The 206,973-nt window shown below is 72.9% G+C and carries 220 protein-coding genes and 2 pseudogenes; 103 read left to right on the top strand and 119 right to left on the bottom strand.

All coding sequences use genetic code 11. From position 1 onward, the window contains the following. Positions 1 to 484: pseudogene (locus ACCP09_RS29215) on the top strand (NrfD/PsrC family molybdoenzyme membrane anchor subunit); the annotation flags it as partial. On the opposite strand, the gene ACCP09_RS29210 reads toward ACCP09_RS29215, so the two are convergent. Then, a complete protein-coding gene (locus ACCP09_RS29210) occupies positions 462 to 1,283 on the bottom strand; it encodes an MBL fold metallo-hydrolase (RefSeq protein ID WP_123686763.1) in 822 nt (273 codons plus the stop codon). The pseudogene ACCP09_RS29215 and the gene ACCP09_RS29210 overlap by 23 nt on opposite strands. 81 nt (positions 1,284 to 1,364) lie before the next feature. Between ACCP09_RS29210 and ACCP09_RS29205 the strand changes: the two genes are divergently transcribed. After that, positions 1,365 to 1,976: a hypothetical protein gene (locus tag ACCP09_RS29205; RefSeq protein ID WP_051362585.1), complete on the top strand. Its 612-nt coding sequence runs from the start codon at positions 1,365 to 1,367 to the stop codon at positions 1,974 to 1,976. A 91-nt stretch (positions 1,977 to 2,067) separates the two neighbouring features. On the opposite strand, the gene ACCP09_RS29200 is transcribed toward ACCP09_RS29205, so the two are convergent. Further along, positions 2,068 to 3,009, bottom strand: a complete 942-nt coding sequence (locus tag ACCP09_RS29200; protein ID WP_433751822.1) for a globin domain-containing protein — start codon at positions 3,007 to 3,009, stop codon at positions 2,068 to 2,070. Positions 3,010 to 3,175: 166 nt separating this feature from the next. Continuing rightward, positions 3,176 to 5,029, bottom strand: coding sequence for a glycoside hydrolase family 3 protein (locus ACCP09_RS29195; protein WP_123686765.1), 1,854 nt, complete (start codon positions 5,027 to 5,029; stop codon positions 3,176 to 3,178). Positions 5,030 to 5,161: 132 nt separating this feature from the next. Here ACCP09_RS29195 and ACCP09_RS29190 point away from each other — a divergent pair, with 132 nt between their 5' ends. Next, positions 5,162 to 5,686: a hypothetical protein gene (locus ACCP09_RS29190; protein WP_123686766.1), complete on the top strand. Its 525-nt coding sequence runs from the start codon at positions 5,162 to 5,164 to the stop codon at positions 5,684 to 5,686. On the opposite strand, the gene ACCP09_RS29185 is transcribed toward ACCP09_RS29190, so the two are convergent. Next, complete coding sequence (locus tag ACCP09_RS29185) at positions 5,677 to 6,777, bottom strand: CaiB/BaiF CoA transferase family protein (protein WP_378334638.1); 1,101 nt, start codon at positions 6,775 to 6,777, stop codon at positions 5,677 to 5,679. The genes ACCP09_RS29190 and ACCP09_RS29185 overlap by 10 nt on opposite strands. 169 nt (positions 6,778 to 6,946) lie before the next feature. Between ACCP09_RS29185 and ACCP09_RS29180 the strand changes: the two genes are divergently transcribed. Continuing rightward, a complete protein-coding gene (locus ACCP09_RS29180) occupies positions 6,947 to 7,624 on the top strand; it encodes a hypothetical protein (protein ID WP_148085765.1) in 678 nt (225 codons plus the stop codon). 193 nt (positions 7,625 to 7,817) lie between these two features. Here ACCP09_RS29180 and ACCP09_RS29175 read toward each other — a convergent pair whose 3' ends face one another. From ACCP09_RS29175 to ACCP09_RS29165, 3 genes are read right to left on the bottom strand one after another with little or no spacing between them, the layout of a single operon-like run. Further along, entirely contained in the window at positions 7,818 to 8,216 is a 399-nt protein-coding gene (locus tag ACCP09_RS29175) for a ChaB family protein (protein WP_123686768.1), read from the bottom strand. Positions 8,217 to 8,274: 58 nt separating this feature from the next. Beyond that, positions 8,275 to 8,547 (bottom strand): hypothetical protein, encoded by a 273-nt coding sequence (locus ACCP09_RS29170; RefSeq protein WP_027929731.1) that lies wholly within the window; start codon positions 8,545 to 8,547, stop codon positions 8,275 to 8,277. 9 nt (positions 8,548 to 8,556) lie between these two features. Next, the gene (locus tag ACCP09_RS29165) at positions 8,557 to 9,402 is read right to left on the bottom strand and encodes an SDR family oxidoreductase (RefSeq protein WP_433751818.1); all 846 of its coding nucleotides are present in this window, start codon (positions 9,400 to 9,402) and stop codon (positions 8,557 to 8,559) included. Between the two features lie 97 nt (positions 9,403 to 9,499). On the opposite strand from ACCP09_RS29165, the gene ACCP09_RS29160 reads away from it, so the two are divergent. The 3 genes from ACCP09_RS29160 (at position 9,500) to ACCP09_RS29150 (ending at position 12,491) form a co-directional block, all read left to right on the top strand. Continuing rightward, positions 9,500 to 10,570, top strand: a complete 1,071-nt coding sequence (locus ACCP09_RS29160; RefSeq protein WP_433751816.1) for an NAD-dependent epimerase/dehydratase family protein — start codon at positions 9,500 to 9,502, stop codon at positions 10,568 to 10,570. Between the two features lie 113 nt (positions 10,571 to 10,683). Beyond that, positions 10,684 to 11,994: a M20/M25/M40 family metallo-hydrolase gene (locus ACCP09_RS29155; RefSeq protein WP_027929734.1), complete on the top strand. Its 1,311-nt coding sequence runs from the start codon at positions 10,684 to 10,686 to the stop codon at positions 11,992 to 11,994. Then, positions 11,991 to 12,491 (top strand): hypothetical protein, encoded by a 501-nt coding sequence (locus tag ACCP09_RS29150; protein WP_433751814.1) that lies wholly within the window; start codon positions 11,991 to 11,993, stop codon positions 12,489 to 12,491. Before ACCP09_RS29155 ends, ACCP09_RS29150 begins: the two co-directional genes overlap by 4 nt. A gap of 5 nt (positions 12,492 to 12,496) precedes the next feature. Here the strand turns inward: ACCP09_RS29150 and ACCP09_RS29145 are convergent, their stop codons facing one another. From ACCP09_RS29145 to ACCP09_RS29130, 4 genes are all read right to left on the bottom strand, one after another. Next, positions 12,497 to 12,808 carry a superinfection immunity protein gene (locus ACCP09_RS29145; RefSeq protein ID WP_433751812.1) on the bottom strand — a complete coding sequence of 104 codons (312 nt, stop codon included), beginning with the start codon at positions 12,806 to 12,808 and terminating at the stop codon, positions 12,497 to 12,499. A 180-nt stretch (positions 12,809 to 12,988) separates the two neighbouring features. Continuing rightward, positions 12,989 to 13,210: a DUF5703 family protein gene (locus ACCP09_RS29140; protein WP_017982338.1), complete on the bottom strand. Its 222-nt coding sequence runs from the start codon at positions 13,208 to 13,210 to the stop codon at positions 12,989 to 12,991. Further along, a complete protein-coding gene (locus ACCP09_RS29135; protein ID WP_400982140.1) occupies positions 13,207 to 14,214 on the bottom strand; it encodes a YncE family protein in 1,008 nt (335 codons plus the stop codon). Before ACCP09_RS29135 ends, ACCP09_RS29140 begins: the two co-directional genes overlap by 4 nt. Before the next feature lie 80 nt (positions 14,215 to 14,294). Further along, positions 14,295 to 15,257 (bottom strand): aldo/keto reductase, encoded by a 963-nt coding sequence (locus tag ACCP09_RS29130; RefSeq protein WP_123686773.1) that lies wholly within the window; start codon positions 15,255 to 15,257, stop codon positions 14,295 to 14,297. Between the two features lie 122 nt (positions 15,258 to 15,379). Here ACCP09_RS29130 and ACCP09_RS29125 point away from each other — a divergent pair, with 122 nt between their 5' ends. From ACCP09_RS29125 to ACCP09_RS29110, 4 genes are read left to right on the top strand one after another with little or no spacing between them, the layout of a single operon-like run. Continuing rightward, positions 15,380 to 16,216 (top strand): undecaprenyl-diphosphate phosphatase, encoded by an 837-nt coding sequence (locus ACCP09_RS29125; RefSeq protein ID WP_027929738.1) that lies wholly within the window; start codon positions 15,380 to 15,382, stop codon positions 16,214 to 16,216. Between the two features lie 9 nt (positions 16,217 to 16,225). Next, on the top strand, positions 16,226 to 16,942 hold the full coding sequence (locus ACCP09_RS29120) for a histidine phosphatase family protein (RefSeq protein WP_378334641.1): 717 nt from the start codon (positions 16,226 to 16,228) through the stop codon (positions 16,940 to 16,942). Then, positions 16,939 to 18,984 (top strand): M3 family metallopeptidase, encoded by a 2,046-nt coding sequence (locus ACCP09_RS29115; protein WP_433751808.1) that lies wholly within the window; start codon positions 16,939 to 16,941, stop codon positions 18,982 to 18,984. The genes ACCP09_RS29120 and ACCP09_RS29115 overlap by 4 nt, the downstream gene beginning before the upstream one ends. Beyond that, positions 18,984 to 19,685, top strand: a complete 702-nt coding sequence (locus ACCP09_RS29110) for a class I SAM-dependent methyltransferase (protein WP_433751806.1) — start codon at positions 18,984 to 18,986, stop codon at positions 19,683 to 19,685. Before ACCP09_RS29115 ends, ACCP09_RS29110 begins: the two co-directional genes overlap by 1 nt. Positions 19,686 to 20,068: 383 nt before the next feature. Here the strand turns inward: ACCP09_RS29110 and ACCP09_RS29105 are convergent, their stop codons facing one another. Beyond that, complete coding sequence (locus ACCP09_RS29105) at positions 20,069 to 21,517, bottom strand: amidase (RefSeq protein WP_433751804.1); 1,449 nt, start codon at positions 21,515 to 21,517, stop codon at positions 20,069 to 20,071. 116 nt (positions 21,518 to 21,633) lie between these two features. Here ACCP09_RS29105 and ACCP09_RS29100 point away from each other — a divergent pair, with 116 nt between their 5' ends. Genes ACCP09_RS29100 through ACCP09_RS29090 form a run of 3 tightly spaced genes read left to right on the top strand, consistent with a single transcriptional unit; the run spans position 21,634 to position 22,677 of the window. Then, positions 21,634 to 22,092: a MarR family winged helix-turn-helix transcriptional regulator gene (locus ACCP09_RS29100; protein ID WP_433751802.1), complete on the top strand. Its 459-nt coding sequence runs from the start codon at positions 21,634 to 21,636 to the stop codon at positions 22,090 to 22,092. A gap of 40 nt (positions 22,093 to 22,132) precedes the next feature. Beyond that, entirely contained in the window at positions 22,133 to 22,351 is a 219-nt protein-coding gene (locus ACCP09_RS29095) for a hypothetical protein (protein ID WP_433751801.1), read from the top strand. Between the two features lie 32 nt (positions 22,352 to 22,383). Continuing rightward, complete coding sequence (locus tag ACCP09_RS29090) at positions 22,384 to 22,677, top strand: DUF1330 domain-containing protein (RefSeq protein WP_378361647.1); 294 nt, start codon at positions 22,384 to 22,386, stop codon at positions 22,675 to 22,677. Between the two features lie 15 nt (positions 22,678 to 22,692). Here the strand turns inward: ACCP09_RS29090 and ACCP09_RS29085 are convergent, their stop codons facing one another. The 6 genes from ACCP09_RS29085 to ACCP09_RS29060 form a co-directional block, all read right to left on the bottom strand. Continuing rightward, positions 22,693 to 23,019: a YciI family protein gene (locus tag ACCP09_RS29085; RefSeq protein ID WP_027929746.1), complete on the bottom strand. Its 327-nt coding sequence runs from the start codon at positions 23,017 to 23,019 to the stop codon at positions 22,693 to 22,695. 23 nt (positions 23,020 to 23,042) lie between these two features. Continuing rightward, positions 23,043 to 23,489, bottom strand: coding sequence for a pyridoxamine 5'-phosphate oxidase family protein (locus ACCP09_RS29080; protein WP_433751798.1), 447 nt, complete (start codon positions 23,487 to 23,489; stop codon positions 23,043 to 23,045). A 69-nt stretch (positions 23,490 to 23,558) separates the two neighbouring features. Further along, on the bottom strand, positions 23,559 to 24,548 hold the full coding sequence (locus ACCP09_RS29075; RefSeq protein WP_027929747.1) for a malate dehydrogenase: 990 nt from the start codon (positions 24,546 to 24,548) through the stop codon (positions 23,559 to 23,561). Beyond that, entirely contained in the window at positions 24,545 to 26,707 is a 2,163-nt protein-coding gene (locus ACCP09_RS29070) for an FUSC family protein (RefSeq protein WP_433751796.1), read from the bottom strand. Before ACCP09_RS29070 ends, ACCP09_RS29075 begins: the two co-directional genes overlap by 4 nt. Further along, positions 26,704 to 29,799: a GH92 family glycosyl hydrolase gene (locus tag ACCP09_RS29065; protein ID WP_433751794.1), complete on the bottom strand. Its 3,096-nt coding sequence runs from the start codon at positions 29,797 to 29,799 to the stop codon at positions 26,704 to 26,706. Before ACCP09_RS29065 ends, ACCP09_RS29070 begins: the two co-directional genes overlap by 4 nt. 115 nt (positions 29,800 to 29,914) lie before the next feature. After that, positions 29,915 to 33,730, bottom strand: coding sequence for a GH92 family glycosyl hydrolase (locus ACCP09_RS29060; protein WP_433751792.1), 3,816 nt, complete (start codon positions 33,728 to 33,730; stop codon positions 29,915 to 29,917). A gap of 189 nt (positions 33,731 to 33,919) precedes the next feature. On the opposite strand from ACCP09_RS29060, the gene ACCP09_RS29055 reads away from it, so the two are divergent. From ACCP09_RS29055 to ACCP09_RS29045, 3 genes are read left to right on the top strand one after another with little or no spacing between them, the layout of a single operon-like run. Continuing rightward, positions 33,920 to 34,480 (top strand): TetR/AcrR family transcriptional regulator, encoded by a 561-nt coding sequence (locus tag ACCP09_RS29055; RefSeq protein WP_378361578.1) that lies wholly within the window; start codon positions 33,920 to 33,922, stop codon positions 34,478 to 34,480. A gap of 38 nt (positions 34,481 to 34,518) precedes the next feature. Continuing rightward, positions 34,519 to 35,193: a HEAT repeat domain-containing protein gene (locus tag ACCP09_RS29050; RefSeq protein ID WP_433751790.1), complete on the top strand. Its 675-nt coding sequence runs from the start codon at positions 34,519 to 34,521 to the stop codon at positions 35,191 to 35,193. Continuing rightward, positions 35,187 to 36,173, top strand: a complete 987-nt coding sequence (locus tag ACCP09_RS29045; RefSeq protein ID WP_433751788.1) for a HEAT repeat domain-containing protein — start codon at positions 35,187 to 35,189, stop codon at positions 36,171 to 36,173. The genes ACCP09_RS29050 and ACCP09_RS29045 overlap by 7 nt, the downstream gene beginning before the upstream one ends. Before the next feature lie 7 nt (positions 36,174 to 36,180). Here ACCP09_RS29045 and ACCP09_RS29040 read toward each other — a convergent pair whose 3' ends face one another. Together ACCP09_RS29040 and ACCP09_RS29035 are read right to left on the bottom strand one after the other, a co-directional pair. Further along, positions 36,181 to 37,470, bottom strand: a complete 1,290-nt coding sequence (locus ACCP09_RS29040) for a M20/M25/M40 family metallo-hydrolase (RefSeq protein ID WP_027929754.1) — start codon at positions 37,468 to 37,470, stop codon at positions 36,181 to 36,183. Beyond that, positions 37,463 to 38,290 carry a M55 family metallopeptidase gene (locus tag ACCP09_RS29035; RefSeq protein ID WP_433751786.1) on the bottom strand — a complete coding sequence of 276 codons (828 nt, stop codon included), beginning with the start codon at positions 38,288 to 38,290 and terminating at the stop codon, positions 37,463 to 37,465. The genes ACCP09_RS29040 and ACCP09_RS29035 overlap by 8 nt, the downstream gene beginning before the upstream one ends. Positions 38,291 to 38,429: 139 nt before the next feature. On the opposite strand from ACCP09_RS29035, the gene ACCP09_RS29030 reads away from it, so the two are divergent. The 5 genes from ACCP09_RS29030 to mptB all read left to right on the top strand — a co-directional run bounded on the left by ACCP09_RS29030 (position 38,430) and on the right by mptB (position 45,364). Continuing rightward, entirely contained in the window at positions 38,430 to 40,211 is a 1,782-nt protein-coding gene (locus ACCP09_RS29030) for an ABC transporter substrate-binding protein (protein WP_433751784.1), read from the top strand. A 2-nt stretch (positions 40,212 to 40,213) separates the two neighbouring features. Beyond that, the gene (locus ACCP09_RS29025) at positions 40,214 to 41,230 is read left to right on the top strand and encodes an ABC transporter permease (RefSeq protein ID WP_027929757.1); all 1,017 of its coding nucleotides are present in this window, start codon (positions 40,214 to 40,216) and stop codon (positions 41,228 to 41,230) included. Continuing rightward, positions 41,227 to 42,123 carry an ABC transporter permease gene (locus ACCP09_RS29020; RefSeq protein WP_027929758.1) on the top strand — a complete coding sequence of 299 codons (897 nt, stop codon included), beginning with the start codon at positions 41,227 to 41,229 and terminating at the stop codon, positions 42,121 to 42,123. Before ACCP09_RS29025 ends, ACCP09_RS29020 begins: the two co-directional genes overlap by 4 nt. Then, positions 42,120 to 43,736 (top strand): nickel ABC transporter ATP-binding protein NikE, encoded by a 1,617-nt coding sequence (gene nikE, locus ACCP09_RS29015; protein ID WP_433751782.1) that lies wholly within the window; start codon positions 42,120 to 42,122, stop codon positions 43,734 to 43,736. The genes ACCP09_RS29020 and nikE overlap by 4 nt, the downstream gene beginning before the upstream one ends. Positions 43,737 to 43,810: 74 nt before the next feature. After that, positions 43,811 to 45,364, top strand: a complete 1,554-nt coding sequence (mptB, locus tag ACCP09_RS29010) for a polyprenol phosphomannose-dependent alpha 1,6 mannosyltransferase MptB (RefSeq protein WP_433751780.1) — start codon at positions 43,811 to 43,813, stop codon at positions 45,362 to 45,364. A 10-nt stretch (positions 45,365 to 45,374) separates the two neighbouring features. Here mptB and ACCP09_RS29005 read toward each other — a convergent pair whose 3' ends face one another. The 3 genes from ACCP09_RS29005 to ACCP09_RS28995 are packed head-to-tail and all read right to left on the bottom strand — an operon-like array spanning position 45,375 to position 48,554. Next, positions 45,375 to 45,788: a TIGR03668 family PPOX class F420-dependent oxidoreductase gene (locus ACCP09_RS29005; protein ID WP_378334660.1), complete on the bottom strand. Its 414-nt coding sequence runs from the start codon at positions 45,786 to 45,788 to the stop codon at positions 45,375 to 45,377. Next, on the bottom strand, positions 45,778 to 46,635 hold the full coding sequence (locus ACCP09_RS29000; protein WP_433751777.1) for a S66 peptidase family protein: 858 nt from the start codon (positions 46,633 to 46,635) through the stop codon (positions 45,778 to 45,780). The genes ACCP09_RS29005 and ACCP09_RS29000 overlap by 11 nt, the downstream gene beginning before the upstream one ends. Then, on the bottom strand, positions 46,632 to 48,554 hold the full coding sequence (locus tag ACCP09_RS28995) for a S9 family peptidase (protein ID WP_433751775.1): 1,923 nt from the start codon (positions 48,552 to 48,554) through the stop codon (positions 46,632 to 46,634). The genes ACCP09_RS29000 and ACCP09_RS28995 overlap by 4 nt, the downstream gene beginning before the upstream one ends. Before the next feature lie 76 nt (positions 48,555 to 48,630). On the opposite strand from ACCP09_RS28995, the gene ACCP09_RS28990 reads away from it, so the two are divergent. From ACCP09_RS28990 to ACCP09_RS28940, 11 genes are all read left to right on the top strand, one after another. Next, entirely contained in the window at positions 48,631 to 49,209 is a 579-nt protein-coding gene (locus ACCP09_RS28990; protein WP_020417938.1) for a DUF3090 domain-containing protein, read from the top strand. Between the two features lie 2 nt (positions 49,210 to 49,211). Further along, the gene (locus ACCP09_RS28985) at positions 49,212 to 50,015 is read left to right on the top strand and encodes an SCO1664 family protein (RefSeq protein ID WP_433751773.1); all 804 of its coding nucleotides are present in this window, start codon (positions 49,212 to 49,214) and stop codon (positions 50,013 to 50,015) included. A gap of 239 nt (positions 50,016 to 50,254) precedes the next feature. Next, positions 50,255 to 50,818 carry an RNA polymerase sigma factor gene (locus tag ACCP09_RS28980; RefSeq protein ID WP_431902945.1) on the top strand — a complete coding sequence of 188 codons (564 nt, stop codon included), beginning with the start codon at positions 50,255 to 50,257 and terminating at the stop codon, positions 50,816 to 50,818. Continuing rightward, a complete protein-coding gene (locus tag ACCP09_RS28975) occupies positions 50,809 to 51,360 on the top strand; it encodes an Asp23/Gls24 family envelope stress response protein (RefSeq protein ID WP_433751771.1) in 552 nt (183 codons plus the stop codon). The genes ACCP09_RS28980 and ACCP09_RS28975 overlap by 10 nt, the downstream gene beginning before the upstream one ends. Before the next feature lie 11 nt (positions 51,361 to 51,371). Then, positions 51,372 to 51,725, top strand: a complete 354-nt coding sequence (locus ACCP09_RS28970) for an Asp23/Gls24 family envelope stress response protein (protein WP_400982076.1) — start codon at positions 51,372 to 51,374, stop codon at positions 51,723 to 51,725. Beyond that, positions 51,722 to 52,018, top strand: coding sequence for a hypothetical protein (locus ACCP09_RS28965; protein WP_123686797.1), 297 nt, complete (start codon positions 51,722 to 51,724; stop codon positions 52,016 to 52,018). Before ACCP09_RS28970 ends, ACCP09_RS28965 begins: the two co-directional genes overlap by 4 nt. A 58-nt stretch (positions 52,019 to 52,076) precedes the next feature. Beyond that, the gene (locus tag ACCP09_RS28960) at positions 52,077 to 52,529 is read left to right on the top strand and encodes an Asp23/Gls24 family envelope stress response protein (RefSeq protein ID WP_027929768.1); all 453 of its coding nucleotides are present in this window, start codon (positions 52,077 to 52,079) and stop codon (positions 52,527 to 52,529) included. A 1-nt stretch (position 52,530) separates the two neighbouring features. Beyond that, positions 52,531 to 52,707 (top strand): hypothetical protein, encoded by a 177-nt coding sequence (locus ACCP09_RS28955; RefSeq protein ID WP_167499186.1) that lies wholly within the window; start codon positions 52,531 to 52,533, stop codon positions 52,705 to 52,707. A gap of 4 nt (positions 52,708 to 52,711) precedes the next feature. After that, complete coding sequence (locus ACCP09_RS28950) at positions 52,712 to 53,083, top strand: Asp23/Gls24 family envelope stress response protein (RefSeq protein WP_378334665.1); 372 nt, start codon at positions 52,712 to 52,714, stop codon at positions 53,081 to 53,083. Further along, positions 53,080 to 53,610 carry a DUF6286 domain-containing protein gene (locus ACCP09_RS28945; RefSeq protein WP_027929771.1) on the top strand — a complete coding sequence of 177 codons (531 nt, stop codon included), beginning with the start codon at positions 53,080 to 53,082 and terminating at the stop codon, positions 53,608 to 53,610. The genes ACCP09_RS28950 and ACCP09_RS28945 overlap by 4 nt, the downstream gene beginning before the upstream one ends. Beyond that, a complete protein-coding gene (locus tag ACCP09_RS28940; protein ID WP_433751767.1) occupies positions 53,607 to 54,179 on the top strand; it encodes an alkaline shock response membrane anchor protein AmaP in 573 nt (190 codons plus the stop codon). Before ACCP09_RS28945 ends, ACCP09_RS28940 begins: the two co-directional genes overlap by 4 nt. A gap of 76 nt (positions 54,180 to 54,255) precedes the next feature. Here ACCP09_RS28940 and ACCP09_RS28935 read toward each other — a convergent pair whose 3' ends face one another. Next, the gene (locus tag ACCP09_RS28935) at positions 54,256 to 54,636 is read right to left on the bottom strand and encodes a winged helix-turn-helix transcriptional regulator (protein WP_027929773.1); all 381 of its coding nucleotides are present in this window, start codon (positions 54,634 to 54,636) and stop codon (positions 54,256 to 54,258) included. A 199-nt stretch (positions 54,637 to 54,835) separates the two neighbouring features. Between ACCP09_RS28935 and ACCP09_RS28930 the strand changes: the two genes are divergently transcribed. The 5 genes from ACCP09_RS28930 (at position 54,836) to ACCP09_RS28910 (ending at position 59,333) form a co-directional block, all read left to right on the top strand. Continuing rightward, entirely contained in the window at positions 54,836 to 56,299 is a 1,464-nt protein-coding gene (locus ACCP09_RS28930) for a DHA2 family efflux MFS transporter permease subunit (protein ID WP_433751765.1), read from the top strand. After that, entirely contained in the window at positions 56,280 to 57,089 is an 810-nt protein-coding gene (locus ACCP09_RS28925; protein ID WP_027929775.1) for a DUF3097 domain-containing protein, read from the top strand. Before ACCP09_RS28930 ends, ACCP09_RS28925 begins: the two co-directional genes overlap by 20 nt. Positions 57,090 to 57,164: 75 nt before the next feature. Beyond that, a complete protein-coding gene (locus ACCP09_RS28920; RefSeq protein ID WP_017982381.1) occupies positions 57,165 to 57,596 on the top strand; it encodes an NfeD family protein in 432 nt (143 codons plus the stop codon). A gap of 28 nt (positions 57,597 to 57,624) precedes the next feature. Continuing rightward, the gene (locus ACCP09_RS28915) at positions 57,625 to 58,995 is read left to right on the top strand and encodes an SPFH domain-containing protein (RefSeq protein ID WP_123686801.1); all 1,371 of its coding nucleotides are present in this window, start codon (positions 57,625 to 57,627) and stop codon (positions 58,993 to 58,995) included. Between the two features lie 125 nt (positions 58,996 to 59,120). Next, complete coding sequence (locus tag ACCP09_RS28910) at positions 59,121 to 59,333, top strand: hypothetical protein (RefSeq protein ID WP_027929777.1); 213 nt, start codon at positions 59,121 to 59,123, stop codon at positions 59,331 to 59,333. Here the strand turns inward: ACCP09_RS28910 and ACCP09_RS28905 are convergent. After that, the gene (locus ACCP09_RS28905; RefSeq protein WP_027929778.1) at positions 59,305 to 60,648 is read right to left on the bottom strand and encodes an MFS transporter; all 1,344 of its coding nucleotides are present in this window, start codon (positions 60,646 to 60,648) and stop codon (positions 59,305 to 59,307) included. The genes ACCP09_RS28910 and ACCP09_RS28905 overlap by 29 nt on opposite strands. Before the next feature lie 137 nt (positions 60,649 to 60,785). On the opposite strand from ACCP09_RS28905, the gene ACCP09_RS28900 reads away from it, so the two are divergent. Further along, entirely contained in the window at positions 60,786 to 61,352 is a 567-nt protein-coding gene (locus tag ACCP09_RS28900) for a TetR/AcrR family transcriptional regulator (RefSeq protein ID WP_433751762.1), read from the top strand. On the opposite strand, the gene ACCP09_RS28895 is transcribed toward ACCP09_RS28900, so the two are convergent. From ACCP09_RS28895 to ACCP09_RS28880, 4 genes are all read right to left on the bottom strand, one after another. After that, entirely contained in the window at positions 61,353 to 62,111 is a 759-nt protein-coding gene (locus ACCP09_RS28895) for an SGNH/GDSL hydrolase family protein (RefSeq protein WP_027929780.1), read from the bottom strand. A 10-nt stretch (positions 62,112 to 62,121) separates the two neighbouring features. Further along, complete coding sequence (locus tag ACCP09_RS28890; protein WP_433751759.1) at positions 62,122 to 63,030, bottom strand: RNA polymerase sigma-70 factor; 909 nt, start codon at positions 63,028 to 63,030, stop codon at positions 62,122 to 62,124. After that, positions 63,027 to 64,196, bottom strand: coding sequence for an NAD(P)/FAD-dependent oxidoreductase (locus ACCP09_RS28885; RefSeq protein WP_433751757.1), 1,170 nt, complete (start codon positions 64,194 to 64,196; stop codon positions 63,027 to 63,029). The genes ACCP09_RS28890 and ACCP09_RS28885 overlap by 4 nt, the downstream gene beginning before the upstream one ends. An 87-nt stretch (positions 64,197 to 64,283) precedes the next feature. Next, on the bottom strand, positions 64,284 to 64,796 hold the full coding sequence (locus tag ACCP09_RS28880; RefSeq protein ID WP_433751755.1) for a CGNR zinc finger domain-containing protein: 513 nt from the start codon (positions 64,794 to 64,796) through the stop codon (positions 64,284 to 64,286). Positions 64,797 to 64,821: 25 nt separating this feature from the next. Between ACCP09_RS28880 and ACCP09_RS28875 the strand changes: the two genes are divergently transcribed. Both ACCP09_RS28875 and ACCP09_RS28870 read left to right on the top strand, forming a co-directional pair. After that, the gene (locus tag ACCP09_RS28875; RefSeq protein ID WP_123686806.1) at positions 64,822 to 65,001 is read left to right on the top strand and encodes a hypothetical protein; all 180 of its coding nucleotides are present in this window, start codon (positions 64,822 to 64,824) and stop codon (positions 64,999 to 65,001) included. After that, positions 64,998 to 65,834, top strand: coding sequence for a patatin-like phospholipase family protein (locus ACCP09_RS28870; protein ID WP_433751754.1), 837 nt, complete (start codon positions 64,998 to 65,000; stop codon positions 65,832 to 65,834). Before ACCP09_RS28875 ends, ACCP09_RS28870 begins: the two co-directional genes overlap by 4 nt. A gap of 161 nt (positions 65,835 to 65,995) precedes the next feature. Here ACCP09_RS28870 and ACCP09_RS28865 read toward each other — a convergent pair whose 3' ends face one another. Both ACCP09_RS28865 and ACCP09_RS28860 read right to left on the bottom strand, forming a co-directional pair. Further along, a complete protein-coding gene (locus ACCP09_RS28865; RefSeq protein ID WP_027929785.1) occupies positions 65,996 to 66,880 on the bottom strand; it encodes an SMP-30/gluconolactonase/LRE family protein in 885 nt (294 codons plus the stop codon). A gap of 37 nt (positions 66,881 to 66,917) precedes the next feature. Beyond that, positions 66,918 to 68,036, bottom strand: coding sequence for a tyrosine-type recombinase/integrase (locus ACCP09_RS28860; protein WP_433751752.1), 1,119 nt, complete (start codon positions 68,034 to 68,036; stop codon positions 66,918 to 66,920). 257 nt (positions 68,037 to 68,293) lie between these two features. On the opposite strand from ACCP09_RS28860, the gene ACCP09_RS28855 reads away from it, so the two are divergent. Next, positions 68,294 to 69,436, top strand: a complete 1,143-nt coding sequence (locus ACCP09_RS28855; protein WP_433751750.1) for a hypothetical protein — start codon at positions 68,294 to 68,296, stop codon at positions 69,434 to 69,436. 70 nt (positions 69,437 to 69,506) lie between these two features. Here the strand turns inward: ACCP09_RS28855 and ACCP09_RS28850 are convergent, their stop codons facing one another. Next, entirely contained in the window at positions 69,507 to 69,992 is a 486-nt protein-coding gene (locus ACCP09_RS28850) for a winged helix-turn-helix transcriptional regulator (protein ID WP_433751749.1), read from the bottom strand. A 24-nt stretch (positions 69,993 to 70,016) separates the two neighbouring features. Between ACCP09_RS28850 and ACCP09_RS28845 the strand changes: the two genes are divergently transcribed. Genes ACCP09_RS28845 through ACCP09_RS28835 form a run of 3 tightly spaced genes read left to right on the top strand, consistent with a single transcriptional unit; the run spans position 70,017 to position 72,826 of the window. Next, positions 70,017 to 71,102 carry an MFS transporter gene (locus tag ACCP09_RS28845; RefSeq protein WP_433751747.1) on the top strand — a complete coding sequence of 362 codons (1,086 nt, stop codon included), beginning with the start codon at positions 70,017 to 70,019 and terminating at the stop codon, positions 71,100 to 71,102. Positions 71,103 to 71,120: 18 nt separating this feature from the next. Then, entirely contained in the window at positions 71,121 to 71,831 is a 711-nt protein-coding gene (locus ACCP09_RS28840) for an NUDIX hydrolase (protein ID WP_123686813.1), read from the top strand. Next, the gene (locus tag ACCP09_RS28835) at positions 71,828 to 72,826 is read left to right on the top strand and encodes an ADP-ribosylglycohydrolase family protein (protein WP_433751744.1); all 999 of its coding nucleotides are present in this window, start codon (positions 71,828 to 71,830) and stop codon (positions 72,824 to 72,826) included. The genes ACCP09_RS28840 and ACCP09_RS28835 overlap by 4 nt, the downstream gene beginning before the upstream one ends. Before the next feature lie 4 nt (positions 72,827 to 72,830). Here ACCP09_RS28835 and ACCP09_RS28830 read toward each other — a convergent pair whose 3' ends face one another. Continuing rightward, entirely contained in the window at positions 72,831 to 73,721 is an 891-nt protein-coding gene (locus ACCP09_RS28830; protein ID WP_433751743.1) for a zinc-binding dehydrogenase, read from the bottom strand. A 98-nt stretch (positions 73,722 to 73,819) separates the two neighbouring features. On the opposite strand from ACCP09_RS28830, the gene ACCP09_RS28825 reads away from it, so the two are divergent. Genes ACCP09_RS28825 through ACCP09_RS28815 form a run of 3 tightly spaced genes read left to right on the top strand, consistent with a single transcriptional unit; the run spans position 73,820 to position 75,170 of the window. After that, positions 73,820 to 74,197 (top strand): winged helix-turn-helix transcriptional regulator, encoded by a 378-nt coding sequence (locus ACCP09_RS28825; protein WP_017982396.1) that lies wholly within the window; start codon positions 73,820 to 73,822, stop codon positions 74,195 to 74,197. Further along, positions 74,194 to 74,424: a hypothetical protein gene (locus ACCP09_RS28820; RefSeq protein ID WP_027929791.1), complete on the top strand. Its 231-nt coding sequence runs from the start codon at positions 74,194 to 74,196 to the stop codon at positions 74,422 to 74,424. The genes ACCP09_RS28825 and ACCP09_RS28820 overlap by 4 nt, the downstream gene beginning before the upstream one ends. Before the next feature lie 32 nt (positions 74,425 to 74,456). After that, positions 74,457 to 75,170: a trimeric intracellular cation channel family protein gene (locus ACCP09_RS28815; RefSeq protein ID WP_027929792.1), complete on the top strand. Its 714-nt coding sequence runs from the start codon at positions 74,457 to 74,459 to the stop codon at positions 75,168 to 75,170. On the opposite strand, the gene ACCP09_RS28810 is transcribed toward ACCP09_RS28815, so the two are convergent. After that, a complete protein-coding gene (locus tag ACCP09_RS28810) occupies positions 75,155 to 75,739 on the bottom strand; it encodes a helix-turn-helix domain-containing protein (RefSeq protein ID WP_378334680.1) in 585 nt (194 codons plus the stop codon). The genes ACCP09_RS28815 and ACCP09_RS28810 overlap by 16 nt on opposite strands. Positions 75,740 to 75,817: 78 nt before the next feature. On the opposite strand from ACCP09_RS28810, the gene ACCP09_RS28805 reads away from it, so the two are divergent. Continuing rightward, positions 75,818 to 76,387 (top strand): class I SAM-dependent methyltransferase, encoded by a 570-nt coding sequence (locus tag ACCP09_RS28805; protein WP_433751740.1) that lies wholly within the window; start codon positions 75,818 to 75,820, stop codon positions 76,385 to 76,387. Here the strand turns inward: ACCP09_RS28805 and ACCP09_RS28800 are convergent. The 3 genes from ACCP09_RS28800 to ACCP09_RS28790 are packed head-to-tail and all read right to left on the bottom strand — an operon-like array spanning position 76,377 to position 78,302. Next, a complete protein-coding gene (locus tag ACCP09_RS28800) occupies positions 76,377 to 77,228 on the bottom strand; it encodes a dihydrodipicolinate synthase family protein (RefSeq protein ID WP_433751738.1) in 852 nt (283 codons plus the stop codon). The two genes, ACCP09_RS28805 and ACCP09_RS28800, sit on opposite strands and share 11 nt — an antisense overlap. Positions 77,229 to 77,239: 11 nt before the next feature. Further along, positions 77,240 to 77,386: a hypothetical protein gene (locus ACCP09_RS28795; protein WP_433751736.1), complete on the bottom strand. Its 147-nt coding sequence runs from the start codon at positions 77,384 to 77,386 to the stop codon at positions 77,240 to 77,242. Between the two features lie 40 nt (positions 77,387 to 77,426). Further along, entirely contained in the window at positions 77,427 to 78,302 is an 876-nt protein-coding gene (locus ACCP09_RS28790) for a LysR family transcriptional regulator (RefSeq protein WP_433751734.1), read from the bottom strand. Between the two features lie 88 nt (positions 78,303 to 78,390). Between ACCP09_RS28790 and ACCP09_RS28785 the strand changes: the two genes are divergently transcribed. Further along, positions 78,391 to 78,747: a YybH family protein gene (locus ACCP09_RS28785; RefSeq protein ID WP_237334887.1), complete on the top strand. Its 357-nt coding sequence runs from the start codon at positions 78,391 to 78,393 to the stop codon at positions 78,745 to 78,747. Here the strand turns inward: ACCP09_RS28785 and ACCP09_RS28780 are convergent. After that, on the bottom strand, positions 78,713 to 79,165 hold the full coding sequence (locus ACCP09_RS28780) for a MarR family winged helix-turn-helix transcriptional regulator (RefSeq protein ID WP_433751732.1): 453 nt from the start codon (positions 79,163 to 79,165) through the stop codon (positions 78,713 to 78,715). The genes ACCP09_RS28785 and ACCP09_RS28780 overlap by 35 nt on opposite strands. Positions 79,166 to 79,214: 49 nt before the next feature. On the opposite strand from ACCP09_RS28780, the gene ACCP09_RS28775 reads away from it, so the two are divergent. The 4 genes from ACCP09_RS28775 (at position 79,215) to ACCP09_RS28760 (ending at position 81,827) form a co-directional block, all read left to right on the top strand. Beyond that, positions 79,215 to 79,541, top strand: coding sequence for an antibiotic biosynthesis monooxygenase family protein (locus tag ACCP09_RS28775; protein WP_378334686.1), 327 nt, complete (start codon positions 79,215 to 79,217; stop codon positions 79,539 to 79,541). 126 nt (positions 79,542 to 79,667) lie between these two features. Then, positions 79,668 to 80,432 carry a putative protein N(5)-glutamine methyltransferase gene (locus ACCP09_RS28770; protein ID WP_433751729.1) on the top strand — a complete coding sequence of 255 codons (765 nt, stop codon included), beginning with the start codon at positions 79,668 to 79,670 and terminating at the stop codon, positions 80,430 to 80,432. Then, the gene (locus tag ACCP09_RS28765; RefSeq protein WP_433751727.1) at positions 80,425 to 81,210 is read left to right on the top strand and encodes a helix-turn-helix domain-containing protein; all 786 of its coding nucleotides are present in this window, start codon (positions 80,425 to 80,427) and stop codon (positions 81,208 to 81,210) included. Before ACCP09_RS28770 ends, ACCP09_RS28765 begins: the two co-directional genes overlap by 8 nt. An 11-nt stretch (positions 81,211 to 81,221) precedes the next feature. Then, positions 81,222 to 81,827, top strand: coding sequence for a cysteine hydrolase family protein (locus tag ACCP09_RS28760; RefSeq protein WP_433751725.1), 606 nt, complete (start codon positions 81,222 to 81,224; stop codon positions 81,825 to 81,827). On the opposite strand, the gene ACCP09_RS28755 is transcribed toward ACCP09_RS28760, so the two are convergent. Continuing rightward, on the bottom strand, positions 81,813 to 82,493 hold the full coding sequence (locus ACCP09_RS28755; RefSeq protein WP_027929802.1) for a FadR/GntR family transcriptional regulator: 681 nt from the start codon (positions 82,491 to 82,493) through the stop codon (positions 81,813 to 81,815). The genes ACCP09_RS28760 and ACCP09_RS28755 overlap by 15 nt on opposite strands. Positions 82,494 to 82,581: 88 nt before the next feature. After that, a pseudogene (locus tag ACCP09_RS28750) lies at positions 82,582 to 82,818 on the bottom strand (DUF1990 family protein); the annotation flags it as partial. Between the two features lie 56 nt (positions 82,819 to 82,874). On the opposite strand from ACCP09_RS28750, the gene ACCP09_RS28745 reads away from it, so the two are divergent. The 3 genes from ACCP09_RS28745 (at position 82,875) to ACCP09_RS28735 (ending at position 89,426) form a co-directional block, all read left to right on the top strand. Continuing rightward, positions 82,875 to 86,297: a BTAD domain-containing putative transcriptional regulator gene (locus tag ACCP09_RS28745; RefSeq protein WP_433751723.1), complete on the top strand. Its 3,423-nt coding sequence runs from the start codon at positions 82,875 to 82,877 to the stop codon at positions 86,295 to 86,297. Positions 86,298 to 86,376: 79 nt separating this feature from the next. Continuing rightward, on the top strand, positions 86,377 to 87,546 hold the full coding sequence (locus ACCP09_RS28740; protein ID WP_433751721.1) for an MFS transporter: 1,170 nt from the start codon (positions 86,377 to 86,379) through the stop codon (positions 87,544 to 87,546). Further along, positions 87,546 to 89,426, top strand: a complete 1,881-nt coding sequence (locus ACCP09_RS28735) for an FAD-dependent monooxygenase (RefSeq protein WP_433751719.1) — start codon at positions 87,546 to 87,548, stop codon at positions 89,424 to 89,426. The genes ACCP09_RS28740 and ACCP09_RS28735 overlap by 1 nt, the downstream gene beginning before the upstream one ends. Here ACCP09_RS28735 and ACCP09_RS28730 read toward each other — a convergent pair. Continuing rightward, a complete protein-coding gene (locus ACCP09_RS28730; protein WP_123686829.1) occupies positions 89,423 to 89,758 on the bottom strand; it encodes a hypothetical protein in 336 nt (111 codons plus the stop codon). The genes ACCP09_RS28735 and ACCP09_RS28730 overlap by 4 nt on opposite strands. A gap of 190 nt (positions 89,759 to 89,948) precedes the next feature. On the opposite strand from ACCP09_RS28730, the gene ACCP09_RS28725 reads away from it, so the two are divergent. The 6 genes from ACCP09_RS28725 to ACCP09_RS28700 all read left to right on the top strand — a co-directional run bounded on the left by ACCP09_RS28725 (position 89,949) and on the right by ACCP09_RS28700 (position 94,889). Beyond that, positions 89,949 to 90,338 carry a VOC family protein gene (locus ACCP09_RS28725; protein ID WP_433751717.1) on the top strand — a complete coding sequence of 130 codons (390 nt, stop codon included), beginning with the start codon at positions 89,949 to 89,951 and terminating at the stop codon, positions 90,336 to 90,338. A 242-nt stretch (positions 90,339 to 90,580) separates the two neighbouring features. Continuing rightward, entirely contained in the window at positions 90,581 to 91,483 is a 903-nt protein-coding gene (locus ACCP09_RS28720) for an NAD(P)-dependent oxidoreductase (RefSeq protein ID WP_433751715.1), read from the top strand. Beyond that, complete coding sequence (vanA, locus tag ACCP09_RS28715; RefSeq protein WP_433751713.1) at positions 91,480 to 92,517, top strand: D-alanine--(R)-lactate ligase; 1,038 nt, start codon at positions 91,480 to 91,482, stop codon at positions 92,515 to 92,517. Before ACCP09_RS28720 ends, vanA begins: the two co-directional genes overlap by 4 nt. Next, entirely contained in the window at positions 92,514 to 93,122 is a 609-nt protein-coding gene (vanX, locus tag ACCP09_RS28710; protein WP_433751711.1) for a D-Ala-D-Ala dipeptidase VanX, read from the top strand. Before vanA ends, vanX begins: the two co-directional genes overlap by 4 nt. 58 nt (positions 93,123 to 93,180) lie before the next feature. After that, positions 93,181 to 93,756 carry a hypothetical protein gene (locus ACCP09_RS28705; RefSeq protein ID WP_433751709.1) on the top strand — a complete coding sequence of 192 codons (576 nt, stop codon included), beginning with the start codon at positions 93,181 to 93,183 and terminating at the stop codon, positions 93,754 to 93,756. Then, a complete protein-coding gene (locus tag ACCP09_RS28700) occupies positions 93,753 to 94,889 on the top strand; it encodes a UDP-N-acetylglucosamine--N-acetylmuramyl-(pentapeptide) pyrophosphoryl-undecaprenol N-acetylglucosamine transferase (RefSeq protein ID WP_433751707.1) in 1,137 nt (378 codons plus the stop codon). The genes ACCP09_RS28705 and ACCP09_RS28700 overlap by 4 nt, the downstream gene beginning before the upstream one ends. On the opposite strand, the gene ACCP09_RS28695 is transcribed toward ACCP09_RS28700, so the two are convergent. Further along, entirely contained in the window at positions 94,860 to 95,942 is a 1,083-nt protein-coding gene (locus ACCP09_RS28695) for a sensor histidine kinase (protein WP_433751828.1), read from the bottom strand. The genes ACCP09_RS28700 and ACCP09_RS28695 overlap by 30 nt on opposite strands. 531 nt (positions 95,943 to 96,473) lie before the next feature. On the opposite strand from ACCP09_RS28695, the gene ACCP09_RS28690 reads away from it, so the two are divergent. Next, complete coding sequence (locus ACCP09_RS28690) at positions 96,474 to 96,743, top strand: hypothetical protein (protein ID WP_400981968.1); 270 nt, start codon at positions 96,474 to 96,476, stop codon at positions 96,741 to 96,743. On the opposite strand, the gene ACCP09_RS28685 is transcribed toward ACCP09_RS28690, so the two are convergent. Further along, entirely contained in the window at positions 96,704 to 98,143 is a 1,440-nt protein-coding gene (locus tag ACCP09_RS28685) for an FAD-dependent monooxygenase (protein WP_433751705.1), read from the bottom strand. The two genes, ACCP09_RS28690 and ACCP09_RS28685, sit on opposite strands and share 40 nt — an antisense overlap. Positions 98,144 to 98,317: 174 nt before the next feature. Then, the gene (locus ACCP09_RS28680) at positions 98,318 to 98,812 is read right to left on the bottom strand and encodes a MarR family winged helix-turn-helix transcriptional regulator (RefSeq protein ID WP_123686836.1); all 495 of its coding nucleotides are present in this window, start codon (positions 98,810 to 98,812) and stop codon (positions 98,318 to 98,320) included. 108 nt (positions 98,813 to 98,920) lie between these two features. Here ACCP09_RS28680 and ACCP09_RS28675 point away from each other — a divergent pair, with 108 nt between their 5' ends. Further along, positions 98,921 to 99,670 carry an SDR family oxidoreductase gene (locus ACCP09_RS28675; protein WP_433751703.1) on the top strand — a complete coding sequence of 250 codons (750 nt, stop codon included), beginning with the start codon at positions 98,921 to 98,923 and terminating at the stop codon, positions 99,668 to 99,670. A gap of 132 nt (positions 99,671 to 99,802) precedes the next feature. Here the strand turns inward: ACCP09_RS28675 and ACCP09_RS28670 are convergent, their stop codons facing one another. The 4 genes from ACCP09_RS28670 to ACCP09_RS28655 form a co-directional block, all read right to left on the bottom strand. After that, entirely contained in the window at positions 99,803 to 102,190 is a 2,388-nt protein-coding gene (locus ACCP09_RS28670) for an ATP-binding cassette domain-containing protein (protein WP_433751701.1), read from the bottom strand. A gap of 63 nt (positions 102,191 to 102,253) precedes the next feature. Next, positions 102,254 to 102,661 carry a VOC family protein gene (locus ACCP09_RS28665; RefSeq protein WP_017982415.1) on the bottom strand — a complete coding sequence of 136 codons (408 nt, stop codon included), beginning with the start codon at positions 102,659 to 102,661 and terminating at the stop codon, positions 102,254 to 102,256. Between the two features lie 10 nt (positions 102,662 to 102,671). Continuing rightward, complete coding sequence (locus ACCP09_RS28660) at positions 102,672 to 103,070, bottom strand: helix-turn-helix transcriptional regulator (protein WP_123686839.1); 399 nt, start codon at positions 103,068 to 103,070, stop codon at positions 102,672 to 102,674. A gap of 148 nt (positions 103,071 to 103,218) precedes the next feature. Beyond that, the gene (locus ACCP09_RS28655; RefSeq protein ID WP_037322389.1) at positions 103,219 to 103,599 is read right to left on the bottom strand and encodes a hypothetical protein; all 381 of its coding nucleotides are present in this window, start codon (positions 103,597 to 103,599) and stop codon (positions 103,219 to 103,221) included. A 66-nt stretch (positions 103,600 to 103,665) separates the two neighbouring features. Here ACCP09_RS28655 and ACCP09_RS28650 point away from each other — a divergent pair, with 66 nt between their 5' ends. Beyond that, the gene (locus ACCP09_RS28650; protein ID WP_400981956.1) at positions 103,666 to 104,451 is read left to right on the top strand and encodes a glycerophosphodiester phosphodiesterase; all 786 of its coding nucleotides are present in this window, start codon (positions 103,666 to 103,668) and stop codon (positions 104,449 to 104,451) included. Between the two features lie 73 nt (positions 104,452 to 104,524). On the opposite strand, the gene ACCP09_RS28645 is transcribed toward ACCP09_RS28650, so the two are convergent. Beyond that, entirely contained in the window at positions 104,525 to 105,196 is a 672-nt protein-coding gene (locus tag ACCP09_RS28645; RefSeq protein WP_027929819.1) for a transglycosylase family protein, read from the bottom strand. A 239-nt stretch (positions 105,197 to 105,435) separates the two neighbouring features. On the opposite strand from ACCP09_RS28645, the gene ACCP09_RS28640 reads away from it, so the two are divergent. Both ACCP09_RS28640 and ACCP09_RS28635 read left to right on the top strand, forming a co-directional pair. Beyond that, positions 105,436 to 106,191 (top strand): thymidine kinase, encoded by a 756-nt coding sequence (locus ACCP09_RS28640; protein WP_027929820.1) that lies wholly within the window; start codon positions 105,436 to 105,438, stop codon positions 106,189 to 106,191. Between the two features lie 228 nt (positions 106,192 to 106,419). Continuing rightward, positions 106,420 to 106,767: an RNA polymerase-binding protein RbpA gene (locus ACCP09_RS28635; RefSeq protein ID WP_017982421.1), complete on the top strand. Its 348-nt coding sequence runs from the start codon at positions 106,420 to 106,422 to the stop codon at positions 106,765 to 106,767. 79 nt (positions 106,768 to 106,846) lie between these two features. Here the strand turns inward: ACCP09_RS28635 and ACCP09_RS28630 are convergent, their stop codons facing one another. From ACCP09_RS28630 to ACCP09_RS28615, 4 genes are all read right to left on the bottom strand, one after another. After that, the gene (locus ACCP09_RS28630; protein ID WP_378335243.1) at positions 106,847 to 107,611 is read right to left on the bottom strand and encodes a DUF2382 domain-containing protein; all 765 of its coding nucleotides are present in this window, start codon (positions 107,609 to 107,611) and stop codon (positions 106,847 to 106,849) included. 314 nt (positions 107,612 to 107,925) lie between these two features. Next, positions 107,926 to 108,693: a polyprenol monophosphomannose synthase gene (locus ACCP09_RS28625; RefSeq protein ID WP_027929822.1), complete on the bottom strand. Its 768-nt coding sequence runs from the start codon at positions 108,691 to 108,693 to the stop codon at positions 107,926 to 107,928. A gap of 27 nt (positions 108,694 to 108,720) precedes the next feature. Beyond that, the gene (gene lnt / locus ACCP09_RS28620; RefSeq protein ID WP_433751696.1) at positions 108,721 to 110,307 is read right to left on the bottom strand and encodes an apolipoprotein N-acyltransferase; all 1,587 of its coding nucleotides are present in this window, start codon (positions 110,305 to 110,307) and stop codon (positions 108,721 to 108,723) included. Positions 110,308 to 110,317: 10 nt separating this feature from the next. Next, a complete protein-coding gene (locus ACCP09_RS28615; RefSeq protein WP_433751694.1) occupies positions 110,318 to 111,928 on the bottom strand; it encodes an amidohydrolase in 1,611 nt (536 codons plus the stop codon). 98 nt (positions 111,929 to 112,026) lie between these two features. Here ACCP09_RS28615 and ACCP09_RS28610 point away from each other — a divergent pair, with 98 nt between their 5' ends. After that, complete coding sequence (locus ACCP09_RS28610; RefSeq protein ID WP_027929825.1) at positions 112,027 to 113,394, top strand: KamA family radical SAM protein; 1,368 nt, start codon at positions 112,027 to 112,029, stop codon at positions 113,392 to 113,394. A 4-nt stretch (positions 113,395 to 113,398) separates the two neighbouring features. Here ACCP09_RS28610 and ACCP09_RS28605 read toward each other — a convergent pair whose 3' ends face one another. Then, the gene (locus ACCP09_RS28605) at positions 113,399 to 114,163 is read right to left on the bottom strand and encodes a sulfite exporter TauE/SafE family protein (protein ID WP_433751692.1); all 765 of its coding nucleotides are present in this window, start codon (positions 114,161 to 114,163) and stop codon (positions 113,399 to 113,401) included. A 64-nt stretch (positions 114,164 to 114,227) separates the two neighbouring features. Between ACCP09_RS28605 and ACCP09_RS28600 the strand changes: the two genes are divergently transcribed. Beyond that, positions 114,228 to 115,007: an AraC family transcriptional regulator gene (locus ACCP09_RS28600; RefSeq protein ID WP_431902877.1), complete on the top strand. Its 780-nt coding sequence runs from the start codon at positions 114,228 to 114,230 to the stop codon at positions 115,005 to 115,007. Here ACCP09_RS28600 and ACCP09_RS28595 read toward each other — a convergent pair. Both ACCP09_RS28595 and ACCP09_RS28590 read right to left on the bottom strand, forming a co-directional pair. Further along, positions 114,982 to 115,311, bottom strand: coding sequence for a hypothetical protein (locus ACCP09_RS28595; RefSeq protein ID WP_431902875.1), 330 nt, complete (start codon positions 115,309 to 115,311; stop codon positions 114,982 to 114,984). The two genes, ACCP09_RS28600 and ACCP09_RS28595, sit on opposite strands and share 26 nt — an antisense overlap. A 38-nt stretch (positions 115,312 to 115,349) precedes the next feature. Next, positions 115,350 to 115,583 (bottom strand): DUF2118 domain-containing protein, encoded by a 234-nt coding sequence (locus ACCP09_RS28590; protein ID WP_027929829.1) that lies wholly within the window; start codon positions 115,581 to 115,583, stop codon positions 115,350 to 115,352. A gap of 140 nt (positions 115,584 to 115,723) precedes the next feature. Between ACCP09_RS28590 and ACCP09_RS28585 the strand changes: the two genes are divergently transcribed. Next, complete coding sequence (locus ACCP09_RS28585) at positions 115,724 to 116,182, top strand: hypothetical protein (protein ID WP_433751689.1); 459 nt, start codon at positions 115,724 to 115,726, stop codon at positions 116,180 to 116,182. On the opposite strand, the gene ACCP09_RS28580 is transcribed toward ACCP09_RS28585, so the two are convergent. Both ACCP09_RS28580 and ACCP09_RS28575 read right to left on the bottom strand, forming a co-directional pair. After that, a complete protein-coding gene (locus ACCP09_RS28580) occupies positions 116,159 to 117,253 on the bottom strand; it encodes an MGDG synthase family glycosyltransferase (protein ID WP_433751687.1) in 1,095 nt (364 codons plus the stop codon). The two genes, ACCP09_RS28585 and ACCP09_RS28580, sit on opposite strands and share 24 nt — an antisense overlap. After that, on the bottom strand, positions 117,250 to 118,137 hold the full coding sequence (locus tag ACCP09_RS28575; protein WP_433751685.1) for a DMT family transporter: 888 nt from the start codon (positions 118,135 to 118,137) through the stop codon (positions 117,250 to 117,252). The genes ACCP09_RS28580 and ACCP09_RS28575 overlap by 4 nt, the downstream gene beginning before the upstream one ends. A gap of 97 nt (positions 118,138 to 118,234) precedes the next feature. On the opposite strand from ACCP09_RS28575, the gene ACCP09_RS28570 reads away from it, so the two are divergent. Next, complete coding sequence (locus ACCP09_RS28570; RefSeq protein ID WP_123686849.1) at positions 118,235 to 119,311, top strand: GDSL-type esterase/lipase family protein; 1,077 nt, start codon at positions 118,235 to 118,237, stop codon at positions 119,309 to 119,311. Between the two features lie 21 nt (positions 119,312 to 119,332). Here ACCP09_RS28570 and ACCP09_RS28565 read toward each other — a convergent pair whose 3' ends face one another. Genes ACCP09_RS28565 through ACCP09_RS28550 form a run of 4 tightly spaced genes read right to left on the bottom strand, consistent with a single transcriptional unit; the run spans position 119,333 to position 121,472 of the window. Next, complete coding sequence (locus ACCP09_RS28565; protein ID WP_020417852.1) at positions 119,333 to 119,632, bottom strand: hypothetical protein; 300 nt, start codon at positions 119,630 to 119,632, stop codon at positions 119,333 to 119,335. After that, positions 119,625 to 119,849 (bottom strand): hypothetical protein, encoded by a 225-nt coding sequence (locus ACCP09_RS28560; protein WP_027929834.1) that lies wholly within the window; start codon positions 119,847 to 119,849, stop codon positions 119,625 to 119,627. The genes ACCP09_RS28565 and ACCP09_RS28560 overlap by 8 nt, the downstream gene beginning before the upstream one ends. Before the next feature lie 31 nt (positions 119,850 to 119,880). Then, positions 119,881 to 120,333 (bottom strand): Lrp/AsnC family transcriptional regulator, encoded by a 453-nt coding sequence (locus ACCP09_RS28555; RefSeq protein WP_017982434.1) that lies wholly within the window; start codon positions 120,331 to 120,333, stop codon positions 119,881 to 119,883. Continuing rightward, a complete protein-coding gene (locus ACCP09_RS28550; RefSeq protein WP_123686850.1) occupies positions 120,330 to 121,472 on the bottom strand; it encodes a M24 family metallopeptidase in 1,143 nt (380 codons plus the stop codon). The genes ACCP09_RS28555 and ACCP09_RS28550 overlap by 4 nt, the downstream gene beginning before the upstream one ends. A gap of 53 nt (positions 121,473 to 121,525) precedes the next feature. On the opposite strand from ACCP09_RS28550, the gene ACCP09_RS28545 reads away from it, so the two are divergent. After that, positions 121,526 to 122,461, top strand: coding sequence for a 5'-3' exonuclease (locus ACCP09_RS28545; protein WP_433751681.1), 936 nt, complete (start codon positions 121,526 to 121,528; stop codon positions 122,459 to 122,461). A gap of 42 nt (positions 122,462 to 122,503) precedes the next feature. On the opposite strand, the gene ACCP09_RS28540 is transcribed toward ACCP09_RS28545, so the two are convergent. From ACCP09_RS28540 to ACCP09_RS28530, 3 genes are read right to left on the bottom strand one after another with little or no spacing between them, the layout of a single operon-like run. Then, positions 122,504 to 123,142, bottom strand: a complete 639-nt coding sequence (locus tag ACCP09_RS28540; protein WP_027929837.1) for a GOLPH3/VPS74 family protein — start codon at positions 123,140 to 123,142, stop codon at positions 122,504 to 122,506. Next, entirely contained in the window at positions 123,129 to 123,344 is a 216-nt protein-coding gene (locus tag ACCP09_RS28535; protein WP_027929838.1) for a hypothetical protein, read from the bottom strand. Before ACCP09_RS28535 ends, ACCP09_RS28540 begins: the two co-directional genes overlap by 14 nt. Continuing rightward, positions 123,345 to 124,238 carry an SPFH domain-containing protein gene (locus ACCP09_RS28530; protein WP_123686852.1) on the bottom strand — a complete coding sequence of 298 codons (894 nt, stop codon included), beginning with the start codon at positions 124,236 to 124,238 and terminating at the stop codon, positions 123,345 to 123,347. It lies immediately after the preceding gene. Positions 124,239 to 124,324: 86 nt separating this feature from the next. On the opposite strand from ACCP09_RS28530, the gene ACCP09_RS28525 reads away from it, so the two are divergent. Together ACCP09_RS28525 and ACCP09_RS28520 are read left to right on the top strand one after the other, a co-directional pair. Then, positions 124,325 to 125,239 carry an ABC transporter ATP-binding protein gene (locus ACCP09_RS28525; protein WP_431902867.1) on the top strand — a complete coding sequence of 305 codons (915 nt, stop codon included), beginning with the start codon at positions 124,325 to 124,327 and terminating at the stop codon, positions 125,237 to 125,239. Further along, complete coding sequence (locus ACCP09_RS28520; RefSeq protein WP_433751677.1) at positions 125,236 to 126,432, top strand: ABC transporter permease; 1,197 nt, start codon at positions 125,236 to 125,238, stop codon at positions 126,430 to 126,432. The genes ACCP09_RS28525 and ACCP09_RS28520 overlap by 4 nt, the downstream gene beginning before the upstream one ends. A gap of 92 nt (positions 126,433 to 126,524) precedes the next feature. On the opposite strand, the gene ACCP09_RS28515 is transcribed toward ACCP09_RS28520, so the two are convergent. Continuing rightward, positions 126,525 to 127,304, bottom strand: a complete 780-nt coding sequence (locus ACCP09_RS28515; protein WP_433751675.1) for an SDR family NAD(P)-dependent oxidoreductase — start codon at positions 127,302 to 127,304, stop codon at positions 126,525 to 126,527. An 86-nt stretch (positions 127,305 to 127,390) separates the two neighbouring features. On the opposite strand from ACCP09_RS28515, the gene ACCP09_RS28510 reads away from it, so the two are divergent. Continuing rightward, positions 127,391 to 128,239, top strand: a complete 849-nt coding sequence (locus tag ACCP09_RS28510; protein ID WP_400981907.1) for a helix-turn-helix transcriptional regulator — start codon at positions 127,391 to 127,393, stop codon at positions 128,237 to 128,239. Here ACCP09_RS28510 and ACCP09_RS28505 read toward each other — a convergent pair. Next, on the bottom strand, positions 128,236 to 129,021 hold the full coding sequence (locus tag ACCP09_RS28505) for an ABC transporter permease (protein ID WP_123686856.1): 786 nt from the start codon (positions 129,019 to 129,021) through the stop codon (positions 128,236 to 128,238). The two genes, ACCP09_RS28510 and ACCP09_RS28505, sit on opposite strands and share 4 nt — an antisense overlap. Next, on the bottom strand, positions 129,018 to 129,965 hold the full coding sequence (locus ACCP09_RS28500) for an ATP-binding cassette domain-containing protein (protein WP_433751672.1): 948 nt from the start codon (positions 129,963 to 129,965) through the stop codon (positions 129,018 to 129,020). Before ACCP09_RS28500 ends, ACCP09_RS28505 begins: the two co-directional genes overlap by 4 nt. Positions 129,966 to 130,050: 85 nt before the next feature. Between ACCP09_RS28500 and ACCP09_RS28495 the strand changes: the two genes are divergently transcribed. Then, positions 130,051 to 130,806, top strand: coding sequence for a TetR/AcrR family transcriptional regulator (locus ACCP09_RS28495; protein WP_433751670.1), 756 nt, complete (start codon positions 130,051 to 130,053; stop codon positions 130,804 to 130,806). A gap of 33 nt (positions 130,807 to 130,839) precedes the next feature. Here the strand turns inward: ACCP09_RS28495 and ACCP09_RS28490 are convergent, their stop codons facing one another. The 13 genes from ACCP09_RS28490 to ACCP09_RS28430 all read right to left on the bottom strand — a co-directional run bounded on the left by ACCP09_RS28490 (position 130,840) and on the right by ACCP09_RS28430 (position 142,942). Next, positions 130,840 to 131,406 (bottom strand): hypothetical protein, encoded by a 567-nt coding sequence (locus ACCP09_RS28490; protein WP_433751668.1) that lies wholly within the window; start codon positions 131,404 to 131,406, stop codon positions 130,840 to 130,842. Between the two features lie 76 nt (positions 131,407 to 131,482). Continuing rightward, on the bottom strand, positions 131,483 to 132,682 hold the full coding sequence (locus ACCP09_RS28485; protein ID WP_433751666.1) for a GNAT family N-acetyltransferase: 1,200 nt from the start codon (positions 132,680 to 132,682) through the stop codon (positions 131,483 to 131,485). Then, on the bottom strand, positions 132,679 to 133,041 hold the full coding sequence (locus tag ACCP09_RS28480) for a DUF4333 domain-containing protein (RefSeq protein WP_123686860.1): 363 nt from the start codon (positions 133,039 to 133,041) through the stop codon (positions 132,679 to 132,681). The genes ACCP09_RS28485 and ACCP09_RS28480 overlap by 4 nt, the downstream gene beginning before the upstream one ends. 23 nt (positions 133,042 to 133,064) lie before the next feature. Continuing rightward, positions 133,065 to 134,264, bottom strand: a complete 1,200-nt coding sequence (locus ACCP09_RS28475) for a GNAT family N-acetyltransferase (protein WP_433751663.1) — start codon at positions 134,262 to 134,264, stop codon at positions 133,065 to 133,067. A 40-nt stretch (positions 134,265 to 134,304) separates the two neighbouring features. Beyond that, a complete protein-coding gene (locus ACCP09_RS28470; RefSeq protein ID WP_433751661.1) occupies positions 134,305 to 134,910 on the bottom strand; it encodes a DUF4333 domain-containing protein in 606 nt (201 codons plus the stop codon). Between the two features lie 64 nt (positions 134,911 to 134,974). Further along, a complete protein-coding gene (locus tag ACCP09_RS28465) occupies positions 134,975 to 137,725 on the bottom strand; it encodes a DEAD/DEAH box helicase (protein WP_433751659.1) in 2,751 nt (916 codons plus the stop codon). 46 nt (positions 137,726 to 137,771) lie between these two features. Then, the gene (locus tag ACCP09_RS28460) at positions 137,772 to 138,629 is read right to left on the bottom strand and encodes a diacylglycerol/lipid kinase family protein (protein WP_433751657.1); all 858 of its coding nucleotides are present in this window, start codon (positions 138,627 to 138,629) and stop codon (positions 137,772 to 137,774) included. Positions 138,630 to 138,645: 16 nt separating this feature from the next. Continuing rightward, a complete protein-coding gene (gene tatC, locus ACCP09_RS28455; protein ID WP_378335264.1) occupies positions 138,646 to 139,587 on the bottom strand; it encodes a twin-arginine translocase subunit TatC in 942 nt (313 codons plus the stop codon). Positions 139,588 to 139,606: 19 nt separating this feature from the next. Next, positions 139,607 to 139,915, bottom strand: a complete 309-nt coding sequence (gene tatA, locus ACCP09_RS28450; protein ID WP_027929854.1) for a Sec-independent protein translocase subunit TatA — start codon at positions 139,913 to 139,915, stop codon at positions 139,607 to 139,609. Then, positions 139,915 to 140,160, bottom strand: coding sequence for a bacteriophage holin (locus tag ACCP09_RS28445; protein ID WP_027929855.1), 246 nt, complete (start codon positions 140,158 to 140,160; stop codon positions 139,915 to 139,917). Before ACCP09_RS28445 ends, tatA begins: the two co-directional genes overlap by 1 nt. 9 nt (positions 140,161 to 140,169) lie before the next feature. Then, complete coding sequence (locus ACCP09_RS28440) at positions 140,170 to 141,150, bottom strand: helix-turn-helix transcriptional regulator (protein WP_433751654.1); 981 nt, start codon at positions 141,148 to 141,150, stop codon at positions 140,170 to 140,172. Further along, complete coding sequence (locus ACCP09_RS28435) at positions 141,147 to 142,127, bottom strand: helix-turn-helix transcriptional regulator (protein WP_027929856.1); 981 nt, start codon at positions 142,125 to 142,127, stop codon at positions 141,147 to 141,149. The genes ACCP09_RS28440 and ACCP09_RS28435 overlap by 4 nt, the downstream gene beginning before the upstream one ends. Before the next feature lie 143 nt (positions 142,128 to 142,270). Next, positions 142,271 to 142,942: a TetR/AcrR family transcriptional regulator gene (locus ACCP09_RS28430; protein WP_433751651.1), complete on the bottom strand. Its 672-nt coding sequence runs from the start codon at positions 142,940 to 142,942 to the stop codon at positions 142,271 to 142,273. A 93-nt stretch (positions 142,943 to 143,035) separates the two neighbouring features. On the opposite strand from ACCP09_RS28430, the gene ACCP09_RS28425 reads away from it, so the two are divergent. Beyond that, a complete protein-coding gene (locus tag ACCP09_RS28425) occupies positions 143,036 to 145,210 on the top strand; it encodes an MMPL family transporter (RefSeq protein ID WP_433751649.1) in 2,175 nt (724 codons plus the stop codon). On the opposite strand, the gene ACCP09_RS28420 is transcribed toward ACCP09_RS28425, so the two are convergent. Together ACCP09_RS28420 and pafA are read right to left on the bottom strand one after the other, a co-directional pair. Continuing rightward, on the bottom strand, positions 145,207 to 145,980 hold the full coding sequence (locus ACCP09_RS28420) for a DUF1684 domain-containing protein (RefSeq protein WP_027929859.1): 774 nt from the start codon (positions 145,978 to 145,980) through the stop codon (positions 145,207 to 145,209). The genes ACCP09_RS28425 and ACCP09_RS28420 overlap by 4 nt on opposite strands. Beyond that, positions 145,977 to 147,335, bottom strand: a complete 1,359-nt coding sequence (gene pafA, locus ACCP09_RS28415; RefSeq protein WP_020417824.1) for a Pup--protein ligase — start codon at positions 147,333 to 147,335, stop codon at positions 145,977 to 145,979. The genes ACCP09_RS28420 and pafA overlap by 4 nt, the downstream gene beginning before the upstream one ends. A 181-nt stretch (positions 147,336 to 147,516) precedes the next feature. On the opposite strand from pafA, the gene ACCP09_RS28410 reads away from it, so the two are divergent. Continuing rightward, a complete protein-coding gene (locus ACCP09_RS28410) occupies positions 147,517 to 148,314 on the top strand; it encodes a pentapeptide repeat-containing protein (RefSeq protein ID WP_433751646.1) in 798 nt (265 codons plus the stop codon). A gap of 305 nt (positions 148,315 to 148,619) precedes the next feature. On the opposite strand, the gene prcA is transcribed toward ACCP09_RS28410, so the two are convergent. The 4 genes from prcA to dop all read right to left on the bottom strand — a co-directional run bounded on the left by prcA (position 148,620) and on the right by dop (position 152,179). Continuing rightward, positions 148,620 to 149,372, bottom strand: coding sequence for a proteasome subunit alpha (gene prcA, locus ACCP09_RS28405; RefSeq protein ID WP_027929861.1), 753 nt, complete (start codon positions 149,370 to 149,372; stop codon positions 148,620 to 148,622). 57 nt (positions 149,373 to 149,429) lie between these two features. Then, positions 149,430 to 150,290 carry a proteasome subunit beta gene (gene prcB / locus ACCP09_RS28400; RefSeq protein ID WP_017982462.1) on the bottom strand — a complete coding sequence of 287 codons (861 nt, stop codon included), beginning with the start codon at positions 150,288 to 150,290 and terminating at the stop codon, positions 149,430 to 149,432. A gap of 121 nt (positions 150,291 to 150,411) precedes the next feature. Beyond that, positions 150,412 to 150,606, bottom strand: a complete 195-nt coding sequence (locus ACCP09_RS28395; protein WP_017982463.1) for a ubiquitin-like protein Pup — start codon at positions 150,604 to 150,606, stop codon at positions 150,412 to 150,414. A 70-nt stretch (positions 150,607 to 150,676) separates the two neighbouring features. Beyond that, positions 150,677 to 152,179, bottom strand: a complete 1,503-nt coding sequence (gene dop / locus ACCP09_RS28390; protein ID WP_027929862.1) for a depupylase/deamidase Dop — start codon at positions 152,177 to 152,179, stop codon at positions 150,677 to 150,679. Between the two features lie 89 nt (positions 152,180 to 152,268). Here dop and ACCP09_RS28385 point away from each other — a divergent pair, with 89 nt between their 5' ends. After that, the gene (locus tag ACCP09_RS28385; protein WP_037323500.1) at positions 152,269 to 152,781 is read left to right on the top strand and encodes an NUDIX hydrolase; all 513 of its coding nucleotides are present in this window, start codon (positions 152,269 to 152,271) and stop codon (positions 152,779 to 152,781) included. Positions 152,782 to 152,799: 18 nt separating this feature from the next. On the opposite strand, the gene ACCP09_RS28380 is transcribed toward ACCP09_RS28385, so the two are convergent. The 3 genes from ACCP09_RS28380 to ACCP09_RS28370 all read right to left on the bottom strand — a co-directional run bounded on the left by ACCP09_RS28380 (position 152,800) and on the right by ACCP09_RS28370 (position 154,825). Beyond that, positions 152,800 to 153,402, bottom strand: coding sequence for a hypothetical protein (locus ACCP09_RS28380; protein WP_431902837.1), 603 nt, complete (start codon positions 153,400 to 153,402; stop codon positions 152,800 to 152,802). Positions 153,403 to 153,468: 66 nt separating this feature from the next. Continuing rightward, positions 153,469 to 154,446: an aldo/keto reductase gene (locus tag ACCP09_RS28375; RefSeq protein ID WP_433751642.1), complete on the bottom strand. Its 978-nt coding sequence runs from the start codon at positions 154,444 to 154,446 to the stop codon at positions 153,469 to 153,471. A 37-nt stretch (positions 154,447 to 154,483) separates the two neighbouring features. Then, a complete protein-coding gene (locus ACCP09_RS28370) occupies positions 154,484 to 154,825 on the bottom strand; it encodes a hypothetical protein (RefSeq protein WP_017982468.1) in 342 nt (113 codons plus the stop codon). A gap of 81 nt (positions 154,826 to 154,906) precedes the next feature. Here ACCP09_RS28370 and ACCP09_RS28365 point away from each other — a divergent pair, with 81 nt between their 5' ends. After that, positions 154,907 to 155,191, top strand: coding sequence for a hypothetical protein (locus ACCP09_RS28365; RefSeq protein WP_378335269.1), 285 nt, complete (start codon positions 154,907 to 154,909; stop codon positions 155,189 to 155,191). A gap of 58 nt (positions 155,192 to 155,249) precedes the next feature. On the opposite strand, the gene arc is transcribed toward ACCP09_RS28365, so the two are convergent. Continuing rightward, the gene (gene arc / locus ACCP09_RS28360; protein ID WP_026153131.1) at positions 155,250 to 157,058 is read right to left on the bottom strand and encodes a proteasome ATPase; all 1,809 of its coding nucleotides are present in this window, start codon (positions 157,056 to 157,058) and stop codon (positions 155,250 to 155,252) included. Positions 157,059 to 157,536: 478 nt separating this feature from the next. Here arc and ACCP09_RS28355 point away from each other — a divergent pair, with 478 nt between their 5' ends. Then, positions 157,537 to 158,346 carry a hypothetical protein gene (locus ACCP09_RS28355; RefSeq protein ID WP_433751639.1) on the top strand — a complete coding sequence of 270 codons (810 nt, stop codon included), beginning with the start codon at positions 157,537 to 157,539 and terminating at the stop codon, positions 158,344 to 158,346. A gap of 31 nt (positions 158,347 to 158,377) precedes the next feature. After that, a complete protein-coding gene (locus tag ACCP09_RS28350) occupies positions 158,378 to 159,166 on the top strand; it encodes a hypothetical protein (RefSeq protein ID WP_123686872.1) in 789 nt (262 codons plus the stop codon). A gap of 9 nt (positions 159,167 to 159,175) precedes the next feature. Here ACCP09_RS28350 and ACCP09_RS28345 read toward each other — a convergent pair whose 3' ends face one another. Together ACCP09_RS28345 and ACCP09_RS28340 are read right to left on the bottom strand one after the other, a co-directional pair. Next, complete coding sequence (locus ACCP09_RS28345; protein ID WP_027929869.1) at positions 159,176 to 160,000, bottom strand: tRNA (adenine-N1)-methyltransferase; 825 nt, start codon at positions 159,998 to 160,000, stop codon at positions 159,176 to 159,178. A 58-nt stretch (positions 160,001 to 160,058) separates the two neighbouring features. After that, positions 160,059 to 161,216 (bottom strand): M50 family metallopeptidase, encoded by a 1,158-nt coding sequence (locus ACCP09_RS28340; protein WP_433751637.1) that lies wholly within the window; start codon positions 161,214 to 161,216, stop codon positions 160,059 to 160,061. A gap of 96 nt (positions 161,217 to 161,312) precedes the next feature. Here ACCP09_RS28340 and ACCP09_RS28335 point away from each other — a divergent pair, with 96 nt between their 5' ends. From ACCP09_RS28335 to ACCP09_RS28320, 4 genes are all read left to right on the top strand, one after another. After that, a complete protein-coding gene (locus ACCP09_RS28335; RefSeq protein ID WP_017982475.1) occupies positions 161,313 to 162,179 on the top strand; it encodes a RecB family exonuclease in 867 nt (288 codons plus the stop codon). A 14-nt stretch (positions 162,180 to 162,193) separates the two neighbouring features. Then, positions 162,194 to 162,973 carry a thioesterase family protein gene (locus tag ACCP09_RS28330; RefSeq protein WP_027929871.1) on the top strand — a complete coding sequence of 260 codons (780 nt, stop codon included), beginning with the start codon at positions 162,194 to 162,196 and terminating at the stop codon, positions 162,971 to 162,973. Between the two features lie 77 nt (positions 162,974 to 163,050). Continuing rightward, positions 163,051 to 163,980, top strand: a complete 930-nt coding sequence (locus ACCP09_RS28325) for a ParA family protein (protein WP_378335272.1) — start codon at positions 163,051 to 163,053, stop codon at positions 163,978 to 163,980. A gap of 25 nt (positions 163,981 to 164,005) precedes the next feature. Further along, positions 164,006 to 164,713: a phosphotransferase family protein gene (locus tag ACCP09_RS28320; protein ID WP_433751634.1), complete on the top strand. Its 708-nt coding sequence runs from the start codon at positions 164,006 to 164,008 to the stop codon at positions 164,711 to 164,713. A 4-nt stretch (positions 164,714 to 164,717) separates the two neighbouring features. On the opposite strand, the gene ACCP09_RS28315 is transcribed toward ACCP09_RS28320, so the two are convergent. Together ACCP09_RS28315 and ACCP09_RS28310 are read right to left on the bottom strand one after the other, a co-directional pair. Then, positions 164,718 to 165,929 carry an RNA polymerase sigma factor gene (locus tag ACCP09_RS28315; RefSeq protein ID WP_027929874.1) on the bottom strand — a complete coding sequence of 404 codons (1,212 nt, stop codon included), beginning with the start codon at positions 165,927 to 165,929 and terminating at the stop codon, positions 164,718 to 164,720. Further along, complete coding sequence (locus tag ACCP09_RS28310; protein ID WP_027929875.1) at positions 165,926 to 166,297, bottom strand: YciI family protein; 372 nt, start codon at positions 166,295 to 166,297, stop codon at positions 165,926 to 165,928. Before ACCP09_RS28310 ends, ACCP09_RS28315 begins: the two co-directional genes overlap by 4 nt. Before the next feature lie 94 nt (positions 166,298 to 166,391). On the opposite strand from ACCP09_RS28310, the gene ACCP09_RS28305 reads away from it, so the two are divergent. Continuing rightward, on the top strand, positions 166,392 to 166,826 hold the full coding sequence (locus ACCP09_RS28305) for a YybH family protein (RefSeq protein ID WP_027929876.1): 435 nt from the start codon (positions 166,392 to 166,394) through the stop codon (positions 166,824 to 166,826). Here ACCP09_RS28305 and ACCP09_RS28300 read toward each other — a convergent pair. The 5 genes from ACCP09_RS28300 to metH form a co-directional block, all read right to left on the bottom strand. Next, positions 166,823 to 167,761, bottom strand: a complete 939-nt coding sequence (locus ACCP09_RS28300) for an AEC family transporter (RefSeq protein ID WP_027929877.1) — start codon at positions 167,759 to 167,761, stop codon at positions 166,823 to 166,825. The genes ACCP09_RS28305 and ACCP09_RS28300 overlap by 4 nt on opposite strands. Then, positions 167,758 to 168,603: an ATP phosphoribosyltransferase gene (hisG, locus tag ACCP09_RS28295; protein WP_027929878.1), complete on the bottom strand. Its 846-nt coding sequence runs from the start codon at positions 168,601 to 168,603 to the stop codon at positions 167,758 to 167,760. The genes ACCP09_RS28300 and hisG overlap by 4 nt, the downstream gene beginning before the upstream one ends. 30 nt (positions 168,604 to 168,633) lie before the next feature. Continuing rightward, positions 168,634 to 168,897: a phosphoribosyl-ATP diphosphatase gene (locus tag ACCP09_RS28290; RefSeq protein ID WP_027929879.1), complete on the bottom strand. Its 264-nt coding sequence runs from the start codon at positions 168,895 to 168,897 to the stop codon at positions 168,634 to 168,636. Positions 168,898 to 168,963: 66 nt separating this feature from the next. Beyond that, on the bottom strand, positions 168,964 to 169,626 hold the full coding sequence (locus tag ACCP09_RS28285; RefSeq protein ID WP_123686882.1) for an HAD family hydrolase: 663 nt from the start codon (positions 169,624 to 169,626) through the stop codon (positions 168,964 to 168,966). A gap of 16 nt (positions 169,627 to 169,642) precedes the next feature. Next, a complete protein-coding gene (gene metH, locus ACCP09_RS28280) occupies positions 169,643 to 173,194 on the bottom strand; it encodes a methionine synthase (protein ID WP_433751630.1) in 3,552 nt (1,183 codons plus the stop codon). Positions 173,195 to 173,319: 125 nt separating this feature from the next. Here metH and ACCP09_RS28275 point away from each other — a divergent pair, with 125 nt between their 5' ends. Both ACCP09_RS28275 and ACCP09_RS28270 read left to right on the top strand, forming a co-directional pair. Next, entirely contained in the window at positions 173,320 to 174,159 is an 840-nt protein-coding gene (locus tag ACCP09_RS28275) for a PAC2 family protein (RefSeq protein ID WP_017982487.1), read from the top strand. Continuing rightward, positions 174,156 to 175,283, top strand: coding sequence for an MFS transporter (locus ACCP09_RS28270; protein ID WP_378335278.1), 1,128 nt, complete (start codon positions 174,156 to 174,158; stop codon positions 175,281 to 175,283). Before ACCP09_RS28275 ends, ACCP09_RS28270 begins: the two co-directional genes overlap by 4 nt. Here ACCP09_RS28270 and ACCP09_RS28265 read toward each other — a convergent pair. Next, positions 175,266 to 177,227 (bottom strand): MFS transporter, encoded by a 1,962-nt coding sequence (locus ACCP09_RS28265; RefSeq protein ID WP_433751825.1) that lies wholly within the window; start codon positions 177,225 to 177,227, stop codon positions 175,266 to 175,268. The genes ACCP09_RS28270 and ACCP09_RS28265 overlap by 18 nt on opposite strands. A gap of 372 nt (positions 177,228 to 177,599) precedes the next feature. After that, the gene (locus ACCP09_RS28260) at positions 177,600 to 178,190 is read right to left on the bottom strand and encodes an ArsR/SmtB family transcription factor (RefSeq protein WP_027929885.1); all 591 of its coding nucleotides are present in this window, start codon (positions 178,188 to 178,190) and stop codon (positions 177,600 to 177,602) included. A 180-nt stretch (positions 178,191 to 178,370) separates the two neighbouring features. Here ACCP09_RS28260 and ACCP09_RS28255 point away from each other — a divergent pair, with 180 nt between their 5' ends. After that, positions 178,371 to 179,954 carry an ABC-F family ATP-binding cassette domain-containing protein gene (locus tag ACCP09_RS28255; RefSeq protein WP_433751627.1) on the top strand — a complete coding sequence of 528 codons (1,584 nt, stop codon included), beginning with the start codon at positions 178,371 to 178,373 and terminating at the stop codon, positions 179,952 to 179,954. Between the two features lie 15 nt (positions 179,955 to 179,969). Here ACCP09_RS28255 and mshC read toward each other — a convergent pair whose 3' ends face one another. The 3 genes from mshC to ACCP09_RS28240 are packed head-to-tail and all read right to left on the bottom strand — an operon-like array spanning position 179,970 to position 182,626. After that, a complete protein-coding gene (gene mshC, locus ACCP09_RS28250; RefSeq protein ID WP_027936578.1) occupies positions 179,970 to 181,208 on the bottom strand; it encodes a cysteine--1-D-myo-inosityl 2-amino-2-deoxy-alpha-D-glucopyranoside ligase in 1,239 nt (412 codons plus the stop codon). Between the two features lie 57 nt (positions 181,209 to 181,265). Then, complete coding sequence (locus ACCP09_RS28245) at positions 181,266 to 181,979, bottom strand: GH25 family lysozyme (RefSeq protein ID WP_228684636.1); 714 nt, start codon at positions 181,977 to 181,979, stop codon at positions 181,266 to 181,268. Between the two features lie 59 nt (positions 181,980 to 182,038). Further along, positions 182,039 to 182,626, bottom strand: coding sequence for a TetR/AcrR family transcriptional regulator (locus ACCP09_RS28240; protein ID WP_400981810.1), 588 nt, complete (start codon positions 182,624 to 182,626; stop codon positions 182,039 to 182,041). A 73-nt stretch (positions 182,627 to 182,699) separates the two neighbouring features. On the opposite strand from ACCP09_RS28240, the gene ACCP09_RS28235 reads away from it, so the two are divergent. Continuing rightward, positions 182,700 to 184,019: a cytochrome P450 gene (locus ACCP09_RS28235; protein ID WP_433751624.1), complete on the top strand. Its 1,320-nt coding sequence runs from the start codon at positions 182,700 to 182,702 to the stop codon at positions 184,017 to 184,019. Here ACCP09_RS28235 and ACCP09_RS28230 read toward each other — a convergent pair. Beyond that, entirely contained in the window at positions 184,006 to 184,425 is a 420-nt protein-coding gene (locus ACCP09_RS28230) for a hypothetical protein (RefSeq protein WP_433751622.1), read from the bottom strand. The two genes, ACCP09_RS28235 and ACCP09_RS28230, sit on opposite strands and share 14 nt — an antisense overlap. Positions 184,426 to 184,741: 316 nt before the next feature. Continuing rightward, a complete protein-coding gene (locus tag ACCP09_RS28225; protein WP_433751620.1) occupies positions 184,742 to 185,332 on the bottom strand; it encodes a helix-turn-helix transcriptional regulator in 591 nt (196 codons plus the stop codon). A gap of 78 nt (positions 185,333 to 185,410) precedes the next feature. On the opposite strand from ACCP09_RS28225, the gene ACCP09_RS28220 reads away from it, so the two are divergent. Continuing rightward, entirely contained in the window at positions 185,411 to 185,788 is a 378-nt protein-coding gene (locus ACCP09_RS28220; protein ID WP_400981801.1) for a cupin domain-containing protein, read from the top strand. 144 nt (positions 185,789 to 185,932) lie between these two features. On the opposite strand, the gene ACCP09_RS28215 is transcribed toward ACCP09_RS28220, so the two are convergent. Both ACCP09_RS28215 and ACCP09_RS28210 read right to left on the bottom strand, forming a co-directional pair. Continuing rightward, entirely contained in the window at positions 185,933 to 187,891 is a 1,959-nt protein-coding gene (locus tag ACCP09_RS28215) for a vWA domain-containing protein (RefSeq protein WP_123686892.1), read from the bottom strand. After that, positions 187,888 to 189,285, bottom strand: coding sequence for an ATP-binding protein (locus tag ACCP09_RS28210; RefSeq protein ID WP_123686893.1), 1,398 nt, complete (start codon positions 189,283 to 189,285; stop codon positions 187,888 to 187,890). Before ACCP09_RS28210 ends, ACCP09_RS28215 begins: the two co-directional genes overlap by 4 nt. A gap of 79 nt (positions 189,286 to 189,364) precedes the next feature. Between ACCP09_RS28210 and ACCP09_RS28205 the strand changes: the two genes are divergently transcribed. Together ACCP09_RS28205 and ACCP09_RS28200 are read left to right on the top strand one after the other, a co-directional pair. Continuing rightward, entirely contained in the window at positions 189,365 to 190,162 is a 798-nt protein-coding gene (locus ACCP09_RS28205; protein ID WP_027929894.1) for a hypothetical protein, read from the top strand. 68 nt (positions 190,163 to 190,230) lie between these two features. Continuing rightward, the gene (locus ACCP09_RS28200) at positions 190,231 to 191,151 is read left to right on the top strand and encodes a hypothetical protein (protein WP_433751617.1); all 921 of its coding nucleotides are present in this window, start codon (positions 190,231 to 190,233) and stop codon (positions 191,149 to 191,151) included. Between the two features lie 13 nt (positions 191,152 to 191,164). Here the strand turns inward: ACCP09_RS28200 and ACCP09_RS28195 are convergent, their stop codons facing one another. The 6 genes from ACCP09_RS28195 to ACCP09_RS28170 are packed head-to-tail and all read right to left on the bottom strand — an operon-like array spanning position 191,165 to position 196,176. Continuing rightward, entirely contained in the window at positions 191,165 to 192,112 is a 948-nt protein-coding gene (locus tag ACCP09_RS28195; protein ID WP_433751615.1) for a PDR/VanB family oxidoreductase, read from the bottom strand. Positions 192,113 to 192,128: 16 nt separating this feature from the next. Continuing rightward, entirely contained in the window at positions 192,129 to 192,854 is a 726-nt protein-coding gene (locus tag ACCP09_RS28190) for an SDR family NAD(P)-dependent oxidoreductase (RefSeq protein WP_027929897.1), read from the bottom strand. Then, positions 192,851 to 193,351, bottom strand: coding sequence for an aromatic-ring-hydroxylating dioxygenase subunit beta (locus tag ACCP09_RS28185; protein WP_123686898.1), 501 nt, complete (start codon positions 193,349 to 193,351; stop codon positions 192,851 to 192,853). The genes ACCP09_RS28190 and ACCP09_RS28185 overlap by 4 nt, the downstream gene beginning before the upstream one ends. Further along, entirely contained in the window at positions 193,344 to 194,621 is a 1,278-nt protein-coding gene (locus ACCP09_RS28180) for an aromatic ring-hydroxylating oxygenase subunit alpha (RefSeq protein WP_433751612.1), read from the bottom strand. The genes ACCP09_RS28185 and ACCP09_RS28180 overlap by 8 nt, the downstream gene beginning before the upstream one ends. Positions 194,622 to 194,632: 11 nt before the next feature. Further along, complete coding sequence (locus ACCP09_RS28175; protein WP_027929900.1) at positions 194,633 to 195,013, bottom strand: hypothetical protein; 381 nt, start codon at positions 195,011 to 195,013, stop codon at positions 194,633 to 194,635. Positions 195,014 to 195,042: 29 nt separating this feature from the next. Further along, complete coding sequence (locus tag ACCP09_RS28170) at positions 195,043 to 196,176, bottom strand: acyl-CoA dehydrogenase (protein WP_027929901.1); 1,134 nt, start codon at positions 196,174 to 196,176, stop codon at positions 195,043 to 195,045. A gap of 133 nt (positions 196,177 to 196,309) precedes the next feature. Here ACCP09_RS28170 and ACCP09_RS28165 point away from each other — a divergent pair, with 133 nt between their 5' ends. The 4 genes from ACCP09_RS28165 (at position 196,310) to ACCP09_RS28150 (ending at position 199,875) form a co-directional block, all read left to right on the top strand. Further along, a complete protein-coding gene (locus tag ACCP09_RS28165) occupies positions 196,310 to 197,788 on the top strand; it encodes a PAS domain-containing sensor histidine kinase (RefSeq protein ID WP_123686899.1) in 1,479 nt (492 codons plus the stop codon). 95 nt (positions 197,789 to 197,883) lie between these two features. Then, the gene (locus tag ACCP09_RS28160) at positions 197,884 to 198,390 is read left to right on the top strand and encodes a flavin reductase (RefSeq protein WP_027929903.1); all 507 of its coding nucleotides are present in this window, start codon (positions 197,884 to 197,886) and stop codon (positions 198,388 to 198,390) included. A gap of 10 nt (positions 198,391 to 198,400) precedes the next feature. Then, positions 198,401 to 198,658: a hypothetical protein gene (locus ACCP09_RS28155; RefSeq protein ID WP_027929904.1), complete on the top strand. Its 258-nt coding sequence runs from the start codon at positions 198,401 to 198,403 to the stop codon at positions 198,656 to 198,658. Continuing rightward, complete coding sequence (locus ACCP09_RS28150; protein WP_433751609.1) at positions 198,655 to 199,875, top strand: amidase family protein; 1,221 nt, start codon at positions 198,655 to 198,657, stop codon at positions 199,873 to 199,875. The genes ACCP09_RS28155 and ACCP09_RS28150 overlap by 4 nt, the downstream gene beginning before the upstream one ends. 190 nt (positions 199,876 to 200,065) lie before the next feature. Here ACCP09_RS28150 and ACCP09_RS28145 read toward each other — a convergent pair whose 3' ends face one another. The 3 genes from ACCP09_RS28145 to ACCP09_RS28135 all read right to left on the bottom strand — a co-directional run bounded on the left by ACCP09_RS28145 (position 200,066) and on the right by ACCP09_RS28135 (position 201,584). Further along, positions 200,066 to 200,275 (bottom strand): LuxR C-terminal-related transcriptional regulator, encoded by a 210-nt coding sequence (locus tag ACCP09_RS28145; RefSeq protein WP_433751607.1) that lies wholly within the window; start codon positions 200,273 to 200,275, stop codon positions 200,066 to 200,068. 146 nt (positions 200,276 to 200,421) lie between these two features. Next, positions 200,422 to 201,033, bottom strand: a complete 612-nt coding sequence (locus tag ACCP09_RS28140) for a response regulator transcription factor (protein WP_020419217.1) — start codon at positions 201,031 to 201,033, stop codon at positions 200,422 to 200,424. Then, positions 201,030 to 201,584, bottom strand: coding sequence for a nuclear transport factor 2 family protein (locus tag ACCP09_RS28135; protein ID WP_433751605.1), 555 nt, complete (start codon positions 201,582 to 201,584; stop codon positions 201,030 to 201,032). Before ACCP09_RS28135 ends, ACCP09_RS28140 begins: the two co-directional genes overlap by 4 nt. 174 nt (positions 201,585 to 201,758) lie before the next feature. Here ACCP09_RS28135 and ACCP09_RS28130 point away from each other — a divergent pair, with 174 nt between their 5' ends. After that, the gene (locus tag ACCP09_RS28130) at positions 201,759 to 203,090 is read left to right on the top strand and encodes an MFS transporter (RefSeq protein ID WP_431902794.1); all 1,332 of its coding nucleotides are present in this window, start codon (positions 201,759 to 201,761) and stop codon (positions 203,088 to 203,090) included. A 3-nt stretch (positions 203,091 to 203,093) separates the two neighbouring features. On the opposite strand, the gene ACCP09_RS28125 is transcribed toward ACCP09_RS28130, so the two are convergent. Further along, positions 203,094 to 203,681: a TetR/AcrR family transcriptional regulator gene (locus tag ACCP09_RS28125; protein ID WP_027929908.1), complete on the bottom strand. Its 588-nt coding sequence runs from the start codon at positions 203,679 to 203,681 to the stop codon at positions 203,094 to 203,096. A 125-nt stretch (positions 203,682 to 203,806) separates the two neighbouring features. On the opposite strand from ACCP09_RS28125, the gene ACCP09_RS28120 reads away from it, so the two are divergent. The 3 genes from ACCP09_RS28120 to ACCP09_RS28110 all read left to right on the top strand — a co-directional run. Continuing rightward, a complete protein-coding gene (locus ACCP09_RS28120; protein ID WP_433751602.1) occupies positions 203,807 to 205,099 on the top strand; it encodes a flavin monoamine oxidase family protein in 1,293 nt (430 codons plus the stop codon). A gap of 29 nt (positions 205,100 to 205,128) precedes the next feature. After that, positions 205,129 to 205,434 carry a hypothetical protein gene (locus ACCP09_RS28115; RefSeq protein ID WP_433751600.1) on the top strand — a complete coding sequence of 102 codons (306 nt, stop codon included), beginning with the start codon at positions 205,129 to 205,131 and terminating at the stop codon, positions 205,432 to 205,434. Positions 205,435 to 205,458: 24 nt separating this feature from the next. Then, positions 205,459 to 206,973 (top strand): APC family permease (locus ACCP09_RS28110; RefSeq protein WP_433751598.1); only part of this gene is annotated, 1,515 nt, incomplete at its 3' end.

Genomic DNA, 206,973 nt, shown 5'->3' with positions numbered 1-206,973 from the left:
GGTCGCCTCGTACACGGCGGTGCTGTTGTCGCAGACCGCGGTGCCCGCCTGGCAGTCGGCGCACCGGCAGCTGCCGTTCGTGTTCACCGGGTCGGCCGCGGCCAGCGGCGCCGGGTGGGGCATGGTGTGGGCGCCGGTCGCCGAGGCGGGGCCGGCGCGGCGGTTGGCGGTGCTGGGCGCGGCGGCGGAGCTGGTGGCGTCGAAGGTGGTCGACCAGCGCCTGGGGCTGGTGTCGCAGGCCTACACGACCGGCAAGGCGCACCGGCTGCGGAAGTGGTCGGAGTACCTGACGCTGGGTGGCGCGGCGGGTGCGCTGGCCGGGCGGCGCAGCCGGGCCGTGCAGGTGGTGTCCGGGCTGGCGTTGCTGGCCGGCAGCGCGTTGCAGCGGTTCGGGGTGTTCGAGGCCGGTGTCGAGTCCACGAAGGACCCGCGGTACGTGGTGGTGCCGCAGCGGGACGCGATCAACCGGGCGAGCGGGCGCTGAGCAGGTTCGCCAGCGAGAAGGACTCGCCGCGGGCGAGCAGCCGCACGTCGGTGGCCGGGTGGCGGCGCGCGGCCTCGGCGAGGAAGTTCGACACCGGCGAGGTGAACTTGCCGTAGTCGTCGAAGTGCACCGGCACCACGTGGGTGGGGTTCATCATCTCCAGCATCCGGCCGCCCTGCCGGTCGTCCATCGTGACCAGCACGCCGAGGACGCGGGTACCGCCCAGGTGCAGCACGGCCAGGTCGATTTCGGGGTAGCGGCGCCGGATCCCGGTCAGTTCGTCGTGGATGATCGTGTCGCCGCTGACGTAGATCCGCAGCGTGGCCGCGCCCGGGTGCGGCCTGTACTCCCAGATGCTGCCCATGACCGGCGGCAGGATCCGGTTCAGCGGTCCGCGGGAGTGGCGGGCGGGCACGGCGGTGACGGTGAGTTGGGCGTCGCCGTCGCGGAAGGTGTCGCCGCGCCAGGTGGGCAGGGCGACGGTGGCCTGGAAACCGCGGTTGGCCAGCCGCCGGGCGGCGTGCTCGGTGGTCAGGATCGGCACGTCGGCGGGCAGGTCCCGGCGGGCGACCCGGTCGAAGTGGTCGCCGTGCAGGTGGGACAGCACGACCCCGTCCAGCGGGGGCAGGTCGGCGACCTGCGCGGCCGGTTCGGTGCGCCGCCGGGACACCAGGCCCTGCCCGAAGTAGGACCACTGGCCGCGGTGGAGGAAGTTCGGATCGGTGAGCACTGTGAACGGCCCCAGCCGGACCAGGGTGGTGGCGGTGCCGATGAAGGTGAGCGAGTCAGCGGGGAACATCAACGGCCCTTCCGGTCGGTGTCCGGTACGGCTACCCACGGTGGGGCGGATGATTCGCCCGCGGCTGGGTAGCCGCCCGGTATGGCACCTCCCGTCGTGCGACCCGTCTTCGGCGCGCTGGCCCGGCTGCGGCACGCGCGCGTGTTCCACCCGCGTGGCGTCCTGCTGCGCGGGACGCTGGAGACCCTGGCCCCCGGGGAGCTGCCGCTGCCGCCCAGCGGGCCGGTGGTGGCGCGACTGTCCAAAGGGGCCGGTCTGCCGCGCGGAATGCCCGACATCCTCGGGCTGGCGCTGCGCATCCCGACCGACGACGGGCCGTGGGACCTGACACTGGCCAGCGCGAGCGCGCGGGTGCTGTTGAGGCCGGCGAGGGGGTGGCGGCGTGCGGTGTTCAGCAGCCTGGTGCCCTACCGGGTGGCCGCCGGGCTGCGGTGGATCCTCGCCGAGGTGGACGGCCCGGACGGCGCCGCGCTCGACGACCTCGGCGCGGTGACGGTGACCTGCTCCACCGCGAAGCTCACCGGCCCGGCCACCCCGGTCGCGCGGATCGAGCTGGACCCGCCCCTCGGCGACGGCGAGCGCCCGAGCTTCGACCCGATGCTGCACAGCCCGCCCGGCGCGCGGCTCTACCCGGACTGGCTGTCCCGCCTGCGGGAGCCCGCCTACCAGGGCAGCCGCGCCGGCCGCCGCTAGCCCTCCGCGCAGGCCCTGCCGCTCAACGGACTCCGCTGTTGCGCTGCGACCGCGTTGCACCGGGCAGTGCGCTCGGTGCAACGCGCCAGGATCAGCCGGTTTCCCACATGCGGAACGCGGCTTCGGCGACCCGCAGCGGCATCCCGAGCGCGTGGCTGTAGGTGCGCGTCCATGCCAGGCGCCGTTCCATCTCCTCGCCCTGCACCGTGCACCGCGAGCCCATCGCGGCCCGGTAGGCCTCGCCGGCGGCGTCCGCGGCGGCCTCGGCCTGGCGGTGCGCCTGCGCGGCCAGCCGCCGTCGCCGGGTCTCGGCGCTGGTCAGGATCTCCTCGGCCAGCAGTTGCGCCCGCGTCAGCAACGCGACCGCCTGCTCGTCCACCGTCGGCACGCCGTCGCGGGAATCGCGGGCACGCAGTCGCGCGACCTCCGCGCGCAGGCGCGCCGCCTCGCGGTCGCGGGTGGCCAGCTCGTCGGCCAGCCGCCGCTGGAAGTCGTGCACGTCGCCGCGGTCGAAACCCCGCCGGTGCCAGGGCGCGCGCCGGAACGGGCGGACCCGCACGCGCTCCGCGGTCAGCCCGTTGTGCGGCCCGGTTCCGGTGTCCGGCGGCGGGAGCAGCACGCTCTGCCGTCCCCGGCCGCGCACCTCGGCGTTGGTCATCACCTCGGCGACCACCGCGTACGCGCTGGTCCAGTCCGCGGCCAGCTCCGGGGTCCACCGCTCGCCGAGGAAGTGCTCGAGGGTGGCCAGCAGCGCCTGCCCGACCACCGGGTAGTGCTCCGGGCGCACTCCGGCCTCGCGGTGGGTGCGGCCCAGCCGGCGCAGGTAGGGGACCGCGGCGTCGAGGTCGTCGACGTGGGTGACGATCTGCCCGAGCCCGGAGACGAACCGGTTCCGCTGCGGCGCCAGCGACACCGGGAACAGATCCCGCAGCGACGGGCGGAGCAGGAACAGCGTCGCGTAGAACCACAGCGGGACCTCGTCACCGCGCTCGGCGACGGTGGCCCAGCTCGCCCGTAGTCGCGGGATGTCCACGGCGGCTAGCGCGCTTCCCCGGCGATGACCGGGCGGCCCCGGTCGGTGCGGCCCATTTCGCGCTCGTCCTTCCCTTGACGAATGGCAGGAGCCTAGGACCGGCCATTCGCCAAGGGAAGGGTTTCCCGCAGTGGAAAAAAGGTTTCACGAATCGTGGCGGAACCGGTCAGCCCCGGCGGTAGCGCAGCCCGTACCCGTAGGGGAACAGCGGGTCCTGCCCGTCGCCCACGTTGATCGGCTGCTGCGCGGCGCTGCGCATCCACGTCACCGGCAGCTTCCCGGTCGGGTTGTAGTCGCCGAACAGCACGTCGGCGACACCGCCGCCTTCGGTGCCCGGCAGCCACGACGCCAGCAGCGCGTCCCAGCCGGGCAGTTCCGCCGCGATGTCCAGCGGACGGCCCGACACCAGCACGACCACCACCGGCACCCCGGACTCCTTGAGCCGCTGCAGGGTCGCCAGGTCCTCGGCGTCCAGGCCCATACCCGCCGGCCGGTCGCCCATGAACTCCGCGTACGGCGTCTCGCCGACCACCGCGACCGCGACGTCGTAGCTGCCGTCGATGCCCGCGCCGTTCCGGTCGTAGGTGACCGCGCTGGAGCGCGCCGTGTCGCGGATCCCTTGCAGGATCGTGGTTCCCGGCGTGATCGGCCCGCTCGAGCCCTGCCAGGTGATCGTCCAGCCGCCGCTCTGGTTGCCGATGTCGTCGGCGTTCTTGCCCGCCACGAAGATCTTCTGCCCGTTCTTGCCGAGCGGCAGCACGCCGCCGTCGTTCTTGAGCAGCACCTGCGACTCGCGCACCGCCTGCCGCGCCAGCGCCCGGTGCTGCGCGCTGCCGACCGTCGGGGTGAGGCGCCGGTCGGTGAAGGGCCGCTCGAACAGGCCCAGCTGGAACTTCTTGGTCAGGATGCGGCGGTTGGCGTCGTCGATCCGGCTCATCGGGATGCGGCCGGCAGCCACCTCGCCGCGCAGGGTGTCGAGGAAGCGCACGTAGTCGTAGGGCACCATCACCATGTCCACGCCCGCGTTGATCGAGGCGCTGACCTCCTCGGCGGTGAAGCCCTCCTGGCCGTCGATCTTGTCGATGCCCTGCCAGTCCGACACGACGAACCCGTCGAAGCGCAGCTCGTTCTTGAGCACGTCGGTGATGAGGTAGTGGTTGGCGTGCATCTTCACGCCGTTCCAGCTGCTGTAGGAGATCATCACCGACCCCACGCCGCGACGGACCGCGGCCTGGAACGGCGGCAGGTGGATGGCGCGCAGCTGCTGTTCGGTCAGCTCGGTGTTGCCCTGGTCCACACCACCGGTGGTGCCGCCGTCGCCGACGTAGTGCTTGGCCGTGGCCAGGATCGATCCCTTGTCGGACAACGACCTGCCCTGCAGGCCGTCGATGATCGTGGTCATCGACGAGGCCAGTTCCGGGGTTTCGCCGAAGGACTCGTAGGTGCGGCCCCAGCGGTCGTTGCGGGCCACGCACAGGCACGGCGCGAAGTCCCAGTCCACGCCGGTGCCCGACACCTCGTCGGCCACGGCGTCGCCGATGCGGCCCACCAGCTTCGGGTCGCGGGTGGCGCCGAGGCCGATGTTGTGCGGGAAGATCGTGGCGCCGTGGACGTTGTTGTGGCCGTGCACGGCGTCCACGCCGTAGATGATCGGGATGCGCAGGGGAGAGGTCAGCGCGGCGCGCTGGAACCCGTCGTACATGTCGGCCCAGGACTGGGCCGTGTTCGGCGTGGGCACCGAGCCGCCGCCGGACAGCAGCGACCCGAGCCGGTGGGTCGCGATGTCGGCGGGGTCGGTGATGGCGCCGCGCTCGGCCTGGGTCATCTGGCCGAGCTTGTCGTCCAGGCTCATGCGGGACAGCAGGTCGGCCACCCGCACCGGGACCGGCTTGCCCGCGTCGAGGTAGGCGGGGCGGTGCTGGACGGGCGCCGCCGACACCGTGGTCGCACCGGACACGAGCGCGACGGTGGCGGCGAGCGCGGCGAAGAGGGTTTTCCGGCGAACAGATCGGGGTCTCATCCGTGGTCCTCCTTGACACATCGGATTTGTTGCCGTGGGCAACTTAAGCGCCCGGCTGTAACCTAGCCCACACTTCCGGGAGAGGTCCAGACCTCTGTTCGGCCTACGACTTCCGTCGGTAGGTTGGGGCACATGGCAAGGCCGAACAGCACCGTCGTCGTGCTCGCCGGGGCCGGCGCGGACAAGGTCATGGCCGGTCTCGACGGGCTGGCCAACGTGCACGTGGCGCGGTCGGCGGACGCGGCCGCCCTGGTGTCGCACGCCGCGTACGTGGTGCACGACCGGGACCCGCTCGCCGGGGTCGCGCAGGCGTGGGCCGGGTTCTTCGACCGGCAGGCACCCTCCGGCGCGCTGGAGGTCGCGATCGAAAGCGCGGTCGCCGACCTCCGCCGCGGCGTCACCCTGCTGCCCGACTACTACGTCGTGCTCGACCCGGAATCCCTGCCGCCCACGGGCAAGCACTGGTGGCTGGGCGTGCTCGCGGGCGCCGCGCCCAGCCGGGTCGTCCCGGCCGCGCCGACGGCGTCCGCCGTGCGGGAAGCGCTCTCCCGGCTGCCGTCGGGCCGGTGGTGGCCCGACGACGTGGAGACCTGGCTACGCGACCTGGTCCGCGTGGTGCCGGACCAGGTCGGCCTGCCCCGGCCCGCTCAGGCCTGAAGGCCCCAATCGCGGATCACGGCCTCGGTGTCCGCGCCCGGCGTGGCCGGCGCCGACGGCTCGGCGCTGGGCGTCCGGGAGAACCGCGGCGCGGGCGCGGCCTGGGTCGCGCCGTTGATGTCCCGCACCGAGCCGCGCGCGGTCAGGTGCTCGTTCTCCGCCGCCTCGGCGAACGACAGCACCGGCGTGACGCACGCGTCCGTCCCGGCGAACACCGCCGTCCACTCGTCGCGGGTGCGGGAGGCGATGACCTCGGTGAACCGCTCCCGCAGCTTCGGCCAGCCGGAGCGGTCGCCCTGTGCGGGCAGGTCCTCACCATCCAGGCCGAGCCCCTTGAGCAGCTCGGCGTAGAACTGCGACTCCAGCGCGCCCACCGCGATGTACCCGCCGTCGGCGCACCGGTAGGTGTCGTAGAACGGGCAGCCGGTGTCCAGCAGGTTCGTGCCCGGCTCGTCGGCCCACGCGCCCTGCGCCCGCAGTGCCCACACCATCTGCAGCAGCACGCTCGCGCCGTCGACCATCGCCGCGTCCACCACCTGGCCCCGCCCGGAGCTCGCCCGCTCCACCAGCGCCGCCAGCACCCCGGTGACCAGGAACATCGAGCCGCCGCCGAAGTCGCCGACCAGGTTCAGCGCCGGGATCGGCTTGCCTCCGGTGTCGCGGACCGCGTGCAGCGCGCCGGTCAGGGAGATGTAGTTGATGTCGTGCCCGGCCCGCTCGGCCATCGGGCCGTCCTGGCCCCAGCCGGTCATCCGGCCGTAGACCAGGCGCGGGTTGCGGGCGAAGCAGTCCTCCGGGCCGACGCCGAGCCGCTCGGCCACGCCCGGCCGGAAACCCTCCAGCAGCACGTCCGCCTTCTCGACCAGCTGCTCGACCAGCCGCTTGCCCTCGGGGGTCTTCAGGTCGGCCGCGATCGAGCGGCGGCCGCGCAGCAGGTGGTCCCGCGCCTCCGGCGGCAGCACCTGCAGGCCACCCGAGGGCCGCTCGACGCGCACCACGTCCGCCCCGAGGTCGGCGAGGATCATCGCGGCGTGCGGCCCCGGGCCGATGCCCGCCAGTTCCAGCACCTTGATCCCCGCCAGCGGCCCCATCGGCACTGCTCCCCACTCGTCGTCGTGCAAGTGCCCCGGATTGTGCCAGGCGCGGACGCGCAGCGGATGTGGCGCATTCCACCGCGCCACACGGACCACTCACGAAACCAGGCGCATCATGGAGTGAGGGCGCTCGCGCCGGGGCGCCGCCGTGGTGAGGGAGCTGCCGATGCCCTACCAAGACCTGGGAGCGTTCATCTGGCCCATCATGGTGCTGATCTGGGTGCTGGCCGCCTCCTACTCGCGCGCCGCGATGCACCACCGCTGGCAGACCCGCGCCCACCCAGCGCCCACCCGCCCACCAGGGCGGCCCATCGACGCCCCCGACGCGGCCGCCTCGCTGCGCGTGCTGTGGGACGCCGCGCGCGAGCGCTACGCCCGCATCGCGGGGGAGTACGGCGACTACGAGTCCGACCCCAAGCAGGTGCTGCGCCGGCCCGCGCTGGCCGACCCGGCCGTGCCCTCGACCAGCCGGTTCATCGACGCCTTCCACGAGGCCATGGCCCTGCACACCGAGACCTATCCGCCCACCGACGTGGCCCGCAAGTACGTCGAGGCCACCGAGACCGCCGAAAAGGCCTGGACAGCGGCCTGCGAGGCCGCCGAGAAACTGCGCGCGTCCCGGTTCACCACCGACGAGCGCGCGCTGATCAACCAGGGCATCAAACTGCTCGAACTCGCCGAGGGCGCCGCCACCCCCGCCGAGCAGGAAGCCGCCTTCGCCGCCGCGCGGCAGGTGCTCGCCAAACTCGAGCGCAGCGCAGGCACCCGCCTCGACTGGCGCGTGCCACGCCCCGCACGCCAGACCATCGACCGGCTCGGCAGGCCGCCCCTGCCCCCGGCGTGAAGGCCCACGCGGGGGCCGCACCGCCGACGTGACGAAGGGCGCCCGCCCGGGGGCGGGCTGCCGTCCACGCCCCGGCAAGGTGGGAGGGCGGCCGCGCGCGGCGCAGCTGCCAAAGGTTCGCCCACCAGGCGCGCCACCCCCGGGTATGACGAAGGGCCCGGCGCACGCCGGGCCCTCCACCAACCAGTACCCGCTACCGGCGAGCCTTCGCGGTCTCCCTGTTGTTGGCCTTCTGGATCGCCTTGACCAGCTCGTTCTTGTTCATCGACGAGCGGCCCTTGATGTCCAGCTGCTTGGCCACGTCGTACAGGTGCTGCTTGCTGGCCGAGGCGTCCACGCCACCGGCGGTCTTCGTCGGCTTGCGCCCCGCGCCCCGCGCGGCCTGCTTGTCCGACGGGCCCTTGCGGCCCTTCTCCTCCCAGTGGTCGCCGACCTTCTCGAACGAGTGCTTCAGCGACGCGTACGCCGTCTGGTGCGCGCGCCGCCCCTCGCCGTAGGTCTCCACCGCCGAGTCGTGGGTCTTCACCCATGTGTCCTGCGCCTTCTTCGACGACCGCTTCAGCGTGCTGGGCAGGGCTTCACGTCCAGGCATCGGAGCACCTCCTGTCGCCTCTCGTGCCTTCCCGACGATTTCCCGGTACGGCCGTACGTCAAACTTCGCCGTCCTCGACCCGCATCGCCTGCTGCTCGGCGCCCCCGGCGGGCCGCTGGCGGCCCTGGTCCTCGCCGATCTCGGTGCCCTCGGCGTCGACCAGCTCGTTGGACCGGTCCGGCGCCGACACCTGCTCGCCCGCGGCCTCCGAGTCCGGCTCGGCCGCCCGGTCCGGGTCGCGCACCCGCCAGCTCACCGGGTCCTCCAGCGGCTTCGGCTCGGCGTCCAGCTCCAGGTTCTCCTGCTGCTCCGACGCTGGCTCCTGCGGCATGTTCCCTCCTCAGCCCGGCATCGTCTCGCCGCCGAGCGCGGCGAGCACCTCACCGGTGTAGTACGACGACAACTGGTTGGACGCGAAGAACACGAACGACGGCGCCAGCTCGTCCGGCTGCGCCGCCCGCCCCATCGGCACCTGCTGCCCGAACTTCTCCACGTGCTCCGCCGACATGGTCGCCGGGATCAGCGGTGTCCACACCGGACCCGGCGCGACGGCGTTGATCCGCACGCCCCGGCCGGCCAGCGCCTGCGCCATCGCGTAGGTCCACGCGATCACCGCGCCCTTGGTGGCCGAGTAGTCGATCAGGGACTTGTTGCCGCGCAACCCGTTCACCGACGCGGTGTTCACGATGGACGAACCCTCGCCCAGGTGCGGCAGCGCCGCGTGCGTCACCCGGAAGTAGCTGTGGATGTTCACGTCGAACGTGCGCGTCCACTGCTCGTCGGTCAGGTCCTCGGGCGAGTCCAGCTCCTGCTGCGTGGCCACGTTGTTCACCAGGACCTCCAGCCCGCCGAACTCCCGCACCGTCTCGTCCACGACCTTGCGGCACTGCTCGCGCGAACCCAGGTCGCCGGGCAGCAGCAGGCAGCGGCGGCCCTCCTTGCGCACCAGTTCCGCGGTCTCCTCCGCGTCGGCGTGCTCGTCCAGGTAGGCGATCGCCACGTCGGCGCCCTCCTTGGCGAACGCGATCGCGACCGCGCGCCCGATGCCGGAGTCCCCACCGGTCACCAGCGCCCGCTTGTCGAGCAGCAACCCGCGCCCGGTGTAGTCCGCCATCCGGTCCCGCGGCCGCGGTTCCATCTCGCCCGTCACGCCCGGCGGTTCCTGCTGCTGGCGTGGCTGTCCCATGCGCACACTCCTTCCGCATCTGCCCCGAGGTGTCCCCGCTCCCGGCGGCACCAAACGCGACGGTTCGCGCCCCCGCGCGCCGGGTATCCGCGTGCGCATGAACTCGCCAGCGAGCAAGGGTCTGCGCGTCGTCGTCACCGGCGCCAGCGGCAACGTGGGCACCAGCACCGTCCAGGCGCTCAGCCGCGACCCCGCCGTGGCGTCGATCCTCGGCGTGGTCCACCGCGAACCGGAGTGGCGCGTCCCGAAGCTGGAGTGGCGCACCGCCGATTTGGCCGAGGATCAGATCGCCCACCTGGTGCGCGGCGCCGACGTGGTGATCCACCTGGCGTGGCTGTTCCAGCCCACCCACGACCCCGCCCTGACCTGGCGGTCCAACGTGCTCGGCGCGATCCGCGTGTTCGAGGGCGTGGCCAGGGAGAACGTCCCTGCCGTGGTGTACTCCTCGTCGGTCGGCGCCTACTCGCCCGGCCCGAAGGACAGCCCGGTCACCGAGAGCTGGCCCACCCACGGCTGGCCCGCGGCCGCCTACCCGCGCGAGAAGGCCTACCTGGAGCGCTACCTCGACGGGTTCGAGAAGGCCAACCCCGAGGTGCGGGTGGTGCGGCTGCGCCCGGCGTTCGTCTTCAAATGGGAGGCCGCCTCGGCGCAGCGGCGGCTGTTCGCGGGCCCGTTCCTCCCCGGCAGCCTCGCCCGGCCGTCGCTGATCCCGGTCATCCCGGACGTCCCCGGTCTGCGCGTGCAGGCCGTGCACTCCGCCGACATCGGCGAAGCGTTCCGCCTGGCGGCGCTGAACGACGTGCGCGGCGCGTTCAACATCGCCGCCGACCCGGTCGTCGACGCCAAGGCGCTGGCCCGCCTGCTCGGCGCCCGCACCGTCCCGGTGCCCACGTGGGCGATCCGCGGCGCGGTCGCCGCGGGCTGGTACGCCCACCTGCTGCCCGCCTCACCCGGCCTGCTCGACACCGTCCTGCGGCTGCCGATCATGGACACCACCCGCGCCCGCGACGAGCTCGGCTGGACCCCGCGCCACGACGGCCTGGAAGCGATCGGCGAGTTCCTGGCCGGCCTGCGGGCCGGCGCGGGCATGACGACGCCGCCGCTGACCCCGGACAACGCCCCGACCCGCATCCAGGAGGTGGGCACCGGCATCGGCAACCGGCCGTGACTCACACTGCGCGGCGCTCCGGCCGGTGGAGGCTCCGCCGCGTGACGGCGAGGAGGTCCAGGTCGCTGGCCGGGCGCTGATCCCCCCACCGCGTTGATGATAGGAATGGCGGCGTGAGCATCGAGACCGCGGCCGATGAAGCCGTCACGCTGACCAGCGACCTGATCCGCATCGACACCACCAACACCGGCGATCCGGACACGCTGGTGGGGGAGAAGGCGGCAGCGGAGTTCGTCGCCGAGAAGCTCACCGAGGTCGGCTACGAGATCGAGTACGTGGAGTCCGGCGGGCGCAACCGGCACAACGTCATCACCCGGCTCGCCGGCGCCGACCCCAGCCGCGGGGCGCTGCTCGTCCACGGCCACCTCGACGTCGTCCCCGCGGACGCGTCCGAGTGGTCGGTGCACCCCTTCTCCGGCGCCATCCAGGACGGCTACGTGTGGGGCCGCGGCGCCGTGGACATGAAGGACATGCTCGGCATCATGCTGGCGCTGGCCCGCCACTACAAGCGCGAGAACATCGTCCCGCCGCGCGACATCATCTTCGCCTTCCTCGCCGACGAGGAGGCCGGCGGCAAGTACGGCGCCCAGTGGCTGGTGGACAACCGCCCCGACCTGTTCGAAGGCGCCACCGAGGCGATCAGCGAGGTCGGCGGCTTCTCCATCAGCCTCAAGGACGACGTCCGCACCTACGTCGTGGAGACCGCGGAGAAGGGCATCCGCTGGATGAAGCTGCGCGTGCGCGGCACCGCCGGGCACGGGTCGATGATCCACCACGACAACGCCGTCACCAAGCTCTCCGCCGCCGTCGCGCGGCTCGGGCAGCACCGGTTCCCGCTGGTGCTCACCGACTCCGTGCGCGAGTTCCTCGCCGGCGTCACCGAGATCACCGGCTGGGACTTCCCCGAGGACGACATCGACGGCGCGGTCGCCAAGCTCGGCAACATCTCCCGCATGATCGGCGCGACCCTTCGCGACACCGCCAACCCGACGATGCTCACCGCGGGCTACAAGTCCAACGTCATCCCCTCGGTCGCCGAGGCCGCCGTGGACTGCCGCATCCTGCCCGGCCGCATGGAGGCCTTCGACCGCGAGCTCGACGAGATCCTCGGCCCGGACATCGAGAAGGAGTGGATGGAGCTGCCCCCGGTCGAGACCACCTTCGACGGCGCGCTCGTCGACGCGATGACCGCCTCGATCACCGCCGAGGACCCGGGCGCGAAGGTGCTGCCCTACATGCTCTCCGGCGGCACCGACGCCAAGTCCTTCCAGACACTGGGCATCCGCAACTTCGGGTTCGTGCCGCTCCAGCTGCCCGCCGACCTGGACTTCTCCGGGCTGTTCCACGGCGTGGACGAGCGGGTGCCGGTGGACGCGCTCAAGTTCGGCACCCGGGTGCTGGACCGGTTCTTCCGCGCCTCGTGACCACCGCGGCGCAGCTCCGCAAATCGGCGCTGTCCCTGCCGGAAACCGCGGACGACGGCGGCGTTTTCACCGTGGGCGGCGCGGTGTTCGCCACGCTGGTGGACAAGCAGGTCACGCTGCGGCTGCCCGCGGCCGAGGTGGACGAGATGCTGGCGGCGCACCCGACGGCCACCCGGACCGGGGACGGGGCGCGGGTGCCGTTGGCCGAGATCGACGGCCGGCAGCTCAACCGCTGGGTGTGGCGCGCATGGCTGGCGCACGCCCCGGAACACCTCGCGCGCACGTCCGCCGCCGCGGTGGCGGGCGAGAGCGGCAACCTGCCGCGGGCCATCGGCCGTCCCGCCACCCGCGCGCTGGGCAACGCCGGGATCACCACGCTCGACCAGGTCGCCACGAGGACGGAGGCCGAGCTGCTCGCCCTGCACGGCATGGGCCCCAAAGCCGTGCGAATCCTCCGCGAGGCGCTCGCGGAGACGGGCCGCACACTCGCGGGCTGAGACGCCTAGCGTGCGACCGGCCGGGGCTCGGCCCTCGCGCCCGCCACGGCCGCCCAGACCAGCGCGGCGACCCAGCCGATGAGGGACCACCCCGCCAGGAGGGTGAACACCGCGATCGGCCGGACGTCGGCCACCCCGCGGCGGCGGGCGAGCATCACCGGCGCGAACCACACCGGGAGGCACGTCACCAGTGTGACGATGACCAGCAGCGCCACCAGCGCCACGCCCATCCCGGCGAAGACCGCCAGCAACGCCAAGGCCACCGCGACCCCGGCGCAGGCGGCGGTCACGACACGGACGACGGGCGAGGAGAACATGCTGCTCCTTCCAAGGGGCAGCACTGAGATCGCCACGACAGCCCCGCCCGTTACCGCCACTCGCGCGCAGCACATCCGTCGAAGGTGGGCGGCTCCCGGCGAGGACACCACCGGCGTGGTGCAACGCCCGCCAGGCGATACCCCGGGCGTGGCGCCCACCAGCGGCGGGTGCCGCTGCGGTCAGATCAGGACTTCGGGCAGGGCGGTGGCCGGCTGGCGCTTGCGCCGCAGCCACACCCGCCGGGTGCCGTCGGAGTAGAGCCGGACCGTCGAGAGCTCCCACCCGCCGTACTCGGCGTTGATGGACAGCTGCGTGGCCGCGGCCCGCCGGGAGACGCCGGGTGGCAACTGCAACCGGCGGTACTCCCAGTCCTCGTCGACCACCGCCTCCTGGTGCTTCATGGCTGGATCACCTGGACCCCTTCTCCCGCCGCGGAGCCGACGACCACCCGCCCGCTCCGCTCCTCGACGGTAACCGAATCCGGCTGCCGGACCGTCGGGAAACGGTACTTCTCGACCGGTTCGCCGCCGCGCACGTCGAACCCGACGACCTCGTTGCGCTCGGTGAGAGTCACCCACGCCAGCGCGCGCTGCGCGTCGTAGGCGAGGCCGTACGCCCCGCCGGGAACCGGGTACCGCTGCCGCAGCAACAGCGGGCCGGTGGAGAACGCCAGAAGGGCACCGGCGCGGGTGTCGACCACGAGCACCCGGCCGAAGGAGTCCGCGACCGCGTTGGTGGCGCCGTCCCCGGCGCGCAGGCCCTCGGCCATGGTGCCGCCGTCCACGTCCACCGAGAACACGGCGGTGCGCAGCTCGTCCAGCACGACGGTGTTCCCGCCGGCCTGCAGCACGTCGTCGGCGCTGTAGAGCTGGCCCTCGATCGTCTTGGTCAGCTGTCCGCCGGTGAACACGTCCACCGCCTTGCGGTCCCGCACCGCGACCAGCGTCCGGTCGCCCTCGGCCACCGCGCCGGCGGGCTGGCCGGCCACGGTCAGGGTGCTCACCTCGCCGCCGGGCAGCGTGATCCGGGCGACCTGCCCGGCCGCGGGCAGCGTGGCCAGCAACACCCCGCCGGACACGCGCAGCTGCGCCACCCGCCCGGCGACCGGCACCCGCAGCGGCGCGGCCGCCAGGTCCGCGGCCCGGTACAGCAGCACGGCGTCCGGCACGGCGACGGCCAGCGTCCCGGTGGCCGGGTCGGCGGCCAGCGCCGTGACCTCGGGCGAGGCGATCACGGTGCCCGCCGGGGCGGCGGCAGGCTGGGGCGACACGGGCGCTGTCGCCGCGACCGGGTCGGCCACGACCTGCAGCGTGTCGGTGGAGTCACCGGACTTCGACGAGCACCCGCTCAGCACCAGGGCACAGACCAGCACGACACCGGTCCCGACGGTGGCGGAGGAGCGCACAAGACCTCCGGATCGCATTCCTCTGTTGCCTCCAGCATCCCCTGAAAACCCCGCCGCGTCACGTGCCATCCACCCCACGGTCACTTCGTGCCCCGCTCGGGGTAACCGAACTCGACCGCGCTGACGTCGTCCAGCGCCGAGGAGATCGCGACCGGCAGGGCGATCTCCTCCGCCGCCAGCGACCCGGTCAGCTGCCCGGTGTCGCGCGCCCCGACCACCGGCGCGACCACGCCCGGCCGGTCCCGCACCCACGCCAGCGCCACCACCAGCGGCGACACCCCCAGCCCGTCGGCCGCGGTGGCGACCGCCTCGACGATCCGCGCCGCCCGCTCGGTGCGGTGCTGCTCGACGTAGCCGGCGTACTCGGCCGACGCGCCCCGCGAGTCGGCCGGCGTGCCGTGGCGGTACTTGCCGGTCAGCACCCCGCGTCCCAGCGGCGCCCACGGCAGCACCCCCAGCCCGTGGTAGCGGGCCGCCGGTACCAGCTCGCGCTCCACGCCGCGCTCCACCAGCGAGTACTCGGCCTGGGTGGCGACCAACCCGGCGGGCCCGGCCGCGGCGGCCGACGCCAGCTGCCAGCCCGCGTAGTTGCACACCCCGGTGTAACGGACCTTGCCCGAGGTCACCGCGTGGTCCAGCGCCGACAGCGTCTCCTCCAGCGGCACCGAGTCGTCCCAGGCGTGCAGCTGCCACAGGTCCAGGTGGTCCACGCCCAGCCGCCGCAGCGACCCCTCCAACGCGGACAACAGGGCGCCGCGGGAGGCGCCACCGCCGAACGGCCCGTCGGTGCGCCGGGCGACGGCCTTGGTCGCCACGACGATCTCGTCACGCGGCACCAGGTCGCCCAGCAGGCCCCCGAGGATCCGCTCGCTCTCGCCGCCCGAGTAGATGTCGGCGGTGTCCACGAGCGTCCCGCCCGCCTCGACGAACGCGACGAGCTGGCTGGCCGCCTCGTCGGCGTCGGTCTCCGCGCCCCAGGACATCGTGCCGAGCGCCATCCGGGAGACCCGCAACCCCGACCTGCCCAGCTGTCGCTTCTGCATGCACGAAGAGTAACGAAAGTACTGTAAAGAACTTGACGAAGGCGGCTCATCGGGTGATCCGCGTCGCCGATAGCCTCTCCCACCGTGCGAACGCGACTGATTTCCCCGAAGGCCCGGTGAGCATGGGCTGGTTCGAAGCACTCGTCCTCGGCCTCGTCCAGGGCCTGACCGAGTTCCTCCCGATCTCCTCGAGCGCCCACCTGCGCATCACGGCCGCCTTCGCCGGCTGGGACGACCCGGGCGCGGCGTTCACCGCGGTCACCCAGATCGGCACCGAGCTGGCGGTGATCCTGTACTTCTCGAAGAAGATCGGCCGCATCCTCGCCGCCTGGTGGCGCTCGATCTACCGGCCGGAATGGCGCCACCACCCGGACGCCCGCCTCGGCTGGCTGATCATCGTCGGGTCGCTGCCGATCGTGGTGCTGGGCCTGCTGTTCCAGGACGCCATCGACAGCGCCTTCCGCGACCTGCGGCTCACCGCGACGACGCTGATCGTGTTCGGCATCCTGCTGCTCATCGCCGACCGCGTCGGCCGCCAGTACCGGACGCTGGACCAGCTGACGATCCCGCACGGCATCGGCTACGGCTTCGCCCAGGCGATGGCCCTGATCCCCGGCGTGTCGCGCTCCGGTGGCACGGTCACGGCCGGCCTGTTCCTCGGCTACACCCGCGCCGAGGCCGCCGAGTACGCGTTCCTGCTGGCCCTGCCCGCCGTGTTCGGCTCCGGCCTGTACAAGCTGACCGACATCGGCGGCGAGAACAGCCCCGAGTGGGGTCCCACCATCCTCGCCACCCTGGTCGCCTTCGGCGTCGGCTACCTGGTGATCGCGTGGCTGATGAACTACATCAAGACCAAGAGCTACGTGCCGTTCGTGATCTACCGGATCGCGCTCGGTGTCCTGCTCATCGTGCTGGTCGCCACGGGCGTCCTTGATCCGAACGCCGGTCCCGCCATGTAGGTTGGCGGCGTGGCTACCGTGATCCTGCTCCGGCACGGCCGCTCGACCGCGAACGGTTCGGGCGTGCTGGCCGGGCGGACCCCCAAGGTCGGGCTCGACGACACCGGCCGCGCGCAGGCGCGGGCGCTCGTCGAGCGGCTGGCCGGCGTGCCGCTGGCCGAGGTCGTGTGCTCGCCGATGCTGCGCTGCAAGAACACGGTGGCCCCGCTCGTCGCCGAGCGGGGCCTGACCCGCACCGTCGAACCGCGGCTGTCCGAAGTGGACTACGGCGAGTGGACCGGCCGCGAGCTGAAGGACCTGGTCAAAGAACCGCTGTGGCGGGTCGTGCAGGCCCACCCATCGGCCGCGGTGTTCCCCGGCGGTGAGGGCCTGGCCGGCATGCAGGCCCGCGCGGTCGCCGCGGTGCGCGAGCACGACGCGCGGATCACCGCCGAGCACGGCGACCACGCCGTCTGGCTGCTGTGCAGCCACGGCGACGTGCTCAAATCCATCCTGGCCGACGCGCTGGGGCAGCACCTGGACGCGTTCCAGCGGATCGTGGTCGACCCGGCGTCGATCTCCGTGGTCCGCTACACCGAGGTGCGCCCGTTCGTGGTGCGCGTCAACGACCACAGCGCGGATCTGGCCGGGGTGGTGCCGCCGGCGCCGAAGCGCGGTAGGAAGAAGAAGACGTCCTCCGACGCGGAGATCGGAGGGTCGACAGGACAGAAGGGCCGCGCTGGATGACACCGGACAACCCGTTCTCGCAGGCGAGCGACCTGCCCTACGGTCTGCCCCCGTTCGACCGGATCGCCGACGAGCACTTCGGCCCGGCGTTCGAGGCCGGTTTGGCCGAGCACGCCGCGGAGATCGAGGCCATCGCAGGCAACCCGGAGCCGGCGACCTTCGAGAACACGATCGTGGCCCTGGACACCTCGGGACGCCTGCTGCAGCGCGTCTCGTCGGTGTTCTTCAACCTCACCTCCTCCGACACCAACCCCGCGCGGCAGGAGCTGCAGGCCGAGATCGCGCCGAAGCTGGCCGCCCACTCCGACGCCATCCACCTCAACCCGGCGCTGTTCGCCCGCGTCAAGGAGCTGTACGACCGGCGCGACCAGCTGGGGCTGGACGAGGAGTCGGCGTGGCTGCTGGAACGCACCTACACCGACTTCCAGCGCGCCGGCGCCGGGCTCGACGAGAGCCAGCAGGCCAAGTTGCGGGTGCTCAACGAGGAACTGTCCACGTTGTCCACCCGGTTCCAGGAGAACCTGCTGCGCGACACCAACGACCTCGCCGTGCTGGTCGAGGACCCGGCGGAGCTGGCCGGCCTGTCCGACGGCACGATCGCCGCCGCGCGTGAGGCCGCCGCGTCCCGCGGTGTCGAGGGGTACCTGCTCACTCTGAACCTGCCCACCTCGCAGCCGCTGCTGTCCGCCCTGGAGAACCGGGCGCTGCGGGAACGGCTGTTCACCGCGTCGATCTCGCGCGGCAAGCGCGGCAACGACAACGACAACTCGGCCGTGCTGGCGCGGATCGTGCAGCTGCGTGCCGAGAAGGCCGCCCTGCTCGGCCACCCCAACCACGCGGCGTACGTGATCTCCGACGAGACCGCCCGCACCGCCGAGGCCGCCGTCGGGCTGCTGGAACGGCTCGCGCCCGTCGCCGTGGCCAACGCCCGCCGCGACGCCGCCGAGCTGCAGACCTACCTCGAACAGGACCACCCCGGCGCCACGCTCGAGCCGTGGGACTGGGCCTTCTACGCCGAACGCGTCCGCAAGGCGAAGTACGACCTCGACGACGCGACGCTGCGGCCCTACTTCGAGCTGGACCGCGTGGTGCGCGACGGCGTCCTGTTCGCGGCGAGCAAGCTGTACGGGCTGAGCTTCACTGAACGCCACGACCTGCCCGTCTACCACCCGGACGTGCGGGTGTTCGAGGTTTTCGACGCCGACGGCAGCCCGCTGGGCCTGTTCCTGGGCGACTACTACACGCGCGACTCCAAGCGCGGCGGCGCCTGGATGAACACCTTCGTCGACCAGTCGCACCTGCTGGGCGAGCGGCCGGTGGTGGTCAACAACCTCAACATCGCCAAACCGCCTGCCGGTGAGCCGACGCTGCTCACCTTCGACGAGGTCACCACCCTGTTCCACGAGTTCGGGCACGCGCTGCACGCGCTGGTGTCGGACGTGCGCTACCCGAAGTTCTCCGGCACCAACGTGCCGCGGGACTTCGTGGAGTACCCGTCGCAGGTCAACGAGATGTGGATGCTGTGGCCGGAGGTGCTGGCGAACTACGCCAAGCACCACGAGACCGGGGAGCCGCTGCCGCAGCGCCTGGTGGAGCGGCTGGAAGAGTCGGCCCAGTACGGCCAGCCCTTCGCCACCACCGAGTACCTGGCCGCGTCGCTGCTGGACCAGGCCTGGCACGGGCTGGGCACCGAGGACGCGGTCGGCGACGTCGCCTCGTTCGAGGCCGCGGCGCTGGAGAAGGCCGGGGTGGCGGTGCCGGCGATCCCGCCGCGCTACCGCAGCACCTACTTCGCGCACGTGTTCAGCGGCGGCTACTCGGCCGGGTACTACTCCTACATCTGGAGCGAGGTGCTCGACGCCGACACCGTGGAGTGGTTCAAGGAGAACGGCGGCCTCAAGCGCGAGAACGGCGACCACTTCCGGGCCACGCTGCTCTCCCGCGGCGGCGCCGGTGACCCGATGGGCTTCTTCCGCGCCTTCCGCGGCCGTGACCCGGAGATCGCGCCGCTCCTGGCGCGGCGTGGGCTGACCGGCGCCTGATGGAGGTCGGGCGGGAGGCGCAGTACGACGTCTTCGCCGAGGAGTTCCTCGACCACGCGCGGGACGGCTTCTACAACGCCCACCTGGACCGGCCGGCGTGCCTCGACCTGCTCGGGGACGTCGCCGGTCTGCGGGTGCTGGACGCCGCGTGCGGTCCAGGCCTGTACGCGGAGGAGCTGGTGACGCGCGGCGCGGGCGTGGTCGGCGTGGACATCAGCCCGCGCATGGTCGAGCTGTCCCGGCGCCGCGTTCCGGTCGGCGAGTTCCGCGTGCACGACCTCGCCGAGCCGCTCGACTGGCTCCCGGACGCCTCGGTGGACCGGGTGCTGTTCGCGCTGGCCGTGGAGTACGTCGACGACCGGGTGGCGCTGCTGCGGGAGCTGCGCCGGGTGCTCCGGCCGGACGGAGCCCTGGTGCTGTCCCGGCAGCACCCGTTCGGCAACTGGCTCCGGCACGGCGGCAACTACTTCGAGCCGCGCGTGGTCGAGGAGGTGTGGAGCCGCGGCTGGCGGGTCCGCTTCTGGCTCTCCCCGCTGGAGCAGACCTGCGAAGAGCTGCGCGCGGCCGGGTTCCTCGTCGAGCGGCTGGTCGAACCCCGCCCGTCACCCGAGGCCGCGACACTCGACCCCGAACGGTTCGAACGCCTCAGCCGCGAGCCGACAGGGTTCCTCGCGGTCCGCGCGGTGCCGGACCCCCGGTAGTGCTGTCGGTCGTTGTCGCGCACAGATCAGTTCCACCCCTGGGACGGCGGCAGCGGAGTTTTCGGGGCGGGTGTGCCGAAGCAGCTCAAATCCAGCAGGATCGGCGATCGGCGTTCGCCAACATCGCGCGCCGTCCGGGCGTTTCGTGCAGCTGACGTGGCAGGCGCTCGACCGCAATGAGGGCTTCAGCCCCTTCCCTGGCTTTGCGTCAACTCGACGACCAACCACGAGCCCGTGCCCCGGACACCCTCGAGGCCGACATCGCCGGCCCCTCCGACCGAGGCGTGCGGTATGGCGCGGCATACCGGCTCGTCCACACCCGGCGTTTCCGAGCGGACGGCCGACCGGGAGCCTCGCCCTCGGCGGGCCTCCGGCGGGATGCCCTACCTCGGCGCCTGGAAGCCGCCGATTTCCTGCTCCAGCAGTTCGGCCAGCCGCAGCGGGGTGCGGTCCTCGAACATCGGGCCGATGAGCTGCACCCCGACCGGCAGGCCCTCGGGGGAGCGTCCCGCGGGTATCGCGGTGGCGGGCAGGCCGGGCATGGTCGCCACGCCGGCCCAGACGAGCTGGTCGAAGTACGGGTACTCGGCGCCGTCGATGTCGATGCGGCGTTCCATCGGATTCGGGCTGTGGTCGTGCGGGAACGCGGGCGTGGGCGTGATCGGGCACACCACGGCGTCGAACTCGGCGAAGAGCTGCCGCCAGCCGTGGCGGTGGAGTTCGCGGCGGTTGTTCGCCGCGAGCCAGTCGTGGTGGCTGAACACCATGGCGCGCAACCGCACCGCGTCGAGGCTCCGGTCGTCCGCGCTCAGCCCGGCCACGCGGGCCCGCAACTGCTCGTCGTCGACGGGAAAACGCGCGACCGCGCCGGAAATCAGCAACTCCATGTAGAGGGTGGCGGCTTCGGCCAGGTCGGGCAGCAGCCGGCTGTGCTGTTCGACGCGCGCGCCGCCGTCGGCGAGCGCGGCGGCCACCCGGTGTACGCCCGCCCGCACAGCCGCCCCGGTCGGGATGCACGGATGCTCGTGGACGACCAGGACCCGGAAGTCGCTCAGCCGCTCGTGCCGCGCGGGCGGCAGGGTCAACTGGTGCGCCTTGCCGAGCGTCAGCGGGTCCGGCCCGGCCATGACGTCGAGCAGGAGCGTGAGGTCGCGGGCGGTGCGCGCCATCGGACCGACGACGGCGAGGTCGAGGTCGACCGGCAGGGCCGGCCCCGGCGGCGCGACCATGCCGCGGGGCGCCGCCAGCCCGAGCGTCGGCTTGTGCGCGTAGATGCCGCAGAAGTGCGCGGGGGTGCGCAGCGAACCGGCGAGGTCGGAGCCGATGGACAGCGCGCCGAACCCGCACGCCAGGGCCGCCGCCGATCCGCCGGAGGACCCGCCCGCCGTGCGCTCGTGGTCCCACGGGTTGCTGGTGGTGCCGTAGATCTCGTTGAAGGTCTGGATGTCCTGCAACCCGCGCGGCACGTTCGTCTTGCCCAGCACCACCGCGCCCGCGGCCTTGAGCCGCGACACCTGCACCGCGTCCTCCGCGGGCAGGAAATCCCGGTGTTGCGGCATGCCCCAGGTCGTCGGCAACCCGGCGACGTCGTAAGACTCCTTGACCGTCACCGGAATTCCGAGCAGCGGCCGGTCTTCCCCGCGGGCGCGAGCCTGGTCCGCGGCCCGCGCGGCGGCCCGCGCGCGGTCGAAGTCGCGCACACAGATCGCGTTGACGACCTTGTCCTCCCGCTCGATGCGGTCGATGGCCTCTTCGGTCAGTTCGACTGAGGACAGTTCGCCGGCACGCAACGCGGCTGCCAGCTCCTCGGCCGGCTTCACACTCCACTCCATGAATCCGACGCTATCGGCATGCCGGAGAGGGCACAAAATTCCTGTTCCCACAACGAAAAAGTGGGCTGGACGACCACTTACATAAACGATGTATATAAAAGCGCTATGCTTCCGGCGTGAGCCGTCAAGACACCGCTCGTGGCGTGTCCGCCGCCATCGGGGCAGCCCTCTACAGCCTCGCCACCAGCGCCGTGAGACGCCTGCCCCGGGACATGAGCCTGACGGCCGCCGCCGCCCTGGCCACCCTGGACCGGACCGGCCCGCGGCGCGTCACCGATCTGGCCGCGGTCGAAGGCGTCACCCAGCCCGCGATGACCGCCCTGGTCCGGGTGATGGAGGAGTCCGGCCTGGTCGAGCGGCGGGGCGACACGTCCGACAGGCGGGTCACGCTGGTGTGCCTGACCGAGGCCGGCGCCTCCTACGTCCGGACGCGGCGCCAGGCGGGCGTCCACGCGTTCGAGCGGTTGATCGGCGAACTCACCGGCGACGAGGTCGAGGCGCTGGTGGCGGCCCTTCCGGCGCTGAAGCACCTGACAGAGCTCGAAAGCCAGGACCGCGAACGGCCGAAGCAGTGACCGGCAGCCGGCCGGCGGGGTCGCGGTGAAGGCGTTCCCGGTGGCGCGTTCCGCCGCGGGTCCGGACGCGGATCGCCGACCCCTGCTCCTGGCCGGCAGCGCCGCCGTGATCGGCGGCGGCCTCGTCCTCGCCGCGGGCACCGGCCCCGGCTTTCTCTTCCCCGACGACAGCGCTTACACCACCGCGGCGCTGATCGGCATCGGCGCCATGGCGATCACGACGCTGACCAGCCTCGCTCTCGCCCGCCGCCGCTCGTAAGTCAGAGCACCCATCACAACACCGGAGGTTCCATGCCCAAGGGCTACTGGGTCAGCGTCTACCGCACCATTTCCGACCCGGAGAAACTGGCTGCCTACAACAAACTGGCCAGTCCGGCCGTCCGCGCCGCGGGCGGGCGGCCCCTCATCCTTGGCGGCCGGGTCGTCGCGCATGACGGCGGGATCGCCGAGCGCACCGTCCTGGTCGAGTTCGACAGCTTCGAGCAGGCCGTCGCGGCGCGCGAGAGCGCGGCTTATCAGGAGGCGCTGGCCGTCCTCGCCGACGGGGTCGAGCGCGACTTCCGCATCGTCGAAGGCATCGACTGACCGTCCAGCCGGAGTTCAGCTCTGCAGCGGCCACACCTCGACCACCCCGTGCGCCACCGCGCACGGGGTGCCGGCCACCATCCGCGTGGCCTCCTCCAGCGTGTCGGCCTCGATGATCGCGAACCCGGCGACCGGCAGGTCCGACCGCAGGAACGGGCCCGGCGTCACCTGGGCCCCGGCCGCGTCGTGGTTGCGCACCTGCACCGGCTCGCCCGCGATCCCCATCTCGGCCCCGCCGGCGCGCAACCGGGAGTCGTGCTCGTGGGCGGCCGCCCGCACCTCCTCGGCGGTCCGCTCGTAGCCCGCGCTGTCCCCGTAGCCGATGGTGATGAACTTCCCCATCGGGGCACGGTAGCGCCGTCCGGTCAGCCGAGCCAGTGCCCGTCGCGCATGAGGGTGCGTCCCGGCAGCTCGTTGGCCTCCCGCCAGGCCTGCACGCGCGTCGGCCGGATCCGGAAGTACTGGTACGGCTGGGACTCCGCGCGCGGATCGAACCCGGTCCGCACGGAGAACGCCTCGCACACCGCCGCGTCCGGCTCGACCGGCTCGGCGACCCCGTCGACGAGCACGACGTCCCGCGTCGGGCCAAGGCCCAGGCGCACCCGGCCGTCGGCCAGCAGGTTCCGGCTGGTGAGCGAGTCGCGCGGGGTGGCGACGAGCAACGCGGCGCCGTCCCACAGGTAGGACAGCGGGATCAGGTGCACGCCCGCATCGCCGGAACTCGCCACCCACAGGTCGACGTCGGCCTCCAGTCGGGCACGGGTGTCGCGCAGCCGCTCGGCGAGCCCGCGCGGCGGATCGAGCGCAGTCATGATCACCACGCTGACGCCGGAGGGCCGGCCCCTGTCAGGAACCGGCCCTCCGCGCACCACCGGGAAAAATCAGATGAGGCCGAGCTTCTTCACGGCCTCGCGCTCCTCGGCCAGCTCGTTGACCGACGCGTCGATGCGGCCGCGGGAGAACTCGTTGATCTCCAGGCCCTGCACGATCTCGTACTTGCCGTCCTTGCAGACGACCGGGAACGAGGAGATCAGGCCCTCCGGCACACCGTAGGAGCCGTCGGACGGCACGGCCATCGAGGTCCAGTCGCCCTCGGGGGTGCCGTTGACCCAGTTGTAGATGTGGTCGATGGCGGCGTTGGCGGCCGACGCGGCCGACGACGCGCCACGGGCCTCGATGATCTCCGCGCCGCGCTTGGCCACGCGCGGGATGAACTCCTCGGCCAGCCACTTCTCGTCGTTGACGGCCTCGGCGGCGTTCTTGCCCGCGACCTCGGCGTGGAAGATGTCCGGGTACTGGCTGGCGGAGTGGTTGCCCCAGATCGTCAGCTTCTTGATCTCGCTGACCGGGGTGTTCAGCTTCTTCGCCAGCTGGGCGACGGCGCGGTTGTGGTCCAGGCGGGTCATGGCGGTGAACCGCTCGGCCGGGACGTCGGGCGCGTGCGACTGCGCGATGAGGGCGTTGGTGTTGGCCGGGTTGCCGACCACCAGCACGCGGATGTCGTCGGCGGCGCCGGCGTTGATCGCCTCACCCTGCGGCTTGAAGATGCCGCCGTTGGCCTCCAGCAGGTCGGCGCGCTCCATGCCCTTGGTGCGCGGGCGCGCGCCCACCAGCAGCGCCACGTTGGCGCCGGCGAAAGCCTGCTTCGCGTCGTCGAAGATGTCGATGCCCGCGAGCAGCGGGAACGCGCCGTCCTCCAGCTCGAGCGCCGTGCCCTCGGCCGCCTTGACCGCCTGCGGGATCTCCAGCAGCCGCAGCTTCACCGGCGTGTCCGGGCCGAGCAGCTGACCGGACGCGATGCGGAACAGCAGCGCGTAGCCGATCTGGCCGGCGGCGCCGGTTACGGTGACGTTGACGGGGGCTTGGGTCATTGCGTACTCCTGCGGACGGAATCTTGGCTTGTGCTGGTGACCCTATCGCCCTCTGCCTGCGCTGACGTGGTGCGTCGCCTCACGTTCTGCTGAACCGATCGAGTCGAATCGGCCACCGGCACCTCGAACGCCCTGCCCAGCGCGACGATCCCGGCCTCCAGGCGGCCCAGGCTGGTGAGCACGGAGCGTGCCTGGGCGTTGTCCGTCTCACGCGTCTCCGGGGCGGCGGTGTTGCGCACCAGCCTGCCCCGCTCGTCGCCGTCGAGGGCGTCGCGCAGCACATCGACGTTGCGGCTGATCCGCTCGATCACCCCGGTCAGCCGGTCGTCGGCGGGCAGCAGGCCCGGTTCGGAGCGGGCCGCGATCTGCCGCGCCCGGAACGCCAGCCGCTCCAGCGTGCTCATCACGTACCAGCCGTAGTCGCGGCGGCTGGCGAGGCTGATCGGGTGGGTCAGCGGCTCGATCGTGGTGCGCACCTTCTCCACCGAGCGGTCCAGCTCGCGGGAGAGTTCGATCACGTTCACGTTCTCCCGCCCGGACAGCAGCGCCTCGGCCCCGGCCAGGAACTCGCACAGGTCCACCAGCGCCGCGTCGATGTCGGACACCATCACCGTGCGGGTGCGCACCGGCACCACCAGGACCGCCGCGATCAGGCCCGCGGCCGCGCCGATCGCGGTCTCCGCAACCCGCACCCACAGCACCTCGACGCTGAACGTGCCGAGCAGGCTGTAGAGCAGGCCCAGCATGCAGGTGATGAAGAAGGCCATCAGCAGTTGCGACACCCGCGCCACGTAGACCAGGCAGAACACGCACACCAGGATCAGCACGACCGTGGCGGTCGTGTTGCCGGTGACCAGCAGCGCCAGCAGCATTCCGCCGAAGATCCCGCCCAGGGTGCCGGTGACGCGGCGGAACCCCTTCACGAACGTGGCCCCCGCGGTGCTGGTGTTGAGGAAGACCACGAACACCGTGAGCACCGCCCAGTACCAGCGGGCGTCGGAGATCAGCTCGCCGCCGAGCACGGCCAGCCCACCGCCGACCATCGCCTGGATCGCGCTGCGGGTGCGGTTGTCGTAGGCGAGGACCTTCTTGGCTTCCTCCTCGGTCTCTTCCTCGGGCAGTTCGGTCTCGGCCGAGTAGTCCTTCTCGGCGACCCGCTGGGCGTTGACGTCGGCCAGCGCCAGTTCCGCGATGGCGCGGCGCACCTCGTCGCCGGGTTCGGTGCGTTCCTTGAGCCGGCTGCCCGCGACGAGCATCTTGCTGAACTCCTCGGTGTCGCTGATCACCGGCAGGTCGCGGGGATCGCGTTCGATCAGGGAGTCCAGCCGCAGCAGGCTCGCGATCAGGTCGTCGCGGACCGCCTCCGGCAGTGCGTCCGCCTCGGCGGCGCGGCGCACGGTGATCGAGAGCCACTGGCAGGCCAGCTCCACGGCCAGCAGACGGCGGCGCAGCAGCTGCGTGCCGGTCTCGTCGAACAGGTCGCCGATGGTGTCCTCGATCATCAGGACGGCCTCGTGCAGGCGGGTGTCGGCCTTGCGCAGCTGGTTGATCCGCCACTCGCTGCCGCCGCTGGCCAGGCACGCGGCCGCGGCGCGCACGACGGCGCTGATCCGGGCGCGGAACGCGCGGCGGGCCCGCAGCAGCTCACCCTCCGGTCGCCGTCGCAGCACCGCGAACCGCATCACGGCGTTCGCGGCGAGCCCGATCGCCAGGGCGAGGATGTATTCGGGCAGCTGCCGCGGGTGGATCGCGAGGAACATCGCGAAGAAGAACATGAAGAACGACAACGCGCCCATCGCCGTGCCGCGCGGCGCGAACCGCTGCGCGTAGACCGCGAGGAAGATCAGCAACACGAACAGCACGCTGTCCAGCGGGGGAGCGGTGGCGCCGAACGCGGCCACGGTGAGCGAGGCCGACCCGCACAGCATCACCAGCACGAGCGTGATCGCCTGGTCCTTCGGCGTCTTGTCGTTGACGCTGAACGCCGAGTTCATCGCCGCGATGCAGGCCACCATGATCGTCGGAATGGGACGGCCGAGCAGGAGCAGCACCAGGATCGACAGCACGATCCCGCCCACCGCGATCCCGGCCAGCCGCAACCGCACCAGCCCCGGATCGGCGGCGACCAGCCGGTCCTGGGCCACCTTCCACACCCTCATGCACGGCCCCCGAGCAGTTCCCATTCGGTCAGCGCGGTCCGCCGCCCGGTCGCCGCGGTGATCCGCAGCCGGTAGGCACGGTACGTGCCCGGCTCGGGGATGGAGAACGGGCGGGTCTGCCGCCGCCAGGGGAACCGCTCGCCACGGCGTTCGTCCAGCCGCACCCACGACTCCCCGTCGGCGCTGCCCTCCAGCACCCAGTCGCGCGGGTCCCCGCCGCGGGCGGCGGAGGTCAGGGTGTACATCTCCACGCGCGCCGGTTCCCGGACCGCGCACTCGATCACCGGGGTGCGCGAGCGGAAGGTCACCTGCGTGGCGGTGGTGTCGGCGAACAGCTGGGTCACGTCGGTGCCGTCGTCACAGGTGCCGGCGCCGGTCACGTCGGCCAGCGGCGGCGCGCCCAGTGACGGCGGCGGGTCACCCCAGCTCGAGGGGGTGTCCGTCACGTCGAACTCCAGGTGACCGGCGGTGATCAGGTCGGCGTGCGGCAGCCAGGTCGAGTGGTGCGGCTTCCCGTCGATCGTCAGGCCCCGCACGTACGTCCCGCGGCCCGGGGCGCTGATCGTCACCGTCCGCCCGTTCTCCAGGCGCAGCCGGGCCCGCTCGAACAGCGGCGCGGTCAGCACGTAACCCGGGTTGCCCGGCGCCAGCGGGTACAGGCCCAGCGCGGCGAGCACGTACCAGGCGGACATCTCGCCGTTGTCCTCGTCGCCGGGGTAACCCTGCCCGATCTCGCTGCCCAGGTAGCAGCGGGTCAGCACCTCCCGCACGATGGCCTGCGTCTTGGCCGCGGCCCCGGCGTGGCAGTACATCCACGGGATGTGGTGGCTGGGCTGGTTCGAATGCCCGTATTGGCCCAGCCGCACGTCCCGGGCCTCGGTCATCTCGTGGATGATCCCGCCGTAGGACCCCGGCACGCGCCCGGTCTCCGGCGTGGTGAAAAACGTGTCCAGTGTGGACTCCAGCGCCGCGGGGCCGCCGAGCAGCGCGGCCAGGCCGGCGCCGTCGTGCGGCACGGAGAACACGGTGTTCCAGGCGTTGGTCTCGGGCTGGTCGAAGCCCCACCGGGCCGGGTCGTGGTGCTCCGGCGCCCAGCGCCACCGGCCGTCGCGGTGCCGGCCCTGGAAGAACCCGGTGCGCGGGTCGAAGTGGTTGACGTACTGCGCGGCGCGCTGCCGGAAGTACCGGGCGTCGTCGGTGTGCCCCAGCTCCTCGGCGAGCGCGGCGAGGCCGAAGTCGTTGAGGCAGCCCTCCAGCGCCCAGGACAGGCCCTCGTGCGTGGTCAGCGGCGTGAAGCCGAGGAAGATCGACTCCCGCAGGCCCTGCCGCCCGACGCTGCGGCCGGGCGGGGTGACAGTCGCGTTGCGCAGCGCCGCGTCGTAGGCGGCGTGCACGTCGAAGTTCCGCACGCCTCTCCGGTAGGCGTCGGCAAAGGCCACGTCCGAGCTGGTGCCGGTCATCAGGTTCGCGTAGCCGGGGGAGGACCAGCGCGCGATCCAGCCGCCCTCCCGGAACTGCTGCACGAACCCCTCGATCAGCTCCCCGCAGCGTCGCGGCGCCAGCAACGCGAGCGCCGGCCACACCGTGCGGTAGGTGTCCCAGAAACCGTGGTTGACCGACATCGGGCCGTCCACGACCTTCGCCCCGGTCCGGGTGCGGGTGCTCGGCCACCACCGGCGCCGCACCGGGCTGGCGTGCCGGACTCCGCGCGGGGTCTGCTCGTGGGCCGAGTTCGGGTACAGGAACAGCCGGTACAGGCCGGAGTAGAAGGTGGTCAGCTCGTCCGGGGTGGCGCCGTCGATCTCGACCCGGCCCAGCACCTCCTGCCACGCGGCCCGCGCCCGCTCGCGGACCTGCTCGAACGTGGTCCCGGCCGGGATCTCCAGCTCGAGGTTGCGGCGCGCCTGTTCCAGACTGATCAGCGAGGTGGCGATCCGCAGCTCGACCTGGGGCGTGTCGAAAGACAGGTAGCCGGTGTTGGGCCGGCGCAGCCTGCGACCACCGGTGGCGGGCCGGTCGAACGTGCCGTATACGAACAACCGCCGCGCGCCGACCGACAGGCGGCTGCGCGCCCACGTGTGCCCGGTGACCACGCCGCGCGCGGGGTCGACGCGCAGGCCGCCGCGCCGGTTCACGTTGTCGAACAGCACCCATCCGCCCTCGCCGGGGAAGCCGAACCGGATGAACGCGGCGTGGTCGGCAGGCGCGAGGTCGACGGTGATGCCGTTGTCGAAGCGCACCCCGTAGTGGTGCGGCCGGTCGGTCTCGTTGTCATGGGAGAACGGCAGCGCCCGCGCCGTCCGGTCCGCCGTGACCGGACCGATTCCCGGCAGGAATTGGAAGGGGTGCCGGTCGCCCATCCACGGACTCGGCTGGTGGCTGACCGCGAAGGCCTGCAGCTCGGGCCGGTTCTGGGCGTTGTTGCGCCGGTGGTACTCGTACAGCCAGTCGAGTGACCCGGCGTCGGTGACCGGGGTCCAGAAGTTGAAGCCGTGCGGCATCGCGGTGGCCGGGAAGGTGTTGCCGCGGGAGAACTCGTTGCTCGAGTGTGTGCCGCGCGTGGTGCGCACCCAGTCGACCGGGTCCCGCGGGCCTTGGGGCGGCGCGTCGGCGATCGCGACGTCGTCGACCCAGCCCGACACCGGCTCACCCGGCGACGGTTCGGCGAGCAGCACGACCGCCCGCGCGCGACGGCCCGCGGCCTCGCCGAGCGGGTGCCGCACCGGGTTCCACTGGTCGAGGTAGCGGGTCTTGGACTCACCCGCGTCGAGCGCCGACCCCCCGATCAGGGTGCCGTCGTCCAGCTCGACGGCCAGCGCCACGAAGGTGCTGCGCCAGCTCGGCCCGGCGTCGGACTCCGGGAACACCACATAGGACAGTCGGGTGTCCGCGCCGATGACGAAGTCCACTTCGAACAGCACCTGACGGGCCGGTTCGCGGGTGGTGTAGCGGGCGGCGCGCACCCCGGTGAACCCGGCGCCGGGCTTGGCCGCGGGCGCCCGCTCCGGCCCGGAGCCGACGGTCACGACCGGGCCGGAGCGGGGCCGCGGATCACCGTCCTCGAACGACGAGAAGAAGTGGGTCCGGGTCACGTCGCCTACCGTAACCGGCCGCCCCGCTCCCTTCCCGCCGAGCAGTTCCAAGCTGGACAAACCGGGTACCGGCGACCGGTGGTGATGCTCGCGGGCGGTGGGGCGGAGGCGGCAGTCACGTCCCGCCGAGCAGTTCCACCTCCGCCAACCCCGCCGCGCCGCCCGTGCTGCCCGTGATTCGCAGCCGGTAGTGGGCGTAGGCGCCCGGCGTGGCGATCTTGAACGCCCGCGTCTGCTGCCGCCACGTGAACGTCTCCCCGGAGCGGGTGTCCAGCGGCGTCCAGGTCTGCCCGTCGGCCGAGCCCTCCAGCACCCACGCGCTCGGGTCCCCGGCGTCCTTGGCCGAGGTGAGCGTGTAGAAGTTCGCGGTCACCGCGCCGGGCACCGGGCAGTCGACCGTGTCCAGCGGGCGGGCCTGGGTGGCCGAGGTGTTGTCGAACAGCGGCCCGCCGGGCGTGGTCAGGTCCGCCGGCGGCTGGGGCGGCTCGTCGCCCTCGGTGAGCGAGGGCGGCACCTCGGCCGCGCCCCAGCGCGACGGGCTCGGGCCCATCGCGAAGTCGAGCGTGCCGCCGCCCGCGAGCACGTCGTGCGGCAGCGACGTGGAGTTCCACGTCCGGCCGTTGACCCGCAGCCCCTGCACGTAGACGTTGCGGGCGTTGTTCTTCGGCGCGTTGATCACCAGGTCCCGGCCGCCCGCCAGGTGCACCGTCGCCTTGGTGAACAGCGGCGAACCGACCGCGTACTCCGGGCTGCCCATCCGCAGCGGGTAGAACCCGAGCGCGCTGAACACGTACCAGGCCGACATCTCGCCGTTGTCCTCGTCGCCGGGGTAGCCCTGCCCGATCTCGCTGCCCAGGTACAGCCGGGACAGCGCTTCCCGCACCCTGGCCTGCGTCTGCCACGGCTGCCCGGCGAAGTCGTACATGTAGGCGATGTGGTGGGAGGGCTGGTTGGAGTGGCCGTACTGGCCCATCCGCACGTCCCTGGCCTCCCGCATCTCGTGGATCTGCCCGTCGTAGGCGCCGGGGAACCCGGCGGTCTCCGGCGTGGCGAAGAACTGGTCCAGCTTGCGCGCCAGCCCGTCGCGGCCGCCGTAGAGGTTGGCCAGCCCCTGCCCGTCCTGCGGCACGGTGAAGGCCATGTTCCAGCCGTTGGTCTCGGTGTAGTCGTGCCCCCACTCGCGCGGGTCGTACCGGCCGGGTGGGACGCGGAACGCGCCGTCGGCGCCGCGGCCCTGGAAGAACCCGACCGCCGGGTCGAACATGTGCACGTAGTTCTGCGCGCGGCCGCGGAAGTACTCGGCGTTCTCGGCGTACTCGCGGCGGCGCGGGTCGTCCGGCGCGGCCTCGTCGGCGAGTTTCTGCGCCATCATCGCGATGCCGAAGTCGTTGAGGTAACCCTCGATCGCCCACGACATGCCCTCGCCGGTCGACGTCGGCGTGTAGCCGAGGAAGATCGACTGCTCCAGGCCCTTGCGGCCGACGTCCTCGTTGGGCGGGGCGACCGTGGCGTTGCGGATCGCCGCGTCGTAGGCCGCCTGCACGTCGAAACCGCGCACGCCCTTGAGGTAGGCGTCGGCGAAGGCCACGTCGGAGCTGGTGCCGGTCATCAGGTTCGCGTAGCCGGGGGAGGACCAGCGCGCGACCCAGCCGCCGTCGCGGTACTGCTGCAGGAACCCGTCGATCATCCGGCCCGCCACGTCCGGCGTGAGCAGCGCGTAGGCGGGCCAGGTGGTGCGGTAGGTGTCCCAGAATCCGTTGTTGACGTAGATCTCGCCGTCGACGACCTTCGACCCGGTGTGCGTCGGCGTGTCCGGCCCGGCCTTGGGCGAGACCGGGCTCGCGTAGGCGGGGCGCGGGCTGCGCGTGGTGCCGACGTTCTCGAACCCGGAGTTGGGGTAGAGGAACAGCCGGTACAGGTTCGAGTAGAGCGTGGTCAGCTGGTCCCGGCTCGCGCCTTCGACCTCGATCACGCCGAGCTTGCGGTCCCACGCGGCCTGCGCGGCGGAGCGGACCGTCTCGAACGCCGTGCCCGCCGGGATCTCCTGCTCCAGGTTGCGTTTGGCCTGGTCGACGCTGATCAGCGAGGTCGCGATCCGCATGCCCACGGCGCCGCCGCGGCCCGGGTCGAACTTCAGGTAGCCGCGCACGTGGTCCCGTCCCTCGCCGGGCAGCATGTCCCCGCCGGTGACCGGCCGGTCGAAGGCCGCGTAGACGAACATCCGGCCCGCGCCGGCGGAGTTGCCGCTGCGCACATCGGTGAACCCGGACAGCGTGCCCGTCGCCGGATCGAGGGTGAGGCCGCCGGCGTCGTTGACGTTGTCGAAGATCAGGTTCGCGTCGCCGCCGGGGAAGGTGAACCGGAACGCCGCCGCGTGGTCGGCGGGCGCGATCTCGGCCTTGACGCCGTTGTCGAACGTCACCCCGTAGTAGTGCGGTTTGGCGATCTCGTTGGCGTGGTCGAAGGACAGGGCGCGGGCGGCCCGGTTCGCGTCCGGCGCACCGGCGGCGGCCGAGGGCATCACCTGGAACGTCTGCCGGTCGCCCATCCACGGGCTCGGCTCGTGGGACAGCGACAGCGCCTGCAGCGCGGGCCGGTTCTGCGCGTTGTTGCCCTCCTGGTAGCGGTAGAGCCAGTTCACCGACCCGGCGTCGGTGACCGGGGTCCAGAAGTTGAAGCCGTGCGGGACCGCGGTGGCCGGGAAGTTGTTGCCGCGGGAGAACGTGCCGTTGGCGTTCGTGCCGCGGGTGGTGAGCACGTGGTCGGACAGGCGGGCGACGCGGGCCTGCGGCGCGGCGGGCCCGAGCGCGATGTCGTCGAACCAGCCGTTGAACGAGCCGGCGCCGTTCGGGTTGTCGTAGGCGATCAGGATTCGCGCGACGGTCTTGCCGCGGGCGACCGTGCCGATCGCCGAGCGCACCAGGTTCCACTGGTTCGCGTAGAGCGACTTCGCCGCGCCCTGCCCGCGGGGACTGAGCGGGAACCCGTACTGGTCCACCGCGCCGAGGGTGGACAGGTAGGTGCCGTCGGTGAAGGCCAGGTCGACCGAGACGTTCGTGCTCGGGTACTTCAGGTCGTCGCCGGTCAGCTCGGGGAACACCGTGTAGGACAGCTCGGTGTCGGCGCGCACCGGGATCCGCACGTCGAACACCTTGTTGTAGGAGTAGCCGTGCGGCGCGGTCTGGGTGCCGCCGTAGTGGAAGGCACGCAGCCCGGTGAACCCGGCGCGCGGTTTGCTGGTGTAGCCGACGGGCGGGCCGCTGTCCGGGTAGGACCGCATGGTGGGCAGCGGCGGCGGGGCCGGCTGGTCGTCGGCGAGCAGCAGTTCGGCGAGCTGGACGATGTCCGCGCCGCCGTTGGCGGTGATGTCCAGCCGGTAGAAGCGGTGCGTGGCGGTGGCGGCGAGGCGGAACTCCCTGGACTCGAACCGGTCGCCGAACGTCTGCCCGCTCTGGCTGTCCACTGTGGTCCAGGTGGCGCCGTCGTCGGAGCCCTGCAGGGTCCAGTCCCGGGGGTCGCGCTCGGGGGCGTCGTTGGCCGAGGTCAGGCCGTAGCGGGTGATGGCGACCGGCTCGGCGAACTCGATCTGCACCCAGCCGGTGCGGGCGAAGGCGAGCCACTTGGACTCCGGCCTGCCGTCGAGCAGGTTGACCGCGACCTCGCCGGCGCCGGTGTTCTCCGCGCTCGCGGTGGCGCCGGTGGCGCGGCCGCGCACGTCGCCGGGGATGGCCGAGCCGTTCGCGCCGTTCACGCCGGCGGTGAGCGGGCGGCCGTCCGGCCCGGTCTCCACGGTGTCCACCCAGTCCGGCTCGGGCTGGCCGGGTTCGAACGACGACGCGAACCGCACCGGCGCCTCCGCTCCCGCGGGCGGCGCGGCGACCAGACCGGTCATCAGCAGGGCGACGGCCAGCGCGCGAATGGTTCGGACCATGGCAGGCAGCGAAACGCGCAGGCCGGGGCACCGTCAAGCGGCCACGCCAAACCTGGCCCAAACCGGACAAGGACGGGTGAACTCTACACCGCATTCGGCCGCCCGAGGTTTAGCCTGCTCAGCGCCGCCGCGAAGCGCAACGGACCGTTGCAATGCAACGCACCGTTGCGTTGCGGTTAGGCTGGGATCATGCCGACCGGTGCCGGCCCCCGCCGGGTCCAGGAGATCTTCACCGCGACCCTCGACCTGCTCACCGAGCACGGCTACGACGGGCTGACCATCGAGGCGATCGCGCAGCGCGCGGGCGTGCACAAGACGACCCTCTACCGCTGGTGGTCGTCGAAGGACGAACTGCTCGCCGCCGCGGTGACCGGCTCGGCGCTGCTGGAGTTCCCGGTCGCCGACACCGGCAGCCTGCGCGGCGACCTGCTCGCCGTCGCCACCCGCCTCTCCCGGCTGCTGACCCGCCCGGCGACCGCGGCGGTGCTGGCCGCCGTGCCGGGGCGCCCGCTCCTGGCCGAGGCCACGAGCGCGTTCTTCACCGGCAGGCTCACCCGCGACCACCCGGTCTTCACAAGGGCCGTCGAACGGGGCGAGCTGGCGGCGGACAGCGACGCGGACCTGGTCGTGGACCTGCTCGCCGGCGCGCTGTGGTTCCACCTGCTGCTCTGCGGCGGCAGCGCCGACCGGCGCTACCTGGCCCGGCTCGTCGATTCGGTCCTGACCGGCGTCCGCGCCCGGCGCGCTTGACGTTGACACTGTGACAAGGTCTTCACTGGGACGCGGAGGTGGTTCCGATCAACCCGACACACCGCGACCTGCTCGGCGCCCTGAACGCCGGGAACCCGTCCACGCGGCTCAAGGCCGCGCTGGCGGCAGGCACACACCCCGACCCCGGTCTCCTCGGTGAGCTCGTGGCCCGCAGCGCGGTCGAGCCGGACTTCTTTGTGCGCGACATGCTCACCTGGGCGCTGACCCGGCTGCCGGCGGAGATCACGGTGCCCCGGCTCCTCGACGAGCTCGCGAACGCGCGGGCTCAGGCGCGCAGCCAGGCGCTGCACACCCTGTCCAAGATCGGCGACCGGCGCGCGTGGCCCGCGATCACCCGCGCGTTGCTGCACGACGCCGACGACGAGGTCGCGCGCAGCGCGTGGCGGGCCGCGGTCGTCCTCGTGCCCGACGAGGAGCGCGCCGCGCTGGCCGAGGACCTGGCCGCGCAGCTCGGCCGCGGCGACCGGGCCGTGCAGCTGAGCCTCAGCCGGGCGCTCGTCGCGCTCGGCGGCGACGTGGCCGAGCCCGCCCTGCGGACCGGCCTGGCGAGCGGGGACCCGGTGGTGCGCGCGCACGCCCGCGCCACGCAGCGGCTCCTGCGCGACCCGGACGCCGGGTTCGCCCCGGACGTCGAGGAGGCGAAACGGGTGGCCGCGCTCGGCCCGGAACACGCGGCGGGCACGTCGTGCTGATCGGCGAAGTGGCGCGCCGCTCGGGGGTGAGCACGCGGATGCTCCGGCATTACGACACCCTCGGGCTGGTGCGCCCGACCGGCCGCACGGTCGGGGGCTACCGGGAGTACTCGGACGAGGACATCCGCCGGATCTTCCACGTGGAGAGCCTGCGGTCGCTCGGGTTGTCGCTGCGCCAGATCGGGCGTGCGCTGGCCGACCCCGGTTTCACACCGTCCACTCTGGTCGCCGACCTCATCCGGCGCACCGAGGACCGGATCCGGCGGGAGCAGGAGCTGCTGGAGCGGCTCCGGGCGGTCGACGCCTCGGCGCCGTCGGGCTGGCCGGACGTGCTGCGCATCGTGGCGCTGCTGCACGGGCTGAACTCGCCCTACGCGGCGCGGCGGCAGCAGGCCGCCCTGACCGAGGCCGTGCCGGTGCCGGCCGAAGTGCTGGCGGAGGCGGTACTGGCCGAACCCGACGCGAACGTGGCAGGCGCGCTGCGGTGGGCGCTCGCGCGCGCCGGCGGCGACGGGGTGGCCAGCCTGGCGGCCGGCCTGCGCGCCGAGGACGTCGAGGTCCGGCGGCGCGCGGTGCTGGCGATCGCGGAGATGCCGGGAGACGAGGCGACCGAGGCGCTGACCGGAGCGCTCGCGGACCCGGATCCGACGGTGCGCAGGCACGCGGCGCTGGCCCTGGGCCGGTCCGGCGTCGCCGCGGCGGTGCCGGCGCTGGTGGACATGGTGGTGGACGGTGACGGCGACGTGGAAGCGGCTGAGGCGCTGGGCGCGCTGGCACTGGACTCCGGGCACGCGGAGCAGGTGATGAGCGCGCTCACCGGCGAACTCGCCGCGCACGCCACGGACTCCGCGGTGCGGCTCCGCCTGACCCAGGCGCTCGCCGAGATGCCGCCACCCCTCGCGCACGACGTCCTGCGGCAACTGGCGCACGACGACGACCGCGCGGTGGCCCTCCTCGCCACGGCCCTGCTGGGGGAGTGATGCCCGGTCAGCAGTGGGTGAGGAAGTGCTCCAGGACGCGCTTCCCGAAGTGCAGTCCCTCCAGCGGCACCCGCTCGTCGACGCCGTGGGCCATCGCCCGGTACTCGAAGCCCTCGGGCAGCCACAGCGGCGCGAAGCCGTAGCAGGCGATGCCCAGTGGGCTGAACGCCTTGGCGTCCGTGCCGCCGCCCATGCAGTACGGCACCACGACCGCCTCCGGGTCCTGCGACCGCAGCGCGTCGGTCATCGCGGCGAACCACGGGGAGTCCACCGGCGCCTGCACGGCAGGCTGGTGCGCCACGAACTCGCGCGTGACGTCCGGCCCGAGCAGCTCGTCGAGCTCGTCCAGCAGCTGCTTCTCGGTGCCCGGCAGGGTCCGGGTGTCGATCTGGGCCTGCGCCAGGCTCGGGATCACGTTCACCTTGTACCCGGCGTCCAGCATCGTCGGGGTGGTGCTGTTGCGGATGGTCGGCTCGACGAGCTTCGCCGCCGGGCCCAGCCGCGCCACCGTGCCCTCCACATCGGACAGATCCACTTCGACGCCGAGCGCCGCGCCGGTGCGGACCAGGAACGCCTCCACCGTCGGGGTCAGCGTGACCGGCCACTCGTGCGCGGCGATCCGGTTCAGCGCCTCGATCAGCCGCACCACCGCGTTCTCGTGGTTGGGCCGCGAGGCGTGTCCCGCCCGGCCTCGCGCGGTCAACCGCATGTGCGCGGTGCCGCGCTCGGCCGTGCCCACCGGGTATAGCCGCTTGACCGAGCCGTCGGCCGCGGGCACATGGTAGGTGTAGCCGCCGGACTCGCTGATCGCGGCCACACACCCGTCGAACAGCTCGCGGTGCTCGTCGGCCAGCCAGTGCGCCCCGTACTCGCCGCGGTCCTCCTCGTCGGCCACGAACGCCAGCACCAGGTCACGCCGCGGCCGCAGCCCGTCCGCGACCGCGGTCAGCACCATCGCGATGAAGTCCTTCATGTCCACCGCACCCCGGCCCCACAGGTAGCCGTCCCGGACCTCACCGGCGAACGGCGGCACCGTCCAGTCCGCGGCGTCGGCGGGCACCACGTCCAGGTGCCCCTGCACGAGCAGCGCCGGCAGCGTGGGGTCGGCGCCCGGGAGCCGGGCGACCACGTTGGTGCGCCGCGGCGCGGACTCCAGCACCACCGGTTCGAGGCCGGCGCCGGCGAGCACGCCCGCGACGAACTCCGCCGCGTCCCGCTCACCCTCGGCGTCGCCGTGGCCGCGGTTGGTGGTGTCGAACCGCAGCAGCTGCGCGCACAGACTCTCGACGTTAGCCATACTTCCCCTGCACCGCGCCCGCGGCGATCGCCGTGACCACCTTGAACGCCTTCATCGCTTCGGTCATCGATGCCGCGTCGAAACCGACCCGGCGTACACCGGTCTGCTCGACGGTCGGCACCACCGCGGCGGACTGCGCCAGGTGGCTCGCGTCGAACTCGACCTCGATGCGGTGCGCGGCGACCGCACCCGGCGCCCGCACCGCACGGTCCATGCTCGCCCGTGCGGCCGCGCTCAGCATCTCGGCGGTCCTCGACGGGGGAAGGCAGATCGCGGCGTAGCGGCTCACGCACTCCTTGACGGCGACCAGTTGCGCGCCCGGCGCGTAGTCCGCGGCGTCCTCACACGTCCGGTCGTCGCCGGACACCAGCAGCACCGGCACCCCGTGCTCGGCGGCGAGCGCGGCGTTCAGGCGGCCTTCGCTGGCCGGCACCCCGTCCAGCCACACCCCGGTGATCTGGTTCTCCAGGTAGGTGTGCGACAGCACGCCGTCCGCGCCCGCCCCGGCGTGGTAGCCCAGGAACACCACCCCGTCCACGCCGGAGTCGATGCCCTGCATCATCGACAGCGGCTTGTGCCGGCCGGTGAGCAGGCGGGCCCGGTCGTCCAGGTCCTCCAGCAGCAGGTTGCGCTGCGACGAATGCGCCTCGTTGACCAGCACGTCGCTCGCCCCGCCCGCGTGCAGGCCGCGGACCACCGCGTTGACGTCCCCGGTGAACAGCCGCCGGAAGCGCTGCCATTGCTCGGTGCCCGGGACGACGTCGTCGGTCCAGGTGACACCGGTGGCGCCCTCCATGTCCGCCGAGATCAAGATCCGCATGGTCCAGACCTTACGTCACGGCTCGGCAACACCACCCGTGAGTCGTTGACTCCACGTGCTTGGAAGTGGTTACTTTCCGGTTTCGGAATCAGCCAGAGAGGTGGGACCTGTGGGGATGCGTTTCCCGAGACGAACGCGCGTGGGCGCGGCGGTGGCCGCCGCGGCGCTGGTGGCGGGCCCGTTCGTGCCCGCGGCCCAGGCGCAGCAGCAGGGCGGCACGGTGCTGCGCGTGGCACTGGTGCAGGAGATCGACCACCTGAACCCGTTCCTCGCCTCGTTCGCCTCCAGCACCATGGTCGGGCGCATGACCTGGGAGTTCCTCACCCTGCCCTCGGCCGAGGACAACACCCCCGCGCCAGGCCTGGCCGAGTCCTGGTCCACCTCGCCGGACAAGCTCACCTGGACCTACCGGATCCGGGACGGCGTCAGGTGGTCCGACGGGCAGCCGGTCACCGCGAAGGACGCCGCCTACACGTTCACGCGGATCATGACCGACGAGAACGCCCAGGAAGCCAACGGCACCTACGTCGAGAACTTCGAGTCGGTCACCGCCACCGACGACCGCACCCTGGTCATCAAGACCAAGACCCCGCAGGCCAGCATGACCGCGCTGGACGTGCCGATCGTGCCCGAGCACATCTGGGCGAACCAGCCGAACATGACCGATCCGGCCACCGACTCGGTGCCCGTCGTCGGCGTCGGCGACGGCCCGTTCCTGATCACCGAGTACCGGCCGAACGAACTGGTCCGGCTCAAGGCCAACCCGGACTACTGGCGCGGCCGCGCCAAGATCGACGAGCTGCAGTTCATCAGCTACAAGAACTCCGAGGCCGCGGTCAACGCGCTGAAGAACAACGAGGTCGACTTCGTCAACCGGCTCACCTCGACCCAGTTCGACACGCTGAAGAACGCCGAGGGCGTCACCACCAACCAGGCGATCGGCCGCCGCTACCGCGAGATCATCGTCAACCACGGCGCCCAGACCCAGTCCCGCCAGCCGATCGGCGACGGCAACCCGGTGCTCAAGGACGTCCGCGTGCGGCAGGCCATCGCCCGCGCCCTGGACCCGCAGACCCTGGTGGACAAGGTGCTCGGCGGCTACGGCCAGACCGGCGGCGGCATCGTGCCCGCCTCCTTCCCGGCCTACCACTGGGAGCCCACGGCGAACGAGCGCTACACCTTCGACCCGGCGGCCGCCAACGCGCAGCTCGACCAGGCCGGCTACCCGCGCGGCGCCGACGGCACCCGCATCGGCCCGGACGGCAAGCCCATCGAGCTGCGGCTGCTCGGCCGCGCCAGCGAGGACTTCGCCCAGCGCGCCTCCGACTACGTGATCAGCTGGCTCGGCGCCATCGGCATCAAGGCGACCAAACAGCTGGTCTCCGACAACGAAGTCGACGAGCGCACCAACAACGGCACCTACGACCTCGCGTTCTCCGGCTGGGGCACCAGCCCGGACCCGGACTACATCCTGTCGAAGCAGACCTGCGCCGCCCTGCCCGCCGTGGCGGGCAGCAGCAGTAGCACCGCCTTCTTCTGCGACCCCGAGTTCGACCGCCTCTACGCCGCCGAGAGCACCGAGTTCGACCCGGCCAAGCGCGCCGACTTCGTCAAGCAGGCCCAGGCCCGCTACTACAGCCAGGTGCCCAGCATCGTGCTGGACTACGACAACGTGCTCGAGGCCTACCGCTCGGACAACTTCGCGAGCTTCACCAAGCAGCCCGCGGGCACCGGCCAGATCATGGAGCAGAGCGGCTACTGGGGCTTCTACGGCGCGACCCCCGCCGAGGGCGGCTCCACCGCGAGCGGCGGCCTGTCCGGCGGCGCCTGGATCGCCGTCGGCGCCGGTGTCCTTGTCGTGCTGGTCATCGCGGGCACGGCGGCCGGGCGGCGCCGCAGGTCCGCCGACGACCAGGAGTAGGCGTGACGAACGCGCTCTCCACCGCCGCGGCGGAGCTCGACGAGCCCCGCCGCGGCACCGGCACCGCCCGGTTCCTGCTCGGCAAGCTCGGCGGCGCGATCGGCAGCCTCCTGCTCGTGGTCGCGCTGGGCTTCCTGCTGTTCCGGATGATCCCCGGCGACCCGGTCACCACCCTCACCCGCGACCGGCCCACCAGCCCCGAGCAGCTGGCCCAGCTGCGCGCCCGGCTGGGCGTGGACCAGCCGCTGTTCCAGCAGTTCCTGGACTACCTCGGCGGGCTGCTGCGCGGCGACCTGGGCACCTCCTACGGCTACAACCGGCCGGTGAGCGCGCTCATCGGCGAGCGGCTCGGCCCCACGCTGCTGCTCGTCGGCACCGCCACCGTGCTGGCCGTGGCGCTCGGGCTGTGGCTCGGCGTGCGCGCGGCGTGGCGGCGGGGCAGCCTGTTCGACCGCACCCACACCGGCATCGCGCTCACGCTGTGGTCGATGCCCCAGTTCTGGCTGGGCCTGCTGCTGCTCATCGCCACCCAGGGCGTGTTCCCCAGCGGCGGCATGCGTTCCCCGGACACGCCGCCGGAGTTCTTCCCGCAGCTGCTCGACGTCGCCCACCACCTGGTGCTGCCGTGCGTGACGCTGCTCGCGGTGATCTACGCCCAGTACATGCTGGTCATGCGGTCGTCGCTGCTCGGCGAGATGAACGCCGAGTACCTCACCACCGCCCGCGCCAAGGGCCTGCGCGAGGACCTGGTGCGCCGCCGCCACGCGGTGCCCAACGCGCTGCTGCCCACCGTGACGCTGGTGTTCCTGCAGTTCGGCCTGGTGGTGTCCGGCACCGTCACCGTCGAGACCGTCTTCTCCTGGCCCGGGCTGGGACTGCTCACCTACGAAGCGCTGCGGGTGCCGGACCTGCCGCTGCTGCAAGGAGTCTTCGTGGTCATGGCCGGCTCGGTCATCGTGATGAACCTGATCGCCGAGGTGCTCTACCGCGTGCTCGACCCCCGGGTGCGTGCGCAGTGACCGCGCCCGCGGCGATCGCCTGGCAGCGCCGCCGCGCCGCGGCCGCCGCCGTGTGGCGTGAGTTCGCCGCCGACCGCGGCGGCCTGGCCGGGCTCGGCGTCCTCGTGCTGGTGGTGCTGCTGGCGGTGCTCGCGCCGGTGATCACCGACCCGGCCGGCCTGGACGTGGTCAACGCGCCCGGAAAGCCCTTGCAGCCGCCCAGTGGCGAGTTCCCGCTCGGCACCGACATCGACGGCCGTTCGGTCCTGCTGCTCACCCTGTGGGGCGCACGGGTGTCACTGCTGGTCGGGTTCGCCGCGACCATCCTGTCCGTGCTGATCGGCACGCTCGTCGGCATCGCCGCCGCGCACTTCGGCGGCTGGATCTCCGGCCTGCTGATGCGGTTCACCGACTTCTTCCTGGTGCTGCCCTCGCTGGTGCTGGCGATCGCGCTGTCCACCGTGCTGCCGCACGGTGTGCCGACGATCATCGTCGCGGTCGGCGTCACCTCGTGGCCCACCACGGCGCGGCTGGTGCGCGCGCAGACCCTGACCATCGAGTCGCGGCCCTACATCGAACGGGCCCGCGCGCTGGGCGGCGGGCACCTGCACGTCATCGGCAAGCACGTGCTGCCCGGCGTGCTGCCGCTGGTGCTCGCCAACACCACCCTCGTGGTGGGCAACTCGATCATCGCCGAGTCCACGCTGTCCTTCCTGGGCCTCGGCGACCCGACCGCGCCGTCCTGGGGCCAGATGCTGCAGCGCGCGCTGTCCTCCGGCGCGGTCACCGGCGGGGCGTGGTGGTACCTGATCCCGCCCGGCCTGGCGATCGTGGTGATCGTGCTGTCGTTCACCCTCGCCGGCCGCGCGCTGGAGACGGTGCTGAACCCGCGGCTGAAGGGGGAGCACGCGTGAGCCTGCTGGAGATCAAGGACCTGCGCGTCGCCTACCGGGACGTGGACGCGGTGCGCGGCGTGGACCTGACGCTCGCGCCGGGGGAGACCCTCGGCGTGGCGGGGGAGTCCGGGTCGGGCAAGTCCACCGTCGCGATGAGCGTGCTGCGGCTGCTGCCCAAATCCGCGAAGGTCACCGGGGAGATCCGGCTCGACGGCGAGGACGTCACCACCATGCGCTGGGGGCAGCTGCGCGCGGTGCGGTGGGCCAAGGCGTCGGTGGTGTTCCAGGGCGCCATGCACGCGCTCAACCCGGTCCGCACCATCGGCGACCAGATCGCCGAGCCGATCCGGCTGCACGACCCGTCGGCCACCGACGTCGACGGCCGGGTCGCGGAACTGCTCGAATCGGTGGACCTGCCCGCCTCGCGCGCCGGGGCCTACCCGCACGAGCTCTCCGGCGGGCAGAAGCAGCGCGTGATGATCGCGATGGCGCTGGCCTGCCGGCCGCGGCTGATCATCGCCGACGAGCCGACCACCGCGCTCGACGTCATCGTGCAGGCCCAGGTGCTCGACCTGCTGACCCGCCTGGTCGCCGAGCACGGCCTCGGGCTGATCATGATCAGCCACGACCTGTCCGTGCTCGCCGCGACCTGCGCCCGCATCGCGGTGATGTACCGCGGCGAGATCGTCGAAGAAGGCCCGTCCGCCGAGGTGATGCGCTCGCCGCGGCACGAGCACACCCGCGCGCTGGCCGCCGCGTTCCCGACGGTCGGCGACCCGGCCGCCCGGTTCGCGCCCGCCACCACGACGCCGCTGCCACCGGAACCGGACACCCCGCCCGCGCCGGACGTGCTGCTGGCCGCGGAGAACCTGCGGGTGAGCTTCCGCGACCGCCGCGGCGCCCGCATCGACGCCGTCGCCGGCGTGGACCTGCAGGTGCGGCGCAACGAGATCGTCGCGCTCGTCGGCCAGTCCGGGTCGGGCAAGACCACCCTGGCCCGCACCCTGCTCGGTCTGCAGAAGCCGACCTCCGGCGTGGTCCGGTACGACGGGGAGCCGGTGCCCGCCTCGGGCGCGGCGCTCAAGGCCTACCGGCGGCACGTCCAGCTCGTGCTGCAGGACCCGGCCAGCGCGCTCAACCCGCGGCACACGGTCTACGAGGCCGTCGCCGAGGGACCGCGCATCCACCGGATGCCCGGCGACGAGCGGCAGATCGTGACCGAGGCGCTGGAAGCCGCGGAACTGCGCCCGGCCGAGCACTTCCTGCACCGGCTGCCGCACGAGCTCTCCGGCGGGCAACGGCAGCGCGTGGTCATCGCCGGCGCGCTCGCACTGCGGCCGGGGGTGCTCGTCGCCGACGAGCCCGTCGCGTCGCTGGACGCCTCGGTGCGCGGCGAGATCCTCGGGCTGCTGCTGCGGCTGCGCCGCGAGCTCGGGCTGGCCGGCCTGGTCATCACCCACGACCTCGGGCTGGCGTGGAACATCGCCGACCGCGTGGCCGTGATGTACCGGGGCGAGCTCGTCGAGGTCGGCACCGTCGAGGAGGTCCTGCTCGACCCGGCGCACGAGTACACGCGGTCCCTGCTCGCGGCGCTTCCGGGAGGGACGACGCGAGCTTCACTACCGTCCTGAATGCCCGCAAGTCAAGGAAATGACGTTCCCGGCGCGAACCGGCACGGGAACGGTGTGTAATCTCCGTGGACGAAATGGCGACCACCACTGACCCCGCTCCCGGGGCGCCCGCGCAGGCGCCCCCGGCCGCGCGCGTGCGCGTGCCCTCGCGGTTCCCGTACCGCACGATCGCGATGGGCACCCTCGGCAGTCTCCTGCTCCTCATCGGCGCGCTCGGGGCCGGCGGCATCCTGATCCGCGACCCGGTCCTCGGGCACGGCCCGCTGTCCTGGGTCCGCTACGGGCACGGGCAGATGCTCGCCAACGCGGTGCTGTACGGCGGGTTCGCGCTCGTAGTGTGGGCGTGGGTCCGGCTGGGCCGCTACATGCTCGCCGGGCGCATCGGCAGCAGGCCGATCCTCGTCGCCGCGGCGTGCTGGATGGCGCCGCTGCTGGTCTCGCCGCCTTTGTTCACCCGCGACGTGTTCTCCTACCTCGGCCAGGGCGCTCAGCTGCTGCACGGGCTCGACCCGTACGCGCACGGTCCGGCCGAGCTCGAGGTGCTGCGCGACGTGGTGCAGAACGTGCACCCGGTCTGGCAGACGACCCCGGCGCCCTACGGCCCGCTGTTCCTGCTGATCGCCAAGGGTGTGGTCGCCCTGACCGGCGACAACGTGATCGCCGGTGTCATCGTGACGCGCCTGGTGCTGCTGATCGGCCTGGCGATGATGCTGTGGGCGCTGCCGCGGCTGGTGCGCCACCTCGGCGGCAAGCTGCCGATCACCGTGTGGCTGGCGGTCGCCAGCCCGATGACCGTCATCCACCTCGTCGGCGGCCCGCACAACGACCTGCTGATGCTGGGCTTCCTGACCATCGGCGTGCTCGCCGCGCTGGAACGCCGGCACGCGGTCGCGATCGTGCTGGTCACGATCGGCATGCTGATCAAGCCGACCGCGGCGGTCGCCCTGCCGTTCCTGGTGTGGGTGTGGGCCAACCACCTGCCGCACCCCAGCCGGGTCCGCAACTTCCTCCAGGCGGGCGTGATCTCGGTCGGCCTGTTCGGGATCGTGTTCGTGGTCGGCACCTGGGTGTCGCTCGGCTCGTTCAACCTGGGCTGGGTGACCGGCCTGCAGGCGCCGACGCTGGTGACGAACTGGCTGAACTTCCCGACCGGGCTCGGGCAGCTGGCGCACACGCTGGTGAACCTGGTGATCACCGTGCCGGAGTCGCCGTTCGTGACGGTGGCCCGCGCGCTGGCGATGCTGACGCTGGCCGCGTTCGGCGTGCGGCAGTGGTGGAAGGCCCGCAAGGGCGGCAACGAGGCGATCTTCCGGATGGCCATGACGCTGCTGGCCACCGCGATCCTCGCCCCGCCGACGCTGCCGTGGTACCTGACCTGGGGCTTCGTGATCGCGTCGGCGTTCCCGTGGCGGCGCAGGCACCTGGCCATCGTGGTCGCCGTGGCGTCGTTCCTGGTGCTCGCCTACTACCCGACGGGCGAGCAGGCGCTGTACGACTGGTGGTTCGTCGTGGTGGTCCTGGCGCTGTCGGTCTACGCGGCGGCGTCCCTGCTGCGCCCGGACCCGCTCGGCCTGGTCGGCGCGTGGCGGCGCCAGCCCGAGGTGCCGGACTTCGTCGCGAAGAACTAGCCGCCGAGCCTCACTCGGCGGTTCCGGTCCAGCCGCTCCAGCGCGTCACCTGGGTGATCACCACCGGGCCCTCCGGCGGCCGCCGCGCGTACTGCTCGTACTTCGCCTGCAGCAGGTCCACCGCGCCGGCGGCGGACTCCACGACGGTCGCGGTGCCGTCGGCCCGCGCCCACCACAACCGGGTCCAGTCCTCGTCGTAGGCGTCGGCCAGGAAGGTCACCGCGGGGTTCGCCGCGATGTTCGCCAGCCGCCGCAGCGCGTGCGTCGACTTCGGCTTGTGGTCGACCGCGAACACGATCTCGTCCCCGGACACCGCGAACGTCACCGGCACCAGGTGCGGCTGCCCGTCCGCCGACACGGTCGCCAGCCGCGCCACCCGCGATGCCACGAACCGGGCCCGCGCCTCCGCCGGATCAAGCCGCACCGGTCACCACCCGCAGCGCATCGGTCTCCAGCACAGCCTCGACCCCGAGCGGCACCGTCAGCGACCCCTCGACGTGCCCGAACCGCACCCCGGCGAGCACCGGCACCCCCAGCGGCGCCAGGCGGTCCAGCATCAGCTCCCGCACCTGCACCGGGTCGCCGCACCGGGTCCACGTGCCCAGCACGATCCCGGCCACGCCGTCGAACCAGCCGGAGCGCAGCAGCTGCGTGAGCATCCGGTCCAGCCGGTACACCGGCTCCGTCACGTCCTCCAGCACCACGATCGCGTCCCGCGCGCCGCCCTGCTCGGGTGTGCCGACGCTGGAGGCGAGCAGGCTCAGGTTCCCGCCGGTCAGCCTGCCCCGCGCGGTGCCCGCGACCAGCGCCTCGGTGCCGGGCAGCGTCACCGGTCCCGGCTCGAACAGGGCTTGGCGCAAGCCAGCACCGCCGGCGTGGTCCCAGTAGTCACCTGCGGGCATCGGCGAGAACAACGTCGGCAGGCCCAGGTGCTGGTGGATCGCCGCGTGCAGCGCCGTCACGTCGCTCGACCCGGCGAACACTTTCGCCCCGGCGCGGCGCAGTGCGGGCCAGTCGAGCAGGTCCAGCATCCGCTGTGTGCCGTAGCCGCCGCGCGCCGCGAGCACCGCGTCCACTTCCGGGTCCAGCCACGCCTCGGTGAACAGTTCCGCCCGCGCCGCGTCGGTGTCGGCCAGGTAGGAGGCGTGCCGCGAACCCGGCTTGACGAGGTTGCGCACCCGCAGCCCCCACGAGCCGAGCACGGCCAACGCCCGCTCCAGCCGCTCCGGTGCGACCGGCCCGGCGGGCGCGACCAGGGCGACGGTCTTCACGAGCGCAGCTCCAGCTTCGGCACCCCGGGCGTGGCGAAGCCGAACACCTGCCCGTAGAACGACAGCTCGGCCTCCAGCGCGGCGATCATGGTCTCGGCGCGCCGGAACCCGTGCTGCTCGCCCTCGAAGGTCAGGTAGGCGTGCGGGATGCCGCTGCCGGAGAGCGCGGCGACGAACCGGTCGGCCTGCTCGGGCGGGCAGATCTGGTCGTCGAGCCCCTGCAGGAGCAGCACCGGCCCGGCCAGCTGAGCGGCGTGCCGCAGCGGCGACCGCTCCACGTAGCGCTTCCGCGTCTGCGGCAGCGGCCCGACGAGTCCGAGCACGTACTGCGACTCGAAGTCGTGGGTCTCGCCGCCGTCGCCGGTCCACTCGGCCAGGTCGAGGATCGGGTACTTGATCGTCGCCGCGCGGTAGGTGGTCACGCTCGTCATGGACGCCGCCGAGGTGTAGCCGCCCGCGCTGCCGCCGCGGATCGCGAGCCGCGCCGGGTCGGCGGCGCCTTCGGCCGCGAGCGCTTCGGCGACGGAGGCGCAGTCCCGCACGTCGACCACGCCCCACTGTTCCCGCAGCCGTTCCCGGTAGGCGCGTCCGTAGCCGACCGAGCCGCCGTAGTTGACCGCGACGATCCCGATGCCGCGGCTGGTGAAGTAGGCGAAGTCCAGGTCGAGGTCGCCGGACACGCGGCCGGTGGGGCCGCCGTGCACGTGCACCAGGTAGGGCGGGCGCTCGCCGCCGGGCCCGGTGAATCCGGGGTTGGTCGGCGGGTAGACGTAGGCCGGGATCTCGACGCCGTCCGGGCCGGGGAACATCCGCTCCTGCGGCACCGGCAGGTACTCCGCGGGCGGCAGCGGGTGCGCGGGCGGGGTCAGCTCGGTCACCGCGCCGCTGCCGAGGTCGACGTGCACGACGGCGCTCTCGTGGCGCGGTCCGGCGGCGATGCCCGCGACCCCGGTCCCGTGCCGCGCCAGGGTCGCCGCCCAGCTCGTCAGGTGCTCGGCGACGGGCGTGACCGTTCCGCTGTTCTCGTCGAGCACGGCCAGGCGACCGGAGTCGAGCACGGCGTGCCTGCCGCCGCCCAGCGGCACGAACCAGTTCGACCCGATCTTCCACAGCGGCCCGCCCAGCTCCCGCCGCACCGGCGCGAGGTTGACGACCGCGCCGTCCAGCCCGATCCGGTGCAGGTTCCACCAGCCGTCCGGGTCCATCAGCGCCAGCAGCGTGCCGTCGCCGGCCCACTCCACCTGGCAGACCGACACGCCGGGCCCGCCGGCGAGCACCCGGTGCGGGCCGAACCCGCCGGGCCGCACCTCGGCCACGCACAGTTCGGTGGAGTCCCACGGCATGTCCGGGTGCTCCCAGCCCAGCCACGCCGCGTGCCGGCCGTCCGGCGACAGTTGCGGCGCGGTCAGGAAGTGGTGGGTCGCCGCCAGCGGCACCACTTCGCCACCGGTGATCGACACCAGGTCGCGGCGGATGTCGGTGCGCCGCGGCCCGGTGCTCGTCTCGCGCACCGCCCACACCACGCCGTCCGGACCTGGCCGGAGGTCGCCGTACCGGATGCCCTGCGGCACGTGCGGCTCCGGTGTGACCGGAACCACCTCGCCGCTGTCCAGGTCCCGCGCGTACACCCGCTGGTCGTCCCAGTGGGTGAAGTAGAGGGTCCGGCCGATCGCCAGCCACGGCCGTCCGCCGTACTCGTGCACGCGGTTGCGGGCGTTCCACGGCGGCGGCAGCATTTCCTCCGCACCGTCCTGACCAGCGCGGACCAGCGTCAGCCTGCCGCCTTCGGCGGGCCGGGCCTCGGCCCACCAGACGGCGTCGCCCACGACGTCGAGCCACTGCGCGCCACCGCCCGCGGCGGCGACGTCGGCGGCAGAGATGGGGGAGGTCCAGGTGCCGTACGGCGCGGTTTCAGCCACCGCCGCACTCTAACTAAGATGCAAGCGGGGGCGGCGGATGCCGATCATGAAACGGTGGCATAGGGTCGGGGGTGCCATGGCTCGTGTAATCCACGTCTTCCGCCAGCCCGACCGGTTCGTCGCAGGGACCGTCGGGGAACCGGGCGACCGCACTTTCTACCTGCAGGCCACCGAGGACGTCCGAACGGTGAGCGTGACGATCGAGAAGCAGCAGGTGCAGGTGCTCGCCGAGCGCCTGTCCTCGCTGCTGGAGGAGATCGTCGCGCGGTTCGGCGCCGAGGTGCCCGAAACCGTGCCCGACGACCTCGTCGACGTGGACCCGCTCGAGGTACCGGTCGAGGAGGAGTTCCGGGTCGGCACGATGGGCCTCGGCTGGGACGCCGAGACCAGCGCGGTCGTGATCGAGCTGCTCGCGATGACCGAGGGCGAGGTCGACGAGACCGTCGTGCTCGACGACACCGAGGAGGGCCCGGACGCGGTGCGCGTGTTCCTCAGCCCCGCCGCGGCGCGGGCGTTCGCCGAGCGCGCCGACCGGGTCGTGCGCGCCGGGCGCAAGCCGTGCCCGCTGTGCGGCGAGCCGCTCGACCCGGAGGGCCACATCTGCCCGCGGCAGAACGGCTACCGGCGCAACACCGACCTGGCCGACGAGAGCTAGACGTGGCCCCACCGGTCGGTCCAGCCGATCCGCACGCCAGGGAGTTGCTCACGCGCGGCCGCCTGACCGTCGAAGGCCGCCTGGTCGACGCCTCGAACGTCACGCTGTTCTGCTCGGTCGAGCTGGACGGGCGCTCCGCGCAGGCGGTGTACAAGCCGGTGTCCGGCGAGCGGCCGCTGTGGGACTTCCCGGACGGCACGCTCGCCGGGCGCGAGGTCGCCACCGCCCTGCTGTCCGAGGCCGCCGGCCTGGGCCGGGTGCCGCCGACGGTGCTGCGCGACGGACCGTTCGGCGAGGGCATGGTGCAGCTGTGGGTGGAGACCGGCGACGAGGAGCTGATCGACGTCCGGTCGCCGAAGGACGTGCCGGACGACTGGCGCATCGTGCTGCACGCCCACGACCGGGCCGGTGAGCCCGCGGTGCTCGCGCACGCCGACCACCCGGGCATGCGGGACCTGGCGGTCCTGGACATCATCGCCAACAACACCGACCGCAAGGGCGGGCACGTGCTGGTCGGCACCGACGGCACGGTGTACGGCGTCGACCACGGCATCTGCCTGCACGCCGAGCCGAAGCTGCGCACGGTGCTGTGGGGCTGGGTGGGCGACCCGCTGCCGGCCGAGACGCTGGAGAAGCTGCGCGCGCTGCCGGAGAAGATCCGCGGCGACCTGGGCGAGCAGCTCGCGCCGCACCTGACGAAGCTGGAGATCAGCGCCATCGCCGAGCGCGCGGAGATGCTGGTGGCCACCGGCGTGTTCCCCGAACCCGGCGACGACTGGCGCGCCATCCCCTGGCCGTTGTTCTGACCCATGAGGTGGGTCGACGTGCGCCGGCCGTGCCCGCGCCGCGGTGGCTCTCCGGGCGTGTCGCCACGTCGAAAACCTCGGTGCCGCATCCGAGAAGGCACTCCCACACTGATCCACCAATCCGGTGGCCGCCCTCACCCGAACTCGTGACGGACCGGGGCGTGAGCTTTCGCCGTGCCCGGTGTCTGACCTAGTGAATCGGGTGCGAACACGGGGAGGCTGCGCATGGGCGGGATGCGGTGACGGCCGGGACCGGCCTCGGCGAAGTCCTGGACGACGCGACGCTGGTCGCGCGGGCCAGGGACGGCGACGTGCGCGCCTACGAGCAGCTGGTGCGCCGCTACCAGGGCCCGATGTACCGGCTCGCGCTGCGGATGCTCACCGCCGCCGGTGACGCCGAAGACGTGGTCCAGGAGGTGTTCCTGACCGTGTGGCGCCGCCTGGAGCAGCTCCAGGACGACGGCGCCTTCGTCGGCTGGCTGTACCGGTCGACCACGAACCGCTGCCTCAACGTGATCCGCGCCCGCCGCCCGGTCACCGACGTCGACCCGGACGACACCGAAACCCCGCGCGGCGACGCCCGGCCCGAACGCGCCGCCGAGGTGAGCGCCCAGATGGCGGCCCTGACCACGGCGCTGGCCGGGCTGACCCCGGAGCAGCGGGCCTGCTGGCTGCTGCGCGAGGTGCACGGCCGGTCCTACGAGGAGATCGCGGAGGCCGTGTCGGCCTCGCCCACCGCGGTCCGCGGGCGCATCGCGCGGGCCCGCGCGCAACTGGCGGAGGTGATGCGGCCATGGCGCTAGACCAGACCACCCACGACCTGCCCTGCGGCCGGGCGCTGGAGGACGTGTGGGACCGCCTCGACGCGGTCACCGAGCACGACCTGACCTGTTCGCACTGCTCGACCGCGCGCGGCAGCCTCCTCGCGCTGCGGGACGCGACCCGTGAGCTGGCGGCCGACGAGACCCAGCCGCCGCTGGACCTGACCGGCAAGATCATGGCCGCGGTGCGCGCCGACGTGCGCCGCCACCGCGGCATGGTGCCGCTGTCCGCGCCGGAGCCCGGCACGCTCGAGGTGAGCGAGCAGGCGGTCGCCGCCGTGCTGCGGTTCACCGCCGACGAGACGGACGGCATCCGCGCCCGCCGCTGCCGGGTGCTCACCAGCGGCATCACCGACGGGCAGACCCTGATCGAGGCCGAACTGTCGGTGGCCGCCGCCTACCGCGACGACCTCGCCGACGTGCTGGCGCGCCTGCGGGATCGCCTCACGGCGGCTTGCTCGTCCGCGATCGGGGTCCGGCTGGTGCGGCTGGACCTGACGGTCGACGACCTCTACGACCGCTGAGGGGGGAACCGGTGCACGTCGAGTGGCACGTCGAGGACGCCGTGGTGGCGTCGGTGGCCGCGGCCGCCGCCAGGGCGGTGCCGGGTGTGGCCCGGCTCGAACCGGGGATGGCCGGGCTGGTGCGCGGCTGGGGCCGGTCCCGGTGGCAGCAGGTCAAGGGGCTCACCCCGGCGCCCGCGGACGGTGTCGGCGTGCGGCGCGCCGGGGACGACGTGGAGGTGTGGGTCGGCATCGCCACCCGCGCCGGCGCGCAGGCCGCCGCGGTCGCCAGGGCTGTGCAGCGCGAGGTGCGCGCCCGGCTGGTCCGGGACACCGGCGTCGAACCCGGCCGGGTGTCGGTGACCGTGCTGGACGTCGTCCGATGACCGCCCGCGCCGAGCACGTCGAGGCGATCCTGACCGCCTTGTCCGAAGTGGACGGCTTGCGCCCGGCCGCGCCCGCGGTGCGGCCGGTGGCGTCGTGGAACCCGGCCGCACTGGCGGTCGACCTGACACCAGAGGTGGTGCGCGTGCGCCTGGTCGCCACGGCGCTGCCGCTGCCACCACGGCTGCGGCTGGCCGGGGACGCGGTCGCGAAGGCGCTGGTGGGAAGCGCTTACGCGGACGCGGCCATCCGGCTCGTGGTGACCGATGTGGACGGATCCGCGTTCGGCGCGTGAGGTTCGCGCGCCGGCGGTGTCGAAGAAGTGGGAACACCAACCGGAAAGGGGAGAGAAGATGAGCACCGGAACCGAGGAGAAGGCCACCGCGGTGAGCAAGCCGGCGACGAGTTCGCTGGTGACCAGCCAGGGCACCACGACGATCGCGAGCACGGTGGTGCAGAAGATCGCCGGGCTGGCCGCGCGGGAGATCCCGGGCGTGTACGACCTGGGCGGCGGCGCGGCGCGGGCGTTCAACGCGCTGCGCGAGCGCATCCCGGGCGCCAGCGGCAGCGTCGGCCAGGGCGTGTCGGTCGAGGTCGGGGAGAAGCAGGCCGCGGTGGACCTGCAGATCGTGGTCGAGTACGGGGTGTCCATCGCCGACCTGGCGCAGGCGGTGCGGGCCAACGCGATCGGCGCGATCGAGCAGATGACCGGGCTGGAGGTCGTCGAGGTCAACATCACCGTCAACGACGTGCACCTGCCCGACGACGACGAGCCGCAGGGCGGCGCGCCCGCGCGGGTGCAGTGACGTGAACGCCACGATCGCCGGTCTGCTGACCGGGCTCGTCCTCGGCCTGGCCGCCGCGTTCGGCGGGTTCGGCGCGTTCCTGGTCGTCGCCGTGCTGGGCGGGCTGGGCCTGCTGGTCGGCCGGGTGCTCGACGGCAAGCTCGACCTGTCCCAGTTCACCGACCGCGAGCGGAGGTGAGCCGGTGACCGTCGAAGCGCCGGAGCGGCGCGGCACCACGGTCGTGGCCGACCGGGCGGTGCAGCGCATCGCGGAACAGGTGATCACGGGGCTGGACGGGGTCGGGGGCGCGGCCCGCCGGGTGCTCGGCCTCGCGGTGGGCAGCGGTGATCCGGAGCAGCCCGCCAACGTCACCGCCCGCGTGCGGGACGGCCGGGTCAGCCTGGCCGTCGAGCTGTCGGTCGGCTACCCGGCGCCGGTCGCCCGCACTACGCGAGCGGCGCGGGAACGATTGGTGCGGGAGGTCGGCGAGCTGACCGGGCTGGTGGTGGAGCGGGTGGACATCACGGTGACCGCGCTGCACAGCGACCGGTCGCGGGAGAGGAGCCTGGCATGATCCGCCGGTCCCGGCGCAGCCTCCTGGCCTCGGTGGTGGCGCTGGCCGGGGTGGTCGCGTGCGCGCTGGTGGCGACCAGCGCGGTGCAGCTTCTGCTGGGCGAGCGGCCGGTGCTGGACTACGACGCCGTCGCGGCGCGGCTGCACGCCACGCGCTGGGAAGCGCTTCCCGTGGCGATCGGCGGCGGCGTGCTCGCCGCGCTGGGCCTGCTGGTGCTGCTGGCGGCGGTGCTGCCCGGCCGCGCGCTCGTACTGCCCCTGTCGGGGGGAAGCAGTGCGCCGGTCAAGGCCGGGGCGAGCCGCCGCAGCATCACCGGCAGCCTGCGCTCGGCGGCCGAGTCCGCCGACGGGGTGGAGTCGGCGAAGGTGCGGCTGCGGCGGCGCAGCGTCACCGCGAAGGTGCGGGGCAGCCGGCTGGCCGCCGACGACGTGGCGAGCCAGGTGCGGCAGGCGGTCGAGGACCAGCTGGACCGCATCGGCCCGGCGCGGCGGCCGCGGGTGAAGGTGCACGTGCGGAGGACGCCATGACCAGCCTGAACCGTCCTGCCCGGCTCAACCGCACGCTGCTCGCGCTGATCGGGCTCGCCCTGCTCGCCGCGGGCGGGTTCGCGCTGGCCACGTCGCTCGGCTGGCTGGCCGTCCTGGACCGGACCGCGCCGCTGGCGCCCGGGGACGACCGGCCGCCGACGTGGGTGTTGTACGTGACCGTGGTGGTGGCCGTCGCGCTGGGGCTGCTGTTCCTGCGGTGGCTGGCCGCGCAGGCGATGCGGCGGCCGAAAACGCGGACCTGGCGGCTGGAGGACGATCCGTCCCACGGCGTCACGAAGCTGTCCGCGGACGCGGCGGTCGCGCCGTTCGAGTCGGAGATCGCGGCCTACCCGCAGGTGCGCTCGGCGGACGCGACGCTGTCCGGCCCGCAGGACCGGCCGACGCTGCTGGTGACGGTGACCGCCGAACCGGGCACGGACCTGACCGCCCTGCGGGAGCACATCGTCGACGACGGCGTGGCCCGGCTGAAGCACGCGCTGGACCTGGCGGAGCTGCCGTCGGTGATCGAGTTCCGCATCGCCGCGGAGGCGGCCGTCCGGGTGATCTAGGTTCCGCCAGCGGCTGAGCCGCCCGCGGTGGGCCGTCGCACCGACACCGCCGCGCGAGCCGCTTCCCCGACGAGTCCTAGACCGTCGCCGCGGTCCGCTGCTCGTCGTAGGCGCGGCGGGCCGCGGCGATCGCGCCCCGGTGTTTCTCCGCCCAGGACGTCAGCCCGACCAGCGTCTGGTGCAGCTCGCGCGCCATGTCGGTGAGCGTGTACTCCACGCGCGGCGGCACCGTCGGGTACACGGTCCGCACCAGCAGGCCGTCGCGCTCCAGTTTGCGCAGCGTCAGCGTCAGCATGCGGCGGCTGATGCCCTCCACCTCGCGCTCCAGCTCGGTGAAGCGGACCGGGCCGTGCGCGGCGGTGACCAGGATGCCGATCGCCCACTTGCCGGCGACGTGGTCGAGCACCTCGACGATGGGGCAAGCCTCGGTGACCGGGGAAGCGGTGTCAGCAGCCATACCTCGATGGTTCCATGCCGGCCCCTCAGTTACCACCCGTGTCCCGTGGCGCGCGTGAGCTGCCTCACAGGGCCACCGGCGGGACCAGGAGTGGTACATCGATGTGCCTCTGGCACAGGGAACTGCCTTCTTCCCGGCACGGTTACGGGCTCACATCATGGCCCCAGTTACAAATCGTGCCCTCTTGGAGGTCAAGGCCATGTCCCTCGATCAGCCGGCAGCACGCTCGCGGTGGCTCGCGCTCGCCGTGCTGTCCGCGCAGACGCTCATGATCGTGCTCGACCAGACGATCGTGAACGTCGCCCTGCCCGCGATCCGCGACGACCTCGGCTTCACGCCGTCGAACCTGTCCTGGGTCGTCAACGCCTACCTGATCCCGTTCGGCGGGCTGCTGCTGCTCGCCGGCCGCCTCGGCGACCTGGCAGGCCGCCGGCACGTCTTCCTCGCCGGGATGGCCGTGTTCACGCTGGCCTCGCTGCTCGCCGGGCTCGCCTGGAACCCGGAAACCCTGATGGCCGCGCGGTTCCTGCAGGGCGCGGGCGGCGCCGCCTCGACCGCGGTCGCGCTCGGCATGGTCGTCCGGCTGTTCCCGGAGCCGGCCGAACGCGCCAAGGCGCTGGGCACGTTCAGCTTCGTGCAGGCCGCGGGCGGCTCGATCGGCAGCATCGCCGGTGGCGTGCTGACCCAGGCGCTGAGCTGGCATTGGATCTTCCTGATCAACCTGCCGATCGGCCTGATCGCCGGCGCGGTCGCGCTGCGGGTGCTGGAGAACGACCGCGGCCTCGGGCTGCGCGCCGGTGCCGACTGGCTCGGCGCGGCGCTGGTGACCGCCGCGCTGATGCTCGGTGTCTACACCGTCGTCGAGGTCGAGTCCCACGGCTGGGCCTCGCCGCACACGATCGGTTTCGGCGCGGTGTCGCTGGTGCTGCTGGCCGCGTTCGGCGTGCGCCAGTCCCGGGCCCGCGACCCGCTGCTGCCGCCGCGGATCTTCGCCTCGCGCGGCCTGACCGGGGCGAACCTGACGATGGCGCTGCTGGTCTCGGCGATGTTCGGGTTCCAGTTCCTCGTCGTGCTGTACCTGCGGCAGGTGCTGGGGCTCAGCGCGCAGGCGACCGGGCTGGCGATGGTGCCGATCGCCGCGACGATCGCGCTGGTGTCGCTGGTCATCTCGCCGCGGCTGTCCACCCGCTTCGGCGACTACCAGGTGCTGCTGGCCGGGCTGGTGCTGATCGGCGGCGGGCTCGCCTGGCTGGCCCAGGTGCGCCCGGACGGCGGCTACGCGACCGACGTGCTCGGGCCGACCGTGGCGATGGGAATCGGGTTCGGCCTGGCCATGCCCGCGCTGATGGGGCTGGGCATGCGGGACGCCGCCGCCGAGGACACCGGTCTCGCCTCCGGGCTGTTCAACACCACGCAGCAGGTGGCGGGCGCGCTGGGGCTGTCGGTGCTGGCGGTGCTCGCCGCGACCCGCACCGAGTCGCTGACCGGGGTGCGACCGGAGGTGGCGCTCACCTCCGGCTACCACCTCGCCTTCTGGGTGGGCACCGGTCTCGTGGCCGCCGCCCTGGCTGTGGCCGCGCTGATGCTGCGCCCCGGCGTGGCGGCGCGACGAACGGGTGAACCCGGCGCTACCGTCCCGGATCGTGCGCTCCCACAGCTATGACGACATCCTCGCCGGCCCGCGCAGACGCAAGATCCCCGAGGTCGTGGCGGAGCGCGGGCTGGTGGTCGAGGAACCGGGAAGCGGTTTCTGCGGCGCGGTGGTCCGGTTCGAGCACGGCAACGTCGTGCTGGAGGACCGCCACGGCAGGCACCGCGTGTTCCCGCTGGAGCCCGCCGGGTTCCTGCTCGAGGGCAAGCCGGTGACGCTGGTACGGCCGAAGGCCGCGCCGCCGTCACCGGCTTCGGCGCGTTCGGCGTCCGGGTCGGTGAAGGTGCAGGGGCTGCGGGCCCGCACCGCGCGCGACTCGCGCATCTGGGTCGAGGGCAAGCACGACGCCGAACTGGTGGAACGCGTGTGGGGGCACGACCTGCGCGTCGAGGGCGTCGTCGTGGAACCGCTCGACGGCGTCGACGTGCTCGCCGAAGCGATCGAGGAGTTCGGCACCGGCCCCGGCAGGCGGCTGGGCGTCCTGGTCGACCACCTGGTGCCGGGCAGCAAGGAATCCCGCCTGGTGGACGCGATCCGCGACGAGCACGTGCTGGTCACCGGCCACCCCTACGTCGACGTGTGGCAGGCGGTGAAACCGTCCGCGGTCGGCATCCGGGCGTGGCCGGCGGTGCCGCGCGGCACGCCGTGGAAGGAGGGCGTGTGCGCGGCACTGGGCTGGGGCGAGACCTACGAAGGCTGGCAGCGGGTGCTGGACTCGGTGAGCAGCTTCCGCGACCTGGAGACGCCGCTGATCGGCGCCGTCGAGCGGCTGATCGACTTCGTGACCGACCCGGAAGGCTGAATCCGGCAGGTCACACGGAGATCACTTCGGGTTGTCCGCTGGTCGCGAGCGGTCACTTTCTGCCACGATGGGCGCATGACACCGGCGCTCGTCTGGCTGATCGTCGCCATCGTCCTGATGGCCGCCGAAGTGCTGTCCGGCGACTTCTTCCTGCTGATGCTCGGCCTCGGCGCGTTGTTCGGGGCCGGCGCGGCGCTGATCACCGGCAACATCGTCGTCGACGCGGTCGTGTTCGCGATCGCGTCCGGCGCGTTGATCTTCCTGGCCCGGCCCGCGCTCAAGCGCCGGTTCCTGACCGGGACGGGTCACCGCACCAACACCGAGGCCCTGATCGGCGCCAGGGCCGTGGTCGTGTCCGTTGTGGACGGCCACTCCGGGCGTGTCAAGCTGGCCGGCGACGTGTGGTCCGCACGGTCCATCGCCGACGGTCAGCGAATCGAACCCGGCACGACCGTGACCGTGGTAGAGATAGCGGGCGCCACGGCCGTGGTGGCGCCCGAGCCGTAACCACAACCCACATATCGGGAGAGCGATCTTGGGAACCGCAGCGATCATTGTTGTCGCGGTCATCGCCCTGTTCGTGATCGTGACGATCGCGAAGGCGATCATGGTGGTCCCGCAGGCCCAGGCCGCGGTGATCGAGCGGCTGGGCAGATTCAAGTCGGTCGCCTCGCCCGGCCTGAACTTCCTGGTGCCGTTCCTGGACAAGGTGCGGGCCCGCATCGACCTGCGCGAGCAGGTCGTGTCGTTCCCGCCGCAGCCGGTGATCACCGAGGACAACCTGACGGTGTCCATCGACACGGTCGTCTACTTCCAGGTGACCGACGCGCGCGCCGCGGTGTACGAGATCTCCAACTACATCGTCGGTGTCGAGCAGCTGACCACCACGACGCTGCGCAACGTGGTCGGCGGCATGACGCTGGAGCAGGCGCTGACCTCCCGCGACCAGATCAACAACCAGCTGCGCGGCGTGCTCGACGACGCCACCGGCCGGTGGGGCATCCGCGTCGCGCGGGTCGAGCTCAAGGCGATCGACCCGCCGCCCTCCATCCAGGACTCGATGGAGAAGCAGATGCGCGCCGACCGGGAGAAGCGCGCGATGATCCTCAACGCCGAAGGTCAGCGGGAAGCGCAGATCAAGACGGCGGAGGGGCAGAAGCAGTCGCAGATCCTCGCCGCGGAGGGCGCCAAGCAGGCCACCATCATGGCGGCCGAGGCGGAGCGGCAGTCGCGGATCCTGCGGGCGCAGGGTGAGCGCGCGGCCCGCTACCTGCAGGCGCAGGGCCAGGCCAAGGCGATCGAGAAGGTGTTCGCCGCGGTGAAGGCCGGCAAGCCGACGCCGGAGGTGCTGGCCTACCAGTACCTGCAGACGCTGCCGCAGATGGCGCAGGGCGACGCGAACAAGGTCTGGCTGGTGCCCAGCGACTACGGCAACGCGCTGCAGCAGTTCGCCCGCGCGTTCGCCAAGCAGGACGCCGACGGCGTGTTCCGGTACGAGCCCGCCGAGACCGACGGCGCCGAGCCGCCGACCCTGGACGACGAAGAGGTCGCCAGCTGGTTCGACACCTCCACCGACCCGCGGATCGCCGAGGCGGTGCGCGAGGCCGAGGCGGTGGCGCGGCAGGAGGTGCCCGGCCCGTTGTCGCACCAGCCGCAGCCGCCTGCCCCGCAGGCGACCAGTGCGCTGCGCGGTAACCCGGTGACCGAGGAGGCGCAGGAGGCGCCGGCCGTGGAGCCCCCGGCCCCCGAGCCGATCTCGCCACCGACCACGCCGCAACCGCAGTTCCCCACGGCGGGCGGACAGCAGGGCCAGCTGCCGACCCGCAGCCCGGGCCAGCACTACGGCAACCCGCCGCGGCCCCAGTACCCGCCGCAGCAGCCGCCACCCGCGCCGCCGCAGCAGTAGTCCCGCTCGGGGGCCGCACCGGAATCCGGTGCGGCCCCTTTCTCTTGCCGCCGACCGCCGAGTTCAAGCTCCGGCGCTTGGCGGGCCGAGGTCCGCCCCAAGCGGACGGATGACACCCTGGAACCATGAGCGAAGAGCCCGCGCCCGTCGCGCAGCGGCGGCGCCTGTTGTGGGGGTCGGTGCTGGCCACCGTGGTGGCACTGGCGATCCTCGTGCCCGGACTGGCCGGCGCGCTGGGCGCCCGGTCGAACTGGCTGCCCTACGGGATCGCCCTCGCCGTGCTCGCCGCGCTCGGCTGGTACCAGTGGGTCAGCGCCGGTAGACCGCGTCGTCGGTGATGTCGGCTCGCGAGCGGTCCTTCAGCAGCGCCACGCAGACGATCGTGACCACCGCCGAGAGCACCACATAGGCCGAGATGGAGTACGGCGTCCCGGTGGTGTGCAGCAGCCAGGTCGCCAGCAGCGGCGCCGGGCCGCCCGCGAACACCGACGCCAGCTGGTAGCCGAGCCCGGCGCCGCCGTAGCGCAGGTGCGTCGGGAAGCTCTCGCCGATCAGCGCGGCCTGCGGACCGTACTGCATGGCGTGCGGGATCATCGACACCACGACGGCGACGAAGATGAGCACCTCGCCGCCGTTCTTCAGCACCGCGAAGTACGGGAACGCCAGCAGCCCGGTCAGCACCGCCCCGGTCAGGTACACCCGTTTCCGCCCGATCCGGTCCGACAGCTGCGAGAACCACAGGATCAGCGCCAGCTCCACCGCCGCGCCGAGCAGGACGGCGTTGAGCACGAACGTCTTCGAGTAGCCGTGCTCGGCGACCACGTACACCAGCACGTAGCTGGTGTAGAGGTAGAACGGCATCTGCTCGCTGAACCGCAGCCCGGCCGAGAGCAGGATCTCCCGCCAGTGGTGCTTGACCGCGTCGGCCACCGGGCTGCGCGACGTCCGCTGCTGCGCCACGACCTTCGCGAACATCGGGGTCTCCAGGATGCGCAGCCGGATCACCAGCCCGACGGCGACGAGCAGCAGACTGGCCAGGAACGGCAGCCGCCAGCCCCACGAGTCGAACGCCTCCTCGGGCAGCAACGCGGACAGCAGGGTCATGCCGCCGGTGCCGAGCACGAGCCCGACCGGCACGCCGATCTGCGCGAAACTGCCCAGCAGCCCTCGCTTGCGCTGGTCGCCCCACTCCATCGCGAGCAGCACCGAGCCGCTCCACTCGCCGCCGATCGCGATGCCCTGGATCAGCCGCAGCGTCACCAGGATCAGCGGCGCCGCGATCCCGATGGTCGCCGCGCCGGGCAGCACCCCGACGACGCCGGAGGCGATGCCCATCATCAGCAGCGTGACGACGAGCGTGGTCTTGCGGCCGATCCGGTCGCCCCAGTAGCCGAAGATCGCCGCGCCCACGGGCCGCGCGGCGAAGCCGACGGCGTAGGTGGCGAAGGATTGCATCGCGCCCGCGTAGCTGGAGGAGGCGGGGAAGAACAGCTGCGGGAAGATCAGCGCCGCGGCCGTGTTGTAGAGGAAGAAGTCGTACCACTCGATGGTCGTGCCGATGGCGCTGGCGAAGGCCGCGCGCCGCACCTGGGTGGTCTTCTGGCTGGTCTGTGCCTGGAGAACGGTGTCCGCTTCGTCGCGTCCGAGAACCATGCCGCCGAGCCTCCTGTGATCGGCTTCACTTCCCGAAGACGATCCCTCACCGGAGTGACGATGTCCAGGGGCAGGCCGGGAATCACCACCTTTCGCCGCGTTCCGGCCGCGCTCCACGGGGCTCTACGATGCGCCGCATGACGGAACCGAAGCCGCTGCGCGCCGACGCCCGCCGCAACCGGGCGCGGGTGCTGGCCGCCGCGGAGACGGTGTTCGCCGCCAAGGGCACCGGCGCGCCGACCGAAGAGGTCGCGCGGGAGGCGGGCGTGGGCATCGGGACCGTGTTCCGGCACTTCCCGACCAAGGAGGCGCTGCTGGAGGCGGTGCTGGCGGACCGGATGCGCCGGTTCGCCGAGGAGGCGCAGTCGTTCGCGGCCGCGAGCGATCCGGAGAGCGCTTTCTTCGTGTTCCTCGCGCGCTGGGCGGACGTGTCCGCCGCCAAGAACGCCTACACCGACGCGCTGGCCGCCGCCGGCGCCGAGGTGCCCCGGCTCGCCGCCGAGGTCGGTGCGAAGGTGCGGGACGCGCTGGGCGCGTTGCTGTCGCGGGCGCAGCAGGCGGGCGCGGTGCGCGAGGACGTCGGGGTCGCCGAGCTGATCGCGTTGATGGTCGGCGCCTCGCGCGCCGCGGAGTACGCCGGCGACGACGCCGGGCTGCGCGCCCGCACGCTGGGGATCGTCTTCGACGGGCTGCGTCCCCGCTGATCAGTCCAGCGGCAGCAGCACCGGTCGTTTCGCGGACAGGGTGTCGCCGGAGGACTCACCACGCAGGCGGCGGCCGATCCAGGGCAGCACGTGTTCCCGTCCCCACTGCAGGTTCTCCGCGCGCTGCCGCCGCCGGTCGACCAGCTCACGCGGCCCGAGCGCGGCGGGGGAGAGGCCGTGCGGGCGGCCGAGCACGTCGAGCACGGCGATCGCGACCTCGTTGTGGCCCAGCGCGTTGAGGTGGAGCCGGTCGGCCGACCACAGGCGCCGGTCGCGCAGCTGCCGCATGCCCCACATGTCCACCACGAGCGCGCCGTGCCGGGCGGCGATCACGCGAGTGTGCTCGTTGTAGATCGCGGTGCGGCCGCGCAGCTTCCGGAACACCGGGTCCTCGGCGCCGTCCACGCCGGTGAACAGCAGCACGGTGGCGCCGGTCTTGGCGAGCCGCTCGACGGCGTTCTCGAACCGTGCGGCGAGCGCGTCGATGTCGGCCTTGGGGCGCAGCAGGTCGTTGCCGCCCGCGTAGATCGACACCAGGTCCGGCTGCAGCGCCAGTGCCGGTTCGAGCTGCCCGGCAAGCACCTGGTCGAGCAGCCGTCCGCGGATCGCGAGGTTGGCGTAGCGGAACCCGGGGTCGGCTGCCGCCAGCTGCTCGGCGACCCGGTCGGCCCAGCCTCGCACGCCGTTCGGGCGCGCGGGGTCTTCGTCGCCGACGCCCTCGGTGAAGGAGTCGCCGAGGGCCACGAAACGCTTGTACATGCTCAGCACTTTAGGCGACCGTCCCGGACGGCCCGAGACCGTGCACCGCGCCGCCCGCGACCGCGCCGAGTTTGTCCGGGTTGGCCACGTTGTGCAGCGTGGTGATGCGGCCCTCGGCGTCGAAGTCGAAGGTGACCGTGGCCAGCACGCGGTCCGGGCCGCGGAAGACGAGCCCGGGGCCGCCGTTGATCTCGGTCAGTTCCGTGACCACGTCCGCGGGCGCGACGCCCTGGTAGGTGACGGTGCCGATGGCGGCGAACCAGCCTGCCACCGTCTCCGCGCCGACGACCGGGCGCAGGGCCTGGCGGACCTTGCCGCCGCCGTCGGTCCACAGCGTGACGTCCGGGGACAGCAGTTCCATCAGGGTGTTGACGTCACCGCCGGTCGCGGCGGCGAGGAACCGCTCGGTGACCGCGCGCTGCTTCGCGCGGTCGGCCGGGAACCGCGGGCGGCGGGCGCGCACGTGCTCGCGCGCCCGGTGCGCGGCCTGCCGCACCGCCGCTTCCGACCGGTCCACCGCCTCGGCGATCTCGGCGTGGCTGAACCCGAACACGTCCTTGAGCACGAACACCGCGCGTTCGAGCGGGCTCAGCGTTTCCAGCACCACCAGCATCGCCGTGGACACCGAGTCCGCGCCGGTGACCGCGTCCGCGCTGTCACCGGTGGTGAGGATCGGCTCCGGCAGCCACGGGCCGACGTAGGTCTCCCGCTGGTGCCGGGCCGAGCGCAGCCGTTCCAGCGCCAGGTTGGACACGATGCGCGCCAGGTAGGCCTTCGGGTCGGCGACCTGGGAGCGGTCCGCGGCCGACCACTTGATCCACGCGTCCTGCACGACGTCCTCGGCGTCGGCGGCGCTGCCGAGGACCCGGTAGGCCACCGCGAACAGCAGGTTGCGGTGCTGGTGGAACGCCTCGGTCACCGCACGCCCCGGGTGAAGCGGCCGCCGCGGGGCCAGAACGCACCCGAGGCGGGCATCTTCTTCATGCGCAGGTACGTCGGCCAGGGCGAGGCGGTCACCGCTTCTTTGTACCGGGCGGCCGGCCCGCCGGTCAGGCAGATCCGCCGCGGGCTGTCGTCGGGGTGGGTGAACTGCACGACCGCGTCGTGGCGGCCCAGGCTGACCGGGGTGTGGTAGTAGCCGAAGCGGAACGGCTTGGGCTCCTTGCCCGCCAGGGCGCGCAGGATCGACACCGCGGCGTGCACGCCGGTCGGCATCCCGCTCTGGCAGGTGCCGTGCAGGACGCCGTAGCCCTGGCTGATGGCGGCCGCGTCACCGACCGCGTGGACGTTCGGGTGCGAGACCGACCGCAGGGTCGCGTCGGTGATCACGCGGCCGCGGTCGTCGACGGCCAGCCCGGCGGCGGCCGCGAGCGGCGCGGCGCGGGTGCCGCTGGTCCACAGGACGACGTCGGCGGGGATCGTCTCGCCGCCGGCCAGTTCGACGGCGTCCGGGAGCACCTTGGTCACCTCCGCGCCAGTGCGCACCTCGACGCCCAGCCGCCCGAGCGCGGCCTGGAGGTGGGCCCGGGCCTTGCGGTTCATCGCCGCGCCCGGCTCGCGCCGGCCCAGCAGGACGACCCGCAGCCGCGGGTGCTGCTCGGCGATCTCCGCGGCCGACTCGACACCGGTGAGCCCGTTGCCCGTGACCACGACCGTGCCCTGCTCCAGGCGCGCCAGCCGGCCGGCCAGCACTTCGGCGTCCTCCGGGCTGTTCAGGGTGTGCGCGTGCTCCTCGACGCCGGGCACGATGACGGTGTCGGCCACGCCGCCGAGGGCGTACACCAGCGTGTCGTAGTGCAGCACCCGGTCGTCGACGCGCACGGTCCTGGTGCCCGGGTCGAGCGCGGTGACCCAGCCCCGCACGAACCGCGCGCCCGTGCCGTCCAGGAGTTCCGGGATGCTCAGCTCGGCGACCTGCTGCCCGGTTGCGGTCAGGTGCAGCCGCAGCCGCTCGGTGAACGTCTCGTGCGCGTTCACCAGGGTCACCTCGACGTCGTCGCGGCCCTTCGTGCGTGCCGCGAGCTGGATCGCCGCGGCCGTGCCCGCGTACCCCGCGCCCAGCACCAGAACCTTGTGGGTGGTCATCGTTGTCGCCTCCTCATCGGCTGTTGACGACCACGAGATGGGAGGTGCCGGCCCGTTCGTGACATGGCGGGGTGTGACGCGCGACACCTATGTGGCGCGGGCCCGGTGTTCGGCGACGTGGACCCGGGTCGCGCAGCGAGTGGAGCAGAACCGGCGGCGGCCGTTGCGGGAGGTGTCGACGAAGACGACGTCGCAGCCCTCGCGGGCGCAGGCGCCGATCCGCCCGGCGTCCTCGCACAGCAGGTGGGCCAGGCCGCCCGCGGTGAAGGCCCGGATCCGGCGGGCCAGGGTGTCGTCCTCGCCCGCGTAGTGCAGATGCGCGGGCAGGCCGTCGTGGCGGGAGATGAACGGACGGCACGCGGTTTCCGCGAGCAGCTCGTTGACCAGGTCGATCCGGGTGTCCGGGTCGGGTTCGGCGAACACCGCGCGGATCCGGCGTCCCCACGCCCGAGCCTGGGCCGCTTCGGCTTCGGTGAGCCGGGTCAGCGACATGCCCGCCTCGCGCATCATCCGCAGGAGCTCGGGCGCGGTGGCGTCGGGCATGTTGACCAGCCCCGCCGCGACCTGCGCGGCCGGCCCGCCGTAAGGGTTGAAGTGCACTGACCCATTACAGCACGCTGGGGTCATGACCGACGAACGTTGCCCCCGCTGCCAGTGGCCGCTGTCCGAACTCCTCCGCGCCGGGTCGAGCCACCCGGTGTCCGCCGGCCGCCTCGACTACCGCCGTTGCGTGTGCGGGACCTGGCTGCTCCTCGTCAACGGCGCTCTCGCCGGCGCCACGCGGGGGCCTAGGATCGGCGCATGACGCGTGCGCTCGTGCTCGGTGGTGGCGGTGTGGCCGGAATCGCGTGGCAAACCGGTCTGTTGCACGGTTTGTCGGAGTCCGGAGTGGACGTTCTCGGCGCGGACCGGTTCATCGGCACCTCCGCCGGATCGACGGTGGCGGCGCAGATCACCAGCGGCAGGGCGCTGGCGGAGTTGTTCCGGCGGCAGGTGGATCCGGCGCTGCAGTCACCGGAGATCCCGGCCGACGTCGACGCCGAGACGATCGCGGAGATGTTCGGCGCGGCCGTGAGCGGCGCGACCGACGCGAAGGACGCGCGGCGGCGGATCGGCGAGCTGGCCCTGGCTGCGCGCACGGTGGCGGAGGCCGACCGGCTGAAGGTGATCGAGGCGCGCCTGCCGGTCCACGACTGGCCCGCGGCGGCCCTGCACATCGTGGCGGTGGACGCCGCGACCGGCGACGACCGGGTGTTCACCGCGGAGTCCGGGGTGTCGCTGGTGGACGCGGTCGCGGCCAGCTGCGCGGTGCCGGGCACGTGGCCGCCGGTCACGATCGACGGCCGCCGCTACATCGACGGCGGGGTGCGGTCGATGGAGAACGCCGACCTCGCCGCCGGCTGCGACCGGGTGCTCGTGCTGCGGGTGACCGAGGTGCCCGGCAACACCGACCTGGACGACCAGGTGGCGGCGCTGCGGCGGGACGGCGCGGCGGTGCTGGTGGTCGCCCCGGACGCGGCGGCGGCCGAGGCGATCGGGCCGAACCTGCTGGACCCGACGGTCCGCGAAGCAGCGGCGCGCGCCGGGTTCGACCAGGCCGCGCGGGCGGTCGCCGAGGTCAGCGCCGTCTGGGGTTAGGGCCGTCTGGGGTTAGGGCCGTCTGGGGTTAGGGCGTGTCTGGCGAGGTCTTTGTCCAGGTGATGACGTCGTGAATGAGGCTGGCCGCGCGGTGGGGGCGGCGGGTGGCCGGGTCGGTCCGGCGCCCGCGATCCCCGTGCGGACGCCGGACCACGACGCCCTCAGGGGCGCCCGGCGTGCGGGACGTCGACGCGGAAGGCGAGCAGGCTCGCTTCCCGCGCGTCCTTGCGGGCGTGCTCGTTGAAGTCCGGCGCCGCGCACGCGAACAGGGTGCGGCCGTCGGCGCCGCCGAGCATGCAGGCGAACACCCCGGTGCCCGGCTGGATCTCGTCGGCGATCTCGCCGCCCTCGCGGACGCGCAGCAGCCTGCCGCCGATGCCATCGGCCACCCACAGGGCGCCTTCCGCGTCCAGGCAGCAGCCATCCGGCGCGACGGCGATCTGCGGAAGCGCTTTCTCCAACTCGCGCTCGGTGAGCGGTTCGCCGAACTTCGCCCACACCCGGCGGTTGGTCAGGGACCCGTCGGCGGCGATGTCGAAGGCGGTCACCCGGTTGCCGAAGGTCTCGTCGACCAGCAGCACCCCGTCGTCGGTGATGACGCTGCCGTTGGGGAACCACAGGTCCTCGGCGACGACGGTGACGCTGCCGTCGGGGTCGACGCGCAGCAGGTTCGCCGGCGCCACCGGTGCGCCGTTCATCAGGTCGAACCCGAAGTTGCCGACATAGGCGCGCCCCTGGGCGTCGACGACCATGTCGTTGGGGTGCCCGGTCACGTGGGCCGACAGGTCGGCGTGCGTGACCAGGGTGCCGTCCGGCTCGCGGCGGAGCAGGCGAGCGTCGCGCATCGAGACGACGAGCAGGCGGCCGTCGGGCAGCCAGCCCAGCCCGGAGGGCTGACCGGGCACCTCGGCCTCGACCCGCAGATCGCTGCCGTCCTCGAGGCTGGACTGCACGAGGTGGGTGTAGAAGTCGGCGAACCAGATGCGGTCCTCGTGCCAGCGCGGGCATTCGAGGTAGGAGAACCCGGTCAGAACTGAGGTGTGCACGGGGGGTAGTCAGTCACGACGCGGGCACGGTGTCAAGTCAGGCGTCGCGCACCAGCCGGAGGTGGCGCTGTTCGGCGCGTTCCGACGGCTCGGCCGTGGTTCCCCCGGTGAGGTCGGCGAGCATCTGCGTGGTTTGCCGGCGCCGGCTGCGGCGCACGTAGATCAGGGTGGTGGCAACGCTTTCATGCCCGGCGAGGTCGGCCAGGTCCTCGACCGAGACACCCTTCTCGTAGCCGAGGGTCAGCACGGTGTGCCGCAGCGAGTGCGGGACGACGTCGTCGGGCTGGTCCAAACCTGCGCCGCGCGCGGTCTCCCGCAGGAGGTTGCCGAGGTCGCGCGAGGTCAGGGGCGTGCCGGTGCGGGTGGCGAACAACCAACCGGACAGCTCGGCGACCGGCTTGCCTTCACGTGCGGCGCGGGCGGCCAGGTAGTCGCCGAGGGCGGCGTCGGCGCGGCCGAGGATGTCGGCGGTCTTGCGGTGCCCGCCCTTGTTGACGTAGCGCAGGATCCGGTGGCCGTGGTCGACGCCGAGGTCGCCGTCCGGGCCGCAGCGGGCGTGCAGGATCGCGCCGGACCGCACCGCGGTGGTGGCCATGATCTCCAGGATGGCGAGGTTGCGCAGCGCGGCTTCGGTGCCGAGCTGGGCGGCGCGGTCCCGGGCGTGGCGGAGGAGGGCGAGGAGTTCCTCGTAGGTGAGGGCGCGGGTCTGGGACTCCTGGTCGCGCTTGTGGCGGGGGACCAGCCGCGCCGGGTTGTCGTCGTGGACGCGGTTGTCGATCAGCTCGGTGTACCACGAGCTGACGGCGGCCAGGCGGGTGTTGTGGGTGACCGGGCTGCCGGGGTCGAGCAGGGCGATCCAGTCCCGCACGTCGGCGAGCCGGGCGGCCAGCGGGTCGACGCGGTGCCAGTCGCAGTAGGACAGCCACAACCCGAGGCCGCGCCAGTAGGAACGGCGGGTCTGGTGGCTCTTCATCGCCAGCAGCCAGGCGTGGGTGATCGCCCGCGGGCCGTGCCGGTCCGACAGTTTCCCGGGCAGCGCGGGCAGTTCGGCGACCGCCTCGTCGAGCCAGGCGCGCAGCGCGTCGGGAGCCGGCGCGCGGGCCGGCAGCGGGCGCGGCGCGAACGGCGCCAGCTCGATGGTGTCGTCGCCGGTCACGTCCTGGATTCTGCCTCAGGTTCTCCTGATGCTCGCGGGGTATCGGACCGCCGGCCGGAAGCTTCGGAGCCGCGGTAGGCGGCCTACTCCCGAGCCGGGGTCGTTTCGTCACAGTGACGATCGCGGCTTTTTGATGTCCTTCCTCCGCCTGTCCTTCCTCCGCGATAACCGTGATTATCGCGGGTATCCTTTAGTTGTAGTTTACTTAGCTGAACCCTAGGTATCGGTTGCCAAACTCGAACTGATAACCTGCGGTTATGCAGGAGACACCCCCACCGCCGCCTCGCAGGGACGCCACGGGAAGCCGGGAGACCGTGTCCGATCCGGCGCTGTGCCGGTACTGCCGACGGCATCCGCGCAAGCAGCCGGGGCCGCGTGGCGGGCGGCCGGGTGAGTACTGCACGACGGTGTGGGCGGTCGACGAGCGCGGCCGCGAGGTGACGTGCGCGCGGCTGGACGAGGCCGACCAGATCGCGTTCGCCGCCTACGGGCCGGCGATGCCGGGGCTGGACGTCGCCGCGGTCGGCCGGGACGTGAGCCGGGCCCTGGCGGAGATCGCGCCGCTGCAGCAGACCCTCGCCGCGCTGGACGGGCGGCTCGACGCCGAGATCGCCGAGGCCCGTGAGCGGGTCGCGGAAGCCGAAGCCGCCCGCGCGGACGCCGAGGCCAGGGCGGACGCCGCGGAGCAACAGTCCGCCGAGGCAGCGGCCGCGGCCGCGGAAGCAGCCGACCGGGCGGAGGCCGCCGACAAGCGCGCGGCGGAAGCCGAGCAGCGCGCCGCGGCCGACCGGAGCCAGGCCCAGCGCGCGATCGCCGACCGGCTCACCGCCGAGGGCGAGATCCGTCAGTTGCGGGAACGGCTGGACCAGCTCGAAACCGAGCACCGCCAAGCCGCGGAAACGGCGGCCGCCCGCATCGAGGAGCTCACCGCCGCGGCGGCCGCCCGCGCCAGCGAAGCCGAAGCTGCCCACGCGCGCGCCCGGCAACTCGAGACTGACCTGCGTGACCTGGCGACGCAGCACCACGAGGACCTCGAACAGCTCCGCGCCCGTCACGACCGAGCGCTGACCGAGGACCGCGCGAAGCACCGCGAGGACCGCGAGCGCTGGCAGACCGAGCACGACCAGCGAGTGGCGGCGCTACGCGAACAACACGAAGCAGCGTTGAACGCCGCCCGCGAACGCGCCGCCGAGCTGGCCACAGCGGCCGCCCGAGCCGAAACAGCAGCCACCGAAGCCCGCACCGCCGCCACGACGGCCACCCGCACGGCCGACGCCACCGCGGCCCGGCTGTCGGCCCTGCGGGAGGGCGTGCTGGCCGCATTGGCTGATTCGGGAGCCGACTTGCCCGCCCGGTTGCGCACCCTGCTGGCCGACACCGCCCCGGCTGCCACCAGCTAGCGGTACCAGCTCAGGGTCTGTTCGAACGGGGAGCCTTCAGTCGACAGTGCGTGCCCTGCAGCACCGTTGATCAGCTACTGGAGCACGGCCGGCGCCACGCCGGGTTGAGGCGGACGCCCAGTTCCTCCAGCTCGACCGGATGCCCGTCGTCGTTGCGCAGGCCGGCCCGGACCGGGGCTCCGGTTTCGTGGTCGACGTACAGCAGGGGCGGTCCGCCGTCCTGGAGGTGCTTGTCCGCCCACTGCATCAGGCCGATGACCACCGGCAGCAGGTCGCGGCCCATCTCGGTGAGCACGTATTCGTCGCGGGTGCGGCCGCCCGCGTCACGGTAAGGCTGCTTTTCGAGCAGGCCGGCCTCGGTGAGGTGCCGCAGCTGCCGGGCCGCGGCCGTCTCGGTGATGCCGATCCGCTCCGCGAAGGCGCTGAACCGGGTGGTGCCGTAGAAGGCCTCGCGCAGGATGAGCAGCGCCGACTTCGTGCCGACGATCTCCAGGGCCTTGACCAGGGAGCAGTGATCGGTCTTCCACGAGCTGAGATCCGCGAGCGGACCTTCCATCACGGCGGGCATGGGTCACGGCGCGTGCTGTGCCTGGCCGCGTTCATGGCCATGCTCGACGTCTTCGTGGTCAACGTCGCGTTCACCGGCATCGGCGCGAGCTTCGCCGGCTCCTCGCTGGCGGACCGGCACGGCCGCAAGGCGGGCTTCCTCGTCGGGCTGACCGTCTTCACCCTCGCCAGCGTGGGCTGCGCGGTGGCGCCCGGGCTGTGGTGGCTGGTCGCGTTCCGGGTGCTGCAGGCCGCCGGCGCCGCCGCGCTGACCCCGGCCGGCCTGGGACTGCTGCTGACCGCCCTGCCGCCCGACCGGCGCGCGGGCGCGGTGAAGGTGTGGGCCACCACCAGCTCGTTCGCCGCCGCACTCGGCCCGGTCGTCGGCGGGGCGCTGGTGGAGCTGTCCTGGAACTGGGTGTTCCTGATCAACGTGCCGGTCGGCGTCCTGGCCTTCGCCACGGCGATGCGCCTGGTGCCGGAGTCCCGGGACGAGTCGGTCACCCGGCTGCCCGACGTGCCCGGCGCCGTCGTGCTCGCGGTCGCGATCGGCGCGCTCGCGCTCGGGCTGGTGAAGGGTGGCGAATGGGGCTGGACCGGCGCGGCGGCCCTGGGTGCGTTCGGCGTCGCGGTCGCCGGCATCGCACTGCTGGTGGTGCGGGTGCGGCGGCACCCGGCGCCGGTCGTGGAGCCGGCCCTGTTCCGCGTGCCGGCCTTTGTGTGGGCGAATGTCACGGCCCTGGTGTTCTGCCTGGGCGCGGTGATGCTGGCCTGGAACGCCTCGGCGCAGGCCCGGTTCGCCACCGACGTCCTGCCCGGTTGGATCGTGACCGGCGTCGGCATCGGCCTGGCGCTGCCGACCCTTATGGCCGCGGCGACGGCGAGCCTGCCGCCCACCCAGGCCGCGACCGGCAGCGCCGTGGTCAACACTGGCCGCCAGGTGGGGTACGTCCTCGGCGTGGCGGTCCTGGTCGCGGTGCTCGGCACGCTCGACACCCCGCACCCCGGAGCGACGACGGGTTTCGCGGGCGCGTGGTGGTTCATCGCCGGTGCGGCCGGTCTCGGTGCGGTCACCGCGCTCGGCCTCACACCCCGGCGGCGGATGGTTTATAGTCACTGAGACCAATAAGGGGGTTGGATGTACGACAAGCATGCGTACGAGCCCTTCGCGGTGACTGTCGACCTCGCGGTGTTCACGGTGCGCGCGGGGCGGCTGTGGATCCTGCTCGTGGAGCGGGGTGCGGAGCCGTTCGCGGGGTGGTGGGCGCTGCCGGGCGGGTTTCTCAGGCCGGACGAGTCGGCGGAGGCCGCGGCCCGGCGGGAGCTCGCCGAGGAGACCGGGTTCGCCGAGGTCGCGGGGCTCCATCTGGAACAGCTGCGCACCTACAGCGAGCCGGACCGGGACCCGCGGATGCGCGTCGTGTCGGTGGCTTTCGCCGCGCTCGTGCCGGGTGCGCCGGAGCCGACGGGCGGCGGGGACGCGGCGCGCGCCGCCTGGGTGCCGTTCGGTGAGCAGGGTCCGCTGGCCTTCGACCACGACCGCATCCTCACCGACGCCCACGACCGGATCGGCGGGGAACTCGAACGCACCGGCCTGGCCACGGAGTTCTGCGAGCCCGAGTTCACGCTCGGCGAGCTGCGGCGGGTCTACGAGGCGGTGTGGGGGACCGGTCTGGACCCGGCGAACTTCCGGCGCAAGGTGCTTGCCACCCCGGGGTTCGTCACACCCGTGGCAGGCGCGTCCCGGCTGACCGGCGGGCGCGGCAAACCCGCCGCGCTGTACCGGGCCGGTGGCGCCGCCACGCTGCACCCGCCGCTGCTCCGACCGACGGAAGGACGACGTTCATGACCAGGCAACCGGCCACCGGCTCGCTGCTGGGCCTCGCGCTGGGCGACGCGCTCGGTGCGCCGACCGAGTTCCAGGATGTGCCGGCGATCCTCGCCGCGCACGGGCACTGGCGCGAGATGGACCTGCCCGGCCCGGTCGCGTTGATCACCGACGACACGCAGATGGCGCTGGCCGTCGCCCGCGCGGCCATCCTGGGCGAGCTGGAGCCGGAGCGGTTCGAGCCGCCGTTGCGGGCGGAGTTCGTCACCTGGCTGCGCTCGCCCGAGAACAACCGCGCCCCCGGCGCCACCTGCCTGCGGGCCTGCCGCCTGCTGGAGGCCGGTCACCCGTGGCCGGCGGCCAGCCAGATCACCTCGAAGGGCTGCGGGGCGAACATGCGGGTCACGCCGCTGGGCCTGCTGCCCGGGATCGACGGCGAACAGCGCGCGGGCGCCGCCCAGTTGCAGGCGGGCCTCACGCACGGGCACCCCACCGGGCTCGCCGCCGCCGACCTCACCGCGCACACCGTCCACCTGCTGGCCGAGGGCGCCGAACCGGCCGGGCTGCCCGGGGCGTTGCGCGACTACGCCGCCCGGCACCGCGACACCTACCACGAGCGATGGCTGGGCGACCTGTGGACGCGCGCCGGTGACTCCTCGCCGGAGCAGTTCATCGCCCGCGGCTGGGACGAGTGCCTGGCCGCCCTGGACCGCCTGGATGCGGCGGTGCGCGACGCCGACCGGGACACCGACCCGTGCCTGGCCACCGGCGAGGGCTGGGTCGCCGAGGAGGCGCTGGCCACCGGCCTGCTGTGCTTCCTGCTGTTCCCCGGCGACCCGGTGCTCGCGCTGCGGCGCGCCGCCTGCACGTCCGGCGACTCGGACTCGATCGCCGCGCTGGCCGGCGCGTTCGCGGGCGCCCACCACGGCGCCGGCGCCTGGCCGCCGGCGTGGGTCGCGCGGCTGGAGCACCGCGACGAGCTGTTGGCGTTCGGCGCGAAGTGGGACATGGCCTGACCCGTCACGGCACGAGCAGCCATCGGCCGCGCCGGCCGCCGCCGGCCACCTTGTCGTAGGCGACGGCGGCGTCGGTCAGCGGCACGCGGCCGGCGACCCGCAACTCCAGCACCCCGGACGCCGCCAGGTCGAGCAAACGAGCGAGCCGGGCGCCGTCCGGCTGGACGCTCGAGATCGATATCGAGATGTCCCGTTCGGGGCTCGCCGGAGACGCCGAGGGCACGCCGGCGAACGCCCCGCCGTCGCGGAGCGCGGGCAACGCCGCCCGGTGCAGCACGGCGGCGTCGACCACGGCGTCGAACGACGGGCCCGGCACCTGCGTGACCAGCTCGCGCGCCCCGGCCCGCAGCACGAAGGCCCGGTCGGTTTCGCGGGCGAGGCCGGTCACGGTCCAGCCGGCGTGGGCGGCCAGCGCGACGGCATACCCGCCGACGCCCCCGGCGGCGCCGGTCACCAGCAGGCTCCGCCCGTCGGCGGGCCCCAGGCTGTCCACCAGCTCCGCGGCCGTCAGGGCGTTGACCGGCAGGGAGGCGGCGGCGACCGGATCGAGGCTGTCGGGCAGCCGCGCGGCGGCGGACGCGGGCAGGACGGTCTCCGTGGCGTGCGCGCGGACCGGCGCGGCGAAGTCCGGATGCAGCGCGGCGACCGGGTCTCCTGCCGCGAAGGCCGTGTCCGTGGTCTCGGTGACCACGCCGGTCAGCGACATGCCGAGCCCGACGGTGCCGGTCAACCCGAAGATCGCGCGGGCCGGCCCGGCGGCGACGAGGACGTCGACGGGGTCGACCGAGGCGGCGGTGACCCGGACCCGCAGCTCGCCGGGCGCGAGCGCGGGCAGCGTGACCTCTTCGGCGGCCGGCGCGGTGGTGCCGGGCCGGGACACGAGTGCGAGAGTCATGGTGTTCCTTCCCTGGTGTGGACAGCACCACCATCGGGGACCTACTCTCCGTTGGGAAGTAGGCACTGTGAAGTCGGGTAGGCACCCGGAGGTGCGCCATGGAGGTCACCGAGCGGCCCGCGCGGTTCGACGCGTTCGCCGCGAACTGCCCCAGCCGGCGGCTGCTGGACACGATCGGCGACAAGTGGGCGAGCCTGGTGATCGTGGCGCTCGGGCTGACCGGCCGGATGCGGTACTCCGAGCTGTCCGCGCGGATCGCCGGGGTGAGCCAGAAGATGCTGACCCAGACGCTGCGCCACCTCGAGCGGGACGGGCTGGTGAGCCGCACGGTGACCCCGTCGGTGCCGGTGCGGGTCGACTACGAGCTCACGCCGCTGGGCCGGTCGCTGCTCGGCATCATGCGCCACCTCAAGGAGTGGGCCGAGGAACACATGCCCGAGGTGGACCGGGCGCGCGCGGAGTACGACCGGCGGTGACGGCGAAGGACCAGCTCAGCCTGTTCGAGGCGCTGCCGTGGTTCGTCCCGGACGTGCCTGCCCCGTTCGCGGACGAGCGGCGGGCGCACCTGTTCGCCGACGAGCAGCCGTACCTGGGGTACCGGATCGCGCGGTGTGGTGAGCGGCGCCGCATCTGGACGGCGATCGAGCACGTGCCCGGTGGTGCGGACGTGCCGCGTTGCGCGGAGTGCCTCGCGGTGTCCTGATCGTCCGTCCACTGCGGACTAGGGTGCCGGGTGTGGCTGGAACGGCGGTCGAAGCGATCAATCAGGTGACGCGCTACCTGGATCTGGCGGGCGTGTTCGCCTGCGCGATCCTCGGCGGTGCGATCGCCCGCAGCGAGCGGCTGGACCTGTTCGGGTTCCTCGTGGTGGGCAGCGTGTCCGGGCTGGGCGGCGGGGTCATCCGGGACACGCTGCTGCAGCACGGCACACCGGTCGCGCTGACCGATTACGCCTACCTGCCGACCGCGCTGGCCGGCGCGCTGCTGTCGTTCGTGATCTCGATCAGCGAGAACGCGTGGGACAAGTTGTTCACGGCGCTGGACGCGGCGGTGATCGGGTTCTGGGCGGTCACCGGGGCGCAGAAGACGCTGGCCGCCGGGCTGGGCTGGCTGCCGGCGATCCTGCTGGGCACGACGACCGCGGTCGGCGGCGGCGCGCTGCGGGACATCATGCTCCGGCGCGTGCCGGCGGTGTTCGGCGGCAACGCGCTGTACGGCACGGTGGCGGCGGCGGTCGCGGCCACGATGGTCGTGTGCCACTACCTGGGCGCCCCGCTGGTGGGCGTCGTGGCCGGGGTGGTGGGCGCGCTGCTGTTCCGGCTGGCGGCGGTGAAGTTCGGGTGGAACCTGCCCAACGGGCTGGAGTGGCAGCCGCACTCCCGGCTGGCGAGCGCGTGGCGCACCCGCCGGGTGCGGCGCAACCCGCCGGAGGATCAGCAGGGCCGGTAGCGGGCCCGGATGTGGAAGCGCTCGCCCTGCGGTCCGAGGATGCTCAGGAACTCGGCCGGGTGGCCATCGGCGTTGCCGAACCAGTGCGGCAGGTGGGTGTCGAACTCGGCGACCTCCCCGGCGGACAGGACCAGGTCCTGCTCGCCGAGCACGAGGCGGAGCCGTCCGTTGAGGACGTAGAGCCAGTGGTAGCCCTCGTGCGAGCGGGGATCGGGCTCGAGGTCGGACGGCCCGGCGGGCAGGATGTGCTTGACGGCCTGCAGTCCGCCGGGTTTGCGGGTGAGCGGGATGACGGTCATGCCGTGGTGGGTCCTGGGCCGCGGGTAGACGCGCGGGTCGCCGGTGGCCGGCGCGCCGACCAGGTCGTCGAGCGGCACCTGGTAGGCCTTGGCCAGGGGCAGCAGCAGTTTCAGGCCGGGGGTGCGCTGCCCGGATTCCAGGCGGGACAGCGTGCTGACCGGAATGCCGGTGGCCTGCGACAGGGCGGTCAGGGTGGTGCCGCGGCGCCGGCGCAGCTCACGCAGCCGCGGCCCGACGGCGCCGAGCACGGCGTCGAACTCGTCGCTCATGCCCCCACTGTGCTCCCGCTTTTGCGGATTCCGCAAAGAATTTTGTCAATCCGGCGAGTTGCCGGGCACGGTGGGGGCATGGACTGGGATGAGATGTACCGCGGCCGCGAGCGGGTGTTCAGCGGCGAACCCAACGAGGTGCTGGTCACGGAAGTGGCCGATCTGGCGCCGGGGCAGGCGCTGGACGTGGGGTGCGGGGAAGGGGCCGACGCGTTGTGGCTGGCGCGGCGGGGCTGGCACGTCACGGCGATCGACGTCTCCCGTGTGGCGCTGGAACGGGCGGCCGCCGCCGACGACACCGGTCGCGTGGCGTGGGTGCACGCGGACCTGACGGCGATGGCACCGCCGGCGAGCTGCTTCGACCTGGTGTCGGCGCACTACGTCCCGCTGCGCAGGGCGGAACCCGGCGTGCTGCGCGGTCTGCTCGCCGCGGTCGCGCCGGGCGGCACGTTGCTGGTGGCGAGCCACGACCCCGCGGAGCTGACGCCACGCGAGGGTTTCGACCCGGCCGACTACTACCACCCGGCCGACGTCGCGGCGCTCCTCGGTCCGGAGTGGACGGTGCTGGCCGACGAGATCCGGCCGCGCGCCCGGCCCGCCCGGTACACGCGGGACACCGTGCTGCGGGCGCGGCGGGTCACAGGTTGAGCTGCCGCAGGGTGTCGATCACCTCGCGGCGCGCGGCACCGTCGAGTTCGCGGAGCGGGCGGGGCAGGACGCGTTCGCCGGTCAGGCCCAGGTGGGTGGCCGCGGCGGCGACGACCCGGATGCCGCCGTGGCGAGCGAACAGGTCCCACAGCGGCCGCAGGCGCTCCGACTCGGCCGCGTCGCGCATGACGGCCCGCGCGGTGTCCGGGAACAGGCCGCCCAGGACCGAGTACCAGACGTCGCAGCCGGCGGCCAGCCCCTCGGCCGCGACCGCGTCGCCGCTGATGCCGATCGTGACGGTGTCCGGGATGCGGGCGCGCAGGGCGTCCACGCGGGCCTTGGCGTCGGCGGGCACGCCGGGGATCTTGATGGAGCCGACGTTCGGCAGCGCGGCGATGCGGCCGTGCAGTTCGTCGCTGAACTGGAAGTGCGTGGTGCGCGGGTTGTCGTAGACGCACAGCGGCAGCGACAGTTCGCGGGTCACGTCTTCGTAGAGCCCGAACACTTCGTCGTCGGTGAGGGGCTGGTAGCTGACCGGGGCGAGCAGCACCGCGGCCGCGCCCGCGTTCTGGGCGTCCTCGGCCAGCGCGAGGACCTCGCTGGTGGCCGTGGCGCCGATGCCGACCAGCACCGGGGTGCCCGCCGCCGCGTCGACGGCGATCTTCGCCGCTTCGGCGCGTTGTGCGCGGGTCAGGTACGGGTACGAGCCGGTGGAGCCCAGCGCGCCGATCGACTCGACCCCGGCCGCGGCGAGCCGGGCGACGAGCCGCGCGTAGGCGGTGGTGTCGATGCCGGATCCGGTGACCGGGGTGAGCGGGAAGGCGGACAGGCCGGTGAACATGCGTCGTCCTTTCAGGGGCGGGTGGTGGTGAAGATCGCGTGCCCCGGCATGCCGTCGAGCAGGTCGCAGACGGTCGTGATCTGCTCGCGCCGGTGCGAGACGAACGCGTTGCCGTAGGTGGTGAGCAACTCGGTGTCGGAGGGCCGCCAGGCGGGCATGGTCTTCACCCTAGCCAGCGGGGCGAACCCTTTTCCGAGTTCACAGCGCCGCGCGGGCGCGGTCGAGGAACACCCGCGCCGCGGGGCTGGCCGGGCCGGCAGCACGCCACGCGAGGGCCAGGCAGCCCCGCAGCGGCGGGTCGGTGATCGGGATCGGGTGCAGGTCGGGGCGTGCGGTGGCCACCGAGTCCGGCAGGATCGCCACGCCCAGCCCGCGGGCGGCGAGGTCGGCCAGGACCGTGGGGTGACCGGCCTCGAACCCGATCCGCGGGGTGATGCCCCGCGCGGCGCAGGCTTCGTCCAGGCGCGCGCGCAGGCCGGTGCCCGCGGGCAGGCTGATGAGCGGCCGCTCCCGCAGGTCCGCGAGCGGGACCTCGGCCCGCCCGGCCCACTGGTCCTCGAGGCTGACGGCGGCGGTGATGGCCTGGTCGGTGAGGACGAGGACGTCCAGCCCGGGTGGCCGTTCGTCGGTGGCGAGGCTGATGATCGCCGCGTCGAGGCGGCCGTCCCGGATGCCGGCGGCCAGCTCGCCGGAGCGGCCTTCGACGAGCGTGATCTCCACGCCGGGGTGGTCTTCGTGGAAGCTCGCGAGCAGGCCGGGCACGTCGAAGTTGTGCGAGGTGACCATGCCGAAGGCGACCCTGCCCCGGACGAGGCCGCGGAACTCGTCGGCGACCAGCCGCGCCCCGGCGACGGCGGCCAGCGCCGCGCGGGCGTAGGGGAGGACCGCGGCGCCGACCTCGGTGAGCCGGACCGTGCGCCCGGACCGGTCCAGCAGCTCGTGCCCCAGCTCCCGCTCCAACCGCCTGACCTGCGCCGACACGCCGGGCTGGGCGACGTGCACGCGTTCGGCGGCGCGGGTGAAGTTGCCCTCCTCGGCGACCGTCACGAAGTACTCGAGCTGGCGCAGTTCCATAAGCGTTGATTCTAGTTGCGAGACCTACCAGCTCTTGGACTTCTGGCCGAGCTGGGGACAGGCTGGGGTCAGAGGAAAGGAGCGACAAGTGATCGACAAGGCCAGGACACCCGAAGACCTCGCCGTGATGTTCGTGGAGCGGGCCAACGCCCGGGACGCGAAAGCGCTGTCCGAGCTGTACGCGGAGGACGCGGTGCTCGCGTTCCCGCCCGGGTCGCAGACGGTCGGCCGGGACGCGATCCGCGAGGTGCTGGAGCGGCTGGTGGAACAGGGCGGCGAGTTCCAGGTCGAGGAGCCGATGCCGACGGTCTACTACGGCGACCTGGCGTTGTGCTCGACCCGGCCTGCCGACAACACCGGGGGACGGGTGCAGGTCGCGCGGCGGCAGCCGGACGGCACCTGGCTGCGGATCATCGACCGGCCGGAGATCCGCCGCCCGGAATGAGGTTGTCCGCGCAGCGGGCGAGCAGCTCGGCCAGCCGCCGCCGGTCGCCGTCGCCGAGCCCGGCGAGCATCCGGTCCTCGACGCCGGCGACCGCGGCCTCGGCGTCGGCCAGCCGGGCGCGCCCGGTGTCGCTCAGGCGCACGGGACGCACCCGGCCGGAGCCGCCTTCGCCCACGGTGACCAGGCCGGCGCGGCGTAGCCCGGCGAGCACCTCGCCGAGCGACTGCCGGGTGACGAAGCACAGCCGCGCGAGCTCGGCGGAGGAGACCTCCGGGTGGTCGGCCAGCTGGCGCAGCACCGCGTACTGGGCCATCGACAGTCCGGCCGCGCGCAGGCGCTCGTCGCCGGCCTGGCGGAACAGCTGCTGGACCCGCTTGACGAGGTAGCCGGGCCGGGTGGTGACGTCCCCTTGACTCATGTCAGGTACCTTACACATCATGTAAGGGTCCTGACATGAGGAGGAAGCCATGCCCGTCTCCACCATCGACGCCACCGCCGGGGTCACCACGCTGATCAACCAGTTCACCGTGGCGCCCGAGCGCCAGCAGGAGCTCATCGACGTGCTCGACCAGGCGACCGAGCAGGTCATGCGGCACCAGCCGGGGTTCATCGCGGCCAACATCCACGCCGGCCTCGACGGCACCCACGTCGCCAACTACGCGCAGTGGGAGAGCGAGGAGGCGTTCCGCGCGATGCTCGCCAACCCGGAGTGCCAGGAGCACATGCGCGCGGCCGCGCAGATCGGCTCGTTCGAGCCGGTGCTGTACCGCGTCGCCTCCGTGCACCACCGCTGAGGCGGCGCGGTACGGTGATCACACGACCGATCGAGGAGGTGAGACCCGTTTCCGTTCCAGCAACCCGGGTGCTCCCCTCCGGCGACGAGTGAGTCGCGGGCGCCCGTTCCCGGAAAGGCGCTTGTCGTGTCCGTCGATGTCGAAACCGTTCTCGTAAGCCGTCTGCGGGCGGCCGGCTGTGTGTTCGCCGAGGATGAGGCCCGGCTGCTGCTGGAGGCCGCCTCCGGTCCCGAGCTGGACGCCCTGACCGCCCGGCGGGTCGCCGGCGAGCCGCTCGAGCAGGTCCTCGGCTGGGCCGGGTTCCGCGGCCTGCGTATCCACGTCGAGCCGGGCGTGTTCGTGCCCCGGCGCCGCACCGAGCTGCTCGTCGAGGAGGCGGTGCGGCTGGCCCCGCCGCGGCCGGTGGCGGTGGATCTGTGCTGTGGTTCGGGCGCGCTGGGCGCCGCGCTGGCCGCGGAGCTCGACCTCGCCGAGCTGCACGCCGCCGACCTCGACCCGGCGGCGGTGCGGTGCGCGCGCCGCAACGTGCCGGGCGAGGTCCACGAGGGCGATCTGTACGAGGCGTTGCCCGCCGGGCTGCGCGGGCGCGTGGACCTGCTGGTGGTCAACGTGCCGTACGTGCCCACCGACGCGGTCGCGCTGATGCCGCCGGAAGCCCGTCTGCACGAACCGCAGCTCGCCCTCGACGGCGGCGCGGACGGGCTGGACATCGCGCGCCGTGTGGTCGCCGGTGCGCCGGACTGGCTCGCCCCCGGCGGTCACCTGCTGATCGAGACCAGCGAACGGCAGGCCCCCGCGCTCGTGCGGGCGGCCACCGGCGCCGGGCTGACGGCGCGAACCGTGACGTCAGAGGAGCTGGACGCGACCGCGCTCGTGGCCCGCCGTGCCTGACCGGGTCGAACACCGCTACGGACCGGCGGGCATCCGGCTCGTCACCGCGTCCTTCCACAGCCACCACTTCGTCCCGCACGCCCACAGCGAGTACGCGATCGCGGCCGTGGAACGCGGAGTCGAGGCGGTGCGCTACCGCGGCGGCACCGAGCACGCGCCCGCGGGCAGCCTGCTGCTCCTCGACGCCGAGGCCATCCACGCCGGCCGCCCCGCCGTCGCGGAAGGCTGGGACTACCGCGTCTTCTACGTGCCGCCCGAGCTGCTGGCGGAATTGGCCGGGCACCGGCCGCGGTTCACCGCGGTCACCCCGCACGACCCCGCGCTCGCACGACGGCTGGTCCGCCTGCACCGCGCCGCGGCGCCGCTGCCCGCTCTCGAGGAAGCGTTGTCATCGGTGCTGGCGCGGTATTCCGGCACTGCGGTGGCAGAGCCGGCGGAACCCGCGACGGTACGGCGGGTGCGGCGGGCGCTGGCGGACGACCTCCAGCACACGCCGAGTCTCGACGAGCTCGCGGCGCTGGCGGGGATGCCGCGTTTCCGGCTGCTGCGTGCGTTCCGGCGGGCCACGGGCGTGACCCCGCACGGCTACCTGCTGCAGTTGCGCCTGCGGCACGCGCAGCAGTTGCTCGCCGCGGGACACCCGGTCGCGCGGGCGGCCGCGGACAGCGGGTTCCACGACCAGTCACACCTGCACCGGCACTTCCGCCGGGTTTTCGGGGCCACACCGGGCAGTTTCGCGCGCAACGACGTACAAGCCGGGCGGCGGCGCGGCTCGTAGCGTCGCGAGCCATGGACGATCACACGCGACCGGAGTTCTCCCGCAGCGCCTTGCTGACCATCGACCTGCAACGCGATTTCCTGGACATCCCGGGCACCCGCGCGGTGCTGCCGGCCGTGCGGCGGCTGACCGCGGCGTTCCGCGCGGCGGGGCGGCCGGTCGTGCACATCGTGCGCCTCTACCTGCCCGACGGCAGCAACGCCGACCTGTGCCGGCGCGCATCCGCGGCCCGGGGCGCGGTGCCGGGGTCGGCGGGTTCGCAGCTCGCGGACGGCCTCGGTGGGGAGCTGGACCACGAGCGGCTGCTGGCGGGGCAGTTCCAGGAGTTCGGGCCGGGGGAGCACGTGATGTACAAGCCGCGGTGGAGCGCCTTCTACGGCACGCGGCTGCGCGAGCACCTGCGTACCGCTGGTGTGACGACCGTCGTGGTGGCCGGCTGCAACTACCCGAACTGCCCGCGCTCGACGCTCGTCGACGCGACCGAGCGGGACTTCCGCACGGTCGCAGTGCGCGACGCGATCTCCGGCTGGGCCGGGGCTGCCGACCGTGAGCTGGCCGGGATGGGCATCGCGTGCCTGCCCGCCGCGGACGTGCTGGCCGGATTAGGCGACAGTTGAGCCGAGGCCGCGGAGGACGGGGTCGAGGTTGGCGACCGTGGCCGCGACGGCCGCGTCGGGGTCGCCGCGTTCGAGGGCGTCCAGGAGGTCGGCGTGGGCGGCGGAGGAGTCCGGCAGTTGCGTCTCGTGGCGGACCAGGTCGGTGAGGATCTCCCGCAGCACCGGCTCGGCGGCGGTGAACAGGGTCAGCAGGAGCGCGTTGCCGGACAGCTCCACGACGGCGCGGTGGAAGGCGAGGTCGGCGTCGACGAACACCGCCGGGTCCCCGCCGCGCTCGTCCTGCCGTTTCCGCAGGTCCGCGCGCAGGCGCTCGACGTCCTCCGGCCGGACCCGCTGCGCCGCGAGCCGTGCTGCCTCGACCTCCAGCGCGCGGCGCACCTCGTACACCTCCAGCACCCGCGCGCGCCGCACCAGCCGGCGCACGTCGCTGGTGTCGGACGTCCCGGCGGCGACGAAGGTGCCGGAGCCGTGCCGGACGTCCAGGAGCCCGTCCTGCGCGAGCAGGCGCACCGCCTCCCGCACCGAGGACCGCCCCACCCCGAACTCGGCGGCGAGCTGGACCTCGTTGGGCAGCCGGTCGCCGGGACGCCAGTCGCCGCGCTGGATGCGCTGCCGCAGGAGGCTCGCCACCTGGGGCACGACCGGTCCACGGCGCAGCTCCGTCATGCGCGCACGGTAGCACCGCAGACGTCTGAGGACTCAGCCGTGGAAGGCGTGGAGGTACCGCCTGGCCATCCAGCCCCGGCCCGAGCCCTAGGCGGACCAGCGCGACGACACCTTCGGCCACGGTTTCGCCGGTGGCCTGGACCCGCGGCCCGGCCCTGCGCTGGACACCCCAGGCGAGCAGAACCCCGGCCGCTTCCTCGAACCGGTCGCGACCCCGGCCGTTCACGGCCCGCCGCCGCAAGTGGCGGTACCCCGCGGGCAGCTCGCCCCGGGTGCGCCCCACCTCGCCGTAGGTGAACGCCGCTTCCCGCAGACCGTCCAGCATCACCTCATCCAGCCGCACCCCTCCCGGAGCACCGTCCCGCGACGTAGTTTGCTCTGATGACGCCCCGAACCAGCGCGGCGGTCACCTCCGGTGACACCTCCTCACCGGCGGCCCTGCGGTTCGGGATCCTCGGCCCGCTCGACGTCGCCGCCGGTGGCGTGTCCCTCGCGCTCGGCGGGCCGAAACAGCGGGAGCTGCTGGCCGTCCTGCTGCTCCACCTCAACCAGTTCGTCCCGCCGGGCCGTCTCGCCGAGGCGCTGTGGGGCGCGGCGCCACCGGCCGGAGCCGAAGTCACCCTCCGCACCCACGTCTCGCACCTGCGCCGCCGCCTCGCCGAAGCCGGGGCGTCCGGCGCGCTGGCCACCCGCCGCTCCGGCTACGGCCTGCTCGCCGACCCCGCCCAGCTCGACGCGGCGCGCTTCGAACAACTCGTCGGGCTCGGGCGGGAAGCACTCGGCCTCGGCGACGCGCCCCGGGCCGCCACGCTGCTGCGGCAGGCGCTCGACCTGTGGCGCGGCCCGGTGCTCGAGGACCTCCACGCGCCGTTGTTCGCCGAGGCCGAGACCGCCCGCCTGGACGAGCTCCGCCTGGTCGCCACCGAAAGCCGCATCGAAGCCGACCTCGCCCTGGGCCGGCACGCCGAGGCCGTGCCCGAACTGGAACGCCTGGTCGCCGCACACCCGTTCCGCGAACGCCTCACCGGCCAGCTGATGCTCGCCCTCTACCGCACCGGGCGGCAGGTCGACGCCCTCGACGTGGCCGCCCGCGCCCGGCGGCGCCTCGCCGACGAACTCGGGCTCGACCCCGGCCCCGCGCTGGCCGGCCTGGAAACCAGGATCCTCCGCCACGACCCGGCACTGCTGCCCGCACCGCGCCTGGTCTCGCCCACCGGCGCCCCGGCGCCCCGCGTCCAGCCACCGCCGGATGCCCTGTTCACGGTCGTGCGGCGCGTCCCGATGGCCGGCCGCGCCGCCGAACTGGCCCACCTGCGCAGCCTGTGGCACGACGTCCGCGACGGCGGCCGCCGCGTCGCGCTCGTCTCCGGTGAAGGCGGGGTGGGCAAGACCCGGCTTGTCTCCGAATTCGCCCACGAAGCCGCCGCCGACGCGCACGTCCTCGTCGGGCGCTGCGATCCCGCGGCCATGCTGCCGTACCACCCGATCGCCTCGGCCTTCCGCGCCAGCGCCGAGGTTGACGCCTGCCTCGACCTCGCCCCGCCCGCCCTGCGGGCCCGCCTCACCCCGCTGCTGTCCCGCCCCGCCGACACCACCCCCGGGCCCGACGACCGGCGCGCCCTGTTCGAGGCCGCCACCTGGGTGCTCACCCGCCTCGCCGACACCGCGCCCGTCGCGCTCGTCGTCGAGGAGGCCGAACGCCTCGACCGCGCCAGCTCGCTGCTGCTGCGCCACCTCGTCGAGCACCTGCCCGCCCGGGTGTTGCTGGTCGTCTGCTTCCGCGACCCGCCCGGCGGGCACCACCCGCCGCTGCTCGACCTGATCGCCGCCACCGAAGGCCTCGCCGACCGCCTCACCCTCGGCCCGCTCACCGAAACCGAACTCGCCGCGCTGGTCACCGCCGTCGCCGGCGACGTGCCCGCGGGGTTCGTGCCGCGGCTCTGGCGTGCCACCGGCGGCAACCCGTTCTACGCCGCCGAGGTGGCCCGCGACCGCAGGACCCGCGAGGACTGGCAAGGCGGCCAGGTGCCCGCCGGCGTGCGCGATGTCGTCCGGCACCGGCTGCGCACCCTGCCCGAACGCGCCCAGCACGTGGTGCGCTGCGCCGCCGTCCTCGGCCCGGAGGCCGGGTACGAACTGCTCGCCCGCCTCGCCGACCAGCCCGAAGAACAGCTCATCGACGCGCTCGAGGCCGCCGTCGCCGCCGGGTTCCTCGTCGAAGCAGGCCGGTCGTGGCAGGTCGCCTACGCGTTCCCGCACGACCTGCTGCGCGACGCCGTGCACGCCGACCTGCCCGTCCCGCGCCGGCAGCGCCTGCACCTGCGCGCCGCCCAGCTCCTGCGGGACCGCCCGGCCGAGACCGCGTCCGCCGCCGTGCATCTGCGCGCCGCGGGACCGGCCGCCGACCCGCTCGACGCGGCCGAGCTGAGCCTGGCCGCCGCCGGCGACGCGCAGCGGATGTACGCGTGGGACGAAGCCATCGCCCACGCCGAAGCCGCCGTCGCGATCCTCGACCAGGCCGGCGCCCCCGCGCCCACCCGCGCCGACGCGGCGGTGCGCACCGCGATCCTGCGGCTGCGGGCCAGCACCGGATTCCCGGAAGCGGTGCGGCTGCTCGAACACGCCCTGGAGCTCTACCGCGGCAACGACGAGGCGGTCGCGACCGTCCACGCGCGACTCGGCGGCGCGCTGTGCACGCACCACTCGATCATGGACATCCCGCGCGCCCTCGACCACTTCGCCGCCGCCCGGCGCGTCCTGCCCGACGGCCGCGCGGGCTTCCACCTGCACCGCGGCCGCGCCCAGGCCGCCATGTACGGGCTGCGCACCGCCACGCTCGGCGCCGCCGCCGACCAGGCCCGCGAACTGGCGGCCCGGCTGGGCAGGCGCGACCTCACCGTCCTGGCGTCCTGGGCCGCCGCGTGGTTCCGCTTCAACCGGGGCGAGCTGGCCGCGGCCGCCGCGATCGAGGAGGATATGTGGGCCCGCGTGCAGGACCTCGGCGACCCCTACGTCGGCTGGGGCCCGGTCAACATGGCCGCCCTGACCGCCACCGAGTACCTGCTCGACCCCGTGGCCGGCCGTCGCTGGTGCCGTCGCGGCCTGTCGCAGGCCCGGTTCGACACGCTCGGCTACCCGCACGACGCCGTCGCCGACCAGCTCGTCCTCGCCCTGGCACTGGCCGGTGACCCCGACGCCGCCCGCCGCGCCGCCGGACCGCTGCCCGCCGACGCGGTCAGCAGGCGGCTCCTGCTGCTCCTCGACGGCGACTGGGAAGCCGCCGAACACGCCTGGTCGCAGGCGCGGGCAGCCGACGAAGCGGCAGGCGACCTGCACGACGCCGCCTTCCACGCCCGCTGGCTGGCCACCACCCGCACCCTCCTCGGCGACACCGGCGGCGCCGTCACGGCCCTGCGGCAGGCGCTGGACCTCGCCGTCGCCGGACCCCAGGTGCCGACCGAGCTGATCGCCCGCGCCGAGCTGGCCCGCCTGCTCGCGGCCACCGATCCCGGCGAAGCAGCCCGGCACCTCGCCCGCTGCGACGAGATCCTCGCCGGCGGCGAGGACTGGCGCGGCCGCGCCGGCACCGTCGCGCTCGCCCGCGCCGCCGTCACCGGTGACGACACCGCGTACGAGACCGCGCTGCGGCTGTTCGCCGGCCTGCCGTGGCACCGCGCGGACGTCCTGCGCGCCTGGGCCGCCGCACTCGCCACGACCGGCCGCCGGGCGGAAGCGGGGGAGAAGCTCGCCGCCGCCCGGCGGATCCACGACGAGATCGGCGCGCACCCGCGCTGGCGCCGCTGACTCGACACGCGTTCCACAGAACTTCAACAACCACGGAGGAACGTCAGCCTCACCTGCTCGAACAAGAAGGTGAGATCAGATGCCACTACTGCCACGACCACCAACCGGACCCGTCGCCACCAGCGCGACCCTCTTCGCATGCCTGTTCGCCGTGCAGGCCAGCCTGCTGGCCCTCACGCCCATCCTCACCCCGGTGGCCCAGGACCTCGGCGTCCCGGACACCGCGGCGGGCCTGCTGCGCGCCGTGTCCGGAGCCGCCGCCGCGGCCGTCGCGATCGCGCTCGTCGCCACCCGCCGACGCCGCCGGCTGCGGGAACTCCTCATCGCCGGCCTGACGCTGCTCGCCGGCTCCGCGCTCGCCAGCGCCGTCGCCCCGACCTACCTCGTTCTGGCCGCCGCGCAGGTCGCGCTCGGCGCCGGCGTCGCGATCGTCCTGGCAAGCGGCATGGCCGCGGCCGCGCGCTGGGCCCCACCGGGCCGTCGCGCGCAGGTCCTCTCCTGGGCACTGGTCGGCCAGCCGAGCGCGTGGATCGCCGGCATGCCGGTCATCGGGATCCTCGGCCAGCAGAACTGGCGGCTCGCCTGGCTGGTGCCGATGACCGCGAGCCTGCTCGCCCTCGCCGGCACCATCCGCCGCGAAACCGGCGTGCCCGAACCCGAACCACACCCGGCCCGCGCGCTCGTCCGCCGCCCCGGCGCGGCCCGCTGGGCCCTCGGCGAGCTGCTGGCCTACGGCGGCTGGGCCGGGGTGCTCGTCTACTGCGGCAGCCTCCTGACCGGCGCCCACGGTGTGTCCGTCGCCGTCGCCGGCCTCGCCCTGGGCGGGGGAGCCGCGGGCTTCGTGGTGGGCACCATGCTGGCCCGCCGCTGGGTCGACCGCGCCGCCCGGCCGCTGCTGCTCGCGGTCGGACCGGCCCTGGCGGTCATGACACTGGTGTTCGGCGCGCTCCGGCTGTCCTTCGCGTTCTCCGTCGCCGCGTTCGCCCTGGTCGCGCTGCTGTCCGGCGCCCGGGTGATCGCGGGCAGCGCCGTCGGGCTGGACCTCGACGGCGTCGGCCCGTTGCAGTCGATGAGCCTGCGCGCGACCTCGGTGCAACTGGGCTACCTGGCCGGATCGGTGCTGGGCGGCGCCGGTCTCGCCGTCGCCGGCTGGACCGGGCTCGGGGTCGTGCTCGCCGCACTGACCCTGGCCTCGACCGCGACCGTCGCACGGCGACCGGTTTCGCGACTGGTGAAGGCAGGTGCCTGATGTACGACGCCATCGTGGTCGGCGCCCGCTGCGCCGGGTCGACCCTCGCCACGCTGCTGGCCCGCCAGGGCAAGCACGTGCTGGTGGTCGAACGGGACCGGTTCCCCAGTGACACCGTCTCCACCCACATGATGTTCCCCGACACCCTCGACCGCCTGCAGGCCCTCGGCGTCCTGCCCCGCCTGCTGGCCACGCACGACATCCCGTTCGTGCACTTCAGCTGGCGCGTCCTCGGCCACGAGGTGGCCGGCGACTTCACCCCGGTCGGCCGCTTCGAGCGCGGCGCCTCCATCCGGCGCATCACGCTGGACGCCGCGATCGCCGACACCGCCCGCGACGCCGGCGCCGAAATCCGGTACGGCACCGCCATCACCGGCCTGATCGGCGCCGGCACCGACGACGACCCCGTCCGCGGCGTGGTCCTCGGCACCGGCGAGCGCGTCGAGGCGCCCTGGGTGTTCGGCGCCGACGGGCGGATGTCCACCGTGGCCCGGCGCCTCGGCCTGCCCACCACCCACGAACTGCGCGGCGACATGGCCTTCCTCCTGGCCTACTGGCGTGGCCTGCCGCCGTCCGAGTGGTGCCACATCGACCTGCACGACCACGCCGCGCTGATGTCCGTGCCGAACGAGGACGGCATCCACCTCCTCTCGCTCGCCGGGCCCCCCGAGACGACCCGCGGCTCCGCCGACGTCCGCGAGGCCCGCTACCGGGACGGGCTGCGGCAGTTCCCGGCCGTGCTCAACCCGCGCCTGCTCGACCGCGCCGAACGCGTGTCGCCGCTGGTCGTGGTGCCGGAAACGATGATGCGCGGCCACTACCGCCAGGCCGCGGGCCCCGGCTGGGCGCTGCTCGGCGACGCCGGGCACTTCAAGCACCCGTCCACCGCGCAGGGCATCGGCGACGCCGTGCACCAGGCCTGGTACCTCGCTGCGGCCCTGGCCGATGGGTCCGGCCTGTCCGGGTACGGCGCGTGGCGCGACGAGCGGGCCGCCGAACACTACGAGTGGTCCTTCCGGCTGGCCCGGTTCTCCTCGCCCGGCGCGAACGCGCACTACGCCGGACTCGCCGCCGATCCCGTGGCGGCGCAAGGGTTCCTGGACACCTTCACCAAGCGGGTCCGGCCCTCCGTGGTGCACACCCCGGCCCGGATCGCGCGGTGGAAGGCCGCGTGGGCCTACCAGGACGGGCTCCGCCGGGTGCGCGCGCTGGTCGAGGACCGGCCCGGCGCCCTGGCCGCGCCGGTGCCCGCCTGTCCGGAGTGGACCGTACGGGACCTGCTGGCGCACCTCACCGGTGTCGCGGAGGAAACCGTGCGGGGCACGCACTTCCCGGAAGCCGCCGACGCCTGGACCGACCCCGGGCTGGCCGCGGCTCGTGACCGCTGGACAGCCGACCAGGTGGCCCGCCGCGCCCACCTCGACCCCGCGGCGCTGCTGCGCGAGTTCGACGACCACGGCGCGCGCCTGGTGGCCGCACTGCGCCGCGGCGAGGCGCCGGACGGTCCGCCGTGGATGCTGACCTCCCCGGTCGCCGACCTCGCCGTGCACCTGGAAGACCTGCGCGAGGCCCTCGGCGCGGCGCGCGACCCGGCGGCGCCGGTCACCCGGCTCGGGTTCGCGGTCTTCCGGAACTGGCTGCACACCCGCCTCGTGCGGCGGGGCCTGCCGGCGCTGCACCTCACCGACGGCGACGAGGAGTGGGTGCTGGGGGAGGGCGAGCCGGCCGCGACCCTGACCGCGTCGCGGGCCGAGCTGTTCGCGGTGATCAGCGGCCGCCGCAGCGAAGCCCGGATCCGCGCGCTCGGGTGGGACGCCGAGCCGTACCTGCCGGTGATCTCGCCGTATCCGCTGCCCGTGGATCAGGTGCCGGTCGGTTAGGCGCGGGGGAGGTGCGTGCTGTGCGCGTCGAAGGCGCAGCGCAGTTGCCGCTCGGTCAGCAGGAACAGGAACGGCCGCCCCGCGCACTGCTCGCACACCGTCGCGCACGCCACGTCGTACCCGCCGCCGGGGCGGCTGAACATCGACGTCGCCACCCGCAGGCCCGCGGTCGCGCCGCAGCCGTCGCACGTGGGGGCGATCGGGCAGTCGCTGTGGTCCTTGAGGGACTCGCGCGGCGGGTCGAAGGCGAGGTTGTCCAGGTCGTCCTCGTCCTGCCAGACCGGGTGCTGGTCGAGGAGACGCCGCCAGCGGCTCTGCAGCTTCATCGCCATCCCACGGTCCTTTCGCGTCGTCGCTCCGGTACCCATGCTCGGCCGCCGGAAGATCGACAGCGCCTGCGACACCCGTCCGTGCCGGCACAACGACCTGACCGGGTGACGCGTGGGACCAAATCCTCTGTCCGCCGCCGGGCAGCCGGGCCTAGCGTCGATGGCCCGGTTCGAGCCAAGGCAGGAGGCTTCGATGAGCGGCAGGATCGTCCACTTCGAGATCCCCTTCGACGACGGCGAGCGAGCCCGCGGCTTCTACCGCGAGGCGTTCGGCTGGAACGTCACCGAGATGCCCGAGATGAACTACACCAGCGTGGCCACCGGCCCCACCTCCGAGCAGGGCATGCCGAGCGAGCCCGGTTTCATCAACGGCGGCATGTTCGCGCGCGCGGAGTCCGCGCCCAAGAACCCGGTGATCACCATCGACGTGGCGAGCATCGACGAGACGCTGCAGAAGATCGAGCAGCTCGGCGGTTCCAAGGTGGTCGGGCGCACCGAGATCCCGGGCATGGGGTTCTACGCGTACTTCACCGACAGCGAGGGCAACGTCGTGGGCCTGTGGGAGAACATGCCGCAGAGCTGACCAGACGGTTACGAAGCCGGCGGTGAAACGGCCGCGCGCCCGCTCACCGCCGGATATCGTCCGCATATCGAAAACCGCATACGCACCGGCAACACCGCGTCGTCTTGACTCGCCGCATGGCTTCCAGCGAATTGGGTTTGAGACGCGGCGAGACGCGCGCGGGAACGGAGCCTCGGCCATCCCACCGGGCCGGGCTCACGGCGTTCGGCTGCAGCCGGGACGAAGCCGCCGCGTTCCGGGACATGGGCGCCCGCCTCGGAATGCCCGTGACCCCGGTCGAGGCGGCCGTCTGCGCGGCCAACGCCGAACTGGCGCGCGGCCACCGGTGCGTCAGCGTCAGCCACAAGACCCGGATCACCGGCGCCACCCTGCTGGCACTCAGCCGGGCCGGCGTGGAGTACATCTGCACCCGGAGCATCGGCTTCGACCACATCGACCTGCGCTGCGCCGAACGTCTCGGCATGTCGGTCGGCAACGTCGCCTACTCGCCGGACAGCGTCGCCGACTACACCCTGATGTTGATGCTGATGGCCGTGCGCCACGCCAAGACCACCATCCACCGCACCGACTCGTTCGACTACCGGCTCAGCGAAACGCGCGGCAAAGAACTACGCGACCTGACCGTCGGCGTGATCGGCACCGGGCGCATCGGCGCGGCCGTCATCGACCGCCTGCGCGGTTTCGGCTGCCGCGTGCTCGCCCACGACACGCACCCTCGCGCCTCCGCGACCTACGTTCCGCTCGACGACCTGATCGAACGCAGCGACATCGTCACGCTGCACACCCCGCTCACCGCGGAGACACACCACCTCCTCGACCGCAGGCGCATCGAGCGGATGAAACCCGGCGCGTACGTCGTCAACACCGGCCGCGGACCGCTTCTCGACACCGCGGCCCTGTTGTCCGCACTGGAGAACGGCCAGCTGGGCGGAGCGGCGCTGGACGTCGTCGAAGGCGAGGAGGGGATCTTCTACGCCGACTGCCGCGGCAAGCACATCGGCAACGAGGCCCTGGCGCGCCTCCAGCGGTTGCCGAACGTGCTGATCAGCCCGCACTCCGCCTACCACACCGAGCGGGCCCTGCACGACATCGTCGAGAACACCCTCCTCAACTGCCTGAACTTCGAAAGCGGGACCACAGCATGACCAGGTTGAAGCTCGGGATCATCTTCGGCGGCGCCGGTGAAGAACACCCGGTTTCCGTCAAGTCCGCGCGCGAGGTCGCCAAGCACCTCGACCCCGGCAAGTACGAACCGTTCTGGATCGGCATCACGACCGACGGCGAGTGGAAACTCTGCGACGGTCCCGGCGAGGGCTGGGAAACCGGCAACACCCGCCCGGCCGCGCTGTCACCGGACCGCGGCGTGCACGGCCTGCTGGTGATGGAACAGGGGAGCTACGAAACCGTGCGCCTCGACATGGTTTTCCCGGTGCTGCACGGCAAACTCGGCGAGGACGGCGCCATCCAAGGGCTGCTGGAACTCGCCGGCGTCCCCTACGTCGGCTGCGGCATCCAGGGCTCGGCCGTGTGCATGGACAAGTCCCTTGCCTACACCGTCGCCGCGAACGCGGGCATCACCACGCCGAGGTTCTGGATCGTCACGGAGGACGACAAGGTCGACCCCGGCAGCCTTCCTTATCCGGTCTTCGTGAAGCCGGCCCGATCGGGCTCGTCGTTCGGCGTCAGCAAGGTCACCGGAGCGGACGAACTGCCGGCCGCGCTGGAGGACGCACGACAGTACGACGCGAAGGTCCTGATCGAGGAGGCCGTCGCCGGCGACGAGATCGGCTGCGCGGTCCTGGAGGAACCGTCCGGCCTGGTCGTGGGCGAGGTGGACCGCGTCGACCTCACCCACGGGTTCTTCCGGATCCACCAGGAGGACTCGCCCGAGACCGGATCGGAGAACGCCACCTTCATCGTCCCCGCCGACATCCCCGACGCCTCCCGCACCCTCGTCCAGGAGACCGCCAAGACCATCTACCGCACCCTCGGCTGCACCGGGCTGGCCCGCGTGGACGTGTTCCTCACCGCGGACGGCCAGGTGGTCCTCAACGAGGTCAACACCATGCCCGGCATGACCTCCTACAGCCGCTACCCGCGGATGATGAACGCCGCGGGACTCCCGCTCGCCGACGTGATCGACCGGCTCGTCTCGGCGACCCTGCGGATGAGGCGATGAACGACGACTTCGCCTACGTCGACGAGCTCGTACCCGGCATCCACTGGGACGCCAAGTACGCCACCTGGGACAACTTCACCGGCAAACCGGTCGACGGCTACCTCGCGAACCGCATCGTCGGCACCCGGGCACTGTGCGCGGCCCTCGAACAAGCACGCGACAAGGCGGCCTCCCTCGGCTTCGGACTGCTGCTCTGGGACGGATACCGCCCCCAGCGCGCCGTCGACCGCTTCCTCCGCTGGTCCGGACAACCGGAGGACGGCCGCACCAAAGCGCGGCACTACCCGAACATCGACCGGGCCGACATGGTCGAGAAGGGGTACGTGGCCGCCAAGTCGGGCCACACCCGGGGCAGCACCGTCGACCTGACGCTCTACCACCTGGCCACCGGTGAGCTCGCCGCCATGGGTGGCCGGCACGACCTCATGGACCCGGTCTCACGCCACCGCGCCACGGAAATCGCGCCGGCCGAGTTCCAGAACCGCGAGCACCTCCGGTCGATCATGGAGGACTGCGGGTTCGACCGGTACGACCGCGAGTGGTGGCACTACACGCTGAGGAACGAGCCCTTTCCCGATGTCTACTTCGATTTCCCCATCACCTGACGTCCTTCTCCCGTGCGTCTCGCAGTGGGGACGTCTGGAACGCAACGACGACGTCGTGATGCGCCGGACCACCCCGTCGGGCCTGGAGGTCTTCCTGCCGCACACCGACCGGGACGACTGGGCGGCCCACGGGTACCGCTCACGCGAGGAGTACCTGTTCTGGTCCCGCAAGGTCTGCGGCCTGGCGTGCCTGCAGTCGCTGCTGCACGGCTGGACCGACGTCCGGCTCGCCATGGGCGAGCTCCTCGCGCAAGCTCTCGACTGGGGCTGCTACGTGGTCGAGCCCTCGGGCGCGGTCCAGGGACTGATCTACCGGCCGTTCATGGCCTGGGTCAACGCGCGGTTCGGATTCGACTGCCGGCTCGTCGAAAGCACCCCGATCCACGAGTCAAGCCGAGAGGTCCGGCCCGGCCAGGTCCTGATCGCCTCCGTGTCACCCGAGATCCGCGACCCGGCCACCCCCGAGCCGTGCCGGGGAGGCCACCTCGTCCTCGTGCACGCGGTCCACGGCGGGGTCGTGCGGTTCCACAACCCCTCGGGCTACACCCACAACTCGGACTCGGCGACCCTGCCCATGCGGGTGTTCCAGCGGTTCCACGCCGACCGCGGGATCCTGATCACGAGGCCGTCGTGACGGCGGCCGGAGCGGCGCCGCGCATTGTGGTCGCCGGCGGCCATTCCGCCGGGCACATCGAGCCCGCGATGAACCTCGCCGACGCGCTGCGCAGGCTGGAACCCACGGCCGAGATCACCGCGCTCGGGACCGTCCGCGGTCTGGACACGGCGCTGATCCCCGGGCGCGGCTACCCGCTGGAACTCATCCCGCCGGCGCCACTGCCACGCCGGCCAGACCGGGCGCTGCTGCGGATGCCCGCCACGCTGGCGGAATCGGTGCGAGCGGCCGGCGCGGTTCTCGACCGCACGCGCGCCGAGGTCGTGGTGGGCTTCGGCGGCTACGTCGCCCTGCCCGCCTGTCTCGCCGCCCGGCGGCGAGGCCTGCCGATCGTCGTGCACGAAGCGAACGCCAGCCCGGGCGTGGCGAACCGGCTGGCGGCCAGGATGACGACGCACGTGTTCACCGCCGCGCCAGGCGTCCGGCTGCCGCACGCGACCCCGATCGGGATTCCACTGCGTCCGGCGATCAGCGGACTCGACCGGGCCGCACTGCGGGCTGCCGCGCGGCGGCGGTTCGGGCTGCGGCCCGACGGTCCCGTGCTGCTCGTCACCGGTGGTTCGCAGGGCGCGGCGACGATCAACGCCGCGGTGTCCGGCGCGAGCGCGGCGTTGCGGGGGAGCGGGGTGCAGATCCTGCACATCTCCGGGCCGCGGCATCGGGTCGAGGTGCCCGAGGGCGACCCGCCGCACGTCGTCGTCCCCTACGTCGACGAGATGCGCTACGCCTACGCCGCGGCCGATTTCGCGCTCTGCCGCTCCGGGGCGATGACCTGCGCCGAACTGGCCGCCGTCGGACTGCCCGCCGCCTACGTCCCGCTGCCGCTGCGCGGCGGTGAGCAGCGGTCGAACGCCCAGCCGCTCGCCGCGGCCGGTGCGGCGCTGATCGTCGACGACGCCGAACTCGACCCGGCCTGGATCGAAACCACCCTGATCCCGGTTCTCACCGATCCCGGGCGCATCGCGGACATGGCGGCTCGCGCCTCCGCGGCCGGGGCACCGGCGGCGGACGTCGCCCTGGCCCGCCACGTGCTCGCCGTGGTCGCCGAGCGGCGAGCACTCGCCTCAGCTGTGGAGGACCGGCGCCGCTGGTAGCCGCACGGTGGCGCGGAGTCCGCCGCCGGGGCGGGGGCTGAGCGAGAGCGTGCCGTCGTGCGCCTGCGCGATGCTCTTGACGATCGTCAGGCCGAGGCCGACCCCCGCGTGATCGGTCCGGGTGCGCTCGGCGCCGCGCTGGAACGGCTCGGCGAGTGTCGAGACCAGCTGCGGGTCGAGCTTGTCGCCGGTGTTCTCCACGGTCAGCGTCACCGACCCCGGCGTGGAAGCGGTGCGGACCTGGACGGTGCCGCCGTCGGGGGAGTTGTGGACGATCGCGTTGTGCATGAGGTTGGTGGTCAGCTGCAGCAAGAGCGCGGGGGAGCCGATCGTGTGGGTGACTTCCCCGCAGGTCTCGATGGCGACGTCGTGCTTCTCGGCGAGCGGGAGGAGCATCTCGGTCGCTTCTTCCGCGACGAGGGACAGGTCGACGTCTTCGCGGGTGAAGGACCGCTGGTCGGTGCGGCTGAGCAGCAGCAGCGCCTCGGTCAGCTCGATCGCCCTGGCGTTGACGACGCGGAGACGTTCGTCGAGCTCGCTGTCCGGGCGGTCCGGATCGTTGCGGGCGAGATCGAGCAGCGTCTGCGTGATCGCGAGCGGGGTGCGCAGTTCGTGGGAGGCGTTGGCGGCGAACCGCCGCTGCTCGGCGACGTGCGCCTCGAGCCGGGCCAACATCCGGTCGAAGGCGTCGGCGAGTTCGCCGAACTCGTCGGAGCGGCCCTGCAACCCGATGCGGTGGGAGAGCGACCCCCGCGCGGCGGTGCGCGTCGCGTCGGTGATGCGGGACAGGGGAGCGAGCATGCGGCCCGCGAGGACCCAGCCGCCCACCAGGCCGAACACCAGCATGAACGCGAGCACCAGGATCGCGGCCGGGACGAACACCACCGGCCCGCGGTTGCCCGGGTTGAAGACCCGGGCGAAGTCGGCCGGCTCAGGAAACTGGATGCCGCCGGACCCCATCGGCAGGAACAGCCACACCGCCGTGAGGAGCAGGACACCCGCGATCATGAGGAACCCGGCGTAGCTGAGGGTCAGCTTGGCGCGGGCGCTCAGCCCTGCCCGCTTATTCACAGTCCCGGCCGCCTCGGTCGTCCAGCACACGCATGGCCTCGACGATAGGAGTGCACGCGTATCGCCGGCATATCGGTCAGGTGTTCGCGCGGCGGAGCCGTTCGGCGGCTTGGGCCCAGAGCGCTTTCCCGGAGACTGCGGTATAGCCGTGGAGAGCTTCCCAACGGATGTCGTGGGCGGCCGGCCACAGGCCCGCCGCCCACGCGATCTGCTGTTCTTCCGCGGTGAACGACCGGCCACCGCGGACATCGACCGCCGCCGGAACAGCACAGCGGCCGGCTGGTGCCCGAGATGGTCCCGGCACCACGCCGGTAACCAGTCCGGCAGGTCGTCCAGCACCACGGTGAAGACCGTGCCACGGGCCCCGTCGCGAAGGCGGGGTCATCTTCACCGGGGGAAGCCCCGCACCAGCCCTCTCGGCACTCTACTTGACATAATGTGCATTATCGGCGCGCCGTAACGAAGTGGCCGGCGGGAGCGACACAAGATCGAATTCCCAGCTCAGGAGCGCCCATGACACCACGCACGACCGTCGCGGTTCTCAGCGTTGTCGCGATAGCCATCGGGGTGTTTCTCGTGTTCTCGGGGCTCATGGCGCAACCCGGGTTCGTCACGCCGGACGGCACGGCGTGCGACCCCTCGGCGGATCTGAAGCGCTACGTGCTCGAGGACTGCCTGCCCGCGGAGCCCGAAGGTGATCCACTGGGCACCCCCTTGGCCGGACTCGGCCTTCTCGGGCTGATCTACGCGCGCCTGCTCATGCCGCCCACCGGACCACGCTGACGTCCAGCCTCGCCGAACCAGCGGGACAGTTGCTCGTCCAAACCCTGCTGCTCGTCGCCGGCCCAGGCGACGTGGCCGTCGGGTCGCAGCAGGACGCCTGGGGCCTTCAGGGCGGCCGTCGGGTCCGTCAGCAGGTCCACCCGGTCCGACCATCCGTCGACGTTCAGACCGCCGGTGCGGTCCAGCACCAGGCCGCGGCCGCGGTACAGCTGCCCGTACAGACTGCCCTGCGCCAGGTCGATGTCGCGCAGGCGGCGGCCGACCAGGTCGGGGCCCAGCCCGAAGTCGTACCGGATGCCGATCCCGGTGATCTTCTCGATCAGGTGGCGGTTCACCTCGTCGAAGTCCATCAGCTCGGCCACCAGCCTCCGCGCGGCCTGCGGGCCCGGCTCCGGAGACATCAGTTCCGTCTGGGCGCGCGTGTTGTCCAGCACCTCCGCGGCGACCGGGCGGCGTTCGGCCTCGTAGGTGTCCAGCAGCGCCGCCGGGGCCCAGCCACGCACCTGCGCGGCCAGCTTCCAGCCGAGGTTGACCGCGTCCTGCACCCCCAGGTTGAGGCCCTGTCCCCCGATGGGCGGGTGGATGTGCGCCGCGTCGCCGGCGAGCAGCACCCGCCCCTTCCGGTACCGGTCGGCCAGCCGGGTGGCGTCGCCGAAACGGGACAACCAGCGCGGGGAATGGACACCGAAATCGGTTCCGGCGATGGCGCGCAACTGCCGTTTGAAATCGTCCAGATTCGGCGGCCGGTCGCCGGCTCCTCCGGCGGGCACGATGACGCTGTATATCCCACCCCCGAACGGCCGCATCCGGATCCCGTCCGGCACGGCGGCGAGCTCCTCCGGCGGCGCGCCGACCTCCATCTCCCCCATCAGCGTTTCGCTGCGTGACGGCTCGCCGGGGAAACCCACCCCGAGCAGCTTGCGAACCGTGCTGCGCGCGCCGTCGCAGCCGACGAGATAGCGGCAACGCAATACCTCACCGGCCAGTTCGACCGTGACGCCATCGTCATCCTGTTCGAAACCGGTCACCGCGCACCCGTGCCGCACCTGGGCGCCCAGTTCAACGGCGTGTTCTTCGAGCAGCCGCACGATGACCGGCTGCGGGATGCCCAGGAGGTACGCGTGTGCGGAATCCACGGCGGGCGGGGGTTTGGGAATGGCGGCGAAGAAGCCGCCTGCCGGGCGCCGCCGTCCGTGTTCGAGGAGCCGCTCCAGCAGTCCGCGCATGGCCATCAGTTCGAGGCTGCGGATGTGCAGTCCGACGATCCGGACGAACGAGGCAGGCTCGGTTTCCTGTTCCAGGACGAGCACTCGCACGTCGTGCAGCCGCAGTTCGGCGGCCAGCATCGCGCCGGCCGGGCCGCACCCGGCGATGATCACGTCGAAGGGCGGAGTATTCACAGGCGTTGCCTTTCGGGAGTCTCGAAGAGCGCTCCCAGCGACACCTACGTCAATCGCATCGAGGGGAGCACCCACCGCGGTACTGCAGTCACGGGTCTCACCTCCTCAGCCGGCGTCACGGTCGAGGGCAAGTTACAAGTCCGCGCTCCACCCCGTCCAGTCCTTTTTCCACGATCACAGCGGCGGCGGTGGCAGGGTGCCGCGCTCCAGCAGCGTCGCGTACACGCCCTCCATCGCCTCGGTCAGCGACGGCAGCAGGTCCTCGGAGAGGCCGGCGAAGAACAGGTCCTTCACCAGCTTCACGTGGCCGGGCGCGGCGTCCGCGAGCAGGGCGCGCCCCTCGTCGCTCAGGCTCACCTCGATCGCGCGGCGGTCCACGGTGGACTGTCGCAGCCGGAGCAGCCCCCGGCCCTCCATGCGGCGGGCGTGGTGCGAGGTGCGGGTGCGTTCCCAGCCGATGTGGTTCGCCAGCGCCGTCATCTGGAGGCGGCCTTCGGGCGCGACGCTCAACGCGGTCAGCACGTCGTAGTCGGCGAGAGAGATGTCACTGTCGGCCTGCAACTGGCGGTTCATCTCGTAGCGAAGACGCAGCTGGACGCGGATGTAGGCGAGCCAGGCGCGCTGCTGCTCCGGAGTGAGCCAGTCCGGCTCGTTGCGTTTAGGTGACATGTCTCGTAACCTGTCGATCGTGGGCGAACGGCGGCGTTGCCAGGCGATTTTCCCGTACCGGTCGCCGCGACGGCGCGCTGCCCGCCCCCTTCGGACAGGAATGAGGAAATGACGGTTCTCACCGGTAAAACCGCGGTCATCACCGGCGCCACCAGCGGCATCGGCCTCGCCGCGGCGCGGCGCTTCGCCGCCGAAGGCGCCCGGCTGTTCATCACCGGCCGCCGCGAAGACGCGCTGAAGGAGGCGGCCGCCACGATCGACGGCGAGGTCACCGCCGTACGCGTGGACAGCGCCGATCTCGCCGACCTCGACCGGCTCTACGCCACGATCGGCGAGCAGGGCCTGCGCATCGACGTGCTGTGGGCCAACGCGGGCGGCGGCTCGTTCGCCACCCTGGACCAGGTGACCGAACAGCACTTCGACGAAATCTTCGGCACCAACGTGCGCGGCACGCTCTTCACCGTCCAAAAGGCACTCCCCCTGCTCAACGACGGCGCGTCGGTCATCCTCACCGGGTCGACGGCCGCGACCGTGGGCACCGAGGCGTTCGGCGTCTACGGCGCCTCCAAGGCCGCGATCCGCTCGTTCGCGCGGACCTGGGCCAACGAGCTCAAGGGCCGCGGAATCCGGGTGAACACGATCAGCCCGGGCCCGATCGACACCCCGGGCATCACCGGGCTCGCGGCCGGCGACGAGGAAGCGGTGGAGCTGAAGCGGATGCTCGCCGGCACCGTCCCGTTGGGACGGATGGGGCGGCCCGATGAGGTCGCCGACGTCGGGGTGTTCCTCGCCTCCGGCCACAGCAGCTTCGTCACGGGCATCGAGATGTTCGTCGACGGCGGCGCGAACCAGGTGTGAGCGCCGTGGACCTGGGACGGATCGGTGTCTGGAGCGTCGGGCTGCGCACCGCGCTGCACGCAGTGGCGGGAGCCGGCCGCGGTCGTCTGACCGCCCGGGCATCCGGCGTGGGGCCGGATGCCCGGGGCGCGATCAGGCCACGTACTCGGCGAGGTGCTCGCCGGTGAGGGTGGACTTCTTGGCGACCAGCTCGGCCGGGGTGCCCTCGAACACGATCTGCCCGCCGTCGTGGCCCGCGCCGGGCCCCAGGTCGATGATCCAGTCCGCGTGGGCCATCACTGCCTGGTGGTGTTCGATCACGATGACCGACTTGCCGGAGTCCACGAGCCGGTCCAGCAGGGCCAGCAGCTGCTCGACGTCGGCCAGGTGCAGGCCGGTGGTCGGCTCGTCGAGGACCAGCACGCCGCCCTTCTCCCCCATGTGCGTGGCCAGCTTGAGCCGCTGGCGCTCGCCGCCGGACAGCGTGGTCAGCGGCTGCCCCAGCGTCAGGTACCCGAGGCCGACGTCGGCCAGGTGGGTGAGGATCTTGTGGGCGGCGGGCACCTTCGCCTCGCCGTCGCCGAAGAACTCCAGCGCCTCGGCCACCGGCATCGCGAGCACCTCGCTGATGTCGCGCCCGCCGAGCTTGTACTCCAGCACCTCGGCCTGGAACCGCTTGCCTTCGCACTCCTCGCAGGTGGTGGCCACGCCGGCCATCATCGCGAGGTCGGTGTAGATCACGCCGGCGCCGTTGCAGGTCGGGCAGGCGCCCTCGGAGTTCGCGCTGAACAGGGCGGGCTTGACGCCGTTGACCTTGGCGAAGGCCTTGCGGATGGGTTCGAGCAGCCCGGTGTAGGTGGCGGGGTTGCTGCGCCGCGAGCCCTTGATGGCGCCCTGGTCGACGGTCACGACACCGTCGCGGCCGGACACCGAGCCGTTGATGAGCGAGCTCTTGCCCGAGCCCGCGACCCCGGTGACGACGACCAGCACGCCAAGCGGGATGTCCACGTCGACGTCACGCAGGTTGTGGGTGTTCGCGCCCCGGACCTCCAGCGCGCCGGACGGCTCACGCACCGACGGCTTCAGCCTCGCCCGGTCGTCCAGGTGCCGCCCGGTGAGCGTGCCGCTGGCCCGCAGCCCCTCGACAGTGCCCTCGTACACCACTTCCCCGCCCTCGGTGCCGGCGCGCGGGCCGAGGTCGACGACGTGGTCGGCGATGGCGATGGCCTCCGGCTTGTGCTCGACGACCAGCACGGTGTTGCCCTTGTCGCGCAGCTGCAGCAGCAGGTTGTTCATGCGCTCGATGTCGTGCGGGTGCAGCCCGATCGTCGGCTCGTCGAAGACGTAGGTGACGTCGGTGAGCGAGGAGCCGAGGTGGCGGATCATCTTGGTGCGCTGCGCTTCGCCGCCGGAGAGCGTGCCCGCGGGCCGGTCGAGGCTGAGGTAGCCGAGTCCGATCTCGACGAACGAGTCCAGGGTGTGGCGCAGGGATTCCAGCAGCGGCGCCACCGACGGCTCGTCCAGGCCCTTCACCCACTCGGCGAGGTCGCTGATCTGCATGGCGCACACGTCGGCGATGTTCTTGCCCGCGATCTTCGACGACCGGGCCTCGGCGGACAGGCGGGCGCCGTCGCACTCGGGGCAGGTGGCGAAGGTGACCGCGCGTTCCACGAAGGCGCGGATGTGCGGCTGCATCGCCTCCTTGTCCTTGGACAGCATCGACTTCTGGATGGTCGGGACCAGGCCGGAGTAGGTCAGGTTGATGCCGTCGACCTTGATCTTGGTCGGTTCCTTGTAGAGCAGGTCGTCGAGCTGCTTCTTGGTGAACTTCTTGATCGGCTTGTCCGGGTCGAAGAACCCGCAGCCGCGGAAGATGCGGCCGTACCAGCCGTCCATGCTGTAGCCGGGGATGGTGACCGCGCCCTCGTTGAGGGACTTGTTCTCGTCGTAGAGCTGGGTCAGGTCGATGTCGGAGACCCGGCCCATGCCCTCGCAGCGCAGGCACATGCCGCCGGTGATGTTGAAGCTGCGGCGTTCCTTGACCGTGCGGCCGCCGCGTTCCACGGTGACCGCGCCCGCGCCGCTGATCGAGGCGACGTTGAAGGAGAACGCCTGGGGTGAGCCGATGTGCGGCTTGCCGAGGCGGCTGAACAGGATGCGCAGCATCGCGTTGGCGTCGGTGGCGGTGCCCACGGTGGAACGCGGGTTGGCGCCCATCCGCTCCTGGTCGACGATGATCGCGGTGGTGAGGCCGTCGAGGACGTCGACCTCGGGTCTGGACAGCGTCGGCATGAAGCCCTGCACGAAGGCGCTGTAGGTCTCGTTGATGAGCCGCTGCGACTCCGCGGCGATCGTGCCGAACACCAGGGAGCTCTTGCCCGAGCCGGACACGCCGGTGAACACGGTCAGCCTGCGCTTGGGCAGCTCGACGCTGACGTCCTTGAGGTTGTTCTCCCGCGCGCCGTGGACTCGGATGCGGTCGTGGCTGTCGGCGGCGTGGGTGGCAGGCCCCTGCGTGTTCTTCCTGGTGGCCTTGGTCATCGGGTCTCCCGTGGTGTGCGGTGGGTGGTGGCGGCCGGGCGGCCGCCACCACGGGTGGGGGTGTCAGGCGAGCTGCTGGAGGCGGACCATGTTGCCCGCCGGGTCGCGGAAGGCGCAGTCGCGCACGCCGTAGGGCTGGTCGACCGGTTCCTGGACGACCTCGGCGTCGCGGGCCTGCAGGCGCTCGAAGACGCCGTCGAGGTCCTTGGTGGCCAGGTTGATGCTGGCGAAGGTGCCCTTGGCCATCATCTCGGTGATGGCCGCGCGCTCGCTGTCGGTGATGCCGGGGGTGGCCTCCGGCGGGTACAGCACGATGGAGACGTCCTGCCCGGGCGGGCCGACGGTGATCCAGTGCATGCCGTTGTAGCCGACGTCGTTGCGGACCTCGAAGCCGAGGACGTCGCGGTAGAAGGCGATGGCGGCGTCCCGGTCGTTGTGCGGGAGGTAGGTGGCGTGAATGCTGATGTCCATGGCCGTCAGGTTATTTGCGGGCCACGGGCGGCGCTTCTCGATTCCTGATCGGTCTGGTGACCTGTTTCGCGACGCACGGCGGCATGCCCACGGTCGCCTCCGCGGCCTCGGCGCGGTAGGCGCTGGGCGGCATGCCGACCAGTTCGGTGAAGCGGGTGCTGAAGGTGCCCAGCGACGAGCTGCCGACGGCGAAGCAGACCTCGGTGACGCTCATGTCGCCGCGGCGCAGCAGCGCCATCGCGCGTTCGATGCGCCGGGTCATGAGGTAGGAGTAGGGCGATTCGCCGTAGGCGCGCTTGAACTCGCGGCTGAGGTGCCCGGCGGAGACGTTCACCCCGCGGGCGAGCGCCTCGACGTCGAGCGGCTGCGCGTACTCGCGGTCGATCCGGTCCTTGACCCGGCGCAGCATCGCGAGGTCGCGGAGGCGCTGAGCCTGGGTGGAACTCCTGGTCACTGCCGAATCGTGCCATAACGGGCGGCCTCGTGCGGCCGGTTCGGCACATCGCGCGCGGATGTCGCCGGTCACCGGCCGCCGCGGCCCGTGGTGGCGGGTGGGTTCAGCGCAGCCGTTCGAGGTCGCGGGCCGTTTCGGCGAGTTCGAGTGCCATGCGGCGCAACTCGCCGGGGTCGGCGCCGTCGTCGACGGCCGTGACGACGTCTTCGGCGGCGCAGCGCAGCTGGAAGAGGCGGTCCTGCAGCGCGGTCAGCTCGGTGTCGGACAGCACCACGGCGTCCTCGGGCAGGCCGCTGCGCTGGACGGCGACCCGGCGTTCGTAGGCGCGCTGGCGGCAGGACTGGCCGCAGTACCGGCGGCGACGGCCGGTGCTCCCCTGCTCGATCGGCCGGCCGCACCAGCCGCAGTGCAGGACGGCGCCGGGCCGCCGCCGGCGCGCGGAAACGTCACGTGACGCTTCGATCTGGTCCACCTGTCCGCTCACGCAGCAGACCCTAACCGGCCACGCGGAACTCATGCCTCGGCCACGCCGATGCCCCACACTGGTCGGGTGCAGATCAACCACCCGTACCTGAGCGGCACCCTCCCCCGCGCGTTCGCCCACCGCGGGTGGCACCTGGACGAGCTCGACGGGCTGGAGAACTCGCTGCCCGCCTTCCAGCGCGCGGTCGCCGAGGGCTACGCCTACGTCGAGACCGACGTGCACGCCACGGCCGACGGCGTGGTCGTGGTGCACCACGACGCGCTGCTGGACCGGACCACCGACGCCCACGGCCCGATCGCGAAGCAGACCTGGTCCGCGGTCTCCCGTGCGAAGGTCGGCGGCCGGGCGCCGGTGTCGCGGCTGGAGGACGTCCTGGAGGAGCTGCCGCAGACGCGGTTCAACATCGACGTCAAGAGCGACCGGGCGATCGTGCCGTTCGTCAAGACGGTCGAGCGGATGGGCGCGATCGACCGGGTCGCGGCGGCGGCGTTCTCCGACAACCGGCTGGCCGCGATCCGCAAACTGGCCGGGCCGAAGCTGATCACTTCGATGGGCCCGCGGTCGGCGGCCGTGCTGTGGGCCAGCGGGTGGCTGCCGTGGGCGCGGCTGGGCTTCCTGTGCCGGGGCGAGATGGCGCAGGTGCCGTCCCGGCAGGGCGCGATGACGGTGATCGACCGCGGGTTCGTGCGCAGCGCCGAGCGGGCCGGTGTCGAGGTGCACGCGTGGACGATCAACGAGCGGGCGCACATGGAGCGGCTGCTCGGCCTCGGGGTGCACGGCATCGTCACCGACCGGCCGGACGTGCTGCGTGAGGTGCTCACCGAGCGCGGCGCCTGGCCGCCCGCCGACTAGCCACCTCGGCGCCCGCCCCGGCTCCACGGCGCCAAGCAGCCACCCGCGCCGGCAACCTCTGCCGCGGGGAGACCTAACGGGGCGGTTTGCCCTCCCACGCCGCGTTCCACGTCTTGGGGCCGAGGCGGCCGGAGTCGTTGATGCCGTTGGCGCGCTGCAGGTCCAGCACCGCGTCGCGGGTCTTGTCGTAGTAGCAGCCGGTGCCGGTGAAGCCGTAGCCGAAGGCGTTCATCCGCAGCTGGAAGGTCTTGAGGGCTTCGGCGCAGTCGCCGTAGGCGTAGACGACGCCGGGCCAGGCGGGCTTGGCGCCGGCGACCGGGGCCGGGACGGGGCCGCCGCCGATGTAGGCGCTCTCGGCGTAGGTGGGGACGCGTTTGCTGCGGGCGTCCTTGTCGTTGCGCAGCCCGAGCATTCCGGCGCACTCCCAGGGCTGCCAGCCGCGCATGCGGTAGAGGTAGAGGGCGCGGTAGTCCTGCTCGGCGGGGGTGGCGAGGTCCGGGCGGCCCTGGCCGCCGACGCTGCGCCAGGTGGGCAGGTCGAACTGGTAGGCGCCGTAGTACCCGTTGCCGGTGTTGACGGTGTAGCGGTTGCTGGACTCGCACATGCGCAGCTTGAGCCAGGTCGCGGCGCTGGGGTCGGCCGACGCGGACGGGACGGCGACCAGCTGGGCCCCCAGGGCCAGCAGCGCGGCGAGCGCGAGACGGGCTCCGGCGCGGGCCGAGGGTCTCCAGCGGGGCTTTCTCATGCGGTCACCGTAAGTTCGCGCACCACGAACCTCAACTGTCACACCAGCCTCAGCTGTACCAGCATCGACGGGTCGCAGGGGGTCGGTGACACGCGTGCAGGCCTGCGAACACCCCGGAAACCGGACAAAAACCCTCCCCTTGCTCCCCGCTCCCCTGTCATCGGCAGCCGGACGCGACGGCTCCGCTGTTTTCACCCGATCAAGGGAGCCCGTCGCGGGGCTGGATAGGGTCGTCGGTCGTGAGCACCCTTGGCGACACCGATCCGGACCCGACCGACGCCCTGTCCCCGCTGCCCTCGCGCAACGGGTCGGGCACGCCGGCGCGGGGCAGGCTGCGGTTCTGCTACGGCCCGATGGACTGCGGCAAGTCCACGCTCGCGCTGCAGATCAACCACAACCACGCCCGGCAGGGCAGGCGCGGGATGCTGCTGGTGCGGCACGACCGGTCGGGTGAGCCGCGGATCAGCAGCCGGATCGGGATCACCCGCGAGGCGACCGAGGTGGGCGCCGACACCGACCTGCGGCAGCTGGTGCGCCGCGAGTGGGTCGCCGGGCGCCCGCTGGACTACCTGATCGTGGACGAGGCGCAGTTCCTGTCCGCGGCGCAGGTCGAGCAGCTGGCCGAACTGGCCGACGAGGTGTCCCTGGACGTGTACTGCTTCGGGATCGCCACCGACTTCCGCAGCCGTCTCTTCCCCGGGGCCCAGCGGTTGTTCGAACTGGCCGACGACCTGCAGCCGGTGCAGGTGGAGGTGCTGTGCTGGTGTGGCGCGCCGGGGCGGTTCAACGCCCGGGTGGCTGACGGCGAAGTCCTCCGGGAGGGTGACACCGTGGTGGTCGCGGACACCGCTCCGGGGGTAGTTGAAAACGCAAGTTCACCACACTGGGAGACGGAATTGGCTACTTTGCGTTATCAAGTACTATGTCGCCGCCACTTCCGCCTCGGCGACCTGGGGCCCGCGTCGCCGCAACACGGTCAGCTGCGGCTGACCTGAACGGATCAGCCCTTCCCCCGCACGGGGGAATATGCCAAGAAGACCCCCACATCCGCGTCACGTCGTGCACCGAATCGACTCTCAACAGAGGAAGCTGTTGCCGAGGGGTGATTCAGCTCATCGTGAGTAACGACATGGTGCTGTGGGAATTCCCAGTTGCCAGTAGCCGTTGCATAGGGTGAGCATCACCCTGGCTCTAGACCCGGAGCCGACTGAAAGGACGTCATCATGGCCGACCGTGTTCTCCGTGGAAGCCGGCTGGGAGCGGTCAGCTACGAGACCGACCGCAATCACGATCTGGCCCCGCGCCGTACGGTGCGATACGCGTGTCCGAAGAACCACGAGTTCGAGGTGCCCTTCTCCGACGACGCCGAGATCCCCTCGGTGTGGGAGTGCCGCCTGCACGGCAGCGAGTCCGAGATCGTCGATGGCGCGCAGCCCGAGCAGAAGAAGGTCAAGCCGCCGCGCACGCACTGGGACATGCTGCTCGAGCGGCGGAGCATTCCCGAGCTCGAGGAACTGCTGAACGAGCGTCTCGCTGAGCTGAAGGGACGGCGTACGTCCAAGTCGGCGTAGCGCTTCTGCCTCTCCCACCACACCGAAGGCCCCCGTGTCCTCCCGCCACGGGGGCCTTCGCCTGTCCAGGGCAGCCCGCTCAGGCGCGGCGCTCCCGCCCGGTGTCGGCTTCGATGTGCTCCTTGCGGACTTCGCCCGCCACGGTCTCGGTGTCCTGAACCTCTTCCTTGGCCAGCCGCACCCGCTCGACCGGCACGGCTTCGGTTTCGACCACCGGCCGCTCTTCGCGCAGGACGACCTCGTGTTCCTCCTCGGAGATGGCGGGCCCGTCCATGGCCTGGCCCCGATTGGCGTCGGTGATCGGTTCCCGCTCGACGCGCACTTCCTCCCGGGTCACCGGGACCTGGACCTGCTCGGTCTCGGTGACCACGTACTTGCGCAGCCGGGCGCGGCCGCGTTCGCGCTGCTCGGTGCCGACCCGTAGCCGCTCCTCCGACCGTGTCATGGCGTCGTCGGTGGTGGGGCCGGAGATGTCCCGGCCGGTCGTCTCCCGCGCGGGTTCCGCCTGCTGCGGCACCTGGTAGTGGCGGTAGAGCCGCTGCTCCTCGCTCTCGTCGATGTGGCGGCCCTGGGCCGTCGGGTCGGGCGTCACCCGCGGCGCGTCCTTGATCAGGTCCTTGGGGTAGGTCGTCTCCAGGTCGCCGTCGTCGCGTGGGCGCACCCCCTGGACGGGCACCAGGGAGTCGTGGGTGCCGAACAGGCCGGTGCGCACCGTGAGCCAGGTGGGGTGGCCCTGCTCGTCGTCGGTCCACAGCTCCTCGACGTGGCCGATCTTCTCCCCGCTGGTGTGGTAGAGGGTGTGCCCGGCCCAGTCCGCGAAGTAGCGCGTGCCGATTTCGGTCATGGTGGTTCCTTCACTGGAGGCGCCGGCGGACGGCCGGCGGTTTGCGGGGAACCCGACGCCGACGAAGGCGGCGTTCTGCTCAGTCGGGTCCATCGATGTCGCCGCAACGGGCTCGGCGGCTCGACCTCCAGTTACCCTCGGCAGTGATCGGTTATCGGACCAGCCGGAATGTCACCGCAATGGCGCAGACAGCAGGGCGCACTCGACGACCGACAGTAGAAAACGCCCCCGCCGTCGCCCGTCGGCACGGGGCCGACCGGGCGACGGCACACGGACAGTAGTGCGCGGTTCTGGCGCGAAACGGGGCCGCCGGGTCAGCGGCGGCGCAGCAGCGACCGCACCTGCTCGGCCCGGTAGCGGGCGCCCCACAGCCCCACGCGCAGCAGGGCCTCGCGGATGATGGCGCTGCTCATCTTCGACTGGCCGATCTCCCGCTCGGTGAAGGTGATCGGCACCTCGACCACGTCGAAGCCGGTGCGGACGGTGCGCCAGGCGAGGTCGATCTGGAAGCAGTAGCCGCGCGAGGCAATCTCGTCCAGCGGGAGCTTCTCCAGCACCTCACGCCGGTAGGCGCGGAACCCCGCGGTCACGTCCTTGATCCGCACGCCCAGGGCGAGCCGCGAGTACAGGTTGGCCGCGCGAGAGAGCAGTTCCCGGTGCTTGGGCCAGTTCACCAGGCTGCCACCGGGCACGTAGCGGGAGCCGAGCACCAGGTCGGTGTCGCCGAGGGCGGCCAGCATCCGCGGCAGGTCCTCGGGCGCGTGCGAGCCGTCGGCGTCCATCTCGACGATCGTGCGGTAGTCGCGTTCCAGGCCCCATCGGAACCCGGCCACGTAGGCGGCGCCGAGGCCGGCCTTCTCGGTGCGGTGCAGCACGTGGACGCGGTCGTCGCCGGCGGCGATCTTGTCCGCGAGCTCCCCGGTGCCGTCCGGGCTGCCGTCGTCGACCACCAGGGCGTGCACCTCGGGCAGGGCCCGGTGCAGCCGGTCCAGGATGAGTGGCAGGTTGTCCCGCTCGTTGTAGGTCGGGATCACCACCAGCACCGGATCGATCGGTCGGGCCGCCCGTGGCGCGTGCGCCATCCCCTTGTTCCTCCCCCGCGGAGAACCTCACTCCGCCCTGGTCGCCGTCGTGCTCGTCGCCCGGGTGCGGACGCGCAGGACGAGCCCGGCCAGGATGGCGGCGAGCGCCGCCCCGACCAGCCCGTACTCCGTGGACGCCCCGAGTCGATCCGACAGCGTAGCCTGTGTGCGCAGCGGCACATCCCCGACCAGGGACGCGGCGGTGAACTGGCTGGTCGACTGGGTGACGGTGCCGTCCGGTTCGACCAGGGCGCTGACCCCGCTGGTGGCCGACACGACGACCGCGCGGCCGTGCTCGACGGCCCGCAGCCGCGCCATCGCCAGCTGCTGGTAGGTCATTTCGCTGTGGCCGTACCAGGCGTTGTTGGTGGGCAGCACGATCAGCTGGGCGCCGTCGTTCACCGCGTCGCGGGAGACGTAGTCGTAGGCGATCTCGTAGCAGATGGGCACGGCGACCCGGGTGCCGGCGATGTCGAGCACCGCCGGGGTGGACCCGGCCTGCATGTCGCCGGTGTCGTCGACGAAGGGCGTGAACCAGCGGGCGATCGAGCGGGCCGGGACGAACTCGGCGAAGGGCACCAGTTCCTGCTTGGTGTAGTTCTCGCCGCGGCCGGTGGCCGGGTCCCACACGAACTCGGTGTTGCGGGTGCGCTGCCCCGGCTCGCGGTAGCGGGCGCCGATCAGGGTGGGGATGCCGAGTTCCCGCACCATCTGGTCGAGCACCGGGTCGGTGGTGGTGAGGTCGGTGGCGGTCTCCGGCCACACGATGAGGTCCGGCGTGGGCACGGCGCCGGAGCGGATCGCCGCGCGCAGGACCTCGCTCTGGGCGAGGTGGTTGGCGCGCAGGGTGGCCGACTCGTTGATCAGGTCGAGGCCGACGTCGGGCGCGTTGCCCTGCACCGTGGCCACCGTGCGGCTGCCGGCCTGGGCGCCGGTGCCGATCGTGGGCCACAGCGCGAGCCCGGCGACAACCGGGACGAGGGTGGCGATCACGGGCAGGCGGAGCGCGCGCCGGTCGCGGCGGGCGGCGTGCGCGAGCAGCGCGGCCAGCCCGAACCCGGCGAGCACGACGGCGAACCCGGTCAGCGGCGCGCCGCCGATCGAGGCGAGCGGGGTGAACGCCCCCTCGGGCTGGCTGAACGCGACGCGGCCCCACGGGAACCCGCCGAAGGGCCACCAGCTGCGCGGGGTCTCGCTGGCGATGATCACCGCCGCCATCCACACCGGCGCGCCGGGCAGGCGGGCGACGACGGTGCAGAGGGCGGCGGCGAGCCCGAGGTAGGCGGCCAGCGCGGCGGACAACGCGACCCACGGGGCGGGCCCGAAGCCGCGGCCGAGGAAGTCCTGCAGCCAGAACAGCAGCGGCAGGTACAGGCCGAGCCCGAACGCGAAGCCGTAGCCGAGGCCGCCCCAGAACCGCCGCCCGCGCAGCGCAAGACCGAGACCGGCGAAGCCCAGCGGCGCGAGCCACCACAGGTCGCGGGGCGCGAAGGCGAGGTAGAACACGAACCCCGAAGCCGCGGCGAGCGCGAGGCGCAGCAGCCAAGGCCGCCACTGCCGCTTCTTCCGGGTGGGTGCCGACGGCTCGGCGGACTCGGCCACTGGTGCTGCCACGCGATGAACTCTAGGCCGCGGAGGTGAACGCGTCGTAGAGCACCTCACCGCCCCGGACCGTGCGCAGGCAGGTGGGCAGCGGAGCGTCCGGGTCGAGCGGCGGCAGCGCGGGGACGCGCGAGCGCGGGTCGGTGGACCAGCGCTGGACCCGGGAGTCCGGCGCGGCGACGACGAGGTCGGCGGCGTCCCAGACGGCGTAGTGCGCGGGTGCGCCGGGCACCAGGCTGCCGGTGAGGCCGTCGTTGACGCCCGCCGCGCGGTGGCCGCCCCGGGTGTGGGCGGTGAAGGCGGCGCGCGCGGACAGGCCGGAGCCGGGCGTGCGGTGGTGGACGGCCGCGCGGACGCTGTCCCAGGGCTGCAGCGGGGTGACCGGGCAGTCGGAGCCGAACGCGAGCAGGACCCCCTCGGCGGCGAGCATCGCGAACGGGTTCATGGCCGCGGCGCGCTCGGGGCCCAGCCGCTGGGCGTACATGCCCGCCGTCCCGCCCCACAGGGCGTCGAACTGGGGCTGCATGGAGCCGGTGACGCCCCAGCCGGCCAGCGCCTTGGCCTGCTCGGCGTCGATCATTTCGAGATGCTCGAGGCGGTGGCGGCCACCGGCCAGCGCCCGCTGCCCGACGGTCTTCTCGGCGAGCTGGAAGCCGCGCACGACCTCGGCCACGGCGGCGTCGCCGATGACGTGGAATCCGGCCTGCAGTCCGGCTTCGGTGCAGGCGATCAGGTGCCCGGCGACGGTGTCGGCGTCGAGGTAGCGGGCGCCGGTGGAGCCGGGTTCGTCCAGGTAGGGCTCGTGCAGGGCGGCGGTGTGGGAGCCCAGCGCGCCGTCGGCGAACAGGTCGCCGGCCAGGCCGCGTGCGCCGAGGCGGCGGGCGGTGTCGACGGCGTCGAGCTCACCCCAGTAGCCGATCACCTCGGGGTGGCCGGGTTCGGCGGCGAGGGCGAGGAGGTCGGCGAGGTCGTCCTCGCCGGAGATGTCGGGCCCGGCGCATTCGTGGACGCTGACGATGCCGCGGGCGGCGGCCAGGCGGAGGAAGGCCTCCTGGGCGCGGCGGCGTTGCTCGCGGGTGAGCGCGGCGCGCACGGCGGTGCGGACGTGGTGGTGCGCGTCGCGGGTCAGCGGCCCGTCCGGGGACCAGCCTGCGGCGTCGCGGGCGGCGGGGGCGAGTTCGACCAGCGCGGTGGACACCAGGGCGGAGTGGACGTCGACGCGGCTGAGGTAGACGGGGACCCCGGCGGCGGCTTCGTCGATCTCGGCGCGGCTGGGCAGCCGGTCCGCGGTCCAGGTGGTCTCGTCCCAGCCGTGGGCGATCAGGACCTCGCCGGGGCGGGCGGCGGCGCGGATCGCGGCGAGCAGGCCGGCGGCGTCGGTGATCCCGCCGAGGTCGACTCCGGCCAGGTGGAGGCCGGTGGCGGTGGCGTGCACGTGGGCGTCGACGAAGCCGGGGGCGACGAACGCGCCGTCGAGGTCTTCGACGCGGGCGTCCGGGTGCAGGGCGCGGCCGGGGCCGTCCTGGCCGATCCAGACGATGGTGCCGTCCTTGACCGCCATCGCGGTGGCGTCGGGGTTGCTGGGCGAATGGATCCGCCCGCCCAGCAGGAGCGTGGTGCTGTCGTCGGTCACGGTGTCGAGTGTGCACGATGGGTCGCGACGAAAGCTTTTACGTCGTATTGTCACTTTCACCGGAAGTTTTGACGCAGCAGCGCCGACGAGGAGCAGAGATGACTGCGATCCAGGAAGTCTCCCCCGCCGACACCGATGTCGCCGAGCAGCCCTACGCCTACCGCCGCACCGAGCTGGCCGAACCGGACTGGCGCCGGTTCCCCGGGTGGCGGGAGGTGACCGAGGCGCAGTGGCGGGACGCCCAGTGGCAGCGCGTGCACTGCGTGCGCAACATCAAGCAGCTGCGCGCGGTGCTCGGGGACCTGGTCGAGGAGCGGTTCTACGACGACCTGGCCGCCGACCAGCGCGAGCTGGCGACGATGTCGATGCTGGTGCCGCCGCAGATGCTCAACACGATGACGGTGGACTCGACCGAGGCGTTCTACGCCGACCCCGTCCGCCGCTACATGCTGCCGGTGCGCAGCGACCGCGACCCGGAGTGGCCGAGCCACCCGCACTCGGCGCGCGACTCGCTGCACGAGGCCGAGATGTGGGTGGTGGAGGGCCTGACCCACCGCTACCCCACCAAGGTGCTGGCCGAGCTGCTGTCGACCTGCCCCCAGTACTGCGGCCACTGCACCCGGATGGACCTGGTGGGCAACTCGACCGAGCAGGTGGTCAAGCACAAGCTGGACCTCAAGCCGGTGGACCGCCAGGACGCGATGATCGATTACCTGCGCCGCACGCCGGGCGTGCGGGACGTCGTGGTCTCCGGCGGGGACGTGGCGAACGTGCCGTGGCACCAGCTGGAGTCGTTCCTGATGCGACTGCTGGACATCGAGACGGTGCGCGACATCCGGCTGGCGACCAAGGCGCTGGCCGGGCTCCCGCAGCACTGGCTGCAGCCCAAGATCGTCGAGGGGCTGGAGCGGGTGGCGGGCACGGCGCGGCGGCGCGGGGTGAACCTGGCGATCCACACGCACGTCAACCACGTCCAGTCGGTGACGCCGCTGGTCGCCGAGGCGGCGCGGACCGCGCTGGAGGTCGGCGTGCGGGACGTGCGCAACCAGGGGGTGCTGATGCGCGGGGTGAACGCGACCCCGGCCGCGCTGCTGGACCTGTGCTTCGCGCTGCAGGGCGAGGCGAACATCCTGCCGTACTACTTCTACCTGTGCGACATGATCCCCAACGCCGAGCACTGGCGGCTGGCGGTGTGGGAGGCGCAGGAGCTGCAGCACGCGATCATGGGCTACCTCCCGGGCTACGCGACGCCCCGCATCGTGTGCGACGTGCCCTACGTCGGGAAGCGCTGGGTGCACCAGGTCGCCGAGTACGACCGCGAGCGCGGCATCTCCTACTGGACGAAGAACTACCGCACCGGAATCGAACACGACGACCCCGAGGCGCTGCGCCGCCGCTACCCGTTCTACGACCCGATCTCCACGCTGCCCGAACAGGGCCGCGCCTGGTGGACGGCGCGGGGCTGAGCGCTCAGGCCGTGACGATCACCGCGATCGTCACGGCCACCAGCAGCGCCACGTAGGCGATGGCGTGCACGCGGTCCGGGATGCGGCCGGTCACGCGGCGGGTGATCGCGATCGCGGGCAGCGAACCGGCGAGCAGCAGGCCCGCGGCGGCGACGTCGACGTACCCGGTGGGGCCGTCCGCCGACACGGCGTAGACCACCGTGGCGACGACCGCGACCGGCGCGCTGAGCGGGTTCGCGATCGCGGTCGCCTCGGTCATCGGCAGGCCGCTGCGCCGCAGCAGGGGCACGGTCAGCACGCTCCCGCCGACGCCGAGCGCGCTGGCGACCACGCCGATCCCGACCCCGCCTGCCGTCCGGGCGACCGGGCCCAGCCCGCCGGGACCGGCGCCGCGGTCGAGGAATCCGCTGCGCAGCAAGCAGTCCGCGATCGTGATCAGCAGGTAGGCGACGAACGCGGCGTGCAGGATCGGTTCCGGCAGGCGGGTCGTGGTCAGCGCGCCGAGCGCCGCGCCGACCGCGATGAACCCGGCCAGCGGCCACACCCGGTCCCGGCGCAGGCGGCCCGCCCTGGCCTGGGCGAGCGTGGCGGCCAATGAGTTGACCACCATCACCGCCGCCGAGGTCGCGACCGCGACATGCATCTGCCCGGTCACGGCGAACACCACGGGCACCGTGAGGAACCCGCCGCCGAAGCCGAACAACACGGTGGTCACGCCGGTGAGGCAGCCGAACGCGAGCAGGACGGAGAAGGACACCACGTCCGGCACGCTAGGACCCGGCCACGGTGGCGGGCATTCGACGAACCGCCACCGGTCATCGAGAATCCGACACGTGCGCAACGTTCCCCTCGCCGACGTCGACAGCCTCGACCGCGACGTGCTGGCGATCGGCACCGACTACCCGCCGGATCACCTGCTGGAGTTCCACGAGCACCGGCGCGCCCAGTTCCTGCACGGCGCGACCGGGCTGATGGAGGTGGAAACCGCCGACGGCACCTGGACCGTGCCCGCCGACCGCGCGGTCCTCATCCCGCCGCGGACTCGCCACCAGGTCCTGATGCGCGGCGTCAGCACCCGCAGCCTCTACCTCGAACCCGCGGCGGTGCCGTGGTTCCCCACCCGCTGCCGGGTCGTCGCGGTCTCACCGCTGCTGCGGGAACTGCTGCGCGCCGCCGTCGACGCCGAACCGGAGTACCCGCGGCACGGGCGCGACGCCGCGGTGATGGAGCTGATCCGGCACGAGATCCAGGCCCTCGCCCCGCTGCCGTTCGACCTGCCGTTGCCCCGCCACGCCCGGCTGCGCGCGCTGTGCCTGGATTTCCACCGGCGCCCGGACGTGCATGCGCCGCTGTCCGCGTGGGCGGCCCGCCTGCACCTGTCCGAGCGCACCCTCAACCGGCTCTTCCGCGCCGAGACCGGGCTGACCTACCAGCGGTGGCGCCAGCGCGCCTGCACCCTGCACGCCATCCGGCTGCTCGCCGCCGGCGCCACCGTCACGGCGGTGGCCGCGGCGCTCGGATACGACACGCCGGCCGCGTTCACCGTGATGTTCCGCCGCGAGACCGGATCCGCGCCCAGCGGGTTCCTCACACGTGGCGCAGCGCCTGGTTGAGCAGGTTGCCGCTGCGGTCGAGGCAGTCGTCGCAGATCACGGCGCCCGTCTGGACGCACCGCATGCGCGGGAGGCTGCGGGTGAAGCCGAGGAAGGTGCGCCGGTCGGTGCGGTCGCAGAACTCGCACGGCTCTCCCCCGCTCCGCAGGCGTTCCAGGTCGGTGCCGCCGCGGCTGGTGCGCGGCTGTCCGTCGCGGACGAGACCGAGACCGGTTTCCACGCAGCGCGCGCAGATCGGGCCGGCCGGCCCGGGGACGCGGCGCTCACCGGCCGCGGGCGGGGTGTCGCAGAACCTGCACCGCATCGTCCGGTTTTCCCGATCGGGTGGCACCGGAAACCCGTTCACTCGACGCGGGCGATCAGCGCGCCCTGCACGAGGGCATCGCCCTCCTTGGCCAGCAGCCGCACGACCCCGGCGGCGGGCGAGGAGATCTCGACGTCGACCTTGTCCACGGCGACCTCCGCGAGCAGGTCGCCCTCGGCGACGCGCTCGCCGTCCTGCACGAACCAGGTCGCCACCACACCCTCGGCGTCCGGGTCCTTCTCCGACAGCATCGGGAACAGCACTTCGGTCACGTCGCGACCACCTCCGGTGTGGGCAGCACCGGCCGTTCACACCTCCGCGCTGCCCGGAAACATCCAGGATGTGACGGCCCGCCTGGTTCTGGCAAGCGCGTAGGTTGGGCTTGGACAGCAATCACCAACGGAGGTGAGCGATGCGCACGAGACGTCGGGCACGCTGGGTTCGGATCGAGGCGTGGCACATCCCGGTCCGGCTGGTGACCGGGGCCTTCGTCCTGAACTCGGGCTTGGCCAAGCGGAAGGCCGACGAGACGACGACGGCGCAGCTGCACGGGTTCGCCGCGGGCACGTACCCGCCGGTGAAGCGCGTGCCGCCGGAGAAGTTCGTCCGGGCGCTGTCGGCCGGCGAGATCGCGCTGGGCACGATGCTGCTGATCCCGGCGGTGCCGCCGCTGGTGGCAGGCGCCGGCCTCGCCGCGTTCTCGGCCGGGCTGCTCGGCCTGTACGCGCGCACGCCGGGCCTGCGGCAGGAGGGCTCGATCCAGCCCACCGAGCAGGGCGTCGCGATCGCCAAGGACGTGTGGATGTTCGGCATCGGCGCGTCGATGGTGCTGGACCACTTCCTGGGGTCACACCGCCGCGAGCGCGCGTAGCGCGGAGCCGAGGTCGCCGGCGGACTCCAGGTGCCGGGCCGCGGACTCGGCCATCGACTTCCGCAGTTCCGGGGTGTCGAGCATCCGCCGGACCGCCGCCGCGAGTTCGCCGTCGGCCTCGCACACGACCGCGAGCCCGGCTTCGGCCATGAGACGGGCGTTGGCTCGGCCGTGCGCGGCGATCGGCCGGTGCATCAGCACGGGACGGCCGCAGGCCAGCGCTTCCAGCCCGGTGGCGCCGCCGGCGTTGGTGACCACCACGTCGGCGGCGATGGTCCAGGCGGCCATTTCGTCGGTCCAGCCGAGCACGCGCAGGCGCGGGTCGGCGAGCCGCCGCAGTGACCGCGCCAGGCGCTCGTTGCGGCCGCACACCACCACGGGCACCACCGAGGGGTCTGCGGCGAGCAGTTCGCGGGCGGCGGAGGAGACCTGGCCGAACCCGAGCGAACCGCACGACACCAGCGCCACGAACGTATCCGGCGGCAGCCCTAGCCTGCGGCGCGCGGCGTTGCGGTCGCCGGGCCGGAACTCGCCGCGCACCGGCGGCGCGGACACCGCGACGGGCGCGTCGGGCACGCACCGCACGGCGGGCGGGATCGCGACCGGGTGCATGACGAGGTTGCGGTCGATCCGCCCGTACACCCAGAACGGGTGCGGCGCGAAGTCGGAGATCCACGCGCCCACCGGGGCGCGCAGCAGGCCGCGGCGGCGCAGCCACTCCAGGCCCGCGGTGCCCAGTGGGTAGGTGGACAGCACCAGGTCCGGTTCCCCGACGACCCGCGCCAGGCGGCGGCCGCACCAGGCGCCCGTGAAGCGCTTGCAGGCGGCGGCGAACCAGCGGGAGCGCCACAGCGCCGCGTAGAAGAACTCGTACAGCCACGGCGTGCGGCGCACGTTGGTGACGTAGATCTGCCGGAACAGCGGGCCGACGCCGGGACCCATCACGTCGAGGGCGTCGAGCCAGCGGATTTCCGCGCTGGGCCACAGCCGGTGCACGGCCTCGGCGAGGGCGCGGCCGGTCGCGTTGTGCCCTTCGCCCATCGTCGCGGACACCACGAGCACCTGTTTCACCGGACCTCCCGTGGAGTCAGGCGCGCCGCCCTGGCGGACAGCACGACGATGCCGGCGATCACGACGAGACCGGCCAGGCCGGCGCCGGCGAGCGCGGCCGGGTCGGCGGTCACGGTCTCACCGAGCCACCACACGCCGATGGCGACACCGACGAGCGGGTCCAGCGCGGTGATCACGGCCAGCGCCGGGGTGAGGAACTCGCCGCGCTGGAAGGTGTTCTGGCTGAGCAGGAACCCCAGCGGCCCGACCACGCACACCACGTACAGCACCGGGTGCGTGAACGGTGCGGCGAGGCTGTCCCGCGCCTGCCCGGCCACGACCTTCATCAGCCCGGCGGTGACGCCGTAGAGCACGCCGGTGGCGACGGCGAGCCCGAGGACCCGCAGCGCGCCGGGCGCCAGCACCGACACCGCGAGCCCCAGCACGGTCAGCGCGGCCAGGGTCAGCGCCAGCACCACCGGTGCCGGGCCGCGGACGAACGTCGTGCTCTCCTCGCCCGGGCGTGCCAGCAGCAGCACCGCGGCCAGCCCGCACACGCACATCAGCGAGCCGGCGCCGAGCACAGCGTCCGGGCGGCGGTCGGCCAGCCGGTCGGCGAAGAACCCGGCGAAGATCAGCGATGTCAACAGCAGGGGCTGCACCACCAGCAGCGGCGCGAACGCCAGCGCGACCAGTTGCAGCACCAGGCCGGCGACCGTCGCCGCCATCCCGGCCAGCCACAGCGGACGGCGCGCGAGGCGGGACAGCAGCGCCGGGTCGAGGGTGCGGGCGGTCTCGACCTGTTTGGTGGCGCGCGCCTGCGCGGCACTGGCCAGGCCCATCAGGGCGGCCCCGGCGACCGCGGCGGGCACGGCCACCGCCCAAGCGCTCGGTCCCGTCGGCACCTCGCCCCCTCGGTGGTCACTTTCACGGTAGCGGCGGGACGATCACCGGGGGCCGGGTTCACAAGGGCTTCGGCCGGGCTTCTCTAAACTGCCACCGGTGCGACGGTTTCGGTGGTGGATCGGCGGGGGCGTTCTGCTCTTCGTCCTGGTGCTGGTGGGGATCTTCGTGTTCACGGGACCGAGCACGCCACCCGGGCCCATCGAGCGCCCCGGTCCGCCCGGCACCGGTCCGCTGACGATCGTGTCCATGGGCGACAGCACGCTGTCCGGTGAGGGCGCGGGCAGTTACACCGCCGACACCAACGGCGCCAACGGGGACTGGTGCCACCGCTCCCCCAACGCGACGGTGGAGAAGACCGACGTGCCGGGCATCGTGGAGAAGGTCAACCTCGCCTGCTCCGGCGCGCCCGCCGCGCAGGTCGGGCTGGGCGACACCAGGCAGTGGACCGAGCCGTCCCAGGCCGGGCAGCTGGCGGAACTGGTGAAGACCCACCGTGTCGCGGCGGTCGTGGTCGCGGTGGGCGCCAACGACGACCCGCGTTTCTCGCAGCTGATCTCGCAGTGTTTCCAGGCGTGGTTCATCTCCGGCAACGCGCCCTGCCGCACCACGATCGCGCCGACCTGGCAGCAGCGGGTCGACGCGATGGTGCCGAAGGTGGTGAGCGCGCTCGGCGACATCAAGACGGTGCTCGCCCGCGCCGGGTACGAGCCGGAGGACTACCAGCTGGTGCTCCAGTCCTACGCGGCGCCGATCGGGCCGGGGATCCCGGCGAACCTGCAGAACCTCAACGGGTGCCCGTTCCGCACCGAGGACCTGCAGTGGGTGGTCAACGAGGGCGTGCCGGTGCTGTCCCGCGGGCTGGCCTCGGCGGCGGCGCAGGCCGGGGCGCGGTTCCTGGACCTGTCCCGCGCCGGGCTGGGGCACGAGGCGTGCAGCGGCGGGGCCGACCCGTCGACGGAGTGGTTCAGCCGGCTGACGCTGCAGCTCAACGACCTCGCCGACGCCGACCGCGCGAGTCATGCCATTCAGGAATCGTTCCACCCCAACGCGAACGGGCACGCCCAGTTCGGCCGCTGCCTGACCGAGTTCCTGGCGACGTCCGGCCCGGCGGCCGCGTGCCTGAAGGGCCAGGACGGCAACCTCCACCCGGCGGCCACCGTCACCGCCGGGTAGCGCCGCTCAGCGGTCCGCGCCCTAAAGGTCCAGTGCCGCGCGCAGCGCGATGTCCACCTGCTCCTGCGTCTGCTGGTCGATCTCGGCGATCCGCTCCACGAGCCACCCGCGGTAGAGGCGGGTCAGGAACAGCGTGGAGATCCAGAACCGGCTGTCCAGCGCGACGCCGAGGATGTCCTGCGGGTCCTCTTCCAGCAGTTCGGTGCCGATGAGCCAGGGGCGTTCCGACTCGTTGACGCCGTCGGAGGACAGCAGCAGCACCGTGCGTTCCCGGGACGGCTGGGTGGGCGGCTTGTACGCCCAGATCTCGCCTTTACGCACCCAGGTCCTTCTCCGCCGCGGCCAGTTCCGCCTCGTCGGCCGCGGCCAGCGCCTCCGCGTCGTGCCGGGCCGGGGCGCGGTAGCCGGTGCGGACGGCCTCGCGCCGGGCGGCGCGGGACAGCCACGCCGACAACGAGATGCCGTGCGCCTTCGCCGCGCGCTCGGCGTACTCGATCGCCGCCGTGTCGAGCGAGAGCGTGACCTTACGAGTTGCCATACCTTTTATCGTACCCTTCGCCCGGCGTTTGTCACACCGTCGGCGGACGGCCTTCGAACGGCGTGGACAGCACCACGGTCGTCCGCGTCGACACCTTCGCCGCCTCCCGGATTCGGCGCAGCAGGTCCTCCAGGTCCCGCGGCGACGCCACGCGCACCAGCAGGATGTAGGACTCGTCGCCGGCGACCGAGTAACACGACTCGATCTCCCGGATGTGCTCGATGCGCTGCGGGTAGTCGTCCGGCGCGGCCGGATCGTTGGGGGTCAGCGAGATCAGCGCGGTCAGCGGCAGCCCGATCTGCTCGCTGTCCAGCCGCGCCACGTACCCCTGGATCACGCCGCGCTGCTCCAGCCGCCGCACACGCTGGTGCACCGCCGACACCGACAGCCCCACCCGCTCGGCCAGATCGGTGAAGGAGCAGCGGCCGTCGCCGGCCAGCTCCCGCGCGATCGCCTGGTCCAGCGGCTCCAGCGGCCCGCTCACGAGTCGAGCACGACGAGCTCGTGCGGGCGCTGGTTGAGTGCTTCGACCCCGTCGGCGGTGACCACGACGATGTCCTCGATGCGGGCGCCCCACCGGCCCGGCTGGTAGATGCCCGGCTCGACGCTGAACGCCATCCCCGGCTCCAGGGCCAGGTCGTTGCCCGCCACGATGTAGGGCTCCTCGTGCACGTCGAGCCCGATGCCGTGCCCGGTGCGGTGGATGAAGAACTCCCCGTACCCGGCGTCGGCGATGATCTCGCGCGCCGCGGCGTCGACGGACTGGGCGGTGACGCCCGGCCGCACCGCCTCGACCGCGGCCTGCTGCGCGCGCTGCAGCACGGCGTAGGTCTCGGCCACGTCGGCGTCGCGCGGCTCGCCCACCGCGTAGGTGCGGGTGGAGTCGGAGTTGTAGCCCTCGGGGATCGGGCCGCCGATGTCGACCACCACCACGTCGCCGCGCTCGATGACCCGGCCGGACACGTCGTGGTGCGGGCTGGCGCCGTTGGGGCCGGAGCCGACGATCACGAAGTCGGCGTGGAGGTGCCCCTCCTCGACGATCGCGGCGGCGATGTCGGCGCCCACCTCGGCCTCGGTGCGGCCGGGGCGCAGCCACTCGGCGATACGGGCGTGCACCCGGTCGATGGCGGCGCCGGCGCGGCGCAGCGCGTCGATCTCGGCGGCGTCCTTGCGCATCCGCAGCTCGCGGATCACCGGGCCGGCCAGCGTCTGCTCGGCGGAGCCGAGCGCGGCGCGGAACGCGAGCACGTGCAGCGCGATGAGCCCGTCGCTGACCGCGACGCGGCCGGGCTTGCCGAGCCGGTCGGCGACCATGCGGTAGGGGTCCTCGCCGTCGACCCAGGTGACCACCTCGACGCCCAGCTCGCCGGTGGGCACCGCCGCGTAGCCGGGGGCCTCCAGCTTCGGCACGACCAGCGCCGGGGTGCCCTCGGCCGGCACCACGAGGGTCGTCAGCCGCTCGAAGGAGCCACCGGCCTCGCCGAGCAGGTACCGCAGGTCCGAGCCCGGCGCGATGAGCAGGGCGTCGGCGCCGGCGTCGGCGGTGGCCGCGCGGGCCCGCTCCAGGCGGGCGCGCAGGGTTTCCGGGGCGGGTGCTGGGATCTCGGGTGAGCGGGACGACATGCCACGCAGCGTATCTGGCCCCGGCCGGGACCGCGTCTGGCAGGCTGTGGTCCGTGACACTTGCCCTGCTGGATTCCGCGAGCCTGTACTTCCGCTCGTTCCACGCGCTGCCCGAGTCGATGACCGCGCCGGACGGGACGCCGGTCAACGCGGTGCGCGGGTTCACCGACACGCTGGCCCGGATCGTCACCGACCGGCGCCCGACGCGGCTCGTCGCGTGCCTGGACGCGGACTGGCGCCCGAAGTTCCGCACCGACCTGCTGCCCAGCTACAAGGCGCACCGGGTGGCCGACGCCGACGCGAACGCGGAGGAGGTGCCGGACACGCTCACCCCGCAGGTGCCGATCATCCTGGAGGTGCTGCAGGCGTTCGGGTTCGCCACCGCCGAGGCCGCCGGGTACGAGGCCGACGACGTGATCGGGGCCCTGACCGCGCGGGAGAAGACCGACCCGGTGGAGGTGATCACCGGCGACCGGGACCTGTTCCAGCTGGTGCGCACCGAGCCGACCCCGGCGTCGGTGGTCTACGTGGGCAAGGGCTGGGCCAAGGCCGAGGTGCTGGGGCCGCCGGAGATCGCCGAGCGTTACGGCGTGCCGGTGCAGGGCGCCGGGCAGGCGTACGCGGAGATGGCCGTGCTGCGCGGCGACCCGTCCGACGGGCTGCCGGGGGTGGCCGGGATCGGCGAGAAGACCGCGGCGAAGCTGATCACCCAGTTCGGCTCGCTCGACGGGCTGATCGCCGCGGCCACCGCGGGCAGCAAGGACGTGCCGCAGAAGACGCGGCAGCGGCTCGCCGAGGCCGAGGAGTACCTGCGGGCGGCGCCCACGGTGGTCAAGGTCGCCGCCGACGCGCCGGTGTCGCTGTCCGGTTCCGACGCGGTGCCCGCGTCGCCCGCGGACCCGGACCGGGTGGTGGAGCTGGCCGAACGGTGGAACCTGGGCAGCTCGGCGACCCGCCTGGTCAAGGCGCTCACCGCGAACGCCCGCTGACCCGGGCCTGGCGCCCGGCTGGATGGCGGGCTGCCGCGGCGGTCAGCCGCCGGAGGCGGCCGCCGCGCGCTGGGACTGGATCGTCTTCCGCAGCGCTTTCACCACCGGCTCCACCGGGCGGCCCAGCTCCGCCAGCCGCCCCTTGTACTGGCGCCGTTCGGCGCGGGTGAAGACCGTGCGCAGTTCGGCGGTGCCGGCCAGGGCGCACAGCGCGCCGAGGCGCGGATCCACCCGGTAGGCCGGCTGCCCGCCGCGCACGGTGCGCCGCACCTCCTCCGCCAGCCGCTTGGTTTCGTGCGGGCGGCGCAGCGTCACACGGTGCACCGGGAACAGGCCGAGCACGCGCCGCGAGTCGACCTTGATCACCTGCTCGGCGGCCAGGTGCTCCCGCACCAGGGGCACTATCCGGCTGGCGCGGCGGGACACCCACCGCCGCCACGACCGGGGCGCGCTGTCGCCGATCTCCAGCAGGACCAGGTCGAGCACCGGGTCCAGCCCGGGCGCGGGCGCGGCCGGAGCCGCCTTGCCGCCGTCGTCGACGAGGAAGCCGCCGAGCACCAGGTCGGCCAGCGCCGCGGCCCGCAGGGCGTAGCCCAGTTCGGACCGCGACGTCAGGCGTTTCTTGTCCGTGTCGTAGGCCAGCAGGAAGAGCCGCGCGGCCAGCGAGTCAGGCTTGTCCATCCTCGTCCCCCTTCTTCGGGCGTCCCCGCGGGCGCATGCGGCCCACCTCGCGGGGCAGCCGCCCGGCGTCCGCGAGTGCCTTGCGCAGCAGGAACTCGATCTGCGCGTTGGTGCTGCGCAGCTCTTCACCCGCCCAGCGCGCCAGCGCGTCGTGCACGGCCGGGTCGAGCCGCAGCAGGATCTTCTTCCGTTCGGCCGGCATCTACTGGTACAGGGTCCCGGTGTTGACGACCGGCTGCGCGTCGCGGTCGCCGACGAGCACCACGAGCAGGTTGCTCACCATCGTGGCCTTGCGTTCCTCGTCGAGCTCGACGACCTCGTGCCGGGCGAGCCGGTCCAGCGCCATCTCCACCATGCCGACCGCGCCTTCCACGATGCGCTGGCGCGCGGCCACCACGGCCCCGGCCTGCTGGCGCCGCAGCATCGCCTGCGCGATCTCCGGGGCGTAGGCCAGGTGGGTGATGCGGGATTCGATGATCTTCACACCGGCCGAGGCGACGCGCGTGGCGATCTCCGCGGACAGCTTCTCGGTGATCTCGTCGGCGTTGTCCCGCAACGACAAGCGGGCGGTGTCGGCGTTGTCGTAGGGGTAGGCGTTGGCGATGTGCCGGACCGCGGTCTCGCTCTGGATGGCCACGAACTCGACGAAGTCGTCGACCTCGAACACGGCCTGCGCGGTGTCGGCGACCTGCCACACCACGACCGCCGCGATCTCGATCGGGTTGCCGTCGGCCTCGTTGACCTTCGCCACCCCGGTCTCGTGGTTGCGGATGCGCGTGGAGACTTTGCGCCGCTGGGTGAACGGGTTGACCCACTGCAACCCGGTGGTGCGCAGCGTCCCCACGTAGCGGCCGAGCAGCTGCACCACCCGCGCCTCGCCCGGCGCGACCGGGGTCAGCCCGCCGAGGAGCACGATCCCGGCGAGCGCGGCGACCACGCCCCCGGCGAGCATGCCGGCCGAGCCGTCGCCGGTGGCCAGCAGCACGACCCCGCCCGCCACCAGCACCACCGCGACGCCCAGCATCACGAACCCGTTGACCGCGCGCACCAGGCGTTCCCGCGTCTGCGGCGCCGGCATGTCCACGACGGTTTCCATGACCGCTCCCCTCAGTTCCTTGCCTCGATGGCATCAATGTAGCATAGTGATATCACTTTTTCAGCGCTACACGGAAGGGGGACACGGTGGCGGACAGGCAACTGGAGATCGACGGCCTGACGAAGCGGTACGGCGAGCGGCTCGCGTTGTCGGAGATGACGTTCGACGTGCGCGCCGGGGAGCTGTTCGGGTTCGTGGGCAGCAACGGCGCGGGCAAGACCACGACGATGCGGATCGTGCTGGGGGTCCTGGCGGCCGACGACGGGCAGGTGCGCTGGGACGGCGCGCCGGTGACGCTGGAGACCCGGCGGCACATCGGCTACATGCCCGAGGAACGCGGGCTCTACCCGAAGATGAAGGTCGGCGAGCAGCTGGTCTACCTGGCGCGGCTGCACGGCATGCCGGCCGCGGAGGCGCGCCGGTCGGTGGCGAACTGGACCGAGCGGCTCGGGGTCGCCGCCCGCCTCGACGACGAGGTGCAGAAGCTGAGCCTGGGCAACCAGCAGCGGGTGCAGCTGGCCGCCGCGCTGGTGCACGACCCGGCGATCCTGGTGCTCGACGAGCCGTTCTCCGGGCTGGACCCGGTCGCGGTCGACGTGATGAGCCAGGTGCTGCGCGAGAAGGCCGCCGAGGGTGTGCCGGTGGTGTTCTCCAGCCACCAGCTGGACCTGGTCGAGCGGTTGTGCGACCGGATCGGCATCGTGCGGGACGGGCGGATGGTCGCCTGCGGCACGGTCGGCGAGCTGCAGGCAGGCTCGACGGTGCGGCTGCTGGTGGAGGCGCCGGCCGCGGCGCCCGGCTGGGCGGACGGGCTGCCCGGGGTGTCGGTGGTCCGGCAGGAGGACGGCCGCACCGAGCTGGAACTGGCCGACGGCGCCGACGACCAGGCGGTGCTGCGCGCGGCGCTGGCGAGCGGGCCGGTGCACGAGTTCGCGCGGCGGCGGCAGTCGCTGACCGAGCTGTTCCGGCACGTCGTGACGACCGAGGAGGTGGCGGCGTGAACCGGGACGGCTGGACGGGCGTTTCGCTCGTCGCGTCACGCGAGATCGGCATCCGGTTGCGGTCCAAGGCCTACCGGCTGAGCACGCTGGCGCTGCTGGTGGTGATCGTCGGGTTCGCGGTCGTGATGAAGCTGATCGGCGGCGGCAGCGGCGCGGACGCCACGGTCGGCGTCACCGGGCCGGCGTCGGCGCTGGCCGCGCCGCTGCAGGCGGCCGGGCAGGCGGTCGGCGAGACCGTCGAGGTGCGCACGCTGCCCGACGAGGCCGCGGGGCGCGCCCAGGTGAGCGACGGCGACCTGGACGCCCTGCTGGTCGGTGACGGCTCGCGGGTGCAGGTCGTGGTGAAGAAGGACCTCGACGAGAACCTGCGCACCGCGCTGAACGTGCTGGCCGGGCAGCTCGCGCTCAACCAGCAGATCACCGCGCTCGGCGGCGATCCGGCGCAGGTCAACGCGGCGGTGTCGGGCGCCGGGGTCGAGGTGTCGCCGATGGAGCAGCCCTACCCCTACAACAGCCAGCAACTGGTGCTCGGGATCGTCGCCGGCATCCTGATCTACATGTCACTGCTGCTCAACGGGCAGTCGGTGGCGCAGGGCGTGGTCGAGGAGAAGACCAGCCGCGTCGTCGAACTGCTGCTGGCGACGGTGCGGCCGTGGCAGCTGATGGCCGGGAAGGTGCTGGGCATCGGCGCGGTCGGGCTGATCCAGATGGTCCTGATCGGGGTGGTCGGGATCGTCGCCGGACTGGCCACCGACGTGCTGACGATCTCGGTGTCGGCCGCGGCGGGCACCGTGGTGTGGCTGATCGTGTGGTACCTGCTGGGGTTCCTGATGTACTCGATCGTGTTCGCCGGGCTGGGCGCGCTGGTGTCCCGGCAGGAGGACGTGGGCGGCGCGGTCACGCCGGCGCTGTTCTTCGTCATCGCCGGGTACGTGGTGGGGATTTCGGTGCTGCCGAGCGACCCGGGCAGCGGGCTGGTGGCGCTGCTGTCGGTGATCCCGGTGTTCGCGCCGACGCTGATGCCGATGCGCCTGGCGATGGGCGGGGTGGCGCCGTGGGAGGCGATCCTCTCGGTCGCCCTGGTCGTGGCGCTGATCCCGGTGCTGGTGTGGCTGTCGGCGCGGATCTACCGCAACGCCGTCCTGCGCACCGGCGCGAAGGTCGGTTTCCGCGAGGCGCTGCGCGCGGCGTAGGAGCGCAAGAACGGAGAAGACCGGCGGGCCGGTGGGTTCTAGGGTCGGAGGTGAGCCGGCCCCGCCTGGGGGCGGGGCCGGCATTCCACTCGTCAGGCTCCGGCGCCGCCGTCCACCGGCACGATCGCGCCGGTCACCATCGAGGCGCGGTCGCTGAGCAGCCACGCGGCCACCTCGGCGACCTCGCGCGGCTCGGCCATCCGGCCGAGCGGGATGGACGCCGTCGCCCGTTCGATGATGCCGGGGCTGGCCTCCTCCCACGTCTGCATCATCTGCGTGACTGTGCCGGCGGGGGTGATGCCGTTGACCCGGATGCCGTCGCGGGCCCAGGTCACGGCCGCGGTCTCGGTGATGCTGTTGAGGGCGCGTTTCATGGCGCCGTAGGCGGGCAGGGCGGGGTTGGCGCGGCGGCTGCCGATGCTGGAGGTGTTGACGATCGCCCCGCCCCCGTTGCCGCGCATGAGCTCGGCCTGCGCGGTCATGGCGGTCCAGTGCGCGCGGAAGTTCACCGCGAACTGCTCGTCGATGTCCTCGTCGCTGGTGGTGTCGAGCGGGCCGGGACTGCGCTGGATGGCGGCGCCGTTGTTGAAGGCGCCGTCCAGTCGTCCGTGCAGCTCGCCGGCCCGGGCAACCGCGGCGCGGATGCCGGCGCGGTCGGCGAGGTCGAGTGGCACGGCGTCGGCGGTGCCGCCGCCGGCGCGGATCTCGCCGACGATGCGGTCCAGGGTCTCGGCGCCGCGGGCGGCGAGCACGACGGCGGCGCCTTCGCGGGCGAACAGCCTGGCCGCGGCCTCGCCGATGCCGCGGCTGGCGCCGGTGATGAACACGACCTTGCCGGTGAGCAGGCCGATGGGTGCGATGTCGGTCGTCATGAGCGCAGTGTCGGCCCGTCGACGGCACCGGATGCAGGCACAAGCAGTACCAGGATCCGCCGCCGCGGGGCGGGCACACTCGGGGTGTGGACAAGAAGGAACTGGGCGCGTTCCTCCGCAGCCGCCGCGAGCGGCTCCGGCCGGAGGACGTCGGCCTCCCTTCCGGGCCGCGGCGCCGGACGCCGGGGCTGCGGCGGGAGGAGGTGGCGGTGCTGGCGCACATCTCGACCGAGTACTACGTCCGGCTGGAGCAGGGCCGCGCGCCGCGACCCTCGGGTGAGGTCCTCGCCGGGATCGCGGAGGCGCTGCGGCTCACCGACGCCGAGTCCGCCCACCTGCATGTCCTCGCGGGCACCGCGCCCACCCGCGGCGGCCTGCACCCGCGCGACGTGCGGCCGAGCATCCGCGCGTTGATCGGCCGGCTGCCGGACACGGCGGCGATCGTGACCTCCGCCGCGTTCGAGGTGCTGGCCTGGAACGATCTCGCGGCCGCGCTGATGGAGGACTTCGGCGCCCTCTCCCCGGCCGAGCGCAACCTCGCGCGCCGCGCGTTCCTCCGCCCGGCGGACGAGGGCCCGCTGTACGGAATCACCCATGAGGCGGAGTTCCGGCAGCACGTCGTCATGCAGCTGCGCGCGACCCTCGCCCGCTACCCGGCCGATCCCGCGGTGAGCGGGCTGGTCGGCGACCTGTGTGACGGCAGCCCGGAGTTCGCGCGGCTGTGGGAGCGGCACGACGTGCGGGCCGTGCCCGCGCTCACGAAGACCTTCCGCCACCCGGTGGTCGGGGAGCTCACCGTCGACTGCGACTCGCTCGCGCTCACCGACCGCGACCAGCACCTCGTGCTCTACAGCGCGCCGCCGGGCTCCCCGGACGCCGAGTCGCTCGCGCTGCTCAACGTCCTCGGCGCCCGGGCGGGCGAGTACCTGTCCTAGCGGCTCAGCCGCCGGTAGCGGCGCACCGACAGCGGCAGGAACACCGCGATCATCGCCACCGGCCACAGCACCGCCAGCAGCAGCGCGTGCTCGGCGAACCAGCCGCCGCTGTCCCACCCCGGGTTGCCGAACAGCTCCCGCGTCGCGGCGGCGGTCGCCGACAGCGGGTTCGCGTCGGCGATCGCGCCGAGCCAGCCGGGCATCGTGCCGGGTGAGACGAACACGTTGGACAGGAAACCCAGCGGCCACACCAGGATCTGCAGCGCCACCACGCTTTCCGGGCCCTTCGCGACGAGTCCGAGGTAGAGGCCCAGCCACAGCAGCGCGAACCGCAGCAGCACCAGCAGCCCGAACGCGGCCAGCGCCGCGCCGAGCCCGTTGTGCCAGCGCCACCCGGTGGCGAGCCCGCACGCGGCGAGCACGACCAGCCCGGCCACCGAGTTGAGCAGGTCGGCCACCGCGCGGCCGGTGACCGGCGCGGACGCCGCCATCGGCAGCGAGCGGAACCGGTCGGTCGAGCCGCGGGCGACGTCGGTGGCGATGCCGGTGAAGGTGGTCTCGATGCCGAACGCCATGGCCAGCACGAACATCCCGGGCAGCAGGAACTCGCGGTAGTCGCCGGGGGCGGCCATCGCGCCGCCGAACAGGTACCCGAACATCACCAACATCAGGACCGGGAACAGCAGCGACACGATCACGGCCGCGGGCTGTCGCGCCCAGTGCGCCAGCTCCCGGCGGGTCATGGTCCAGCCGTCGGCGATCGTCCAGCGCAGGGTGGTCATGCCGGCACCTCCTCGCGTGCGGTCAGCTTCAGGAACACCTCGTCGAGCGTGGGGCGGCGCAGGGTGAGGTCGGCGATGCCGATGCCGGCCTCGTCGTAGGCCGCGGCGAGCCCGGTCAGGTCGCGCACCCGGTCGGACACCGGCACGCTCAGCCCGCCGTCGGTCAGGTCGGCCGCCGCTCCGGTGACCCGGCTCGCCAGCGCCGCCGCAGCGGGCACGTCGGCCGCGTCCCGCAGGACCACCTCGACCCGGTCGCCGCCGATGCGGGACTTCAGCTGGGCCGGGGTGCCCTCGTCGACGATCCCGCCGTGGTCGAGCACGGCGATGCGCCCGGCGAGCTGGTCGGCCTCGTCCAGGTACTGCGTGGTGAGCAGCACGGTGGTGCCGTCGGCGACGAGTTCCCGCACCGCGGCCCACACCTCGCTGCGGCCGCGCGGGTCCAGGCCGGTGGTGGGCTCGTCGAGGAACAGCACCTCGGGCGAGCGCAGCAGCCCGGCGGCGAGGTCGAGCCGCCGCCGCATGCCGCCGGAGTACTGCTTCACCGGCTTCTCCCCCGCGTCGCCCAGCCCCATCCGGGGCAGCAGCTCGTCGGCCCGCTGCCGCGCCCGGCGCGCGCCGAGGTGGTAGAGCCGGCCGAACATCTCCAGGTTCTGCCGCCCGGACAGCACCTCGTCCACCGCCGCGTGCTGCCCGACCAGCCCGATCCGGTAGCGGACCTGCGCGGCCTGGCGGCGCGCGTCGAACCCCGCGACCAGGACCGTCCCGGCGTCGGGCCGCAGCAGCGTGGCCAGGATGCGCACGCAGGTGGTCTTGCCCGCGCCGTTGGGGCCGAGCAGGCCGAACACGGTCCCGGCGGGCACGGTCAGGTTCAGGTCGGCGAGCACGGTCTTGTCGCCGTAGCGTTTGCGCAGTCCCTCCGCCACCACGGCGTTTTCGCTGGTCAACACGCCCCTCCTTCTACTCCGTATGCCGTACGGACCATCTATCGTACAGCGTACGGAGTTCGTTACCGGCAGAATGGGCCCCGAGATGACCGAATTCAGCGCGAGTGGCGATCCGAAACGCAGCCTCGAGCTCCTCTGGGGGCTGCAGGAGCCGCCGTCGAAGGGGCCGAAGGCCCGGTTCACCGTCGAGGAGATCACCCGCGTCGCGATCAAGCTCGCCGACACCGCCGGCCTGGCCGCGCTGTCGATGCGGAAGGTCGCCGAGGAACTGGGCGCCGGCACGATGTCGCTCTACACCTACGTGCCCGGCAAGGCGGAACTGCTGGACCTGATGGTCGACGCGGTGGTCGGCGAGACCGCCCGCCCGGCCGAGGTGCCCGGCGGCTGGCGGGGCAGGCTGGCGCAGATCGCGCGCGAGAACGCCGCGGTGTACCGGCGGCACCCGTGGCTGCTGCAGGTCGCCACGAGCCGCCCGCCGATGGGCCCGAACGTGATCGCCAAGTACGACTACGAACTGCGTGCCCTGGAGGGCACCGGGCTCACCGACGTCGAGATGGACCAGGTCCTCACGCTGGTGCTGGGGTTCGTGCACGCCGCCATGCGCGGCGTGGTCGAGGCCGAGCAGGCGGCGCGGCGCAGCGGCCAGAGCGACGTCCAGTGGTGGGAGTCCTACGCGCCGCTGCTGGAGAAGATCTTCGATCCCGAGCGTTTCCCGGTGGCCGCCCGCGTGGGCTCCGCCGCCGGCGAGGCCTACCAGGCGCCGTCCGACCCGCAGGCGTTCGAGTTCGGGCTGGCCCGCATCCTGGACGGCGTCGAGGCGCTCATCGCGTCGCGGTCGTGAGCTGCTGCGCCGGCACAACAGCGTGCGGGTCTTCTACCTGGCCGCCGCTTCCACCAGGTCGGCCAGCACGGGCTGCCACTGGGCAGCCGTGAGTTCGCTGAGGAGCCGCTCCGCCGGGGGGTCGCTGATGGACAACGGACAGTGGGTGTCCTCGCCCTCGACGAGGACGGAGCGCAGCTCGCGATGAGTGCGCAGTTCGTACACCCGGATCCGGTAGGTCGCTCGTGCCATCGGAACCGCGGTCGACCGGCCCGCCATGGCGCCGTACCCACCGCACACCAGGTCCGCGGATCGCCGCTCGCTCTCGACGGTGCCGCAGGCCACCAGTTGCACCGCGGCGGGGTCTTCCGGGTTCGCCGCCGCCCAGTCGGATCGGTCCGGCATGTCGGGTCCGACCACGAAGAGCTCCCCGAACTCAGTGGGCATGAAGATCGCGACGGGGTGGGGCCCCGGACCGGTGTAGGGCGCGGCATCCTCGTAGGTGGTGCCGCCACAGGCCGTCTCCAGTTTGTACACCCGGTCGGGCAGGCCACCGCTGAGCGTCTTGATCGTGAAAACGACGCCGGCCGCGACGAGCATGACCACCACCGCCATTGCCACCGCCAGGACGATCCTGCCCCGCGTCACACGTCGTTGCGTCGAGCGCAACCTTAGCGGCACGCCGGATCCCGAAACGTCAGAACGGGGTGCCGCACCACGGCGGCACCCTGGTGGCGAACAGGCTGTCCGCGTGCGCCAGTGCGGCGGGGTTCACCACGTCGAGCCGGCCCGCGGCGGCGAGTGCGCTGGGCACGCGGTCGCCGAGGTAGAGCATCGCCAGCGTCTCCGGGCCGGTCCGCAGGTCCGCGGCCGCGGTGGTGGGTTCGGCGCCGCCGGAGGTGATGCGGTAGCGGCCGGTGTTGGCGGGCAGCTGCGGGTCGGTCACCTCGATCACCACCGGTTCGCCCGGTCCCCACGCGCGGGCGGCGAGCGCGGCCGGCACGTCGAGCAGCCGCAGCCACAGCTGGTCGTCCACGCCGGTCACCGCGCACGCGCGCGGGTCGGTGAGCATCGCGGGGAGCGGGTCGTCCAGCGGCCGCCCGGGGGCGCGGACCTCGGAGACCAGGTCGACCCGCGCCAGGAACCGCCACAGCCCGGCCAGCGCCGCGGCGCCCGTCGCGTGCAGGTCGCGGACCGTGAGCGCGGCGCCGAGGTTCGGCTGGTCGAAGGTGCGCAGGTCCTCGGTGCGGTAGAGCACGAAACCGTCGTCGCCGTGCGGTCCGGTGTGGACGGCGACCTGGTGCTCGCCGATCAGCCGGTCCCGCGCGTAGGACCACCACACCTCGGGCCGCTCGATCATCCCCGCCCGGTGCAGGCCCATCTCCGTGTACAGGCGGGGAACCAGCTCCTGCGCCTCGGCGGTGCCGAGCAGCCGCACCGTCCCGCCGGGCGGGGCGTCGGCGCGGAAGGCCGCCCGCGTGACGCGCAGGTTCTGGCTCCGGCTGGACATGCCGTAGCCGAAGCGCCCGTAGATGGTGGCCTCGCTGGCGTGCAGGACGGCCAGCACGTCGCCGCGGCGGGCGCAGTCGGCGAGCTGGGCGGCCATCAGCGCGGTGAGGATGCCGCGGCGGGTGTGGTCGGCGCGCACTCCGACGCCGTCCACGGCGGCGGTGGGAAGCGCTTTCCCGCCGGGCACGGCGAGCCGGGTCGCGAAGGAGCCCGCGACGCCCACCGGTGCCCCGCCCGTGAACGCGCCGAATCGCCGTTCGGCGGGGAACGATGCCGCGCGGAGCGTCCACAGCTCGTCGGTGACGGTGACGTGCAGGGTCCGGCCGAGCAGCTCGAACGCCGCCCGCTCCTCCCCCGCCGCCAGCGGCCGGATTTCGAAGCCGGTCATGGTTCCGGTTGGGAGACCTCGTAGCCGCCCGCCGCGTCCCGCACCGTGATCGTCACCTTCTCCTTCTCGCCCGCGATGTCCACTGTGCACTCGAAGATGTGTCCGGCGACGACGTCCTCACCGGCCGGGCAGGACACCTCGCCGACGCCGCCGATCAGGTAGGACTCGGTGAGCACCCGCCGGACGCCGTCCTGCACCTGCGCGGCGTCGAACACCCGCCGCACCGGGGTGAGGCTCGCCGCCGTCGTGGGCGAGGACGTGGTAACCGGTGGTGGGGTGGTCGGTGCGGGGCGCTCCGGGGCACTGTCGCATCCGGACAGCAGGAGCGCGGCGCAGGCGAGCACCACCGTGGTCCGCACCAATCACCCCCGGAACGAGCTTCTCAGAACTGTGTACCACACCACGCGGGAACGGGCGTGGCGAAGAGCCGGTCGGCCCGCTCCAGCGCCGCCGGGTTCGCCGGCTGGATCCGCCCGGCCGCGGCCAGCTGCGAGGGCCGCCAGGCGCCGAGGTAGATCATGGCCAGCGCGTCCACCCCGATTCGCAGGTCGGCGGCGGCGTCGGTGCGGCGGACGCCGTCCGGGGACACCTGGTAGCGCCCGGTATTGGCGTTCAGCACCGGGTCGACGACCTCCAGCACGACCGGTTCGCCCTCGTAGGCGCGGGCGGCGAGCGCGGCGGGCACGTCGACCAGCCGCAGCCACAGCTCGTCCCCGCCGCCGGTGTCCTTCACCGCGCGGATGTCGGTGAACAGCAGCTCGACCGGCTCGTCCACGGGGCGTTCGTCGGCGCGCAGGGTGTCGACGAGGTCGACGCCGAGCAGGTAGCGCCACAGCCCGTTGAACGCCTCGTCGGTGCCGGTGTGCAGGCTGATGACCTCCAGCACCGCCGGGTCGTTCCAGTGCTTGCGTTCGACGCTGTAGACGACGTAGCCGTCGGGGCCGTCTTCGCCGTGGTGCACGGCGGTCAGGACGGGGCTGGTGGCTTCGCGGGCGTGCCGTTCCCAGCCCGGCCACCAGTACGGCGGGCGGGTCATCATGCCGGGGCGGGTGTGCGGCAGCGCCGCGTACAGCCCGGGCAGCCGCTCCAGCGCGGTGTCCAGCGGCCACAGCTCGACCTGACCACCGGCGGGGACGTCGGGGCGGAGCGCGGCGCGGCGCCGGTCGATCTCGTAGCCGCGGCTGCGCGTGGTGACGCCGTAGCCGAACCGGTTGTAGATGACGCCTTCACTGGCGCGCAGCGCCGCGAAGGGCAGCCCGCGGGAGGCGATGTCGGTGAGCTGGGCGCGCATGAGCTCGGTGAGGACACCGCGGCGGGTCCGGTCGGGACGGACACCGACGCCGGTGACCCCCGCTGCCCCGGCCCGGGCGCCGCCGGGCAGGGTGATCTCGGCGTCGAACGAGCGGGCGGTGCCGATCAGCTCCATGTCGAAGGCGCCCAGCGTGCGGCCGGGTTGCTGCGCGCGTTCGACGATCTTCCACGTCTCGTCGGTGGTGGCGGCGACGTGGAGGGTGGACCGGAACAGGTCGACGGCGGCGCGGTGCTCGTCGGGCCGCAGCGTGCGCACGGTGTAGTCACTCACGACGCGATCGTTCCCGACGGTGCGGCCGCACGCCAGCCAATTACCGGGGGTAGGCGACCTCGTAGTTGGCGGCGTCGTCCTTGATCGTCACCGTGACGGTCTTGCCCTGGCCGTTGACGACCGCGGAGCAGTCGAACGTGGCGCCGGACTTGACCTCCTGGTCGGCGGGGCACTGCACGTCGCCGACTTCGGTGAGCTGGTAGTTGCCGATGAGGACCTGCTTGACGCCGTCCTGCACCGCGCTCTGGCTCAGCACGGTGGTCTTGAGGAACCCGGGCGCGAGGAACGCGGTGACGCAGAACGCGGCCACCACCACGACCGCCGCACCCAGCCCGATCAGCAGCCCCTTGCCGCCCTTCTTCGCCGGCTGCTGCTGCCCGTAGCCGCCCGGCGCGCCGTGCTGCTGCCCCGGGTACTGCTGTCCGGCGTATTGGGGCGCGGCCTGGCCCGGGTACTGCTGCCCGTACTGCGGCTGTGCGGATTGGGGTTGCGCGGGCTGGAACTGTCCCGGCTGCGGCTGGCCGTAGCCCGGTGCCTGCCCGTACTGGGGTTGCTGGGCGTACTGCTGCGGCTGGCCGGGTTGCTGCCCGTACCCGGGCTGGCTCCACTGCTGCTGCGGGTCGGTGCCGCGGTAGGGCGTGCTCATGCTGCCTGCCTCCCCTGATCGTCCTCGCTCAGCGCGATCCAACCACAACGCAGGGTGGGCCGCGCTACTCGGCACCCGCCGCGACGACCCCGCGCCGCAGCGCCTTGACGGCCTGCGCGGCGGCGTCGCCGACCGGATCGGCCTTGCCGAGGACGGTCTTGATCTGGTCCAGCAGGTCGACCACCTGCCGGGACCAGCGCACGAAGTCCCCCGCGGACAGTTCCTGCCCGTTGGCGTCGGCGGCGGTGAGCACCTTTTCGAGGGACTCGCCGCGCGCCCACCGGTACACCGGCCAGGCGAACCCGGCGTCGGGTTCGCGGGTGCGGTCCAGGCGGTGGCGGCGTTCGTCCTCGGCGAGGTCGGTCCAGATCTTCGCGGTCTCCTGCCACGCCTTGGGCACCCCGCCCGCGGGCAGCCGCGGCTCGCCGGGCGAGTCACGGCGGGCCTCGAACACGAGCGTGGAAACCACGGCGGCCAGCTCGGGCGGGGTCAGTCCTTCCCAGACGCCGTGGCGGATGCACTCGGCGGCCAGCAGGTCGGATTCGCTGTAGAGGCGGGCCAGGCGGGCGCCGTGCTCGGTGACGCGGTCCTCGCCCTCGGCGAGGTAGCCGCGTTCGGCCAGCAGCGCCCGGATGCGGTCGAACGCCCGCGCCAGCGAGTGGGTGGTGGCGGCGACGCGACGTTCCAGCTGCTCGGTTTCCCCGGCGAGCCGGTGGTAGCGCTCGACCCAGCGGATGTTGGCCTCGCGCTCGGCGAGCCCGTGGCAGGGGTGGGCACGCAGGGCGCGGCGCAGCGCGGCCAGCTCACCGTCCTCATTGGCCCCGGACCGCCGTTTCTGGCGGCCGGGCAGGGAAATCCCGGAGTCGCGCAGGTGCGAGGCGATGTCGCGGCGGGTCTTGGGCGAGCGCAGTTCGACATGCTTGGGCAGCTTGATCCGGCCCAGCGGCTCCACCGGCGCGGAGAAGTCCGACAGCGACAGCGGTCCGGACCACCGGTCCTCGGTCACCACGACCGGGCGCGGCTCGCGCACGGGGTCCAGACCGGGGTCGATCACCACGGCGAGCCCGGCGCGCCGCCCCGCGGGGACGGCGATGACGTCGCCCTTGCGCAGCTTCTCCAGCGACACCGCGGTGTCGGCGCGGCGGGCGGCGGTGTTCTGCCGGGCCAGCGCCTTCTCCCGGTCGGAGATCTTCTTGCGCAGCTGCACGTAGTCGAGCATCGCGTCGAAGTCGCCGCTGACGGCCTCGGCGTAGCCCTTGAGCGCCTCGCGGTTCTTCTCGATGCGGCGGGACAACCCGACGACGGAGCGGTCGGCCTGGAACTGGGCGAAGGACTGTTCCAGCAGTTCGCGGGCCTGTTCGTGGCCGAGCTGGGCGACCAGGTTGATCGCCATGTTGTAGCCGGGCCGGAACGACGACCGCAGCGGGTAGGTGCGGGTCGAGGCCAGCCCGGCGACGGCCTTCGGGTCGACCCCGGGCTGCCACACCACGACGGCGTGGCCCTCGACGTCGATGCCGCGGCGCCCGGCGCGGCCGGTGAGCTGCGTGTACTCGCCCGGGGTGAGGTCGACGTGGGCCTCGCCGTTGTACTTGACGAGCCGTTCGAGCACCACGGTGCGGGCGGGCATGTTGATGCCCAGCGCGAGGGTTTCGGTGGCGAACACGACCTTGACCAGGCCGCGCACGAACAGTTCCTCGACGGTTTCCTTGAACGCGGGCAGCAGCCCGGCGTGGTGCCCGGCGATGCCGTTCTCCAGCGCCTCGCGCCATTCCCAGTAGCCGAGCACGCCCAGGTCGCCTTCGGGCAGGTCCTTGGTGCGCGTGTCGACGATGCGGCGCACCTCGGCGGCTTCTTCGGGGGTGTTCAGGCGCAGCCCGGAGCGGGTCACCTGGCTCACGGCGGCGTCGCAGCCGGCGCGGGAGAAGATGAACACGATCGCCGGGAGCAGCCCGGCGGCGTCCAGGCGGGTGATCATGTCCACCCGGGACGGCGGCCGGAACCGGGGGCCGCGCGAGTAGGTGCGCCCGCCCCGGCCCCGCCGCAGCCCCGCGGGGGCGTGCATGCGGCCGACCTCTTCCACGCGCCGCAGCAGGCCCGGGTTCATGCGCAGCTCGCCGTCGGAGCCGTCGTCGGCGAACAGGTCGAGCAGCCGGTTGCCGACCATCATGTGCTGCCACAGCGGCACGGGCCGGTGCTCGTCGACCACGACCGTGGTGTCGCCGCGCACGGTGACCAGCCATTCGCCGAACTCCTCGGCGTTGCTGACGGTGGCGGACAGGCCCACGACCCGCACGTACTCGGGCAGGTGCAGGATGACCTCTTCCCACACCGCGCCGCGGAACCGGTCGGCGAGGTAGTGGATCTCGTCCATCACGACGTAGCCGAGGTCGTTGATGGCCGAGGAGCCCGCGTACAGCATGTTGCGCAGGACCTCGGTGGTCATCACGACGATCTGGGCGTTGCCGTTGATCGCGGTGTCCCCGGTGAGCAGGCCGACGGTGTCGGCGCCGTACCGCTGGACGAGGTCGCCGTACTTCTGGTTGGACAGCGCCTTGATGGGCGTGGTGTAGAAGCACTTGCGGCCCTCGGCGAGCGCGAGGTGCACGGCGAACTCGCCGACCACGGTCTTGCCCGCGCCGGTCGGCGCGCACACGAGCACGCCGTGGCCGTCCTCCAGCGCGCGGCAGCCGCGGATCTGGAAGTCGTCGAAGCCGAACTCCGCCTCGTCGGCGAAGCGGGTCAGCTGGGGGTACTGGGCGCGGCGCTTGGAAGCCTGGTAGGCCTCGGCCGGCGACACGGAAGGGCGAGGGGCCACCTTGTCAGGGTGTCACATGCGGTGTGCGGGACGCATGCGGTGGGTGTCAGCCCAGGATGGTGAGCGCGCCGCGGGCGCAGCGGGCGGTGACCGCGCCGCCGGGGAGCATCTCGCCGTCGGCGCAGAGGGGCCAGCCGGTGGCCTCGATCCGCACCTCGCGGGCGCGCAGGGTGTGCACCGCGGGGTGGCGCAGGTGCCGGCCGTGGCGCAGGCCGGGCATGATCCGCAGCAGGTCGGCGCGCGTGGCGTGGCCGACGACGGTGATGTCGAAGAGCCCGTCGGCGGGGTCGGCGTGCGGGCAGATCCGCATGCCGGCGCCGTAGTAGGGGGTGTTGCCGACGGCGACGAGGGTGGCGTCGAGGTGGTGGCGTGCACCGTCGGTGGTGAGGGTGACCGGGCGGGCCCGGAACGCGGCGAGTTCGGCGAGCACGGCGACGTCGTAGCGGCGCGGCCCGGACGGCCAGCGCAGGCGGGCGGCGCGGGCGTTGACGGCGGCGTCGAAGCCGGTGCACAGGACGGTGGCGAACCAGGTGCCGTCGAGGTGGCCGAGGTCGACGGCGCGGTGGCGGCGTTCGCGCAGGGCGGTCACGACGGCGTCGGCGGCCTGGAGCGGGTCGAGGGGGATGCCGAGCCCGCGGGCGAGGTCGTTGCCGGTGCCGGCGGGGATGATCCCGAGCGGGGTGCCGGTGGCGGCGCAGTACTGGACGGCGTGGTGCACGGCCCCGTCGCCGCCGAGGACGACCAGCGCGTCGAGCCCGTCCGGGAGGCTGTCCGGGGCCGCGGTGCCGAGCAGCTCCAGCCGATCCACCCCGGCACGCAGACGAGCGGCCACGGTGCCGGCGATCCTGGCCGCCGCACCGCGGCCGGTGTCGGGGTGGACGGCCAGGGCCGCACGGATACCCATCGGTGAGGCGGACCGGCTAGGTCACGTCCTCGGTTTTCGGCTTGGCCGGGGTGTCGTCGACGCTGCTCGGGGTGTAGTCGAACGGCGCGGCCTCGTCGTCGGACAGGCCGGCCCACTCCTCGCTCTCGCTGCCGCGGTACTTGCGCTTGTCGTGCACCCGCGCGATCTGGATGGCCAGCTCGGCGAGCACGGTCAGCGCGCCGGCCAGCGCCAGCATCGAGAACGGGTCCGACCCGGGCGTGGCGAACGCGGCGAAGACGAACACCAGGAAGATGATCCCCCGGCGCCACTTCTTCAGCTGGGCGTACTTGAGCACGCCCACGAAGTTCAGCATCACCAGCAGCAGCGGCAGCTCGAAGCTGACCCCGAAGATGATCAGCAGCGACAGCACGAACGAGATGTACTTGTCGCCGGTGAGGCCGGTGATGAAGAAGTCGCTGCCGAAGCCCATCAGCAGCTGCAGGGCGTGCGGGATGAGCAGGTAGGCCAGGACGGCGCCACCGGCGAACAGCACGCTCGCGCAGCCGACGAAGGTGAGCGCGTACTTGCGCTCCTTGGTGTACAGGCCGGGGGCGATGAACGCCCACAGCTGGTACAGCCACAGCGGGGAGGTCAGCACCGCGCCCCCGGCGAGACCGACCTTCAGCTGGATCATGAACGCCTCGAACGGCACCGTCTGCAGCAGGTAGCAGCCCTCGGTGCTGCCGAGCCGCCGGTCGGCCGGGATGGCGCAGTACGGGTCGTTGATGATCGACCCGAGCGACGGGACCGGACCCATCCTGGTGTTGAACCAGATGAAGCCGAAGATCCCGCCGGCGAGCACGGCGAGCAGGGCCCAGCCCAGGCGGCGCCGGAACTCGTAGATGTGCTCGATGAGCGTCATCGTGCCGTCGGGGTTGAGCCGGCGGCTGCGCTTGCGCCGCCGGTCCCTCCGGCTCTTGGGGGCGGAGTCCGCCACGACAGGCTCCGTCCTCGCCTCAGCTGGCGTGCTTGTGAGCCTGGTCGGCCTTGTCCGCCGCCTGCTGCCGCTTCAGCTCGTCGAGCTGCTTCTGCAGCTGCGCGACCTGGTCGTCGGCCGCGGAAGGCGTCGTCTCGGAGGCCGCGATCTGCTTCTTCTCGGGCTCCTCGGCCTTGCCGTCCTCACGGAGGTCCTTGGTCTCGGCCTTGAAGATCTTCATGGACTTGCCGATGGACCGCGCGGCATCCGGCAGGCGCTTCGCGCCGAACAGCAGGACCACGACGAGCACCAGGATGATCAAGTGCCACGGCTGCAACCCGTTCAGCATCAGTGGCCTCCTTCCTTGCTAGTGACCAACTCTACTTGCTCAGGGGCGGGACGCCGCCGTTGCTCGAGCGCGACGCGCAGACCGGCCGTCCGGGCCTTCAACAGCCCGGTGCGGTCGGTGACACTCGCCGTAACCATGCTCGATGCCTTGCGGAAGCGGCGCAAGACCCCGAATGTCCGGATCAGGACAAGAATCAGAGCCAGGAGGCCCACGGCGGCGAGCAGAATGCTCGGCAGGTACGACACGGCGTCACCCTACTGGCCCAAGGTGGCCGGGAGGTGACGTGCCCTTTCCAGCGCGGCGGCGGCCCGGCTACGGACGGCTTCGGCCAGCTCGGGCGGGCTTTCCACGCGCGCGTCGCCGCCCAGTCCGAGCACCAGCCGCACCATCCACGACTCGTCGCCGTAGCGCATGCGCACCCGCAGCCGCCCGCCGTCGAGCTCGGCCAGCTCCTCGCACGGGTAGTACTCGGCGACCCAGCGCGCGTCCGGCTCCAGCACCAGCTGCGCCTCCGGCTGGCCGGGCCGGGCGCGGAACACGCCGTCGGAGATGTCGGTGGGCCGCGCCGTCGGGGGTGGCGCGGCGCGCTCGTCGAGGACCTCGACCTCGTCGATGCGGTCCAGCCGGAACAGCCGGACGCCCTCGGCGCGACGGCACCAGGCCTCCAGGTATCCGACGGCCTGCACGATCAGCAGCCGCATCGGGTCGACGGTGCGCTCGGTGATCTGGTCCCGGGAGGCGGTGTAGTAGCGGATCCGTAGCGCCCGCCCGGCGCGCAGCGCGTTCTGCACGACGCGGCGGGTGGCGGCGGTCTTCTCGCCCTCCCGCACGGCGAGCCCGACCACGACGCCGGAGGGCTGGGCCTGCCCGGCGGCGGCCTCGATCTTGGCGATGGCGCGGTGCACCGCGTCGGTGTCGACCACGCCGGGGGTCTCGGCGACCGCGCGCAGCGCGACCAGCAGCGCGGTGGCCTCCCCGCCGGTCAGGCGCAGCGGCCGGTTCATGCCCGCGTCGAAGGTGACCGTCACGGTGTCGCCCTCGAAGGACAGGTCGATCAGGTCGCCAGGGCCGTAGCCGGGCAGCCCGCACATCCACAGCAGCTCCAGGTCACGCCGCAGCTGGCGGGCGGTGACGCCGAAGTCGCGGGCCGCGTCCTCGATGCGGATGCCCGGGCGGGCGAGCAGGTAGGGCACGAGCGCGAGGAGCCGGGGCATCCGGTCGCTGGAGCCGCTCATCGGCGCACCTCGTGGTGGAGCACGGACTCCAGGCGGCCGCGCACCGCTTTGGCCAGCACGTCCGGTTCGAGCACCAGCACGTCCGGCCCGTGCCCGGCGATCCAGTCGGCGGCGCTCTCCGGGAAGTACAGGTCGATCTCGGCGAGGTCGCCCTCGACGCCGTCGACGGTGAGCCGCCCGGTGAGGCGGGCCCGGCGGCGCACGCCGGCGGCGCGCTGGTCGGCGATCCACAGCTTGGCGGTGGTGACGGGCGAGGGGTCGGGGTCGCCGGTGCCCGCGATCAGTTCCAGCAGGTTGACGTTGTCCGGGCGCTGGACCTCCCCCGGGCGGCCGACGGCGCGCACGTCGCCGACGATGCGGGAGAGCCGGAAGCACCGCGGCGCGCCGCGGTCGCGGTCGTGGCCCACGACGTACCAGCGGGCGCGCCAGGACACCACGCCCCACGGTTCGAGGGTGCGGGTGAGGCGTTCCGCCGAGCCGGAGCGGCGGTAGGAGAACTGGACGGCCTGGCGGGCCTGCACGGCGGCGACCAGCGGGGTGAAGGCTGGCTCGGCGCGGACGCGGGACTCCACGACCGGGGGCTCGGTGTGGTCGACGTCGACCCCGGCGGCTCGCAGCTTGACCAGCGCGCCCTGGGCCTGCCCGGTCATCTCGGGCGAGTCCCAGAGCCGGACCGCGAGCCCGACGGCCGCGGCCTCGTCCGGGGCCAGCTCGATCTCGCCGAGCTCGTAGTCGCGGCGGGCGATGCGGTAGCCGTCGGCCGGGTCGAAGGCCGAGTTGCGGCCGGTCTCCAGCGGGATCCCCAGTTCACGCAGCTCGGTCTTGTCCCGTTCGAACATGCGGGAGAAGGCCTCGTCGCTCGCGGCGTCGGCGTATCCGGGCACGATCCCGCGGATCCGGTCAGCGGTGAGGTACTGCCGGGTCGACAGCAGAGCGAGCACCAGATTGACCAGGCGCTCGGCGCGGGCGGTGGACACCCGACCACAGTAGCTCGCACTGGTGATCGAGTCGCCGAGGTCCACCCCGGCGCGCCCAGGATCTTCACGAGATACCCACCCACACCGCGGCGAGACGCGGTTTTCCGCCGCCGGACACGTGGCCGGGGCAGGCCTACGCGGGCTCAACCGCCGCGGGCGACGCGGCTCAGTGTCTTTCTCAGGTGGTCCGGGAGCGTCACCCCGCCGAGGCCCTCGGCGATGATCTCGATCGTGCGCTCGAGCGCGAGTTCGCGGGCCTCGCGCGAGGTGGCCGACAGCGGGCCGTCCAGATGCAGCATCGCCAGGCCGTGCACCGAGGCCCACGCGGCGAACTCGGCCATCGGGCGGCGCTGCGCGGGCAGGTACCCGGCGGCGGCCAGGTCGTCGACGGCGTCGACCAGCTTGCGGAACGGGTTGGACTCCTCGACGTCGGACAGCGGCGGCATCGGCGAGATCCCGCCGGTGAACGCGGTGCGGAACAAGCCGGGCTCGGCGAGCGCGAACGTGAAGTACCCGCGCCCGATCGCGGCCAGGCGGCTCAGCCCGCGTTCGGCCGGGTCGTCGGCCTGGTCCAGCCGGTCCAGCGCCTCGTTCATCGCCGCGGTCAGCAGTTCCATCGCCCGCGTCTTGACCGCCTCCAGCAGCTCCTCGTGCCCGGCGAAGTGCCGGTAGGCGGCGGTCGGGGTGACGCCGACGGCCCGTGCGGCCGCCCGGATGGTCACCGACGACGGCCCGCCGGCCTGGGCGAGTTCGGCGGCGGCGTGGATGAGGGCGTTGCGGAGGTCGCCGTGGTGGTAGCCGGTTCGAACGGACACTGAGGAGCTCACAGCCCGATGTTGACACCCGTGCACATCGGTGGCAAGTTGACGGGTGTCAAGTTTGCGCCCGTCAACATTCGAGGGGATCCCATGTTCGCTCGGCTCGGCCGGTTCGCCGCCGACCACGCACGGCTCGTCCTCGTCGTCGCCGGCGTCCTCCTCGCCGGCGCCGCCGTCCTCGGCATGACCGCGTTCGGCAAGCTCCAGTCCCAGGGGTTCGACGACCCCGGCTCCGACTCCAGCCGCGCCACAGCCCTCGCCGAACAGCACTTCGGCGGCGAGGACAACCTGCTGTTCCTCGTCCAGGCCCGCGACGGCACCGTCGACGACCCCGCCACCCGCGCCGCGGGCGCCGCCCTGACCGAACGCCTCGCCGCCGATCCGGCCCTGGAGTCGGTCACCTCCTACTGGACGACCGGCGCCCCGCCGCTGCGCGCCGACGACGGCCGCTCCGCGCTGATCGTCACCCAGTCCGCCGACACCTCCGCCGACGCGGTCGAGGCCGTCGTGGACCGCTACCAGGGCGAGGACGGCCCGGTCACCCTCACCGCGGGCGGCGGCGCGGTCGTCGGCCTCGACATCAACGACCAGGTCAGCCGTGACCTGCTGGTCGCCGAGATGATCGCGGTGCCGATCATCCTCGTCCTGCTGTTCCTCGTCTTCGGCGGCGTCGTCGCCGCCCTGCTCCCCCTGGTCGTCGGCGGCATCGCGGTGCTGGGCACGTTCGCCGAGCTGTCGGTGTTCGGCTCGCTGACCGACGTGTCGGTGTTCGCGATCAACCTGACCACCGCGCTCGGGCTCGGCCTCGGCATCGACTACGCCCTGCTCATGGTCAGCCGGTTCCGGGAGGAACTCGCCACCGGCGCGGACACCCGCACCGCCGTGATCCGCACCGTGGCCAGCGCCGGGCGCACGATCAGCTTCAGCGCCGCCACCGTCGCCGTCGCGCTCGCCGCGTTGCTGCTGTTCCCCCAGTACTTCCTGCGCTCCTTCGCCTACGCCGGCATCGGCGTCATCGTGATCGCCATGCTCGCCGCGGTGGTCGTGCTGCCCGCGCTGCTGACCGTCCTCGGGCCGCGGGTGAACGCCGCCCGCCTGCCCTGGGCCCGCGGCCGCGCCCCGAGCACGGTGTCCGCGTTCTGGGGCCGGGTGGCCGCCTTCGCGATGAAACGGCCCGCGCTGGCCGCCGTCCCGGTGCTCGTCGTGCTCGTCGCGGCCGCCACTCCCCTGCTCGGCGTCCAGTTCGGCACCCCCGACGAACGAGTCCTGCCGGACACCGCGTCCAGCCGCGTCGTCGGCGACGAGCTGCGCGCGCACTACCCGGCCAACGACAGCCGCGCCATCGAGGTCATCGCGCTCGGCACACCCGACGCGTCCACGATCGCCGGGTACGCCGGCCGGCTGTCCGAACTGGACGGCGTGGCCCACGTGTCCTCCAGCGCGGGCGGATTCAGCCAGGGACGCGCCGACGGCCCGGCCGACCCCACCCTCGCGGCGCCCACCGCGCAGAAGCTGTCCGTCGTCACCACCGCCGACTCCCGGTCCGCCGAAGCCGAAACCGTCGTCGCCGAGGTCCGCGCGCTGCCCGCGCCGCCCGGGCTGGACGTGGCGGTCGGCGGCGACGCGGCCGCGCTGGTGGACAGCAAGGACGCCATCGGCAGCAGGCTCCCCCTCGCGGCCGGCCTGATCGCCGTCACCACGTTCATCCTGCTGTTCCTGTTCACCGGCAGCGTGCTGCAGCCGCTGCGCGCGCTGCTGTTCAACCTGCTCAGCCTGTCCGCCACGATGGGCGTGATGGTGCTGGTCTTCCAGGAGGGCTTCGCCGCCGGGTTCCTCGGCTTCACCCCGCTGCCGCTGGACACCAGCATGCTGATGCTGTTGTTCTGCATCGCGTTCGGGCTGTCCATGGACTACGAGGTGTTCGTCGTCAGCCGCATCAAGGAAGCCCACGACCACGGACTCGGCCCGCGCGAAGCGGTGGTGCACGGGCTGTCCCGCACCGGGCGCATCGTCTCGGCCGCCGCGCTGCTGCTCGCGGTCAGCGTGTTCGCCTTCGGCACCAGCGGCGTGAGCTTCATCCAGATGTTCGGGATCGGCACCGGCCTGGCGATCCTCATCGACGCGACCCTCGTGCGCGGCGTCCTGCTGCCCGCGGGCATGCGGCTGCTCGGCCGCTACGCCTGGTGGGCGCCGGAACCGCTACGCCGCCTGCACGAGCGGATCGGCGTCAGCGAGTCGCCGAAGCAACCCGCCGCGGTGCCTTAACGGCGCTCCCACGGGATCTGCTCGCCCGCCTCCACCGGGAACGGCAACCGGTTCTCCGGTGGGGGCAGCGGGCAGGTCGCGAGGTCGATGAACGCGCACGGCAGGTTCACGGCCCGGTTGAAGTCCAGCTCCACCCGCCCGTCCGCGTCCGGCCCGGCGACCGACAGGCTGCGGTTCGCGGCGTACGTCGTCACCCCCGACGTCGCGTCCGTGAACAGCACCGAGAACGCCGCGCCGCCCTTGCCGTTGAACGCGGTCAGCGCGAACTCCTCGCCCCGGTGGGCGAACCGCAGCACGCCGGGCGAGGAGTACACATGCGACAGTCCTTCCACGACCGCCCCGACCGTCACCGGCCGCGGCTCGTCGTACGGCTCGAACCGGCCGGGCAGCACCCACGCCGGATCCGGCTCGTACGCAGGCACCCCGCGGAACGCCGCCCGCACCGGCGCCGCCGGATCCCGCAACCGCAGCAGGTACCCGCTGCGCCGCGCCACCTCGACGACCCGGTCACCGGCCTTGACCATCTCGCCCGGCCCGCTGTTGACCAGCTCGAACCGCGTCGTGCCGGACACCCCGAACTCCTCGTCCGGATCCACCACCACGACCGCGGCGTCACCGTCCTCGTGCCACGTGCCCGGGATGCCGTCGAACCGCTGCGGCTCGGGCGTCAGCCAGTGCCGCGCCGTGATGCTCAGCCACCCGTGCGGCTCCGCGAGCGCCCGCTCCCGCTCGGCGTGCCAGGACCGCCACGCCTGCTCGAACCCGGTCACAGCGAGCTGATCAGCCGGTCGACGCGCTCGTCCACGGCGCGGAACGGGTCCTTGCACAACACGGTCCGCTGCGCCTGGTCGTTGAGCTTGAGGTGCACCCAGTCGACCGTGAAGTCCCGCCCGGCGGCCTGCGCGGCGGCGATGAAATCGCCCCGCAGCTTCGCCCGCGTCGTCTGCGGCGGCGTGTCCTTGGCCAGCTCGATCTCCCCGTCGTCGGTGATCCGCCGCACCAGACCCTTGCGCTGCAACAGGTCGAACAGGCCCCGCCCGCGCCGGATGTCGTGGTAGGCCAAATCCAGCTGCGCCACCCGCGGGCTGGACAGGTCCAGGTTGTGCTTCGCCCGGTACCGCTCCACCAGCCGGTGCTTGATCGCCCAGTCGATCTCGGTGTCGATCTTGCTGAAGTCCTGCTGCTCCACCGCGTCCAGCGCGCGGCCCCACAGCTCCACCACCCGCTGCGCCGTCGGGCCCGAGTCGTTGGCCTGCACGTGCTGCACCGCGCGCCCGTAGTACTCGCGCTGGATGTCCAACGCCGAGGCCTCCCGCCCGCCTGCCAGCCGCACCGGGCGCCGCCCCGTCAGGTCGTGGCTGATCTCCCGGATCGCCCGGATGGGGTTGTCCAGCGTGAAGTCCCGGAACTGCACACCCTGCTCGATCATCTCGAGCACCAGGTTCGCCGTGCCGATCTTCAGCAGCGTCGTCGGCTCCGCCATGTTCGAGTCACCCACGATGACGTGCAGCCGCCGGTACCGCTCGGCGTCGGCGTGCGGCTCGTCCCGCGTGTTGATGATCGGCCGCGACCGGGTCGTGGCGCTGGAGACGCCCTCCCAGATGTGCTCGGCCCGCTGCGACAGGCAGTACACCGCGCCCCGCGGCGTCTGCAGCACCTTCCCCGCGCCGCAGATCAGCTGACGGGTCACCAGGAACGGCAGCAGCACGTCCGCGATCCGCGAGAACTCGCCCGCGCGCGTCACCAGGTAGTTCTCGTGACAGCCGTAGGAGTTGCCCGCCGAGTCGGTGTTGTTCTTGAACAGGAAGATGTCCCCGCCGATGCCCTCGTCGGCCAGCCGCCGCTCCGCGTCGACCAGCAGGTCCTCGAGGATCCGCTCACCGGCCTTGTCGTGCGTGACGAGCTGCACCAGGTCGTCGCACTCGGCCGTCGCGTACTCGGGGTGCGATCCCACGTCCAGGTAGAGCCGGGAGCCGTTGGACAGGAAGACGTTGGACGAGCGCCCCCACGACACGACCCGCCGGAACAGGTAGCGCGCCACCTCATCGGGCGAGAGCCGGCGCTGCCCGTGGAACGTGCAGGTGACGCCGAACTCGGTCTCGATGCCAAAAATCCGCCGCTGCATCTCTCAATGCTAGGCGCTTTTGGCCCCGGCGCGGTGCGCCGTTCGGGCGGCGACACGCCGGGCGATCGTCGCACCACGTGCCAAGCCACCGAGGACAGGGCTGTCACCAGGGGTTTCCCACGTTGTGGTCCGGGCCACCCGATAGAGTCGTTCCGGACTGCGACAGGGGTGATCCGAAACCGTGACCGGCAACGCGCTGCGAGCCGACTGCGCGAACTGCTTCGGCCTGTGCTGCGTGGCACTGCCTTTCGCCGCCTCCGCGGACTTCGCGGTGGACAAGGACGCGGGCACCCCGTGCCGCAACCTGCTCGGCGACTTCCGCTGCGGCATCCACGCCCGCCTGCGCGACGAGGGTTTCACCGGCTGCACCGTCTTCGACTGCTTCGGCGCCGGGCAGCGCATCTCCCAGGAGACCTTCGGCGGCCGCGACTGGCGCCGGGCGCCGGAAACCCGCGAGGCCATGTTCGCCGCCTTCCCGGTGATGCGGCAACTGCACGAGCTGCTCTTCCACCTCACCCAGGCCCTGGCCCTGCCCGCCGCTCACCCCGTCCACGACGACCTGCGGGCCGCGCTCGAGGAGACCGACCGCATGGCCGGGAGCGACCCCGCCGACCTGGTCCGGCTCGACATCGCCGGCCACCGCGAGCGGGTGAGCGCCCTGCTGCTGCGCGCGAGCGAACTGGTCCGCGGCAAGCGCGGCAAGAACCGCCGCGGAGCCGACCTGATCGGCGCCAAACTCCGCGGCGCCGACCTGCGGGCCGCCAACCTGCGTGGCGCCTACCTGATCGGAGCGGACCTTCGCCGCGCCGACCTGCGCCAGGCCGACCTCATCGGCGCGGACTTCCGCGGGGCCGACCTCGCGGGCGCGGACCTCACCGGCAGCCTGTTCCTCACGCAGGCCCAGGTGAACGCGGCCCAGGGCGACGGCACGACCCGCCTCCCCGAGGGGCTCGACCGGCCCGCCCACTGGCGCCCCTGACCGGCTCCATCGCGCGCCCACCGCCCGCCATCGCGCTACGCCGGACCGCGGCTGCACCGCCGCCACCGCACCCGGAGAAACCGAGCCCGCACCGCCCGCACCACACCCGGCACCCGGCACGCCAAGCCTGCGCAGCCGCTATGACCAGCGTGGTCCACCCGAGGCCGCGGGCCGCATTCACGACGCCCCCGTGCCCCCGGGCCACCCCCGGCGACACTGCGCGGCGCAGCGGCCCATCGCCCCGCACACCGTCCGGAAACGCGAAAGGCCCCCGGACCGAAGTCCGAGGGCCCCCTCACCCGAGCTCAGCTCGCCGGCGGCGTCTCGCCGTCCTCCGGCTTCTCCTCCGCCTCCCCGGCGGAGGCGGCCGGCTGCTCCGGCAGCAACGCGTCCAGCGCCGCACCCTGGATCCGCCGGAACTTGCGCCCCGGCCGCTCCCGGTCCAGCACCGCGACCTCCAGCTTCAACGGCGCGCTGTCCCCGTTGTTGCTGACCGCCCGCAGCGCGTCCAACGCCACCTTCAGCGCGTCCCGCAGCTCCAGGCCGTCCTCGTAGATCTCCTTCAGCTTGTTCGCCACCGGCTCCGTCTGGCCACCGGTCACGACGTACCGCGGCTCGTCGAAGATCGAACCGTCGTAGGTCAGCCGGAACAGCTGGTCCTCCTCCGGAACCGACCCCACCTCCGCCACGCACAGCTCCACCTCGTACGGCTTCAGCTGCTCGGTGAAGATGCTGCCCAGCGTCGCCGCGTACGCGTTCGCCAGCGCACGCGCCGTCACGTCCCGGCGGTCGTACTGGTAACCCTTCAGGTCCGCGTGCCGGATGCCGGCCACCCGCAGGTTCTCGTACTCGCTGTACCGGCCGACCGCAGCGAAGCCGATCCGGTCGTAGATCTCGGAGATCTTGTGCAGCGTCGTCGACGGGTTCTCCGCCACGAACAGCACCCCGCTGCGGTACTTCAGCACGACCACGCTCCGGCCGCGCGCGATGCCCTTGCGCGCGAGCTCCGAGCGCTCACGCATCAACTGCTCAGGAGAGGCGTACAGCGGCATCGTCACGGTGAGGCTCCAAGAATGCTCGAAGGAAGGGAAGTTCGGCTACGGCGACCGCGCGGATCAGGTCCGGCCGTGGGTGGCCTGCTCGGCCCGGCCCGCGACGACCGCCTCCGCCACCGCGGCGGCCTGCTCGTCCGGCAGCCGCACCGCGCCACGCTCGGCGGTGATCGTCACCAGCGTCGGGAAGATCCGGCGAACCAGGTCCGGCCCGCCCGTCGCGCTGTCGTCGTCGGCCGCGTCGTACAGCGACTCCACCGCGGTGCGCACCGCGGTCTCCTCGTCGGCCTCCGGGTCGTACAGCTTCTTCAGCGCCGACTTCGCGAACAGCGACCCCGACCCGATCGCGTGGTAGCCCGCGCGCTCCTCGTACCGGCCACCGGTCACGTCGTAGGACACGATCCGCCCGGCCCGCTTCGGGTCGTCGGCCTCGATGTCGTAGCCGACGAACAACGGCAGCGCCGCCAGACCGGCCATCGCCACGTCCAGGTTGCCCTTCACCATGGTGGCGAGCTTGTTCGTCTTGCCGTCCAGCGACAGCGGAACGCCCTCGATCTTCTCGTAGTGCGCCAGCTCGACCGCGTAGAGCCGCACCAGCTCCAGCGCGATCCCGGCGCTGCCCGCGATGCCCACCGCGGAATAACCGTCGGTGACGTGCACCTTCTCCATGTCCCGGGACGCGATCAGGTTCCCCGACGTCGCCCGCCGGTCACCGGCGATCAGCACGCCGCCGGAGAACGACACGGCCACGATCGTGGTGCCGTGCGGCGCGTCCAGCTCACCCGCACCGGAATTGGGCAGCTGCCGGCGACCCGGCAGCAGGTCAGGCGCCTGCATGCGGAGGAACTCGGCGAACGACGACGTCGTGCTCGAGAAGAAGGCAGCGGGCAGCGCGGAGCCCGTGGGGCCCGAGGTGTGTTCCATACGTGCTCGTGGTTCCCATCGACGAAGTGTGGCGCTCCCGCGGGCACAACACCCGCGGAAGCGCGACAGCCGGCACTACAAGCTACTCGGTGCGACCACCCTAGTGGCCGCGGGTGAGCGGTTACTCGCCGCCCTTTTGCACGTAGGCGCGCACGAAGTCCTCGGCGTTCTCCTCGAGCACGTCGTCGATCTCGTCCAGGATCGTGTCGACGTCCTCACCCAGCTTCTCGCGGCGTTCCTGGCCGGCCGGGGCACCACCCTCGACCTCGTCGTCGGAGCCGCCGCCACCGTGCTTCTCGATCTTCTCCTGAGCCATCTCGCCTCCCGGTGAGTCTTGTCCCTAGCCTACCCAGAGACCACGACAATCGGTGGTTTTCCCGCTGCGGTCAGTCGGAACCCGTCAGCGCCTCGACCAGTTCCTCGGCCGTTTCCGACTCGTCCAGCAGCCGCCCGACGTGCGCCTTCGTGCCCCGCAGCGGCTCCAGTGTCGGGATCCTGACCAGCGACTCCTTGCCCACGTCGAAAATCACCGAGTCCCACGACGCGGCCGCGATCGACGTCGCGTACTTCTCCAGCGCCCGCCCGCGGAAGTAGGCGCGCGTGTCCTCCGGCGGGTTCGTGATCGCCGCCTGCACCTCCTCCTCGGTGACCAGCCGCTTCATCGAGCCACGCGCCACCAGGCGGTTGTACAGGCCCTTCTGCAGCCGCACGTCCGAGTACTGCAGGTCCACCAGGTGCAGCCGCGGCGCGGCCCACCCCAGGTTGTCCCGCTGCCGGTAGCCCTCCAGCAGCCGCAGCTTCGCGGGCCAGTCCAGCCGGTCCGCGCACTCCGCCGGGTCCCGCGCCAGCGCGTCCAGGATCTCGCCCCAGACCCGCAGCACTTCCTTGGACGTCGCGTCCCCGCCCGTGCGCTCCAGGTGCGCCGCCGCCAGCTCGTGGTAGGCGAACTGCAGGTCGAGGCCGGTGTACTTGCGGCCGCCCGCGACCCCCACCTTCGTCTTCAGCGTCGGGTCGTGGCTGATCTGGTGCACCGCCCGCACCGGCTCGTCCAGCTTCAGGTCGTCGAACCGCTGACCGGCCTCGATCATGTCCAGCACCAGCGCCGTCGTGCCCAGCTTCAGGTACGTCGAGTACTCGGCCATGTTCGCGTCGCCGATGATGACGTGCAGCCGCCGGTACTTGTCCGCGTCCGCGTGCGGCTCGTCGCGGGTGTTGATGATCCCCCGCTTCAGCGTCGTCTCCAGGCCGACCTCGACCTCGATGTAGTCCGAGCGCTGCGACAGCTGGAAGCCGGCCTCCTCGCCCTGCGGGCCGATGCCCACCCGGCCCGAGCCGGTGACCACCTGCCGCGACACGAAGAACGGCGTCAGCCCCGCGATCACCGAGGTGAACGGCGTCGACCGGGCCATCAGGTAGTTCTCGTGGGTGCCGTAGCTGGCGCCCTTGCCGTCCACGTTGTTCTTGTACAGCTGCAGCACCGGCTGCCCGGGCACGGTGGCCGCCCGCATCGCGGCCTCCTCCATCACCCGCTCGCCCGCCTTGTCCCAGATGACCCCGTCCCGCGGGTTGGTCACCTCGGGCGCCGAGTACTCCGGGTGCGCGTGGTCGACGTAGAGCCGGGCGCCGTTGGTCAGGATGACGTTGGCCGCGCCGAGGTCCTCCACGTCCGGGTCGTGCCCCGGCCCGCCGGGCCCTGCCAGGTCGAACCCACGGGCGTCGCGCAGCGGCGACTCCACCTCGTAGTCCCACCGCGCGCGGCGCGCCCGCGGGATGTCCGCCGCCGCCGCGTAGGCCAGCACGACCTGCGTCGATGTCAGTACCGGGTTGGCCGTCGCGTCGCCCGGCACGGCGATGCCGTACTCGACTTCGGTTCCCATGATCCGCCGCATGTCCCAAGCCTACGGGTCGCGGGCGGCAACGGTGAGTGGGCCACCGGTTGCGACCAGGTAAAGCACCTGGTTCTGCCATGCTGTCGGGGATGGTGAGCAGTGCTGAGGAAATGGTCGCCCACTACGACGCCGCGGGCGCGGTCGTGGGCCGGGTGCGCCGCGCCGACATGCGCGAACAGGGGCTCTGGCATGCCGCGACGCTGGTGCTGGTGCGCTCCGGGGACGGCTCCCGCGTGTACGTGCACCGGCGCTCGCCGGACAAGGACGTCTTCCCCGGGCTGCACGACTGCTGGGCGGGTGGCGTGGTCGCCGCGGGCGAAACCCCCGCCGAGGGTGCGGAACGGGAGCTCGCCGAGGAACTGGGCGTGCGCGGCGTGCCCCTGCGACCCCTGTTCACGTTCACGTTCGACCAGCCGCCGCTGCGCTGCCATTACTTCGCCTACGAGACCCGGTGGGACGGACCGGTCGTCCACCAGCCGGAGGAAATCGTCTCCGGCCGGTGGATGTCCCTGGACGAGCTGCGGGCCTTCGCAGACGACCCGGAAAGCCCTTTCGTGCCCGACGGCAGGCACGCGATCCGCGAGTGGTTCCGCCGCGGGTAGCGCTTTCCGGGCCCGGCGTCAGCTCCGCGGCAGCTTCCCGGCGGCCAGCGACGCCAGGCCCTTCACCGCTTCCGCGGCCCGGTTCTGCGTGCTCGCGGTGACCTGCAGACCGGACAGCACGTGCCCGCCGGCCAGCAGCAACGTGCAGGTGGTGCCGTCACACCAGGCGCGCGCGGCCTCCGCGCCCGCCGGGCGGGTGACCGTCAGCGCCGTACCGTCGCAGTCGACCTGCGCCAGCACCTCGGCCGCGGTGCGGTCGAGGTAGCCGGTGACCTGCTGCGTCAGCGAGGAACCGCTGTTGTAGAGCCAGGTCGAGCCACGCGGGTCCCCGGCGGGCACGGCGTCGAAGCAGGATCCGTTGGCAGCGCGGGCCGCCGCCTCCCGCACACCCTCCCCCGACAGGTCGCTCTTGGTGAGCACCGCCGCCGCCACGTCCTCGGCGATGTGGTTCACCGGGGTGTTCGCCGCCGCCTGGCCGACCGAGACGCTCGGCGAGGCCGACGGCGTCGTCACCGGCGTCGTCGTCGCGTCCGCCGGCTTGTCGTAGTAGGTCTCCAGGTCGTTCGGGCGATCCGCGCACCCGGTGAGCCCGGTCAGCACGACCGCGGCCAGGACCACCATCCCTCCATGACGCACGGTGACGTTCCCTTCAGTATGCGTTGTGGGCGCTGAGATTAGTCGAAGCCTTCACTGCCACTGCAGCGAGGATCGCCGATCCCAGTACCGTTCCGGCGGCTCGGCCAGCGGCCGCAGCGCCGCCAGTTCGCCCCGTGGCAGGTCGACGCCGTTGGCAGCGAGGTTGGCGGCCAGCTGCTGCGGACTGGACGGGCCGATGAGGACCGTGTCCGCCCACGGCTGGGCCAGCACCGCGGCGATCGCGACGGCGTCCGCGCCGACTCCGTAGCGTCGCGCCAGCCGGGTGATCGCGGGCGGCGGGTTGACCACCAGCCTGCCGTTGGCGAGGGTTTCCTTGACCAGCACCAGGTTCCCGGCCGCGTGCGCCTCCGCGAGCGCGGGACCCGCCGACGGTTCGAGCAGGTTCCAGGTCGACTGCACGGCCGAGAACACCGGCCGCCCGGCCACTTCCAGCTCGAACGCCCGCCGGATCACCTCGGCCTGCCGCGGCCCGGACGTGGAGAACCCGACGCGCACGCCGTCGTCGCTGAGCGCCGCCAGCGCCCGCTGCAGCGCCTCGTCGGTGAACAGCGGGCTGTCCACGGTGAGCGAGTGCACCTGGTAGAGGTTGATGGCGTTGCCGAGCAAGGAACGGCTTTCGGTCCACTGACGGGAGAACACGCCCGCCGAGTGCTCCTTCACCTCATGCATCGTCGCGTCCATGCGCCACCCGCCGACGTAGGTGTAGCCCCACTTGCTGGACACGGTGAGGTCGCTGTGGCCGCGTTCGGCCAGCCACCCGGCGAGGAACTCCTCGGCCCGGCCGTAGGAGCGGGCGACGTCGATCCAGCGCACACCGGCCGCGTACGCCGCGTCGAGGACCGCGAACGTCGCCTCGCGCATCGTCCGCACGTCCCGCCGGACCGGGAGCTCGCTGCTCCGGCCGAGGTTGATGTAGGCGGGCCGCCCGAGGGCCGCCAGGCCGAGTCCGATTCGCAGGGGACTGTCCTTTCCGTGCGGGTTTTCCGGGGTGCCCGCGGAGCGGGCCACCGGCGGTTCTTCGCCGAAAGCCGTCGCGTATAGGTCGTTATACGCCTGATGCTCGTTGCCGGAGGATCTCCAGCCACTGCTCGGAGTTCAGCGCCTGCCGGTGCAGCTTCTCCAGCCGCGCCGCGGGCGCCCGCACGTAGCCCTTGCCGAAGACCGGCGCGATCTGACGCAGGCTGGCCCCCTCCTCCCGCGCCGCCAGCAGCACCCAGTCCGAGGCGTCGGCGCAGGCCGCCGACGCGCGCCGCAACTCCCCCAGCAGCCGGATCAGCTCCTCCGGCGGGACGGCGTGCGCGCGGACCGCCTGGGCGGTCTCCTCGAGCCAGGCCAGGACGTCGGCTTCGGTGATCGGGGCGCGGATTTCGGCCGCGGGCTCGGTCATGGCGCGCAGTATAGGTCGTTATACGGCTGTCGGGGGACGACACGCCGGGCAACCGGAGCCGCCGCGGAGCGTCTTCACCACGTGCCCGACAAGATCATCCGCCGGCTCCGCGGCGCGGCGGCCGCGCTCGCCGTGACGGTCCTCTTCACGCCCGTGCACGCGGGAGCGCTGCTGATGTTCGTGTTCTCGGCCGGGCGGTACGACTCCAGCGGGCAGGGCGGGCCGTTCCGCAGCTGCACGGCCGATTCCACGTCCTGCGAGGGCCCGAACGTGGTGGCGATGATCATCTGCGCGCTCGTCGTGCTCGCCGGTCTCACCCTCGCCGCACTCGCCGGGATCAGGGCCGCCCGGCCCAGGACGCCCTGACACGGCGGAGGCCGCCGACCCGGACGGATCGGCGGCCTCCCCTGGCTCGCGCCTGCGGTTACAGGTACTGGCCGGTGTTCGTGGCCGTGTCGATGACGCGGCCGGACTCCTGGTTCTTCCCGGTGACCAGCGTGCGGATGTAGACGATCCGCTCGCCCTTCTTGCCCGAGATCCGGGCCCAGTCGTCCGGGTTGGTGGTGTTGGGCAGGTCCTCGTTCTCCGCGAACTCGTCGACGATCGCGTCGAGCAGGTGCTGCACCCGCAGACCGGGCTGCTTGGTCTCCAGCACCGACTTGATCGCCGCCTTCTTCGCCCGGTCCACGATGTTCTGGATCATCGCGCCCGAGTTGAAGTCGCGGAAGTACAGGACCTCCTTGTCGCCGTTGGCGTAGGTGACCTCGAGGAACCGGTTCTCGTCCGTCTCCTCGTACATCCGCTCGACGGTGTTCTGGATCATCGCGTCGATCGTGGCCTGCGCGTCCCCGCCGAACTCGGCGAGGTCGTCGGCGTGGATCGGCAGCCCCGGCGTCAGGTACTTGGAGAAGATGTCCTTCGCACCCTCGGCGTCCGGCCGCTCGATCTTGATCTTCACGTCCAGCCGGCCCGGCCGCAGGATCGCCGGGTCGATCATGTCCTCGCGGTTGGAGGCGCCGATGACGATGACGTTCTCCAGCCCCTCGACACCGTCGATCTCGGCCAGCAGCTGCGGCACGATCGTGGTCTCCACGTCCGAGGAGACGCCGCTGCCGCGGGTGCGGAAGATCGACTCCATCTCGTCGAAGAACACGATCACGGGCGTGCCGTCGGAGGCCTTCTCCCGAGCCCGCTGGAAGATCAGGCGGATGCTCCGCTCGGTCTCGCCGACGAACTTGTTGAGCAGCTCCGGGCCCTTGATGTTGAGGAAGTAGGACTTGGCGTCCTTCGAGTCGCCGTCCCCGCGCGCCTCGGCCACCTTCTTGGCCAGCGAGTTGGCGACCGCCTTCGCGATCAGCGTCTTACCGCAACCGGGCGGGCCGTAGAGCAGGACGCCCTTGGGCGGCCGCAGCTCGTACTCCCGGTAGAGGTCGGCGTGCAGGAACGGGAGTTCCACCGCGTCGCGGATCTGCTCGATCTGCCGTCCGAGACCACCGATGTCCTCGTACCGGACGTCCGGGACCTCCTCCAGCACGAGGTCCTCGACCTCGGCCTTCGGCACGCGCTCGTAGGCGTAGCCCGCCTTCGAGTCCACCAGCAGCGAGTCGCCCGGCTTGAGCGTCTGCGCCGCCAGCGGATCGGAGAGCCAGACCACCCGCTCCTCGTCGGCGTGACCGACGACGAGAGCGCGGGCGCTGCCACCCTCCGTGGCCGGCGTCAGGACCTCGCGCAGCGAGCAGACCTCGCCGGTCAGCTCGAAGTCGCCGGCCTCGACGACGGTCAGGGCCTCGTTCAGCCGGAGCGCCTGACCGCGCTGGAGGGAGTCCACCTCCACCGCGGGCGAGACGGACACCCGCATCTTGCGGCCCGCCGTGAACACGTCGACGGTGTTGTCCTCGTACGCGGCGACGAACACGCCGTACCCGCTGGGGGGCTGGGCGAGCCGGTCGACCTCTTCGCGCAGCGCGAGGAGCTGTCCCCGCGCCTCGCGGAGGGTCTCCACGAGCTTGTTGTTCCGCTCCGTGAGCTGGGCGACTCGTTCCGACGCCTCGGCGAGGCGCTGTTCCAGCACACGGTTCTGACGGGGTGATTCGGTTAGTTTCCGCCGCAGCAGAGCCACTTCCTCTTCCAGGAAGCGGACCTGCCGCGCCTGCTCGTCCGGCGTCGTTCCAGCTCCACTGATCTCTGAAGGGTCGGCGTCCTCGTGCCGACCTCCGGGAAGGTCGTGTTGCATGTCGGCACCTCCTCGGAGTGCTTTTAACCCACGGTACCGGCGATCACCGACATGAAAAGCCCTATCCGCATCACAGGATCGGCGCGTCGCATCACGAACCCGGACGGAACCGTTACACAGGCGTCCCGGCAGGCGGTCGGCGAACCGCTCGAAAAACTACGGACAGTAGCCACCCGGCCACCAACAGCGGCCATCCGGGCGGTGAGCGATTCACTCATGTCACGACCACCCAACCAAGGCTTTACAGGACATTCACAGGGCGTCTTCCCCTTCTCCTCCTTCTTCAAACCCGGGCGGTTTTCACGTCACCGCACCGGATCGCGGGCCGCCACGCCGGGCGGCCAAGATCGAGTTGTCCGATATCGGCGCTACGATCGCTCGCGTTGCAGCCCCGGTTCGCGTCCGGGGAGAAACCGGATGCCGCTTCGGCGCGTCGAAGGCAGGCAGACACCCGACGTGAACGAGGAGACGGCCGTCCATGACCTACCCGCCGCACGGCCCGGGCCAGCCCGGGCCCCACGGGCCGCAGGGCCCGCGAGGCCCCTACGGACAGCCGGGCCCGTACGGGCAGCAGCCCGGACACCCGCAGGGCGGACCGCGGCAGCCCGGCTACCCGCAGGGCGCGCCTCAGCACCCGCAACAGCCGCAGCACCCGCAGACCCCGGCGCCCGGGTTCCCCGGCGCGATGCAGCAGTTCGGCGCTCCGGGCTTCGGCGCTCCGGGTTTCGACGCCGGGGGCGGCCCTGGTGGTGAGGCGCCGAGGAAGAAGAAGACCGGCCTGATCGCCGTCATCGGGGCAGCTGTGGTCGTGGTCGCCGGCGTGGCCGTCACGCTGGTGCTCACGCTCGGCGGCAACGAGGAGGACCACGGCACCACCACGGCCGCCGCGGGCTCCTCGTCCGCCGCGAGCCCCACGGGGCGCGCGAACTCCTCGACCGCCACCGCGCCGTCGTCCCGGTCGTCCCGCTCGTCCGCTTCCACCGCCGCGGGCGGTGGCGCCGCGGGCGGCGCGGACAGCGTCGCCCAGCAGGTCGTGGACGCCATGAACGCCCGCAGCGCCAGCCGGTACGCCGCGCTGACCTGCGGCGGCGCCACCGACAGCGAGGTGTCCGCGCTGCAGTCCCAGTGGGACGCGGCCACCGAGCTGCAGGCCACCATCTCCGGCCCGGCCGAGATCACCGGCGACACCGCCAAGGTGCCGGTCGCGCTGCGTTACAACGGCGACCAGCAGAATGCGAAGATGCCGCTGAAACGACAGGGGTCGAACTGGTGCGTCGACGAGTCCTGAGCCCACCCATCCGAGAAGGGGTAACCCGATCATGACCTACCCGCCGCAACAGCCCGGGCCCTACGGGCAGCAAGGCCCCTACGGGCAGCAGGGCCAGCCGGGCCCCTACGGGCAGCAGCCGGGCGGCGGCTACCCCCAGCAGCCCGGGCAGCCCCAGGGCGGGCCGCAGCAGCCCGGGTACCCGCAGGGCGGGCAGCCCGGCTACCCGCAGACGCCGCCGCCCGGCTTCCCCGGCGGCACGCAGCAGTTCGGCCAGAACCCCTACGCCGACTCCTACGCGACGCAGCAGTTCCCGGGCGGGCCGGGCGGGGAGCCGCCGAAGAAGAAGACCGGCCTGATCGTCGGCATCGCGATCGCCGCGGTGGTCGTCATCGGCGGCGCGGTCGCCGCCATCCTGCTGCTGACCGGTGGCGACGACAACAACAACTCCGCCGCCCCCAGCACGAGCGCCGCGCCGCCGGCGAGCTCCAGCGAGAAGGCGCCCAGCAGCTCGCGCACGCCGACGTCGACCTCTGCGCCGAAGGGCACCGCCGCGCCGGGCGGGAAGTCCACGCCGGAGGAGACCGCGCAGGCGATCGCCACCGCGTACAGCACCGGGGACAAGGCGACCATCCAGTCGATGGTGTGCGCGAGCCGCCCGCAGTCGGTGCCGGACATCCCGTCCGGCATCACCGTCACCGTGACCGGCAGCCCGGACGTCTCCGGCGACACCGCCTACGTCCCGGTGCACGCGGTCGGCCCCGGCGGCACCAACGACTTCGAGCTCGGCCTCGCCAACGAGGGCGGCGTGTGGTGCTACCTGGGCGACCGGACCAACTGACGGAGGACCTCAGCCGCGGCTCGGCCTGCGCTGCGGCCGCGGCGGGGTCACCCCGTCGGCCAGCCGGCGCGTGGTGAGCAGGAAGGCGGTGTGCCCGACCATCCGGTGTTCCGGGCGCACCGCCAGGCCCACCACGTGCCAGGGCCGCACGAGGCTCTCCCACGACTCGGGCTCGGTCCAGCCCTGCATCTCCCGCAGCGCCTCGGTGACGCGCGACAGCTGGGTCACCGTCGCCACGTACACGACCAGCACCCCGCCGGGGACGAGGCTGCGGTGGACGGTGTCGAGCACCTCCCACGGCGCCAGCATGTCCAGGATGACCCGGTCGACCTCGCCCTCGTGATTTTTCAGGTCGTCGACCTTGAGCGTCCAGTTCGACGGCCGCTCGCGGAAGAACCGCTCCACGTTCTTGACCGCGTGCTCGGCGTGGTCCTCGCGCACCTCGTAGGACAGCACGCTGCCCTCCGGGCCCACCGCGCGCAGCAGGGAGCAGGTCAGCGCGCCGGACCCGGCGCCCGCCTCCAGCACCCGCGCGCCCGGGAAGATGTCGCCCCACATCACGATCTGCGCCGCGTCCTTGGGGTAGATCACCTGCGCGCCGCGCGGCATGGACAGCACGTAGTCCGCCAGCCGCGGCCGCAGCGCCAGGTAGGCGGTGCCGCCGACGGACGTGATCACCGAGCCCTCCGGCTTGCCGATCAGGTCGTCGTGCTTCAGCGCGCCGCGGTGGGTGTGGTACTCCTCCCCCTCGGCGAGCACCAGCGTGTAGTTCCGCCCCTTCGGATCGGTCAGACGCACCCTGTCGCCCGGGCGGAACGGCCCGCTCACCTGCACTTGATTGACTCCTCGAAACTCGCGCGATCGCAGCGCTCGATCTTCGCAGACCCGCCGGTCAGCGGACGCGGCGGGCCGACAGCGCCGAGCGCAGGTCCTCGCGGCGCAGCACCCCGGCCGGGCGGCCCTCGTCGTCGACCACGAGGAACTGCCACGCGGCGGTCTCGCGCACCCGCTCGGCGATCTCCTCCCCTGGTTCGGAGGCGAGCAGCACGGTCTCGGCGCGGATCGGCTCCGCGGCGAGCTCCGCCGGGGCCTGCGGCGAGGTCTCCGCGAGCCGCTCGGCGGCGCCCTCGTCGAGCAGGCCGGCCGCGACGCCGTCCGCCCGCACCAGCACCACTCCCCTGCCCGCGGCCGCCGCGAGCGCGTCCGACACCGGGCTCTCCGCGGGCAGCTGCAGCACCGGCCGGGTCAGCTCGGTGACCGCTAGCCCCTCCGGCCAGCCGCGGTTGGCGTCGGCGGCCAGTTCGGACGCGGCGCCCGCGGCGACGAACCACGCGGTGACCACGCAGACGCCCAGCCGCAGCCAGCGGTCCTCGCTGCCGGAGACCATGCCGACCATCGACCACACCAACAGCCCGGCCGCGACGATCCCGCCGCCCACCACGGCCGCGCGCGTGCCGCTGGCCCGCCGCCCGGTGACCGCCCACACCCCGGCGCGCAGCATGCGCCCGCCGTCCAGCGGCAGGCCGGGGAGCAGGTTGAACACGCCGACCGCGAGGTTGGCCACGGCGCACTCGGCGACCAGCAGCCACACCGCGCCGTCCGGCGGCACGGCGAACATCAGCAGGCCGCAGAACGCCGCGAGCAGCACGGACACGACCGGTCCCGCGGCGGCGATCAGCCCCTCCTGCCCCGGCCGTCGCGGGGTGCGGGCCACTTCGGACAGACCGCCGAGCAGGAACAGCCGCAGCCGCCGCACCGGGATCCCCATCCGCAGCGCCACCACGCAGTGGCCCAGCTCGTGGGCCAGCACCGACAGGCCGAGCAGCACGGCGAACGCCGCGGCCAGCGCCCACGACGTGGCCGCGGTCGCGCCGGGCAGGAGCCGGTCGACGAGCGGCTGGTAGAGCACGACCACCACGAGCGAGCCGATCCACCAGGACGGGGCGAGCAGCACCGGCACGTCCTGGACCCGGAACAGCAGCAGGCCGCCGTCGGCGGTGGTCAGCACCCGCCTCGGCTGGTTTCCTCCGTGCTCGCCGGTCGCGGCCATGCCGGACAGGGTAGAGCGTGTGGTGTCAGACGGCCGTGACCCGCCGCGGCGCGCGGCGTCGCGATCTTGTCGGACCCCTCGTTTAGGGTGCGGGGTATGGCTCAGACGGCGACCACGGATCCCCAGCTCGGCGTGCGCCGCCCCGCGCTGTCCCCCTCGCGGGCCAGCGACTTCAAACAGTGCCCGCTGCTCTACCGCTTCCGGGCGGTCGACCGGCTGCCGGAGGTGCCGACGAAGGCGCAGCTGCGCGGCACGCTCGTGCACTCGGTGCTGGAGCGGCTGTTCGCGCTGCCGAAGACCGACCGCGAACCCGATCGCGCCCGCGAACTGCTCGCGCCCACCTGGAGCGAACTGTCGGCCGACAACCCGGAGTGGGCCGAGTTGTTCGACGGCGAGGACGTGCAGGGCTGGCTGGAGTCGGCCACCAAGCTGCTGGACAGCTACTTCCAGCTGGAGGACCCGCGCCGGTTCGACCCCGAGGCGTGCGAGCTGCACGTCGAGCTGGAGCTCGAGTCGGGCGTCCGCCTGCGCGGGTACGTCGACCGGCTGGACGTCGCGCCCACCGGCGAGATCCGCGTGGTGGACTACAAGACCGGCGCCGCGCCTCGCGAGATCGGCGAGGCCAAGGCGATGTTCCAGATGAAGTTCTACGCCGTGGTGCTGTGGCGGCTGCGTGGCGTGGTGCCGCGCCAGCTGAAGCTCATGTACCTCACCGACGGCCAGTCGCTCGCCTACGCCCCGGACGAGGCCGAGCTGCGCCGGTTCGAGCGCACGCTGGAGGCGATCTGGCAGGCGATCCTCAAGGCGGGCAAGACCGGCGACTTCCGGCCGAGCCCGAGCCGGCTCTGCGACTGGTGCGCGCACCAGTCGCTGTGCCCGTCGTTCGGCGGCACGCCACCGGAGTACCCGGGCTGGCCGGAGCCGGACCCGGGTGTGGAAACAGCATTGGACCGTGCTGACTGACGGGCGGACTGAGAATGACGGAGAACGCTTTCTACCTGCCGCTGGGCGGCGACCGCTACCAGCCGACCGAGCACACGGCCGGGCCGTGGACGCCGGAGGCGCAGCACTTCGGGCCGCCGTCGGCGCTGCTCGCCCGCGCGCTGGAGAACCTGGCCGCCGACCGGCCGGGGCTGCTGGCTCGGGTCACCGTGGAGATCCTCGGCCCGGCGCCGCTGACCGAGCTGTCCCTGCGGTCCTGGGTGGAGCGTCCGGGGCGGTCGGTCGAGCTGCTCGGCGCGGAACTGCACGACGGCACGCGAGCGGTCGCGCGGGCCTCCGCGTGGCGGATCGCCGAGGCCGACACCACGGACGTGGCCACCGAGGAGCCGGCGCCACCGTCCCCGGAGGACTGCCGTCCGGCGTCCTGGCCCGACACGTGGGGCCGCGGCGGTTACCTGGGCGCGATGGAGTGGCGGGTCATCGCAGGGTCGCCCGCGGAGCCGGGCCCCGCTTGGGTGTGGGGCAGGCAGCGGGTCGAGCTGGTGGCCGGGGAGAAGCCGACGCCGCTGCAGCGGCTGTTCGCGGTCGCCGACACCGGCAACGGCGCGTCGAACTTCCTGGACCCGGCGAAGTGGTGGTTCATCAACAGCGAGCTGACCGTGCACCTGCGGCGCGCTCCGGTCGGCGAGTGGATCGCGCTGGACGCGCGCACGCTGGTCGGCCCGTCCGGGGTGGGCACGGCCACCAGCACGCTGTCCGACGTACGGGGCCAGGTGGGCCACGGCGCGCAGGCGCTGATGGTGCGGACACGCTGACGGGCGTGACCGTCCCCCGCGAGCCGCACGAGATCCACTACTCTGCGGCCAGAACCGACTGACCTGGGAGCGCTCGAGTGCAGATCACCTCGGTGGTCAACCAGAAGGGCGGCGTCGGCAAGACGGCGCTGAGCGTCGGGGCCGCCGCGGCGCTGGCCGAACGCGGCCGCCGGGTGCTGCTGATCGACCTCGACCCGCAGGGTCACGCGACCACGGAGATGCTGGGCCTGGAGGAGGTGCCCCCGCAGGCGCCGAGCCTGGCCAAGGCGCTCACCAAGATGTGGAAGGGGCCGGTCGAGGAGCTGATCGTGCCGCACCGGCGCAGCAACATCGGCCCCGGCGGCGCGTTCGACGTGATCCCGACCTCGCCCGGCATGTTCGACCTGGTGCGCAGGCTCGACCAGTTCCGGGTGCCGGGCTGGCAGCTGGCGCGGGTCGTGCAGTTCGCCAACTACGACCACGTCATCATCGACTGCCCGCCCGCCCTGGACGTGCTGACGAACAACGCCCTCGCGGCGACGCACGGCATCCTGGTGCCAGTGCAGCCGGACCGCACCAGCATCCGGGCGCTGCGGCTGCTCAACGACCAGCTGTACTACGTGCAGACCGCGCTGAACCGCCCGCCGATCCCCTATTTCGGGGTGGTGCCCGGCCTGTACCGGCGGCCGATGTCGGGGTACGCGGTGGCGGCGCTGGAGGAGCTCAAACAGTTCGGGTACCCGCTGCTGGCGCACGTGCCGCTCGGGGTGGTGATGAACGAGGCCGCCGCGCACGGCATGCCGGTCACGACGTTCGCGCCGGAGACCACCCAGGCGTTCGCGTTCCGCGAGATCGCGGCGGTGCTGGACGGGCACCTGGCGCGGCAGCAGCCCTCGGCCCCGATCCCCGCCGAGGACGACTTCGTGTTCGAGGACTTCATCACCCAGGTGGCGCAAACCCGCAACGAGAACGACAACGGCGCGCGGAAGAAGCTGTACGACCTGATGCCCAAACGCCCCCGCGACTAGTGAGATCGTTCATCCCGGACGGCCGGTGGCGGTAGCGGAACCTGAGGGCGTTCGTCAACGGAAACTGGTGGCGCTGCGGCCGCCGTGCAGCAACCGCTTTCCGCGACGAGCCGCATTGGACGAACGTCTTAATGCGGCTACATGTGGGACACTCCGCGCTGCGGAGGTTGCGGTACATCGTCCACAGTGGATCGTTTCCACCGGCGGCCCGGCCGCATCGGTGCACGAGGTGCACCGTCTGACTCCGAGTCGCCGAACATCTGGCCGTCGCAGGGATCGCCGTGTGGTGCTCGACGAGATCACCGAGCCCCGGCTGCTGCACGGCGACCTGTGGACCGCCAATGTGCTCCTCTCCCCTGGCGCGCCGGAGCCGCTGATCGGCGGCGTGCTGGACCACGACCGGGCGTCCTGGGGTGATCCCGCCGCCGACTGGAGCCTGTACGCCGCGTCGCGGCCCGATCCGGTCCGGGACGCGTTCTGGGCGGGTTACGGGCGGCCGGCGGACACTGCGCAGGCCCGCGCGGGCGCTGGTCTACCGCGCCCGGCACCTCGGCGCGGTGCGGCTGGAACGCCACCGGCTCGGCAACACCGACGGCGTCGCGGCGAGTTACCTCGAGCTCCGCGCCGTCCTCGATGCGCTGGCTGCCTAACCGGGGCGATGAGCGGCGGCAACACGGTCCACAGCCGACGGATCGGCATCGGCAGCGGTGCGCGCCCAAGCCGCGCGGTATAGGACGTTATACACTTCCCGAGGCGCAGCGGCGGGCACGCGCCTCCAGGTACCGCCGCTCCGGCACGCTCAACGTGCCCCGCGCGGCGCGGTCGTATGCCTCCGCCGCCGCGGGGAGATCGCCGGTGCGCTCCAGGAGGTGCGCCCGCACCGCGTCCACGCGGTGGTGCCCGGCCAGCGCCGGGTCCTCCGCTGCCACCGCCAGCTCCCGCAAGCCGGCCTCCGGACCGTCCACTTCGGCCACCGCCACGACCCGGTTCAGCGTCACCATCGGGCCGGGCGCCACGGCCGCCAGCAGCTCGTACAGCCCGGCGATCTCGCGCCAGTCGGTGTCCTCCGCGCGCCCGGCCTGCCCGTGCACGGCGGCGATCGCGGCCTGCAACTGGTACGCGCCCACCGGCGCGGTCGTCAGCGCCCGCGTCACCAGCGCCGTGCCCTCGTCGATCATCGCCCGGTCCCACCGCGACCGGTCCTGTTCGGCGAGCGGGACCAGTACACCACCGGGGCCGGTGCGGGCGGCGCGGCGCGCGTCGGTCAGGAGCATCAGGGCGAGCAGGCCCGTCACCTCCCCCTCGGCGGGCAGCCGGGCATGCAGCTGCCGGGCCAGGCGGATCGCCTCGGCGGTCAGGTCCACGCGCTGCAACGACTCCCCCGAACTCGCCGTGTGCCCCTCGGTGAAGACCAGGTACAGCACGTTGAGCACGGCGGCCAGTCGCCTGCCGTACTCCTCCGGCGCGGGTGGCCGGAACCGGGCGCCGGCAGCCTTGATCCGCTGTTTCGCGCGGCTGATGCGTTGCGCGATCGTGGATTCCGGCACCAGGTAGGCCCGCGCGATCTCGGCGGTGGTGAGCCCGCCGACCGCCCGCAGCGCCAGCGCCACCTGCGACGCCGGGGTCAGCGACGGGTGGCAGCACAGCATGAGCAGGGTGAGCGTGTCGTCCACCGCGGGCACCGGCGCCGGGTCCGGTGGCGTCATCAGCGCGACGTTCTCCTCCCGGCGGCGGCGCGCGGCCTCCGACCGCCACAGCTCGATCCGCCGCCGGGACGCGGTGGTGATCAGCCAGCCCTTGGGGTTGTCGGGCATCCCCTGGGCCGGCCACTGCGTCGCGGCCGCGAGCAGCGCCTCCTGCACCGCGTCCTCGCACAGGTCGAAGTCGCCGTAGCGGCGCACCAGCGCGGCGAGCACCTGCGGCGCCAGTTCGCGCAGCACCTCGTTCACGGCAGGAAGACGCTCAGGTCCTGCGTGGGGCGCACCTCGACCAGGCCGAGCCCCGCCTCCGGGATCCGCGCCGCCCACTCCACGGCCCGCTCCAGGCTCCCGCAGTCCAGCACGTAGAACCCGGCCAGCTGCTCCTTGACCTCGGCGAACGGCCCGTCCCCCGCCACGACCTGCCCGTCGGAGACCAGGACCCGCTTACCCGTCTCCGGCGGCGCCAGCGACGCCGAGGTCACCAGCTCCCCCGACTCCGCCAGGTCGCGGTCCAGCGCCTCGTACGCTTTGAGCCCCTGCCGTTTCTCGTCGTCGGCCAGGCTTTCCCACACCGCCTGCGACGCCGCGTTGCGGTAGATCAGCACCAGGAACTTCATCTGCCCTCCCGGACTCCTCACCCGGGATGTCGAGACCGGGCCCGCGGTCTCGACGTCACCGGTGGAAGCACACACCCTAGCCGGGAGGACGACGATGACCAGCACGAACGAGATCCACGCGGTGATCGAGGAGCAGGCGGCCGCCATCCGGGCCGGCGACGCGGACGCGGTCGTCGCCCGCTACGCGCCGGAGATCGTCGCGTTCACCCTCGCCCCGCCGCTGGCCCACGACGCGGCCGAGATGCGCGACCCGGACAACCTGCGCGGCTGGTTCGCCGGGTTCGACGGCCCGGTGGACTACGAGGTCCGCGACCTGCGCGCCACCGTCGACGGCGAGCTGGCCTTCGCCCACAGCCTCAACCGCATGTCCGCGCTCCCCGCCGGCCACGACGAGCCGTTCACCCTGTGGTTCCGGTCGACGGTCTGCCTGCGCCGCGACGACGGCCGGTGGCTGATCGCGCACCAGCACCAGTCCACACCGTTCCACATGGACGGCACCTTCGCCGCCGCCCTGGATCTGGAGCCCTAGAGGAACTCGCCGACCAGCCAGGACACCAGGGACAGCGACCCCATCGACACCAGGGTGGACACGAGCACGCAGTCCCGCACGAACCGGCTGTCCAGGGCGTACTGGCTGGTCGCGATGAAGATGTTCTGCGCGGTCGGCAGCCCCGCGCACACCGTCGCGATCATCAGCGCCGGGTGCGGCACGCCGAGCAGCAGGCCGACGCCGAGGGTGATCGCGGGCTGGGCGAACAGCTTCAGCCCGACCACCGCCGCCATCTCGGCCCGCCGCGTCCCCATCGGGTCCCGCGCGCCGCCGGAGGTGAGGGACATGCCCAGCACCAGCAGCGCGGTGCCCACCCCGGCGGAGGCGAGCAGGTGCAGCGGCTGCGCCACCAGGTGCGGCAGGTGCAGTCCGCTCGCCCGGAACAGCACCCCGGCCAGCGACGCGGCGATCACCGGGGTGCGCACCGGCAGCATCAGCAGCGTCCGCCACCGCGAGCGGCCCGGCTCCCGCGCGTCGGCCTCCAGCAGCGCCAGCAGCGACGGCATCAGCACCAGCGTCTGCAACAGGATCATCACCACGACGAACGCGGAGTCCCCGAACAGCTGCAGCAGGACCGGGATGCCCAGGTTGCCGGCGTTGGCGTAGCAGGAGGCCATCCCGCTGACCGCCCACTCCGACAGCTTGCGCCGGAACACCCACTTGCCCAGCGCGAACCCGATCGCGCCCACCACGACGGTGCCGATCAGGAACGCGAGCACGCCCGGGTTCAGCAGGGCGGTCAGCGGGGTGTCCTGCATGGTGGTGAACAGCACCGCGGGCATCGCGACGACGAAGACGTACTTCGTCAGCGCCGCCTCGGCGCCCTCGCCGAGCACGCGGAACCGGCCGAGCAGGTACCCCAGTCCGGTCAGTGCCCAGATCGGCGCGAACGCCGGCAGGACACCGCCGGTCAAAGCCGGCAGGAGCGGATGTCGGAGGCGAGCACCGCCTTCGCACCCACCTCGGCCAGCTCGTCCATGATCTGGTTGACCTTCTTGCGCGGCACCATCGCCCGCACCGCGACCCAATCCGGGTCGGCCAGCGGCGCGACCGTCGGCGACTCCAGGCCCGGCGTGATCGCGACCGCCTTGTCCAGCAGGGTCCGCGGGCAGTCGTAGTCGAGCATCATGTACTGCTGCGCGAACACCACGCCCTGCAGCCGGGCGGTCAGCTGCGACTTCGCCTTCTGCGCGTCGCTGCCGGCGCGTTGCACCAGCACCGCCTCGGACACGCAAATCGGGTCGCCGAACGCGACCAGGTTGTGCTGCCGCAGGGTCCGCCCGGAGCCGACCACGTCGGCGATCGCGTCGGCCACGCCGAGCTGGATCGAGATCTCCACCGCGCCGTCGAGCCGGATCACCTCGGCCTCCACGCCCTGCCGGGCGAGGTCGTCGCGCACCAGCTTCGGGTAGGAGGTGGCCAGCCGCTTGCCCTGCAGGTCGGCCGGCTTCCAGTCCTGCCCGGCCGGGGCGGCGTAGCGGAAGGTGGAGCCGCCGAAGCCCAGCGCCAGCACCTCCTCGACCGGGGCGCCGGAGTCCAGCGCCAGGTCGCGGCCGGTGATGCCGAGGTCCAGCTCGCCGGAGCCGACGTAGATCGGGATGTCCTTGGGGCGCAGGAAGAAGAACTCGACCTCGTTGTTCGGGTCGAGCACGGTCAGGTCGCGCTGCTCATGCCGCTGGCGGTAACCGGCCTCGCCGAGCATCTCCGACGCCGGCCCGGCCAGCGCTCCCTTGTTCGGCACCGCAACCCGCAGCATGCCCTCACTCCTCAATCGTTCTCGGCCCCGCTACAGGTAGCGGTACACGTCCTCGGTGGTCAGCCCGCGCCCGAGCATCAGCACCTGAACCCGGTACAGCAGCTGGGAGATCTCCTCGGCCAGCCGGTCGTCGGACTCGTGCTCGGCGGCGATCCAGACCTCACCGGCCTCCTCGAGCACCTTCTTGCCCTGGGCATGCACGCCGGCGTCCAGCGCCTCCACGGTGCCCGATCCCTCGGGTCGGTTGCGGGCCCGCTCGGTGAGCTCGGCGAACAGCTCGTCGAAGGTCTTCACGGTCTGTAGATCCTTCCATCCGGCCCGCCACGGGGGCGATCCGGGCCGCCGCTGCTGACGGCGACGTCACACCAGGCCGCGCAGCGTGTCCGCGTCCACCCCGGTCAGCGAGGTGCGGAACACCCGGCGCGGGCCCGCTTCGACGGACACGTCGTTGGGCACCACGAGCACGACGCACCCCGCGGCGGCGGCCGACGCGGCGCCCGGCGGGGAGTCCTCGACGGCCACGCAGCGTGCCGGGTCCGCGCCGAGCAGCCGCGCCGCACGCAGGTACGGCTCGGGGTGCGGCTTGTTGAGCCCGTCCACCTCGTCACCGCAGACGGTGACGTCGAAGAACTCCCGCCCGATGGTGTCCAGCGCCAGCTCGGTCAGCGACCGCTCGGTGGAGGTGACCAGCGCCGAGGGCACCCCGGCGCGGCGCACCGCGGTCAGCGCTTCGCGGGCGCCGGGCCGCCACGGCAGCTCGTCGGCGAACAGGTTCGCCGTCCGGTCGCGGATCCACGCGCCGGTCTCCGCGACCGCCGCGGCGGTCGGCTCGTGGCCGGTCACCGTCAGCAGGAAGCCCGCCGTGGCGTCCATGTTGGACCCGACGAGCGTGAGCCGCTGCTCGGTGGTGAGCGTGCCGCCCAGCCACTCCGCGCACTCGTACAGCGCGACGTCCCACAGCTTCTCCGAGTCGACGAGCGTGCCGTCCATGTCCCAGAGCACGGCAGCAAGGCCGTCCGTCAAGTGGTTCTCCCTCTGCTCAGGTGTTGAAGTACTTGGCCTCGGGGTGGTGGGCCACGATCGCGTCGGTGGACTGCTCGGGGTGCAGCTGGAATTCCTCGGACAGCTTCACGCCGATCCGTTCCGCGTCGAGCAGCTCCACGATGGTCGCGCGGTCCTCCAGGTTCGGGCAGGCGCCGTAGCCGAGGGAGAAGCGGGCACCGCGGTAGCCCAGTTTGAAGAAGTCCTCGACCGAGCGCGGGTCCTCGTCGGCGACCGCGCGGCCGCTGGTGAAGTGCAGCTCCTGCCGGACGCGGCGGTGCCAGTACTCGGCCAGCGCCTCGGTGAGCTGCACGCCGAGGCCGTGGACCTCCAGGTAGTCGCGGTAGGCGTCGTTGGCGAACAGCTCGTTGGCGTAGTCGGCGATCGGCTGCCCCATGGTGACCAGGGTCAGCGGCAGCACGTCGACCTCGCCGGTGGCGCGGGGCCGGAAGAAGTCGGCCAGGCACAGGTAGCGGTCGCGGGTCTGCCGCGGGAAGGTGAACCGGGCCCGCTCGGGCGCGTCGGCGTGCGCCTCGGCCAGCACCACCAGGTCGTTGCCCTCGGCCACGGCGGGGAAGTAGCCGTACACCACGGCAGCGTGCTGCAGGACCCCGTCGGTGGCCAGCCGGTCCAGCCAGTACCGCAGCCGTGGGCGCCCTTCGGTCTCCACCAGCTGCTCGTAGCTGGGCCCCTGTCCGCCGCGGGCGCCGCGCAGGCCCCACTGGCCGAGGAAGGTGGCCCGCTCGTCGAGCAGTGCGGCGTACTCGGCGACCGGGATGCCCTTCACCACCCGGGTGCCCCAGAAGGGCGGCACGGGCACAGGCACGTCGGTCGCGACATCGGAACGGGCGGGAATGGGGGCCTCCGGCTCTCGAGCGGACTTGCGGGCTTCGGCGATGCGCAGGGACCGCTCGCGGCGGGCCTTGCGCTCCGCTCTCTTCGCCGCCTCCTCCGCGCTGATCTCCGGCGCCCGGCCGTGCTTGGCCGCCATGATCGTGTCCATCAGCCGCAGGCCCTCGAACGCGTCCCGCGCGTAGCGGACGTCGCCCTGGTAGAGCTCGGCGAGGTCGTTCTCCACGTAGGTGCGGGTCAGTGCCGCGCCGCCGAGCAGGACGGGCCAGCGCTGGGCGACGCCGCGGGAGTTCATCTCCTCCAGGTTCTCCTTCATGATCACCGTGGACTTCACCAGCAGCCCGGACATGCCGATCGCGTCCGCGCCGTGTTCGTCGGCCGCGTCCAGGATCGCGCTGACGGGCTGCTTGATACCCAAGTTGATCACGTCGTAACCGTTGTTCGACAGGATGATGTCGACCAGGTTCTTGCCGATGTCGTGCACGTCGCCCTTGACCGTGGCCAGGACGATCTTCCCCTTGGTCTGGATGTCGCCTTGACTCTGCTCTTCGATGTGGGGTTCGAGGTAGGCCACGGCGGTCTTCATGACCTCGGCCGACTGCAGCACGAACGGCAGCTGCATCTGGCCGGACCCGAACAGCTCGCCGACGGTCTTCATGCCGGACAGCAGGGTCTCGTTGACGATGTCCAGCGCCGGTTTCTCCGCCAGCGCGGCGTCGAGGTCGGCCTCCAGCCCGGTGCGCTCGCCGTCGACGATCCGCCGCTCCAGCCGCTCGAACAGCGGCAGCGCGGCCAGCTCCTCGGCGCGCGAGGCCCGGCTCGACGCGGCCGAGACGCCCTCGAACAGCGACATCAGCTTCTGCAGCGGGTCGTAGCCCTCCCGGCGGCGGTCGTAGACCAGGTCGAGCGCGACCTCCCGCTGCTCGTCCGGGATCCGCGCCATCGGCAGGATCTTCGACGCGTGCACGATCGCCGTGGTCAGCCCGGCTTCGACACACTCGTGCAGGAACACCGAGTTGAGCACCTGGCGCGCGGCGGCGTTGAGCCCGAAGGAGACGTTGGAGATGCCCAGCGTCGTCTGCACCTCCGGGTAGCGGCGCTTGAGCTCGCGGATCGCCTCGATCGTCTCCAGCGCGTCGCGGCGGGTCTCCTCCTGCCCGGTGGTGATCGGGAAGGTCAGGCAGTCGACGATGATGTCGGAGACGCGCATGCCCCAGTTGGTGACCAGGTCCTCGATCGTGCGGGTGGCGACGCGGACCTTCCACTCGGCGGTGCGGGCCTGGCCCTCCTCGTCGATGCACATCACCACGACCGCGGCGCCGTGCTCGGACACCAGCCGCATGATCTTCTGGAAGCGCGAGTCCGGGCCGTCACCGTCCTCGTAGTTGACGCTGTTGACCACGCACCGGCCGCCCAGCCGTTCCAGGCCGGCCTGGAGCACCGCGGGCTCGGTGGAGTCGAGCATGATCGGCAGCGTCGACGCCGTCGCCAGCCGCCCGGCCAGCTCGGCCATGTCCGCCGCGCCGTCCCGGCCGACGTAGTCCACGCACAGGTCCAGCAGGTGCGCGCCGTCCCGGGTCTGCTCGCGGGCGATCTCCACGCAGTCCTCGTAGCGGCCTTCGAGCATGGCCTCGCGGAACTTCTTGGAGCCGTTGGCGTTGGTGCGCTCCCCCACCATCAGCACCGACGCGTCCTGCTCGAACGGCACCGCCTGGTACAGCGAGGACACGCCGGGCTCGTGCCGCGGACGGCGGGGCGCGCGCTCGGCGTCCCGCACCGCCTCGGCGAGCTGGCGGATGTGCTCGCCGGTGGTGCCGCAGCAGCCGCCGACCAGGCCGACGCCGAACTCGCGCACGAACCCGGACAGCGCCTCGGCCAGCCCTTCCGGCGACAGCGGGTACACCGCGCCGTCCGGGCCCAGCTCGGGCAGGCCGGCGTTGGGCATCACGGACAGCGGCACCCGCGCCGACTTCGACAGCGTCCGCAGGTGCTCGCTCATCTCCGCGGGGCCGGTCGCGCAGTTCAGGCCGATCACGTCGATGCCCAGCGGCTCCAGCGCGGCCAGCGCGGCGGCGACCTCGGTGCCCAGCAGCATCGTGCCGGTGGTCTCCACCGTGATCGAGGCGATCACCGGCACCTCGCGGCCCACGGAGCGCATCGCCCGGCGCGCGCCCAGGATCGCCGCCTTGGTCTGCAGCAGGTCCTGCGACGTCTCCACCAGCACCGCGTCCACCCCGCCGTGCAGCAGGCCGGTGACCTGTTCGACGTAGGCGTCCCGCAGCCGCGCGTACGGCGCGTGGCCGAGCGTGGGCAGCTTGGTGCCCGGGCCGACCGAGCCCAGCACGAACCGCGGGCGGTCCGGCGTCGCGTGCTCGTCGGCGGTCTCCCGCGCCAGCCGCGCCCCCGCCTCGGCCAGCTCGGCGATGCGGTCGGCGATCCCGTACTCCCCCAGGTTGGCCAGGTTCGCGCCGAAGGTGTTCGTCTCCACCGCGTCCGCGCCGGCCTCCAGGTAGGTGCGGTGGATGCCCCGCACCACGTCCGGGCGGGTCACGTTCAGGATCTCGTTGCAGCCGTCCAGGCCCGCGAAGTCGTCCAGGGACAGCTCGTGCGCCTGCAGCGCCGTGCCCATCGCCCCGTCCGCCACGACCACACGGGCGGCGAGGGCGTCCAGCAGCGGTGACGAGAAACGACCGGACATGACACCAGGCTACGGTCTCGTCACCGCCCGCCGGGTCGTAGGCTGGGTGGGTGAGTGACCCAGCCGACGCGATCCCACAGCCCGAGCCCCCGGACTCGGAGGACACCACGGCCAGGGACCGGGTGATGATCCTGGCCTTCGAAGGCTGGAACGACGCAGGTGACGCGGCCAGCACGGCCCTGGAGCACCTCCAGCTGAGCTGGGACGCCAAGCCGCTCGCCGAGCTCGAGCCGGACGACTACTACGACTTCCAGGTCAGCCGCCCGACGGTCCGGATGGTGGACGGTGTCACCCGCAGGGTGGAATGGCCGACCACGCGACTGGCGATCTGCCACCCGCCCGGCTACGACCAGGACATCGTGCTGGTGACCGGCCCCGAGCCGAACATGCGGTGGCGTGCCTTCTGCCGCGAGCTGCTCGGCCACATCGAGGACCTGGGGGTGACCACGGTCGTCACGCTCGGCGCGCTGCTGGCCGACACCGCCCACACCCGCCCGGTCCCGGTCACCGGCACCGCCTACGACCCGGAGGCCGCGGCCCGGTTCGGGCTGGAGCGCAGCCGCTACCAGGGCCCGACGGGCATCGTCGGCATCCTGCAGGACGCGTGCGTGCAGGCGGGCATCCCGGCGATCTCCATCTGGGCCGCGGTGCCGCACTACGTGTCCCACCCGCCCTCGCCGAAGGCGACGCTGGCGCTGCTGCACAAGCTCGAGGACGTCCTGGACGTCGAGGTCCCGCTGGGCGCGCTGCCCGAGCAGGCCGAGGAGTGGCAGCAGACGGTCAGCGAGATGGCCGAGGAGGACGAGGAGATCGCCGAGTACGTCCGGTCCCTGGAGGAGCGCGGCGACGCGGAGACCGCGATCACCCTGGAGGAGTCCAGCGGCGAGAAGATCGCCGCCGAGTTCGAGCGTTACCTGCGGCGGCGCCGTCCGGGCGCGGAGGGACCTGGACCGGCAGGCCGGTGAGCGGGCGGCCCGCCCGCGCCGCGCTCTACGTCGGTGGCCTCCTCGGACCGTTCGGGGCCGGGGTGGTGTCGTCGATGCTGCCCGAGCTGTCGGCGAGTTTCGGCGTGTCGCCGGGCACCGCGGCGTCGTCGCTGACGGCCTACCTGCTGCCGTTCGCGCTGGTCATGCTCGTGTCGGGAACCTACGGCGCACGCTGGGGCCCGGTGCGCACGATCCGGATCGCCTACGCCGGCTACGTCCTGGCGGCGGCGCTGGCGGCGCTCGCGCCGTGGTTCTGGCTGTTCCAGGTCACCCGCGGGCTGCAGGGCGTGGCCAACGCGTTCACCACGCCGCTGCTGCTGACCAAGCTCGCGGCGATCACCCCGGCGGACCGGCTCGGGCGGGCGCTCGGCACGTTCGGGGCGATGCAGGCGCTCGGGCAGACGTCCGCGCCGCTGGTCGGCGGGCTGGCCGCGGAGGGCGACTGGCGGTGGGCGTTCGCCGGGATCGCCGTGGTCGCGCTGGTGCTGGCGGCGAGCCCGCTGCCGCCGGACGACCCGGGGGCCGAGCGGGAGTCTCGGTTGCGGGACGCGTGGCGTCCGGTCGTGCTGTGGGCCGGCGGCGTGGTGTTCCTGGCCTGGGCGTGCCTGGCCGGGCTGCCGTTCCTGGTGGCGTTCCGGGTCGACGACCTGTTCGCGCTGACACCGGGCGTGCGCGGGCTGGTGCTGACGGCCTACGGGATCGCCGGGTTCGTCGCCGCGCGGCTGGTGGGCGCGGCATCGGACCGGTTCGGGCCGCGGGTGGCGCTGGCCGCCGGGCTGCTGCTGGGCGCGGCGGCGATGGCCTCGATCGGGCTGTTCCCGTCGCTGCCCGCGGTGACGGTCGCGTGGGCGGTCGGCGGGGTGTGCGGCCAGCTGGTGCTGGTCGGGATCAACGCGACGGTGCTCGCCGGGGAGGGCAACGGGCGCAGCGGCGCGATCTCGGTGGTCACGGCGCTGCGGTTCCTCGGCATGTCCGCCTCCCCGGCCGTGTTCACCGCGCTCTACCACACCAGCCCGGCGCTGAGCTTCCTCGTCGCGGCCGGGGTGCTGGCCGCGACGGTGCCGCTGCTGGCGTTGCGGCCGAGGTCAGAGGATGCGGCGTAGCGGGACCGGGCCGCGAGCGCGCTTGCGCCATTCGCGCGGGTAGCCCAGCGACACCTCTTCGAAGCGCACGCCGTCGGCCCAGGTGGTGCGCGGGATGTGCAGGTGCCCGAACACGGCGACCTCGGCGCGGTAGCGCAGGTGCCAGTCCTCGGTGCGGGTGGTGCCGCACCACAGCGCGAACTCCGGCCAGCGCAGGGGCGCGGTCGGGTGGCGGTGCAGCGGCCAGTGCGACATCAGGACCGTGCCGTGGTCGGCGGGGATGGCGTCCAGGCGCTGCTCGCTGTGCTTGAGCCGGTCGGCGCACCAGTCCTGGCGGGTGGGGAACGGGTCGGGGTGCAGGTAGAACTCGTCGGTGCACACCACTCCGGCCTCGCGGGCCTGGTCGAGCGCCTCGGCCAGGGACGCGTCCTCGGCCTGCGGGGTGCGCCAGCTGTAGTCGTAGAGCAGGAACAGCGGGGCGATGGTGAGCGGCCGGTCCGCGTGGGACCAGACCAGGTAGTCGTCCTCCGGGGTGCGGACGCCGATTTCGCGGCAGCGCTCGACGAGGTGCCGGTAGCGGGCCTCGCCGCGCAGCTCGTCGCCGTCGCGCGGGACGGTCCACAGTTCGTGGTTGCCGGGCACCCACACCACCTCGGCGAAGCGCTGTTTGAGGGTGGCCAGCGTGGTGGTGACCGCGTCGATCTTCTCGGCGACGTCACCGGCGACCAGCAGCCAGTCCTCCGGGGAGTCCGGGCGGACTTCGTCGATCAGCGGCGCGTTGCCGTTGTGGGTGACGTGGAGGTCGCTGGTGGCGTAAGAGGTGGGGCACTGGTCCACCGTAGTCATCCGCCGCACCAGCACGGCGACCCCGAGCGCGCCGGCGACGAGGTTGAGCGCGGCCTGGAAGTTCAGCAGCGAGGTCAGGCCGAGCGGGCCGACGAGCGCGCCCGCGCCGAGCATGCCGGCGACCTGGGCCAGTGCCTGCACGGCGAAGCCGGTGCTGAGCACGCGGCCGGTGCTGCCGGGCGGGCTGACGGTCTGGACGACCGAGAGCAGCCCGGCGTTGAGCATGACGACCGGGACGCCGACGGCGATGAACAGTCCGATGTAGACGCCGAACGCGCTGGTCAGCGCCGGGGCGTTCCAGATGACGGCGGCGGTGAGGCCGAACGCGACGGTGCCCCAGCCGAGCAGCCGCGCGGGGGCGGCGTTGCGGGCGACCGTGGCGAGGGCGAGGCCCGCGACGAGCCCGCCGATGGCCTGGACACCACGCAGCAGCCCGGTTTCGGCTTCGCCCTGGCCGAGCGGGCCGCTGACGAAGAGGACGAACAGGACGACGAACATCCCCTGCCCCACGGACATCAGGGCGGTCATGAAGATCACCAGCCGGAGCCGGTGGTCGCGGCGGATGTCGGCGAGCCCGTCGAGCCAGGCCCGGACCGCCGGGGCCCGGCGCGTGGGCCGGGGTTCGGCGAAGCGGGGCGCGAGGAAGCCGATCGCGGCCACGAGGGCGGCGGTGTACGCGACGACGACGGCGCCGAGGCCGGCGAAGCCGAGCAGCACCCCGCCGAGCGCGCTGCCCCCGAGCCGGGCGACGCAGGTGCCCACGCCGAGCGCCCCGTTGGCGGCGGTCGTCTGCCCGGGGGCCAGCACGGGGACGAGCGCGCTGCGAGCGGGCTCGAACACCGCCGCGAGACCGGACTGCAGAGCCATGACGAGGTAGATCACCGGAAGGCTGCTGCTGAGCAGCGGCACCGCGACGACCGCTTGGCCTGCGCACACCGCGGCGAGCAGGGCACGCCGGTTCCGGCGATCGGCGAGCACCCCGGCGACCGGGCTGAGCACGACGGCGGGCAGCACGCCGGCGACCATGGTGGCGGCGGTCGCCGCGGGCGAGCCGGTGAGTGCGAAGATGTGCAGCGGCAGCGCGACCTGCAGCATCCACTCCGCGGTCTCGGCGCACATCCCGGCGGCCCAGAGACGCGCGAAGGCGGGGGTTCTCAGGGGGCTGGGCATGATCGCTCCTCCCTCGCGTGCTTCGCGCCGGTCACCGGATCTGCTGTGCGCGCGGTGCGGGATGGCGGGCGCGCGTGGCGGGGCGCTGCTGTTCGCGCGTCGCGGAACGACGCACACCCCGCGCGGGATGCTGCTCGCGGGTGGCCGGACGGTGGGCGCGCCCAGGCGGGCTGCCCGCGAGTGGCGGGGCGCTGGGCGCGCCCTTGGAGGCTCGCCGGCCGATGGCCGGGCCGCGTCGGCAGTCCAGCCACCCGCGTGCGTGCCCACCTCCGGTGCCACGCCGGGCTCGTCGGCGCCGCGGCGCGGGCGCGCGGCCCGGCGCTACTCACTCGGCTTCCCGTTCGCCTCGACGCGCGGGTATGCCCGCCAGCTCGCCTGGACCGGCCGCGCTCCCTCCGGCGCCCCGGTCCGGATGGTCGCCACGTAGGGCCGCACCAGCTCGTCGATCGCCTCGGTCAGGGCCGCCAGTTCGGCCGGCGTCACCCGCAGGGCATAGGTGTTGATCGCCGACGCCTCCTGCCACTCGCGGTCGAACGAGCCGATCGTGTCCAGGAACCGCTGCCCCAGCACGCCGTCCTCGGCGATCCGCGCGCCCGCCGCGGCCAGTTGCGCCGTCTGCACCCCCGGGTCGGTCGCGAACTCGCCGAAGTCCAGCCCGACCGGCGTGGCCCGCCACGGCCGCTCCCGCCCGTCGGCCGCCTCGACGCGCTCCACCAGCCCCCACTGCGCCAGTTGCCGCAGGTGCCAGCTGCAGTTCGACGCCGTCGAGTCCACCGCCTCCGCGCACTCCGTCGCGGTCCGCGGCCCGACGGCCATCAGGTAGCTCAGCAGCTCCGACCGCAGCGGGTGCGCCAGCGCCCGCATCAGCTCCGCGTCCCGGACCCGCCGTCGTGGCGGCAGCTCGGCGGCCATCGGCACTCCCAACGTGAAAGAACCCTTTCGAAAGGACTCTTTCACATCTTGGGCCGGAAAACAAGTTGCCCTCCCGCGCTAGCCTGGAAGCACCATGAAGAACTGACATCCCGACCGACCCGCGTCCGAGGCCAGGTGGCCCGGCGGGTTCCGCCAGCGCACTCCGGCCGGTGATGTCCCATGTCTTTGCGCGTTCACGAGCTGTCCTTCTCCTACGGCTACCGCGTCCTGTTCGACCGCTTCGACTTCGCCGCCGACCCCGGCCAGCGGGTCGGCCTGGTCGGCGAGAACGGGGCGGGCAAGTCCACGCTGCTGAAACTCCTGGCGGGCGCCGAGATCCCGCACGGCGGCACCGTCCACACCGGACCCGACGTGGGGTTCCTGCACCAGGAACTCCCCTACCCCGCCCACACCCCGCTCTCGGCGGTCGTCGAGGACGCGCTGGCCGGCATCCGCCGCGCGGCGCGGCGGCTGGACCGGCTCGCCGAGGCGGTCTCGGCCGATCCGTCGGAGGCGGTCCTCGCCGAGTACGGCGAGGCGTTGGAATGGGCCCAGGCACACGACATCTGGGACGCCGACCGCCGTGCCGCGGTCGTCCTGGACGGCCTCGGGCTCGGCGGGATCGACCGGCCGGTCGGCGAGCTGTCCGGCGGCCAGCGGTCCCGGCTCGGGCTGGCCGCGCTGCTCATCCGGCAGCCGGCCACGCTGCTGCTCGACGAGCCGACGAACCACCTCGACGACCCGGCGATGGAGTTCCTCGAACGCCACCTCACCGGCCTGTCCGGGACGGTGGTGCTCGCCTCGCACGACCGGGTCTTCCTGGACGCGGTGTGCACGGCGATCGTCGACCTCGATCCCGCGCTCGGCGGGCCGGCCCGCTACGGCGGCGCCTACCGGGACTACCTGGCGCACAAGCGCACCGAACGCGCCCGCTGGGAGCAGCGCCACGCCGAGGAGCAGGCCGAGCTGAGGCGGCTGAAGGAGTCGGTCGCGGTCACCGCGCGCGCCGTCGCCCACGACCGGCCGCCGAGGGACAACGCGAAGACGCTGTACGACTTCAAGACCGGCCGGGTGCAGAAGCAGATCTCCCGGCGGGTCCGCAACGCGCAGCAGCGGCTCGACGAGCTCACCGCCAACCAGGTCCGCAAACCCCCGCCGCCACTGCGGTTCGCGGGCGCGCTCACCGCACCGGCGGGCGAGGACGAGCTGATCCTCTCCGCCCGCGGGATCCACGTGCCGGGACGGCTGGAACTGTCCGAACTGGACCTCACGGCGTCGGCGCGGCTCCTGGTCACCGGCGGCAACGGCGCGGGCAAGTCGACGCTGCTCACCGTGCTCGCCGGCGGGCTGGCCCGGCAGGCGGTGCAACGCCGGAAGGGCCTGCGCACCGGGATGCTCGCGCAGGACGTGAGCCTGCCCGATCCGGCGCGGACGCCGCGCCGGCTCTACGCCGAGGCGGCCGGCCCGGACTCCCCCGCGCTGACCGACCTCGGCCTGATCGCGCCGCGGGACCTCGACCGGCCGGCCGGGCTGCTGTCGGTCGGGCAGCGGCGGCGGCTCGCGCTCGCGATCCTGATCGCCCGGCCACCGGACCTGCTGCTCCTCGACGAGCCGACGAACCACATCTCGCTCACGCTCGCCGAGGAGCTGTTCGACGCGCTGGGCTCGGCGCCCGGCGCCGTCGTCCTCGCCAGCCACGACCGCTGGCTGCGCCGGGAGTGGGACGGTGCGACCCTGCGACTGGAACAGGGCCGCACCGTATAGGTCGTTATACGCCGATCAGAGCTCGACGCCCAGCAGCGCGTCGACCGCGACGCGGATCAGGCCGGGCGCGCCCGTGTCGCGCCCGCCCTGCCGCAGCGCCTCGTCGGCCCACGCGTCGATCGCCCGCATCGCGTTGACCGTGTCGAGGTCGTCGGCCAGGTGGTCGCGCAGGCGGGCGACGGTGTCGTCGGCCTCCGGCCCGGCCGGCAGCGCCGCGGCCTCCCGCCACCGCGCCAGCCGCTGCTGGGCGGTGGTGAGCAGGTCGTCGGTCCACGAGCGGTCGCTGCGGTAGTGGCCGGCGAACAGGGCGAGCCGGATCGCGTTCGGGTCCACGCCGTCGGCGCGCAACCGCGACACGAACACGAGGTTGCCGCGCGACTTGGACATCTTCTCGCCGTCCAGGCCGATCATGCCGCTGTGCACGTAGTGGCGGGCGAACGGGTGCTCGCCGGACAGCGCCTCGGCGTGCGCGGCGCTGTACTCGTGGTGCGGGAAGATCAGGTCCGAGCCGCCGCCCTGCACGTCGAAGCCCATGCCGAGCCGGTTGACCGCGATCGCGCTGCACTCGATGTGCCAGCCGGGGCGTCCGGGGCCCAGCTCGGACTCCCAGGACGGCTCACCCGGCCGGGCGGCGCGCCACAGCAGCGCGTCCAGCGGGTCGCGCTTGCCGGGGCGGTCCGGGTCGCCGCCCCGCTCGGCGAAGAACTTCGCCATGGTCTCGCCGTCGTAGTTCGACTCGTAGCCGAAGCGGCCGGTGGCCGAGCGGTCGAAGTAGATGTCCGGGTACTCCGGGTCGTCGGCGCGGTAGGCCGCGCCGTGCGCGAGCAGCTTCGAGATGACCTCGACGATCTCCGGGATGCTCTCCACCGCGCCGACGAACTGCTTCGGCGGCAGCACCCGCAGCGCCTCCATGTCCTCGCGGAACAGGGCGGTCTCCCGCAGGCCGAGGACCACCCAGTCGTCCTGGTCCCGTTCGGCGCGCTCCAGCAGCGGGTCGTCGATGTCGGTCACGTTCTGCACGTAGTGCACCGTGTGCCCGCTGTCCCGCCACACCCGGTTGACCAGGTCGAACGCGAGGTAGGTCGCCGCGTGACCGAGGTGCGTGGCGTCGTACGGGGTGATGCCGCAGACGTACATGCGCGCCGTCTTGCCCGGCGTGGTGGGGCGCACCTGCCCGGTGGCCGTGTCGTACAACCGCAGCGCGCGTGGCGTGCCCGGCACGTAGGGCAGGGGTACCGAGGACCAAGTCTTCATACCCCAACCCTAAGTGGCGTTCCGGTGAACCGTCCCGCCCGGTGGGAACGTTTCGCGTCACGAAGCGGTCAGCGACCGCAGTTCGTCGATCGTGCCGAAGAACGTGTCCTGGTTGCCGGGCAGCGGGCCGGCGACGGCGGACTGCCAGAACTTCGCCGTCCAGCCGCCGGGCACCTCGCCCATCGTGGTGTTGTAGCGGGCCAGCCAGAGGACGTGGTCGGCGGCGAAGGCGGTGCTGTCGGCCGTGCACGCCTTCCACCACCGGTTCGTCGTGTAGATGATCGGCGTGTGCCCGGTGCGCCGCTTCAGCTCGGTGCTGAAGTCGCGGATCCAGGCGACCATGTCCGCCGGCGATTTCGCATAGCAGGCGGGGGTGTTCGGTGTGTCCTCCAGGTCCAGCGTCGGCGGCAGGGTCATGCCGTCGGCGAACCACTTGCCGTCGTGGGTATGCAGGTACGCGGCCTGCTCGGCGCCGCCGGTCTTGTCCGGGCGCGCGTAGTGGTAGGCCGACCGGTACAGCCCCGCCGCCTTCGCGCCGCGGAACTGCGCCAGGAAGTTCGGGTTCACGTACCCGACACCCGCGGTGTCCTTGACGAACACGAAACCCGCGCCCGCGGCCTTGGCGGCGGCGAAGTCGGGCACCCCCTGCGAGGCGCTGATGTCGAACCCGGCGATCTGCGCCGCGGGCTGCGCCGAGGCCACCGCGGGCGCGAACCCGGCCACGAGGGCCGTCACCACCGCCACCAACCGGAAGATCGTTTTCGCTGCCACGTCCCGGACCGTAGATCCACTTCCGGGTCATCGCGCGGCGCGTGACCGCATCGGGTGAGTCAGGCGCCGGGAAACGAGGCGGCCCACATCGCCTCCAGGCCGGCCGTGAGCTGCTCCGACGTCGGGGCCCCGTCCGGGTCGAGCAGCCACTGCACGGCCAGCCCGTCGCAGATCGCGATCACGAAGCTGGCCACCGACTGGCACCGCGGGTCGTCGGCCGTGGTGCCGTCCGCCAGTGACCGCGCGACCAGCTCGGCGACCTTCGCGCGGCAGCGCCGGTACTGCTCGGCGAACTGCTCCCGCAGCGACTCCGTCCGCTCGGCCTGCGCCAGCGCCTCGACGTAGGACAGCAGCAGCGCCCGGCTGGCGGGCAGGCTGTCCAGCATCGCCGCCCACGCGCGCCGCCCGCGCTCGATCGGCGGCACGGCGGGCTCGGCCATCGCGATCGAGGCCAGCTTGTCGGTCCACTCCTCGAACACCTCGCCGATCGCGGCGTTGAGCAGGCCCGCCTTGGACCCGAAGTGGTACCCGATCGAGTGCAGGTTGGTGTCCGACGCCGCGACCAGGTCCCGCGCCGTGATGTGCGCGTACCCCTTCTCCTCCAGCAGCCGCCGCGCCGCGGCGAGCAGCTCTTCCCGGTGTCCCACACCGGAACCCTAGCTGGACACCCGAGTTACACGTGCGTATAAATGAGGCACCGGTCACGTCGAGGAGGTCGCGATGAGCGTCGAAACCCCGTCCCGGACGAGCACGCTGCCGCTGCCGCCGGGCCCGAGGCTCCCGGCGGGCGTGCAGACGGTCCTCTTCGGCAACTTCCGGCACGTGCTGATGCCGCTGCTGCGGCGCCGCTACGGCGACCTCGTGCGGCTCAACCTGTACCCCGAGCGGCACGTGGTGCAGCTGGCGGACGTCGAGCACATCAAGGCGGTGTTCAGCGGACCGGCCGACGTGTTCCACGCCGGTGAGGGCAACGTCATCCTCAAGCCGCTGATGGGCCCGCACTCGGTGCTGCTGACCGACGAGGACGTGCACCTGCGCGCCCGCAAGCTGCTGATGCCCGCCTTCCACGGCGCGGCGCTGCGCGGCTACCGGGAGATGATCACCGAGCTGGCCGAGGTCGAGGTCGCGAGCTGGACGCCCGGCCGGGTGTTCCGCTCGCACGAGCGCATGCAGGCGCTGACGCTGGAGATCATCCTGCGCGTGGTGTTCGGCGTCGCCGAGGGGCCGCGGCTGGACGAGCTGCGCGCCCTGCTCACCCGGATCGTCGACATCGGGGTGCTCGAACTGTTCGGCTGGCACAACGCGAAGCTGCGCCGGTTCGGCCCGTGGCGGCGCTACAGCCTCGCGCAGGACCGGGTGGACGAGCTGCTCTACGCCGAGATCGCCGACCGCCGCAAGGCCGACGACCTCGACGGCCGCGGCGACGTGCTGTCCCGCCTGCTGACGGTGCCCGCCGAGGACGACCGGCTCTCCGACGCGGAGCTGCGGGACCAGCTGATCACCCTGCTGCTGGCCGGGCACGAGACCACCGCGACCGCGCTGGCCTGGTCGTTCCACGAGCTGGCGCGCGACCCGGCGCGGCAGCGGCGCGCGATCGAGGCCGCCGACGCCGGGGACGAGAAGTACCTGGAGGCGGTGGCCAAGGAGGCGATGCGGCAGCACCCGGTGATCTCCGAGGTGGCGCGGCGGCTGACGCGCGACATCGAGATCGGCGGCTACCGGATTCCGGCCGGCTACACGGTGATGCCCTCGATCGCGCTGGTCCAGGGCGATGTGGCGCACCACGAGGACCCGGCGGCGTTCCGGCCGGAGCGGTTCCTCGACGGCGGCCCGGCGTCGGGCACGTGGTTCCCGTTCGGCGGCGGCGTGCGGCGCTGCCTGGGCGCCGGGTTCTCGTTGCTGGAGGCGACGATCGTGCTGCGGGCGGTGCTGACGCGGTTCGCGGTGGAGCCGGACCGCGCCCGCGGCGAGCACTCGAAGCCGCGGCACATCACGATGGTGCCCGGGCGGGGCGCCCGGATCGCGGTCATCCCCCGGTGAGGAGCAGGCCGCCCAGCGCGACGAGGGCGAGCGCCTTGACGGCCTCGAGCACGACGTAGACGACGTGCGCCCGGGATCGCGGGACGTCTTCGCCGGCGAGGACACGGTCGGAGCGGCGGTTCAGCGGCGGCCGGACCACGGCGAGCTGCACGACGAGCACGACCGCGGCGACGGCGCCGGCCAGGTACGCCGGCCACCGGACGTCCGACAGGGCGACCCCGGCGGCGACGAGCACCGCGAGCACCACCTCGGCGCGGTTGAGCGCGCGGAAGACGATGCGCCCGATGCCCAGCCCGAGCGGCACGGTCACGCCGGGCGCGCGGAACTTCAGCGGCGCCTCGAGGAACGAGATCCCGAGCACCATGCCCAGCCAGAGGCAGGTGACACCACCGGCGAGTTCAGCCATCGACAACCTCCAGTTCGGGGTCGGGGTTCACGGGGCGCCGGGTCCGGCATCGATCGCCTCCGGTTCGGCGAGGGGCTCGATTCGACGCAGAGGGCCGGTTCCGCGCACGCCGGGGAATGCGCGCGGGTCACCCGGTGCGGCATCGGCCGCCTCCAGTCCCGCGCGGGGGCTCGACTCGGCGGCGCCGGGGCGGTTCGGGACAGGGGCGCCGGTTCGGCGCAGGCCAGGCGGCTCGCCCGCGCAGCCCGACCAGCGACCGGCACCCGCGGGGGTTTTGGTGTCGGCACTGGGCGGGCGGGTCGCGCGTGCGGTCGGCTCAGCCATCGGCCGCTTCCAGCTCGACCACGCACGCGTCCGGATCGGCGAAGGGCAGCAGGCGCCTCGCGCGGAGGGGGCCGTCCGCGAGGGCGCCGTTCAGCATGCCGAGGTGCACCGAGCAGACCGCGTCGCGGTGGCGGGACGCCAGCTCCAGGAACGGGCAGTGCCGCAGGCGGATCCGGTGCGGGTCGGCGGCCTGTTCGGGCTCGAAGCCCAGCTCGTCGAGCAGGCGCACCACCTGCGCGGGCGTCTCCGGACGGGCGGTGAGACGGCGGCCCCACGCGGTGCCCGCCGTCTCCGGGTCGCCGGTGCCGCCGGTCAGCAGGATCTCGGCCAGCACCTCGTAGCGGCGGTCCCGGCCCCGCGCCGTCACCGGCGGCACCCGGTACTCGGCGGCAGGCCGTCCCGGGCCGCGCGCGTGGCCCGGCGCCCGCTCGACCAGCCCGTCGGCCACCAGCTGGTCCAGGTGGAAACGCACGCTGTTCGGGTGCAGCCCGAGCCGCCCGGCCAGCTCGGCCACACCCACCGGCCCCGTCTCCCGGATCGCGCGCAGCACCTCGGCGCGGCGTCCCGGCACGTGGTGCGTCATCGTGGCCTCCCCTGCGCGCGGGTTATCCTGGTCCTGAATTTATCCAAGGATTTTTCGTACTAACAGGGCGGGGTTGGATTGCGCACCACGGCACACCGGCACGGCCCGAGCGAGACCCTCCCGGCGAACATCCAGGAGATCGCCGCGGCGGGCGACGGCGCGCCGGGCATCCTGTGGCGGCTGCGTGAGGAGGGCCGCCAGCTCGACGCGAACCTGGTGCACCTGCCCGCCGGCGAGCGGATCGGCACCCACGCCGAGCCGGACCTCGACCTGCTGCTGGTGGTCGTGACCGGCGCCGGGAAGCTGACCACCGGCGACGACACCGTCGACGTCGGCCCCGGCTCACTGGTGTGGCTGGCGCACGGGCAGGCACGGGCGATCGAGGCGGGCCCGGAGGGCCTGTCGTACCTCACCGTGCACCGCCGCCGCCCGGGGATGCGGATCGGGCACCGCTAGAGGGGGGATCGTCCGCCAAGACGTGACCAGCGCCGCCAGTCGCGCGCGAGCACCGGCCCACGGCAGCCGGCAAGCGGGTCCGTGCCCGCGCCACCCGGCCCGGGCCGCGGGCCCTGCCGACCGCCGGAACAGGCGCGAACCGGGCTAGCGCCGCCGGGTGCGGAGGTAGTCGCTGATCACGGCGGCGCCCAGGCCGTCCACCTCGGGCGCCACGACGCGCCCGCCGGAGCGCCGCGCGATCAGGTCCACGAACGCCGCCAGCCGCGGGTCGTCGCCGAGGCGGAACACCGACACCGAGGCGCCCATCTTCGCCAGGCGGTCCACTTCGGACAGCGTCTTGACCAGGGTCCGGGGCTGGGGCGGGTAGTCGAACTCGGCGGTGCCGTCCGGTTCCAGGTGGGCGGTCGGCTCGCCGTCGGTCACCATCAGCACCACCGGCTGGGCGTCCGGGTGCCGTCGCAGGTGGCGGCCCGCCAGCAGCAGCGCATGGTGCGCGTTGGTGCCCTGCTCCCACACCCCCTCCAGCCCGACCAGCTCCGGCAGCTCCACCGACGCCGCGTACCGGCCGAAGGTGATCAGCTGCAGCGCGTCGTTGCGGAAGCGCGTGGAAATGAGCTGGTGCAGCGCCAGCGCGGTGCGCTTCATCGGCAGCCAGCGGCCCTCGGACACCATCGACCACGACGTGTCCACCAGCAGCGCCACCGCGGCCCGCGACCGCAGCTCGGTCTCCACCACCTCCACGTCGGACACGTCCAGCCGCACCGCGCCGCCGCCCGTCGAGGCCGTCCGCAGCACCGCGTTGCGCACCGTGCGGGACACCTCCCACGGTTCCCGGTCGCCGAACTGCCACGGCCGGCTCGCCCCGGTCGGCTCGCCCGCCGCGCCCGCCGACTCCGTCTGCCGCTCGCCGGTCTTGCCACGCAGCGAGTGCACGATGTCCGACAGCGCGGTCTCCCCCAGGCGCCGCAACGCCTTCGGGGTCAGCCGCAGCGAACCGTCCGGCGCGCGCTCGAACAGGCCCTGCGACCGCAGCTCCCGCTCCAGCTCGGACAACCGCCGCGCGTCGACCCCGGCGTCCGGGCCGAGCTGGCGTTCCAGCGCCTCCAGGTCGATGTCCTCCAGCCGCGCGCCCGGGTAGGACTGGGCCAGCTGCTCGGCCAGGGCGTCCAGCTCCGCGAGGTCCTGCATCGCCTGCGCGCCCTCGCCCAGCCCCAGCGGGTCCTGGCCGCGGAACCGCGCCGAGGACGTCCAGTCCTCCCCCGGCCGCATCGCCTGCAGCCGCGCGTCCAGGCCGGCCAGCTGCTGCCCGATCCGCGGGTCGCCGAACGCCTGCTGCGCCAGCTCGGCCAGCTCCGCCCGCTGCTCGGCCGACATCGAGTTCAGCATCCGCTGCGCGGCGGCCGCCCGCGCGGCCAGCGCGTCGATGAGCTCGTCCACGTCGCGCGGGTTCTCCGGGAAGAACTCGCCGTGGCGGCGCATGAACTCGTCGAACCGCTCGTCGATGTCGTCCACGCCGCGGGCGTGGGCGTCGAGCAGCGCGTTCAGGTCGGCCAGCATCTGGTGAACGCGCTCGACGTCCTCCTGGCTGGTGCTCTGCAGCGCCTGCTTCATGCCCTCGAACCGCGCGTCGAGCATCTCCCGGCCGAGCAGGTCCCGGATCTGGTCGTACTTGTCCCGGCCCTCCTCGGACCGCCACGGGTACTCCGACAGCTCGCGCACGGCGGCGGCCGTGCCCGGCGGCAGCGCGTCGAGCTGCGCCTCGGCGAAGCGGGCGTCGTCGGACGGGTCGGGGAACAGCGCCCGCTTCTCGGCGTCCAGTGCCTCGTCGAGCAGGCGCCGCACCTCCTGCAGCGTGCCGTCGAGGCGGTGGCGCCGCTGGATCTCGGCGCGGCGCTGCCACACCCGGCGGGTCATCTCGTCGAGCCCGCGCGTGTTGCGGGTGCCGCGGCGCAGCAGCTCCTCCAGCGCCGACCGCGGCGACGCGCCGTCCATGACCTCGCGGCCGATCTCGTCGAGCGCCTCGCGCAGGTCGATCGGCGGGGCGAGCGGGTCGGGGCCCTCGTGCCACGGGCCGTAGGACCAGCCCTCGGGTGCGGTGCTCACGGCCCGTACACCGTGGTCGCGTCGTCGGAGTCCTTGGCCAGCTGCCGGGCCAGGTACAGCGACTCCAGTGCCAGCTCGACGGCCGCCGCGATGCGTCCCGGCTCGTCGGTGGCCGACACGCCGGCGCGCTGGGCGACCTCGTGCAGCACCGGCAGCTCGGGCAGCGCGGCGAGGAGGTCCGCGCCGGGCACGCGCTCGCCGGTGGCGACCAGGTGCCCGTTGGACACCGCCTCGACCAGCGGGCGCAGGTTGAGCCCGCCGAAGCGTTCGCGGGCGGTCTCGGCGACCGCGCGGCGCAGCAGGTGCACCAGGTGCTCGGTCTCGCGCCCCTCCTCGCCCGGCTCGAACTCGATCTTGCCGCGCAGCACGGCGGGCACGGCCTCCAGGTCGACCGGGCGCGCCACGGCCGGGTGCTCGCCGGTCAGCGCGGCCCGGCGCAGTGCCGCCGCGGCGACGGTCTCCGCCGCCGCCACCGCGAACCGGGCCGACACGCCCGAGCGCTGGTCGACCACGGTGGACTCGCGCAGGTTGCGCACGAACCGGGCCAGCACCTCCAGCAGCGGCTCGCCGACCTCGGCGACCAGGTTCGCCTCCTGGCGCACCACGTCCACCTCGGCAGCCACGGTCAGCGGGTAGTGGGTGCGGATCTCGGCGCCGAAGCGGTCCTTGAGCGGCGTGATGATCCGGCCGCGGTTGGTGTAGTCCTCGGGGTTGGCGGTGGCGACGAGCAGCACGTCCAGCGGCAGCCGCAGCGTGTAGCCGCGGATCTGGATGTCGCGCTCCTCCATCACGTTGAGCAGCGCGACCTGGATCCGCTCGGCGAGGTCGGGCAGCTCGTTGATCGCCACGATGCCGCGGTGCGCGCGCGGCACGAGTCCGAAGTGGATGGTCTCCGGGTCGCCCAGGCTGCGGCCCTCGGCCACCTTCACCGGGTCGACGTCGCCGATCAGGTCGCCGACCGAGGTGTCCGGTGTGGCCAGCTTCTCGGTGTAGCGCTGATCGCGGTGCAGCCAGGCCACCGGCAGGTCGTCGCCCAGTTCGGCGGCGCGGCGGCGCGAGGCCGGGGTGATCGGCTCCAGCGGGTGCTCGGCCAGCTCGGAGCCCTCGATCACGGGGGTCCACTCGTCGAGCAGGCCGGCCAGGGTGCGCAGCAGGCGCGTCTTGCCCTGGCCGCGCTCGCCGAGCAGCACGACGTCGTGCCCGGCCAGCAGGGCGCGTTCGAACTGGGGCAGCACCGTCCGGTCGAACCCGACGATCCCCGGCCACGGGTTCCGGCCCTCGCGCAGCGCGGCGAGGAGGTTGTCGTGGATCTCGGTCTTGATGCTGCGCGGCAGGTGCCCGGCCGCGCGCAGTGCTCCCGCGGTGCGCGGGAGGTTCTCGGGTGCGGGTGTCACGACTACGACGCTACGCACGTCCCGCGGTGTCGTCGACGTGGAGCAACTCCAGCGTCCGGGTGCCGTATTCTGGATCGCCGTGTGCTGTCCCAGTGCGACCCTCACCGTGTGGGCCTCGGCGTGGCTGTCCGGCGCCGCCGCGTCCGACGACGTCCTCGACGCGCTCCTGGCGTGGGGCGAGGCCCACGAGGTGGTGGCCGCGGACGCCGAAGCCGCGGTGACGCTCGACCTCCCGCTCGCCGGTGACTTCCCCGGCACGCCCGTCCAGCTGCTCGCCGCGTTGCGCGCGCACGGCGCCGGCCCGGCCCGGCTGGTGCTGCCCGCGCCCGGCGACCCGCGGGGCCTCGGCGGCGGCGGGCCGTTCACCGAGGCCGCGATGCGGGCCGGTGAGGCCGTGCTGCTGCCCGGGCTGGGGTTCGGGCTGGTGCCGGTGCCGATCGCGGAGGGGCTGGTGCGCTGGTCGGTCCACAAGGTCGCGGTGCCGCTGAGCCCGGACTACGTGGCGCTGAACGAGGCGGAGCACGGCCTGACCGACGCGATCCGCGATTCCGCGGGCGCGCTGCAGGCGCTGGACGTCGCGCGGGACCGGCCGGGCGTGCGGGCCGAGCTGGCGGCGAAGCTGCGGGCGCGGCCGCGCCTGAACTGGCCTGCCGGGACACCGGGGCGGGCGCTGCGGGTGCTGCAGCGCGCCGACGAGGTGGGCGCGATCCTGGCGATCGCGGAGATCGACGAGCCGGGTGGCGCGTTGTCGTCGTCGGCCGCGGTGCGCCGCGCCGACGCCCTGCGCCCGTTGCGCACGGCGGTGCGCACGGCCCGGCACGCCGCGATCAACGAAGCGGTCCGGCAGCTCACCGAACAGGGTGACCGGCAGCCCTGATCGGCGGCTTGACAGCGTGGTGTTTCCTTGATCCGCACACATCGTCGTAGCGGCAGGAGACATCTTCCGTGGATCTCGGTGACCCCACCACCAACCCCATCTCGTTCACGCTCGGTTCGGCCGACGAGTTCTTCACCGAGCCGGTCGGCGCGCGGGACGAGGACGGCTACCGGCGCGCCTGGCAGCGCGTCGTGGCCGAGCACGGCGCCGAAGCCGCGCGGGTCACCCGCATCGCCGCCTACTGGGAGCCCTCCGCCGCGGACCGCAGGTTCCTCGACGAGACCTTCGCCGACGCCGGGCTGCAGTTCATCTTCGAACGGCCGGAGCCGGCGGGCTGGGACGCAGCGCTGGCGAAGGCGCAGCAGGTGCTCGACGAGATCCTGCGCGCCGAGGAGGCCGAGGAGCTGGCGGTGGAAGCCCGCCGCGCCAGGGAGAAGCAGGCGGGCGGCGAGCTGCTCCCGGTGCTGCGCAGCGGATCCCTCGGCGGCAGCGACGTGGTGCGGCAGACGATGCCGTGGCTGCCGGTGGCCGGGCGCGACCTGTTCGCCACGTTCGCCTACACCGCGCTGACGCCGCACGGCACGGTGGGGATGCGGCACGTGCTCAACAACCACCTCGACGGCGAGGCGGACTTCACCGGGATCGTCACCACCGCGCTGGACTCGGTCAAGGACGGCCTGGTCCTGGAGGAGGCCGTCACCGAGACCGGGCGGCTGATCCGGATGCACCGTCCGGACGGCTTCGGCGCGGCAGGCGCGGTCATGCTGCCCGACTTCCACGAGCGGATGTCCGGCATCCACGGCTGGGACGAGCTGACGGTCGCGATCCTCTGCCCGGACGACCTGTGGATCACCCGGTCCGGCACCCCCGACGCCGACCGGCTCGCCCAGGAGGTGCGCGCGGCCGGACAGCAGGCGCCCGAGCTGCGTCCCTCGCTGCTGCGCGTCACCGCAACCGCGATCGACCTCGTCGCCGAAAGCGCTTCCTGACGCGCGCCGGCGCTCAGTACAGCTCGATCTTCAACCGGGCCGTCCTGGCGCGGGAGACGCACAGCGCCATCTGGTCCCCGGCGGCCTTGTCCGCGGCCGACAGGCAGCTGTCCCGGTGCTCCGGCACGCCCTCCAGCACCCCGGAGACGCAGGACCCGCAGATGCCCTCCTCGCAGGACTTGAAGACCTCGATGCCGTTCTCCCCGAGCACGGCGAGGATCGACTTGTCCGCGGGCACCTCGAACACCTCGCCGGTGTCCAGCTCGACGGTGAACGGCCGGTCGCCGCTGGTGTCGACCTCCGCCGCGACGAAGTGCTCCACGTGCACGCGCGACTCGCCGACGACGGGCGCGAAGACCGCGCCGACCTGCGCCATGAACCCCTCCGGCCCGCACGTGTACACCTGCGCGTCCGGGGTCAGCTCGGCCGCGACCTCCTTGAGGATCGTCGGCTGCTCGGCGCGCGGCACGCCGAACCGCAGGTGCACGCGGTCGCCGAACTCGCGCTCCAGCAGGCCGGCGAACGCGGCCTGCTCCCGGGCGCGGGCGAAGTAGTGCAGTTCGAACTCCGCGCCGCGCCGGTCCAGTTCGTAGGCCAGGCTCAGCAGCGGGGTGACGCCGACGCCGCCCGCCACCAGGACGTGGCGGGCGCCGTCGGCGACGCGCAGCAGGTTGCGGGGCTCGCCGATCTCCAGCGTGTCCCCCGCCCCGACGGTGTGCAGCGCCTCGGAACCGCCCCGCGACGCGGCTTCCTTCTTCACCGCGATCAGCAGCGACGAAGCCTCGTGCGGCGGCGAGCACAGCGAGTACTGCCGCACCAGGCCGGTCGGGCCGACGACGTCGACGTGCGCGCCGGCCTCGTACGGTCCCAGCGGGGCGCCGTCGTCGCGGACCAGGCGCAGGCTGCGGATCCCGGCGGCCTCCTGCCTGACCTCCGCGACGCGGACCACAGTTCTCGTCATCGTCCCTCCCTCGGGTTCAGCGCAGGTAGAGCCCGCCGTTGGCGTCCCAGCAGGCGCCGGTGACGGAGGCGGCCCCGGGCGAGGCGAGCAGGGCGACCATCCGGGCGATGAACGCCGGGTCGCCGAGCCTGCCGACCGGGATGCTCCGGGCGAGCCCGTCGACGTCGTCCACAATGGACCGCACCATCGGGCTGTCCTGCGGGCCGGGCGACACCGCGTTGACCGTCACCCCGTGCGGCGCGAGTTCGCGGGCGAACACCTTGGTGGCGGACAGGACCGCGCCCTTGGAGGACGCGTAGTGCCCGCCGGTCGCGGTGCCGCCGTTCTGCCCGGCGAGCGAGGCCATGTTCACGATCCGGCCGTAGCCCTGCGCGGCGAAGTGCGCGCCGAAGACCTGGCAGGCGGAGAACGTGCCGCCGAGGTTCACCTTCAGCACGGCGTCCAGCTCGTCGGCGGTGATGTCCATCAGCTTCTTCGCCTGCGTGCGGGCGGCGTTGTTGACCAGCACGTGCACCGATCCGAAGTCGGCCAGCACAGCGGCGAGCAGGCCGTCCACGGCCGCGCGGTCGGCGACGTCGACGGCGTACCCCTTGGCCTCGCCCAGTTCCTTGGCCAGCGCCTCGGCCGCGGCCCCGTCGAGGTCGGCGATCGCGACGCGGTAGCCGTCGGCGTGCAGGCGCCGCACGATCGCCTCGCCGAGGCCGTGCGCGCCGCCGGTGACGACCGCGGTCTGCGCGCTCACAGCAGGAACCCCGCGGCGGGCACGGCGTCCTCGCTGTCCACCAGCCGCACGACCTTCTCGGCGATGCGGTCGCCGGAGTCCGACAGCCGGACGCGGTGGCGCACGTCGGCGGCCCAGATGTCGTGCCGCCCGCGCTTGTAGGCGATCAGCACCTGCGCCGACCGCAGCACGACCTCGGTGTCGGTCACGGTCTCCGGCACGAACCGGGACACGGTGCGCACGGTGCGGGCCGCGTCGACGGCGGCGATGGCGTAGCCCTCGGTCATGCGGGTCACGCGCATGGCCCGCATCCGCGCGTCGTCGTAGATCATGTTGAGCGTGCCCGCGAAGTCCTCGGTGTCCGGGTCGATCGGCACGATGTAGCGGGCGTCGTCGGTGTAGAGCTCCTGCCACACCAGGTAGTCCTTGCGGTCGAGCAGCTCGGCCTCCCGCCAGACCAGCTCGACCGCCCTGGCCACCCGGACGTCGGTCAACGGGACGGTGATCGTGTCAGTCATCGCTCATCATCTGCTTCCACATCCGGTAGGCGGCGCGCATCCCGGTCTCGTCGGTCACGTGGGCGGTCGGCCAGCCGTGCTCGTCGTCCTTCTCCCTGCCGAGCCCGCGGTTGACCAGGATCGGCATGTCCGGCGCGGCCTGGGCGCCGCGCTGCACGCGGTCCCAGCCCTCGGCGTCGTCCGGGGTGCCGAACCCGAACGGTCCCTGGAAGTGCTCGTGGATGCGCAACCGCTCGCGGTTGACGACGTCCAGCTCGGGCGGCCCGTCCGGGCCGATCGCGATGTGCTCGATCAGCGTCTCGTCGACCGAGATCGGCCGCAGGACGCGGAAGAACGCCGCCGACATCGACACGTTCGGGAACAGGTTGAGGTTGAACCCGGTGCCGTGCATGGCGCGGACCAGCTTGCGCACGGCCGCGTCGTCGAGCGTCCTGGACAGCTCCGCGACGACGTGGTCGAAGCGGGCCTGCAGCGGTTCGCTGCCGTCGTCGGCGTCGAGGTCGGAGTGCTCGGGCACCATCTGCATGACGCTGTGGCCGTTGCCCAGCGCGTGCGTGATCGCCGCCGGGTCGGTCATGAACGACATCATGTCCGCGGTCTCGGCGTCCACCGACGCCATCCACGACCGGTGCACGATCGGGAAGTGGTAGCCGTCGGTGGTGTTCTCGAGCTGGATCTTCCAGTTGCCGCGGAACCGGAACTGGTGCTTGCCCAGCACCTTGATCGGGTAGCCGCCGCCCTGTTTCATGAACCGGTCCAGCCACAGCTTCGCGTCGCCGAGGAAGTCCGCCAGCGGCTCGATGCCCTCGTCGAACGTGGCGAACACCATGCCGCCGTAGGACTCGGTGCGCAGCTTGCGCAGCGACAGGTCCTTCTTGTCCGCCACGCCCTCGTACCCGTCCGGGTACGGGATGCCGCGCAGCGTGCCGTCCAGGCCGTAGGACCACGCGTGGTATGGGCAGGTGAACCCGTTGGCCTTGCCCCGCGGCTTCTCGCACAGGCTCGCGCCGCGGTGGCGGCAGCGGTTGAGCAGCGTGTGCAGGGCGCCCTTGCGGTCCCGCGACACGATCACCGGCTGGCGGCCGACGTAGGTGGACTTGAAGGTGCCCGGCCCGGGCAGCTCGCTTTCGTGCGCGACCCAAACCCAGGTGCGCTCGAAGATCCTCGTCATCTCCTGCTCGAAGATCTCCGGGTCGGTGTAGAGGCGGCCGGCGACGCGGTCGGCGAGCACGAGGTCCGCGGGCGCGTCGGCGAAGATGTTCTCGGTCATGGTGTCCTCTCCTAGCCGGGCAGCTCGACGTCTTCGCGCACCGTCAGCGCGCGGCCGATGCGGGCTTCGACCTTGGCGAAGCGCCACAGCTTCGCGCCGCCGTCGCCGACCGGGGTGGTGCGGAACAGGTTGCAGGCGGCCTTGACGGTCTCGGCCGTGTCCACGTCGGCGAGGATGTAGGCGGTCCACGGCCAGCCGTCGGAGGGGCCGACCATGTGCGAGTCGTCGTCGATGTCGCCGATGAAGTCCACGCCCGGCAAGGCCTTGATGCCGTCCATCATGGACACGAAGGCCTGCCACACGTGCCCCGGCGTGATGCCGTCGGCAGGCAGGTCGAAGAAGTTCTGGTTGATGCCGATGCAGAACAGCACGCGCAGGGGCGTCGCGCTCATCTCGGTCCTCCTCGTCGGTGGTGGTCGGGTCAGCGGAAGCCGGGGCTGGTGGGCGGCAGTCCCATGAGGACGGCCCCGGCGGAGTCGAAGATCGCCGGCCCGAGGAAGGCGTGCTGCTTGGGCACCAGCGCGTCGCCGGCCAGGTCACGCAGCGGGTGCTCGGTGTAGATCGGGGCGGTGCCGGAGATCTCGACCAGCCGGTCCACCACGCCGGAGGCCACGCGGGCCAGGTGCGCGGAGGCCAGCCGCAGCCGGGCGTTGTGCTCGTCGGTGGCGGTGTCGCCGCGCAGCACGTGCTGCCACACCTGGTCGCTCAGGTCGTAGAACCAGGCGCGGGCCGAGCTCAGGTCCGCCTCGGCGCGGGCGACCTCGGTGCGGTAGTAGGCCCGGTCGGCGAGCTTCGGCGCGCCGGTCACACCGGTGTAGCCGCCGCCGACCTGCTTCGCGTGGTCCAAGGCCGCCCGCGCCACGCCCGCGCCGACCACGGCGAGGACCTGGGAGGCGTAGGCGATCGTCGGGTAGTGGTACAACGGCTCGTCCACGGTCGGCGCGCCGCCGCGGATGAAGGTCCACTCGCGGGGCACCTCGACCCCGCGCACGACGATGTCGAACGAGCCGGTGGCCCGCATGCCCACGACGTCCCAGTCCTGGACGATCTCGACCTGGTCCGGCCGCAGGACCGCGGTGCGCGGCTTGCCGCCGGAGTCCTCGTCGCCGGGCAGGCCGACGCCGATCAGGTCGGCGCCCATGCAGCCGCTGGCGAACTTCCAGTGCCCGTCGACCAGGTAGCCGCGCTCGGTGGCGGCGGCGCGCTGCATCGGGAACAACGCGCCGGCGAAGGCCACGTCCGGGCCGTCGCGGTACAGCTCGGCCTGAGTGTCCAGCGGCAGCGCGGCCAGGTAGACCTGCGCGGAGCCGAAGCTCGCGACCCAGCCGGTGGAACCGTCGACGACCGAGATCCGCTCGATGGTGTCGAGGAACTCGGCGGGCGGCAGCGGCTGCCCGCCGAACTTGCCCGGCGTCGCCGCCCGGTAGATCCCGATCTGCTTGAGCCGTGCGACGAAGTCCTTCGGCACGTAGCGCTGCTCGCGGAACTCCTGCCGCCGCTGCGCGAGCTCGGCCAGGACGTCGTCGAACCCGGCGCCCTGCGGGGTGTGCACCATCGCGCCTCCTCCTACTCGCGGGTTGCCCACCGACGGTAGGCAGCCGGGGCCGCCGCGCGGAATTGGTGGTTCCTGGCACCGGGTAGGGGATTCCTTCAGCGCGCGCCGGGCGCGCCCGGCTTACGCTGGCGGGATGCAGGTGGATCCACGCGCGCCCGAACTGGTCACCGAGGACTTCGTGGCCATGCTCAACGCCAGCCGCATGTGCGTGCTGGTGCACGACGCGGCGACGAAGAACATCCTGTGGGCCAACCCGGCGGCGTGCGAGATGCTCGAGTGGAGCGTGGCCGAGCTGCGTCCGCTCAAGGCGAACCACATGAGCAGCACCGCGCGCCAGTACGACCGCGTGATCGGCCGCGCGTGGCTGCAGGACGCGGTGGAGAAGGGCACGAACAGCATCGAGTGGCACTACCGGTCCCGCACGGGACGGGTGATCCCGACCGAGGCCATCGCGATCCGCGTGGAACTCGCGCAGGGGCCCGCGGTGATGGTGCAGTTCCGCGACATCGAGCGGGAGCAGGAGATCGAGCAGGAGCTGCGGCGCACCGCGTCCTACATGGACGCGCTGGCGCACCGCACGTCCACGATCGCGCTGATGCTGGACCGCGACGGCCTGCTGCGCTTCGCCACCGACACGGCGCTGAAGGTGATCGGCGCGGACAGCGGGCAGCCGCTCGGCCCGCTGTCGGGGTACGGCACGCTGCGGCTGGCCGGCCGCCCGGCGTCCTGGCCGGAGGTACTGGAGCGGGCCGACCCGGTGACCACGGTGCAGCTCGCGCTCACCGGCGCCGACGAGCCGGTGTGGCTGGAGGGCAGCCTCGAACGGCTCCAGGAGACCGGCGGGGACGCGTTGCTGATGATCCTGCACGACGTGTCCGGCCGCGTGCAGGCGGACCTCCGCCGGGAACGCGAGCTGCAGCAGGAGAACTACCTGGCGCGCTACAACGCGATGGGCGACATGGCGATGGCGATCGCGCACGAGCTGGGCCAGCCGCTCGCGGCGGCGGCGAACTTCCTCGGCGGCGCCGCGCGGCACGCGTCCGGGACGGCCGCGGAGCAGGTGCGGTTCGGCATCGACAGCGCGGTCCGGCAGATCGACCGCGCGAGCGCCATCGTCGCGGCCCTGCGCGCGTTCGTCGGGCACCTCGAGCACGTGCGCCAGGTGGCCGACCTCGCCGAGATCGTCACCGAATGCCTGTACTTCGTGCGGCTGCGGGCGGACGCGGCGGGCGTCGACGTGGTGGTCCGCGAGCCGCCCGGCCCGGTGCCGGTGCGGTGCGAACGGGTGCTGACCGGGCAGGTGGTCCTCAACTTCTGCTTCAACGCCATCGACGAGGTGGCGGCCTTCGGCCCGGAACGCCGCGAGATCGTGCTGACCACGCGCGCCGAGGGCGGGGAGGGCGTGCTGACGGTGGAGGACTGGGGACGGGGCCTGCCGCGGGACCCGTTCGCCGAGTCGTTCACCTCGAAGGAGCACGGCAGCGGGATCGGCCTGGCGTTGTCGCACCGGATCATCACGCGTCAGCACGGCCGCATCTGGGCCGAGCCTCGCGACGGCGCGGGCTCGCGGTTCGGCTTCGCCCTGCCTCTCGCGGAAACACCTGGGACGTAAGGGAAACCCTTACCGGGGCGGGAAGAACTCTCACTTCCCGGCGGCCCCGCCGCGCGCGTACGTTCGAGCTGTTCGGCGATCGTTTGGAGGAAATCGTGCCCGAGCTGACCCGGCAGCAGACCGAGTTCCGCGCCGCGATGGCCAACCTCTCGGCGGCGGTCACCGTCATCACCACCGACGGTCCCCGTGGCCGCGCCGGCATGACCGTGAGCGCGGCCTGTTCGGTGACCGACTCGCCGCCGACCGTGCTGGTCTGCGTGAACCGCACCGCCCGCTCGCACGACGTGCTGGTCGGCAACGGCAGGCTGGCGGTGAACGTGCTGGGCGCCGGCCAGGAGGACCTGGCGCTGCACTTCGCGGGCGCCACCGGCGTGCCCACCGCGGAGCGGTTCACCGACGGGCGATGGGACCTGGCGACCCACGGGGTGCCGGTGCTCACCGGGGCGTGCGCCTCGGTGGTCGGCACCGTCGTCGCCGAGCAGGCGTCCGGGTCGCACTCGGTGCTGTTCGTCGAGGTGGACACCGTGATCACCGGGGACGACCCCGCGGCGCTGGTGTACTTCCAGCGCCGGTTCCACAGCCTCGGCACCACTGCGGCGTAGGAGAGCGGCCATGGAGCGGATGACGCTGACCTGCTACAACGACACGCACGGCTACGGCTGGCGGCACGTGGACCTGTTCGTGCACGACGCCGAGGGGCGCGAGCTGAACTGGGTGCACTGGCAGGTGCCCGACGACGGCCCGGAGGCGGCGGACGCGGTGACGAGGAAGGTCGAGCCGACGTTGCGCCGGACCTCGGAGTGGCGGCACGGCGTGAGTGAGAGCGGGATGGACTTCTGGGTCGCCGACGCCGCCTGGGAGGACGCGTGAACCCGCTGCGCGCGCCGCGGTCCCTGCGTGAGCTGGTGACCGGCTCGGTGGACGGGGCGCTGCGCCGGTCCCGGGAGCGCATCGCCGAGACGGAGCCGGCGCTGCGGGCGTGGGTGGAGCTGGCGTGGCCGGAGCCGGTCGCGGGCGGCCCGCTCGGCGGGGTGCCGCTCGGGGTGAAGGACATCATCGACGTGGCCGGCCTGCCCACCCGGTGCGGTTCCGGCCTGCGCGCGGGCAGCCCGCCCGCGGCGGCCGACGCCGCGATCGTGACGGCGTGGCGGCGGGCGGGCGCGGTGCCGGTCGGCAAGACGGTGACCACGGAGTTCGCGTTCTTCTCCCCCGGCCCGACGGACAACCCGAGCGCGCCGGGCCACACGCCGGGCGGGTCGTCGAGCGGCTCGGCGGCGGCGGTCGCGTCGGGGCAGGTGCCGCTCGCGCTCGGATCGCAGACCGCCGGTTCGGTGATCCGGCCGGCGTCGTTCTGCGGGGTCGCGGCGATGGTGCTGAGCCACGGCCGGTTCCCGGTCGACGGGGTCACCGGGCTGAGCCCGAGCCTGGACAGCCACGGCTTCTACACCGCGCGGGTGTCGGATCTGGCGCTGGCCCACGCGGCGCTGACCGGTTCGCCGGACGCGGCCGGACTGCCCGCCCGTCCCCCGCGGCTGCTGCTGTGGACGGGCATCGCCGGGCCCGCGATGCGTGCGGCGCTGGCGGTTGCGAGGGACCGCCTGGTGGCCGCGGGCGCCGTGGTGGAGGCGTTCCCGGACGAGCGGCTGATCGCGGAGCTGACCGCGGCGCACCCGGTGGTGATGGCGTACGAGGCGGCGCGCGAACGGGCCGCCGAGCTGGCGCGGGTGGCGGAGTTGAGCGCGCCGCTGGCGAACCTGCTGCAGACGGGCGCCCGCACCCCGGAGGCGGAGTACCGGCGGGCGCGGGCGTTCGTGCGGTCGGCCGCGTCGGCGGTGTCGGATTTCCTGGGTTCCTACGACGCGATCCTCGGCCCCGCGGCGCCCGGTCCCCCACCGGAGGGCCTGGCCGCCACGGGAGACCCGGTGCTGAGCCGGCCGTGGCAGGCGCTGGGTGTTCCGCAGGTGGCGGTGCCCGGTATGTCCACTGAGGATGGACTGCCGCTGGGGGTGCAGCTGATCGGCCGGGCGCAGGAGGAGACCGCTTTGCTGGCGGCGGCTTGCTGGGTGGAACGCGCATTGGCGGAGTGAAGCCGCGCGCTCGTCAGTGGGCGCGCGGGCTCCACAAAGGACCTCCCGCCGGGAGGCAGCGCGACTCGCTCGGTAAACCCGGGGCACGATCCGCCCGGCACCACGCACCGCCGGAATGCAGCGCGGCCCGCCAGACCGGCGGGCCGCACTCAGTAGTGAGCCCGCTCCACACACGACCCGCAGAAAACCCTCACACCACCACGCGATGCGTGAGGATGTCGTGCACCAGCGCCCCCAGGCTCTCCGCCCCCGTCTTCGCCTTGATCCGCGCCCGGTGCACGTCGATCGTCTTCACGCTCGTGCCCAGGCGGTTCGCCGCCATCTGGCTCGACACCCCTTCGACCACCAGCCGCAGCACCTCGCGTTCCCGCTGGGTCAGCTGCGCCAGACGCGCCTCCACCGCCCGGCGCGCCGCCCCGCGGGTGAACCGCCGGCGCGCAGTACCGCTCGCCGGACGAAACCAGCGCGCACTCCACGCAGCACCACCCACGGACAAGGCCCGCCGAGTGAAACCGGCGGGCCTTGCTCATTGATCCACAAGGGACCTCACACCACCACGCGGTGCGTGAGGATGTCGTGCACCAGCGCCCCCAGGCTCTCCGCCCCCGTCTTCGCCTTGATCCGCGCCCGGTGCACGTCGATCGTCTTCACGCTCGTGCCCAGGCGGTTCGCCGCCATCTGGCTCGACACCCCTTCGACCACCAGCCGCAGCACCTCGCGTTCCCGCTGGGTCAGCTGCGCCAGACGCGCCTCCACCGCCCGGCGCGCCGCCTCGCGGGTGAACCGCCGGCATGCGTCCTGCTGCTGCCGCTGCACCACTTCGAGGATCCGCTGCGGCTCGTACGGTTTCTCCAGGAAATCCACGGCGCCGCGGGTCATGGCGCGCACCGACATCGGGATGTCGCCGTGCGCGGAGCAGAACACGACCGGCGCCGGGTAACCGCGGGCGGTCAGTTCCTCCTGCAGCTGGAACCCGCTCATGCCGGGCATCCGCACGTCGACGATCACCACCGCGGGCTCGTCCGGGTCGAACTCGGCCAGGAAGGCGGGCGCGTCGGGGTAGGTCAGCGCCTGGATCCCGACGCTCTCCAGCAGGAACGCCAGCGACTGCCGCAGGCCCTCGTCGTCGTCGACGATGTGCACCACCGCGTCGGTCATGGCTTCATCAGTACCGACACCGACGGGTGGTCGCTGGCGAAATGGTCCGGCAGTGGCGCGACGAACACGTTCTCCGTGCGGGTGCGGGTGATCCGCCAGCCGTCGTCCTCCTTGCGGAACGCGTTGTTCAGGCGGCTGGACCGCAACAGCGCGCTGCCGTCCGAGAACAGCCACGGCTGCATGTGGATCCACTGCCCGTCCGCGGTGCCGCCGTGCACGTGGATCTGCTCCGACGTCAGGTAATGCGCGTTCAACAGCAGCGCGGGATCCCGCTTCTCGCCCCAGAACCGCTCGAAGTGCTCCCGGATGGCCTGCTTGCCCTCGGCCCGCCCGAACTGGCCGTCGTAGTACTCGCCGACGCCCTCCCACACCGCGTCTTCGGTGTAGAGCTCCAGGATCAGCTCGATGCGCTTCGCGTCGTCGGAGATCCCGTACTCGGGCAGCGGCGTGTCGCACAGGAACATGTAACGAGCCTGTAGCCGGCGGATTTCGGCTTCGGCCTCGAGCACCTCGACCCGCCGGGCGAGTGCTTCGAGAGCGGTGTCGGTCAACGGGATTCTCCTTCTCCGAGCGGGAGGCGCGATGCCGAACACCATCTGTCACCGGCGCGAACCTTGTCAAGCGCGCTGCAGGTTTCCCCTATGCGGCTGCGGGATTTGCGACTGGGAGCCGCGGCGGGCGCTTCCTACCGTAACGGGAACCACCACGGACGATGAGGACGCTCGATGACCACACAGGGTCCCGCTCAGCCCAGCCTACCGCGCATCGGAGTGGCCGCCGCTGTCGGCACTTCGCTGGAGCTGTACGACTTCCAGATCTACGGAACCGCCGCCGCCCTGGTGTTCGGCCAGGTGTTCTTCGCCACCGGCGACGCGTGGTTCGGCACGTTCATGAGCCTCGCGACGTTCGCGATCGGCTTCGTCGCGGCCCCGCTGGGGGGCGCCGTCTTCGGCTGGCTCGGCGACCGCCGCGGCCGCAAGACGGCCCTGTTCGGCGCGTTCGTGCTGATGGGCCTGGCGACGCTGGGCATGGGCGTGCTGCCGACCTACGCGGCCGTCGGCGTCGCGGCCCCCGTCCTGCTGGTGCTGCTGCGGTTGTGCCACGGACTGGCCAGGGGCGGCGAGAACTCCAGCGCCGCCGTGCTGGCGATCGAGCACGCCCCCGAACGGCGCCGCGGCCTGTACGGGTCCTTCGTCGCGATCGGCTCGCCGGTCGGCACGATCCTCGCCAACCTGGCCTTCACGCTGGTGCTGCTGCTCCCCGACGAGGACGTCACCGGCTGGGGCTGGCGCATCCCGTTCCTCGCCGGGGGCCTGGTGCTCGTGGTCGGGCTGTGGATCCGCAAGGGCGTCGCGGAGAGCCCGGTGTTCCGGGAGATGGCCGAGCACGAGGGCGCCCGGGAGAAGGCGCCGCTGCTGGCGGTGGTGAAGGCGAACTGGCGGCGGCTCGCGCTGGTCGCGGGCGTCAACATCGGGCTCACCGCGAGCACGTTCGCACTGGCCACGTTCATGCTGTCCTACGCGACGGCCCGCGCCCCGGAGGGCCTGGGGCTGCCCCGCCAGCCCATCGTCAACGGCTCGATGATCGCCCTGGTCTGCCACGCGCTGTGCAACGTGGGCGCGGCGTGGCTGTCCGACCGGCTCGGCCGCAAACCGGTGATGCTGGCCGGTGTCGTCCTGTCGCTGGGCTCGGCGCTGCTGATGTTCCCGCTCAGCTCGGCGGGCACGGTCGCCGCGGTCAACACCGCCGTGATCATCGGGTTCTGCGCCACCGGTGTCCTCTTCGGACCGATGTACACGTTCTTCTCCGAGCTGTTCCCGCGCGAGCAGCGCCAGTCCGGGGTGGGCGTGGGCTACCACATCGGCGCCGTGCTGGGCGGCGGCATCTCGCCGATGATCGCCAACCGGATCGTCGCAGGCACCGGGGACGCGCTCAACGTCGGCTTCTACCTGGCCGCGCTGCTGGGGCTGTCACTGGTGTGCCTGCTCTGCCTGCCCGAAACCGCGCCGGTGCGGGCGCGCCGCCGGAACGCGGCGGTGCCGGAGCCGGCCCGGTGACGGTCAGCTCTCCGGCCGCAGGCGCGTGAGCACGTGGCGCAGGGTGTCGAGGACCCGTTCGGTCGGCAGCTCGTCGACCCCGCAGATCTGCTGGAAGACCAGGCCGTCCAGGGCCGCGAACACCAGCGCGGCCAGGCCCTCGTCGTCCAGCCCGGCGGCGGCGAGCTCGGCGCGGATGGCCGCGCGGTAGCCGTCGTAGAGCTCGCGGACCTGCGGGGCGAGCTCGGGGCGGCGCCGCGACTCCAGCGTCAGCTCGTACTGGAACGCCTGGGTCTCGGGCTGCTCGGCGACGAACTCGGCGAGGCCGTCGCCGAGCAGGTCGAGCCTGCCCGAGCCCGGCTCGGGGGTCACCGACGGCACGCTGCTGTCCAGGGACCGCCGCAGGGCCTGGGCGGTCAGCTCGTCGATGCTGCCGAAGTAGTGGGTCACCAGCCCGTGGTTGACGCCGGCCTCCTTCGCGACCGAGCGGTAGGTGAGCTGCCGGAGCCCCTGGCGCGCAACGACCCGCACCGCCGCCTCCAGCAGGGCCTCCCGGCCCGTGCCGTGCGGCCGCGCCCGCCCGCGGGACGCACCCGCCGTCTCGTTCGTCACCGTCGGAATGGTACCGGCCGCCAAATTAGCCACTTGACTAATCTAGCGGGCCGGGTCACAGTTGGGCACACCCCGGACGCCTGCCGATGGCGGCGTCGACCTCTCCTTCCGCAAGGGATTCCCACATGCCTGAACGCGCCGATGTCGTCGTGGTCGGAGCCGGGTTCGCGGGCCTCACGGCCGCCCGCGAACTCACCCACCGCGGCACGACGGTCACCGTCCTGGAAGCCCGCGACCGGATCGGCGGCCGCACCTGGACCGCCGAGCGGCTGGGCCGCCCGCTCGAACTCGGCGGCACCTGGGTGCACTGGACCCAGCCCCACGTGTGGGCCGAGATCTCCCGGTACCAGCTGGAACTGACCCGCAGCCCGGTTCCCGCCCGCGCCTATTGGCACGTCGGCGGACAGGCTCACGAAGGCAGCGCGGACGAGCTGTTCGCGCGGTTCGACCCGGGGATGCGGGCGTTCCTCGCCGACAGCCGCGAGTGGTTCGAGTGGCCGTGGGAACCGTTCCGGCGCCCCGATCCGGACGCCCTGCACGCGCTCGACCGGCAGTCCGTCACCGACCGGATCGACGCGCTCGGCCTGCCGCCCGCCGACCGGGAACTCCTGGCGGGCATGTGGGCGCTGAACTTCAACAGCCCGCCGGAAGACGGCGCGCTCACCCAGGCGCTGCGGTGGTGCGCGGCGGCCTCGGGCAGCTGGCCGCTGATGTTCGAGACGTGCGCGACGTTCAAGTTCGCGCACGGCACCAAGGCACTCGCCGACGCGATCGCCGCCGACACCGACGCCGACATCCGGCTCGGCACGGTCGTCACGAAGGTCCGCCGCACGAACACCGGCGTCGCCGTGGAAACCGCGTCGGGCGAGACCTTCGAAGCCGGCGACGTCGTGGTGACCCTGCCGCAGAACATCCTTCCCTCGATCGAGTTCGAGCCCGGCCTGCCCGCGGTCCTGCGGGACGCGGCCCGCGCCGGGCAGGCGTCGAAGGGGATGAAGACGTGGATCCGCGTCCGCGGCGAGGTCGAGCCGTTCATCGTGTTCGCCGGCCCGGATTCGCCGCTCACGTTCGGCCAGACCGAGTACACCGTGGACGGCGACACCCTGCTGGTCGCGTTCGGCCCGCGCGCGTCGGCGCTGCGGCCGGACGACACCGAAGCGGTGGCCAAGGCCCTCGCGTTGTGGCGGCCGGACCTGGAGGTCGTCGCCGCCGACGGGCACGACTGGGTCGCCGACGAGTTCGCCGGCGAAACCTGGCCGATGCTCGCCCCCGGCCAGCTCCGCGCGCTGGAGGAGTTCCGCCGCCCGCAGGGCCCGCTGCACTTCGCGGGCAGCGGTTACGCGACCGGCTGGGCCGGCTTCGTCGACGGCGCCATCGAAACCGGCCTGACCGTCGCCCGCCGGCTGCTCACCCGCTGACCCCGTCCACAACAGAGAGGAACACCCCCGTGCCCTACTTCGTCGAGTTCGTCCACTACCGCACGGACCTGCCCGAGGACCGTCTCGTCGCGTTGCGCTCGGCCGCGATCCTGGCCGTGCGGGACGCCCATCCGGACCTGCTGTCCGTGCCCGCGCTGAGCCGCGGCGAGGACGGCTCCTGGACCGACGTGTGGATCTACCGGACCGAGGAGGCGGCCGAGAAGGCCAACGCCGGCGCCGGCGACATCCCCGAGTTCACCGCGTTCGCCGGCGCACTCTCCGGCGTCGAGATCACCGCCGGCCACATGCCCGAATCCGCCGTCTCCCCGCTCTGACCGGAAAACCACGGAAGGACAACGATGTCTCTCCCCACACCGGATCACGGGACCGCCCTGCGCCGGGGTTCGCTCGGCGTCGCGGCGATCGTCTTCTTCGTGCTGTCGGCGCAGTCGCCGCTCACCGGGATCGCGGGCGCGCTGCCGATCGCGATCACCCTCGGCAACGGCCCGGCCGCCCCGGCCACGTTCCTGCTCGTCGGAGTGGTCATGGCGTTGTTCGCCGTCGGCTACATCACGATGAGCAGGCACGTGACCGACGGCGGTGCGTTCTACACCTACATCGGCCGCGGCCTCGGCACGACGACCGGCACCGCGTCCGCCTTCGTCGCCCTGTTCGCCTACTGCACCGTCCAGGCCGCCATGTACGGCCTCCACGGCGCGACCGTGTCGGGCCTGCTCGCCGCCTACGCCGGGATCTCCGTGCCGTGGTGGGCGTGCGGCCTGGTGACCATGGTGCTCGTCATGGCGTGGGCCTGGCTGAACATCGAGATCGGCGCCCGCGCCCTGGCCTGCCTGGTCGGCCTGGAGATGGGCATCCTGCTGGTGTTCGCGGTGATCACGTTCGCCCGCGGCGGCGGTCCGCAGGGCCTGGACTTCGGGGCGACGTTCGGCCCGTCCGCGGTCGCCTCCGGGGCGCCCGGGGTGGCGTTCACCTTCGCCGTCGCGTCGATGTTCGGGTTCGAGTCGACGGCCCTGTACGCGCCGGAGGCCCGCGATCCGCGCCGCACCATCCCCCGGGCCACCTACCTCGCGGTGGCGGTCGTGGCGGTGTTCTTCGCCTTCGTGGCCTGGATGGTCGTCAGCTTCTACGGCTCCGGGTCCGTTGTGGACGCCGCGGGCCAGGCGGTCGGGACGGGCGAGGCGAGCGGTCTGGTCGCCGGCGCGATCCAGGCGACGCTGGGCGGCTGGGCGGCGCACGCGGTCGGGATCATCCTCGCCACATCGCTGCTCGCCGGGATCCTCGCGTTCCACAACGCCATCAACCGGTACCTGCACTCGCTGGCGGAGAACACGGTCCTGCCGCGCCGCCTCGCGTGGACCAACCGGCACGGCTCGCCCTACCTCGCCGGCGTGGCCTCGACGGTGGTCGCGGCCACGCTGGTGGTCCCGTTCGCGGCGCGGGGCATGGACCCGGTGCTGACGTTGTTCTCGTGGTTCGGTGGGGTGTCCGTCGTCGGGCTGCTGGTGCTGTACGTGCTGACCAGCGTGTCGGTGCTCGCCTGGTTCCGCCGCGACCGGCGCGGTGAGTCCACGTGGCACACGCGGTACTCACCGGCGCTGGCCGCGGTCCTGATCCTGGCGGGGATCGTGCTGCTGATCGTCAACTTCGGCACGCTCACCGGCGGTTCGGGCGCGACCGCCGCGGCGTTACTGGCGTCCGTCGCGGCGGTGTTCGCCCTCGGGTTGGTGGTCGCCCTCGTGCAGCGGCGACGGTCCACCGCCGAGCTGTTCCGCCTGCGGGAGCCGGAGCTCCGGGCCGGCACGCCGGTGCCGGCCCGGTCCCCGTCAGGACGCGAGGGCCACCGCGGCGGGGGG

It is taken from the genome of Amycolatopsis sp. 3B14 (genome assembly GCF_050958625.1).
In the GTDB taxonomy this organism is placed as follows: domain Bacteria; phylum Actinomycetota; class Actinomycetes; order Mycobacteriales; family Pseudonocardiaceae; genus Amycolatopsis_E; species Amycolatopsis_E thermoflava.
This window is presented reverse-complemented; position numbering and strand designations above follow the sequence as displayed.

What these genes read in the sequence shown, in the direction of transcription:
- ACCP09_RS29190 (WP_123686766.1), top strand. Translation starts at nt 5,162, where the DNA reads ATGGCAAGGCCGAACAGCACCGTCGTCGTGCTCGCCGGGGCCGGCGCG.
- ACCP09_RS28165 (WP_123686899.1), top strand. Translation starts at nt 196,310, where the DNA reads ATGCAGGTGGATCCACGCGCGCCCGAACTGGTCACCGAGGACTTCGTG.
- ACCP09_RS28790 (WP_433751734.1), bottom strand. Translation starts at nt 78,302, where the DNA reads ATGGAACTGCGCCAGCTCGAGTACTTCGTGACGGTCGCCGAGGAGGGC.
- ACCP09_RS28745 (WP_433751723.1), top strand. Translation starts at nt 82,875, where the DNA reads ATGACGCCCCGAACCAGCGCGGCGGTCACCTCCGGTGACACCTCCTCA.
- ACCP09_RS28275 (WP_017982487.1), top strand. Translation starts at nt 173,320, where the DNA reads ATGATCCTGGCCTTCGAAGGCTGGAACGACGCAGGTGACGCGGCCAGC.
- ACCP09_RS29080 (WP_433751798.1), bottom strand. Translation starts at nt 23,489, where the DNA reads ATGACTGCGCTCGATCCGCCGCGCGGGCTCGCCGAGCGGCTGCGCGAC.
- ACCP09_RS28680 (WP_123686836.1), bottom strand. Translation starts at nt 98,812, where the DNA reads ATGTCACCTAAACGCAACGAGCCGGACTGGCTCACTCCGGAGCAGCAG.
- ACCP09_RS28470 (WP_433751661.1), bottom strand. Translation starts at nt 134,910, where the DNA reads ATGAGCACGCCCTACCGCGGCACCGACCCGCAGCAGCAGTGGAGCCAG.
- ACCP09_RS29035 (WP_433751786.1), bottom strand. Translation starts at nt 38,290, where the DNA reads ATGCGGATCTTGATCTCGGCGGACATGGAGGGCGCCACCGGTGTCACC.
- ACCP09_RS29105 (WP_433751804.1), bottom strand. Translation starts at nt 21,517, where the DNA reads ATGGAGTGGAGTGTGAAGCCGGCCGAGGAGCTGGCAGCCGCGTTGCGT.
- ACCP09_RS28895 (WP_027929780.1), bottom strand. Translation starts at nt 62,111, where the DNA reads ATGTACAAGCGTTTCGTGGCCCTCGGCGACTCCTTCACCGAGGGCGTC.
- ACCP09_RS28805 (WP_433751740.1), top strand. Translation starts at nt 75,818, where the DNA reads ATGGACTGGGATGAGATGTACCGCGGCCGCGAGCGGGTGTTCAGCGGC.
- vanX (WP_433751711.1), top strand. Translation starts at nt 92,514, where the DNA reads ATGAACGACGACTTCGCCTACGTCGACGAGCTCGTACCCGGCATCCAC.
- ACCP09_RS28730 (WP_123686829.1), bottom strand. Translation starts at nt 89,758, where the DNA reads ATGGCGATGAAGCTGCAGAGCCGCTGGCGGCGTCTCCTCGACCAGCAC.
- ACCP09_RS28515 (WP_433751675.1), bottom strand. Translation starts at nt 127,304, where the DNA reads ATGACGACCGACATCGCACCCATCGGCCTGCTCACCGGCAAGGTCGTG.
- pafA (WP_020417824.1), bottom strand. Translation starts at nt 147,335, where the DNA reads ATGCAGCGGCGGATTTTTGGCATCGAGACCGAGTTCGGCGTCACCTGC.
- ACCP09_RS28140 (WP_020419217.1), bottom strand. Translation starts at nt 201,033, where the DNA reads ATGACCGACGCGGTGGTGCACATCGTCGACGACGACGAGGGCCTGCGG.
- ACCP09_RS28385 (WP_037323500.1), top strand. Translation starts at nt 152,269, where the DNA reads ATGGTGAGCAGTGCTGAGGAAATGGTCGCCCACTACGACGCCGCGGGC.
- tatA (WP_027929854.1), bottom strand. Translation starts at nt 139,915, where the DNA reads ATGCTGAACGGGTTGCAGCCGTGGCACTTGATCATCCTGGTGCTCGTC.
- ACCP09_RS28155 (WP_027929904.1), top strand. Translation starts at nt 198,401, where the DNA reads ATGGAGCGGATGACGCTGACCTGCTACAACGACACGCACGGCTACGGC.
- ACCP09_RS28350 (WP_123686872.1), top strand. Translation starts at nt 158,378, where the DNA reads ATGACCTACCCGCCGCAACAGCCCGGGCCCTACGGGCAGCAAGGCCCC.
- ACCP09_RS29085 (WP_027929746.1), bottom strand. Translation starts at nt 23,019, where the DNA reads ATGGGGAAGTTCATCACCATCGGCTACGGGGACAGCGCGGGCTACGAG.
- ACCP09_RS28185 (WP_123686898.1), bottom strand. Translation starts at nt 193,351, where the DNA reads ATGACTGACACGATCACCGTCCCGTTGACCGACGTCCGGGTGGCCAGG.
- ACCP09_RS28355 (WP_433751639.1), top strand. Translation starts at nt 157,537, where the DNA reads ATGACCTACCCGCCGCACGGCCCGGGCCAGCCCGGGCCCCACGGGCCG.
- ACCP09_RS28335 (WP_017982475.1), top strand. Translation starts at nt 161,313, where the DNA reads ATGGCTCAGACGGCGACCACGGATCCCCAGCTCGGCGTGCGCCGCCCC.
- ACCP09_RS29140 (WP_017982338.1), bottom strand. Translation starts at nt 13,210, where the DNA reads ATGAAGCACCAGGAGGCGGTGGTCGACGAGGACTGGGAGTACCGCCGG.
- ACCP09_RS28310 (WP_027929875.1), bottom strand. Translation starts at nt 166,297, where the DNA reads ATGAAGTTCCTGGTGCTGATCTACCGCAACGCGGCGTCGCAGGCGGTG.
- ACCP09_RS28120 (WP_433751602.1), top strand. Translation starts at nt 203,807, where the DNA reads ATGCCTGAACGCGCCGATGTCGTCGTGGTCGGAGCCGGGTTCGCGGGC.
- ACCP09_RS28930 (WP_433751765.1), top strand. Translation starts at nt 54,836, where the DNA reads ATGTCCCTCGATCAGCCGGCAGCACGCTCGCGGTGGCTCGCGCTCGCC.
- ACCP09_RS28230 (WP_433751622.1), bottom strand. Translation starts at nt 184,425, where the DNA reads ATGGCTGAACTCGCCGGTGGTGTCACCTGCCTCTGGCTGGGCATGGTG.
- ACCP09_RS28920 (WP_017982381.1), top strand. Translation starts at nt 57,165, where the DNA reads ATGACACCGGCGCTCGTCTGGCTGATCGTCGCCATCGTCCTGATGGCC.
- arc (WP_026153131.1), bottom strand. Translation starts at nt 157,058, where the DNA reads ATGCAACACGACCTTCCCGGAGGTCGGCACGAGGACGCCGACCCTTCA.
- mptB (WP_433751780.1), top strand. Translation starts at nt 43,811, where the DNA reads ATGGCGACCACCACTGACCCCGCTCCCGGGGCGCCCGCGCAGGCGCCC.
- ACCP09_RS28990 (WP_020417938.1), top strand. Translation starts at nt 48,631, where the DNA reads ATGGCTCGTGTAATCCACGTCTTCCGCCAGCCCGACCGGTTCGTCGCA.
- ACCP09_RS29175 (WP_123686768.1), bottom strand. Translation starts at nt 8,216, where the DNA reads ATGCCTGGACGTGAAGCCCTGCCCAGCACGCTGAAGCGGTCGTCGAAG.
- ACCP09_RS28875 (WP_123686806.1), top strand. Translation starts at nt 64,822, where the DNA reads ATGACCGACGAACGTTGCCCCCGCTGCCAGTGGCCGCTGTCCGAACTC.
- ACCP09_RS29090 (WP_378361647.1), top strand. Translation starts at nt 22,384, where the DNA reads ATGCCCAAGGGCTACTGGGTCAGCGTCTACCGCACCATTTCCGACCCG.
- ACCP09_RS28760 (WP_433751725.1), top strand. Translation starts at nt 81,222, where the DNA reads ATGGACGATCACACGCGACCGGAGTTCTCCCGCAGCGCCTTGCTGACC.
- ACCP09_RS28740 (WP_433751721.1), top strand. Translation starts at nt 86,377, where the DNA reads ATGCCACTACTGCCACGACCACCAACCGGACCCGTCGCCACCAGCGCG.
- ACCP09_RS29165 (WP_433751818.1), bottom strand. Translation starts at nt 9,402, where the DNA reads ATGGGACAGCCACGCCAGCAGCAGGAACCGCCGGGCGTGACGGGCGAG.
- mshC (WP_027936578.1), bottom strand. Translation starts at nt 181,208, where the DNA reads ATGAAGACTTGGTCCTCGGTACCCCTGCCCTACGTGCCGGGCACGCCA.
- ACCP09_RS28330 (WP_027929871.1), top strand. Translation starts at nt 162,194, where the DNA reads ATGACGGAGAACGCTTTCTACCTGCCGCTGGGCGGCGACCGCTACCAG.
- ACCP09_RS28835 (WP_433751744.1), top strand. Translation starts at nt 71,828, where the DNA reads ATGACCAGGCAACCGGCCACCGGCTCGCTGCTGGGCCTCGCGCTGGGC.
- ACCP09_RS28425 (WP_433751649.1), top strand. Translation starts at nt 143,036, where the DNA reads ATGTTCGCTCGGCTCGGCCGGTTCGCCGCCGACCACGCACGGCTCGTC.
- ACCP09_RS28170 (WP_027929901.1), bottom strand. Translation starts at nt 196,176, where the DNA reads ATGGTGCACACCCCGCAGGGCGCCGGGTTCGACGACGTCCTGGCCGAG.
- ACCP09_RS28550 (WP_123686850.1), bottom strand. Translation starts at nt 121,472, where the DNA reads ATGTCGTCCCGCTCACCCGAGATCCCAGCACCCGCCCCGGAAACCCTG.
- ACCP09_RS29160 (WP_433751816.1), top strand. Translation starts at nt 9,500, where the DNA reads ATGAACTCGCCAGCGAGCAAGGGTCTGCGCGTCGTCGTCACCGGCGCC.
- ACCP09_RS29115 (WP_433751808.1), top strand. Translation starts at nt 16,939, where the DNA reads ATGACACCGGACAACCCGTTCTCGCAGGCGAGCGACCTGCCCTACGGT.
- ACCP09_RS28810 (WP_378334680.1), bottom strand. Translation starts at nt 75,739, where the DNA reads ATGAGCGACGAGTTCGACGCCGTGCTCGGCGCCGTCGGGCCGCGGCTG.
- hisG (WP_027929878.1), bottom strand. Translation starts at nt 168,603, where the DNA reads ATGCTGCGGGTTGCGGTGCCGAACAAGGGAGCGCTGGCCGGGCCGGCG.
- ACCP09_RS28380 (WP_431902837.1), bottom strand. Translation starts at nt 153,402, where the DNA reads ATGGTGGTCCTGGCCGCGGTCGTGCTGACCGGGCTCACCGGGTGCGCG.
- ACCP09_RS29195 (WP_123686765.1), bottom strand. Translation starts at nt 5,029, where the DNA reads ATGAGACCCCGATCTGTTCGCCGGAAAACCCTCTTCGCCGCGCTCGCC.
- ACCP09_RS28180 (WP_433751612.1), bottom strand. Translation starts at nt 194,621, where the DNA reads ATGACCGAGAACATCTTCGCCGACGCGCCCGCGGACCTCGTGCTCGCC.
- ACCP09_RS28965 (WP_123686797.1), top strand. Translation starts at nt 51,722, where the DNA reads ATGACCGCCCGCGCCGAGCACGTCGAGGCGATCCTGACCGCCTTGTCC.
- ACCP09_RS28625 (WP_027929822.1), bottom strand. Translation starts at nt 108,693, where the DNA reads ATGGCGCACGCGCCACGGGCGGCCCGACCGATCGATCCGGTGCTGGTG.
- ACCP09_RS28690 (WP_400981968.1), top strand. Translation starts at nt 96,474, where the DNA reads ATGACACCACGCACGACCGTCGCGGTTCTCAGCGTTGTCGCGATAGCC.
- ACCP09_RS29185 (WP_378334638.1), bottom strand. Translation starts at nt 6,777, where the DNA reads ATGGGGCCGCTGGCGGGGATCAAGGTGCTGGAACTGGCGGGCATCGGC.
- metH (WP_433751630.1), bottom strand. Translation starts at nt 173,194, where the DNA reads ATGTCCGGTCGTTTCTCGTCACCGCTGCTGGACGCCCTCGCCGCCCGT.
- ACCP09_RS28660 (WP_123686839.1), bottom strand. Translation starts at nt 103,070, where the DNA reads ATGCTGCGCCGGGTCAAGGACCGGATCGACCGCGAGTACGCGCAGCCG.
- ACCP09_RS29145 (WP_433751812.1), bottom strand. Translation starts at nt 12,808, where the DNA reads ATGTTCTCCTCGCCCGTCGTCCGTGTCGTGACCGCCGCCTGCGCCGGG.
- ACCP09_RS28735 (WP_433751719.1), top strand. Translation starts at nt 87,546, where the DNA reads ATGTACGACGCCATCGTGGTCGGCGCCCGCTGCGCCGGGTCGACCCTC.
- ACCP09_RS29130 (WP_123686773.1), bottom strand. Translation starts at nt 15,257, where the DNA reads ATGCAGAAGCGACAGCTGGGCAGGTCGGGGTTGCGGGTCTCCCGGATG.
- ACCP09_RS29170 (WP_027929731.1), bottom strand. Translation starts at nt 8,547, where the DNA reads ATGCCGCAGGAGCCAGCGTCGGAGCAGCAGGAGAACCTGGAGCTGGAC.
- ACCP09_RS28665 (WP_017982415.1), bottom strand. Translation starts at nt 102,661, where the DNA reads ATGGACATCAGCATTCACGCCACCTACCTCCCGCACAACGACCGGGAC.
- ACCP09_RS28630 (WP_378335243.1), bottom strand. Translation starts at nt 107,611, where the DNA reads ATGACCGAAATCGGCACGCGCTACTTCGCGGACTGGGCCGGGCACACC.
- ACCP09_RS29040 (WP_027929754.1), bottom strand. Translation starts at nt 37,470, where the DNA reads ATGGCTAACGTCGAGAGTCTGTGCGCGCAGCTGCTGCGGTTCGACACC.
- ACCP09_RS28905 (WP_027929778.1), bottom strand. Translation starts at nt 60,648, where the DNA reads ATGGTTCTCGGACGCGACGAAGCGGACACCGTTCTCCAGGCACAGACC.
- vanA (WP_433751713.1), top strand. Translation starts at nt 91,480, where the DNA reads ATGACCAGGTTGAAGCTCGGGATCATCTTCGGCGGCGCCGGTGAAGAA.
- ACCP09_RS28340 (WP_433751637.1), bottom strand. Translation starts at nt 161,216, where the DNA reads ATGGCCGCGACCGGCGAGCACGGAGGAAACCAGCCGAGGCGGGTGCTG.
- dop (WP_027929862.1), bottom strand. Translation starts at nt 152,179, where the DNA reads ATGCGGCGGATCATGGGAACCGAAGTCGAGTACGGCATCGCCGTGCCG.
- ACCP09_RS29180 (WP_148085765.1), top strand. Translation starts at nt 6,947, where the DNA reads ATGCCCTACCAAGACCTGGGAGCGTTCATCTGGCCCATCATGGTGCTG.
- ACCP09_RS28395 (WP_017982463.1), bottom strand. Translation starts at nt 150,606, where the DNA reads ATGGCTCAGGAGAAGATCGAGAAGCACGGTGGCGGCGGCTCCGACGAC.
- ACCP09_RS29210 (WP_123686763.1), bottom strand. Translation starts at nt 1,283, where the DNA reads ATGTTCCCCGCTGACTCGCTCACCTTCATCGGCACCGCCACCACCCTG.
- ACCP09_RS28795 (WP_433751736.1), bottom strand. Translation starts at nt 77,386, where the DNA reads ATGCCCGCCTGGCGGCCCTCCGACACCGAGTTGCTCACCACCTACGGC.
- ACCP09_RS28540 (WP_027929837.1), bottom strand. Translation starts at nt 123,142, where the DNA reads ATGGACAAGCCTGACTCGCTGGCCGCGCGGCTCTTCCTGCTGGCCTAC.
- ACCP09_RS28305 (WP_027929876.1), top strand. Translation starts at nt 166,392, where the DNA reads ATGACCAGCACGAACGAGATCCACGCGGTGATCGAGGAGCAGGCGGCC.
- ACCP09_RS29060 (WP_433751792.1), bottom strand. Translation starts at nt 33,730, where the DNA reads ATGGTCCGAACCATTCGCGCGCTGGCCGTCGCCCTGCTGATGACCGGT.
- ACCP09_RS28850 (WP_433751749.1), bottom strand. Translation starts at nt 69,992, where the DNA reads ATGGAAGGTCCGCTCGCGGATCTCAGCTCGTGGAAGACCGATCACTGC.
- ACCP09_RS29055 (WP_378361578.1), top strand. Translation starts at nt 33,920, where the DNA reads ATGCCGACCGGTGCCGGCCCCCGCCGGGTCCAGGAGATCTTCACCGCG.
- ACCP09_RS28935 (WP_027929773.1), bottom strand. Translation starts at nt 54,636, where the DNA reads ATGGCTGCTGACACCGCTTCCCCGGTCACCGAGGCTTGCCCCATCGTC.
- ACCP09_RS28485 (WP_433751666.1), bottom strand. Translation starts at nt 132,682, where the DNA reads ATGACCGGCTTCGAAATCCGGCCGCTGGCGGCGGGGGAGGAGCGGGCG.
- ACCP09_RS28235 (WP_433751624.1), top strand. Translation starts at nt 182,700, where the DNA reads ATGAGCGTCGAAACCCCGTCCCGGACGAGCACGCTGCCGCTGCCGCCG.
- prcB (WP_017982462.1), bottom strand. Translation starts at nt 150,290, where the DNA reads ATGGAACACACCTCGGGCCCCACGGGCTCCGCGCTGCCCGCTGCCTTC.
- ACCP09_RS28960 (WP_027929768.1), top strand. Translation starts at nt 52,077, where the DNA reads ATGAGCACCGGAACCGAGGAGAAGGCCACCGCGGTGAGCAAGCCGGCG.
- ACCP09_RS28370 (WP_017982468.1), bottom strand. Translation starts at nt 154,825, where the DNA reads ATGACCGAGCCCGCGGCCGAAATCCGCGCCCCGATCACCGAAGCCGAC.
- ACCP09_RS28195 (WP_433751615.1), bottom strand. Translation starts at nt 192,112, where the DNA reads ATGACGAGAACTGTGGTCCGCGTCGCGGAGGTCAGGCAGGAGGCCGCC.
- ACCP09_RS28635 (WP_017982421.1), top strand. Translation starts at nt 106,420, where the DNA reads ATGGCCGACCGTGTTCTCCGTGGAAGCCGGCTGGGAGCGGTCAGCTAC.
- ACCP09_RS28175 (WP_027929900.1), bottom strand. Translation starts at nt 195,013, where the DNA reads ATGAGCGCGACGCCCCTGCGCGTGCTGTTCTGCATCGGCATCAACCAG.
- ACCP09_RS29110 (WP_433751806.1), top strand. Translation starts at nt 18,984, where the DNA reads ATGGAGGTCGGGCGGGAGGCGCAGTACGACGTCTTCGCCGAGGAGTTC.
- ACCP09_RS28910 (WP_027929777.1), top strand. Translation starts at nt 59,121, where the DNA reads ATGAGCGAAGAGCCCGCGCCCGTCGCGCAGCGGCGGCGCCTGTTGTGG.
- ACCP09_RS28825 (WP_017982396.1), top strand. Translation starts at nt 73,820, where the DNA reads ATGGAGGTCACCGAGCGGCCCGCGCGGTTCGACGCGTTCGCCGCGAAC.
- ACCP09_RS28800 (WP_433751738.1), bottom strand. Translation starts at nt 77,228, where the DNA reads ATGTTCACCGGCCTGTCCGCCTTCCCGCTCACCCCGGTCACCGGATCC.
- ACCP09_RS28225 (WP_433751620.1), bottom strand. Translation starts at nt 185,332, where the DNA reads ATGACGCACCACGTGCCGGGACGCCGCGCCGAGGTGCTGCGCGCGATC.
- ACCP09_RS28675 (WP_433751703.1), top strand. Translation starts at nt 98,921, where the DNA reads ATGACGGTTCTCACCGGTAAAACCGCGGTCATCACCGGCGCCACCAGC.
- ACCP09_RS28945 (WP_027929771.1), top strand. Translation starts at nt 53,080, where the DNA reads ATGATCCGCCGGTCCCGGCGCAGCCTCCTGGCCTCGGTGGTGGCGCTG.
- ACCP09_RS28830 (WP_433751743.1), bottom strand. Translation starts at nt 73,721, where the DNA reads ATGACTCTCGCACTCGTGTCCCGGCCCGGCACCACCGCGCCGGCCGCC.
- ACCP09_RS28440 (WP_433751654.1), bottom strand. Translation starts at nt 141,150, where the DNA reads ATGAGCGGCTCCAGCGACCGGATGCCCCGGCTCCTCGCGCTCGTGCCC.
- ACCP09_RS29205 (WP_051362585.1), top strand. Translation starts at nt 1,365, where the DNA reads ATGGCACCTCCCGTCGTGCGACCCGTCTTCGGCGCGCTGGCCCGGCTG.
- ACCP09_RS29125 (WP_027929738.1), top strand. Translation starts at nt 15,380, where the DNA reads ATGGGCTGGTTCGAAGCACTCGTCCTCGGCCTCGTCCAGGGCCTGACC.
- ACCP09_RS28725 (WP_433751717.1), top strand. Translation starts at nt 89,949, where the DNA reads ATGAGCGGCAGGATCGTCCACTTCGAGATCCCCTTCGACGACGGCGAG.
- ACCP09_RS28705 (WP_433751709.1), top strand. Translation starts at nt 93,181, where the DNA reads ATGCGCCGGACCACCCCGTCGGGCCTGGAGGTCTTCCTGCCGCACACC.
- ACCP09_RS28645 (WP_027929819.1), bottom strand. Translation starts at nt 105,196, where the DNA reads ATGAGAAAGCCCCGCTGGAGACCCTCGGCCCGCGCCGGAGCCCGTCTC.
- ACCP09_RS28975 (WP_433751771.1), top strand. Translation starts at nt 50,809, where the DNA reads ATGGCGCTAGACCAGACCACCCACGACCTGCCCTGCGGCCGGGCGCTG.
- ACCP09_RS28840 (WP_123686813.1), top strand. Translation starts at nt 71,121, where the DNA reads ATGTACGACAAGCATGCGTACGAGCCCTTCGCGGTGACTGTCGACCTC.
- ACCP09_RS28670 (WP_433751701.1), bottom strand. Translation starts at nt 102,190, where the DNA reads ATGACCAAGGCCACCAGGAAGAACACGCAGGGGCCTGCCACCCACGCC.
- ACCP09_RS28460 (WP_433751657.1), bottom strand. Translation starts at nt 138,629, where the DNA reads ATGGGTATCCGTGCGGCCCTGGCCGTCCACCCCGACACCGGCCGCGGT.
- ACCP09_RS28855 (WP_433751750.1), top strand. Translation starts at nt 68,294, where the DNA reads ATGCAGGAGACACCCCCACCGCCGCCTCGCAGGGACGCCACGGGAAGC.
- ACCP09_RS29075 (WP_027929747.1), bottom strand. Translation starts at nt 24,548, where the DNA reads ATGACCCAAGCCCCCGTCAACGTCACCGTAACCGGCGCCGCCGGCCAG.
- ACCP09_RS28900 (WP_433751762.1), top strand. Translation starts at nt 60,786, where the DNA reads ATGACGGAACCGAAGCCGCTGCGCGCCGACGCCCGCCGCAACCGGGCG.
- ACCP09_RS28265 (WP_433751825.1), bottom strand. Translation starts at nt 177,227, where the DNA reads ATGTGCGCCGAGACCGCGGAGTGGATGCTGCAGGTCGCGCTGCCGCTG.
- ACCP09_RS28535 (WP_027929838.1), bottom strand. Translation starts at nt 123,344, where the DNA reads ATGCCGGCCGAACGGAAGAAGATCCTGCTGCGGCTCGACCCGGCCGTG.
- ACCP09_RS28530 (WP_123686852.1), bottom strand. Translation starts at nt 124,238, where the DNA reads ATGGAAACCGTCGTGGACATGCCGGCGCCGCAGACGCGGGAACGCCTG.
- ACCP09_RS28610 (WP_027929825.1), top strand. Translation starts at nt 112,027, where the DNA reads ATGACTGCGATCCAGGAAGTCTCCCCCGCCGACACCGATGTCGCCGAG.
- ACCP09_RS28720 (WP_433751715.1), top strand. Translation starts at nt 90,581, where the DNA reads ATGGGCGCCCGCCTCGGAATGCCCGTGACCCCGGTCGAGGCGGCCGTC.
- ACCP09_RS28260 (WP_027929885.1), bottom strand. Translation starts at nt 178,190, where the DNA reads ATGGCCGCCGAGCTGCCGCCACGACGGCGGGTCCGGGACGCGGAGCTG.
- ACCP09_RS28130 (WP_431902794.1), top strand. Translation starts at nt 201,759, where the DNA reads ATGACCACACAGGGTCCCGCTCAGCCCAGCCTACCGCGCATCGGAGTG.
- ACCP09_RS28885 (WP_433751757.1), bottom strand. Translation starts at nt 64,196, where the DNA reads ATGACCACCCACAAGGTTCTGGTGCTGGGCGCGGGGTACGCGGGCACG.
- ACCP09_RS28505 (WP_123686856.1), bottom strand. Translation starts at nt 129,021, where the DNA reads ATGACCACCCTGCGCTGGACGATCGCCGACGGCTGGACCATGACCCGC.
- ACCP09_RS29070 (WP_433751796.1), bottom strand. Translation starts at nt 26,707, where the DNA reads ATGAGGGTGTGGAAGGTGGCCCAGGACCGGCTGGTCGCCGCCGATCCG.
- ACCP09_RS28560 (WP_027929834.1), bottom strand. Translation starts at nt 119,849, where the DNA reads ATGGCAACTCGTAAGGTCACGCTCTCGCTCGACACGGCGGCGATCGAG.
- ACCP09_RS28255 (WP_433751627.1), top strand. Translation starts at nt 178,371, where the DNA reads ATGTCTTTGCGCGTTCACGAGCTGTCCTTCTCCTACGGCTACCGCGTC.
- ACCP09_RS28940 (WP_433751767.1), top strand. Translation starts at nt 53,607, where the DNA reads ATGACCAGCCTGAACCGTCCTGCCCGGCTCAACCGCACGCTGCTCGCG.
- ACCP09_RS28755 (WP_027929802.1), bottom strand. Translation starts at nt 82,493, where the DNA reads ATGACGGAGCTGCGCCGTGGACCGGTCGTGCCCCAGGTGGCGAGCCTC.
- ACCP09_RS28595 (WP_431902875.1), bottom strand. Translation starts at nt 115,311, where the DNA reads ATGCGGTGCAGGTTCTGCGACACCCCGCCCGCGGCCGGTGAGCGCCGC.
- ACCP09_RS28780 (WP_433751732.1), bottom strand. Translation starts at nt 79,165, where the DNA reads ATGAGTCAAGGGGACGTCACCACCCGGCCCGGCTACCTCGTCAAGCGG.
- ACCP09_RS28870 (WP_433751754.1), top strand. Translation starts at nt 64,998, where the DNA reads ATGACGCGTGCGCTCGTGCTCGGTGGTGGCGGTGTGGCCGGAATCGCG.
- ACCP09_RS28495 (WP_433751670.1), top strand. Translation starts at nt 130,051, where the DNA reads ATGACCGAATTCAGCGCGAGTGGCGATCCGAAACGCAGCCTCGAGCTC.
- ACCP09_RS28585 (WP_433751689.1), top strand. Translation starts at nt 115,724, where the DNA reads ATGCGCACGAGACGTCGGGCACGCTGGGTTCGGATCGAGGCGTGGCAC.
- ACCP09_RS28775 (WP_378334686.1), top strand. Translation starts at nt 79,215, where the DNA reads ATGCCCGTCTCCACCATCGACGCCACCGCCGGGGTCACCACGCTGATC.